Source organism: Nannocystis pusilla (assembly GCF_026626665.1).
In the GTDB taxonomy this organism is placed as follows: Bacteria; Myxococcota_A; Polyangia; order Nannocystales; family Nannocystaceae; genus Nannocystis; species Nannocystis pusilla.
Genome location: NZ_JAPNKE010000002.1, coordinates 4173270 through 4403955, shown reverse-complemented (window position 1 = coordinate 4403955; position 230686 = coordinate 4173270). Strand labels below are relative to the sequence as shown.

196 protein-coding genes, 1 tRNA gene, 16 pseudogenes and 1 riboswitch (2 of these 214 only partly in view) are annotated in these 230686 nt (G+C 72.6%); of the genes and pseudogenes, 118 read left to right on the top strand and 95 right to left on the bottom strand.

Annotated features, from left to right (window positions below):
- The 4 genes from OV079_RS19390 to OV079_RS19375 form a co-directional block, all read left to right on the top strand.
- Window positions 1–127, top strand: partial view of an FG-GAP repeat domain-containing protein gene (locus tag OV079_RS19390; protein WP_267770316.1) — the final stretch only. 1322 nt of this gene lie to the left of the window's left edge; 127 of the gene's 1449 nt are visible here — the last part of the coding sequence; its start codon lies beyond the left edge, outside the window; it ends in the stop codon at window positions 125–127.
- 173 nt (window positions 128–300) lie between these two features.
- Window positions 301–903, top strand: a complete 603-nt coding sequence (locus OV079_RS19385) for a hypothetical protein (RefSeq protein WP_267708807.1) — start codon at window positions 301–303, stop codon at window positions 901–903.
- 22 nt (window positions 904–925) lie between these two features.
- Window positions 926–1630, top strand: a complete 705-nt coding sequence (locus tag OV079_RS19380; protein ID WP_267770315.1) for a hypothetical protein — start codon at window positions 926–928, stop codon at window positions 1628–1630.
- A 24-nt stretch (window positions 1631–1654) separates the two neighbouring features.
- Window positions 1655–3118, top strand: a complete 1464-nt coding sequence (locus tag OV079_RS19375; RefSeq protein ID WP_267770314.1) for an ATP dependent DNA ligase — start codon at window positions 1655–1657, stop codon at window positions 3116–3118.
- 133 nt (window positions 3119–3251) lie between these two features.
- On the opposite strand, the gene OV079_RS19370 is transcribed toward OV079_RS19375, so the two are convergent.
- Entirely contained in the window at window positions 3252–4028 is a 777-nt protein-coding gene (locus tag OV079_RS19370) for an SDR family NAD(P)-dependent oxidoreductase (protein ID WP_267770313.1), read from the bottom strand.
- 281 nt (window positions 4029–4309) lie between these two features.
- On the opposite strand from OV079_RS19370, the gene OV079_RS19365 reads away from it, so the two are divergent.
- On the top strand, window positions 4310–6022 hold the full coding sequence (locus OV079_RS19365) for an RCC1 domain-containing protein (RefSeq protein WP_267770312.1): 1713 nt from the start codon (window positions 4310–4312) through the stop codon (window positions 6020–6022).
- Between the two features lie 243 nt (window positions 6023–6265).
- Here OV079_RS19365 and OV079_RS19360 read toward each other — a convergent pair whose 3' ends face one another.
- Together OV079_RS19360 and OV079_RS19355 are read right to left on the bottom strand one after the other, a co-directional pair.
- Window positions 6266–6646, bottom strand: a complete 381-nt coding sequence (locus tag OV079_RS19360; protein ID WP_267770311.1) for a hypothetical protein — start codon at window positions 6644–6646, stop codon at window positions 6266–6268.
- A gap of 11 nt (window positions 6647–6657) precedes the next feature.
- A complete protein-coding gene (locus tag OV079_RS19355; protein ID WP_267770310.1) occupies window positions 6658–7962 on the bottom strand; it encodes a serine/threonine-protein kinase in 1305 nt (434 codons plus the stop codon).
- Between the two features lie 141 nt (window positions 7963–8103).
- Here OV079_RS19355 and OV079_RS19350 point away from each other — a divergent pair, with 141 nt between their 5' ends.
- The 4 genes from OV079_RS19350 to OV079_RS19335 all read left to right on the top strand — a co-directional run bounded on the left by OV079_RS19350 (window position 8104) and on the right by OV079_RS19335 (window position 13334).
- Complete coding sequence (locus OV079_RS19350) at window positions 8104–8958, top strand: hypothetical protein (RefSeq protein WP_267770309.1); 855 nt, start codon at window positions 8104–8106, stop codon at window positions 8956–8958.
- Between the two features lie 76 nt (window positions 8959–9034).
- Window positions 9035–10294 carry an FG-GAP repeat domain-containing protein gene (locus tag OV079_RS19345; protein WP_267770308.1) on the top strand — a complete coding sequence of 420 codons (1260 nt, stop codon included), beginning with the start codon at window positions 9035–9037 and terminating at the stop codon, window positions 10292–10294.
- 683 nt (window positions 10295–10977) lie between these two features.
- On the top strand, window positions 10978–12327 hold the full coding sequence (gene ltrA / locus OV079_RS19340) for a group II intron reverse transcriptase/maturase (RefSeq protein WP_267778429.1): 1350 nt from the start codon (window positions 10978–10980) through the stop codon (window positions 12325–12327).
- 116 nt (window positions 12328–12443) lie between these two features.
- Window positions 12444–13334, top strand: a complete 891-nt coding sequence (locus tag OV079_RS19335) for a S1 family peptidase (RefSeq protein ID WP_267770307.1) — start codon at window positions 12444–12446, stop codon at window positions 13332–13334.
- Window positions 13335–13733: 399 nt separating this feature from the next.
- Here the strand turns inward: OV079_RS19335 and OV079_RS19330 are convergent, their stop codons facing one another.
- The 4 genes from OV079_RS19330 to OV079_RS19315 all read right to left on the bottom strand — a co-directional run bounded on the left by OV079_RS19330 (window position 13734) and on the right by OV079_RS19315 (window position 19505).
- Window positions 13734–13976: a hypothetical protein gene (locus OV079_RS19330; RefSeq protein ID WP_267770306.1), complete on the bottom strand. Its 243-nt coding sequence runs from the start codon at window positions 13974–13976 to the stop codon at window positions 13734–13736.
- Window positions 13977–14115: 139 nt separating this feature from the next.
- A complete protein-coding gene (locus OV079_RS19325) occupies window positions 14116–17430 on the bottom strand; it encodes a hypothetical protein (RefSeq protein ID WP_267770305.1) in 3315 nt (1104 codons plus the stop codon).
- A 121-nt stretch (window positions 17431–17551) separates the two neighbouring features.
- A complete protein-coding gene (locus OV079_RS19320) occupies window positions 17552–19321 on the bottom strand; it encodes a YsnF/AvaK domain-containing protein (RefSeq protein ID WP_267770304.1) in 1770 nt (589 codons plus the stop codon).
- A 7-nt stretch (window positions 19322–19328) separates the two neighbouring features.
- The gene (locus tag OV079_RS19315; protein ID WP_267770303.1) at window positions 19329–19505 is read right to left on the bottom strand and encodes a hypothetical protein; all 177 of its coding nucleotides are present in this window, start codon (window positions 19503–19505) and stop codon (window positions 19329–19331) included.
- A 188-nt stretch (window positions 19506–19693) separates the two neighbouring features.
- On the opposite strand from OV079_RS19315, the gene OV079_RS19310 reads away from it, so the two are divergent.
- The 3 genes from OV079_RS19310 to OV079_RS19300 all read left to right on the top strand — a co-directional run bounded on the left by OV079_RS19310 (window position 19694) and on the right by OV079_RS19300 (window position 22312).
- The gene (locus OV079_RS19310; protein WP_267770302.1) at window positions 19694–20506 is read left to right on the top strand and encodes a hypothetical protein; all 813 of its coding nucleotides are present in this window, start codon (window positions 19694–19696) and stop codon (window positions 20504–20506) included.
- Between the two features lie 48 nt (window positions 20507–20554).
- Window positions 20555–21466 carry a LysR family transcriptional regulator gene (locus tag OV079_RS19305; protein WP_267770301.1) on the top strand — a complete coding sequence of 304 codons (912 nt, stop codon included), beginning with the start codon at window positions 20555–20557 and terminating at the stop codon, window positions 21464–21466.
- Window positions 21467–21583: 117 nt separating this feature from the next.
- Window positions 21584–22312, top strand: a complete 729-nt coding sequence (locus OV079_RS19300) for an SDR family NAD(P)-dependent oxidoreductase (RefSeq protein ID WP_267770300.1) — start codon at window positions 21584–21586, stop codon at window positions 22310–22312.
- Between the two features lie 58 nt (window positions 22313–22370).
- Here the strand turns inward: OV079_RS19300 and pssA are convergent, their stop codons facing one another.
- On the bottom strand, window positions 22371–23264 hold the full coding sequence (gene pssA, locus OV079_RS19295; RefSeq protein ID WP_267770299.1) for a CDP-diacylglycerol--serine O-phosphatidyltransferase: 894 nt from the start codon (window positions 23262–23264) through the stop codon (window positions 22371–22373).
- 123 nt (window positions 23265–23387) lie between these two features.
- Between pssA and truA the strand changes: the two genes are divergently transcribed.
- Complete coding sequence (gene truA, locus OV079_RS19290) at window positions 23388–25094, top strand: tRNA pseudouridine(38-40) synthase TruA (protein WP_267770298.1); 1707 nt, start codon at window positions 23388–23390, stop codon at window positions 25092–25094.
- 69 nt (window positions 25095–25163) lie between these two features.
- On the opposite strand, the gene OV079_RS19285 is transcribed toward truA, so the two are convergent.
- The 3 genes and pseudogenes from OV079_RS19285 to OV079_RS58175 all read right to left on the bottom strand — a co-directional run.
- Window positions 25164–25574: a hypothetical protein gene (locus tag OV079_RS19285; protein WP_267770297.1), complete on the bottom strand. Its 411-nt coding sequence runs from the start codon at window positions 25572–25574 to the stop codon at window positions 25164–25166.
- A 284-nt stretch (window positions 25575–25858) separates the two neighbouring features.
- Complete coding sequence (locus OV079_RS58180) at window positions 25859–26260, bottom strand: FG-GAP repeat domain-containing protein (RefSeq protein ID WP_276603560.1); 402 nt, start codon at window positions 26258–26260, stop codon at window positions 25859–25861.
- A 301-nt stretch (window positions 26261–26561) separates the two neighbouring features.
- A pseudogene (locus OV079_RS58175) lies at window positions 26562–26627 on the bottom strand (hypothetical protein); the annotation flags it as partial.
- A gap of 442 nt (window positions 26628–27069) precedes the next feature.
- Here OV079_RS58175 and OV079_RS19275 point away from each other — a divergent pair.
- From OV079_RS19275 to OV079_RS19260, 4 genes are all read left to right on the top strand, one after another.
- On the top strand, window positions 27070–27657 hold the full coding sequence (locus OV079_RS19275; RefSeq protein WP_267770295.1) for a Uma2 family endonuclease: 588 nt from the start codon (window positions 27070–27072) through the stop codon (window positions 27655–27657).
- A 71-nt stretch (window positions 27658–27728) separates the two neighbouring features.
- Window positions 27729–28100: a class I SAM-dependent methyltransferase gene (locus OV079_RS19270; protein WP_267770294.1), complete on the top strand. Its 372-nt coding sequence runs from the start codon at window positions 27729–27731 to the stop codon at window positions 28098–28100.
- Window positions 28101–28218: 118 nt separating this feature from the next.
- Window positions 28219–28404: a hypothetical protein gene (locus tag OV079_RS19265; protein ID WP_267770293.1), complete on the top strand. Its 186-nt coding sequence runs from the start codon at window positions 28219–28221 to the stop codon at window positions 28402–28404.
- The gene (locus OV079_RS19260) at window positions 28401–28808 is read left to right on the top strand and encodes a hypothetical protein (protein WP_267770292.1); all 408 of its coding nucleotides are present in this window, start codon (window positions 28401–28403) and stop codon (window positions 28806–28808) included. Before OV079_RS19265 ends, OV079_RS19260 begins: the two co-directional genes overlap by 4 nt.
- Before the next feature lie 175 nt (window positions 28809–28983).
- On the opposite strand, the gene OV079_RS19255 is transcribed toward OV079_RS19260, so the two are convergent.
- The 3 genes and pseudogenes from OV079_RS19255 to OV079_RS19245 form a co-directional block, all read right to left on the bottom strand.
- Window positions 28984–30285 carry a citrate synthase gene (locus OV079_RS19255; RefSeq protein ID WP_267770291.1) on the bottom strand — a complete coding sequence of 434 codons (1302 nt, stop codon included), beginning with the start codon at window positions 30283–30285 and terminating at the stop codon, window positions 28984–28986.
- 1393 nt (window positions 30286–31678) lie between these two features.
- Window positions 31679–31975: pseudogene (locus OV079_RS58170) on the bottom strand (DUF167 domain-containing protein); the annotation flags it as partial.
- Window positions 31972–33180 carry an alanine racemase gene (locus tag OV079_RS19245; protein WP_267770290.1) on the bottom strand — a complete coding sequence of 403 codons (1209 nt, stop codon included), beginning with the start codon at window positions 33178–33180 and terminating at the stop codon, window positions 31972–31974. The pseudogene OV079_RS58170 and the gene OV079_RS19245, both read right to left, overlap by 4 nt.
- Window positions 33181–33283: 103 nt before the next feature.
- Between OV079_RS19245 and OV079_RS19240 the strand changes: the two genes are divergently transcribed.
- The 9 genes from OV079_RS19240 to OV079_RS19200 all read left to right on the top strand — a co-directional run bounded on the left by OV079_RS19240 (window position 33284) and on the right by OV079_RS19200 (window position 40759).
- A complete protein-coding gene (locus tag OV079_RS19240; RefSeq protein ID WP_267770289.1) occupies window positions 33284–35098 on the top strand; it encodes a hypothetical protein in 1815 nt (604 codons plus the stop codon).
- A 442-nt stretch (window positions 35099–35540) separates the two neighbouring features.
- Window positions 35541–36140 carry a hypothetical protein gene (locus OV079_RS19235; RefSeq protein WP_267770288.1) on the top strand — a complete coding sequence of 200 codons (600 nt, stop codon included), beginning with the start codon at window positions 35541–35543 and terminating at the stop codon, window positions 36138–36140.
- A complete protein-coding gene (locus OV079_RS19230; protein ID WP_267770287.1) occupies window positions 36137–37294 on the top strand; it encodes a M12 family metallopeptidase in 1158 nt (385 codons plus the stop codon). The genes OV079_RS19235 and OV079_RS19230 overlap by 4 nt, the downstream gene beginning before the upstream one ends.
- Entirely contained in the window at window positions 37207–37515 is a 309-nt protein-coding gene (locus OV079_RS19225; RefSeq protein ID WP_267770286.1) for an FG-GAP-like repeat-containing protein, read from the top strand. Before OV079_RS19230 ends, OV079_RS19225 begins: the two co-directional genes overlap by 88 nt.
- Window positions 37516–37731: 216 nt before the next feature.
- Window positions 37732–38178, top strand: a complete 447-nt coding sequence (locus tag OV079_RS19220) for a response regulator (RefSeq protein WP_267770285.1) — start codon at window positions 37732–37734, stop codon at window positions 38176–38178.
- Window positions 38124–38399 (top strand): winged helix-turn-helix domain-containing protein, encoded by a 276-nt coding sequence (locus OV079_RS19215; RefSeq protein ID WP_267770284.1) that lies wholly within the window; start codon window positions 38124–38126, stop codon window positions 38397–38399. Before OV079_RS19220 ends, OV079_RS19215 begins: the two co-directional genes overlap by 55 nt.
- Complete coding sequence (locus OV079_RS19210) at window positions 38396–39553, top strand: HAMP domain-containing sensor histidine kinase (protein ID WP_267770283.1); 1158 nt, start codon at window positions 38396–38398, stop codon at window positions 39551–39553. The genes OV079_RS19215 and OV079_RS19210 overlap by 4 nt, the downstream gene beginning before the upstream one ends.
- A gap of 103 nt (window positions 39554–39656) precedes the next feature.
- The gene (locus OV079_RS19205; RefSeq protein WP_267770282.1) at window positions 39657–40376 is read left to right on the top strand and encodes an efflux RND transporter periplasmic adaptor subunit; all 720 of its coding nucleotides are present in this window, start codon (window positions 39657–39659) and stop codon (window positions 40374–40376) included.
- A complete protein-coding gene (locus OV079_RS19200) occupies window positions 40325–40759 on the top strand; it encodes an efflux RND transporter periplasmic adaptor subunit (RefSeq protein ID WP_267770281.1) in 435 nt (144 codons plus the stop codon). The genes OV079_RS19205 and OV079_RS19200 overlap by 52 nt, the downstream gene beginning before the upstream one ends.
- A 67-nt stretch (window positions 40760–40826) precedes the next feature.
- Here the strand turns inward: OV079_RS19200 and OV079_RS19195 are convergent, their stop codons facing one another.
- The 7 genes from OV079_RS19195 to OV079_RS19165 form a co-directional block, all read right to left on the bottom strand.
- Window positions 40827–41621, bottom strand: coding sequence for a hypothetical protein (locus OV079_RS19195; protein WP_267770280.1), 795 nt, complete (start codon window positions 41619–41621; stop codon window positions 40827–40829).
- A gap of 380 nt (window positions 41622–42001) precedes the next feature.
- A complete protein-coding gene (locus tag OV079_RS19190) occupies window positions 42002–42946 on the bottom strand; it encodes a hypothetical protein (protein ID WP_267770279.1) in 945 nt (314 codons plus the stop codon).
- A gap of 119 nt (window positions 42947–43065) precedes the next feature.
- The gene (locus OV079_RS19185) at window positions 43066–44202 is read right to left on the bottom strand and encodes a tetratricopeptide repeat protein (RefSeq protein WP_338088920.1); all 1137 of its coding nucleotides are present in this window, start codon (window positions 44200–44202) and stop codon (window positions 43066–43068) included.
- Between the two features lie 347 nt (window positions 44203–44549).
- The gene (locus OV079_RS56060) at window positions 44550–46646 is read right to left on the bottom strand and encodes a sensor histidine kinase (protein WP_267770277.1); all 2097 of its coding nucleotides are present in this window, start codon (window positions 46644–46646) and stop codon (window positions 44550–44552) included.
- 378 nt (window positions 46647–47024) lie between these two features.
- Complete coding sequence (locus tag OV079_RS19175) at window positions 47025–48566, bottom strand: sensor histidine kinase (protein ID WP_267770276.1); 1542 nt, start codon at window positions 48564–48566, stop codon at window positions 47025–47027.
- Window positions 48567–48720: 154 nt separating this feature from the next.
- Window positions 48721–49692 (bottom strand): electron transfer flavoprotein subunit alpha/FixB family protein, encoded by a 972-nt coding sequence (locus OV079_RS19170; protein WP_267770275.1) that lies wholly within the window; start codon window positions 49690–49692, stop codon window positions 48721–48723.
- A 1-nt stretch (window position 49693) separates the two neighbouring features.
- A complete protein-coding gene (locus OV079_RS19165) occupies window positions 49694–50512 on the bottom strand; it encodes an electron transfer flavoprotein subunit beta/FixA family protein (protein ID WP_267770274.1) in 819 nt (272 codons plus the stop codon).
- 256 nt (window positions 50513–50768) lie between these two features.
- Here OV079_RS19165 and OV079_RS19160 point away from each other — a divergent pair, with 256 nt between their 5' ends.
- The 3 genes from OV079_RS19160 to OV079_RS19150 all read left to right on the top strand — a co-directional run bounded on the left by OV079_RS19160 (window position 50769) and on the right by OV079_RS19150 (window position 54009).
- On the top strand, window positions 50769–51704 hold the full coding sequence (locus OV079_RS19160) for a DsbA family protein (protein ID WP_267770273.1): 936 nt from the start codon (window positions 50769–50771) through the stop codon (window positions 51702–51704).
- A gap of 47 nt (window positions 51705–51751) precedes the next feature.
- Window positions 51752–52747, top strand: a complete 996-nt coding sequence (locus OV079_RS19155; protein ID WP_338089090.1) for a homoserine kinase — start codon at window positions 51752–51754, stop codon at window positions 52745–52747.
- Window positions 52748–53502: 755 nt separating this feature from the next.
- Window positions 53503–54009, top strand: a complete 507-nt coding sequence (locus OV079_RS19150) for a hypothetical protein (RefSeq protein ID WP_267770272.1) — start codon at window positions 53503–53505, stop codon at window positions 54007–54009.
- Window positions 54010–54078: 69 nt separating this feature from the next.
- Here the strand turns inward: OV079_RS19150 and OV079_RS19145 are convergent, their stop codons facing one another.
- Complete coding sequence (locus tag OV079_RS19145; protein ID WP_267770271.1) at window positions 54079–54207, bottom strand: hypothetical protein; 129 nt, start codon at window positions 54205–54207, stop codon at window positions 54079–54081.
- Window positions 54204–54614 carry a hypothetical protein gene (locus OV079_RS19140; RefSeq protein WP_267770270.1) on the bottom strand — a complete coding sequence of 137 codons (411 nt, stop codon included), beginning with the start codon at window positions 54612–54614 and terminating at the stop codon, window positions 54204–54206. The genes OV079_RS19145 and OV079_RS19140 overlap by 4 nt, the downstream gene beginning before the upstream one ends.
- 181 nt (window positions 54615–54795) lie before the next feature.
- Here OV079_RS19140 and OV079_RS19135 point away from each other — a divergent pair, with 181 nt between their 5' ends.
- Together OV079_RS19135 and OV079_RS19130 are read left to right on the top strand one after the other, a co-directional pair.
- Window positions 54796–55785, top strand: a complete 990-nt coding sequence (locus OV079_RS19135; RefSeq protein WP_267770269.1) for a hypothetical protein — start codon at window positions 54796–54798, stop codon at window positions 55783–55785.
- Window positions 55773–56006: a hypothetical protein gene (locus tag OV079_RS19130; RefSeq protein WP_267770268.1), complete on the top strand. Its 234-nt coding sequence runs from the start codon at window positions 55773–55775 to the stop codon at window positions 56004–56006. The genes OV079_RS19135 and OV079_RS19130 overlap by 13 nt, the downstream gene beginning before the upstream one ends.
- A gap of 63 nt (window positions 56007–56069) precedes the next feature.
- Here the strand turns inward: OV079_RS19130 and OV079_RS19125 are convergent, their stop codons facing one another.
- Window positions 56070–57242, bottom strand: a complete 1173-nt coding sequence (locus tag OV079_RS19125) for a DNA polymerase III subunit (RefSeq protein ID WP_267770267.1) — start codon at window positions 57240–57242, stop codon at window positions 56070–56072.
- A 118-nt stretch (window positions 57243–57360) separates the two neighbouring features.
- Here OV079_RS19125 and OV079_RS19120 point away from each other — a divergent pair, with 118 nt between their 5' ends.
- The 3 genes from OV079_RS19120 (at window position 57361) to OV079_RS19110 (ending at window position 59777) form a co-directional block, all read left to right on the top strand.
- Entirely contained in the window at window positions 57361–58062 is a 702-nt protein-coding gene (locus OV079_RS19120) for a PspA/IM30 family protein (protein ID WP_267770266.1), read from the top strand.
- Between the two features lie 303 nt (window positions 58063–58365).
- A complete protein-coding gene (locus OV079_RS19115) occupies window positions 58366–59373 on the top strand; it encodes a glycosyltransferase family 39 protein (RefSeq protein ID WP_267770265.1) in 1008 nt (335 codons plus the stop codon).
- Window positions 59370–59777 (top strand): hypothetical protein, encoded by a 408-nt coding sequence (locus tag OV079_RS19110; protein ID WP_267770264.1) that lies wholly within the window; start codon window positions 59370–59372, stop codon window positions 59775–59777. Before OV079_RS19115 ends, OV079_RS19110 begins: the two co-directional genes overlap by 4 nt.
- Before the next feature lie 663 nt (window positions 59778–60440).
- Here OV079_RS19110 and OV079_RS19105 read toward each other — a convergent pair.
- The gene (locus OV079_RS19105; protein WP_267770263.1) at window positions 60441–60752 is read right to left on the bottom strand and encodes a hypothetical protein; all 312 of its coding nucleotides are present in this window, start codon (window positions 60750–60752) and stop codon (window positions 60441–60443) included.
- On the opposite strand from OV079_RS19105, the gene OV079_RS19100 reads away from it, so the two are divergent.
- Together OV079_RS19100 and OV079_RS19095 are read left to right on the top strand one after the other, a co-directional pair.
- The gene (locus OV079_RS19100; protein WP_267770262.1) at window positions 60727–61881 is read left to right on the top strand and encodes a DUF7305 domain-containing protein; all 1155 of its coding nucleotides are present in this window, start codon (window positions 60727–60729) and stop codon (window positions 61879–61881) included. The two genes, OV079_RS19105 and OV079_RS19100, sit on opposite strands and share 26 nt — an antisense overlap.
- Window positions 61823–62038, top strand: a complete 216-nt coding sequence (locus OV079_RS19095; protein WP_267770261.1) for a hypothetical protein — start codon at window positions 61823–61825, stop codon at window positions 62036–62038. Before OV079_RS19100 ends, OV079_RS19095 begins: the two co-directional genes overlap by 59 nt.
- A gap of 294 nt (window positions 62039–62332) precedes the next feature.
- Here the strand turns inward: OV079_RS19095 and OV079_RS19090 are convergent, their stop codons facing one another.
- Together OV079_RS19090 and OV079_RS19085 are read right to left on the bottom strand one after the other, a co-directional pair.
- On the bottom strand, window positions 62333–63295 hold the full coding sequence (locus tag OV079_RS19090) for a YndJ family transporter (RefSeq protein ID WP_267770260.1): 963 nt from the start codon (window positions 63293–63295) through the stop codon (window positions 62333–62335).
- On the bottom strand, window positions 63277–65514 hold the full coding sequence (locus tag OV079_RS19085; protein ID WP_267770259.1) for a DUF2330 domain-containing protein: 2238 nt from the start codon (window positions 65512–65514) through the stop codon (window positions 63277–63279). The genes OV079_RS19090 and OV079_RS19085 overlap by 19 nt, the downstream gene beginning before the upstream one ends.
- Window positions 65515–65815: 301 nt before the next feature.
- Between OV079_RS19085 and OV079_RS19080 the strand changes: the two genes are divergently transcribed.
- The 6 genes from OV079_RS19080 (at window position 65816) to OV079_RS19055 (ending at window position 70548) form a co-directional block, all read left to right on the top strand.
- On the top strand, window positions 65816–66094 hold the full coding sequence (locus tag OV079_RS19080) for an integration host factor subunit alpha (RefSeq protein ID WP_096333509.1): 279 nt from the start codon (window positions 65816–65818) through the stop codon (window positions 66092–66094).
- A gap of 10 nt (window positions 66095–66104) precedes the next feature.
- Complete coding sequence (locus OV079_RS19075; RefSeq protein ID WP_267770258.1) at window positions 66105–66719, top strand: MerR family transcriptional regulator; 615 nt, start codon at window positions 66105–66107, stop codon at window positions 66717–66719.
- Between the two features lie 385 nt (window positions 66720–67104).
- Window positions 67105–67178 (top strand) — tRNA-Pro (locus OV079_RS19070).
- Between the two features lie 97 nt (window positions 67179–67275).
- A complete protein-coding gene (gene surE, locus OV079_RS19065) occupies window positions 67276–68085 on the top strand; it encodes a 5'/3'-nucleotidase SurE (protein ID WP_267770257.1) in 810 nt (269 codons plus the stop codon).
- A 17-nt stretch (window positions 68086–68102) separates the two neighbouring features.
- Window positions 68103–68675, top strand: coding sequence for an adenine phosphoribosyltransferase (locus tag OV079_RS19060; protein ID WP_276602743.1), 573 nt, complete (start codon window positions 68103–68105; stop codon window positions 68673–68675).
- A 655-nt stretch (window positions 68676–69330) separates the two neighbouring features.
- Window positions 69331–70548: a patatin-like phospholipase family protein gene (locus OV079_RS19055; protein WP_267770256.1), complete on the top strand. Its 1218-nt coding sequence runs from the start codon at window positions 69331–69333 to the stop codon at window positions 70546–70548.
- A 207-nt stretch (window positions 70549–70755) separates the two neighbouring features.
- Here the strand turns inward: OV079_RS19055 and OV079_RS19050 are convergent, their stop codons facing one another.
- The 6 genes and pseudogenes from OV079_RS19050 to OV079_RS58165 all read right to left on the bottom strand — a co-directional run.
- Window positions 70756–72750, bottom strand: a complete 1995-nt coding sequence (locus tag OV079_RS19050; protein WP_267770255.1) for a prenyltransferase/squalene oxidase repeat-containing protein — start codon at window positions 72748–72750, stop codon at window positions 70756–70758.
- Window positions 72751–73470: 720 nt separating this feature from the next.
- A complete protein-coding gene (locus OV079_RS19045) occupies window positions 73471–73632 on the bottom strand; it encodes a hypothetical protein (protein ID WP_267770254.1) in 162 nt (53 codons plus the stop codon).
- A gap of 32 nt (window positions 73633–73664) precedes the next feature.
- On the bottom strand, window positions 73665–74564 hold the full coding sequence (locus tag OV079_RS19040; protein WP_267770253.1) for a HEAT repeat domain-containing protein: 900 nt from the start codon (window positions 74562–74564) through the stop codon (window positions 73665–73667).
- A gap of 414 nt (window positions 74565–74978) precedes the next feature.
- Entirely contained in the window at window positions 74979–75344 is a 366-nt protein-coding gene (locus OV079_RS19035) for an Mpo1-like protein (protein WP_267770252.1), read from the bottom strand.
- An 866-nt stretch (window positions 75345–76210) separates the two neighbouring features.
- Window positions 76211–76354 carry a hypothetical protein gene (locus tag OV079_RS19030; protein ID WP_267770251.1) on the bottom strand — a complete coding sequence of 48 codons (144 nt, stop codon included), beginning with the start codon at window positions 76352–76354 and terminating at the stop codon, window positions 76211–76213.
- Between the two features lie 170 nt (window positions 76355–76524).
- Window positions 76525–76674 (bottom strand): annotated as a pseudogene (locus tag OV079_RS58165) (NUDIX domain-containing protein); the annotation flags it as partial.
- Between the two features lie 62 nt (window positions 76675–76736).
- On the opposite strand from OV079_RS58165, the gene OV079_RS19025 reads away from it, so the two are divergent.
- Genes OV079_RS19025 through OV079_RS19015 form a run of 3 tightly spaced genes read left to right on the top strand, consistent with a single transcriptional unit; the run spans window position 76737 to window position 79751 of the window.
- Window positions 76737–77249: a DUF507 family protein gene (locus tag OV079_RS19025; protein WP_267770250.1), complete on the top strand. Its 513-nt coding sequence runs from the start codon at window positions 76737–76739 to the stop codon at window positions 77247–77249.
- Entirely contained in the window at window positions 77249–78055 is an 807-nt protein-coding gene (locus OV079_RS19020; protein ID WP_267770248.1) for a hypothetical protein, read from the top strand. The genes OV079_RS19025 and OV079_RS19020 overlap by 1 nt, the downstream gene beginning before the upstream one ends.
- A gap of 13 nt (window positions 78056–78068) precedes the next feature.
- Window positions 78069–79751 carry an acetate--CoA ligase family protein gene (locus tag OV079_RS19015; RefSeq protein WP_267778597.1) on the top strand — a complete coding sequence of 561 codons (1683 nt, stop codon included), beginning with the start codon at window positions 78069–78071 and terminating at the stop codon, window positions 79749–79751.
- Between the two features lie 148 nt (window positions 79752–79899).
- Here OV079_RS19015 and OV079_RS19010 read toward each other — a convergent pair whose 3' ends face one another.
- The 4 genes from OV079_RS19010 to OV079_RS18995 all read right to left on the bottom strand — a co-directional run bounded on the left by OV079_RS19010 (window position 79900) and on the right by OV079_RS18995 (window position 84393).
- A complete protein-coding gene (locus OV079_RS19010; RefSeq protein ID WP_267770246.1) occupies window positions 79900–81696 on the bottom strand; it encodes a HEAT repeat domain-containing protein in 1797 nt (598 codons plus the stop codon).
- 337 nt (window positions 81697–82033) lie between these two features.
- Entirely contained in the window at window positions 82034–83002 is a 969-nt protein-coding gene (locus tag OV079_RS19005; protein WP_267770244.1) for a TerC family protein, read from the bottom strand.
- Window positions 83003–83013: 11 nt separating this feature from the next.
- Entirely contained in the window at window positions 83014–83535 is a 522-nt protein-coding gene (locus OV079_RS19000; protein ID WP_267770242.1) for a hypothetical protein, read from the bottom strand.
- A gap of 39 nt (window positions 83536–83574) precedes the next feature.
- Complete coding sequence (locus OV079_RS18995; protein ID WP_267770240.1) at window positions 83575–84393, bottom strand: competence/damage-inducible protein A; 819 nt, start codon at window positions 84391–84393, stop codon at window positions 83575–83577.
- A 132-nt stretch (window positions 84394–84525) separates the two neighbouring features.
- Between OV079_RS18995 and OV079_RS18990 the strand changes: the two genes are divergently transcribed.
- From OV079_RS18990 to OV079_RS18965, 7 genes and pseudogenes are all read left to right on the top strand, one after another.
- Window positions 84526–85530: an aspartate carbamoyltransferase catalytic subunit gene (locus tag OV079_RS18990; RefSeq protein WP_267770239.1), complete on the top strand. Its 1005-nt coding sequence runs from the start codon at window positions 84526–84528 to the stop codon at window positions 85528–85530.
- A gap of 19 nt (window positions 85531–85549) precedes the next feature.
- The gene (carA, locus tag OV079_RS18985; protein ID WP_267770236.1) at window positions 85550–86737 is read left to right on the top strand and encodes a glutamine-hydrolyzing carbamoyl-phosphate synthase small subunit; all 1188 of its coding nucleotides are present in this window, start codon (window positions 85550–85552) and stop codon (window positions 86735–86737) included.
- Between the two features lie 314 nt (window positions 86738–87051).
- On the top strand, window positions 87052–87711 hold the full coding sequence (locus OV079_RS18980; protein ID WP_267770235.1) for a hypothetical protein: 660 nt from the start codon (window positions 87052–87054) through the stop codon (window positions 87709–87711).
- Window positions 87712–87960: 249 nt separating this feature from the next.
- A complete protein-coding gene (locus tag OV079_RS18975; protein ID WP_267770234.1) occupies window positions 87961–89403 on the top strand; it encodes an OPT family oligopeptide transporter in 1443 nt (480 codons plus the stop codon).
- Window positions 89301–89819, top strand: a complete 519-nt coding sequence (locus OV079_RS18970; protein ID WP_267778596.1) for an OPT/YSL family transporter — start codon at window positions 89301–89303, stop codon at window positions 89817–89819. Before OV079_RS18975 ends, OV079_RS18970 begins: the two co-directional genes overlap by 103 nt.
- 303 nt (window positions 89820–90122) lie before the next feature.
- Window positions 90123–90257 (top strand): annotated as a pseudogene (locus tag OV079_RS58160) (FAD-dependent oxidoreductase); the annotation flags it as partial.
- Window positions 90258–90270: 13 nt separating this feature from the next.
- Complete coding sequence (locus tag OV079_RS18965) at window positions 90271–90603, top strand: NAD(P)/FAD-dependent oxidoreductase (protein WP_267770233.1); 333 nt, start codon at window positions 90271–90273, stop codon at window positions 90601–90603.
- A gap of 349 nt (window positions 90604–90952) precedes the next feature.
- Here the strand turns inward: OV079_RS18965 and OV079_RS18960 are convergent, their stop codons facing one another.
- The gene (locus OV079_RS18960; RefSeq protein WP_267770232.1) at window positions 90953–91078 is read right to left on the bottom strand and encodes a hypothetical protein; all 126 of its coding nucleotides are present in this window, start codon (window positions 91076–91078) and stop codon (window positions 90953–90955) included.
- A gap of 71 nt (window positions 91079–91149) precedes the next feature.
- Between OV079_RS18960 and OV079_RS18955 the strand changes: the two genes are divergently transcribed.
- A complete protein-coding gene (locus OV079_RS18955; protein ID WP_267770231.1) occupies window positions 91150–91743 on the top strand; it encodes a hypothetical protein in 594 nt (197 codons plus the stop codon).
- Window positions 91744–91935: 192 nt separating this feature from the next.
- Here the strand turns inward: OV079_RS18955 and OV079_RS58155 are convergent.
- Window positions 91936–92130: pseudogene (locus OV079_RS58155) on the bottom strand (M23 family metallopeptidase); the annotation flags it as partial.
- Between the two features lie 254 nt (window positions 92131–92384).
- Window positions 92385–93575 carry a hypothetical protein gene (locus OV079_RS18945; RefSeq protein WP_267770229.1) on the bottom strand — a complete coding sequence of 397 codons (1191 nt, stop codon included), beginning with the start codon at window positions 93573–93575 and terminating at the stop codon, window positions 92385–92387.
- A 442-nt stretch (window positions 93576–94017) separates the two neighbouring features.
- On the opposite strand from OV079_RS18945, the gene OV079_RS18940 reads away from it, so the two are divergent.
- The 6 genes from OV079_RS18940 (at window position 94018) to OV079_RS18915 (ending at window position 99637) form a co-directional block, all read left to right on the top strand.
- Entirely contained in the window at window positions 94018–94452 is a 435-nt protein-coding gene (locus OV079_RS18940; protein WP_267770228.1) for an acyl-CoA thioesterase, read from the top strand.
- Between the two features lie 27 nt (window positions 94453–94479).
- Window positions 94480–95523 (top strand): NAD(P)H-dependent glycerol-3-phosphate dehydrogenase, encoded by a 1044-nt coding sequence (locus OV079_RS18935; RefSeq protein ID WP_267770226.1) that lies wholly within the window; start codon window positions 94480–94482, stop codon window positions 95521–95523.
- 246 nt (window positions 95524–95769) lie between these two features.
- Entirely contained in the window at window positions 95770–97344 is a 1575-nt protein-coding gene (locus tag OV079_RS18930; protein ID WP_267770224.1) for a serine/threonine-protein kinase, read from the top strand.
- A 73-nt stretch (window positions 97345–97417) separates the two neighbouring features.
- On the top strand, window positions 97418–98131 hold the full coding sequence (locus OV079_RS18925; protein ID WP_267770223.1) for a hypothetical protein: 714 nt from the start codon (window positions 97418–97420) through the stop codon (window positions 98129–98131).
- A gap of 328 nt (window positions 98132–98459) precedes the next feature.
- The gene (locus OV079_RS18920; protein WP_267770222.1) at window positions 98460–99029 is read left to right on the top strand and encodes a radical SAM protein; all 570 of its coding nucleotides are present in this window, start codon (window positions 98460–98462) and stop codon (window positions 99027–99029) included.
- Window positions 99017–99637 (top strand): hypothetical protein, encoded by a 621-nt coding sequence (locus tag OV079_RS18915; protein WP_267770219.1) that lies wholly within the window; start codon window positions 99017–99019, stop codon window positions 99635–99637. Before OV079_RS18920 ends, OV079_RS18915 begins: the two co-directional genes overlap by 13 nt.
- Before the next feature lie 351 nt (window positions 99638–99988).
- Here OV079_RS18915 and OV079_RS18910 read toward each other — a convergent pair whose 3' ends face one another.
- A complete protein-coding gene (locus OV079_RS18910) occupies window positions 99989–100672 on the bottom strand; it encodes a hypothetical protein (RefSeq protein ID WP_267770218.1) in 684 nt (227 codons plus the stop codon).
- Window positions 100673–101307: 635 nt separating this feature from the next.
- Between OV079_RS18910 and OV079_RS18905 the strand changes: the two genes are divergently transcribed.
- The 5 genes from OV079_RS18905 (at window position 101308) to OV079_RS18885 (ending at window position 105833) form a co-directional block, all read left to right on the top strand.
- Window positions 101308–102318, top strand: a complete 1011-nt coding sequence (locus OV079_RS18905) for an amidohydrolase family protein (RefSeq protein ID WP_267770217.1) — start codon at window positions 101308–101310, stop codon at window positions 102316–102318.
- 934 nt (window positions 102319–103252) lie between these two features.
- Window positions 103253–103645 (top strand): reverse transcriptase family protein, encoded by a 393-nt coding sequence (locus OV079_RS18900; RefSeq protein WP_267770216.1) that lies wholly within the window; start codon window positions 103253–103255, stop codon window positions 103643–103645.
- Window positions 103645–104520, top strand: a complete 876-nt coding sequence (locus tag OV079_RS18895; RefSeq protein ID WP_267770215.1) for a reverse transcriptase domain-containing protein — start codon at window positions 103645–103647, stop codon at window positions 104518–104520. The genes OV079_RS18900 and OV079_RS18895 overlap by 1 nt, the downstream gene beginning before the upstream one ends.
- A gap of 198 nt (window positions 104521–104718) precedes the next feature.
- Window positions 104719–105405, top strand: coding sequence for a hypothetical protein (locus OV079_RS18890; RefSeq protein ID WP_267770213.1), 687 nt, complete (start codon window positions 104719–104721; stop codon window positions 105403–105405).
- A complete protein-coding gene (locus OV079_RS18885) occupies window positions 105402–105833 on the top strand; it encodes a hypothetical protein (protein ID WP_267770212.1) in 432 nt (143 codons plus the stop codon). The genes OV079_RS18890 and OV079_RS18885 overlap by 4 nt, the downstream gene beginning before the upstream one ends.
- 588 nt (window positions 105834–106421) lie before the next feature.
- On the opposite strand, the gene OV079_RS18880 is transcribed toward OV079_RS18885, so the two are convergent.
- Window positions 106422–107120 (bottom strand): pirin family protein, encoded by a 699-nt coding sequence (locus tag OV079_RS18880; RefSeq protein ID WP_267778595.1) that lies wholly within the window; start codon window positions 107118–107120, stop codon window positions 106422–106424.
- Between the two features lie 85 nt (window positions 107121–107205).
- On the opposite strand from OV079_RS18880, the gene OV079_RS18875 reads away from it, so the two are divergent.
- The 9 genes and pseudogenes from OV079_RS18875 to OV079_RS18840 all read left to right on the top strand — a co-directional run bounded on the left by OV079_RS18875 (window position 107206) and on the right by OV079_RS18840 (window position 115108).
- On the top strand, window positions 107206–108318 hold the full coding sequence (locus OV079_RS18875) for a LysR family transcriptional regulator (RefSeq protein WP_267770211.1): 1113 nt from the start codon (window positions 107206–107208) through the stop codon (window positions 108316–108318).
- Between the two features lie 81 nt (window positions 108319–108399).
- On the top strand, window positions 108400–109320 hold the full coding sequence (locus tag OV079_RS18870) for a hypothetical protein (RefSeq protein ID WP_267770209.1): 921 nt from the start codon (window positions 108400–108402) through the stop codon (window positions 109318–109320).
- Window positions 109317–109466 carry a hypothetical protein gene (locus OV079_RS18865; protein WP_267770208.1) on the top strand — a complete coding sequence of 50 codons (150 nt, stop codon included), beginning with the start codon at window positions 109317–109319 and terminating at the stop codon, window positions 109464–109466. The genes OV079_RS18870 and OV079_RS18865 overlap by 4 nt, the downstream gene beginning before the upstream one ends.
- An 86-nt stretch (window positions 109467–109552) precedes the next feature.
- Window positions 109553–110119, top strand: coding sequence for a nucleotide exchange factor GrpE (locus OV079_RS18860; protein WP_267770207.1), 567 nt, complete (start codon window positions 109553–109555; stop codon window positions 110117–110119).
- A 6-nt stretch (window positions 110120–110125) separates the two neighbouring features.
- A pseudogene (gene dnaK / locus OV079_RS18855) lies at window positions 110126–111715 on the top strand (molecular chaperone DnaK); the annotation flags it as partial.
- Between the two features lie 262 nt (window positions 111716–111977).
- A pseudogene (locus tag OV079_RS58150) lies at window positions 111978–112121 on the top strand (J domain-containing protein); the annotation flags it as partial.
- 105 nt (window positions 112122–112226) lie between these two features.
- Window positions 112227–112928, top strand: coding sequence for a DnaJ C-terminal domain-containing protein (locus tag OV079_RS18850; RefSeq protein WP_267770204.1), 702 nt, complete (start codon window positions 112227–112229; stop codon window positions 112926–112928).
- Between the two features lie 2 nt (window positions 112929–112930).
- The gene (locus OV079_RS18845) at window positions 112931–113062 is read left to right on the top strand and encodes a hypothetical protein (protein WP_267770202.1); all 132 of its coding nucleotides are present in this window, start codon (window positions 112931–112933) and stop codon (window positions 113060–113062) included.
- A 99-nt stretch (window positions 113063–113161) separates the two neighbouring features.
- On the top strand, window positions 113162–115108 hold the full coding sequence (locus OV079_RS18840) for a WD40 repeat domain-containing protein (protein WP_267770201.1): 1947 nt from the start codon (window positions 113162–113164) through the stop codon (window positions 115106–115108).
- Window positions 115109–115444: 336 nt separating this feature from the next.
- Here OV079_RS18840 and OV079_RS18835 read toward each other — a convergent pair whose 3' ends face one another.
- From OV079_RS18835 to OV079_RS18810, 6 genes are all read right to left on the bottom strand, one after another.
- Window positions 115445–116050 carry a hypothetical protein gene (locus OV079_RS18835; RefSeq protein ID WP_267770200.1) on the bottom strand — a complete coding sequence of 202 codons (606 nt, stop codon included), beginning with the start codon at window positions 116048–116050 and terminating at the stop codon, window positions 115445–115447.
- Window positions 116051–116277: 227 nt separating this feature from the next.
- Window positions 116278–116865: an MYXO-CTERM sorting domain-containing protein gene (locus OV079_RS18830; RefSeq protein WP_267770199.1), complete on the bottom strand. Its 588-nt coding sequence runs from the start codon at window positions 116863–116865 to the stop codon at window positions 116278–116280.
- Between the two features lie 243 nt (window positions 116866–117108).
- Window positions 117109–118824 carry a TonB-dependent receptor plug domain-containing protein gene (locus OV079_RS18825; RefSeq protein WP_267770198.1) on the bottom strand — a complete coding sequence of 572 codons (1716 nt, stop codon included), beginning with the start codon at window positions 118822–118824 and terminating at the stop codon, window positions 117109–117111.
- 769 nt (window positions 118825–119593) lie between these two features.
- Window positions 119594–120637 (bottom strand): hypothetical protein, encoded by a 1044-nt coding sequence (locus OV079_RS18820; RefSeq protein ID WP_267770196.1) that lies wholly within the window; start codon window positions 120635–120637, stop codon window positions 119594–119596.
- 330 nt (window positions 120638–120967) lie between these two features.
- Window positions 120968–121957 carry a PDZ domain-containing protein gene (locus OV079_RS18815; RefSeq protein ID WP_267770195.1) on the bottom strand — a complete coding sequence of 330 codons (990 nt, stop codon included), beginning with the start codon at window positions 121955–121957 and terminating at the stop codon, window positions 120968–120970.
- Window positions 121843–123573 carry a trypsin-like peptidase domain-containing protein gene (locus OV079_RS18810; RefSeq protein WP_267770194.1) on the bottom strand — a complete coding sequence of 577 codons (1731 nt, stop codon included), beginning with the start codon at window positions 123571–123573 and terminating at the stop codon, window positions 121843–121845. Before OV079_RS18810 ends, OV079_RS18815 begins: the two co-directional genes overlap by 115 nt.
- Before the next feature lie 716 nt (window positions 123574–124289).
- On the opposite strand from OV079_RS18810, the gene OV079_RS18805 reads away from it, so the two are divergent.
- The 3 genes from OV079_RS18805 to OV079_RS18795 all read left to right on the top strand — a co-directional run bounded on the left by OV079_RS18805 (window position 124290) and on the right by OV079_RS18795 (window position 126447).
- Window positions 124290–124814, top strand: a complete 525-nt coding sequence (locus OV079_RS18805) for a hypothetical protein (RefSeq protein WP_267770193.1) — start codon at window positions 124290–124292, stop codon at window positions 124812–124814.
- A gap of 101 nt (window positions 124815–124915) precedes the next feature.
- Complete coding sequence (locus OV079_RS18800; protein WP_267770192.1) at window positions 124916–125953, top strand: hypothetical protein; 1038 nt, start codon at window positions 124916–124918, stop codon at window positions 125951–125953.
- Window positions 125887–126447 carry a hypothetical protein gene (locus tag OV079_RS18795; protein ID WP_267770191.1) on the top strand — a complete coding sequence of 187 codons (561 nt, stop codon included), beginning with the start codon at window positions 125887–125889 and terminating at the stop codon, window positions 126445–126447. The genes OV079_RS18800 and OV079_RS18795 overlap by 67 nt, the downstream gene beginning before the upstream one ends.
- 216 nt (window positions 126448–126663) lie before the next feature.
- Here the strand turns inward: OV079_RS18795 and OV079_RS18790 are convergent, their stop codons facing one another.
- Window positions 126664–128184 carry a serine/threonine-protein kinase gene (locus OV079_RS18790; RefSeq protein WP_267778594.1) on the bottom strand — a complete coding sequence of 507 codons (1521 nt, stop codon included), beginning with the start codon at window positions 128182–128184 and terminating at the stop codon, window positions 126664–126666.
- Between the two features lie 239 nt (window positions 128185–128423).
- On the opposite strand from OV079_RS18790, the gene OV079_RS18785 reads away from it, so the two are divergent.
- Together OV079_RS18785 and OV079_RS18780 are read left to right on the top strand one after the other, a co-directional pair.
- Entirely contained in the window at window positions 128424–129320 is an 897-nt protein-coding gene (locus tag OV079_RS18785; RefSeq protein WP_267770190.1) for a hypothetical protein, read from the top strand.
- A gap of 111 nt (window positions 129321–129431) precedes the next feature.
- Window positions 129432–129848 (top strand): inorganic diphosphatase, encoded by a 417-nt coding sequence (locus OV079_RS18780; protein WP_267770189.1) that lies wholly within the window; start codon window positions 129432–129434, stop codon window positions 129846–129848.
- 293 nt (window positions 129849–130141) lie between these two features.
- Here OV079_RS18780 and OV079_RS18775 read toward each other — a convergent pair whose 3' ends face one another.
- From OV079_RS18775 to OV079_RS18755, 5 genes are all read right to left on the bottom strand, one after another.
- Window positions 130142–130882, bottom strand: coding sequence for a hypothetical protein (locus OV079_RS18775; protein ID WP_267770187.1), 741 nt, complete (start codon window positions 130880–130882; stop codon window positions 130142–130144).
- Between the two features lie 9 nt (window positions 130883–130891).
- A complete protein-coding gene (locus tag OV079_RS18770) occupies window positions 130892–132364 on the bottom strand; it encodes a hypothetical protein (RefSeq protein ID WP_267770186.1) in 1473 nt (490 codons plus the stop codon).
- Between the two features lie 38 nt (window positions 132365–132402).
- The gene (locus tag OV079_RS18765) at window positions 132403–133263 is read right to left on the bottom strand and encodes a hypothetical protein (protein ID WP_267770185.1); all 861 of its coding nucleotides are present in this window, start codon (window positions 133261–133263) and stop codon (window positions 132403–132405) included.
- Between the two features lie 622 nt (window positions 133264–133885).
- On the bottom strand, window positions 133886–134716 hold the full coding sequence (gene speE, locus OV079_RS18760) for a polyamine aminopropyltransferase (protein WP_267770184.1): 831 nt from the start codon (window positions 134714–134716) through the stop codon (window positions 133886–133888).
- Window positions 134717–134822: 106 nt separating this feature from the next.
- Window positions 134823–136991 carry a hypothetical protein gene (locus tag OV079_RS18755; RefSeq protein WP_267770183.1) on the bottom strand — a complete coding sequence of 723 codons (2169 nt, stop codon included), beginning with the start codon at window positions 136989–136991 and terminating at the stop codon, window positions 134823–134825.
- Window positions 136992–137281: 290 nt separating this feature from the next.
- Between OV079_RS18755 and OV079_RS18750 the strand changes: the two genes are divergently transcribed.
- The 4 genes from OV079_RS18750 to OV079_RS18735 all read left to right on the top strand — a co-directional run bounded on the left by OV079_RS18750 (window position 137282) and on the right by OV079_RS18735 (window position 142448).
- On the top strand, window positions 137282–137524 hold the full coding sequence (locus OV079_RS18750) for a hypothetical protein (RefSeq protein ID WP_267770182.1): 243 nt from the start codon (window positions 137282–137284) through the stop codon (window positions 137522–137524).
- The gene (locus OV079_RS18745; RefSeq protein WP_267770181.1) at window positions 137524–139083 is read left to right on the top strand and encodes a phospho-sugar mutase; all 1560 of its coding nucleotides are present in this window, start codon (window positions 137524–137526) and stop codon (window positions 139081–139083) included. The genes OV079_RS18750 and OV079_RS18745 overlap by 1 nt, the downstream gene beginning before the upstream one ends.
- Window positions 139080–140345, top strand: a complete 1266-nt coding sequence (locus OV079_RS18740; RefSeq protein WP_267770180.1) for a carboxypeptidase-like regulatory domain-containing protein — start codon at window positions 139080–139082, stop codon at window positions 140343–140345. The genes OV079_RS18745 and OV079_RS18740 overlap by 4 nt, the downstream gene beginning before the upstream one ends.
- 234 nt (window positions 140346–140579) lie before the next feature.
- Complete coding sequence (locus OV079_RS18735) at window positions 140580–142448, top strand: serine/threonine protein kinase (RefSeq protein ID WP_267770179.1); 1869 nt, start codon at window positions 140580–140582, stop codon at window positions 142446–142448.
- Between the two features lie 438 nt (window positions 142449–142886).
- Here OV079_RS18735 and OV079_RS18730 read toward each other — a convergent pair whose 3' ends face one another.
- The 12 genes from OV079_RS18730 to OV079_RS18675 all read right to left on the bottom strand — a co-directional run bounded on the left by OV079_RS18730 (window position 142887) and on the right by OV079_RS18675 (window position 155501).
- Entirely contained in the window at window positions 142887–145136 is a 2250-nt protein-coding gene (locus OV079_RS18730; RefSeq protein WP_267770178.1) for a VIT and vWA domain-containing protein, read from the bottom strand.
- 273 nt (window positions 145137–145409) lie between these two features.
- Window positions 145410–146795, bottom strand: coding sequence for a hybrid sensor histidine kinase/response regulator (locus tag OV079_RS18725; RefSeq protein ID WP_267770177.1), 1386 nt, complete (start codon window positions 146793–146795; stop codon window positions 145410–145412).
- Between the two features lie 848 nt (window positions 146796–147643).
- The gene (locus OV079_RS18720) at window positions 147644–149443 is read right to left on the bottom strand and encodes a Na(+)/H(+) antiporter subunit D (protein ID WP_267770176.1); all 1800 of its coding nucleotides are present in this window, start codon (window positions 149441–149443) and stop codon (window positions 147644–147646) included.
- Window positions 149436–149633, bottom strand: coding sequence for a hypothetical protein (locus OV079_RS18715; protein WP_267770175.1), 198 nt, complete (start codon window positions 149631–149633; stop codon window positions 149436–149438). The genes OV079_RS18720 and OV079_RS18715 overlap by 8 nt, the downstream gene beginning before the upstream one ends.
- Window positions 149634–149677: 44 nt before the next feature.
- Window positions 149678–151255: a monovalent cation/H+ antiporter subunit D family protein gene (locus OV079_RS18710; RefSeq protein WP_267770174.1), complete on the bottom strand. Its 1578-nt coding sequence runs from the start codon at window positions 151253–151255 to the stop codon at window positions 149678–149680.
- Complete coding sequence (locus OV079_RS18705) at window positions 151252–152772, bottom strand: monovalent cation/H+ antiporter subunit D family protein (RefSeq protein WP_267770173.1); 1521 nt, start codon at window positions 152770–152772, stop codon at window positions 151252–151254. The genes OV079_RS18710 and OV079_RS18705 overlap by 4 nt, the downstream gene beginning before the upstream one ends.
- On the bottom strand, window positions 152765–153223 hold the full coding sequence (locus OV079_RS18700) for a cation:proton antiporter subunit C (protein WP_267770172.1): 459 nt from the start codon (window positions 153221–153223) through the stop codon (window positions 152765–152767). Before OV079_RS18700 ends, OV079_RS18705 begins: the two co-directional genes overlap by 8 nt.
- Window positions 153220–153738, bottom strand: coding sequence for a Na(+)/H(+) antiporter subunit B (locus OV079_RS18695; RefSeq protein WP_267770171.1), 519 nt, complete (start codon window positions 153736–153738; stop codon window positions 153220–153222). The genes OV079_RS18700 and OV079_RS18695 overlap by 4 nt, the downstream gene beginning before the upstream one ends.
- Complete coding sequence (locus OV079_RS18690; protein ID WP_267770170.1) at window positions 153696–154451, bottom strand: hydrogenase subunit MbhD domain-containing protein; 756 nt, start codon at window positions 154449–154451, stop codon at window positions 153696–153698. Before OV079_RS18690 ends, OV079_RS18695 begins: the two co-directional genes overlap by 43 nt.
- Window positions 154448–154759 carry a monovalent cation/H(+) antiporter subunit G gene (gene mnhG / locus OV079_RS18685; protein ID WP_267770169.1) on the bottom strand — a complete coding sequence of 104 codons (312 nt, stop codon included), beginning with the start codon at window positions 154757–154759 and terminating at the stop codon, window positions 154448–154450. The genes OV079_RS18690 and mnhG overlap by 4 nt, the downstream gene beginning before the upstream one ends.
- Before the next feature lie 2 nt (window positions 154760–154761).
- Window positions 154762–155025, bottom strand: a complete 264-nt coding sequence (locus tag OV079_RS18680; protein ID WP_267770168.1) for an MrpF/PhaF family protein — start codon at window positions 155023–155025, stop codon at window positions 154762–154764.
- On the bottom strand, window positions 155025–155501 hold the full coding sequence (locus tag OV079_RS18675; protein WP_267770167.1) for a Na+/H+ antiporter subunit E: 477 nt from the start codon (window positions 155499–155501) through the stop codon (window positions 155025–155027). Before OV079_RS18675 ends, OV079_RS18680 begins: the two co-directional genes overlap by 1 nt.
- A gap of 250 nt (window positions 155502–155751) precedes the next feature.
- Here OV079_RS18675 and OV079_RS56055 point away from each other — a divergent pair, with 250 nt between their 5' ends.
- The 4 genes from OV079_RS56055 to OV079_RS18655 are packed head-to-tail and all read left to right on the top strand — an operon-like array spanning window position 155752 to window position 161844.
- Window positions 155752–158340, top strand: coding sequence for an endonuclease MutS2 (locus OV079_RS56055; RefSeq protein ID WP_267770166.1), 2589 nt, complete (start codon window positions 155752–155754; stop codon window positions 158338–158340).
- Window positions 158337–159752 (top strand): hypothetical protein, encoded by a 1416-nt coding sequence (locus OV079_RS18665; RefSeq protein ID WP_267770165.1) that lies wholly within the window; start codon window positions 158337–158339, stop codon window positions 159750–159752. The genes OV079_RS56055 and OV079_RS18665 overlap by 4 nt, the downstream gene beginning before the upstream one ends.
- Window positions 159692–161686 (top strand): signal peptide peptidase SppA, encoded by a 1995-nt coding sequence (gene sppA, locus OV079_RS18660; protein ID WP_267770164.1) that lies wholly within the window; start codon window positions 159692–159694, stop codon window positions 161684–161686. The genes OV079_RS18665 and sppA overlap by 61 nt, the downstream gene beginning before the upstream one ends.
- Before the next feature lie 20 nt (window positions 161687–161706).
- Entirely contained in the window at window positions 161707–161844 is a 138-nt protein-coding gene (locus tag OV079_RS18655; RefSeq protein WP_267770163.1) for a hypothetical protein, read from the top strand.
- Between the two features lie 114 nt (window positions 161845–161958).
- Here the strand turns inward: OV079_RS18655 and OV079_RS18650 are convergent, their stop codons facing one another.
- The 11 genes and pseudogenes from OV079_RS18650 to OV079_RS18605 all read right to left on the bottom strand — a co-directional run bounded on the left by OV079_RS18650 (window position 161959) and on the right by OV079_RS18605 (window position 173593).
- Window positions 161959–162648, bottom strand: coding sequence for an insulinase family protein (locus OV079_RS18650; protein WP_267770162.1), 690 nt, complete (start codon window positions 162646–162648; stop codon window positions 161959–161961).
- Window positions 162649–163601: 953 nt separating this feature from the next.
- Window positions 163602–164891, bottom strand: a pseudogene (locus tag OV079_RS18645) (M16 family metallopeptidase); the annotation flags it as partial.
- A gap of 226 nt (window positions 164892–165117) precedes the next feature.
- A complete protein-coding gene (locus tag OV079_RS18640) occupies window positions 165118–165702 on the bottom strand; it encodes a hypothetical protein (RefSeq protein WP_267770161.1) in 585 nt (194 codons plus the stop codon).
- The gene (locus OV079_RS18635; RefSeq protein WP_267770160.1) at window positions 165656–166621 is read right to left on the bottom strand and encodes a S49 family peptidase; all 966 of its coding nucleotides are present in this window, start codon (window positions 166619–166621) and stop codon (window positions 165656–165658) included. Before OV079_RS18635 ends, OV079_RS18640 begins: the two co-directional genes overlap by 47 nt.
- Before the next feature lie 241 nt (window positions 166622–166862).
- A pseudogene (locus OV079_RS58145) lies at window positions 166863–167543 on the bottom strand (S49 family peptidase); the annotation flags it as partial.
- Window positions 167540–168571, bottom strand: a complete 1032-nt coding sequence (locus tag OV079_RS18630; protein WP_267770159.1) for a hypothetical protein — start codon at window positions 168569–168571, stop codon at window positions 167540–167542. The pseudogene OV079_RS58145 and the gene OV079_RS18630, both read right to left, overlap by 4 nt.
- Window positions 168568–168816 (bottom strand): hypothetical protein, encoded by a 249-nt coding sequence (locus OV079_RS18625; protein ID WP_267770158.1) that lies wholly within the window; start codon window positions 168814–168816, stop codon window positions 168568–168570. The genes OV079_RS18630 and OV079_RS18625 overlap by 4 nt, the downstream gene beginning before the upstream one ends.
- A 290-nt stretch (window positions 168817–169106) precedes the next feature.
- Entirely contained in the window at window positions 169107–171407 is a 2301-nt protein-coding gene (locus tag OV079_RS18620; protein ID WP_267770157.1) for a hypothetical protein, read from the bottom strand.
- A 6-nt stretch (window positions 171408–171413) separates the two neighbouring features.
- Entirely contained in the window at window positions 171414–172220 is an 807-nt protein-coding gene (locus OV079_RS18615; protein WP_267770156.1) for a DUF4159 domain-containing protein, read from the bottom strand.
- 43 nt (window positions 172221–172263) lie between these two features.
- Complete coding sequence (locus OV079_RS18610; RefSeq protein WP_267770155.1) at window positions 172264–172950, bottom strand: CAP domain-containing protein; 687 nt, start codon at window positions 172948–172950, stop codon at window positions 172264–172266.
- Window positions 172951–172981: 31 nt separating this feature from the next.
- The gene (locus OV079_RS18605) at window positions 172982–173593 is read right to left on the bottom strand and encodes a CAP domain-containing protein (protein ID WP_267770154.1); all 612 of its coding nucleotides are present in this window, start codon (window positions 173591–173593) and stop codon (window positions 172982–172984) included.
- Between the two features lie 382 nt (window positions 173594–173975).
- Between OV079_RS18605 and OV079_RS18600 the strand changes: the two genes are divergently transcribed.
- Window positions 173976–174530 (top strand): RNA 2'-phosphotransferase, encoded by a 555-nt coding sequence (locus tag OV079_RS18600; RefSeq protein WP_267770152.1) that lies wholly within the window; start codon window positions 173976–173978, stop codon window positions 174528–174530.
- Between the two features lie 313 nt (window positions 174531–174843).
- Here OV079_RS18600 and OV079_RS18595 read toward each other — a convergent pair whose 3' ends face one another.
- From OV079_RS18595 to OV079_RS56050, 10 genes and pseudogenes are all read right to left on the bottom strand, one after another.
- Window positions 174844–175245 (bottom strand): hypothetical protein, encoded by a 402-nt coding sequence (locus OV079_RS18595; RefSeq protein WP_267770150.1) that lies wholly within the window; start codon window positions 175243–175245, stop codon window positions 174844–174846.
- Between the two features lie 45 nt (window positions 175246–175290).
- On the bottom strand, window positions 175291–176322 hold the full coding sequence (locus OV079_RS18590) for a 3-oxoacyl-ACP synthase III family protein (protein WP_267770148.1): 1032 nt from the start codon (window positions 176320–176322) through the stop codon (window positions 175291–175293).
- A gap of 317 nt (window positions 176323–176639) precedes the next feature.
- Window positions 176640–177626, bottom strand: a complete 987-nt coding sequence (locus OV079_RS18585) for a hypothetical protein (RefSeq protein WP_267770147.1) — start codon at window positions 177624–177626, stop codon at window positions 176640–176642.
- A 712-nt stretch (window positions 177627–178338) separates the two neighbouring features.
- The gene (locus tag OV079_RS18580) at window positions 178339–179388 is read right to left on the bottom strand and encodes a hypothetical protein (RefSeq protein ID WP_267770146.1); all 1050 of its coding nucleotides are present in this window, start codon (window positions 179386–179388) and stop codon (window positions 178339–178341) included.
- 503 nt (window positions 179389–179891) lie between these two features.
- Window positions 179892–180841: pseudogene (locus OV079_RS18575) on the bottom strand (FecCD family ABC transporter permease).
- A 47-nt stretch (window positions 180842–180888) separates the two neighbouring features.
- On the bottom strand, window positions 180889–181764 hold the full coding sequence (locus OV079_RS18570) for an ABC transporter substrate-binding protein (RefSeq protein WP_267770144.1): 876 nt from the start codon (window positions 181762–181764) through the stop codon (window positions 180889–180891).
- 147 nt (window positions 181765–181911) lie between these two features.
- Window positions 181912–183126, bottom strand: a complete 1215-nt coding sequence (locus tag OV079_RS18565; protein ID WP_267770142.1) for an LVIVD repeat-containing protein — start codon at window positions 183124–183126, stop codon at window positions 181912–181914.
- A gap of 19 nt (window positions 183127–183145) precedes the next feature.
- The gene (locus tag OV079_RS18560) at window positions 183146–184387 is read right to left on the bottom strand and encodes a hypothetical protein (protein ID WP_267770141.1); all 1242 of its coding nucleotides are present in this window, start codon (window positions 184385–184387) and stop codon (window positions 183146–183148) included.
- Complete coding sequence (locus OV079_RS18555; protein WP_267778593.1) at window positions 184384–185718, bottom strand: TonB-dependent receptor; 1335 nt, start codon at window positions 185716–185718, stop codon at window positions 184384–184386. The genes OV079_RS18560 and OV079_RS18555 overlap by 4 nt, the downstream gene beginning before the upstream one ends.
- An 86-nt stretch (window positions 185719–185804) precedes the next feature.
- A complete protein-coding gene (locus OV079_RS56050) occupies window positions 185805–186677 on the bottom strand; it encodes a TonB-dependent receptor (protein ID WP_267770139.1) in 873 nt (290 codons plus the stop codon).
- 207 nt (window positions 186678–186884) lie between these two features.
- Window positions 186885–187115, bottom strand: a riboswitch (cobalamin riboswitch).
- Between the two features lie 176 nt (window positions 187116–187291).
- On the opposite strand from OV079_RS56050, the gene OV079_RS18545 reads away from it, so the two are divergent.
- The 15 genes and pseudogenes from OV079_RS18545 to OV079_RS18470 all read left to right on the top strand — a co-directional run bounded on the left by OV079_RS18545 (window position 187292) and on the right by OV079_RS18470 (window position 204711).
- Window positions 187292–188944: a hypothetical protein gene (locus OV079_RS18545; protein WP_267770137.1), complete on the top strand. Its 1653-nt coding sequence runs from the start codon at window positions 187292–187294 to the stop codon at window positions 188942–188944.
- Window positions 188945–189106: 162 nt separating this feature from the next.
- Window positions 189107–189661 carry a tellurite resistance TerB family protein gene (locus OV079_RS18540; protein WP_267770136.1) on the top strand — a complete coding sequence of 185 codons (555 nt, stop codon included), beginning with the start codon at window positions 189107–189109 and terminating at the stop codon, window positions 189659–189661.
- On the top strand, window positions 189625–190185 hold the full coding sequence (rpoZ, locus tag OV079_RS54165) for a DNA-directed RNA polymerase subunit omega (RefSeq protein ID WP_276602738.1): 561 nt from the start codon (window positions 189625–189627) through the stop codon (window positions 190183–190185). The genes OV079_RS18540 and rpoZ overlap by 37 nt, the downstream gene beginning before the upstream one ends.
- 14 nt (window positions 190186–190199) lie before the next feature.
- Window positions 190200–190535, top strand: a complete 336-nt coding sequence (locus tag OV079_RS18530) for a hypothetical protein (RefSeq protein WP_267770135.1) — start codon at window positions 190200–190202, stop codon at window positions 190533–190535.
- A 45-nt stretch (window positions 190536–190580) separates the two neighbouring features.
- Window positions 190581–192092: an acetyl-CoA carboxylase biotin carboxylase subunit gene (locus OV079_RS18525; RefSeq protein WP_267770134.1), complete on the top strand. Its 1512-nt coding sequence runs from the start codon at window positions 190581–190583 to the stop codon at window positions 192090–192092.
- A gap of 95 nt (window positions 192093–192187) precedes the next feature.
- Window positions 192188–193818, top strand: a pseudogene (locus tag OV079_RS18520) (CTP synthase).
- Between the two features lie 196 nt (window positions 193819–194014).
- Window positions 194015–195478: pseudogene (gene rpoN, locus OV079_RS18515) on the top strand (RNA polymerase factor sigma-54); the annotation flags it as partial.
- A gap of 115 nt (window positions 195479–195593) precedes the next feature.
- Window positions 195594–196250, top strand: coding sequence for a ribosome hibernation-promoting factor, HPF/YfiA family (gene hpf / locus OV079_RS18510; protein ID WP_338088917.1), 657 nt, complete (start codon window positions 195594–195596; stop codon window positions 196248–196250).
- 67 nt (window positions 196251–196317) lie between these two features.
- Window positions 196318–197349 (top strand): HPr(Ser) kinase/phosphatase, encoded by a 1032-nt coding sequence (gene hprK / locus OV079_RS18505; RefSeq protein WP_267708658.1) that lies wholly within the window; start codon window positions 196318–196320, stop codon window positions 197347–197349.
- A gap of 2 nt (window positions 197350–197351) precedes the next feature.
- Entirely contained in the window at window positions 197352–198230 is an 879-nt protein-coding gene (rapZ, locus tag OV079_RS18500; protein ID WP_267770132.1) for an RNase adapter RapZ, read from the top strand.
- Entirely contained in the window at window positions 198223–198651 is a 429-nt protein-coding gene (locus OV079_RS18495) for a PTS sugar transporter subunit IIA (protein ID WP_267770131.1), read from the top strand. The genes rapZ and OV079_RS18495 overlap by 8 nt, the downstream gene beginning before the upstream one ends.
- Window positions 198648–198890: pseudogene (locus OV079_RS18490) on the top strand (HPr family phosphocarrier protein); the annotation flags it as partial. The gene OV079_RS18495 and the pseudogene OV079_RS18490, both read left to right, overlap by 4 nt.
- 28 nt (window positions 198891–198918) lie before the next feature.
- Complete coding sequence (gene ptsP, locus OV079_RS18485) at window positions 198919–200742, top strand: phosphoenolpyruvate--protein phosphotransferase (RefSeq protein ID WP_267770130.1); 1824 nt, start codon at window positions 198919–198921, stop codon at window positions 200740–200742.
- Window positions 200739–201593: pseudogene (locus tag OV079_RS18480) on the top strand (alpha/beta fold hydrolase); the annotation flags it as partial. The gene ptsP and the pseudogene OV079_RS18480, both read left to right, overlap by 4 nt.
- A gap of 88 nt (window positions 201594–201681) precedes the next feature.
- Window positions 201682–204711: a hypothetical protein gene (locus OV079_RS18470; RefSeq protein ID WP_267770129.1), complete on the top strand. Its 3030-nt coding sequence runs from the start codon at window positions 201682–201684 to the stop codon at window positions 204709–204711.
- Between the two features lie 86 nt (window positions 204712–204797).
- Here OV079_RS18470 and OV079_RS18465 read toward each other — a convergent pair whose 3' ends face one another.
- Together OV079_RS18465 and OV079_RS18460 are read right to left on the bottom strand one after the other, a co-directional pair.
- The gene (locus tag OV079_RS18465; RefSeq protein WP_267770128.1) at window positions 204798–205040 is read right to left on the bottom strand and encodes a hypothetical protein; all 243 of its coding nucleotides are present in this window, start codon (window positions 205038–205040) and stop codon (window positions 204798–204800) included.
- The gene (locus tag OV079_RS18460; RefSeq protein WP_267770127.1) at window positions 204992–206530 is read right to left on the bottom strand and encodes a hypothetical protein; all 1539 of its coding nucleotides are present in this window, start codon (window positions 206528–206530) and stop codon (window positions 204992–204994) included. The genes OV079_RS18465 and OV079_RS18460 overlap by 49 nt, the downstream gene beginning before the upstream one ends.
- 477 nt (window positions 206531–207007) lie before the next feature.
- Between OV079_RS18460 and OV079_RS18455 the strand changes: the two genes are divergently transcribed.
- From OV079_RS18455 to OV079_RS18445, 3 genes and pseudogenes are all read left to right on the top strand, one after another.
- Window positions 207008–209152 (top strand): bifunctional serine/threonine-protein kinase/formylglycine-generating enzyme family protein, encoded by a 2145-nt coding sequence (locus tag OV079_RS18455; protein WP_267770126.1) that lies wholly within the window; start codon window positions 207008–207010, stop codon window positions 209150–209152.
- Between the two features lie 352 nt (window positions 209153–209504).
- Window positions 209505–210680, top strand: coding sequence for a 5'-3' exonuclease (locus OV079_RS18450; protein ID WP_267770124.1), 1176 nt, complete (start codon window positions 209505–209507; stop codon window positions 210678–210680).
- Window positions 210677–212283: pseudogene (locus OV079_RS18445) on the top strand (DNA polymerase). Before OV079_RS18450 ends, OV079_RS18445 begins: the two are co-directional and overlap by 4 nt.
- A gap of 6 nt (window positions 212284–212289) precedes the next feature.
- Here OV079_RS18445 and OV079_RS18435 read toward each other — a convergent pair.
- Window positions 212290–212679, bottom strand: a complete 390-nt coding sequence (locus OV079_RS18435; protein WP_267770123.1) for a hypothetical protein — start codon at window positions 212677–212679, stop codon at window positions 212290–212292.
- A 63-nt stretch (window positions 212680–212742) separates the two neighbouring features.
- Here OV079_RS18435 and OV079_RS18430 point away from each other — a divergent pair, with 63 nt between their 5' ends.
- Both OV079_RS18430 and OV079_RS18425 read left to right on the top strand, forming a co-directional pair.
- Entirely contained in the window at window positions 212743–213978 is a 1236-nt protein-coding gene (locus OV079_RS18430; protein ID WP_267770121.1) for a CCA tRNA nucleotidyltransferase, read from the top strand.
- Between the two features lie 572 nt (window positions 213979–214550).
- A complete protein-coding gene (locus OV079_RS18425; protein ID WP_267770120.1) occupies window positions 214551–215396 on the top strand; it encodes a hypothetical protein in 846 nt (281 codons plus the stop codon).
- A 304-nt stretch (window positions 215397–215700) separates the two neighbouring features.
- Here OV079_RS18425 and tsaB read toward each other — a convergent pair whose 3' ends face one another.
- A complete protein-coding gene (gene tsaB / locus OV079_RS18420; protein WP_267770119.1) occupies window positions 215701–216441 on the bottom strand; it encodes a tRNA (adenosine(37)-N6)-threonylcarbamoyltransferase complex dimerization subunit type 1 TsaB in 741 nt (246 codons plus the stop codon).
- Window positions 216441–218072 carry an RIP metalloprotease RseP gene (rseP, locus tag OV079_RS18415; protein WP_267770118.1) on the bottom strand — a complete coding sequence of 544 codons (1632 nt, stop codon included), beginning with the start codon at window positions 218070–218072 and terminating at the stop codon, window positions 216441–216443. The genes tsaB and rseP overlap by 1 nt, the downstream gene beginning before the upstream one ends.
- 307 nt (window positions 218073–218379) lie before the next feature.
- On the opposite strand from rseP, the gene OV079_RS18410 reads away from it, so the two are divergent.
- Window positions 218380–219204 carry a PA14 domain-containing protein gene (locus tag OV079_RS18410; RefSeq protein WP_267770117.1) on the top strand — a complete coding sequence of 275 codons (825 nt, stop codon included), beginning with the start codon at window positions 218380–218382 and terminating at the stop codon, window positions 219202–219204.
- Between the two features lie 110 nt (window positions 219205–219314).
- Here the strand turns inward: OV079_RS18410 and OV079_RS18405 are convergent, their stop codons facing one another.
- The 3 genes from OV079_RS18405 to bioA are packed head-to-tail and all read right to left on the bottom strand — an operon-like array spanning window position 219315 to window position 221961.
- Window positions 219315–219686 (bottom strand): hypothetical protein, encoded by a 372-nt coding sequence (locus OV079_RS18405; protein WP_267770116.1) that lies wholly within the window; start codon window positions 219684–219686, stop codon window positions 219315–219317.
- Window positions 219602–220585, bottom strand: coding sequence for a hypothetical protein (locus tag OV079_RS18400; protein ID WP_267770115.1), 984 nt, complete (start codon window positions 220583–220585; stop codon window positions 219602–219604). The genes OV079_RS18405 and OV079_RS18400 overlap by 85 nt, the downstream gene beginning before the upstream one ends.
- Before the next feature lie 41 nt (window positions 220586–220626).
- Window positions 220627–221961, bottom strand: a complete 1335-nt coding sequence (bioA, locus tag OV079_RS18395) for an adenosylmethionine--8-amino-7-oxononanoate transaminase (protein WP_267770113.1) — start codon at window positions 221959–221961, stop codon at window positions 220627–220629.
- A gap of 193 nt (window positions 221962–222154) precedes the next feature.
- On the opposite strand from bioA, the gene OV079_RS18390 reads away from it, so the two are divergent.
- From OV079_RS18390 to OV079_RS18345, 10 genes and pseudogenes are all read left to right on the top strand, one after another.
- On the top strand, window positions 222155–222931 hold the full coding sequence (locus OV079_RS18390) for a hypothetical protein (protein ID WP_267770112.1): 777 nt from the start codon (window positions 222155–222157) through the stop codon (window positions 222929–222931).
- A 65-nt stretch (window positions 222932–222996) separates the two neighbouring features.
- Window positions 222997–223470 (top strand): hypothetical protein, encoded by a 474-nt coding sequence (locus tag OV079_RS18385; protein ID WP_267770111.1) that lies wholly within the window; start codon window positions 222997–222999, stop codon window positions 223468–223470.
- Window positions 223471–223490: 20 nt separating this feature from the next.
- Window positions 223491–223913 (top strand): hypothetical protein, encoded by a 423-nt coding sequence (locus tag OV079_RS18380; RefSeq protein WP_267770110.1) that lies wholly within the window; start codon window positions 223491–223493, stop codon window positions 223911–223913.
- Between the two features lie 3 nt (window positions 223914–223916).
- A complete protein-coding gene (locus tag OV079_RS18375; RefSeq protein WP_267770109.1) occupies window positions 223917–225623 on the top strand; it encodes a sigma-54-dependent transcriptional regulator in 1707 nt (568 codons plus the stop codon).
- A 131-nt stretch (window positions 225624–225754) separates the two neighbouring features.
- Window positions 225755–226840 (top strand): annotated as a pseudogene (locus OV079_RS58140) (tetratricopeptide repeat protein); the annotation flags it as partial.
- Window positions 226841–227339: 499 nt separating this feature from the next.
- The gene (locus tag OV079_RS18365; protein ID WP_267770106.1) at window positions 227340–228722 is read left to right on the top strand and encodes a tetratricopeptide repeat protein; all 1383 of its coding nucleotides are present in this window, start codon (window positions 227340–227342) and stop codon (window positions 228720–228722) included.
- Window positions 228723–228959: 237 nt separating this feature from the next.
- Complete coding sequence (locus OV079_RS18360; RefSeq protein ID WP_267770105.1) at window positions 228960–229184, top strand: hypothetical protein; 225 nt, start codon at window positions 228960–228962, stop codon at window positions 229182–229184.
- 32 nt (window positions 229185–229216) lie between these two features.
- Window positions 229217–229603, top strand: a complete 387-nt coding sequence (locus OV079_RS18355; RefSeq protein ID WP_267770104.1) for an acyl-CoA thioesterase — start codon at window positions 229217–229219, stop codon at window positions 229601–229603.
- Between the two features lie 9 nt (window positions 229604–229612).
- Window positions 229613–229822 carry a hypothetical protein gene (locus OV079_RS18350; protein ID WP_267770103.1) on the top strand — a complete coding sequence of 70 codons (210 nt, stop codon included), beginning with the start codon at window positions 229613–229615 and terminating at the stop codon, window positions 229820–229822.
- 7 nt (window positions 229823–229829) lie between these two features.
- Window positions 229830–230686, top strand: partial view of a hypothetical protein gene (locus OV079_RS18345; RefSeq protein ID WP_267770102.1) — the 5' portion only. 64 nt of this gene lie beyond the right edge of the window; the window shows 857 of its 921 coding nt (coding positions 1–857); the start codon lies at window positions 229830–229832; its stop codon lies off the right edge, out of view.

Sequence of the window (230686 nt, the reverse complement as noted above, 5' to 3'; positions counted from 1 at the left end):
CTTCGCGCTCGAAGCACCGGCGCCGCGCGAGCTGCTGGCGGCGGGTGACGTCGACGGCGACGGTCGGATGGAGATCGTCGCGGGCGCGCCTGATCTGCTCGAGATCCAGATCCTCACCACGCTATAGGGCATGGCTCGATTGCGCGTACAAGGACGGCGATTCGCGGCGCAGCGGGCCTGCATCGCGATGTCGATGGGCAGTAGTGCGCAGCGCGAATGCGCGCTGCGAAGCGGCTCGGCTTGACACGGCTGCGCGGCCGGTCGGATAAGGCTTGGCGGCCTTTGGCGGCCCTCGCACTTATGGCGAAACCGATCATCGTCACCTGGGGCGGCGTGCAGTCGACCTTCGATCACGAGAAGCTCGACCGCGCCAAGCTGTACGGCAAGCGGCAGCGGCAGATCCTCGACCCCCACGAGCAGCGCTGCGAGCGGGCCGAGCTGTCGCGGGACGGCACCCTGCTGATCCGCTCCGGCATGACCGCGCAGGGCTACTTCGACGAGGGCAACGCGTGGATCCCGAACGGCAAGCTGGTCGGGCTCGACGCCGACGGCAAGCCGCTGCCGCACATCCCCAGCACGCTGGGCGAGGCGCAGAAGCTCGAGGGGCCGGTCGATCCGGGCGAGCTGCTCGACCTGGCGGTGCGCTCGGTCTACACGCTCGACCCCAACGGGCTCGACCCCAAGCTCGAGGGCGAGCTGCGCGGCGGCAAGGTGTTCCGCTTCGTGTTCTGCTACCGCGGCGGCTACGACACCGAGCTGGCCTACCTGGTGTGCAACGGCGGCGCCTACTTCGCGCTGGTCGGCTCGCCGGCGGTCAGCGACTGGTGCGAGCTGCAGACCACCGTGGCCGACGATCCGGGCGGCGACGACGACGGCGACGAGCTCGACTTCGAGATGTTCTGAGGGACAGGTCAGGGAGACAGCCATGCGCAAGATCCAGCTGATGAACGAGGAGAAGCGCGACGCCACGCTCGCGCTCGAGTCGGTCAAGGAGAAGCAGGGGCCGGTGTCCGGCGTGCCCGGCAAGAAGCTCGAGTTCCGCCGCTACCTGGCCACGACCGAGGCGGGGACGTACGCCAAGCTCAGCGCGCAGCCGGGCGACCTGGCGCAGGCGCTGATCGACGGCGACCCCGAGATCGACATCGAGCAGGTCGGCAAGCAGGTCGGCGACACGCAGACGGTGTTCCTGTCGAGCAAGGGCGAGGTGCTGCACGCCTCGCCGAAGCTGGTCGACGTGCTGTTCGGGCCCGACGGGGCCGAGCGCGAGCGCAAGCCGGCGGCCGACATCCCGGCCAACACCAACGAGAAGGAGTCGCCGGTGCGGTTCACCCCGCGGCGGCTGCCCAAGGCCGAGGTGGTGACCAAGTTCGCGTTCCGCCGCACCATCCAGATCAAGCACGTCGACGGCCTGTCGTTCGACTTCCTGTTCAAGATGGCGAAGGAGCTGCACGACAAGGGCGAGCTGGCGCTGCTCGGCGCCGGCAGCAAGGGCCGCGACCCGCTGATCTTCCAGGAGAACGGCTCGCCGTACCGCGGCTTCCTCGAGGGCCGGGTCGACGGCCAGAAGTACAAGCTGCTGCTCCACCTCTCGAACCTCGAGCTGCGCGCCCCGGGCGCGGCGGCGACCTGACCTTCGGACAGACTGGAGATTGTCATGAGCCTGTTCTCCACCGACAGCGCCCGTCCGCTCGGCAAGGGCAAGCAGAGCCCGGCCGGCAGCCTGCTCGATACCGAGCTGGCGGCCATGTTCCGCAACTACAAGCGCGCCGTGGCCGGCAGCTACCGCGCGCTGCCCTTCGAGGACCTGGCCCGCGGGGCGGTCCCGTCGGGCGTGCTGCAGGTGTCACCGAAGGTCGACGGCGAGCTGTGGTTCCTGGTGCTCGACGAGCAGCAGGCGATCCTGTGCTCGCCGACCGGCCGCGTGGTCTCCGGCGACGTGCCGGTGCTGCTCGAGGCCAAGGCGGCGCTCGGGCGCAAGCAGGGCCGCACGGTGCTGGCGGGCGAGCTGTTCGCCGCCAAGGCGCCGGGCCAGGGCCGGCCGCGCGTCGGCGACCTCGGGTCGGCGATGGGCGGCGAGGCCCAGGCGCAGGTCGAGCGCATCGCGTACTTCGCGTTCGACGTGCTCCACGGCGGCGACGCCGAGACGCCGCAGCGGCCGCCGCTGTACGTCGACCGCCTGGCGCTGTGCCAGCGGCTGCTCGCCGGCGGCAAGCGCCTGCAGGCGATCAAGACCGAGGCGGCCAGCAGCGCCGAGCAGGTGATGCAGCGCTGGAACGAGTGGGTCGAGGGCGGCAAGGGCGAGGGCCTGGTCGTCCGCACCGCCGACAACCTGGTCTTCAAGCTCAAGCCGACCATCGACATCGACGCGGCGATCATCGGCTACACCGACAGCTCCGACGAGCCCGAGGCGGTCGGCTCGCTGCTGCTGGCGATGATGCGCGACGACGGCCAGTTCCAGGTCATCGGCGCCTGCGGCAACATGCCGACCGAGCAGCGCAAGGCGTTCTACCAGCAGCTGTCGGGCAAGAGCGTGGCCTCGAACTACCGCTACGCCAACAGCAAGGGCGCGCTGTACCGCTTCGTCCCGCCGGAGACGGTCATCGAGGTCAAGGTCACCGACATCCAGGGCGAGGACTCGAGCGGCGACCCGATCCTGCGCATGGTGCTCGAGCACTCGCAGACCGGCTGGCGCACGATCCGGGAGATGCCCGGCGTGTCGATCCTCCACCCCGTGTTCTCGCGGATCCGCAGCGACAAGACGGTCAACCCGGTCGACATCCGCGTGGCCCAGGTGCTCGAGCGGGTCCAGATCGACAGCCTCAACAAGAAGGCCGAGCGCCTGGTCCTGCCGGCCTCCGAGGTGATCCGCCGCGAGGTCTACGCCAAGAGCGCCAAGGGCCAGCAGGCGGTGCGCAAGCTCGTCATCTGGCGCACCAACAAGGAGAAGACCGACCCCAACTACCCGGCCTTCGTGGTCCACTGGACCGACTTCTCCGCCGGCCGCAAGACGCCGCTCGAGCGCGAGGTCCGGCTGGCGCCGACGCTCGGCGAGGCGCTGAAGATCGGCGACGAGATGATCGCCGAGAACATCAAGAAGGGCTGGGACAAGGTCGGCTGAGCGGCTGACCGCCAGGGCATGTCCATCGGGACATGACGAAAGGGGCAGGTTCTTCGGGACCTGCCCCTTCGCGCATGTGCGGGCGGCCATGTCGCCGGAGCGCCCCGCGGCTCGGGCCGCCTCGCCGCGGCGGTCAGGCCGTCTCGCCGCCGTCGATCGCCAGGGCCTGGCCGGTGACGCCGCCGGCGCCGCGCCGCGCCAGCCAGGCGACCAGGTCGGCGACCTCGGCCGGGCTGCGCAGCCGGCCCTGCGGCGAGAAGCGGGCCAGCGCCTTGCGGGCGTCGTCCTCGCTGCGGCCGGTGGTCGCCTGGATGTTGCGCGCGGCGTCGGCGACGATGTCGGTGTCGGTGAAGCCGGGGCAGACCGCGTTGACGGTGACGTCCTTGCTGGCCAGCTCGACGGCGAGGGCCCGCGTCCAGCCGAGCAGGCCGGCCTTGCTGGCCGAGTAGGCGGCGGTGTACGCGTAGCCCTTGATGGCCGCGGTGGAGGCGACGTTGACGACGCGGCCCCAGCCGGCCGCGAGCATGCCCGGGACGAGCGCGCGGGTGAGCACGAACGGGGCGGTGCAGTTGAGCTCGAGCAGGCGCGCCCAGGCGTCGTCGCCGGTGCGCGCGAGCGGGGCCGAGAGGGCGGCGCCGGCGTTGTTGACCAGGACCTGGACGCGCGCGCCGAGCTGACTCTCGAGACCTGTCACTTCGGACAGGAAGGATGCGCGGGAGGCCGCGTCGCCGAGGTCGACGGTGAGGACGTGGGCGCCGTGCGGGGCGGTGAGCTCGGCCCGCGTGCGGTCGAGGACGTCGCGGTCGCGGCCGGCGAGGACGAGGGCGTGGCCCGGGGCGAGCGCCTCGGCGACGGCGCGCCCGATCCCGCGGCCGGCCCCGGTGATGAGCGCGAGCGGTGCGTTCGACATGGGCGGCAGTGTACTCGGGGCGCGCCGCGGCGCGGGGCCTGGCCGGCGACGACGGCTCACGCGCGCGGGTCGAAGGACGTCGGCCGCGGCGCCGCGGCGGTTTCGCCGATCGCCGGCAGCGGCGTGTCCAACCCCGGCAATTGATCGGAGACCGGCCGTCACTGTCCCGGCAGACGCAGTCGGCCGGCCCGTGTCCCCGCGTGGGGTGGAAGAGGGTCGGCCGGGGCGTCGCCCATTCGAAGGAAGAGACGATGAAGTCGAGGACCGTTCAATTGCCACCCGTGCGCCGCGCTCAACAGAAGGTGTTCGCCTGGATCGGCGGATCGCTGCTCTTGAGCGGGTGCCCGGGCCTGCCGGCCGCCGGCGATCCGTCGACCGAGAGCGACCCCTCGTCCTCGACGAGCGAGACGACGATGGCGTCGAGCGAGGCGACCTCGACGACCAGCAGCGAGCCGACGACCGGCTCGACGAGCTCGACGGGCGAGGAGGCGACGAGCTCGACGAGCGACGGCTCGACGAGCGACGACTCGACCACCGCCGAGATGACGACGAGCTCGACGAGCGACGGCTCGACCACCGAGGGGGTGATGACGGGCGAATCGACGAGCGAGGGGACGACGACCTCGACGACGGGCGACACGGAGACGACCTCGACGACGGACGACTCGACGACGGACGACTCGACGACGAGCGACTCGACGAGCGAGGGCTCGACGACCGACGACGTCCCGGCGATCTGCGGCGACGGCTCCGTCGATCGCGGCGAGGCGTGCGACGACGGCAACAACCTCGGCGGCGACGCCTGCACGCCCGCGTGCGAGGACAACCCGAAGATCGTGCAGCTCGCGTGCGGGACGTTCCACTCGTGCGCGGTGCTGGAGGACGGGACGATGCGGTGCTGGGGCGCCGGGTCGGCCGGCCAGATCGGCTACGGCGACACCGCCGCGCGCGGGGACCAGCCCGGCGAGCTGCCGACGCCGTCGGTCCCGCTCGGCGGCTCGGTGCTCCGCGCCAGCTCGAGCGGCATGCACACCTGCGCGGTGCTCGACACCGGCAAGGTCCGCTGCTGGGGCATCGGCTCCGGCGGGGCGCTCGGTAACGGCGCCGGGAGCGGCACTGTGGGCAACGACCCGGGCGAGATGCCGCCGGTCGACGTCGACGTCGGCGCGCCCGTGCGCGACGTGGAGGCCGGCGGCGGCTTCACCTGCGCGATCACGGAGACCGACGCGGTGCGCTGCTGGGGCAGCAACCTCGGCGGGAAGCTCGGCTACGGGCACACCAACAACCTCGGCGACCAGCCGGGCGAGCTGCCGGTGCCCGACCTCGAGCTCGGGGGTCCGGTGGCGCAGATCGCCGCCGGGACCAACCACGCGTGCGCGGTGCTGAAGGACGGCACGCTGCGCTGCTGGGGCAGCAACGCGTGGGGCGAGCTCGGCTACGGCGACACCGAGGCGCGCGGCGACGAGCCGGGCGAGATGCCGCCGCCGCCGGTGGACGTGGGCGGGCCGATCGCGCAGGTCGCGATCTCGACCGACTTCGCGTTCACGTGTGCCCTGCGGACCGACGGCGAGGTGCGGTGCTGGGGTCAGAACGACGACGGTTCGCTCGGCACCGGCATCGGAGACGACGTCGGCGACGAGCCGGGCGAGATGCCGCCGCCCCCGGTCCCGCTCGCGGGGCCGGCCACCTCCGTCTCGATCGGCTCCCTGTCCGGCTGCGCCTTGCTGGCGACCGGCGAGCTGCAGTGCTGGGGCAGCAACACCCACGGGGCCGCCGGCGTCCCGGGGCAGAGCACCGTCTGGACCCCGACGATCATCGACGTCGGCGGGCCGGTCCTCCACCTCGACAGCGGCAACAGCCACCGCTGCGCCGCGCTGGCCGACGGGACGCTGCGGTGCTGGGGCGGCAACATCTTCGGCCGGCTCGGCCTGGGCCACGAGATGACGGTCGGCAAGACCGAGTCGCCGGCCTCGGTCGGCACGGTGCCGTACTGACGGGCTGAGTCACGGGGCGAGCCGGGCCGGCGCGGCTCGCCGTCGAGCGCCCAGGAGCGCCTGGCCGATCGATGATGACCCATCACACCTGTTTCGAGCGACAGTGATGCGGCGATCGGTCCCGGAGCGGTCGGCCGCACGCGAGCGCACGCACCCGGCAGCGGCTCGCTCATGAGATGTTTTTGCGGACATGTCTGAATGGACATGCTCTTCGTTCACGTGTCTCGACGGACGCTCTCGCGCCTACTTCTTGAACGGCGAGATCAGGTCGGGCGAGGTCACGGGCGCGGGGTCGGGCTTCGGCTTGGCCGGCGGGGGCGGGGCCGGGGGCGGCGGCGGAGGCGGGGCCTCGTGCTTGGCCTCGGGCTTCTTGCTGCCCGCGGTCTTCTTGGCCGGCTGTTTGCTTGGGGCCAGCGGCTCGAGGGCGACTGCGACGGCACGGTCCTCGCTGGGCACGAGCTTCACCTGGGCCTCGGCGCGGCCTTCGGCGCGCAGGCGGAGCTGCCGCTCGACGTCGCCGCGTGGCACTCGCAGGCCGTGCGGATCGGCGGTGCTGCCGAGGATCGCGCCGCCCTCGTCGAGCACCTCGGCGGCGACGCCGGCGGTGTCGATCCGCACGGTCACGGTCGGTGGCGTCAGCGGCAGCAGGTCGGGCGCGGGCGGCGGCCCCGGCGGAGGGGCGCGGGCGGCAGCGGCAGCAGCTCGGACGCGTCGGCGACCGAGACATGTTCTTTGGGACCTGTTGCTTCGGGCCTGTCCGAAGGGTCCTGTTGGGTGAACAGCACGAGCGCGCCGGCGGCCAGGACGGCGCCGGCGAGGCCGGCGACGAGGGCGAGGTTCAGGCGGCGCGGCGGCGGGGCGAACGGGGCGGGGAAGGCCGGCGCGGTGGTCTCGGGCAGGGTCGGGCGCGGCGGGGCGTCGGCGCCGCGGAACTGCATCGGCGCGCCGCGGACCGGCTTGGCCCGCAGGGTCTCGGGGACGATCTCGGGGGCGACGCCGGCGTCGACGGCCACGAGCGCGGCGGCCAGCTCGTCCATGGTCTGAAACCGCAGGTCGGGGTCCTTCTGCAGCGCCTTGAGGACCACGGCCTCGGCGGCGGCGGGGATGTCGGCGTGCGGCGCGATGTCCCGCGGCCGCGGCGGGGCGTCGAACATGTGCTTGTTGAGCAAGCCCATGAAGGTGTCGGCGATAAACGGCGGCTTGCCGGTCAGCAGCTCGAACAGGATCACGCCGACGGCGTAGATGTCGACGCGGTGGTCGTGGCGCAGGCCCTGGGCCTGCTCGGGCGACATGTACTCGGGGGTGCCGAAGATCATGCCGGTGCGCGTGAGCGCCTGGCCGACGCCCTCGTCGGGGTTTTGCAGCTTGGCGATCCCGAAGTCGAGGACCTTGACGACGTCGCGGCCGTCGCGGACGAGCCGGAAGCAATTGCCCGGCTTCATGTCGCGGTGGACGATCCCGCGGTCGTGCGCGGCCTGCAGGGCGCGGCAGAGCTGCACCGCGATGTCCCGCACGCGCGGCCACGGCAGCGGCGCCTCGCGCTGGATGACCGCCGCGAGGTCCTCGCCCTCGAGGTACTCCATGACGAAGAAGGCCGCGCCGTCGGCGGTCTCGCCGAAGTCGTGGATCTCGATCACCCCGTCGTGGTCGACGGCGGCGGCGGCCCGCGCCTCTCGCAAGAAGCGCTCCTTGAGCTCGGGCCTTGTCGCGTACTCGGGGGCGAGGATCTTGATCGCCACCTTCTTGCGGATGAGCGCGTGCTGGGCCAGGTACACCGAGCCCATGCCGCCGGCGCCGAGCAGCCGCTCCAGCGTGTAGGTGCCCTTCAGGAGCTCGCCGAGCCGTCGGTCGACGCGCGGCGTGCCGGCGTCGGGCTCGGCGGGGCGGACGGTCTGCGCGCCGGCGTCGATCGGCTGGGTCTTCGCAATCGGCTCGGACATCGCGGCTCCGTGCGCGCGGGCGCGGGAGGCTCAGTGTGGCACCGACCGCCGGCGCCCGTGAAGGTCGGGCATCGCCGGTGCGCGCGTGCGGTCGATAACGCGCGGCGCGAACGCAGGTCGCTTGTCGCTGCTTCGCCGGTGGTGGTAGCGTCGGTCGTGCTCTCGCGCGGACGGAGGCGTCGAAACGGCCGAATTCCCGCGCTGGCGCGGTCCTGTCGGCTCGCCGCCGCGATCGGCCTGAGCCTCGCGCTGGGCCTCGGCGGGCCCGCGGCGGCGCACCAGGCCGAGCCCGCGGCCGGCGCCGACGAGGCCGAGGCGCAGCGGCTGTTCGAGGAGGGCTCGAAGGCCTACAACCTCGGCAATTTCGACGTGGCGATCGAGCAATTCGAGGCGGCGTACGAGCTGAGCCACGCCGACGCGCTGCTCTACAACCTCGGTCAGGCGTACAGCAAGCGCTACGAGGTCGAGGCCGATCCGGCGCACCTGCGCAAGGCGCGGGTGCTGTTCCTCAACTTCGCCAAGATCCGCGAGGCGGCCGGCAGCGACGCTCGCGACGCGCGGGAGCGGATCGCGGCGATCGACGCGCAGCTGGCCGAGCTGGGCAAGGGCGAGGCGCAGCCCGAAGGTCCGGCGCCGGCGCCCGAGTCGCCGGCGAAGCCGCCGTACCGCCCGCGCGCGGCCGGGATCGCCGGCTACGCGCTGATCGGCGCGGGCCTGGTCCTCGGGACAGGTCTCGGCGCGCTCGGCCTCGTCAGCGCCGGGCGCATCGACGACCAGCGGCGCGACGAGTGGCAGTACGTGCCGCTGTCGGGCGCGCGCGAGCAGCAGTACGCGGACAATTACCAGTCGGCGCGGGCGCTGGCGTTCGCCGGCATCGGCGTCGGCGGGGCGCTGCTGGTCACGGGCGTGGTGCTGGTCGCGGTCGACGCGGCGCGCGGCAAGACCGCTCCGCGCCGCGCCCAGCTGCGGCCCGGCGGCCTGGCGGTGGCGTTCTAGCGGAGGTTCATGCGCGCGTCTCTCCTCGCTCTCGGTCGCAGCGATCGCTGCGGTCAGCTGCTTCCAGGTCGAACCATTGCCCGACTGCGGCCAGAACGCCGGCGAGGGCGGGCTCTACACGCCGCACTACGTGTGCATGCCGCGGGCCGGCGCGCCGCTCGAGATATCGATCGCGCCGCGTCGCCTGCTGCGCGGCGACTTCGACGACGAGGGGGTCGACAACGACTTCGCGGTGCTGCTCGACCTCGGGCGCATCCAGATCCACACGACGCGCGATCAGAAGACGGTGCTCGGCGCCAAGCTCGAGGCGGAAGGCCGGGTCGAGGCGATCGCGGCGGCCCGCTTCTTCGGCGAGGGCCACGGCGACGATCTGCTCGGCGTGACCGCGGGCGACAAGGGCAGCGGCACGGCCGGCAAGGTGTTCGGGTTCCACAACGGCGGCGACATGTTCGCGCGCACGTCGCCCGAGCAGTTCGACGCGGCGACGCTGGTGCCGTGGGGCAATTGCCCGGCGCCCAACAGCATCGAGACGCTCGACGTGGTCGACGTGGAGAACGCGACGGGGCTGGCGATCGGCTGCGACAGCGGACCGCCGACCGCGGAGAAGCCCGAAGACGAGCCGCTCGACGGGATCGTGGTGGAGGCCGACGACGCGGTGCCGTTCGCGTTGCAGCGCCGGGTGGGGCTGAAGATCCCCGAGCTCACCGGGATCCACGCCGTCAACGTCGCCCAGCTCGACGGGCTCGGCTTCGAGGACATCGTGGCCGCGCACACGCCGATGGACAGCGAGCACGAGTCGCTCGCGATCTACCTGGTGAGCAAGGACGCGTTCACCATGAACGCGGATCAGGCCGAGCGCCTCGATATCCCGCTGACGCACTTCGAGATCCGGCGGGTGCTGCTCGACGATCTCGACGGCGACGGCGACGTCGACCTGGTCGCGGTGCACCCGTCGGACCGCGGGATCACGGTGGTCCGCCAGCGCCGCAGCGAGCCGCTGCTGTTCGAGGAGCCGCAGTTCTTCGCCGTCGGCCAGGAGATCCGCGACGCCGAGCTCGGTGACTTCACCGGCGACGGCGAGGTCGACATCGCGGTCGCTCACGACGTCGACGGCACCGGCCTCAACGCGGTCAGCGTCCTGATCCGCACCCATGACCTGTCCCCGGGCCAGGTCGACTACGCGCTCGCGCCCGCGGGCGAGGTCAGCGGCGAGATCGTCGACCTCGAGCCGCTCGACTACGACGGCGACGGCCGCATCGACATCGGCGCGGTGGTGAAGGTCGGCAGCGAGGGGCGGGTGCTGTTCTGGCTCAACCGCTCGCCCGCGGGCGAGTAGCGCCTCCGACAGCGGGGCGGGTGTTGTTCTGGCTCCATCGCTCGCACGCGGGCCAGTCGCGCTCGTTCGCGCGTCCTCGGGCGTGAGCGGCGGCGCGAGTCGGATTTAGGCCGGCGGGATATGCTGGCCGCAATGGTGCGTCCTGAAGACGAGGGCGAGCAGGACCCCGAAGGGGCGGCTCGGCCGCGTCATGCTGCACCGTTCCAGCGGGTGAGAGTCCCGCCCGGGTAGGCGCCGGAGCGCCCGGTAGCAGGCCCCAGGCGCGAGGAGAGATTCTCGCGGCCCGAGCGGGGCGTCAAAAGCCTCTACGGAGGGAGCAAGAACGCGGGCCGCAACATGAAGTGAAGCCTGCAGCCTCGACAGAGAAACAATGGAGGAGCCGAGCCGCTCATGTCACGGCGAAGGCCACGTCCACCGCGCAGTCATCCGGATCAGAAAGCGCGGTGGGTCCTCCCGGGGTACGGGGCGCAGCACGCGTTCAAGGAGCGATGCGGAACAGGAGAGGCCCGTCTGCACGGCCCGTGTCGGGGCGAGGCGACTCGTATAAGCCGAAGGCGAAGTCGAGCGCTGTGCAGCGGGAGTCCGAGGGGGCCGTAGTACCGGCGATGGCGGCGCAGAACAACGCCGCCGGAGGGAAGGGCCCCTGGGGTGGTCGTGTCGGAGAAGAAGGTAAGCGCGAGGGCATGGCCTGCAGGACAGGTCCCAACAACCCCACGCGGCGCAGGCCGCGTGACAAAGTGCGAGAACTTCGACGCCGACTGTGGGCCGCGGCCAAGCGGCATCCGGGTCGCCGCTTCCATGCGCTGTACGACCGCATCTTCAGGCGTGACGTCCTGAGGGAAGCATGGAGGCGGGTGAAGAGGAACAGGGGCTCGGCGGGCGTCGACAGACAGACGCTGGCCGAGGTGGAGGAGTACGGCGTCGATCGCTTCCTCGAAGAGATCGCCGACGAACTCAAGGGCGGGACGTACCGGCCGAGCGCGGTCATGCGGCGGTACATCCCGAAGGCGGACGGGAAGAAGCGGCCGCTGGGGATCCCGACCGTCCGGGACCGAGTGGTGCAGATGGCGGCGAAGCTGGTGCTGGAGCCGATATTCGAGGCGGACTTCCTTCCGTGCTCGTACGGCTTCCGGCCGAAGCGCAGTGCGACGCAGGCGCTCGAGCGCTTGCGCGTGCTGGGAGCGCGCGGTGGGAACCACGTGCTCGACGCCGACATCCGCGACTACTTCGGCAGCATCGATCACGAGCGACTGATGAAGCTCGTGGCGATGCGAATCTCGGATCGCAGGGTCCTCAAGCTGGTGCGGCAGTGGCTCGAAGCCGGTGTGATGGAGGACAGCGAAGTGACGGCGATGCTCTCGGGGACACCCCAGGGCGGCGTCATCTCACCGCTGCTGTCGAACATCTACCTCGGCGTCCTCGACAAGCTGTGGCAGCGACGACACGCCCACCTGGGCGAGCTCGTGCGCTACTGCGACGACTTCGTGATCCTGTGCAGGACCGCGAAGGCGTGCGAGGAGGCCGAGGTCAGGGTCCGCGAGATCCTGCGACGGCTCAAGCTGGAGCTGCATCCCGAAAAGACGAGGCGCGTCGAGCTGAGCCGGGGACGGCAAGGCTTCGACTTCCTCGGCTGTCACCTGCGCAAGCGCATGTCCGGGCCGATCTGGGAGAAGGAGCATCGCAGGGTGTACTTCCTCCAGCGCTGGCCTTCGCAGCGCAGCATGACGCGGGTTCGGCACCGCGTGAAGGAGCTAACTGGCTCGAACCGCAACGGGGTCAAAGATGTCCGGGTGCTCATCCGCGACATCAACCCCGTGCTGCACGGCTGGGGTAACTACTTCCGCACCGGGAACGCCGCCGCGAAATTCAATCAGATCGACACGTACGTATGGCGCCGGCTCACGCACTTCATGGTGCGGCGCCATGGCCGACACCTGCGAGCCAACGACGTCGAAGGTTGGACAAGCGACTTCTTCCATGACCACGGGCTCCACCGACTACGTGGGACCGTGCAGTACCCGGAGGCCGCGTAATGCGACGGCCCGAGAGACCACCGGTAAGCCGTGTGCGGGAAATTCGCATGCACGGTTTGAACGGGGGTCTTGCCCAACTTCTCCGCCTCATGCGGAAAGGAAAGTAGGATCTACCAATGGTGTCCGTCGGCCTGCTCCTCGTCCTCGCCGCGCCGCTGCCCGTGGCCGCGCCCGAGCGCCCGCCGGCGCCGATCCTCGGCGGCACGGTCGTCGAGTCGGACGCGTGGCCCGAGGTCGTGGCGATGATCTACGGGCCTTCGATCTGCACCGGCACGCTCGTCTCCGATCGCGTGGTCCTCACCGCGGCGCATTGCATCGTCTCTGCCACGGGGTGGCCGAAGTCGGTGCGCTTCGGCGGCGACGTCGGCGAGCCGGGCACGCGCGTCATCGCCGTCGAGCGCGTCGGGTCTCACCCCGACTACTGCAGCGACCTGATGACGTGCAAGTGGGACATCTGGGACTACGGCTATCTCGTGCTCGCCGAGCCCGCCACCGACATCGCGCCGGCCCGGCCGCTGCGCGTGCAGGACGAGTGGGACGAGACGATGGCGATCGGCGAGGTCGTCACCCTGGTCGGCTACGGGCTGAACGAGGCCGGGGTGACGGGGATCAAGCGGCAGGTCGACGCGTCGATCGTGCGGTTCAGCCCCACGGGCTTCGAGTTCCGGGCCGGCGGTGACGGCATCGACAGCTGCTCCGGCGACTCCGGCGGGCCCGCGTTCGTCACTCTGGCCTCGGGCGAGGTCCGTCTGGCCGGCGTGACCTCGCGAGGCTCCGAACCGTGCGGCAAGGGCGGTTATTATGGGATCCCCGCCGCAGTGTTGTGCTGGCTGCACGACGAGACCGGCGTCGACCTGCGCGAGCCGTCGTGCGGCACCTGCGATTGCCTCGACACCACGCCCGCCGAGCCGTCGCGCTGCGGGTGCCGGGAGGCCGGGCCTGCCGGCTCGTGGCTCGCGCTGCTGCTGCTGTGCGGGACGCGGCGCCGCGGCGGCCGGGCGCGGTAGCGCGGGCCGCGGAGCGGGGCAGGCTGGCGTAAGGGACATGTTTGATCGGGCAGGCATCGCGCGCCCGGTGGCGGCGCGCGGCCGCCGTGCAATGGACGTGTCTGAAAGGACAGAGGAACCTGCGAGGCCGGCCACGGGTGGTCGCGGGTGGCTCGGGTGCTGGTAAAAGAGACATGTCTGAACGGACATGCCCCCCGAAGCCGAGTGGCAGTGCTCGGCGGACCGCTTCCGGAGGGCCGGGGCGAGCGCGAGGACTCGGCTTGGCCCGCCGACCTCCCTCGGAGATCATGGGTCCGAACGGACAATGTCGAGGCCGTCGCGGATCGTGAACGGTTGGTCGTCCTCGTGCGCGCGTTGGAGGAACACCGCGATGTCCTGAAGGACAGGCGCGGCGCCCGCTCACTTCTTCTTGCCGAAGCGCGAGCCGATGGCGAAACCGACCAGCAGGGGCAGCAGGCCGATGACGGCCACCGCGGTGGCCCAGCCGGCCTCGGTCAGCTTGGCGCTCTCCGGCGGCTGGAAGTAGTCGCCGTGGGTCTGCAGGATGCTGCAGGTGGTCTCGCGGGTGTCGAGGCGGCCGGTGGAGAAGTCCTGGGTCGTCTTCTTGCAGGGGAAGATGTCCATGTGCGAGTTGGCGGCCACGAACCAGGTGGCGCCGACCAGCAGGAGGCCGAGGATCAGCTTGAGGGGGTGGGGCGGAACATCGCCCAGCCGTACCGCGGCGGTCTCGGAGGGTCAAGCGCCGGCGAGACACCCGGATGTCCCGAGACATGTAACGCTGTTACTCGGGCGTGGGCAGCAGCACCAGATCGCGGAGCGCGACGTGGGCGTCGGGGCGCTCCGGATCGACGACCTCCACCCGGAGCCGCGGGGCAGGGCCCGGCAAGGCGACGACCGTCGGCGGCGAGTGCCAGGCGCCGCCCAGGCTGTCGGGCGGGTCGAGCTCGAGCAGCAGGGCCTCGTCGGCCAGCACGCGGACGCGGCCGACCGGGCTCAGGCGGGCGCCTCGCAGGGTCATCGCCATGGTCGTCGACCTGGCGTTCGGGACATGTTCGATGGGGAAGGTCAGCGGGTCGCCGGCGCGGACCACCAGGGAGGGGCCGTCGAGCTCGCGGGCGCGGTCGAGGCCGGGGCGCAGGCGGGTGAGGGCGCGGCCGGCGGTGAAGCGGGCCGGGGTGACGCGGTGGCCGAGGTCGTGCGGCGGGCTGTAGGTGCGGGTCCAGCCCGGGGTGCGGTCGTCGGGGCCGCGGTCGGGGCCGAGCAGGCGGACCTCGGCGAGGCCGCCGTGGGGGCAGGCGAGGTCGTCGCGCGGGCGGGCGCTGCCCCACAGCTCGACGCGGCGCGGCGGGGTGGCGAAGGGGATCGGGCCGAGCGTGTCGCGGGCCCGCGCGGGGCCGGGGCCGGGCGGGTCGAGGGCGACCGGCTGGCCGTCGACGACGACGCGCCAGCCGGGGGTGTCGCCGCCGGGCTGGGCGACCAGGACGAGCGAGCCGGGGCCGGCGCCGGGCGGGAGGTCGAGGACCAGCGGGTGCTCGGTGTCGAGGCACGTCTGTCCGTCGGGCAAGTAATAAGAGGACAGGTGCAAAGGGCCAGGTCCTTCGGCGCGGCCCTCGTCGATCCGCCAGCTGCGGACGGCGGCCCGCCGCGCCGGGTCGACGCGCACCTCGAGCAGGCCGACGCGCAGGTCGGTGCGGGTGACGCGGTCGGGGATCCGCTCGTCCACGGGGGTGAGGCGGTCGAGGTAGAGCTCGGCGAAGGCGACCGGGCGAGCGACGAAGGGCGGCGGCAGCAGGTCGTCGACGAGCGCCAGCGGGGCGGCGCTGCCGGGGAGGCGCAGCGGGTGGGTCGACTCGCCGAGCAGCAGGTACACCGGCGGAGCCTCGGCGCCGGCGGTCGGGCCGGCGATCAGCAGCTCGTGCAGCGCGGCGTAGGCGGCCTCGCGGCTGCGGTAGGGCAGGACGGTGCGGCCGTGGCCGAACGCGAGGGCGCCGCCCAGCTGGCTGAACACGTGGACGTGGTGCCAGCCCTCGCCGCCGGCGAGGACGACCGCGCGCTCGGGGAGCTCGGCGGCCAGGTCGTCGATCAGGCGCTCGGCGCCGGCGAACTCCTGCAGGCGCGTGGCCGGGCTCCGCAGGTACGGCAGCGCCTGGGCGGCCAGCAGGCCGAGGCCGAGGACGAGGCTGACCCATCGGGCATGTCGCCCGAGACCTGTGTGTTCGGACAGGAACCGATGGACATGTACAAGAGCGCAGGCGGCCAGCAAGCAGGCGGCCGGCAGCAGCTCGGGGACGAGGTAGCGGCCGTAGTAGTAGAGGCCGACCTGGGGCAGGTTGCGCTGGGCGTAGAGGGCCAGGGCGGTGACCGGGAGGGTGGCGAGCGCGAGCAGCCAGACGTGGGCGGCGGTCGCGGGCGGGCGCAGGCGGGCGAAGGCGACCAAACCGAGGCCGGCGGCGAGCAGGAGCGGGGCGCCGAGCAGCGGCAGGGCGGGGTCGAGGCGGCTCCACGGCGGACCGGGCGCCCAGCGCAGCCACCAGGCCAGGACGGCGAGGGCGGCGAGGGCGGCGAGCACCCGCGGGAGCCGGCGGACGCGGCCGCGGACGAGGTCGAGGGCGGCGTCGAGGGCGAGGTAGACGGCGATCGCGCCGAGACCGAGGACGACCGCGCCGAGCGGCGACAGGGCGGCGACGGGGCCGAGCTGGCGCTTGAACTCGTCGTGAAGGTAGGGGTAGCCGGTGGCGAGGTGGAGCGCGAGGCTGGTCAGCAGCAGACCCAAGAGCAAGGTCGGAGCGGACATGCGCCGAAGGCCAGGTTCGGTGCGCAGCCACAGCACCACCAGCAGGCCCGGGGCGGACAGCCACAGGTTGCCGCGGACGAAGCCGGCGAGGCCGAGGAGCAGGGCGGCGGTGAGCTCGTGGCCGTGGGCGGAGTCGGCGGGGAACGAGGCCGAGGCGGAGGCCGAGCGCGGGTCGACGGCGCCGCGCGCGGTCGAGTCGGCCTGGCGCGCGGAGTCTCGGGCGGTCGAGCCGGCGGCCTCGGTGCGCGAGAGGTCGGCGGAAGCGAGCAGCGCGGGGCCGCGGGCGCTCGCGTCTGCGGCGCGCAGGTGGCCTTGCGAGCGATCGCGGTCGCGCGAATCGGCGTCGATGCGGGCGATGGCGGGGGAGCGCCCGTCGGCCGGCCGCGCGGGCTTGCCGGCGGTGGCGTCGGAGTCGTGGCCTCGCGGGGCGCCGGCGGCGGAGGCCGGCGCGAGGCCGCGGGCGACCGCGAGGGCGGCGGCGAGCAGCAGCAGGCCGGTGAGCGACTCGGTCAGCGGGGTGCGGGCGGTCCACACGGCGATCGGCGACAGCGCGAACAGGCCGGCGGCCAGCCACGAGGCGCCGGCGCGCGGCCACAGGCGCTCGCCGAGGGCCCACAGCGCGAGCGCCGAGAGCACGCCAGCGAGCGGGGCGACCAGTCCCATCGACCATGGCCCGAAGACCAGGCCGAACAGCGCGAGCAGAGACGGGTGGAGGTGCAGGAACTGCGGCACGACCTCGCCGTCGTCGCGCCGGTTCAGGTAGAAGCCGGGGCGGTAGGCGCCCTCGTAGCGGCCGACGCGGGCCGGGCTGCGGTCGGCGTGGTAGAGGCCGAGGATGTCCCCGGGGCCAGGTCGCAGCTCGGCCTCGGCGCCGGCGCGAGCCAGCACCGGATCGGTGTGGCCGGTCCGGCCGGTGCGCAGGGTGTGGCGGGCGCGGAGGACGTAGGTGCCCTGGTCGCGGCCGCCGAGGTCGGCGGGGATCGGCGGCCAGCGCAGGGCGGCGGCGGCCAGCAGCAGCGCGACGAGGCCGGCGGCCCGCGGCAGGCTGCGCGCGGGTCGGCGCCGCGGCGCTCGCTGTCCCCAGGGCCAGGCGAGCACCGCCAGGGCGATCGCGGTGAACGAGAACGACGGCGCGGAGAAGATGCCGCCCACCGCCAGCAGCGCGGCCAGCAGGCCGAGGCCGCCGAGCGTCAGCGCGGCCACCAGCGCGATCGCCTCGGGGCAGGCGAGCGGGCCGCAGCGCACCTGCCAGCGCCGCGCGAACGCGACGAGCACTGCGGCGAAGGCGATCACGGGCGGCACTCGGCGCGAGGATAGCGAAAAAATCCGCGCCCCTGGCGGGACGCGGATTGGAGCGGACATGTCTGTACGATCATGTCCGGCGGGGGCCCGGCCTATCGCCGAAACCCTCGCAGGTAAGCGTTCAGCTGCCCGAGGCGCGCCGCTTCTGCCCCGGCGGCGGCGGCGGCGTCGGCCGGTTGGTGGCCGCGGGCTGGCCGGTGCCGGGGCTCGGGACCTTGTGCATCGGCGAGGTCGACACCGTCTTGGCCGGCGTCTGCTCCTCGACCACCTCGACGTCGGTGCGGCGCACCTTGTCGCGCACGGTCTCGGTGTGCGTCTCGACCTCGCGGCCGACCACGACCTCCTCGACCACGCGCGCCTCCTTGGCGACCACGGCCTCCTCGGCGTACTCGGTCATCTCCAGCGACGACTCGCGGAAGGCGTTCATGTCCTCGCCGGTGGCCGGGCGGTCGACGGGGCGGCGCTTCACGGTCACGTGCTCCTCGCGCAGGCTGACCTGCTCCTCGACCGGGCGTTCGGTGACGCGCGCGTAGACGCGGACGCGGCCGTGCTCGATGACCCGCTTGCCGACCAGCAGGTCCTCCTCGACGACCTTCATCTCCATCGAGGTGTCCTTGAAGTGCGGCTGGTCCATCGTCTGCTGCTGCGCGCCGGCCTGACGGGCGGTGCCGATCGTGCCCGAGGCCTCGGTCGGCCGCTGGGTGCCCGGCGTCTGCTGCTGCTGCTGCTGCCGCATCGTCGCCCCGGTGGCGGCCGGCTGGGCGCGGTAGGTCTGGCGCTCGCGCGTGAGCTGCTCCATCGTGTACGGCTTGGCGCCGGGCTCGAAGCCCTTGTAGCCGGTGGCGTGGAAGTGCTCGCGGCGGCGATCGACGTCGACCGCGCCCGAGCCGCTCATCATCGAGGCGACGTCGGCGGCGCGCTCGTCGTTGGCCTGCACGAGCACGAGGGTGCCGCCGCGGCGCACGGCCTCGGCGTAGAAGTGGGCGTCGTGCTCGGGCACGCCGGCCTGGGTCAGCGCGCCGACCAGGCCGCCGAGCGCGGCGCCGGCGGCCGCGCCCACGCCGGCGCCGGTGAGGGCGGCCAGGAGCGGGCCGGCGGCGACGATCGGGCCGATGCCGGGGATGAAGATCGAGCCGATGCCGGCGAGGAAGCCGAGCACGCCGCCGACGCCGGTACCGACGATCGCGCCGGTCCCTGCGCCCGTCTTGGCGCTCTCGGCCATGGCCTCGTGGCGGCCCTCGGCGGGCTCCTTGTTGAGGTCGATCGGGATGTTCTCGAGGTTGTTGGCGACGACGCTGACGTCGGCGCGGTCGATGTTGCGCTTCAGCAGAGCAGTGACGACGGCCTGCGCGTCGTTGAAGTCATCGAACAGACCGATAACGGTTTTCATGGCGGCTTCTCCTGTAGTGGTGCGGTTGTGGGTGATAGTGATCGCCTCGGCGCGGAGGTGCAGGGTCTGCTGCTCGTGCATGTGCACGCGGTGGACGCGGACGTGCAGCTCCTCGCGGAGGACGAGTTGCTTCTGCACGACCACGACCTCCTCGTGGATCGGCAGGATCATGGTGTCGCCGTCGTAGCGGACCGGCACCGGCGCTTCGACCGGGCGGTTGACCGGGACCCGCCAGCTGACGACGTGATCCTCGACGCTGTCGAGCTCGAGCGGCTGGTCGCGCGCCTCGACGGTCTTGTCGATGCGCACGCGGCCGTGCTCGCGCACGCGGGTGTCGACGCGGAGCCGCTCCTCGAGCCGGGGGATGACCGTCTCCTCGCGCCGGCCGAGGAGCTCCTGGCTGTCCTCGGGGACAGGCGGCTGCTCCTCCGCGCGCGGCCCGGCGGCGGCGGCCTTCGGGTCGCTGTCCTCGGGGACATGTCTGGGCGGCGGGGTCGACATCGTCAGGTCATTGCGCGGCGAACACGTAGATCAGGACGGTGGCGACCAGCAGGACCAGCATCGCGGGGAAGACGACGGGGGTGAGCCACGGCGCGCGGGCCGACGGCTCGTCGGAGCGGGCGTGCGGGGTCCGCCGCTCGAGCAGCTGGGCGCTGGACGGAGGATGGATGCCGAGCTTGCGCATCGTGCTTGCCTCGCTTCGGACGGGTCGCCGCGGCGGGCTGGCCGCGACCCGGCTCCGAGGTCGCCTTGCTTGTGGGCCCGGTCCCGACCCGGCGCCAGCGAGCGGGTGCGCGAACTCCCCGAGCGACGTCGGCCGCGACGACGCCCAGGACCAGGCCCAGCCGACGCGAGATCCTCTATGCTGCGGCCGTGCTCCCGCGGACGTTCACGATCCTGACGATCGCGGCGGTGGCCGTCGCCGCAGGGTGGACGAGCCCGGCGAGCACCGCCGAGCTGCTGGCCAAGGAGGGCCCGGCGGAGCACGCGTCGCACGCGGTGCTGGCGGCAGCGGTGGTGGCGTGGCTCCTCGCAAGCCGGCCCGGCGGGCGAGCGGTGCCGCTGGCGATGGCCGGCTTCCTGGCGCTGGTGCTGGTCGAGGAGATCGACTGGGGCAGCGTGTACGGCTGGCCGGCCGTCGGCGAGCGCGTCGCCGCGGTGTTCGGCCACCGCAACATGCACAACGCCGCCCGCGGCTCGTCGTACCTGTTGTTCGCGCTGCCGCTGGCCGCTTATTATCTGGCCCGGGGACAGGTCGCTGGCTCGGCCGGGCGCGACCGATCCGCGACGAACGCTGGGCCTTCGCAGCCCTCGGCGCGCTGTTCGTCGCCGGCAACATGTCGGCCGCGTGGGAGCGGGCCGCGCAGGAGCTGCTCGAGCTGCTGCTGTACGCCCTGCTGCTGGCGACCGGGCTGCGGGTCGCGCGGGAGCCTGGCGGTAAGGACAGATGAGCGGTGCGCCCGTCAGGGGCGGTACTTCTGCGACGTGGCTCCGTCGCGGGCTGCTGCCTGGCGGCCGGCCGCCGGCCTGGAAGACCAGGCCGAGCTGGTACCTGGTGGCGACCGGGGACCGGATGATCCCCCGCCGGCTCAGCAAAGCATGTTGAAGTGCGCCGGCTCGACGGTCGTCGAGGGTCGCCGGCAGCCACGCGGTCTACGTCTCGCAGCCGTGGACCGTCGACGGTAGGCGCGCGAATCCTGGCAGAGTTGCTACGCTCGGAGACATCGGGAAGCGATGGACCTGCTCGACAAGATGGCCACGTATGTCCGCGTGATCGAGAGCGGCTCGTTCTCCGCGGCAGCCAAACATCTGAAGCTCACGTCGGGCGCGGTCAGCCGTCAGATCGCGGCGCTCGAAGCCGAGCTCGACGTCACGCTGCTGGCACGCTCCACGCGGTCGATGGCCGTGACGGCCGACGGTCACCGCTACTACGAGCACTGTCTGCGCGTGCTCCGGGAGGTCGCCGAGGCGCAGGCGATCGGTCGGTCCCGAGGCGTCGAGGGCACGGTGCGCGTGAGCGCTCCAGTGAGCTTCGGACTGGCCGCGCTGATGCCCCATGTGATCACGTTGCGCCAGAAGCATCCGTTCCTGAGCGTGGAGCTTCACCTCGAAGATCGCTTGCTCGATGCGGTGCTCGAGGGACTCGACGTCCTCGTCCGAGCCGGCGCGACCATCCCGATCTCCGGCGGCGTCGTCGCGCGAAGGCTGACCGCGTTTCCGTTCGTCCTGGTGGCAGCGCCGACGTACCTCGAGAGGCGAGGGGAGCCGCGGTCGCCCGAGGCGTTGGTCGGACACGACGCGTTGAGCTGCCACGTCGGGCCCGGTCCCGACGTATGGGCACTCGGCGACGGAGAGCGTGAGGCGCGCGTGGGCATGACCGAGACGGTCGTGTTTCGCTGCAGCGCCCTGCAAGGCGTCCGCGAGCTCGCGCTGGCGGGCCACGGGCTCGCGTTGCTCCCGGACTGGTTCGTGGCCGACGACCTGAGGCGCGGAGCGCTTTACGCCGTCCTTCCAGGATGGAGCACGGACCCCATACCGGTCAGCGCGATCTACCGAACCGCGCAGCGCGAGACACCTCGGGTGCGCGCTCTGGTCGACCATTTGGTGGAGGCGTTCGCCCGACCGGCAGCGCGCCGAGCGCCATAGACGGGTGCGCCCACGCGCGATTCGTGAAACTTCTGCACGACTGTCCTCCCCGCGAGTCGCCTACTGCGCCACGGGAGGCGAGCGCACACTGCTTCCAGTTTCGTCATGGAGGCACGCATGAGATTGAACGGAAAGATCGCCGTGGTCACGGGTGGGAGCAGTGGGATCGGCCTTGCCATCGCAAAGCGCTTCGTCGAGGCGGGGGCTCACGTCTTCATCGTGGGTCGGCGCCAGGCGGAGCTCGACGAGGCCGCGCAGCACATCGGAACCAATGTCACGGCGGTTCAGGGGGACGTCACGAAGGCTTCCGATCTGGAGCGCCTCCTCGCGCGCGTCAAGGAGGAGAAGGGGAAGATCGACGTGCTCGTGTGCAACGCCGGCGGCGGAGGCTTCGGGCCGCTCGGCTCGCTCACGCGGGAGGCGTTTCACGAAACGTTCACGGTCAATACCGCGGCCGTTCTCTTCTCCGTGCAAGGTGCGCTGCCCCTGCTGCGCGACGGAGCGTCGATCGTCATCGTCGGCTCGGTCGCGGGCTCGAAGGGGTTGCCCGGCGGGACGCTCTACGCGGGCGCCAAGGCGGCTGTACGCGCGTTCGCTCGTGTGTGGACCCAGGAGCTTAGCGAGCGGCGGATCCGGACCAACGTCCTCAGCCCTGGTCCCGTGAACACGCCCGCGATGCAACACGCTCCGGACGCGTTCCGTCACATGGTCCTCAAAGATGTCCCGATGGCACGCATGGCGTCGCCCGAGGAGATCGCCGAGGTGGCGTTGTTCCTCGCGAGCGACGCCTCGAGCTACGTCGCCGGCGTCGAGCTGTTCGCCGACGGTGGTTGGGCCCAGGTCTGACCGCAGAGCATCACTGCCGCGTGGCGCGCCCGCTCTCGAGGAACGTCGAGCAAGTAGGTCAGGTGGTGACGGCGCCCTCGGGTGCAGCAGCGCGAGCGCTGGCGTCGTCGTCGATGCCGAGCTCGGCGAGGACCTCGGACTCGCTCGCCAGCTCCTCGGTCGGCGCCGGCGCCAGAGCCTGGGCGCGGGCCGCCCGGATCCGCTCCACTCGGCCCTTGCGCAGCAGATACATCTCCTCGATCAGGCCGAGCGTGATGTAGCAGCCGACCAGCAGGATCAGCACCGCGGGCCGGGAGATCCGCACCGCCACCAGCACCCCGCTGGCGAGCAGCAGGCCGACCACTGCCGTCGTCCGCTTGGTCAGCTTCAGGTCCTTCATCGAGCGGAAGCGGACCCGGCTGATCATCAAGTACGACAGCACCGTCACCAGCGTGGCGACCAGGATGTGATTGGTCGTTTGGTTGATGCCGATCGCGTGGAACGCCATCACCGTCGAGATCAGCACCGTCGCCGCCACCGGGATCGGCAGGCCCAGCATGTACTTGCCCGGCTTCTCGTCGATCGCGCGCAGCGACAGGACGTTGAAGCGGGCCAGGCGGAACGCGCCGCCGGCGACGAACAGGAAGGCGATGAACAGGCCGGCGCGGCCGAAGCCCTCGAGGCCCCAGCGGTAGATCACGAGCCCTGGCGCCACGCCGAACGTGACGAGGTCGCTGAGGCTGTCGAGGTGCAGGCCGAGCTCCGACTGCGTGCGCGTGAGGCGGGCGATCCGGCCGTCGGCGGCGTCGAAGAACAGGCCGAGCATGATCGCCAGCGAGGCCTTGTAGAGCGCGTCGCTGCCCCCGCCCTCGTCGCTCAGCCGCGCGCACACCGAGATCGCGTAGAAGCCGCAGAACAGGCCCGAGAGGGTGAAGAGGTTCGGCAGCAGGAAGTAAGTCTTGCGGAAGTCCATCGCCCGGGGGGCTTTGAGGGTAGCAAGAAATCGCGCGTGGGGCGCTGCTTTGTCGCGTCCAGCGGCGAATTGCCGAGTTCGGTTGACAGCTCGCCGGGGGCGGTCGATGGTGCGTCCGCGCTCATGACGCTGCTCCTGCGGGTCGCCTACGACGGCACCGATTTCCACGGATTTGCCCGCCAGGAGGGCACCCGGACGGTGCAAGGGGCGCTCGAGGCGGCGCTGGCGGAGCTCTACCGGCAGCCGGTGCGGACCCGGGCCGCCAGTCGCACCGACGCCGGCGTCCACGCTTTGGGTCAGCTGGTGGGCTTCGAGCCGACGCTCTCGATCCCCGACCGGGGGGTGGTGCTGGGACTCACGAGCAAGCTGCCGCGCGACGTCGGGGTGCTGGGCGCGTGGCCCTGCGAGCTGCCCGACGGCCGCGCGGTCGACCCGCGGTTCTTCAACGACGGCAAGACCTACCGCTACCGGATCCGCTGCACCCCGCACCGCGTGCCGACCACGGCCCGCGGCGAGTGGCACCTGGCGCGGCCGCTCGATGTCGCGGCGATGCAGGCGGCGGCGCCGGCGTTCGTGGGCGAACACGACTTCGCCGGCTTCCGCGCCAGCTCGTGCCAGGCGCAGACCACGGTGCGGACGATGCTCGCGGTCGAGGTGGCGGCGACCCCGGCGGAGGAGCCGGCCGGGCTCAGCACGGTGGCCGCGAGCGACACGCCGGCGGTCGTGACCGTGACGGTCCGCGGCGAGGCTTTTTTGCAGAACATGGTGCGCATCATGGTCGGCACGCTGGTCGAGGTCGGGCTCGGGCGCCGGCCGCCGACGCAGATCGCCGAGCTGCTGGCGCGCCCCGATCGCCGCCGGACCGGGCGCACGGCGCCACCGCAAGGGTTGACGCTGGTCGAGGTCCACTGGCCCGATCCGTGGCCGCCCGCCGACTGGCAGACGCGCGCGCCCGGCCGGACGACGAGCCGCAGCCGCTCGCGGAACTGGTGTAGCTTCCCGCGCATGACGCTCTCCTTCGACAAGCCGGTGCGCGCGGTGGTCACCGGCGCGGGTGGTGGCCTCGGCCGCGCGTTGAGCCTCGAGCTCGCGCGGCGGGGCGCCCGGATCGTGGCCGCCGACATCGACCTCGCCGGCGCCGAGGAGACGGCGGCCATGGTCGAGAAGCTCGGCTGCAAGGCCTACGCGCGCGCGTGCGACGTGGCCAGTCGCCCGGCGGTGGCCGAGCTGGCGCAGGCGGCGACGTCGCTGCTCGGCGGGGTCGACCTGCTGATCAACAACGCCGGCGTGGCCACCAGCGGGCCGGTCGACGCGATCCCGCAGCAGGACTGGGAGTGGATCATGGGCGTCAACCTGTGGGGCGTGATCTACGGCTGCGAGCTGTTCGTGCCGCAGATGCGCGCGCAGGGCCGCGGCCACGTGATCAACGTCGCCTCGGCGGCGGGCCTGCTGTGCACGCCGACGATGGCGCCCTACAACGTGACGAAGGCCGGGGTGGTCGCGCTGTCGGAGACGATGGCCGCCGAGCTGGCGCCGGCCGGCATCGGCGTGACGGTGCTGTGCCCGACGTTCTTCCGCACCCGCATCATCGACGCCGGCCGCCACCACGGCAGCGACAAGCGGGCGTCGGCGGTGGGCAAGCTGATGGACCGCGCCACGCTGCAGGCCCCCGAGGTCGCCCGCTTCGCCCTCGACGCGGCCGCCGCCGGGACGCTCTACGCGCTGCCCCACGCCGACGGGGCGTGGCTGTGGCGGCTCGAGCGGCTGGCGCCGGAGCGGTTCTACCAGCAGCTGTTGCCGCGCTGGCTGGGCAAGTTCACGAAGCGCTAGACGGGTCGAAAGGACATGTCCTCGGGGGCATGTCCTTTCGGGCATGGTCTTGAAGACATGCCCGAGCGCTCAGCCGAGCGAGAGCACGCCGTGGATGCCGATCGCCATGACGATGACGATGGCGGCCAGCACCAGGACGGTGCGCTGCAGCGAGAACACGCGGGTCAGCTCGCGCAGGGCGTCGAGCAGGTGGGTGATGTCGTCGCCGCTGGTCTCGACGACCCGGTTGAAGGCGTCGACGGCCCGCTGCAGCCACAGGCCGATGAGCACGAACACGACGGCCTCGGCGAAGTCGCCGAGCGCGGGGCCGACGGCGGACCGCCCCTGAGTGACGAGGCCGGCGATCCCGAGGATCAGGACGAAGGCGCCCACCGCCAGCGAGGCCGCGGCGACGAACCGCATGGCGTCGACGAGCTGGCGGATGATGACGTTCTCCGCGGCCGAGAACTCGTAGTTGCGGGGGGTGCTCGTGGAGGGCATGGCGCCGCCAAGGGTATCAGCGCCGGCGAGACGCGCGAATTGGCGAGCCGCCGACGAGCGAGCCCAGGCGGGGCGGACAGGCCGAACGGGGGCACGAGGCCAGGGGCGTGGAGGACGGCGGCGAGGAGGTCGGAACCGGCGCGCCGGACAGGCGCGGCGAGCGGTGGACCTGCGCGGCGCGAGGTCGGTGATGCGAGGGGCGCGTGGCGCCGCGAGCGGGACACTGTTCGCTGCGCGGTGCTTCGCGTCGCAACGGGACGCCGTGAATTTCCGGGGCTCGGAGGTCAGGGGCCGCTGAGGCGGATGGCGAGGCCGCCCTCGGGGAACAGGCCGGCGACGACGTCGGCCCGGCCGTCGGCGTTGAGGTCGGGCAGGACGGCCTCGGCGACGTCGGCGGAGAACCCGAGCTGGACGGCGGCGGTGAAGCGACCGTCGCCGACGCCGCGCCACAGGCCGAGGCGGTCGCCGTGGAACAGGACGGCGTCGAGGCTGCCGTCGCCGTCGAGGTGGGCGAGGGCGATCGGGCCGGGGCGCGAGCCGAGGTCGGTACGTGGTCCTTCGGACAGGTCGGGGCCGAGCAGCGGGGCGAGGGCGACGGGCGCGGTGTCGAGGACGAGGACGTCGAGGATGTCGTCGTCGTCGAGGTCGCGCAGATAGAGGCCGCCGGGGCGCAGGCCGGTGGTCATGGCCACGAACGGGCCGAGGACGCCGGCCTCTACGGTGGCCCGCGCGAGGCCGTCGCTGCGCTCCCACTCGGCCAGGATCAGCTCGACCGGGCCGTCGCGGCGCAACCGGCCGGCGACGAAGCCCCCGGGCTGCAGGCGGTCGAGGCCGGGGACGACGACGGGGTGGACGATAGGGGAGGAAGCCGCCGGAGGCGTCGGCGCGGACGAGGCTGACGGCTGGCTGTTCGGACAGGCTGCCGAGGACGAGGAGGTCGCGGCGGCCGTCGCCGTCGACGTCGGTGACGGCGGTGGTGCGGATCTTGAGGCCCACGTCGACCTCGACGGCAGGCATGAAGCCGCCGGCGCGGTCGGCCCGGTAGACGAACACGCCGGCGTCACAGGAGGGGAACAGGAGGTCGGCGGCGCCGTCGAGGTCGAGGTCGCCGACCACCGGATAGGCGCTGCACCCGGCGACGCCGACGTCGCGCGGCTCGCCGAGGCCGCCGTCGCCGTCGCCGAGCCGCAGGTCGGTGGTGATGGTGCCCGCGGCGGCGCCGACGACCAGGACGTCGTCGACGCCGTCGCCGTCGAAGTCCCGGAGCGCAAGGCGAGCGGACTCGCGGCCTCCGACCTGACCTCGAGGACATGTTTATCAAAACAGATCTCGGCGTCGTGGTACTCGCCGTCGCCGCAGTCGTCGCTGCAGCCGGTCGATGCGAGCGCGGCGCAGACGGCGAAGACGAGGATGCGAACGGCCACCTCCGCAGGCTATCAGGCGCGGCGGCGGCCGCAAGCCGCGAGGTCCTGGAGGATGGTGTATGCTGGCGAACATGACCGCCGCGCCGAAGCTCGCCACCTACGCGGATCTGCTCGCCACGCCCGAAGACGTGAAGGCGGAGATCCTCGCCGGCGAGCTGATCACGCAGCCGAGCGCGCTGTTCGAGCACAGCTACGTGCAAAGCGGGGTCGTGGACGGGTTGCGCGGACCGTTCGACCGCGGGCGCGGAGGCCCGGGCGGGTGGTGGATCGTGGTCGAGCTCGATGTCCAGTTCACGGACCACGACGTGGTCCGACCCGACGTGGTCGGCTGGCGGCGCGAACGGTTGCCGTCGCCCTGGGGCAAGCGGCCGATCGACGTGGTGCCCGACTGGATCTGCGAGGTGCTGTCGCCCAAGAAGGGGGTGCGGCGCGACCGGGTGATCAAGCGCGACCTGTACGCCAGGCACGGCGTGCCCTTCTACTGGCTGATCGACCCGGTCGCGGCCGTGCTCGAGGCGTTCACGCTCGAGCGCGGGCGCTGGGTGCTGGCGGGGACGTACGACCGCAGCGCTGTCGCCCGCGTGCCTCCGTTCGAGGCGATCGAGCTGGTCGTCGCCGACCTGTTCATGCCCGAGCCGCCCGAGTCCGCGGAGGAGTGAGGCGCATGACGGGGAGCCGTCGACGTGGCCAGACGATGCGCGCCGGAACGTGGTAACGAGAGAGGATGTCGATGACGGGTCCCGACGATCGTGGCCACGCAGAGATCGAGGCGACCTACGACATGGTCGCGCGCCACTACGCGGCCGAGTACGCGGACGACCTGGCGGAGAAGATCCTCGATCGCGCGCTGCTCTCGGCGTTCGCGGAGATGGTCGGGCGTGGGGCCCTGGTCGGCGACCTCGGCTGCGGCCCCGGCTTCGAGGCGCGCTTCCTGGCGGAGCTCGGCCTCGGGGTCACGGGGGTCGACGTCTCGGGCGGCATGATCGCGGAGGCGCAGCGCCTGCACGCCGGCGTCCAGGGCCTGGAGTTCGTGCGGGGCTCGCTGCTGGCGCTGCCGTTCGGTGACGCCTCGCTCTCCGGAGCGGTGGCATGTATTCGGTGATCCACCTCGACGCGGCGAGGCGGGCGCAGGCGTACGCGGAGATGGCCCGCATCGTGCGGCCCGGGGGGCGCTGCTGCTGGCGGTCCACACGTCGGCGGCGGGGTTCCCGGCCGGATCGGTGCGCCGCCTGGAAGAATGGTGGGGCCATCGCGTCGGCCTCGACGGGCACTTCATTGCCGCGGAGGAGGTCCTGGCGAGGCTCGACGAGGTCGGCTTCGAGCTCACCGCGCGGCTCGACCGCGGGCCGAGCACGCCGCGCGAGTTCCTCAGTCAGCGCGCCTATGTGCTGGCGCGGCGGCGATGATGCGCGACGGGGTGCTCGCGTTCGCCGACGGGGCGATCGATGGTGCGACGACGAGGACGCGATTTCTCGCGCTGCATCCGAGCGCGGCGCTGGTGACCGACAACCCGCCGCACCGGACCTACCGCTTCGGGCCGAGCGCGCTGTTCGGGCGCAGCTTCTACGTGAATGTGGCGTTCTCGGGCGAGTCGCCGCGAGCGATCCGCATGACCGCGGCGGACGGGCCTGCGTCGTGGGACGAGGTGAACGACGCGACGCTCGCCGCGGACAAGCAGGCCAACGATCGCTGGCTGCGCGAGGCGTTCGACCTGGGTCCGGCGGCGAAGTTCGCGTGGGGGACGGTCTCGTCGGCGATCGATCGCCGCACCGGCGGTGCGCTGATCACGATCGAGTTCTTGGCGCGCTGACCCTGCGAGCGAAGGTGCGAGGCAGGCGACGCGCCGCGTGGCTGGAAGTATGATGATATGTCCGAAGGGACATTCGCGGTATCCGCGACGCTTCGACGGGCCGCGGATTCGCAGACGCAGAAAGGGCCCCGGCGCGGTGCGGCGGGCCCTCGGCGATCTTCGTCGATGACGGCGATCAGGTCGCGGGCTTGGTGGCGCGCTCGCTCATCGGCACGTAGGGGCGGAGGTCGGCCCCGGTGTAGATCTGGCGCGGGCGGGCGATCTTCTGCTCGGGGTCCTGCAGCATCTCTTGCCACTGGGCCAGCCAGCCGGAGGCGCGCGGGATGGCGAACAGGACCGGGAACATGTCGACCGGGAAGCCCATCGCCTGGTAGATCATGCCGGAGTAGAAGTCGACGTTCGGGTAGAGCTTGCGCTTGACGAAGTAGTCGTCGTTCAGCGCGATCTTCTCGAGCTCGAGCGCGATCTCGAGGAGCGGGTTCTTGCCGGTGACCTCGAAGACCTCGTGCGCGAGCTTCTTGATGACCTTGGCGCGCGGGTCGTAGTTCTTGTAGACGCGGTGGCCGAAGCCCATGAGGCGGCCGCTGCCGTTCTTCACGCCGGTGATGAACTCCGGCACTGCGCCGACGCTGCCGATCTGCTTGAGCATGTGCAGCACGGCCTCGTTGGCGCCGCCGTGGAGCGGGCCGTAGAGGGCGGCCGAGGCGGCGGCCAGGCTGCAGTAGGGGTCGGTCTCCGCCGAGCCGACGGCGCGGGCGGCGTTGGCCGAGCAGTTCTGCTCGTGGTCGGCGTGGAGGATGAAGAGGATGTCGAGCGCCCGCTCGAGCACCGGGTGCGGCTCGAACCGCGGCTCGGCCATCCGGAAGATCATGTTGAGGAAGTTGCCGCAGTACGACAGCTCGTTGTCCGGGTAGACGTACGGCCGGCCGACGGCGTGGCGGTACGCCCACGCCGAGAGGGTCGGCATCTTGGCGATGATGCGGACGATCTCCTGACGCCGGGTCTTGTCGTCGCGGACCTTCTTCGCCTCGGGGTAGAAGGTGGACAGCGCGCCCAGCATGCTGACCAGCTTGCCCATCGGGTGCGCGTCGAAGCGGAAGCCCTCCATCGACTTGCGGAGGAACTCGTGGACGAAGGTGTGGTGCGTGATCTCGTGGCTCCACTTGCGCAGCTGAGCCTCGTTGGGCAGCTCGCCGTGCAGCAGGAGGTACGCGACCTCGATGTACGACGACTGCTCGGCCAGGTCTTCGATGGCGTAGCCGCGGTAGCGCAGGATGCCCTTGTCGCCGTCGATCAGGGTGATCGCGGACCGGCACGACGCGGTGTTCATGAAGGCCGGGTCGTAGGTCATCAGGCCGAAGTCGTCGTCGGACGTCTTGATCTTGCGCAGCGCGTCGGCGCGGATCGTTCCGTCCTTGATGTCGATCTCGTAGGTCTTGCCGGTTCGGTTGTCGGTGATCGTCAGAGTGTCGGCCATGGAGAGCCTCCGGGGACGCCGCCTTCAAGGACGGCTACATGGGAGCCAAGCTGGGAGCGAAGATCCACCAGCGATCGACAGCGCGATCGTCCAGGTCTCGGCCGCCAACCAGGAAGGTAACACCGGTCCCCAGGGTGATGGAATGGCCGCCGTTCACGCGGGTCGCCACCGTCTCGGTGAGCTCGACGGCGAGGTCCTTCCGATCGACCCGCCACCACTGGGCGGCGCCCTGAGCGTACACGGCCAGATCATCTGCGAAGAGCCGGGGATCTGCGAGCGGCGCGCTGAGGAAGGCCGGCCGCTCCTCGACCTCGGTGGCCGCGACGGCGGACGGCACGTGCAGCACGAGCGCGTCGCCGGTAGGCTGTCCGCCGCGTAACCCGCCCAGGCACAGCAGGTCGATGGTCGCGGCTTCATCCGCTTCGTCGTCGTCGAGGCGGATGCACTGGATGTTCGTCCAGTCGCCGGCCGGGCCCAGGGCGTGGCCGCCGTCGGGGAAATACACCGCCGGTGCGTCGGCCTCGGCGCCGCCGACCAGCAGCAGGACCTCGTCGTCGCCGCGGGCGAGGCTGAGGAGCCGGGCCCCGGTGCGCGGGCCGTCGAGCGCGGCGACGGGGGCGAGGGCGACGACGCCTTTTTCGTCGGGGTCGAGCGAGAGGGCGACCAGGTCGGTGTGGGCCCCGCCGCCGGCGAGGTAGAGGCGATCGTGCGCGGCGCCGACGACCGCGGCGGCGCCCGGCCGCGCGCTGGTGTCGTCGCCGGTGACGGTGGCGACCGCCCACACGTCGGTGCCGGGATCGTACATGGCGGCGCCGACCCCGTCGTCGACGCCGACCCGCCACACCCGGCCGCGAGCATCGGCGACGAAGGCGCCGTCACCGGGCTCGGGCGGGGACGACAGGCGTGCCCCGAGCTCGATGTCGAAGTTGGTCTCGTTGAGCAGGGCGATGTCGCCGGCGCCGCTCATCAACATCAGGCCGCGCCCCGGCGCGTGCACGGCGAGCAGGTCAGGGTCGGGCTCGGCGACCTCGCCCGGATAGACCGACAGGACCCCGGGACGCGCCATCAGCACCGCCAGGTCGCCCGGCGGCGCCAACATCACGAACGGGACGCTGCGGCCCCAGGCGAGCAATTCTGTCCCATCGGCCAGGTAGAGCGCGAGCGTGCGCTCGACCGCGTCGGGCTCGAACTCGAGCTCGACCTCGAAGTCGGTGCCGCGCACCGGATAGCTGACGAAGTAGGCGTCGGGGCCGACCTCGAGCGCGAGGTTGTCGGCGCGATTGAGGTCGGTCGAGTCGTCAGGCAAGACGACGCGGATCGGGAACGGGACCTCGACGGTGCAGGCCGACAACCCGAGCCCGAGAGCCAGCGCGCCCAGGCCGAGGCGGCCGCGCGCAACGGCTGCGCTCACGCCCGCGACCCGGACCGTCTTGCGCCGACCGGTGGCCCCGCGGGCGATTTCGAGCGCGCTCGCGGAGATCTCGAGGCGATCGGCCAGCAGCTCGCGCAGGGCCTCGTTGGCGGCGCCGTCGACCGGCGGCGCCGCCAGCTGGACCTTGAGCCGACCGTCGTGAAGACCGACGACCTGGCTGCGTGCGGCCCGCGGGGCGACGACGACGTCGAGTTCGCAGCCGCGGGCGTGGTCCCGGACCGGACCGGACGAGGGGACGGGACCTTGCGGTGCGCTCATGCGGGAGGGTCCTGGGCGAAGAAGAAGAGACGGTGGCCGGAGGCGCCGATGGCCGCGCGAGTCGGACCCTCACCTGGCCGAAGGAGCAGGCACTCGCGGTAGAGGTTGACGGTGGTGCAGACGTGATCGGGGACCAGGAGGACCGCCGCGCCGTGGTCGGGGAGCGCGCCGTGCTCGCGCCGCAGCGGCAGGTGCTCCTCGGAGGGCGAGAGCGGGACGAGGCCGGGCCAGGCCGGCAAGTGACAGTTGGGCGCCGGGCGGTCGGGGGCGATCGCCTTGCTGCCGGCGTCGAGGGTGACGCGATCGCGGCCGCGGCTGACGACGCGGGCGAGCACGAAGGCGGCCTGCCGCAGGCCGAGCCGTTCGGCGGCGGGTTCGCTGCGGAGGTCGCTGAGGACGACGGTGCCGGGGGAGATCCGGTGGCGCCACGGGCCGCCGTTCAGCCGCGGGTGATCGAGGGCGGCCGAGAAGCTGTGGGTGCCCGAGGTGACGAGCTCGAGCGGACCCTTGCCGATGCAAAGAACCGCCTCGGCCAGATCGCACAGGGCGTCGTGAGCCGCGGCGGCCTCGCGGGTCTGGCTCCAGGCGAGGTGACCCTCGTAGCCGTGGAGGCCGGTGACGCGGAGATGTGACAGCGTCGCAAGGTCGGCGACGGCGTCGCGCCAGACGGACGGAGGACTGCCGGTGCGGGCCATGCCGAGATCGACGTCGAGCTGGAGGTCGATCGGGCCGGCGCCGCCGCGGGCCCAGCGATCCATGGCGAGGGCGTGCTCCGGGCCGTCGGCGAGCAGCTGCACGCGGGCGGCCGGGTGGGCGGCGTGCAGGCGCCGGGCGGCGTGGAAGGCGGCCTCGTGCAGCGGGTAGGCGAGGAGGACGTCGAGGCTGTCCTCACGGGCGTCTTCGGCGGCGGCCTCGAGGAGCAGCTGGAGCTCGTCGAGGGTGGCGCACTTGCAACGGGTGACCCCCGCGGCCCACAGGCGGCGGACCAGCGCGGCCGACTTGAGGGTCTTGACGTGCGGACGCCAGCGGTCGGCGCCGCGGCCGAGGTCGTCCGGCTGGTCGCCGCGACAGCGACGCAGCACCGCGGCGATGTTGTGGTCGACGGCGGCGAGGTCGATCACCAGCGCCGGCGAGGCGAGACCCGGCAGCAGCGGGCCGAGGTCCGCCAGGATGGCGGCTGCGCGGGCGGCGTCGGGACCGGGCACGGCGGGAGTGTGCAGCACCGGTCTGGCCGAGACAAGGCCGAGGGGGCGTACGGCCCGGTGGCCGCGTTGTACTGCGAGCCGAGGTGGGTTTACCCTGCCGGTCATGCGCATGACGCCTCGCTTGCTCCCGGCCACGCTCCTGCTCCTCTTCGCCTGCGGTGACGACGGCACCATCACCTCGACCTCGGCCACCGAGGGCAACAACACCTCGACGGCGACCGTCGGCGCCACGATGAATCCGACCGAGACGACGACCGAGGGCGTGCCGACGACCACGGTGCCGACGGAGGGCAGCGGCACGGCGGACGACTCGACGACGCAGGTGTCGACGACCGAGCCGGTGACGTCGACCGACGCGACGACGACGACGACGACGACGACCGACGCGACGACGACCACCACCACGAGCGAGAGCGACAGCGAGACGACGACGACGACGACGACGACCGGCGACGGCTGTTCCGAGGAGGTGCCGGACCCGAACTGTACCGGGAGCGACGAGGGGCTCATCTTCGTGTCGACCCCGCCCGACGGCGGCAGCGATCTGAACGACGGGGTCACCCACGAGACGCCGGTGGCGACGATCGCCAAGGCGATCGAGCTGGCGCTCGCGTGCCCGGACAAGTGCGACATCGTCGTCAGCAAGGGGACGTACCCCAAGTCGGTGACGCTGGCCTCGGGGGTGAGCATCTTCGGCGGCTACACGCCGAAGTCGTTCATCTACGACCTGCAGGCCAACACGACGACGATCGTCGGCAGCGAGGCGCGCGCGGTGCAGGCGACGGGGCTGACCGAGTCGGTGCGGTTCCACGGGTTCACGGTCGAGGGCAAGGACTTCAGCGATCAGGGGCAGACGAGCTACGCGCTGTGGGTGAAGGACTCGGCGGACGACCTGCTGTCGGTCGAGCGCTGCACGCTGAACGGCGGCGACGGCGGGGCCGGCACGAGCGGTCAGGCGGGCACGAAGGGCGACGACGGCGGGCTCGGCGGCAACGCGAGCGACGCGAGCGGCGGCTCCGGCGGGACGTCGAGCTGCGGGGCCAATGGCGGCGGCGGCGGGTCGGCGACCGACTGTGCCAGCGGCAAGGGCGGCGACGGCCTGGCCGGCGGCGACTCGACGCAGGGCGGCGCGGGCGGGATGAACGGCGCCAGCCAGTGCAGCCTCAACGTGATCAACGGCTGCGACGACAAGGGCGGCACGGGCGTGGCGGGCAACCTCGGCGACAACGGGTCGGCCGGTAACGCGGGCTCGGCCGGGGTGGCGCCGACCGGGGCGTTCGACGCCAACGGCATGTGGGCGGGCACCAGCGGCGGCAGCGGCACGCGCGGGTCTCACGGGCGCGGCGGCGGCGGCGGCGGGGCCGGCGGCACCGACAAGGAGCCGTTCACCTGCGGGAACACGACGCACCTCGGCGGCGGCGGCGGCGGCGGCGGCGGTGCGGGCTGCGGCGGCGCGTCGGGCGGTCCGGGCGGCGCGGGCGGCGGGTCGTTCGGGATCGTGGTGGTCAACTCGTCGATCCAGGTGTCGAACTCGCTGGTCAACGCGGGCAAGGGCGGCAAGGGCGGCAAGGGCGGCAACGGCGGCAACGGCGGCGTGGGCAAGTCCGGCGGCAACTTCGGCCTCGGCAAGAACAGCGGCGATCCGAGCGACGGCGGCGGCAACGGGGCCCTCGGCGCCAAGGGCGGCGACGGCGGCGGCGGCGGCGGTGCGGCCGGCGGCTGCGGCGGGGCGTCGATCGCGGTGGCCCGCGTGGGCGGCGGCTTCGTCGGCCTGGCCAACACGCAGCAGGCCGGCGCGGCCGGCGACGGCGGCCTCGGCGGCGATGGTGGCTTCGAAGGCAACGCCGGCGGCAAGCCGCAGGCGCCCGACGGCGGCGACGGCTGCCAGGGCGCGGCGGCGGAGGAGCAGGTGTACTAGCTCGTTCGGGCAGGTCCCCGGGGACAGGTCCTCGGGGGCATGTTCGAAGAGGCAGGTCCTCGAGGGCAGGTCCGGAAGGACAGGTGACGACAGGCGGCAGCGCGGAGGCGCGGGCCGCCTGTCGCGCGTCGGGGCGAGCGGGAGCGCGAGCGCCCGACGAGGGCGGGCGAACAGGAGGCGCCCGGCGGCGCTGCGTCGACGAGCGATGTCGGAGGCGGGAAGCGCAGTGCGCCGGGAGACCGCGGGCGGGCGGCTGCGACGACTCGTGCGGCGTCGGGTGCGTGCGCTGACGCGGCGCGGAGGTCGCGTCGCATGTCCTCGGGGACAGGTCCAGGCAGGCCGGCGACGGGGCGGGTCGAGATCTCGGCGCTCGCGGGCGCGCTCGCGGGCGCGGGACCTGGAGGGTGGGCGCGGACACCGGCCGCGGCGGCGGGTTGCGCGGGTGGCTCCGGTCGGGCATCCCGAGGCGGGTGAAGAGTGGGTCCGGAGCGCGCCGCTGGCAGGGGTCGCGGCGCTGGCGGTCGGCGCGCTCGCGAGCTGCGAGCGGGCGGTGCTGATCGCGGACGACGGGGTCTGCGGCGGCGAGGCGCCCGAGGCGCTGGTCGGCGGCGGGCTGCGGATCGAGGGCGACATCCTGCTGTCTTCGGGACATGTCGAAGAGGACATGTCGGAAGAGGCATCCTATCGCAGCGCCGTCAAGTGCCGCGGGACGCTCGACCGCGCGTGGGACGTCGGTCGCAAGCTCGACCTGTCGTACTGCCTGGGCGAGTTCACCGACGCGGCGCTCCAGTCGCGTACGCGCGCGGCGCTGGTGCTGGCGACGGCGCAGTGGGAGCGGGCGTCGGGGGTGAACTTCATCCACCGCGAGGCGCTCGACGGGACGCCGGACTGCGCGGCGCCGGAGCAGGTGGCGTTCACGGTCCGCCAGGGCGCGGCGGCGGAGTGCGGGGCGGGCGGGTGCCCGCTGGCGTCGGCGTCGTTCCCGGCGACGGCGCCGGAGGACGAGGGGCGCGGCTGCTCGTGTGGCCGGAGGCGCTGGTGAGCGAGATGTACTCGCCCGAGATGGTGGTGCTGCACGAGCTGGGGCACCTGCTGGGGTTCGTGCACGAGCACTCGCGGTTCGAGCAGTCGCGGGAGATCTGCGTCGACGCGGCCTCGACCGAGTTTCGCGGGTTGACGTACCCCGACCCGGCGTCGGTGATGGGCGACGCGCGCTGCCCGGGGATCTCCGCGGCCAGCAAGCAGGGCCGGCTGTCGCGCGGCGATCGCCTGGGCGCGTCGATCCTCTACGCGCTGCCGCGCTCGCGCGTCGATGTCGACGGCGACGGCCGCGAAGACGTGGTGTGGTTTCAGCCCGGCGGCGAGGCCTACGAGGTGTGGTACGGCGCGCCGGCGGGGCGGTTCGCGCGGCGCTCGTTCAGCCTGTGTCAGGCCGACGGTCCGTGCCCGAGCCGGGCGCCGCGCTCGTGGCGGCCGGTGGCGCTGGCCGGGGCGGACGGGCGCACGGAGGTGCTGATGTTCGGGCCGGAGGAGATCACGGACGAGCTGTGGCAGCCGCCGGCGCAGGGCCGCGGCGGGTTCGTGCGCAGCCGGGTCGAGGCGCCCGGCAGCGCGGCGCCGATCGTGGGGGCGTTCGCGGCCGACGGGCGCGACGCGGTGTGGTGGTGGCGGCCCGGCGCGGAGGTCGACGCGCGCTGGGTGTGGCGCGCCGGCGGGGTCGAGGACGAGCCGCTCGACGACCGCTTCGCGGCCGGCTACGGCTGGCCGCTGGTCGGGCTGTGGACGCCGGGGCGCGGCTCGAGGCGCGCCGCAGCCAGGTGCTGTGGCTCGACGCGCAGCGGTTCACGGTCGAGCTGTGGGCGTTCGGAGATGACTCGAAGGACATGTTGCAACGGACAGGCATGCCGGCCTGCGGGCTGCGCCGGAGCGACGAGCAGGTCGGCCGCGTCGGCGACTTCGACGGCGACGGCCTGGACGAGGCGCTGTGGTGGGACCCGCGCGCGCAGGCGGCTGTGCGCTGGCACCCGCACCGGCTGTGGCGCGAGGACGGGAGCTGCGATCCGTCCGGCTGGTCGCGCAGCGAGGGCGCAGGCGACCTGCAGGCGCGCGTGGAGGTCGGTGACTTCGACGGCGACGGGGCCGACGACGCGCTGTGGTGGTCGGCGGCGCCGGACCGCGCTTGGCTGTGGCGGATGACCGGCGAGGTGCCGGAGCGCGTGCCGGCGCCGACGCCCCCGCACGAGGCGACGACGTGTGTCGGCGACTTCGACGGCGACGGCTGCGACGACGTGCTGTGGCACGCGCCGCAGGCGACGCCGCAGCTGTGGCGGGCGCGCTGCACGGGCGAGCCGGGCTTCGAGGCGGCCGAGGTCGCGGAGGCGCCGCCCGGCGGGTACCCGATCGGCTGCGGGGGGTGAAACGGGCGGATGTCCTCGGGGACAGGAGGCTGGTCTTTCGAGTGTCCTCGAGGACATGTCCACAAGTTGGAATCAAATGTTTCTCGGGACATGTCGCGAGCTGCGCGGGCGAACGGGCGGGGATGGCTGGCTCGCGCTGGTGCGGGCCTGGCTTAACGCGCTCTTAATCCGGCCGCCGCGGCTCGCGCCGGATCCGCGGGTACACTGCCAGGGCTCATGCGGATCTTGCTCATCGAAGACAACGAGCGGCTGGTGCGCGCGCTCGAGCAGGGTTTCTCGGAGGAGGGGATCACGGTGGTCCCCGCGCCCACCGCGGCGAAGGCCCTCGAGCAGTCGCGGGCGAGCAGCCTCGACGCGATCGTGCTCGACCTCGGGCTGCCGGACATGGACGGGATGACGCTGCTCGAGCTGCTCCGCACGGAGCGGTCGCACATCCCGTTGCTGGTGCTCACCGCTCGCGACGCGGTCGAGTCGCGGGTGGCCGCGCTCGACGCGGGCGCCGATGATTATTCGATCAAACCGTTCGAGTTTGCCGAGCTGCTGGCGCGGCTGCGGGCGCTGACGCGGCGCGCCGGGGGCCGCGCTGGGCGGCGGTACAGGAGGGCGAGGTGGCGCTCGACGACGAGTTCGGGGTCCGCCACGGCGACGTGCGCGTGGTGCTGACGCCGCGAGAGCACGCGCTGCTGGCCTATCTGCTGCGCCGCCGCTTCGAGGTGGTGCCGCGGATCGACATCCTCCGCGAGGTCTTCGGTTACTCGCGCGACCCCGGGACCAATGCGATCGATGTCCACCTGGCGCACCTGCGGCGCAAGCTGGCCGACCTGCCGATCGCGCTCGAGACGGTGCGCGGGGCCGGGTTCCGCGCGCGGGTGACGGGCCCATGACGGCGCCGCGCCGGCGCTCGCTCGGCCGCTGGCTGGGCTTCTGGATCGGCGCGTCCACGGCGCTCAGCTTGCTGGTGTTCACCGCCACGGCGGCGCTGGTGCTGTACGTCGACGAGCTGCGCGACGCGGCCGACGACGCGGCGGAGGTCGACGACGACGACGGGGGCGAGGTCGACGACGGGCCGGAGGCGATCGAGTTCCCGACCGAGACGCTGCTGGCGCAGGTGCTGGTGGCGTTCGCGATCGCGGCGCCGGTCGGCCTGGCGCTGTCGATCGCGGGGGCGCGGTGGTTGACGCACCGGGCGACGGCGCGGATCGACGCGGTGATCGCCGCGGCGGCCCGCATGAGCGCGGAGGACCTGAAGGAGCGCCTGCCGGTGACCGGCGCCGGCGACGAGCTCGACGCGCTGGCCTCGGCCCTGAACGCCCTGTTCGCGCGCATCGACGGCGGGATCGCGGCCCAGCGGCAATCCGCGGCCGACGCCTCGCACGAGCTGCGCTCGCCGCTGGCGGTGCTGTCGAGCACGCTCGAGGTGGCCCGGCGGCGGCCGCGTGCGCCGGCGGAGTGGGAGGACCTCGCCGACCGCACGCTCGACGAGGTCCGCAGGATGTCGGCGCTGGTCGAGGCGCTGCTGCAGCTGGCGCGCGCGAGCGGCGGGGTGAAGCGGGCCCGCGTCGAATTGATGGCGCGCCTCGACGGGCCGGCGCAGCGCTGGGCCGAGGCGGCGGCGCGGGCCGAGGTGACGCTGGCGTTCGCCGGCCCGGACGAGCTGGTGGCGCAGGTCGACGCGGACGCGCTCGAGATCGCCATCGGCAACCTGGTGAGCAACGCGGTCGCGTACTCGCCGCCGGGCGGGACGGTGGCGCTGGAGGTCCGCGCGGAGGGTCCGTGGCTCGCGGTCGTGGTCGACGATCAGGGACCGGGGATCCCCGCGGGCGAACGTGAGCGGATCTTCGCGCCCTTCGTGCGCGCGACGGCACCCACGGCCGACCGCACGCAGGGGCGCCCGGGCCTCGGCCTCGGGCTGGCGATCGCCCGCCGGATCGTCGAGGGACACGCCGGGACGCTGGAAGTCGGCGAGGCGCCGGGCGGCGGGGCGAGGTTCACGATCCGGTTGACTCGCATGATCGATCCGGGCTTTACCGTTTCTTAAACGGCGGAACAGGCGGCGGGCGATCCACAGTAATGCGAGCACCGTGATGCGACGGCCTGGCCCCCGAATTGCGCGAGTGACCGCCGGCTGGCTGCTGGGATCGATGGCGCTGCTGGGCGTGGCGAGCTGCGGCGGCGGCGAGGCCGCCAGCGCGGCCAAGAGCGCGGCGCCCGAGCTGCCGGTGATCCGCGACGGGGTGGTCGAGGTGCCGGCGGGCTACGCGGAGCGGGTGGGGATCACCGTCGCGCCCGCGCATTACGAGGACGTAACCCCGATCGTCCACGTGACCGGCGTGCTCGAGTTCGACGCCCAGCGCCTGGCCGCGGTGGGCTCGCGGATCGCCGGGCGCGTGGCCGACGTCGAGGTCATCGAGGGCAGCAAGGTCGAGGCCGGCCAGGTGCTGGGGACATTGGTCAGCGCGGAGCTCGGCACGGCGCAGGCCGACATCGCGGCGATGGAGGCCCGGCTGCTGGCGGCCAACCGCGACGTCGAGCGCAAGCGCAGCCTGCTGGCCGAGGGCATCACGTCGCAGCGCGAGCTGGACCTGGCGATCTCGTCGGCCGCGATCGCGGCGGCGCAGCTGCGGGCCGCGAAGCAGCGGGTGGCCGCCCTCGCCGGCGCGCCGTCGAAGGGCAAGCTCGGGTTCAACGCGTTGACCAGCCCGATCGCCGGCGACGTCGTCGGCGTGCACGTGTCGCGCGGGCAGGCGGTGGTGCCGAGCCACACCGCGTTCATGATCGCCGACCGCCGCAGCCTAGGGTCCGCCTGTCGGTGTTCGAGGGCGAGGTGCTGCACGTGCAGCCCGGCGACCCGGTCGAGCTGACGCCCACCAACCGCCCGGAGGAGGCGTTCGCCGGGGTGGTCGAGTTCGTCAGCGTCGCCCTCGACCCGATGACCCGCAGCGCGGAGGTGCGGGTGGTGGTCGACAACACCTCGGGCAAGCTGCGCGCGGGTCAGGCGGTGCACGCCAACATCCGTCCGACCTCGGTCCAGCGCCGCGCGGTGGTGGTGCCCCGTCAGGCGGTGATCCAGATCGACGGGGCGCCGCGGCTGTTCGTGGCGGCGGACGAGCGCACCTTCGAGATGCGCAAGGTGACGCTCGGGGTCGGCGACTTCGAGCGCGTCGAGGTCAAGGAGGGCCTCCGGGTCGACGAGCGGGTGGTCGTGGCCGGGGTGTTCGCGCTCAAGAGCGAGCTGTACCGCTGAACGGACATGTCCTCGGGGACATGCTCTCGGGGACATGCCCGCCGGGGCATGTCTTCAAGGACAGGCGCTAGCCGACCGGGATGTGGATGCAGGCGTCGCCGAGGGTGGCGGCGAGGGCCTCGCCGACGATCTCGACGTAGCCGGCCTTGTCCTCGATGTCGCCCCAGATCGGCTCCTCGCCGAAGGCCTTCATGAACTGCCACAGCTTCTGGTTCTCGGCCGGGACGCACTTCTTGATGAGGCCCGCGGTGAGGATGCAGGCGTCGCCGCCGCAGTCGGCCTTGGCGTCGCGGACCATGGCGGTGTAGCTCGACAGCACCTCGACCGAGGCGTCGGGGTCGTTGGTGAGGAAGAAGACCAGCAGGACGGCGTCCTTGTCGCGCAGAAAGCCCTCGTTGGCGGCGGCGTTGGTCGCGCTGGTGGCGTAGGCGGCGGCGGCCACCGGCATCTCGAGCGAGGAGCCCTGCTCGCCGGCGGCCGTGGCGGCGCCGGTGAACCACGCCTTGAGCGGGGCCGGGTCGACGGCGGTGTTGGTGGCGAAGTAGGCCATGCCGTCGTGGACGAACAGGCGGCCCTGCGAGCCGTTGGCCCCGTTGTCGCCGCTGGTCGGCGGGACGTAGTAGGCGTCGATCTGCTCGACCTCTTCGGGGGTGGTGCCGATCTGGCACTGCGTGTTGCCGACCGGGCAATTGTCGGGGCAGCAGGCCTGGCCCGCGCCGGTGCAGTAGAAGTCGGTGGTGGTGATGCCGACGTGGAGGTCGACGCCCTTCGGCAGGTTGTCGATCATGGCGTCGACGAACTGCGGGAAGGCGTCGGCCAGCGCGCTCTGGTACTGCGCCATCGACTTCGAGTTGTCGACCACGAACAGGACGTCGACGGCGCCGCAGCCGGGCTCCTCCTCGTCGTCGGGGGAGGTCGTACTTCTCGGGGCCCTCGGTGGTGGTGACGGACGCGCCGGTGCTGCCGGTGCTGGTGGTGGTGCTGGTCGGCGGGACGACGACGCCGGTGGTCAGGCCGCCGGTGGTCGCAGGGCCGCTCGGATCGCCGGCCTCGCTGGTCGACTGGGTGGCGTCGCCGCAGGCGACGAGCAGGCCGAGGCCGCAGGCGGAAGCGAGGAGGCGGACGTTCACGCGGCGAGTATGGCGCGAAGGTGCGCCCTCGTCGACGCCCGCGCGCTCGCTGGCGCGGAGGAGAGGTCGCGAGCGGGCGCCGGCGCGAGGCGAGGGCGCGAGGTGCGGGGGTTCACGGCGCGGGGGCTGGAGCCGGAGCCGGGGCCGCGGCGGGGCGCAGGGCCTCGGCGAGGCCGTGCAGCGCGGCGATCTCGGCCATGCCGAGGCGGACCTCGATGGTGACCTCGCGGCCGGTCTGGCCGAGGGTGACGCGGTCCAAGATCGCGGGCGGGATGCCGGCGCCGCGCAGGGCCTCGAACTGTCTCTTCAGCTCGGCCAGGGTGGCGCCGGCGACGTCCTCGGCGCGCATGCCGAGGGCCAGCTCGACGCCGAGGCCGTCGCCCAGGTCGAGGGCGCCGCGGACCTGCTCGAGGCCGGACAGGGCCGGGGCCAGCGAGACCGCGGCCTTGGTGGGGACCTGGCCGGCGAACCAGATCGGGCGGCCTTCGGCGATCCGGGCGATGAGCGGCTGCAGCGGACCGGCGGCCGCGCTGGCGCCGGTGCCGGCGCGCAGGGCGTCGAGCTGCTGCGACCAGCCGGCCGTGCCGAGCAGGAGGACGTCGGGGCCGACGATCCGCCCGCGCGCGCCGCCGAGGGCGACGACCGGCTCGGGGCCGCTGGTGTCGAGCTGCAGGCCGCGATCGGGGAGCTGTCCCTCGAGACAGGCGAGGCGGTCGCGCTCGCCGACGCCGTCGCCGACGAGGACGGCGGCGACGTCGACGCCGTTGGCCGCGACGGCGAGGTCGAGGGTGCGCAGGTTCTCGAAGGGGACGCGGCAGGCGGCCAGGGCGTCGAGGGTGCGCCTGGCGTCGGGGTCGGCGTCGAGGAGGGCGTGGTTCTGCTGCCACAGCGGGGCGGCCCGCAGCGCCTGGAGGTCGACGTGGGCGACCAGGCTGGCGTCCGCGGGGAGCAGCGTCAGCGGGTCGACCCTGGCCGGCGCGGCGGTGCGCCAGCAGGCCAGGACGAACGCGAGCGCGAACAGGACCGACGGGCGGAGCGAGCGCAGGACGCGGCGCATGCTCCGGTGATACTTCGCGCGCGGGAGGCGGTCAACCGCGGGCAAGTCCAGCCGCCGTCTCAGATGTCTCGAGGGACATGTCGACGGCGGGCGGCGGCACGCCCTCGCGGCCGCGCGGGTCAGCGCAGCCAGGAGCGGGTCGAGAGGACGTGCGGGTGATCGTGGCCGAGGAGGCGCTCCAGGGCCTCGGCGGCGGCGGCCATCTCGTTGGCGCCGGCGGCGTCGCCGAGCTCGCGCAGGGCGGTGCCGCAGTTGAAGCGCGAGCTGACGGTCTGCCAGTGCTCGGAGCCGAGGACGCGCACGCGGATGTCGAGGGCCTGGCGGTAGTGGTCGAGGGCGGCGCGGTGATCGCCGCGGCCGTAGTGGATCTGGCCGATCGCGTTGAGGGTGGCGGCGACGCGGGCGTGGTTCTCGCCGTAGAGGGCGCGCAGGCCGGCGAGGTTGCGCTGGAAGGCGTCGAGGGCCCCGTCGTTGTCGCCGGCGCGGCCGCGGGCGCGCCCGAGGTCGTGGAGGATCGCCAGGGTGTCCTCGTGGTGCGGGCCGCGGTGGGTCTCGGCGAGGCCGAGAGCGCGACCGTAGTGGACCAGGGCCTCGGCGTACTGGTTCTGCTGAAAGAGCACCTGGCCGATGCCGACGATCACGGGGATGAGGCGGCGATCGATGTCGGCGGGGTCGCCGGCGGGGCGCAGCTGCTCGAGCTCGGCCTGGGCGGCGTGGAGGTAGCTGAGGGCGTCGGCGAAGTGACCCTCGGCGAGCAGGAGCTCGCCGATCGCCTGCTGGGTGCTGATCGTGCGCGCGTGGCCGGGGCCGAGGGCGCGCAGCTGGACGGTCAGGGCGCGGGTGTAGGCGGCGAGGGCCTCCTCGCGCTGACCGGCGGCGAACAGGGCGAGGCCGAGGTCGAACAGGGTGTTGGCGGTGAAGATGTGGCCGGCGCCGAGCAGCTCGCGCTTGATCGAGAAGGCCTGCCGGTGATGATCGAGGGCGGCGACGTGGTGACCCTGGGTGAACAGGATCTGGCCGATCGCCGACAGGGTGCTGGCGGTGTACGGGTGCTTGGCCCCGAGGACCGTCCGCTGCAGCACGAGCGCCCGATTGTAGTGATCGAGGGCCTCTTCGAACTTGCCCTGGCGCCGCAGCTCCTGGCCGACGGCGTGCAAAGCGATGGCAGTGTGCGGGTGTTCCTGGGACACGGTCCTCGCCGAGACGGTCAGCGCCGGCCAGTATAGTGGCTGGCCGCCGCGCGGCTCAACGCGCAAGCCTGCGCCGATCCGGCGCGTGATCGCGCGAGCGTGCGCGCGGGCGCGCGAAGATCATCGGCGACCGACGCCCGTGCGGGCGGCGCGCGGCGCGGGAGCGGTGATCCTGGCCGATCGGGCATGTCTTTTAAAGAATGTCCTTTATAACATGATGTTTTGGACATGTCCTTCGATGAAGGTCATGGCCGATCATGGCGAGCCGAGCCCAGAGCGGGCGCGCGAGGGCTCGGCGGCTGCGACGACGGGCCGGGCCGATCCTCGGGTTCACGGAGCTCGTCGCGAGAGGTCGGGTGCCGGGTCACGGATCGCCGGCAGCGATGGGGTCCGCCGCGCGAGGGGGCGAGTCTTCAGGTCGGCGGGGCGGTGCTGTCGGCGGCCGGGTGGGCGCGCTCGATCAGGGGGACGCGGCTGCGGGCCTCGGCGGCGGGCAGGTGTATCTTGAACACCATGGCCTGGCCGACCTCGCGCACGTCGAGGCGGCAGCCCTCGATCTTGAGGAGGGCGTCGGCGATCGGCAGCTCGAGGCCGAGGCCGCGGTGGCCAGGCAGGCGGTGGAAGCCCTTGCGCGCGAGGCCCATCTGCTGCTCGCTGGCGGGCTTGAGCGGGGTGGTGACGTGGAGCTGGAGGCCGAGCGGGGCGTCGGGGTCGCCGCGGCGCAGCTTGATGTTGAGCGAGCCGGCGGTGAGGCGCTTGCCGGCGAACAGCAGCAGGTTCTCGAGCGCCTGCACGAGGTGGCGCGGGTCGATGTAGGCGGTGGGCAGGCCGGGCACGGCCTCGACGGTGTAGTTGATGTGGTCGCCGCCGCGGTTGCGGGCCCGCTGCACGGCCTTGGAGATCAGCGGGGCCAGCGGCACGGGCTCGGCCTGCTTCTCGATCCGGCGCGCCTCGATGCGGGCCATGTCGAGGATGGCGTCGATCTGCTGCAGGAGGTCGCGGCCGGCGGCGGCGATGGTCTCGACCATCTCGCGCGTCTCGCCGTCGAGGGTGCCGTCGACGCCGCGCAGCAGCAGCGAGGAGAAGCCGAGGATCGAGTTGAGCGGCGAGCGCAGGTCGTGGCTCATGTTGGCGAGGAACTGGCTGCGCAGGCGGTCGGTCTCCTCGGCCTTCTCGAGCGCGACGAAGCGGGCGATGGTGGCCTCGTTCATGCGCGCGACGAGGGCCTCGATCGACTGCGCGAGCGCCTGCCACTCGAAGCCCTGCGGCGCGGGGGCCGGCTCCTCGGCGACCTGGGCGCGCACGCGGGCGAGGTCGCGTTCGCTGCGGCGCGCGTGCAGGCCGATCGCCACCAGGCCGGCGAGCACGGCGAGGGCGCCGGCGAGGGCGAACGGGACGGCGTTGTCGACGGTGGCCCGCCGCATCGGCACGACCGCCCGGGCGCCGCCGCGCTGGACGGCGAAGCGGTCGAACTCGCCGTCGCCGTCGCCGTCGAGGAGGCCGTCGTCACCTGGCTTGATGGACAGGTCGGGGCCGTAGACGGCGCCGCGCGCGGTGAGGACGGTGGCGCCGGGGGCCTGCGCGAGGCGGCGCCCGAGGTCCTCCTCGTCGGCCGGGCCGGCGACGTCGATGAGGCCCTCGGCGGTGCGCTGGGCGACCGTGATGGCGTCGGCGCGGGCGTGGGCGTGCAGCCAGAGGTGGGCGCCCAGCAGCGGCGCGGTGACGCCGGCGAGCAGCAGGAGGCCGGCCCAGCCGAACACCCGGCCGGTCATGGGGGGCGGGCGATCGGCGAGCGAGAGCTGGGCGATCGGGCAGGAGAGGATGTCGCCGCGGACCGAGCGGCGGGCCCAGTTGGCGGCGAGGGCGGCCAGCGGGGCGGCGATCGCGGCCCACAGGCAGGCGTGCGCGAGGGTGGTCGACCAGGTCCACTGCAGCGGGTTGCGGGCGATCAGCGCGTCGCTGAGGGCGATGACGAGGAGGCCGCTGAAGACGGCGCGCGCGACCACCCGCGGGACCCGCTGCAAGGCCAGCGCGGCCTGCTCGACCTCGGCCCGCGGGGCGACGCGCAGCAGCTCGTTGCGCTCGCGGGCGTCGAGCAAGGGGTAGAGCGGGACGGCGAGGAAGCCGACGGCGCGCACGAGCCAGGCGCCGCTGATCGAAGCGGGCCGCCCGAGCTCGTCGGGCCGCAGCCACCGCGCGGCCGGCAAGGCGCTGTAGACGGTGAGCAGGGCGGCCGTGAGGATGAAGAGGTGGGGGACGAGCAGGGCGAACAGCGGCCACGGAGCGGCGGCGCCGCGGCTGTCCCAGACGATCAGCGACCAGGCGACGTCGAGGCCGACGGCGAGGGTGTAGGCCGCGGCGACGCCGGCGAGGACGTCGCGCTCGGCTCGCAGCCGCGTATGCTGGCCGGCCCGCGGGAAGCCGGGCGCGAGGTCGTCGACCTCGCGCGCGAGGCCGACGAGGTCCTCGGTGCTGCCCTCCCACTCGGACGAGCCGTCGCGGTCGCTCACGGGGCCTCCTGGCCGGTGAGGGCGGGAGATGTCTCTTCGGGCAGGTGATCGGCGCGTCCGTGCGGGGATCGCAGCGATCGCGTGGCTGTCTCTTGGGACCGGTGAATGGAGCGGCGGGACGGGTACGAGAGGGCCGTGGCTGACGCTTGGGACAGATGGATCGGCAGGAGCGCGGAGAGCGTGGCTGTCTCTCGGGGCAGGTCCGTGACGCGGCGGCGCGGGGTCATGTCTCCGGCGAGCGCGGGGAAGCCTGCCCCATGAGAGATATGAGATGTCCCATCGGACATGTTTCGGCGCTGGCTCACGCGTCGGCCTCTCCGCCCGAGGACGAGCTGCGCGGGCTCCAGAAGCGCTGGCTGGCGCGCACGGCCTCCTCGGTCATGTCGATCGAGGCGGGCTTGCGCGGGGGGTCAGCGGGAGCGAGAGGGTGAAGGTCGAGCCGCGGCCGAGGGTGGAGCTGACCTCGAGCGAGCCGGAGTGGTGGTTGGCGATGCTGCGGGCGATCGCCAGGCCGAGGCCGGTGCCCTTCTTGCGCTGGGCGAGGTTGCCGACCTGGCGGTACTCCTGGAAGATCTTGTCGATGTCCTCGGGGTCGATGCCGATGCCGGTGTCGGTGACGCGGATAAGGACGCGCCCGGGCAGCGGCTCGAACATGGCGGAGATGATGATCGAGCCCTTCTCGGTGAACTTGGTGGCGTTCGACAGCAGGTTGTTGAGGATCTGGCAGATCCGCCGGCGGTCGCACACGACCCGCGGGAGGTCGCCGGGGACCTCGGTGCGCAGCTCGAGGCCGGCCTCCTGCACGAGCGGCCGGTGCTGCCGCCAGACCTCGTCGATCATGTCGGCCGGCGACTCGGAGGCGAAGTACAGCCGCAGCTCGCCCGACTCGATCATCGAGATGTCGAGGATGTCGTTGATGAGGCCGAGCAGCTGCATGCCGCTGGTGCGGATCAGGCGGATGTCCTCGCGCTGCTCGTCGGACAGCGGGGTCGAGAGGCCCTCGAGCAGCAGCTGCGAGAAGCCGCAGATCGAGTTGAGCGGGGTCCGCAGCTCGTGGCTGACGGCGGCCAGAAATTCGGCCTTGGCCTCGGCGGCCTCGCGCGTCTGCAGCAGGGTCTCCTTGTAGAGGCGGTGCTCGCCGACGAGGTCGCGGCGCAGGCGCTCGAGCTCGGCCTGCAGGGCGCCGAGGCGGTCGCCGCGGGTGACGACGAGCGGGCGGCTGCCGGCGGCGGTGTCGATGTTGACGCGGTCGAGCCGGCGCGCGAGCGAGAGGACCTCGCCGCCGGTGTCGCGGGCGAACAGGCTGCCGGCGCGGGCGAACAGACCGGTGAGCACGGCGAGGCCGAAGGCGGGCCACAGCTCGCGCGAGGTCGCCTCGGGAGCAGCGGCGGCGAGGATCCGCCCGGTCGCCAGGAGGCCCGCCGAGCTGACTGCGCTGGCGAACAGCGAGCACCACAGCGCTTGCGCAGTCTGGTGCTCGTCGCGCCCGACCGGCCGCGGGTTGCCGCCGAGGTGGAGATAGCCGGCCAGACACGCCGGCGCGAGCGCGAGGGCGACGCCCCACACGGCCGCCAGCACCGGTCCGAGCGAGGGGAGCAGCGCGGGCACGCTGGTGGTCTGGAGGACGCTGCCCCACAGCAGCGGGACGGCGACCACCAGCGCGGCCGGCGGGGCGATGACGAAGGCCCGCACGGCGTCGCGGCCGGCGAGCTCGATGAGACCTGTCCTCGCGGCCAGGTAGACGACGAGCACCTGGACCAGCGCGACCAGGCCGGCCACCACGGCAGCGGTCCGTCGCAGCGGCTCGTCGGTCATCCACGCCAGGGCGACCTGTGAGACCACGAGCAGGACGATGCCGGCGACCAGGGCGATCGCGAGGGCGTACACGGTCTGCCGCCGCGATGCGGTCTGGCTGCCCATTGCGGGCCGCGAGCGTAACACCCTTCGCGCCGCGGCCGGGCGCAGGCCGGTCCAGCGAGCCTCGTGAGGCCGAAACGCCGGCGGCCTCGGCCCTCACCCGCAGGGGGAGGGGCGAGGCCGCGCCGGTCGCTGCAGCGGTGCGGACGCGCTGCGCTCAGGCGCCCTTGCGGGCCTTGATCAGCTCGACGAGCCGCGGGACCGCCTCTTCCCACTTGGCGACCAGGCCGTAGTCGGCGACCTGGAAGATGGGGGCCTCGGCGTCCTTGTTGATGGCGACGATCGTCTTCGAGCCCTTCATGCCGGCGAGGTGCTGGATCGCGCCCGAGATCGCCACGGCGAAGTAGAGCTCCGGAGCGACGATCTTGCCGGTCTGACCGACCTGCAGGTCGGCGGGGACCATGCCGGCGTCGGTCGCGGCCCGGCTGGCGCCCAGAGCGCCGCCGAGCAGGTCGGTGAGCTGCTCGAGGAGCTTGAAGTTGGCGCCTTCACGCATGCCGCGGCCGCCGGACACGATGACCTTGGCCTCGGTCAGCTGCGGGCGCGACGACTCGGTCTTCTGCACGCCCTGGACGACGGCGCCGCGGGTGTTGGCGGCGGCCGCGGCGACGGCCTGGACGGGCACGGCGCCGGTGGGCTGCGCGTGCTCGAACTCGGTGCCGCGCGCGGTGAAGAAGAACGTGCCGGCGTTGACCTTCTGGTCCTGCAGCGCGCGGCCGGCCGAGATCGGGCGGACGAAGGTGTCGCCCGACTTGACCTTGACGACCTCGGAGACGAGCGGGGCGTCGAGGACCGCGGCGGCGCGGGGCAGGGCGTCGCGCAGCGTCGAGGAGGCGGTGCCGCCGATGACGCTGGCGCCGAGCGTGCGCGCGGCGTGGATGATGGCGTCGGCCCACGCCTCGGCCGTGAACGGCTCGAGGGTCGGCCCGGCCAGGGTGTGGACGGCGGCCGCGCCGTAGCCGGCGGCGGCGATCGCCTGGGCGGCGGCGTCGGGCTGGGCGCCGAGCACCAGGAGGTGCAGCGGCTTGCCGGTGGCGCGGGCGATCTCGGCCGCGCAGGTGATGCCGGGCAGGCAGTGCGGGCGGATCTGGCCGCCGGCGGTTTCGAGGATGACGAGGACCTTGCTCATGTTAGATGACCTTCGCTTCCTTCGTGAGCTTCTCGAACAGCTCCTCGACCGTCTTGACCTTCTGACCGGCCTTGCGCGCCGGCGGGGCGGCGACGCCGACGACCTGCTCGTTGGTGCCGACGGCGACGCCGAGGTCGGACGGCTTCAGCACGGCGACCGGCTTGCGCTTGGCCATGGTGATGCCCTTGAGCGAGGCGAGCCGCGGGCCCTCCTGGTAGGCGTGGGTGGCCGGGGTCGAGCCGTTCTTGACGCTCTTCGGCAGGACGATGCGGAGGTCGACCGAGACGACCGCCGGCAGCGGCACGCGCTTGACCTCGACGCCGTCGTCGACCTCGCGCCCGACGGTCAGCGCCTTGGCGCCCTGGTCCCACTCGACGGTCGCGGCGAAGCTGGCCTGCGGGACGTCGAGGAGCCCGGCGACGCGCTGCGGCACCTGGCCGCCCTCGTTGTCCTGCGACAGCTTGCCGGCGATGAGGAGGTCAGCCGCCTCCTTCTTGAACACCGCGGCGATCAGCTTGGACACGGTGGCGGTGTCGAGCTTGTCCGGGTCGGCGTCGACGATGATGCCGCGGTCGGCGCCCATGGCCAGGAACTGCGTGAGCTGCTGGCGCTGGCTCTCGGGGCCGATCCCGAGGACGATCACCTCGGCCAGCCGCTGCGTGCCGCCGACGACTTCGGCGAGGCGGAGGGCGGTCTCGATGGCGTACTCGTCGAAGGCGTTCGGGACCCACTTCGAGGCAGAGTAGTCGAGCCCGCCGCCCGCGAATTTCAGGCTCTCGTCGGGATCCGGGATCCGCTTGACACAGACCAAAATCTTCAAAGGGACTCCTCCTGCGCGAGGCTGTATCGCCCGGGCAGTGAACCGTGTCAATGCATCCGTAGGGGTGAGTTTTTCCCCGAACGTGGAGCTTTCTCCGCGGTCATCCGCGGGCGCCCCGACTGTCCGGACAAAAGGCCGCGGCGGTCGGGGACGCTTGCGAGACGGTGATGCGTGCGTTAGCGTTGCGCGGCCAATTCTGCCGGACGCTGCGACCTTGCGGCGAACTCGCCGGCTGCGCCCGTCAGGATCGTCCGCGATGACCCGCTCCAAGTGCTCGCTCGCACCGCTGCTCCTCATCCTCTCGGCCTGTAGCCCGGCCTGCACCTCGGTGCCCGAGGCCGGCGCCCCGGAGAACAAGGGCGGGCCGGTCGCCGCGACCACCAAGGCCGAGCCGGCGCCGAGCGACGTCACGCCGCCGCCCGGGGGCGAGATCACCGAGGCCAAGGGCGTCGACCTGTCGCGCCTGTCGGAGCCGCAGAAGACCAGCTTCTTCCAGCTCGTCAACAGCGAGCCGTCGGCCTGCGGCAAGCCGCACAGCCTGGCCGTGTCGCTGCGCGACGACGCCGCCTGCCGCGACTCGCTCAGCGTGTCGCAGTTCATCGCCGACGCGCTGGCCTCGGGCGCCTCGCCGAGCGACATCAAGGCCAACATGGAGTACGTCGTCGGCGCGCTCCAGCCGCGCAAGATCGACATCGAGGGCCGCCCGGTCTACGGCAACGAGCGGGCGCCGGTGACGGTGGTGGTGTTCGCCGACTTCGAGTGCCCGCACTGCCGCGCCGAGGCGCCGATGCTGCGCCAGGCGATCGACCAGTTCCGCGGCCGCGCCAAGCTGGTGTTCAAGCACTTCCCGCTGTCGGCCCACCCGCGGGCCAAGGTCGCCGCGATCGCCACCGTGGCCGCGCAGTCCCAGGGCAAGTTCTGGGAGATGCACGACATCGTGTTCGAGAACCAGACGGCCCTGTCCGACGCCGACATCCGCAAGTACGCGCAGAAGATCGGCCTCGACATGAAGCAGTTCGACGCCGACTTCGCGGCGCTCAAGGGCAAGGACGTCGTCGAGGCCGACCGCGCCGAGGGCGAGAAGCTCGAGATCACCGGCACCCCGGCGGTGTTCGTCAACGGCCGCTACTTCAACGAGTACATGTTCGGCGGCACGGTCGTCGGCTGGATCGACGACGCCCTGCGCCGCTGAGGCGCGCGCCCGCTCGGCCGGCCTCCGCTCGACCGGCCTCCCCTTGACTGGCCTCTCTTGACTCGGCGCCGATCCTGAGCCTGACTCTTTGGACATGTCACGACCCCGACCCTGGATCGAGGCGTTCGCGCCCGCGACTGTGTCGAACCTCGGGCCCGGCTTCGACTGCCTGGGCCTGGCCCTGCGCGGGCCCGGCGACCGCGTGCGCGCGCCGGGGCGAGCAGCCGGGCGTGGTGATCGCCAAGGTCGAGGGCGACGGCGGCAAGCTGCCCCGCACCGCCGACAAGAACACCGCCGGCGTCGCCGTCGCCGAGCTGCTGCGCCGCTACGCGCCGGACGCCGGGGTCGAGCTCGAGGTCTACAAGGGCCTGCCGCTCGGCAGCGGGCTCGGTTCGTCGGGCGCGAGCGCCTGCGCGGCGCTGGTGGCGGCCGACGCGGCGCTCGGCCTCGGGCTGCAGCCGGCGCAGCTGGTCGACCTGGCCCGCGAGGGCGAGCGGGTGGCCTGCGGCGCGGCCCACCCCGACAACGTGGCGCCGGCGATCCTCGGCGGCGTGGTCCTCATCCCGCAGCTCGACCCGCTGCGCCTGATCGCCCTGCCGAGCCCCGCCGACCTGTGGCTGGCGGTGTACACCCCCGGCTGCTCGGTCAGCACCGCGGAGGCCCGCGCGGTGCTGCCGGCCCAGGTGCCGCTGGCCGCGACGGTGCAGCAGGCGAGCCGCCTCGGGCTCCTGGTCCACGCGCTCCACTGCGGCGACCTGTCGCTGCTCGGCGAGGCGATCGTCGACGAGCTGGTCGAGCCGTGCCGCGCGCGCCTCATCCCCGGCTACCTCGACGCCAAGGCAGCCTGCTGCGAGGCCGGGGCGCTGGCCTGCAGCATCAGCGGCTCGGGGCCGACGACGTTCGCCCTGGCCGGCTCGCGCGGCCGCGCAGAGGCGATGCTCGCCATCCTAGAGGAGTGCTTCACCCTCGCCGGCGTGCCGGGCAACGGGCTGGTCGACCAGGTCGGGCCCGGGGCGCGCGTGGTGTCGACGCTGCTGCACTGAAGCTGGCCCGCGGGGCATGTCCGGGCGGGCATGTCCCTCGGAGCATGTTCGAGAGGGCATGCCCTTAGGTGCGTCGCGGTGGGCATGTCGTATGTGGCATACCCGACCGCGACGTCGGGATGATTTGTTTACGGCGTTCGCGTTTGACGCCGATGTCACGCGCCGGTAGCTTGCCGCGTGTATGGCGTCGGCGGGCCTCCGCCGGCGATGTCGACCCGTGATGCCGGTACGGCTCGAACGATTGCGCCTGCCGCGGTCCGTGTGGCTGTGGCTCAGCTTCCAGCGCTATGCGCTGCTCCTGGCGGTCGTCGCCGCGGCGCCGCTGGCCCTGGCCTGGGGCCTGGCCCCCGGCGCCTGGTGGGCCTGGTCGCTGGCGGCTGTGGTGGCGCTGCGCGTCGGCGCGGTCGCGGTCACCGTGGCCGGCCGCTGGCCGCGGAAGCTCCGGGCGCTGCGCGTCGCGGCCCGGCGCATCGAGCTCGGTCGCTTCACGCCGACCGACGTCCGCCGCCACTGCGGCGACCCGTGCTTCCGCGTGGTCGCCCGCGAGGCCCTGCGCCTCGCCGGGGTGCCCGCGACGGAGGCGCGCCGGCTCGTCCGCGCCTACGCCCGCGAGCTGCGGAGCGAGGCCTCCGAGCTCGTCGTCATCGATCACCTCGGCGGGCAGCTCCGCCGGGTCTCGGGCGGCACGTCGACGATCCTCCCGCTTCCCCCAGCCCCCCATGTCCCTCGACAACCCATAGAAGGAACGCACCCCCATGAACATGCCGATGACGCAGCCGCAACCACCCCAGGGCCGACCGCTGTCGCCCGCCGCCCAGAAGATGCTCGCAGAGGTCGAGCTGCTGCCCGGGGAGGTCCTCCACTATTCGATCCAGGGCGACGGCTTTTTCCTCGGCTCGAACCCCCTCGTCAAGGCCGCCGCGGTCATCAATTCCTTCTTCACGACGATCACGGGCGGCCATATCCGGGTGTTCCTGTTCGTGACGAACATGCGGATCTTGCTGCTCGAGTCGCGGCAGGCGCTGTGCGGGTTCGCGCGGATCCGCCGGTACAACGCCATCGCCCTCGCGTCGCTGGCGGAGGCCGGCAGCGGCAAAGAGACCCAGTGGTGCTGCATCCATACCCGCATGATCCACATCGAGTCGAAGACGCAGCGCTACTCGATCGTGATCAAGCACCTCGACGACCGGGCGCTGCGGGAGTTCGTGCAGACCATGAGTTCGGTCATGCTCGGCAACGCCTACGCGCGCACGACCACGTGAGCGATCGGCGAGGCTGAGCCGGAAGCCATGTCCGCGAGCATGTCCTGGAGGACATGCTCGAACGGGCGGTCAGAACGCGAGGCCGAGGCCGAGGCCGAGGCCGCGCGGGAGGGCCAGCGGGCCGGCGGCGCGCAGCTGGACGCGCCCGAGCGCGGCGGTGCGGGCCCGCTTGAGCTTGTGCAGGCGGACCTGGTTCACGGGCCAAGGATCGCGCCGGGCACGGCGAGGCCGAAGCCGGCGGTCAGGACGAGGGCGCCGCCGACGACGTCGACGTCGTTGTCGCGCTCGGCGGCGATCAGGACGATGGCCATGCCGGCGGCGGCGAGGCCGAGGCCGGCGATGGAGAGGCCGATGCCGGCGCCGAGGCGCCGGCGGTAGCGGGCCCGCGTGAACTCGTAGAAGCCCTGGCTGTCGCGGCGCTCGCTCTGGTAGTCGGTCCAGACGCGCTCGAGATCGAGGCCGGTGCGGGCCTGCAGGTCGCGGTAGACGATCGCCTCGTCGGCGGGCGCCGGGGCGACCGGGGCGACGAGCAGGAGGCCCGTGAAGACCGACGCGAGGCTCGGCGGCACGCGGCGATCGTAGACGAGGTCGAGGGCGCGGCTCAACTCGCGGCGCCGCCCGTCATGGGTGCAGCACGGCGCTCGCTCGCCCGCGGCCAGCGCGTGTCATGGCGACCGCGAACGCGATGGGCGGCGCATGCATCGCCTGGTCGGCGACGCTGTCCATGCCCCTGGCCCGGCGCCCCGGCGAGTGGCCGGGCGACAGGGCCTCTGGTACGGTGAAAGGATGCGTCGGCTGGGTCTGGGGATCGCGCTGGTGTTTGCCTGCTCCGAGCGGCCGGTGCCGGGTGAGAGCGACGGGGGCTCGTCGAGCGGCGGAGAGCCGGGCACGACCGGCGCGGGGCCGGGCACGACCGGGGACCCCAGCCCCACGACCTCGGGCCCGCCGACCACGACCGAGACGACCGAGACCACCGCGGTGCCGGGGTTGTGCGGGGCGGCGTGTCCGGCCGCCCTGGTGATCGAGGACGACGTGGTCATCGACGCGGCCGGCGGCGACTTCACCTGCGTCACGGAGGTGATGGGCAACCTGCGCGTCGACGGTGACGCCGACCCGAGCGTGGTGGCGACTCTGGCCAACCTGCAGCGCATCGCTGGCACGCTGACGGTGCGCGATCAGGCGGATTTCACCGGCTTGCCGATGTTCGCGTGCCTGCAGTCGGTGGGCGATCTGATCCTGCGCGACATGCCGCAGCTGACCGACCTGTCGGCGCTCGGCTCGCTCGCGCAGACCGGTGCGCTGACGCTGGAAAACCTCGGCATCACGGCGCTGCCGAGCTTCGCGCCGGCTTACGAGGGGACGCTGAGGTTGTTCCTGTCCGACAACTCGCAGCTGGCCGACGTGAGCGCGCTGGAGGGCTGGATCCACCCGCTCTTCGCCGTGACGATCCGGAGCAGCCCGGAGCTCGCCGACCTGTCGCCGCTGGGCCCGCGGTTGTCTGCCTCGACGACGGGGCAAAACATCGCGCTGCAGGACCTGCCGGCGGTGACCTCGCTGGCGGCGCTCTCGGAGTTGACCGATGTCGACGGCCTGTCGCTGGTGAACCTGCCCGGGGTCACCGACCTGTCGCCGCTGGCCGGGATCACGGAGGCGGGTTGGCTCGTCCTCGACGGGATGCCCGGGGTAACGACGCTGGCCGGGCTCGGCGGGCTGACGAAGCTGGACAACGTCCTCAGCATCGGCGCCTGCGGCGGCGCCCCGGGATGGACGGGCTGACGAGCCTGGAGGGCCTGGGCGGGCTTCTGCAGGTGGAGAGCATGCTCGTCGCCGGTTGTGACGGCCTGACCTCGCTCGCCGGCGCGCCGGCGCTGACGCACGTCAACTCGTTGACGGTGACCGGCAACCCGCAGCTCCTGCAGGGGGCGTTCGAGACGTTCGTGGCCGCGGTGCCGAGCCTGCCGAACGCCTGCTTCAACGCCGCTTGCGACTGCGGGTGAAGCCGCACGAGTGACCAAAGGGCATGTCCTCGCGGGCATGCTCCTTCGCACCTGTCCCGAGGGCTATGTCCCGGAGAGCAGGGCGCTCTGCTCGAGCAGGCCCTGCTCGAGCATCAGGCGGACGTTGCCCATGCGCTCGACGCGGGCGCCGAGGCGCTGCAGGGCGGTGATGGCGGCGACCAGGGTGCCGGGGGCGACGTCCGCCGGCGGCGGCAGGCCGGGCAGGCCGGGGCGGCCGCGCAGTTGCTCGCGGACGTGGAGGATCCACAGCTCGACCAGGCGGCGCACCGCGGCCCGCTGCAGCGCGGGGGCGTCCTTCTTGCTGGCGGGCTTGTCGCCGTCGTCGCCGGCCTTGGCGGCCTTCTTGGACGTCTTCTTCTTCTTGGCGCCGGGGGCCTCGGGCTCGGCCTCGGCGGGGCTGTCCTCGGGGACAGCTTCGCTCGGGGCGGTGGCTACGGCCCAGGCCTGCCACAGCGGGTGGTTGTCGCCGCCGAAGATCGCCGGCGGGCCGGCGCGCACGGCGGTGATCGCCTGCTTGACCAGCTCGAGGCTGCGGGCCAGCGACGGGTCGGAGGCCAGCTCGAGGGCCACGCCGGCGCTGCCCTCGGCCAGCAGCACGGCCATGTCGTGGCGCTCGCGCGGGGCGTCGGCGGCGCGGGCGTCGACGATGCTGCGGACGATGTCGTCGTCGAGGCGGCCGAGGCGGACCGGCAGCGAGCGGCTGAGGATCGTCGGCAGCACGCCCTGGAGGTTGGTGGTGAGCAGGGCGAAGTGGACCCCGGGGCGCGGCTCCTCGATGGTCTTGAGCAGGGCGTTGCCGGCGGCCTCGCCGAGGGCGTCGGCCGGGTCGACGACGACGAGGTAGGCGCGGCCCTCGTAGGGGGCGTGGGTCTGGCGGACGTGGCAGGCGCGGGCGGCGTCGACGGAGATCAGGCCGGCCTTGCTGTCGGGCACCAGCCAGTCGACGTCGGGGTGGTTGCCGGCGAGCACGCGCTGGCAGGTGGGGCAGGCGCCGCAGCCGAGGCCGGGGCGCTGCGGGCACAGGAGCGCGCAGCCGAGGCCGCGGGCGAAGGTCGCCTTGCCGACGCCCCGCGGGCCGACGAGCACGAGCGCGTGGTGCAGCTGGCCGCGGCCGAGCGCGCGCACCACGGCCGCCTGGGCCTGCGCGTGGCCGAGGACTCCGACGAGGCCAGAACCGGCCTCGGCTCCGGGCGAGGGTGGAGGGTCGCCTGCCATCCGCGCGGCCTTGATAGGCCGTTACGCGGGCGCTTGCAAGGTCGGACGCGACAGGCGACGGGCCGCGCGCTAGACTGGGGCGACCGAGAGCGGGCGAGGCGCCCGCGAGGACGCGCGCATGTCGGAGAAACCGGGGCTGTTCCGCCGCCTGAAGAAGGCCATCCAGAGCACGCTGAACGACGCGGTCGAGGCCGTGTCCGACCCGGGCCAAGAGGTGGCCCTGATGCTCGACGACCTGGCCGAGAACATCCGCAAGTCGGAGCTCGACCTCAAGCAGTCGATCGTCGACCAGAAGATGATGGAGAAGAAGCTCGAGCAGCTGACCCGCGACGAGGCGGCGTGGCAGCGGCGGGCCGAGCAGGCGATCACGATCGGCGACGAGACGCTGGCCCGCGCGGCGCTGCAGCGCAAGGGCGAGATCACGCAGGAGAAAGAGGCGACCGACGAGGCGCTGGTGCAGCAGCGCAAGCTGGTCGAGGACCTGCGCCAGGGCATCTCCGACGCCAAGGGCAAGCTCAAGGCGCTGAACCTGCGCCGCGGCACGCTGATGGCCCAGGCCCGCGCGAGCAAGCAGAGCGGCGGGACCAGCACGATCCCCGGCGACGCCGGCGCGGGCGCCCGCATGGACGCGATCGAGACCAAGATCGCCCGCCTGGAGGCCCTCAACGAGGTCAGCGCCGAGGACATGGACGGCCGGATCCAGGAGGCCCAGATCGACGCCAAGCTGAACGGCCTCAGCGCCAAGAACGACCTCGACGACGCGCTCTCGGCCCTGAAGGCCAAGATGCAGGCCAAGCAGCTCGAAGAGGGCAAGAAGTAGGGCGGTCCTCTCGGGCATGCCCGAACGGCCAGGTGTGATGGGACAGGTCCCGGAGGACATGTCTCCGAGGCATGTCCCCGCGGCGGGGCGGCGCTGCTGGCCGCCCTGGCCCTGCTGCTGCTGGCCGCGTTCCCCTACGCCGAGGCGACCCGCAACGCCAACGAGCGCCCGCGCCTGCTACAGGCGGCGTCGCTGGTCGAGCGCGGCTCGTGGCGCATCGACGGCCTCGGCCTCGACCCGGGCCCCGACGCCGCCCGCGCGCCGTCCGGGGCGCTCTACCCCAACAAGCCGCCGGGGACCAGCGTGGTCGCGGCGCTCGGCTACTCGATCGCGCGGGTGACGGCGCAGGGCCCGGTCCCGAGGCGCGGGGCGGGCGATCCGAAGGACATGTCCCAAGGGTCGGGTTCCGGCGGGCCGACGCTGCGCGCGGTGACCTGGTGGGCGCGGCTGTTCGGCGGGGTGCTGCCGACCCTGGCGCTGTGCGGGCTGCTGTGGCGCTCGCTGGCCCCGGCGTACGGGGCGCGGGCGGCGGCGCTGGCGATCGGGCTGTACGCGCTGGCGACCCCGGCGGCCGCGTACGCGCACCTGCTGTACGGACACCAGCTGGCGGCCTGCCTGCTGTGGGCGGGGCTGCTGCTGCTGGTGCGGGCGCGCGAGCAGGGGCGGCCGGGGCCGGCGGCGCTCGGCGGGGCGCTGGCGGGGTCGGCGGTGCTGGTCGAGTACACCGCGGCGTTCGCCGGGCTGGCAGCGGCGGGGCTGGTGCTCGGGCTGCTGCGCGCGCGCGTGGGCGACCGCGGGGGCGGCGATCGCCGGGGCGGCGGTGCCGGCGGGGCTGCTGCTGGCGTACCACGCGGCGGTGTTCGGCGGGCCGCTCAAGACGGGCTACCACCACAGCGCGACGGCCGAGTTCGCCGAGAAGCACGGCCAGGGCCTGCTCGGCCTGGTCGGGCCGAGCTGGCGCGCGATCGAGTCCCACGTGCTGTCGCCGGCGTCGGGCCTGTGCGGCTGGGCGCCGCTGTGGCCGCTGGCGATCTGGGCGCTGTGGCGGCTGGCGCGAGGGACATGGGACAAGGAACATGTCCTCCAGGCCAGGGTCGAGCTGGCCGCGTTCGCGGCGGTGCTGCTGGCGTGCGTGAGCCTCAACTTCGAGGGCGGCTGGCGGGTCGGTCCGCGCTACCTGGTGGTGGTGCTGCCGGCGCTGGCGCTGGGCTGGGCGGCCGGGGCCGCGCGCGCCTGGCCGGACCGCCGCGCAATGGGCGGCGACGCTGGGCCTGGGCGCCGCGGCGGCGCTGGCGAGCGGGTCGCTGGTGACGAACGGGCTGGCGGCGAACCTGTGGCCGCACTTCGACCTGACGAACGTGTATCAACCGGTGCCGGAGATCTTGCTGCCGCTGTGGCGCGAGGGCTTCGCGCCCTACACGCTGACGGGGGCGCTCGGGCTGGTGGGACTCGGGGTCGGGTGGATCGTGCTGGCGGGGCTGGTCGGACTGACCGTGCTGGCGACGCCGCGCTCGCTCGGCCTGCGCGGCCGGGTCGCGGTGCTGGTCGGGGCGATCGTGGGGCTCGGCCTGGTGGCGGCGACGACGGCGCTGCCGCGACACCCGCGCTCGGCGGCCAACCTGCGCTACATCCAAAAGTATGGGAGCCGCCGCGCTCGGGCGAGGCCGCGCCGAGCCAGCGGATCCGCCTGCCCTGAAGGACATGCGGCTCTTTAAAAAGGTGTGGGTGCGGCCGCGTTCGGGCGAGGCCACGCCGAGCCGACCGAGCCGCCTGCACCGAGGGACATGCGGCTGGTTCAGAAGATGTGGGAAGCGCCGCGCTCGGCAAGGCCACGCCGAGCCAGCGGAGCCGCCTGACCTGAAGGACATGCGGTTGTCCCAGGAGGGGTGGGAGGCGCCGCGTTCGGCGAGGTCGCGTCGAGCCGGCGGCTCCGGTGGACCTGAAGGACATGGCGATTTCGACATGTCCGAATGCGCAGTGAGCCGGGGCGCACGTCCGAGGTCGAGCTCGGTCGACGCGACTTCGGGCCAGCGTCGCGTGAGGCCGATGTTGTGGCGTCCGCTCGGCGAAACGGATGAAATTTTCTTCGCGGCCGGATCGATGATTCTCGGGCCCGGCGGAATCGATCGAGCGCGGGATGCACTCTGCACAATCTGCGGGGGCGGCCGCCGTGGCGAGAGCGCGCTCGTGTTCGGCCCGATTGTCCACAGTCGGCGTCCTGACGCGATTCGCCGCGGTTCGTACGAGCCGTCGGGGAACCCCTCGTTCGGACGGTTGGCGGTCGCCGCGCCCGATCCTCCGCGGCAGGCTGGTCCGCAGCGAGGCGCTGCGATGGCGGCATTCACGAGACCCGGATATCGCACGCCGGGCGCCGAGACTTACATTGCGGCGAGCGGGCAGGGCTCGATAGTCTGCGAGGATATGGCGAGACGTGGCGTGAGGTTGTTGGTGGCGATGGCGATGGCGGCCTGCGGTGGTTCCGGCGACGACAGCGGCGGGACGGGGACGGGGCTCAGCGCGGGGACGACGATGACCGGCTCGACCGTCACGGCGACGGGGACGGGCAGCACGAGCACGGACGTGCCGACGACGGGGACGACGGCGAGCGGGGGGGTCAGCGAGTCGACGGGGACGGCGACGACCGGGCCCACGTCGGGCGAGCCGATGACGTCGACGACGAACCCGGGCACGAGCACGAGCACGGGCACGGCGACCGCGACGACGAGCGGGGAGACGACGAGCGGCGAGACGACGAGCGGGGAGACGACGGGCGGGACGACGGGCGCGGTCGATTTCTGCGAGGGCGAGGGCGGCATCCTGCTGCCCGGCGACGAGGTGACGTGCACCGGCGACCTCGGCAAGAAGACGTTCTTGTTCGCGATCTGCTCGTGCAGCGGGCTGACGGCGAACAACAGCCTGAGGACCGATTCGTTCGACAGCAACGACCCGAACATGGTGCCGATGGACGGCGGCTCGGTCGGGGTCAACGGGCCGTACAAGGCGGCGTCGATGGTCGACATCGGCGGGTCGCTGTGGGTGGACGGGAAGATCGAGACGTTCAACGCGCACGAGGTGGCGCAGCAGCTCAAGTGCAGCGACGACCTGACCGCCGGCTCGGCGTCGCACGTGGCCGACGACCTGTTCACCGAGGGCAACCTGTTCGCGCAGAACATGACGCTGACGATCGACGGCGACCTGCACATCCTGCCCAACAAGATGAACCAGGGGGCGAAGGTGCTGGGGGCGACGATCAAGGAGCAGGTCGACGTCAAGACGCCGTGCGACTGCGACGACCTGATCGACGTGCCGAAGATCGTCAGCGGCTTCATGCAGGACAACGACAACGAGGCCCTGCCGATCGCGCCCGACGAGCTGGTCGGGCTGCCGCAGCCGAAGTCGGTCGAGCTGCCGTGCGGCCGCTACTTCTTCACGGGGATCGACAGCAACAGCAGCCTCGACATCACGCTGACCGGGCGCACGGTGATCGCGGTGGCCGGCGACGTACAGAACGCGGGGGCGTTCCACATCACGCTCGGGCCCGAGGCGGAGCTCGACCTGTTCATCGCCGGCAACGCCAATTTCAATAATGTGGCGACGATCGGCGACCCGAAGCGGCCGGCGGCGACGCGGATCTACGTGGGCGGGGCGTTCAAGTTCGCCAGCAACTTCACGCTCGGGGCCAACCTGTACCAGCCGAACGCGGTGTTCACGGCCAACAACATGTCGGAGATCTGGGGTTCGCTGTTCGTCGGCGGGCTGCATGGCGAGCCCGCTGGTGGTCCACTACGACCAGGCGATCCTCGAGCTCGACGGCTGTGACCCACCCGACCAGGGCTGCGGCGACTGCCACGATTGCGCCAACCCGACGCCCGCGTGCACCCCAGGGGGGACCTGCGGGCCGTGCGTGGTCGACGACGACTGCTGCCCGCCGCTGGTGTGCGACGCGGGCATTTGCAAGGCGATCATCCCGCAGTAGCGCAGGACGTCGCGCCGACCGGCGCGCGGGTGCGGAGCGCCGGTCGACGGTTGGCCTGTTCTTTCGGGCAGGTACCGGACGGCGGCGAGGCCCGTCGGTCGTCGCGCGGACATCGGGCCGGGGCCGGCGCGGCAGGGGCGGGGCCGCGACGAACGCGGGTGTCCTTCGGGGTATGTCCTGGAGAACATGTCCATTCACGCCGGGCGGGATGGACACCGATCGCGGCATGCCGACCGGCGCGAAGGTGGCGGGCGCCGATGGGCCTGTCCTTTCGAGCAGGTGGGCGAAGCCGCGTCAGTCGTCGCGCGCGGTCGCCTGCAGGCCGCTCCAGGCGAGCAGGCCGAGGCCGAGGAAGCCGAGCGCGTTGACGAGGCCGTGGGCGCGCAGCATCGTGAGGATCGGGACGGCGGCGCCGTAGAAGCCCTGGGCGGCGTACATGCCGGCGAGGCTGGTGCTGATGAGGAGTGACGCGGAGGACAGGGCCAAGAGGACACGCGCCCAGGCTGGCCGATCGCGCAGGCGGGCGGCGGCGAGCAGCTGCAGGCCGGCGAGGAGCGGGAGGCCGAGGACGTAGAGGCCGGCTCCGGCGAGCTCGATCGGCCGCGCGCCGGCGCCGATGCCCACCGCGAGCATCGGGAAGGCGAGGATGAGGACGACCGCGACGAGGCGGTAGACGGGGCGAGTCCAGTCGGGCGCGTCGCCGAGGCCGCGGCCGAGCAGGCCGACCATGACGAGGGCGCCGAAGCCGGCGGCGTGGAAGTGACCGGCGGTGAGGATGGCCGCGAGGCCGCCGAAGCCGCCGAGGACGAGGTCGCCGCGGTAGACGAGCAGCCACACTGCGGCGCCGGGCAGCCACACGAGGCCGAGGTCGAGGGCGAGCTCGGCGGGAGCGAGGCTGCGCCGGGCGAGGACGCGGAGGAGGCCGTGCAGGGCCGAGAGGCCGCACAGGAGCAGCCAGGGGCCGGTGAGGCCGGCGGCGAGGCCCGGGCCGAGGCCGGGAGCGAAGGCCGGGACCGCGGCGACGAGGCCGGCGAGGCCGGCGAGGCCGGCGGGGCGGGCGGCGTTGGCGTATGTCCTCGGGGACATGTCCGCGGTGAAGAGCAGGGCCCGCGGGACGGCGACGAGGACGACGAACAGGACGATGACCTCGGCGAGGGTGGCCTCGTCGCCGAGATCGCCGAGGCGCACGCCGACGAGGGCGAACCAGACGAGGAGGCCGATCGCAGGGGCGCTCGTGCTCAGCGAGGCGGGGACCACGGCCGGAGTGTATCGCGGCGGTGCGGGGGCGCGGGTGACTGGCCCTCTCGCCCGGCGACGGCGTCGAGGTGCGAAGGGCGGATGCGCCCGGGGGACGGCCGGGGAGCGCCGTCATCGGCGGGACGAGGGGCGAGCGCGGGCGCTCGAGGACATGTCGCCTGGGACATGCGCCCGAGGGCCGACAAACGCCGCCACTCCGCGACGGGAGAGGAGCGCGGGGGCTCGAGGGCTTGTCGGCGGGGACATGCGATCGAGGGTCGACAAACGCGCGCCTCTCGGCGGCCGGAGAGGAGCGCGGGTGCTCGAGGGCTCATGGCCCCTGAAATGCGAGGGATGGCCGACAACGCCCGCCTCTCCGCGACGGGAGGCGAGCGCGGGATACTCGAGGACATGTCACCTGGGACATGCCTTCGAGAGCATGTCCCGATCGACATGTCCTTCGGTTCAGCGGCGTCGGCGGGGGCGGACGGCGAGGAGGCCGAGCAGGGCCAGCAGGGAGGGGACGGTCGGGGCGGTGCCGCGGCCGTCGCAGGCGCAACTGCTGCCTTCGGCGCCGCCGACGACGTTGGGGCTGCTGTCGCTCTCGGTCGAGTAGAAGGTGGTGCCGGTGCTGCTGTTGCCGCCCGAGGTGTCGGGGCCGGTGGTGGGGCCGTCGGTGTCGCTGGTGGTCGGGCCGCCGGTGGTGCCCGAGGGGGCGGCGGATGCTGCTGGTTCCACTCGGCCAGCAGCTGGTCGATGAGCGGGGTGTTGTCGACGAGCGGCTGAGGCATGCCGTCCATGACCATCTGGTCGACGTCCTCCTCCCACGGCATCTCGTCCTGGAACTGCGGCCACGGGTCGCCGAAGTTCATGTTGACCTGGCGGCCGTCGGGCAGGGTGACGACCGAGAAGTCCTCGCACGAGATGTCGCGCTGGGCGATCCGCAGGTTCGGGACGTCGGGGAGCTCGGGGTTCAGGAGGAACAGCGGGTCCTCCGTCATCTCGTTGGGCGAGATGGTGGTGTAGAGCCGCGTGAGGTACGGCCAGGTCTCGACCAGCGTCTTGGCGTGCTCGGCCGGCTCGATCACACGGGCCAGCAGGTCCTTGGCGAAGCCGCTGCCGTCGCCCCAGGCGCCGAGGTCGATGTCGGCCTCGAAGCAGCTGAGACAGCTGTAGAACTGCTCGGCGGTGATGCCGTTCGGCACCGGGAGGTAGGTGGAGAGCAGGCCCTGGACCAGCGGGTGGTTGAACTGACAGAAGAACTCGTCGGTGCAGTCGGTCAGGCCCTGCTGGTTGAGCTGGCTCATGACGTCGACCGCGGCGAGGCCGGTGAAGGGATCGGCGCTCCACACCTGCGAGTAGAAGTTGCCGATGTTGAGGACGTTGCTGTCGCCGGCGAACTCGGTGACGAAGGCGTGACCCTCGGCCATGAAAGCGTCGACGGCGAGGCTGACGACCTCCTTGTAGTTGGCGCCGAGGTTGAGCCAGTCGATCTTGAGCGGGTTGACGAGGACGTGGCGGTAGTTGGTGGGGATCGCCCGCCCGTCGCCGAGGCTGAAGGCGCGGATGTCCATGTCCTCGACGGCGGCGATCCGCGTCAGGCGGATCGGGACGCAGCCCTCGGGCTCGGCGAAGCTGAGGACGATCGGGTGGATGCTGCTGAGGCCCTCGTCGTTGCTCAGCTTGAAGGCGACGACGCTGTTGCCCTCGTCGAGGTACTCCTGAAGGATCGGCTCGGCGTTGGGGTCCTGCTGGTAGCCGTTGTCGCCCAGCCACTGCATGATGTCGCCGGCGTTCATACCGGCGAGCACGACGACCTCGAAGGCGCCGACGGTCTCGATCTTCTTGACGATGACGCCCGTGTCGGTGCCGTCGCCGGTGGTGCCGTCGCCGGTGAAGCTGGCGCCGGAGGTGGCCGGGAAGCTGTCGGTGTCGCCGCCGCAGAACTCGAAGTTGTCCTGCAGGCCGTAGGTCGGGACGGTGGCGTTCAGCAGCTCCTGAAACAACAGCTCGCTGCCGACGGAGAAGGTGGGGACCTCGGGCAGCGGGATCAGCCACGCGAACTGCTGCGCGTTGGTGTCCGGGTCGTACTGGATCTGGATGTGGACCTCGACCTGGCCCTGGTCGATGATGAAGAGGATGTTCTCGCCGGTCTGGTCGACCGGCATGGCGTTGGGCCCGGGCTCACACACGGTGCCGCCGCAGGCGTCCGCCCGGTTCGGCGGGAGCGCGGCGAGCAATACGGCTGTCAATGGTAGGACATAAGCGCAAGTAGATCGCAGCATCGCCGCGATCATCGCTCGCGGTCGCCGCTGGCGCAAGCCATCGGAGCGGCGTTCTACAGGCTCCTGCGAGGCCGTGCAGTCGTGAACAGGAAGGCCGGGACGGGGGTGGGCGCGGCGCCCGGACGGACTGCTGCTCGTGCCCGAAGTGTGATGCTGCAAACAAGCGCGGCAGTTGAGTTTTTCCTGCGCAGAGCTAGGGCCAACGCACGGCCGCCGGGCTTGCGCGGCGCCGAGATTTTGCCAAAGATCCGCGGCGATGACGAAGGCGGACATCATCGAGCGCGTATGCGAGGAAGTCGGCGGCTTCTCCAAGAAGGAGGCCGCCGACGTGGTCGAGGTGGTGTTCGAGCTGATGAAGAACACGCTCGCGGAGGGCGAGAAGATCAAGATCTCGGGGTTCGGCAACTTCGTCGTCCGCGCCAAGAACCCGCGCCCGGGCAGAAACCCGCAGACGGGCGTGCAGATCACGATCGACGCCCGCAGGGTGCTGACGTTCAAGCCGAGCAACGTGCTGAAGGCCGCGCTCAACGCGTAGCGAGACGGCGATGAGCGGCGCAGACGAGGACGCGGGACAGACGAGCCGGCGCAAGGCGGGCGACGGCGCGGCGAGCGAGGGCCAGGCGAAGCCGACCCGCACGCGCGCGCGGGCGAAGAAGGTCAGCGCGACTGCAGGGCCCGACCTGGGGTCCGACAAGCTGTACTTCAAGATCGGCGAGGTGGCGCAGATCGTCGGCGTGCCGGCCTACGTGCTCCGCTACTGGGAGACCGAGTTCAAGGTCATCCGCCCGCAGAAGTCGCGCACGCAGCAGCGCGTGTACCGGCGCCGCGACGTCGAGACGCTGCTGAAGATCAAGCACCTGCTGTACGCGAAGAAGTTCACGATCGCAGGGGCGCGCCAGCAGCTGCGCCTCGGCGGCGACGCGGTCGAGATGGCGCCGCCGTCGAGCCGCTACCTGGCGTCGCAGTCGCTGGCGGCGCTGCGCGAGTCGCTCGACGATCTGATCGCGTGGGTCGAGAACACGGAGTCGACGGCCAACACTGCCGCGGACCCGGTCGAGTTCATCCGCACTCGCGGCGGCGCCCGGGCGCTCATCGACGAGGCAGCGGCGGCCGGCGAGGCGCAACCACTGCTGCAGCGCACCGGCCGCGAGCCGCTGTGACGGCGCGCGAGCGGCGGGTCGCCGCGAACGGGCGCGGCGCGTAGGCACCGGGTGCGTGGTGGCGAGCGGGGCCAAGACGCGAGCGAAGCCAGAAGTCGGCGGACGCAGGCCGAGTCGCCCGAACTCGGCTCGAAGCGCTCGCTCCCTTTCGGAGGGTGGAAGGCCGGACGAGCACCGCCGATTTTCGGCCGGCGCGGCGGGCGAGTGGCCCGGAAAGGCCGGGGCGTTCGCTCGGAGGCCAAGCTCGGCGGGCGCAGCGAGGCCGCGGCGGCCGGCGATCGGCCGGGAAAAAGCCCGGGCGAGGGCTGCGTGAGTTTGCCGGGCGGAGCGGCGGCGCAGGGGGCTTGCCCAGGCGGTTCAAAGCGCGTATACCGGCGCTCCGTTTCGGGGCGTAGCGCAGCCTGGTAGCGCACTAGACTGGGGGTCTAGGGGTCGGAGGTTCGAATCCTCTCGCCCCGACAAACGCGAAGAGCCGACAGGTTTCCCCTGCCGGCTCTTACTTTGGTCGGCCGTTTCGCGTCCGGGCCGCCGGGTCGTCTGTGCTACAAGGCGCGGCGTGTCGGAACGGCCGCTGATCCTGGTCACCAACGACGACGGCATCCTCGCGCCGGGGATCCTGGCCCTGGCCGAGGCGGTGGCGCCGCTGGGCGACGTGGTGGTGTGCGCGCCCGAGACCGAGCGCAGCGGCTCGTCGCACGCGATCACGCTGCACTCGCACCTGCGCGTCGACGAGGTCCGCCCGGGCTGGCACCGCGTCAACGGCACGCCGGTCGACTGCGTGTACCTGGCGTCGCTGCACCTGTGCGAGCGCCGGCCGGCGCTGGTCGTGTCGGGGGTGAACCCGGGCTATAACCTCGGCTCCGACGTGTTTTACTCGGGGACGGTCGGGGGCGCCGCCGAGGGGTTCATCCGTGGGGCGTCGGCGATGGCGGTGTCGGTCCACGCGCGCGAGTCGCCGCGGGTGGCGATCCCGGTGGTGCGGACGCTGGCCCGCATGCTGCTGGCGCAGCCGTCGCTGAGCCTGCTGAACGTCAACATCCCGTGGATCTCTCACAGCGCGCCGCCGCCGGAGGGGCCGCCGGAGGTGCTGGCCGAGGGCCTGCCGATCGTCATCACGCGGCTGGGCGCGCGGCCCTACGTCGAGCAGGTCGAGCGCCGCCAGGACCCGCGCGGGATGGCCTACTTCTGGATCGGCGGGCCGCCGCGCGACGCCGGCGAGCACGAGGGCGAGGACACGTGGGCGGTCAAACGCGGCTTCGTGTCGGTGACCCCGCTGATCCTCGACATCACTGCGCCCGATCTGTCACCGTGGCAGACGATGTTCGCCGGGACGACCGTGCAGGTCGATCCGCGAAGCGACGACTAGACTAGAGGACCGAGACGATGCGCGAGAGCCCCGATTTTCGCATGTCCGAGGCCGAGCGCGCGGCGGCGCTGCGCGACGTGGCCAGCCTGATCCGCGCGGTGCCGGACTTCCCGTCGCCGGGGATCCTGTTCCGCGACATCACCCCGGTGCTGCGCGAGCCGGCGGCCATGGCCGCGGCGCTGCGCCTCCACCTCGACGCGGTCGCCGACCTCGCCGGCTCGATCGACCGCATCGTCGGGGTCGAGTCGCGCGGGTTCTTGTTCGGCATGCCGATCGCCCACGCGCTCGGGGTCGGCTTCGTCCCGGCGCGCAAGCCCGGCAAGCTGCCCGCGGCCACGGTGACGCAGGCGTACGCGCTCGAGTACGGCGAGGGCACGCTGCACATGCACGCCGACGCGCTCGAGGCCGGCGACCGCGTGCTGCTGGTCGACGACCTGCTGGCCACCGGCGGGACCGCAGGCGCGGCGGCGCGGCTGGTCCAGCGGCTCGGCGGCGAGGTGGTCGCCAGCCTGTTCCTCATCGAGCTGCCGTTCCTGAAGGGGCGCGAGCGGCTGGCGCCGCTGCGGGTCGAGGCGCTGCTGTCGTTCTGAGGTCTTTCGGGCATGTCCGGAGGGGCATGCGCGAAGGGGCAGGCTCGGAGGGGCATGTCCGGAGGGGTATGTTCTCTCGGACATGCCGCGATCGCGCCGCGGTCCGCGGTCGATCAGACCGAGGCCGGCGAGGGCGCGCTCCACGACCGCGCCGCTGACGGGGTGATGGTCGCGCCAGGAGTCGCGGGCGCGAGCGCCGAAGCGGGCGGCGAGGGTGGCGGCGGCGAGGGCGAGGGCCATGCGCGCCGCGCCTGTCGTGGACGCCGCGACGGAGCAGGCCGACGACGCTCGGTGGTGTCGGTCGCGAGGGCGATGAAGCCGCGAGGCGGGAGCGGAGGACGAGCGCGGCGACGGGCGCGTCGTCCCCGACAGACGTGGCGCCTGGCGTCAGGCGGCGGCGCGACGTGCAGCGCACGGGCGTCAGGCGGCGGCGCGACGTGCAGCGACCGTCGTCGCCCGGAGGGACGTCATGACGCCGATCGCAGCGCGGCGAGGCGAAGGCGGCGCGGTGTCATACCGGTGACGCCGATCGCAGCGCGGCGGGGCGAAGGCGGCGCGGTGTCATGCTGGTGACGCCGATCGCAGCGCGGCGAGGCGAAGGCGGCGCGGTGTCATACTGGGCGGTCGGGCGCGTCGCGGCGCCACGGAGCACCCCATGCCCAAGCCCAAGCCGATCCACACCGCGCTCGTCCTGTCGGCCGGTGGTGTGCGGGGCGCGTACCAGGTCGGGGTGCTCGACGGGCTCGTCGACGTGCTGGGACTGCGCGGGGCGGAGGGGCCGCCGATCTTCAGCGTGTTCGCCGGGACGTCGGTGGGGGCGCTCAACGCCGCGTACCTGACCGCCAACGCGGACCACGCCGATCACGGGATCGCCGGGCTGGTGGAGGTGTGGCAGCGGCTCGAGCTGCGCCGCACCCTGCGCTTCACGCCGCTGTCGCTGTGGGGCTGGCCGTTTTGGCACCTGCCGGGCCGCTACGCGAAGTACGACAGCCGGACGTCGCCGTACGTGGGGCGCTCGCTGTTCGACCCGCGCCCGACCGAGCGCCTGCTGCGGCGGGTGATCGCGTGGGACCGGCTGCACGCGAACATCGACGCGGGGGTGGTACGCGCGCTGGCGATCGCGGCGCTCGACGCGTGCGACGGCAGGACGACGCTGTTCGCCGAGCTGGCGCCGGGGGTCGCGCTGCGCCCGTGCCACGCGCAGCGGCGCACGATCCTGCGGCCGATCGACGCCTCGCGCGTGCTGGCCTCGTCGGCGCTGCCGCTGATCTACCCCGCGCGCAACATCGAGGGGCGCTACTACATGGACGGGGCGATCCGCTTCGGCACGCCGATCGGGCCGGCGCTGCGGGCCGGGGCCGACCGGGTGGTGGTCATCTCGCTGCTCGAGCGCTCGTCCGCGCCGCCGCCGATGGACGCCCCCGATTACCCGGGCTTCGTGTTCATGCTGGGCAAGATCTTCAGCGCGCTGCTGCTCGACCCGGTGTCCCACGACGTCGACAACTTGCTGCGGATCAACCGCATGTTCGAGGCGATCGACGAGGCGCTGGGGGCCGCCGAACTCGCGGCGGTGAGCGAGCGGCTCGAAGAGGCGGGCGACCTGCCGTACCGCCGGGTGCCGACGCTGGTGTTCCGCCCCAGCGAGGACCTGGCGGCGGTGACGGCGTCGTTCATCCGCCATGACCTCGCGGGCTCGGGGATCGACCCGATCCGGCAGGCGCTCATCCGCGGGCTCAGCCGCTCGCACATCGCCCGCACGACCGAGCTGGCGTCGATCCTGCTGCTCGACGGCAGCCTGGCGTCGCGCTTCATCGAGCTCGGCCGCCGCGACGCGCTGGCGGCGAAGGACCGGATCCTCGAGTTCTTCGCGTGAGGGCGACAGGACCGCCGAGCTGGCGCCGAGGTTGCTGCTCGACGCCAGCCCATCGCGATCGGCCGCCGGGGCGCCGCGGGTCCCGATGCATTGCGGAGGCGCGCCGATCGCGGCGTTCACCGGGGATGTGCTTCAGGACATGCTCAAAGAGCATGCGCGAAAGGGCATGACCGTTCGGCCATGCTCGAAGAGGCATACGCCGCGGCGTCACTCCGCGGCGCGACCGAGGCGGCGGGCCAGGGCCCAGGCGGGGAAGATCTGGCGGTAGAGGTCGTAGTCGAGCACCGCGGTGTTGAAGAACACGCCGCTGGCGCGCTCGCGCGGCCAGCTGCCGTCGGGCTGCTGGCGGGCCTGGATGTAGGCGACGGCGCGCTCGATCGCGGGGGCCTCTTCGGCCGTCTCGGCGGCCATGAGCGTGAGGACGGCCCAGGCGGTCTGGGCGACCAGGCTCGGCTCGTGCGCGGGCAGCTGGACGTCGCGGCCGTCGAGCAGGCCCTCGAAGCTCTCGCCCCAGCCGCCGTCGGGTCGCTGGCGGCGCACCAGCCAGGCGACGGCGCGGCGGACGGCGGGGTGCTGGCGCGGCAGGCCGGCGCTGAGGAGGGCGTGCACGGCGAAGAAGGTGCCGTAGGTGAAGTTGATGCCCCAGAAGCCGAGCCAGCCGCCGTCGGGGTGCTGGGCGCCGAGGAGGAAGGCGACGCCGCGCTCGACGGCGGCGTCGACGTCGGCGAGCAGGCCGGGCGGGATGGCGTCGCCGAGGCGGGCGCGAGCGAGGGCGAGGCCGCGGACACAGCTCGCGGTGCACTCGGTGTACGAGTACTCGAGCATGCAGTTGCCGTAGATCTCGGCTGGGTTGAAGTGCTTGAGCACGAGGCTGCCGCGGCGCGGCTCGTAGGAGCCGAACCCGCCGTCCTCGTTCTGTCGGCGCAGGACGAAGCGCAGGGCGGCGAGCTGGCGCTCGCGCGGGAGGGGCTGGGCGAGGTCGTGGTCGGCGCAGTGGATCAGGGCCTCGAGCGCCTCGGCGGTGCAGTCGCTGACGGGCCACGGGTGGCGCTCGTCGGCGAAGCCCCAGCCGCCGTCGGCGGGCTCGCGGTAGTGCTCGGCGCCGCCGGGGATGTCGCCGCGGATCTGCGCGGTCGCCAGCCAGGCGGCGGCGCTGCGCCCGAGCGCCTCGCCGGTGGCGCTCTGCGGGCCCTCGCACAGCGCCTGGAGGAGGAACGAGGTGTCCCAGATGTCGCTGCGGGCGCCGCAGATCCGCGCGCCCTCGACGTCGTCCTCCCAGAACCAGTACTCGAGGCCGCGGAAGGCGGCGTCGCGCTCGGGGTGGAGCGGGTCGTGGTGGTGGAGGGCGAGGTTGAACAGCAGGCCGTTGACCGGGCTGAGGCAGACGTTGCCGGTGCTGCGCAGCTCGAACAGGACGTGGTCGATGGCGCGGGCGAGGGCCCGCTTGCGCACGAGGCCGGGGGCGACGCGGTCGAGCGCCCGCATGGCGGCGAAGGCGGCGCGCAGGCCGGCGCCTGGCGCTTCGTACAGGTCGGTGGCGGCGATGTCGTCGCGGTGGGCGCGGAACGGGGCGCGGTCGTAGCCGCCGTCGTAGAGCTCGTCGCGGATGTCCCGAAGGACAGGTGAGTCGGGGGCCTGGACGCGGGCGCCGTAGAGGTAGCTGAGCCCGAGGTAGATCAGGCGCATATGGCAGTAGAGGCGGCGCGGGTGGACCGGCGCGGCCTCGGGGAGCAGCCACATCTCGGGCAGGATCGGCTGGACGCACTGCCACGGGTAGAGGCCGAGGAGGGCCAGCCAGATCCGCCCCCACGTCGGGTTCTTGGTGACGCCGCCGTGGGCCCGGATCCACCGCAGCGCGCCGGCGGCCAGCGGGTCGTCGGGCGGTGTGCCGAGCAGGCGCAGGGCGACGTAGCCGAGGGTGGTGTGGAACAGCCAGCTGTCGCTGTCGGGGTGCATGCCCCAGCCGCCGTCGTCCCGCACCTGGCGCTCGAGGGCGAGGCGGATCCGCTGCCGCCGCACCGGGGCGATCGGCCGCCCGAGGACGTGACACGCGAGCACGTACTGGCACACGAGCATGGGGTTCCAGATCACCTCGCCGCCCACGGCTCCCTTGGCCGCCTGCACGCCGCGGAGGTGCTGCAAGGCGCGCTCGTAGGCGGTGGCGAGGTCGCTGCGGGGAGCTTCGGCGGTCGCGGGCGTCACGAGCCGAGGGTGGCAAAGCGGGCGGCCGAGCGGTGTGCGCTGGATCGCAGGGCGCGAGGGCGCGGGCGCGGGCTGCAGCACGCGGCGAGGGACAGGCCGCGGCCACGCGAGCCGCAAGAGGTCACGCCGAGTCGAGCCGGGCGAGGACGACCGCGGTCGTCGGGCCCGTCGCGGTCGCGCACGGGCGAACGCGTCGGGTGTGCCCTGATTCGAACCTGGCTTTGGAGTCCTTCGCCCAGGGCGGGCGCCGGGGGGCGGGCGGTGTCGCGGGCGCTTCTTGCATTTCAGCCTGGCGTTGGGGTCATCCGCGAGGCTGGGCGAGAGGGTCGCGGTGTTTTCTGCATTGCAACCTGGCTCCGGGGCCATCCGCGAGGCTGGGCGCCGGTGTCGCGGATGTTTCCGGCATTTCAACCTGGCTTTGGAGCCATCCGCGAGGCCGGGCGCCGGTGTCGCGGGCGCTTCCTGCATTTCAACCTGGCTTTGGGGCCATCCGCGAGGCTGGGCGGCAGCGTCGCGGATGGTTCCTGCATTTCAACCTGGCTTTGGGGTCATTCGCCCAGGGCTGGGCGCCGGCGTCGCGGACGTTCCTGCATTTCAACCTGGCGTTGGGGTCATCCGCGAGGCCGGGCGAGAGGCCATGGGTGTTTCGGCGCTCGCGCAGGCAACCTCCGGGCATGTCCTCGGGAGCATGCTCGGGAGGACATGACCGATCAATCATGTCTATTTGGACATGTCCTTGAGAGTCAGGACGGCGAGGGCGGCGCGGGCGTCGGCGACGGCCTCCTGGACGGCGGGGCGGCGGCTGCCGGCGAGCTCGTCGAACAGCGGCTGGCCGAGCTGCAGGGCCACGCGGACGAGGGCGTAGGCGGCGCGGACGCGCATGACCGCGGGGGTGAGCCAGCCGCGGGCGATCTTCAGGATCGGCGGGACGGCGGCCGGCGGGGCGGCGGGGCCGAGCGCGGCGAGGGCCTCGAGGGCGCGAGCGCGGTCGCCGGAGCGCTGCAGGGCGAGGAGCAGGGCGGGCCGCCGCGAGGGTCGCGGGCGGCGGCGAGGCCGAGGGCGGCGGCGAAGGCGAGGTCGATGGCGGCGCCGGGATCGGCGACCACGACGGCGAGGCGCGTGCAGGCCTCGGGGCCGGGCGGATCCAGCTCGGCGAGGGCGCTGACGAGGGCGAGGCGGACGTGCGGGTGCGTCTCGCCGTCGAGGGCGGCGCACAGGGCCGGCTCGGCGGCGCGGCCGGCCAGCTCGACGAGGCCGCCGGCGGCCTGGAACCGCAGGTCGGGCGCGGGGGCGCGGAGGGCCGCGGTGATCCGCGCGAGCGCGGCCTCGTAGGTGACTCGGGACAGGTCGCTCGGGACATGTCCCGGAGGACGCAAGGGGTGCGGCGCGGCGGGGGACTCGACGGGGCCCTCGGCGTCGTCGGGCTTGACGAGGTGCTCGGGGGCGGCGGCGAGGCCGAGGAGGACGCAGGTGATGGCGGCACACTCGCGCAGGTAGCCGGCGTCGGGCCCGGGGTCGGCGTCGTGCAGCCAGGGGTCGATGTGCGGGATGACGTCGGGCTCGCCGAGCTGCTCGAGGCCGGTCGCGGCCATGGCCCGCACCGGGACGACCGGATCGGCGAGGGCGGCGGTCAACGCGGCGATCACGGCCTCGCCGCGCGGGTGCCCTGCCGCCAGGTGCAGGGCGGGAGAGGGATCGCCGAGCTCGGCCAGGAGGGCAGCGGCCAGGTGACGCACTGCCACGCTGCGCGCGGTCGGATCGGGCGAACGCGCGTCGCGCAGGGCGGCCTCGAGGGTGATCGGGAGCGAGGGCATGCGGGGCGCGGTGGAGGTCGTGTCACGCGGGGTCAGGCGCGCGAGGCGTGTCGCAAGGGACAGGGCGCGCGGCGCTCGCGTGGGGTGTCTTGAAGGACAGGGCGCAAGGGACAGGAGAAAAGCGAGCCCTCGGGCGTCGGGGAGGACGGGCGCGAGGGCCAAGCGTGGATGCAGCGCGCGGGGTGTCGTGAGGGACAGGGCGCAGGGACAGGAGAGGCTGCCGCGAGCGGATGGGGAGCGCCGCGCCGGGTGTCGTGGAGGACGGGGCGGACCGGCGAGCGCGCCCGGAGTCCCGGGGGACAGGAAGGAGACGACCGCGCCGGGGGTCGTGAAGGTCCGGGTGTCGCGGAGGACAGGGCGCGAGGGACAGGTGGGCTGTCTCTCGGGACAGGCGCCGCGGTGGGGCGGCCCGGGTCAGGTGCGGGCGCGCTGCGGGGCGTCGGGCGCGGGGGCGGTGCTGCCGAACAGGCGGATCATCTCGCCGCGCATGCGCCCGGTGAGCCGGAGGCGCAGCATCTTCATGTCGCCGACGAGGGACCACAGCGGATACTTGAAGCTGGCCGGCTTGTTGCGCTCGATGAAGAAGTGACCGATCCACGCGGGGCCGTAGCCGATCACCAGGGCCAGCGGGAACAGGCTCCAGCGGCCGGTCCAGGCCATCCAGGCGACGAAGAGGTAGGCGCTGCTGGTGCCGACGTAGTGGAGCGCGCGATTGACGGGGTGGCGGTGCTCGCCGAGATAGAAGGGCCAGAACTCGGAGAAATCGCGGGGCGCGGGCATCGCCCCGACCATACGCCGCGGCCGAGCGGCCGTCACGCGCAGACGCGGCGGATGGCTGAAAAGACAGGTTGTGCGCGAGATCGCCGGACCGGCGCGGCCTGGAGGTTCCGCGCGAGCGAGGCGCGCAGCGGGCCACGCGCGGCGGGTTGGGGGCGCCCGCCGCCAGGTCGACGCGGATGGGGCAGTCCTCACGCCCGGCGCCGGCGGGTGACGCAGTGCACGTCGGCGGTGAGGATGGCCGCAAGGACAGGTGGCGAGCGGGGCTCGCGCGGGGAAGCTGTCTTTGCGGACAGGTGAGCGCCGGATGCGAGCGCGGAGCGGGCCGGTGCGGCGGGAAGCGCCGGAGGCGAGAGGTGGAGGGCGCTGCGCCGGGCCGGGATCGGCGCGAGGATGCAAAGAGGCGAGCCGCGGAGCGGTGATGGGATCGGCTCGAGGACCCGAGAGACGCGGCGCGAAGAGACCGACGCTGCGCCGGGATCGGCGTGAGGACGCGGGGAGACGAGCCGCGAGGAGTCGGGAGGGCGTTGCGGCGGGGTTGGCGTGAGGACGCGGGGAGACGAGCCGCGAGGCGACGGGAGGGCGTTGCGGCGGGGTTGGCGTGAGGACGCGGGGAGACGAGCCGCGAGGAGACGTGAGGGCGCTGCGGCGGGGTTGGCGTGAGGACGCGGGGGAGACGCGACGAGGGGGGCGCTGCGCCGGGATCGGCGCGCGCGGGGAGGCGAACCGGGGGCACGCGGAGGCATTGCGCCGGGCCGGGATCGCTCGATGAACGGCGTCCGCGGGCGGCTGGGTGGGAGCCGTCGTGTCGCGGCGGCGCCGGCTCGTCGCCCTGACGGCGGGGGACGGGCGGGGACGGGCGGAGAGGCTCAGGGACGGATGGGGAGCGGAGGGGGCGGGATCCGGCCGGCGCGCACGTCGGCGATGAATTCGCGGTCGGCGGCCAGGAATTCGGCCACGGGCAGGGATTCGAGGTCGTGCGCGACGACGGCGGCGTCGGCCTCGAGGCGCAAGGCGGCGTGCCAGTCGGTGCCCAGCCAGGCGCACGCGTCGACGTGGTAGACGAGCAGCAGGACCTCCGGGCCGGGCCCGGGGTAGACGTGGTGCAGGACCTCGGCGACGGCGCCGACAGGCAGCGCGGCGGCGGCGGGGCCCCACTCCTCGACGAGCTCCGGCGCAGCGCGGCGCGCGGGGACTCACCGGGCTCGACCTTCCCGCCGGGGAGCTCGAGGGCGCCGGCGCCGTGGCGGGCGCCGGCCGGTCGGCGCTGGACGAGGAGGCGGTGGGGGCCGAGCCAGACCAGGCCGGCGGCGACGATGAGGCGGGGCTGCACGCCCGTGGTTGGTACCGCACCCTGGACGCTCGGAAAAGCTGCGCCTATCCTCGGCCCACCCCATGCGTCTTTATTCAAGTAAGATCTCGACGATCGTCGAAGCCGTGAACAAGACCCTGGTCGACGCCGGTGACCTCGAGGTCAGCGACCGCGAAGAGTTCAAACGGGATGTCGAGTCGATCCTCAAGGAGTACCGACGCAAGGACCGCGAGCTCACCGACCGCGCGAAGGACGAGCTCGAGCGGAAGAAGCTGGCCTACTCCGACCTGTTCAAGGTCAAGCGCTCGATGGCGGATGACCAGGACTTCGGGATCGGGGAAGAGGCCTTGAACTGGATCGCCAATCAGCTGCTCGAGCTGTTCATGCAGAGCAAGTTCGTATCGGAGATCTACGCCGACGACTCCGTGATCCGGAAGAAGCTCAAAGAGATCCTCCGCCGCCACATGCAGGCCGACGAGGACCTCGACCGCGAGGTGCGGCGCCACCTCAAGCACCTCACCGAGAACACCTCCACGTTCGAGATCGAGTACCAGAAGCAGCTCGAGCTCATCAAACGGAAGCACGGTCTCGACTAATGGCTCATATCCTGGTCTACGCCCAGCGCACCCCGCAGGGGATCCATCCGGCCAGCGCCGCGGCCCTGTGCCTCGCCCGTGACATCGGCAGCGAGCGCGGCGCCACGGTCAGCGCGGTCTGCCCCGGCGACGCCGGACGCGCCGACCAGTTCGTCATCGGCGCGGTCAGCCGGTTCGGCGCCGACGGCCTGACGTTCCTCGGCCCGGCCGGCCTGCGGCCGCTGCAGGATCGACTGCACCCGCTGCTGGTGTTCGTGCCGCACACCGAGGAGGGGCTGGCCGCCGCCGAGACGCTCGGCGGCGCCGAGGCGCTGTGGCTGCAAGAGCCCGAGGTCGAGTGGGAGCGGCTGGCGTCGGTCACCGCGATCGTGGCCGGCACCCTGCCGTGGTACGAGCTGCCGGCGATCATCGACGCCGAGTACGACAACGAGGCGAGCCTGGTCGACCTGCCCGAATGGGTCGCCCGCCTCGAGCAACACAGCGGCCGCGGTCCGCTGCGGTACTTCGCCCGCGAGGACCTCGACCAGGCCGCGCGCGCGGCCCTGGCGTCGATCGGCGCCAAGCCGGTCGGGCCGGAGTACCTCGACCAGCACACGGGCGGGACGCTGCTGTGGCTCGGCGGGGCCGACCAGCCGGTGCCCGAGGCGCTGATCGCCCGCGGCCCGGGGGCCCGCGTGATCCTGTTCCCGGGCGAGGGCGCGGAGATCGACGCCGCCTGGACGCGCGCCGACTGGGTGCTGCCGGGCGCGTGGCCCGAGGCGGTCAAGCAGCTCCACAGCGAGCTGTGGAAGCCGGTGATCGTGTGACGGGCGCGCCTTGGTGACCGCCGCCGATCGATCTGTCTCATCGACCAGGTCCGCCCTGCGGGCGCTGCTCGCCGGGGAGGCGCTGGTCGGCGAGGACGTCGGGGCGGCGTTCGCCGGCGCCGGCGAGGTGCTCGGCGAGGCGGCGCTGGCCCGCCGCGTGCGCGAGCAGGGGGCCGCGGTGGTGGTCGCGCGCGAGCCGTCGCCGACGCTGCTGCGAGCGCTGCGCGAGCGGCCGCCGGGGCTGCTCGTGATCACGGGGCCGGAGCTGCCGGTGGGGCTGACGACGCGGACGCTCGGGCCGGCGGCGCAGCTGGTGATCGAGGGCGGGGAGCTGGTGATCGTCGGGCCCGACGGGGCGGCGCTCGCGGGGCTGCGGGCGGCGTTCCTGGCCGCGGGCGCGAAGCCGCGGCTGTCGCTGTGCCCGGCGCCGGCGTGGCTGCCGGAGTGGCTGGCGGCGCCCGAGCTGGCCGGCTGTCGGACCGCGGGGATGGTGCCGGCGGCGAGCTTGCACGCCGGCTGGGCCCGCTGGGCGAGCGCCGCCGGGGCGCGCCAGGTGGTGGTGCCGCTCGGGGTCGAGGCGCCGCGCGTGGACCAGCCGCGCCACCCGTCGCTTGGCCAGGCGGCGGCCGCCCACGCGCTCGAGCGCCTGACCGGGCCGGTGTTCCCGAGCCCGGGGGTGCTGGCGCTGCTGGTGGACGCGGAGAGCATGTCGTCAGGGACAGGTCCGAAGGGGCATGTCTCGGAGGGCATGTCCGAAGAGGCAAGCCCGGCGGCGGCGCCGTGGCGCCAGGCCCGGCGGGCGCTGCCGCTGCAGGGCGACGAGCACGGGATGGAGGCGCCGCACCCGGGCCTGCGCCTGCGCGGGCCGGCGAACGCGACCACCGACGCGTTCCTGGCCCAGCGGGCGCTGCTCCGCCGCGAGCGCGCGGAGGCGCTGGTGCGCGCGGCCGAGGGCGAGGCGGCGCCGAGCATCGACCCGGCGGCGCTGGCCCGCGCGGAGGAGGTGCTGCGCTCGGCCGGCCAGGCGCTGTCGGAGCACGAGAGCAAGGTGGTGCTGCGCGGCTTCGGCATCGAGGTGACGCGCCAGGCGGTCGCCAGCTCGGCCAGCGGCGCGGCCCAGTTCGCCGAGCAGATCGGCTTCCCGGTGGTGCTCAAGGCGGTCAGCCCCGACCTCCGCCGCAAGCAGGAGCTCGGGGCGGTGGTGCTCGACCTGACGACGTCGGCGGCGGTCCGCCGGGCCTACGCGACGATCGTCGGCAACGTGGAGGAGCGCGCGCCGACGGCCCACCTCGACGGGGTGCTGGTGGCCGAGCAGATCGGCGAGGGGCTCGAGATCCACTGCGGGGCGGTGGCGCTGCAGAGCGGGGAGACGGCCCTGTTCGGGCGTGCGCTGGCGGGGCACCAGGAGGTGGTGCTGCGCCTGTCGCCGCTCGACCCGGCCGAGGCGATGCTGTTCGCCCAGGCGATCGTCGCCGGAGTGCCGCTGCGCCGCAAGGACGACCCCGGCCTGCGCGAGCTGGCCGGGCTGCTGCTCCGCCTCGACGCGCTGGTCCGCCACTTCGGGGCCGCCAGCGCGGACAGCGAGGGCCGCCTCGAGCTGGTCGACCTCAGCCCGGTGCGCCTGTGCGCGGGGCCCCGCGGCTATGTGACGCTCGACGCGCGGATCGTGCAGCGGGCCCACCTCGAGGGGCTCTGAAAATTTCTTGAAATGCAGAGCTCGTGCAGCGAGGCCTGCGCCTCGTCGGCGCACGAAGCCGGGGGCTCTGGAGCTCGCTGACGGTCGATTGGACATGTCCTGAAGGACATGATGCAGAGGGCATGGCCTCGTGGGCATGTCCGAAAGTTCATGGTGCCGGCCGCTTGCGGTCGTTGCGGCGCCAGCGGGCGTCCTGGGCGCTGCGCTCGGTGACGGCGGCGATCGCCTCGCGCACGGCCTCGCGGACCGGGAAGTACGGGCGGCAGCCGGCGTCGTCGCAGAGCCGGCCCCCGGGGGCGTAGCGGTCGCTCCGGCGGGCGCGCAGGGCCGGGAGGGCGTCGCGGTGACCGATTCGCCCGAGCGCGGCGGCGGCGGCCTCGCGGGTCTCGGGGTTCTCGTCGGCGAGCCAGGCGGTGAGCGAGCGGGCGAGCGGGGCGGCCTCGTGGAGGCGCAGGACGGTGTCGCAGCTGCCGCCGAGGCTGGTGACGTGGCGCGACCACTGGCTGCTCATGCTGCCGAAGTAGAGGCCGGCCTCGTCGGGATCGCAGGGGTCCCACGAGGGTCGATCGGCGAGGGCGCCGATCGCCGCGAGGGCGCGCTGGCGGGGGCCGTCGGCGAGGTCGGGCAGGCGGCGCTCGAGCTCGGCGAGGGCGGTGCGGCCGGTGACGTCGGCGAAACCTTCGATGGCGTGGACGCGGGCCTCCCACGCCTCGGGGCCGCGGCGCCCGAGGCGAGCGAGGGCCGCCGCGCGCAGCGGCTCGGGGGCGCGCTCGAGGGCGGCGCGCAGGACCGCGGGCTCCGCGTCGCGGCCGGCGGTGAGGAGGGCGCCGCGGTACAGCCGGGCCACGTCGAAGCCGGCAGAGGCGAGGCGGGCGGGGCCGTAGTCCATGCTGTCGGGGGCTGGCTTCGGGTACATGTCCCGAGGGCCATCCACGTCGAGGAGCCGCTCGGCGACGGCGACGCGGCAGTCGCCCGTCCGCTCGGCGCTGCGGATGGCGCCGCGGACCTGCTCGCTCCAGCGGTACGAGACGCTGGTGCCGCACATGCCGCCGCCAGGGTCGGCGCGGCGGTAGAGCTGGCCGGCGAGGGTCGGATCGCCGAGGAGTTCGGCGCCCAGCGCGAGGTCGCGGAAGACGTAGGAGTAGCGGGCGCCGCCCCACGCCCAGTGGCTCTCGGCGCTGCCGTTCAGGGGGCCGGGGAAGCCGAGCCGGGCCAGGTAGGCGCGGCCGTGCTGGACGAGGCCGACGACGTCGCCGCGGGCCCTGGCGTCGCTGGCGGCGGCGGCGAGGCGATCGTTCTCGGGGTCGGGCGCGGCGGGGGTCAGCGGGCTGCCGGGGCTGGCCTCGACGGCGCCGCCGACGACGGGGCCGGCGTCGGCGATCGCGGCGAAGAAGTAGGCGAGGTCGTCGAGCTCGGCGGCGGTCGGCGCGTCGCCGCGGAGGACGCCGCCGTGGCGACGCAGCACCGCGAAGTCGGCGAGGGCGAGGCGGGCCGCGGCGACCTCGCCCGGCGTCGGCGCGGCGCAGCGGGCCTTGGGGATCGCGTCGGCCATGGCGCGGGTGAGGATCGCCTCGAGCGCGCGCTCGGCCTTGTAGAGGTTGATCGCGTCGAGGCGCAGGAGGATCGGGGCGTCGGCGGGCAGGCCGATCTCGCCGAGGAGGTCGAGGAGCTGGCCGGCGGCGTCGTCGTGGGCCAGGGCGGGGCAGGGGGCGGCGTTGCAGGCGGTGTACATGTCCTCGAGGACACGTACGACCTCGGCCCGCCCGAGGCCGGCGGCGGCCGCCCGCTCGGCGAGGGTCTGGCTGCCGGAGTCGGCCAGGCCGGCGCGCTCGACCGCGGCCCGGGCGGCCTTCGCTGCGCTGTCCCAAGAGACCTGTCCCGAAGTGCTGGTCGATCCGGCGGCGGGAGCGAGAGCGAGGACGAGCGCGAGCGCGGCGGGCGTCATGTCCGGTCAGACAGCGACGGCGGGCCGGCGTTCCCGACCGTCGAGCGGGCGCGGCTGCAGACGGCCTGTCGGGCGATATCGGCGAAGGCGGTGAATGGGTGACTTCGGCGAAGGCGGCGGAGTGGACGGGCGCGAGCGCCCCGGGCGAAGGGCGGGTGAGTTTCGCGGCCAGGCCGAGGTCGCGGGTGCTTGGCGTCGGCGAGGGCCGAGGTCGCGCGGGCGGACCTCGGCGGCCGAGGCCCGTCGCGCCGGCGAGGCGTGGGCGAGCGAGGCGTCGGGAGGCCGCGTTCTCGTCCTGGCGCTTGGGACATGTCCTCGCGGACATGTCCCGCGAAGCCTACTTGTTCGGCTCGGGCGGGTGGCTCGGCGGGAACACCAGGCTCAGCGTGATCGCGCCGCCGATGAGGGCCGAGACGGTGGCGAGCGAGATGCCGACGGGGATGTGGATCGGCTCGAGGTGCGGCGGGTAGCCGACGCCGAGCAGCATCTTGACGCCGACGAACGAGAGCACCAGGCCGAGGCCGTACTTGAGCAGCCAGAAGCGGTCGATCACGTTCTCCAGCAGGAAGAACATCGCCCGCAGGCCCATCACCGCGCACACGTTGCTGGTGAAGACGATGAACGGGTCGGTGCTGATGCCGAAGATCGCGGGGATCGAGTCGAGCGCGAACACGACGTCGGCGGTCTCGACCATCAGCAGGGTGACGAACAGGGTCGTCACGTAGCGCTTGCCGTCGCGGCTGACGAAGAACTTCGGGCCCTGGAAGTCCTTGGTGACGCGGAAGTAGCGCTCGGCCCAGCGCTTGACCCAATTGTCCTGGCCCTGCTCCTCCTCGCCGCCCTCGCGCACGAACAAGAGGCGCAGGCCGGTGAACAAGAGGAAGCCGCCGAACAGGTACAGCGAGAACGTGAACATCTGGATCAGCGCCAGGCCGGCGACGATGAAGATGCCGCGCAGGATCAAGGCGCCGAGGATCCCGGCGAACAGGATCCGGTGCATGTACTCCTGCTGCACCCGCATGTAGCGGAACAGCACGATGAACACGAAGATGTTGTCGACCGAGAGCGCCTTCTCGATGAGGTAGGCGCTGAGGAACTCGAGCCCCTTCTCCGCGCCGTAGGCGTGCCAGACCCAGGCGTTGAAGACCAGGCTCAGCGCGACCCAGATGCACGACCACATCAGCGCCTCGCGCATCGACACGCGGTGCGGCTTGCGGTTGAAGAGCCCGAGGTCGACCGCCAGCAGGACGAGGATGCCGACGAGGAATGCGCCCCAGGTCAGGGGTGAGCCGACTGATTCAAACAAGTGAGGCTCGCTCAGCTCGCGGGGGTCGTCTTGTCGGTGATGAGCTCCATCGCGTCAGCCTTGACCTGGATGGTCAGCTTGCGCGGCTTCGCCTCCGCGTCGTAGCGCAGGTCGACGAGCGTGCCAGTGAAGGAGATCGGGAGGTTGCGACCGAGCGGCCGGCCGAGCTCTTCGGTGGAGAAGATCCGGTAGTCGATCGTGATCTCGAACAGCACCGGCTCGGTGACGTGGGCGTAGGTCTCCCACGCGCCGTGCTCGGAGCCCTCGACGCCGGCGGCGATGCCGTTGCCCGCCTCGGTGACCGCCTGCCCGCGGAAGCTGCCCGGCTTGTCCTGCAGCGCCTTGACGAAGTCGTCGCGCTCCTGGGGCTTCATCATGTTGAAGCTCTCCAGGTTCTTCTTGTTAAAGGTGAGGTCGGCGCCCTGCGGGTCGTACGCCGCGGGGAGCGCCAACAGGTCCTTCTTGGGCTGGCTGCATCCAGAGACGGCCAGCAATGCGCTGGTGAAGAAGAGCGCGGTCAGGCTGCGGCGCATGGCCCGGAAGCTAGCACGGAACTTTCGGCGGAGGGATGGTCACAAGAGCGCGCCGTCCGCCGGCACCGCCAGGACGGCCGCGTCGCCGAGCGCCCGCGCGAGGGCGTCCCGTGCGTCGCCCGCTCGCCCGGCGTGCTCGCCGATGGCCTCAAAGGTCACGCGCACGACGCAGCGCAGCCGCCCGTCGTCGCCGCTCAGCCAGCGCGGATAGGACCCGATCTCGACGTCCGGATAGTCGGCCACGACCACGTTCAAGCTGGCCGCCAGGTCGGACTCGTCCATCTCCGTGTGCAGGGTCTCCAGCGCCCAACCACCGGCGTCGGGCAGCTCGCCGGGGATCTTCTCGAGCGCCTCGATCTTGGCCCGGCACAGCTCCGGGATGCCCGGCAGCACGTAGATCCGCCGCGCACTCGCCTGCGCACCGGCGGGCAGGTCGATCCGCATCACCGGCCAGCCGCGGGCGGCCGTCAGCGCGGTGCCCTCCGGCAGGTCGGCCATCTTCAGCGCGGCCTCGGTGATCCGCTCGCCGAAGTGCGCGCGCAGGGTCCGCTCCATCTCGGGGTCGCGTCGCAGCGGGCGGCCGATGGCCCGCGCGATCGCCTCCATCGTCACGTCGTCGTGGGTGGGCCCGACGCCGCCGCTGGTGAACACCAGCGGGACACGGGCGAGCAGGCGCAGCAGCGCCTCGCCGATGGCGCCGAAGTCGTCCTCGACGGTGCACATCTCGACCAGGCGGATCCCTCGCCGGCGCATCATCTTCGCCAGCTCGTGGCCGTTCTGGTCGCGGATCTTGCCGCTGAGGAGCTCGTTGCCGATGAGGAGGACGGCGGCGCTGGTGACGGAGGGTTCGCGGTCCATGGGGCCCTGGTCGCAGGGTACCAGGAGTGACAGGCAGGTGAGCCAGGGCACCGCCGCGGTCCGGCCGCGAGGGGGTGCGCGGGTTGACGCGACGCGCGGGCCGGCGCTATCCCTCCGCGCCAGGTAGAGGCGATGCACCGCGCAGGCGACAGCGGCGACGGGGGCGCGGCAACGCGGCGGGGTCGTCGTCCCGGCCGCGACCTGTGCGAGATCGCCGACCTGTCGCCCGCCGAGGCCGTCGCCGTGCTCGCCGCGGCCACCCGCGTCCTGCCGCTCGCCGAGGGCGGCGGGGCCCGCGAGCTGCCGATCCTCCGCGGCGCCCAGATCTTGAGCGTGTTCTCCGAGCCGAGCACGCGCACCCGCCTCAGCTTCGAGGTCGCGGCGCGCCGCCTCGGCGCCGAGGTCGTCCACTTCGTGCAGGACGCCGCCAGCTCGGCCAGCAAGGGGGAGACCGAGCGCGACGCGCTGCAGAACCTCGACGCGATGGGCTTCGACGCGGTGGTCGTCCGCGACCGCCGCGACGGGGTCCCGCGCGCCTGGACCGAGGTCATGCGCGCCCGCGTCGTCAACGCCGGCGACGGCGTCAACGAGCACCCGACGCAGGCGCTGCTCGACGCGCTGACGATCCTCGAGGCGTTCGGCCGCGCGCCGACGCAGGGGGCGATGACCGGGCTGCGCGTGGCGGTCTGCGGCGATGTCCGCCACGGCCGGGTGGCGCACTCGGACCTGCAGCTGTTCCGCACGCTCGGGGCCGACTGCGTGGTCGCGGGGCCGGGCGACCTGGCGCCGCCCGAGCTCGCTGCGCGCCTGGGGGCGACGGTCGCGCCGACCCTCGACGACGCGCTCGCGGGGGCCGACGTGGCGGTGATGCTGCGGATCCAGCGAGAGCGCCTCGGCGCCGACGTGGCGATCCCGGACGCGCCGAGCTATCACGCCGCCTGGGGGCTGACGCCCGCGCGCCTGGCCCTGCTCGCACCCGGGGGGATCGTGATGCACCCGGGCCCGATCAACCGCGGCGTCGAGATCGCCGACGTCGTCGCCGACGGCCCGCACAGCCGGATCCTCCGCCAGGTCACCCTCGGCGTGGCGGTCCGCATGGCCGTGCTCGCGCGCGCCTGCGGCGTCGAGCTGCTCTGAAGAACATGTCTGGAGGACCATGACCCAAGCAACAGCCCGCCCCGACCTCGCCGCCCGTCCGCTCACCGTCGCCGGTCCCGCAGCGCGCCCGGGCGCGCTGGTCTTGGCCGACGGCCGGGTGTTCCGCGGGCTCGGCTTCGGCGCCGCGACGACCGTGGTCGGCGAGGTGGTGTTCAACACGTCGCTGACGGGCTACCAGGAGATCGTCACCGACCCGTCGTACACCGGCCAGCTGGTGTGCCTCACGGTGTCGGAGGTCGGCAACGTCGGCGTCAACCCCGACGACGAGGAGTCGCGCGAGCACGGCTGCGCGGGCCTGGTGGTCCGGGCGCTGTCGCCGGTGGTCTCGAACTGGCGCGCGCAGGAGGACCTGGGCAGCTACCTGGCGCGCAAGGGCCTGCCGGGGCTGGCCGAGGTCGACACGCGGGCGCTGACCCGCCACCTGCGCGACCGCGGGTCGGTGATGGCGGCGCTGTCGAGCGAGCACGACGACGTGGAGAAGCTGCTGGCGCTGGCCCGCTCGGCGCCGTCGATGGAGGGCCAGGATCTGACGGGCCGGGTGACGACGCGGACGCCGTACGCGTGGGACCAGCCGAGCTGGGAGCACGCGGCGCCGCCGGCCGATGTCCACGTGGTGGCGTGGGACTACGGGATCAAGCTCAGCATCCTCCGCCGCCTGCGCGACGCCGGCGCCCGCGTGACGGTGGTGCCGGCGAGCACGCCGGCGAGCGCGGTGCTGGCGCTGCGGCCCGACGGGATCCTGCTCAGCAACGGGCCCGGCGACCCGGCCGCGGCGACGGCGGTGATCGCCGAGCTGCGCGACCTGCTGGCCGCGCAGGGGCTGCCTCCCGTGTTCGGGGTGTGCCTCGGCCACCAGCTGCTGGCGCTGGCGCTCGGCGGCCGCACCTTCAAGATGAAGTTCGGCCACCACGGCGGCAACCACCCGGTCCGCAACGAGGACGACAAGAAGGTGGCGATCACGTCGCAGAACCACGGCTTCGCGGTCGACCCGGCGTCGCTCGGCGCCAGCGCGACGCTCACCCACCTCAACCTGTTCGACAAGACCTGCGCCGGCCTGCGCGTCCGCGGGCGCCCGATCGGCTCGGTCCAGTACCACCCCGAGGCCGGCCCCGGCCCCAACGACGCCACCGACCTGCTGGCCGGCTTCGTCGCCCAGGTCCGCCGCCTCCGCCGCGAGCGCGCCTGAAGCGAGCAGGTCCGCGAGGACATGTTCGCCAGGGCAGGACGCGAGGGACAGGGCTGAAGGGACATGTCCTGCGGGGCAGGTAGGGGCGGCGGGTTCGACGGGGGCGCGCGGGCAGGCCGCCGGCTCGCAGATGAGCGGCCGGGCCGGCGGCCCTCCGGCGAGCGGAGGCCGCGCGAAGGCGCGAGCTGCTGCCGCAGCCCCGTGGTCCCGCGGGCCATCCCTTGTTCTGCGCCCCGTTACACTCGTCGCTGGGGCGAGAGCGACGGTCGGGTGGCTGTCTCGAAGGCCAGGCGAACGTCCGCCCGGAGGCGCGGGTGAGCGCGCCTGTCCCCGAGGACATGGACCGGGCGCGCCTGTCGGCGGCGCTCGACGAGCTCGGCGAGCGGGTGTTCGGCGGGCGCGACGGGGCCCGCCGGGCGGCGCCGCTGCTCGAGCGGTGGGACCGCGAGGTGGGGGTGCACACGTCGGTCGACAGCGGGCACGAGGCGCTGGCCGCGGCGCGGGTCGACTGGGCGCTGTGCGACGCGGAGCCGCCGGGCGCGGCGCCGGGCGACACGTGGGCCTGGCGAGCAGCGACGGGCCGGGTGCCGGGGATCGAGCCGACGCCGCTGTACCGGCTGCTGGCGACGACGCAGGCGGGGATCTTCGAGGTCTGGCCAGGCGCGCCGCTGCTGCTGCGCGACCGCCTGCGCGGGCTGAGCGTCCGCGTCGACGAGCCGGCGCCGTGGCTCGGGGAGTCGCGGCGGGCGGCGGCGCTGTGGGAGCTGCGCCTGGCCTTCGGGACAGGCGTGGCGTGGATCTGCCGGACGCCGATCGAGTACCCGCTGGCGATCGCGCCGCTGCTGCAGCGGGCCCACGAGGGCCACTGGCGAGCGCCGCAGCGGATCGAGCTGATGCCGTGGCGCCGCCAGCGGCTCCGCTGGGCCCGCGACCGCCGCGGCGAGGACCCGCGCAGCTTTTTTTCAGGGCTGTGAGCGGAGCTCGCGGCTCGGTCGTGGCAACTGCGACGTTCGCCGTCGGCGGCTCTCCGACCGCGGTCGAACGGGTGATGCCCGGCGCTCGCGGTCGCCGAGTCAGCGGGGCAGCCTGCCGTCCGGCGAAGCGTTCGAAGGCGTCGAGCGCTCGGGAGCCCCCGCTCCATCGCTTGGTGAAGCCCCGGTCCGGGACGCAGCGCGGGCCGGCTTTCGCGGCCCGCGTGACGTCTGGTATTGCTGAGGCTCGCCGTGACTGCCCCGCCCAGCACCCCGCCCTCCATGCGCGAGTTCACGGTCCGCGCGGTCGTCACCGGCGTCGCGCTCGGGGTCGTGTTCGGGGCCGCCAACGCCTACCTCGGGCTCAAGGTCGGCATGACGGTGTCGGCGTCGATCCCGGCGTCGGTGATGACCGTGGCGCTGCTGCGCGGGCGCGCCAGCCTGCTCGAGGCCAACCTGTCGCAGACGATCGGCTCGGCCTCGACGTCGCTGGCGACCGGCACGATCTTCACCATCCCGGCGCTGTTCCTGTGGGGCATCGCGCCGCCGTTCTGGCAGATCGCGCTGCTGGCCCTGCTCGGCGGGGTGCTCGGGCTGGCGGCGATGATCCCGCTGCGGCGCATGCTGATCGTCGACGGCCACGGCGAGCTGCCGTACCCCGAGGGCCGCGCGTGCGCGGAGGTGCTGCGGGCGACGACCACCAGCGCGAGCGGCAGCGCGTGGATCTTCCGCGGCATGGCGGTCGGCGCGGGCATGAAGCTGCTGGTGGCGCTGCTGTTCGCGGTGCCGAGCGAGGCGGGCGCCGCGGTGCCGCTCTTGCCCAAGGCCGAGGTGGCGCTGGAGTTCGCGCCGGCGTTGCTGGCCGTGGGGTTCATCCTCGGCTACCGCCAGGCGGCGGTGGTGGTGGCGGGGGCGGTGGTGTCTTCGCTGGCCCTGATCCCGCTGATCGCGTGGATCGGCGCGGGGCTGCCGGGTCCGCTCTACCCCGAGCGCGAGCTGACGATCGCGCAGATGGACGCGTCGCAGATCTGGCGCCAGTACATCCGCTACATCGGCGCCGGGGCGGTGGCGACGGCGGGGATCCTGACCGTCCTGCGCAACATGCCCATGATGGCCGGTGCGTTCGTATCTGTCGCAAGGGGCATGCGCAAAGAGACAGGTGAGAAGGCGACCGCCGGCGCGACCGATCGCGACCTGCCGGGCAGCTTCATCGCCGCGGCCATCGCGGTGGTGATCGCCGCGGTCGCGCTGGTGCCCGGGCTCGTCGCCGGCGACCTCGGGTTCGTGGCCCGCCTGGTGTGCGCGCTCGGGGTGGCGGTGTTCGGGCTGCTGTCGGTGGCGGTGGCGGCCCGGATCGTCGGCATCGTCGGGGTGTCGTCGCAGCCGACGTCGGGCATCACTCTGGTGACGCTGCTCGGCACTGCGGCGGTGTTCGCGGCGCTCGGCTGGGACGACCTCGGGGCGCGCGGCGGTGCTGACGGTCGGGACGGTGGTGGCGGTGGCGACGTCGAAGGCCGGCGACATCTCGCAGGACCTGGAAGACGGGCTACCTGGTCGGCGCGACGCCGGCGTGGCAGCAGCTCGGGCAGCTCATCGGGGCAGCCTGCGCCTGCTGGGTGGTGGCCGGGACGGTGCTGCTGCTGTCGAGCTACGGCTTCGGCGGCAAGGAGCTGGCGGCCCCGCAGGCGACCCTGATGAAGACGATCATCGAGGGCGTGCTGAGCGGCGAGCTGCCGTGGGGCCTGGTCGCCACGGGCGCGGGGATCTCCGGCGCGGCGATGCTGTGCGGGGTGTCGGGCCTGGCGTTCGCGATCGGGGTGTACCTGCCGATCGCGTCGATGCTGCCGATCTTCCTCGGCGGCTGCGTGCGCGCGCTGTCCGAGCGCGGCCGCCCGGCCGAGGGCGAGGCCCGCTCGGGGATCCTGGCGGCCGCGGGGGTGGTCGCCGGCGAGGGCCTGGCGGGGGTGCTGGTGGCCGGGCTGGTGGTCTCGGGCCTGGTGCCGAAGAAGGCGCCGCCGCTGCTCGGCGGCGAGCTCGGCGAGCTGGCGACGCTGGCGCTGGTGCTGGCGATCTGCTTCTTCCTGTACCGCGGGGCGCGGGCGAGCGCGTGACCGGGCGAGGAGCATCTTCGGACATGTCTGAAAGGGCAGGCGGCGAAGCCGGCCGAACGGGCGCGGCGGGGACCATGTCTGACGGCGCATGCGGGGCGAGGCCGGCCGGACGGGTACGCGCGGGGCCAGGGGCGCGAGCGGCGGCTCGCCCGGACGCGGCGCGACGCGTCCGGGCCCGGACTGCCATGTCTCTTCAGGCATGTTCTATCGAACAGGGTGGAAAGCGCATGTCTGAGCGTACATGTCCGATGGTACAGCCCATGACGCGCGGCGAGTGGTGCGGCGGTGGCCGGGGGCGGGTCGATGGACGCCGGTGAGCTCGACGTCGTCGATGTGCTGGTGATCGGCGGCGGGCCGGCGGGCAGCACCGCGGCGGCGGTGATGGCGAAGGCGGGGCTGCGCGTGCTGCTGCTCGAGGCCGGCACGCACCCGCGCGCGCACGTGGGCGAGCTTGCTGCCGGGGATCATCCCGATCCTGGCCGAGATCGACGCGCTCGCCGCGGTCGAGGCGGCCGGGTTCGGGCGCAAGACGGGCAGCACGCTGTGGGGGTGGGGCAAGACGCCGCGCTGGGACCTATGGTTCTACGACAGCGACGCCTACGACCACGCGTGGCTGGTCGAGCGCGCGCGCTTCGACGCGATCCTGTTCGCGGCGGCGACGCGCGCGGGGGCGGTGGTGCTCGATCGGGCGGTCGCGCGGACGCTGCTGTGGGACGGCGAGCGGCTGGTCGGCGCGGCGTGGAGCGCGCCGGACAGCTGCAGGAGACGCGGGCACGGCTGGTGATCGACGCGACCGGGCAGTCGATGCTGCTCGGCCGCGCGAAGGACCGCCGCGAGGAGATCGCGGGGCTCAAGCACCAGGCGATGTGGGCCCACTTCTCCGGCTGCGTCGGAGCGCCGCCGCCGCGCCACGAGCAGGCGCTGTTCTTGGCGGAGGCCGAGCAGTGGTGGTGGTTCTTCCCGATCGGCGGCGGCAGGGCGAGCGTGGGGGTGGTGCAGCTCGACGCGGGCGAGGCCCGCGGGGCGCCGCGTCGCGACTACGACGCGCTGCTGGCGGCGGCGAGCGAGCTGGCCCCGGTGCTCGGGCCGGCGGCGACGCGGGTGACGCCGGTCCGCCACGAGCGCGACTGGAGCTACCGCATGTCCGAAGTGACAGGTCCGGGGTGGATCCAGATCGGCGACGCGGCGGGCTTCATCGACCCGGTGCTGTCCACCGGGGTGCTGCTGGCGATGCACTCGGCGTGGCACGCGGGTCGCACCGCGATCGCGGTGCTGCAGGGCGGGGCCGACGAGGCGAGCGCGCGCGAAGTATCAGGCGCACCACCGCGAGATGTTCGGCGACCTGCTGCGGATGGTCCGCTTCTACTACCAGCAGAACCTGTACCGCGAGGATTACTTCTGGGAGTCGAAGCGGATCCTGCTGACCCGCGACACCGAGCTGAAGCCGCAGAAGGCGTTCGTGGTGCTGACGAGCGGGCTGGTGCAGAACTTGGCGCTCGACGAGGTGCGCGACGAGGCGACCGCGCGCCAGACGGCCCGCGCGGCGGGCCAGGGCCGCGAGCTCGGCGAGGCCGGGCCCGAGCGGCTCGGGTTCGTGTGCGTACACCTGCGCGAGCGCGCGGCGGCGCCGGGGCAGGGCGACCTGTACCTGCTGATCGAGCCGCGCGACCCGGTGGCGCCGGCGCTGGCGCGCACGCGCAACTTCGACATCGGGGCGATCGCGCCGCGCCACGGCTCGGACCCGCTGCGCGCGCCGGCTCTGGCGCCGGCGATCCGCGGCTTCGTGAGCCTGGTGCAGGGGCTCGACGCGGCGCCGGGGGCGACGCTGGCGGAGTTCTGGCGGGCGTCGCGGGTGCGCTTCGGGACATGGCTCAAGGAGCATGTCCCATCGAACATGGAGCTCGTGCGCGTGTTCGGCGAGTGAGTCAGTACTCGACGTCGGTGTCGGCCTCGGCCAGCGCCGGCAGGCCGGGGTAGCCGTGCAGGGGGGCGCCGATGAGCCACAGCGGGTCGACGGCGAGGGCGCCGATCTTGACGGTGAGGTGGAGGTGCGGGCCTCGCTGCGGCCGGTGTTGCCGACCAGGCCGAGGGCGGTGCCGCGGTCGACGGGCAGGCCGACGTGGACCAGGATGTCGTGCATGTGCCCGTAGTAGGAGGTGACGCCGAGGCCGTGGTCGACGATCACGAGGTTGCCGAGCAGCATGTCCTGGCCGGCGAACTGGACCACGCCGGGGCCGATGCTGAGGATGAGGTCGCCGATCCCGCCGCGCAGGTCGAGGCCGCGGTGCAGCTTGGTGCCGACGCCCGTCATCGGGTTGGTGCGCCAGCCGAAGTAAGAGGTGATGTGCGGACTCTCGACCGGCCAGCCGAAGCGCAGGCCCGGACGCGCGGCCTCGATGCCCTCGGCGGCGAACGGGTCGCGCGGCGGCGCCGGCTCCTCGGCGGGCGCCTCGGCCGGGGCAGCCGTCTCCGTCGCGGCCTCGACCGGCGCTGCGGGCTCGTCGGTCTTTCCGCACGCGAGGACCGCGGCGAGGAGGACGGGTGAGGATGTCCGGAGGGACAGCGTCACGGCGCGCGCACCCTAGCAGATCCGCGCGTCGCCGTCGAGCGCCGCCGAAAGCCGGCGGCGGGGCCCTGGGGCCGGGCCGGCGAGGCCGACGCGAGGAGATGTTCTAGGGGACATGCTCGACAGGACATGGCGCCCTGCACATGTCCGAACGGGCAGTCGCTCGCGGCGGTCCGCTCGCGGTGGCGGGCGGCGGGCCGAGGGTTTGGAAGATCAGGCGGTGGCGGTGAGCAGCTCGAAGTCGACGAGCATGCGCAGGAGGGCGGGGAGACCTCGACGCCGAGGCCGCGCAGCTTGGCGAGGACAGCGCCAGTGGGGCGGCCGTCGAAGCGCGGCAGGAGGTCGAGGAGGGCGGTCGGCAGCTCGAGGGCGTCGGTGTCGAGGTAGGTGACGACGCGGCTGCGCTCGTCGCCGCGGTGCGAGACGCGGATCGTGCCGAGCTGCAAGGAGTCGGGCAGCGGCCCGGCGAGCGCGGCGTGGGCGGCCAGGAGGTCGCCGACCTGGGTCTCGATCGCGGGCCCGACGAGGGCCTGTACTTCGGACCAGCCGAGCGCCTCGACGAGCTCGGCGCAGCGGCGAAAGAAGTCGCCCTCGCGGCCCGCCCACCAGCTCCACGCGGCCTCGCCGCCCTCGACCGGCGGGGTCTCTTCGAAGAGGATCGTGCAGGCGCACCAGTGGCTGAGCTCGCGCTCGACGGCGGTGAGCAGCACCTCGAGCGCCTGCCAGAACCGCTGGCCGCGCGCGCCGCGGTCGTGCTTGCAGTACCAGGTGGCGCAGATGCCGTTGCGGTTGCGCCACACGCCGCACAGGCCGCCGGCCTCGGCGAGGTAGTAAGGGCAGAAGAGGGAGGCATCGCGGCCGAACTGCTCGGCGGCGAGGATGTCGCGGTAACGGTCGCGCTCGTCGTCGGTGGCGTCGAGCCCGTGCGGGGTGATGCTGTCAGGCTGCGCGACCATGCGCCGCAGCAGCCGCTCGCGCCCGGCGAGCGAGCCGGCCTTGAGCGCGCCGCCGACCAGGAAGTTGGGCAGCGCGGGCACGTAGGTGCAGCACTTGGTGGCGTCGGCGAAGCGATAGCCCTCGGGCACGTGGCTCTGACACTGCACGCAGTCGCTGCAGGTCGCGGCCTGTTCTTCGGGTAATGGCCCTCCGAGCAGGTCGGAGATCCAGCGGCCGTACAGCGGCGGGAGCATCGGCGGCGAGGTCGGGGCCGACGCTAGCACGCGCGCGCGGGCGAGGGCGCTCTGCCACCACCCGCCGACCCTTGCGCCCGGGCCCGCCGTGCAGCTAGCTTCGCGCCATGGGTGGGGTGCAGGCGGGGCCGCGACCGGCGGTGAAGAAGGTGTTCGACGTCGACGCGATCCGGCGGGTGCCCGGAGGATCGCCTCGCACCGGGCGACGCTGCTGGTGCTGGGCCCGCAGACGCCGAGCCCGGCCGCCGACGCGCCGCGCTGAGGCTCGCGCCCGCGCCCGGCGTAGCGAGCGGGGCATCGAGCAGTCCTCGCGCGGAGGCCGGCGGCCGGGAAGGGCGCGAGGAGAGGCGCATGCCGGGCCGCCTGCGACCGACGAGCGACGCGGCTCCGCGTGGCCGATGCTCCGGTCGCGGCGCGAGGCGCCGTGCTCTACTCGCGCCGCATGACGGCCGACCTCGCGGCGATCCCGGGCGTGTTCGATCACCACCACACGGTCGCGGCCGACGAGATCGACGAGCTCGACCACGTCAACAACCTCCACTACCTGGCGTGGACGCAGACGGCCGCGAAGGCGCACTCGATCGCGGTCGGCTGGCCGTTCGCGCGCTACCGCGAGCTCGGGGCGACGTGGGTGGTGCGCTCGCACGCGATCGAGTACCTCCGCCCGGCTCGCCTCGGCGACGCCGTGGTCGTCCGCACGTGGGTGGCGGAGATGGGGAAGATCCACTCGCTGCGCCGCTACGAGATCGTGCGCCCCGCCGACGCCGTGGTGCTGGCGACCGCCGAGACCCGCTGGGTGTTCGTCAAGCTCGCCGGCCACTCACTGACGCGCGTGCCCGAGGAGCTGCGGGCGGCGTTCCCGGTGGTCGCGCGCTGACGCGGGCGCGGTGTAAAACCAGTGGCGATGACGAACGCTCCCGCGTCCCCGCCGCCACCGACGGTCGCCGTGCTCGGCGCCGGCAGTTGGGGCACCGCGCTGGCCCTCCACTGCGCCCGCCGCGGGCTGCCCGTCCGGCTGTGGACCCGCAGCGTCGAACACTTCGAGGCGATGGCGGCCGCCCGCGTCAACGCGCGCTACCTGGCCGAGTTCCCGTTCCCCGACAACCTCGCGGTCGAGCACGACCTCGGCCGCGCGCTTGCGGGCGCCGGCTTCGTCATCCTCGCCATCCCCAGCCACGGGCTCAGGGCCACGCTCCAGCAGGTCCGCGCGGCGCTGGCCGAGCTGGGCGACGCGGCGCCGTTCTACCTGGTGGCCGCCAAGGGGGTCGAGATCGACAGCCTGCGGACCATGGCCGACGTGGTCCAAGAGACATTGCCCAAAGAACATGCGGAGCGGATGGCGGTGCTCGGCGGGCCGAGCTTCGCCGCCGAGGTCGCCCGCGGCTTGCCGACGGCGGTGGTGATCGCCAGCGCCGACGCGGCGGCGGCGGCGGCGATCCAGCAGTGGATGCACGGCGACGGGCTGCGGGTCTACGTCACCGACGACGTCGTCGGCGTCGAGCTCGGCGGGGCGTTCAAGAACGTGATCGCCCTGGCCGCCGGCGTGTGCGACGGCGCCGGCCTGGGCCAGAACGCGCGCGCGGCCCTGATCACGCGCGGGCTGGCGGAGATCGGTCGCCTGTGCATCGCCCTCGGCGCCGACCCCGTCACGCTGTCGGGGCTGGCCGGGCTCGGCGACCTCGTGCTCACCTGCACCGGCGGTCTGTCGCGCAATCGCAGGGTCGGGCTGGCGCTCGGGCAGGGTCGGGCGCTGCAGGAGATCCTCGACGAGATGGGGATGGTCGCCGAGGGCGTCAACAATACGCTCAGCGCTCATCGCCTGGCCCAGCGCGAGCAAGTCGAGATGCCGATCACCCAGATCATGCACGCCATCCTCTACGAGGGCATGAGCGTGCGCCGGGCCGTGGCGGCGCTGATGCAGCGCGACCTGAAGCCCGAACGGGACTGACGCGCCTCCCGGGGCCGAAGTGTCGCCGCCGACAGGTGGGCACTCGCCTACCAATGGGCGTGCGCGATCCCGGTTGCGGCCGAGGCGCAGGTGCAGGTCCCCGTCGCGCGAGCCGCCGCCCTCGGGCGCGGGCGCCGGGGATTTCGCCCGCAAGGCCGCGACTTTATCGCCGAGGCCGCGGCCGCCGGGCGCTGCGGGCCGCCGGGGCTTGGCGACAGATCGCAGATCCGTTAATCTGGGGCCGCCTTGAGCAACATTGAGCCAACGCCCTTCGGCGACAAATATGTGCTGGTCGAGCACATCGCTACCGGCGGCATGGCCGAGATCTATCGCGCCACGTACTCCGGCATCGAGGGCTTCGCCAAGGAGCTGGTGATCAAGCGGTTGCGCGAGGAGTTCGCCGAGCGGCCGAACGTCGTGCGCATGTTCCTCGACGAGGCCCGCGTCGCCGCCACGCTCACGCACCAGAACGTGGTGCACACCTACGATCTCGGCGAGATCGGCGGCGAGTACTTCATCGCCATGGAGCTCCTGAAGGGACAGGAGCTGGTGGCGGTGCTGCGCAAGTCGGCCAAGACGGGGCTGCACCTGCCGCTGCAGATCTCGCTCGGCATCATCATGCAGGCGCTCGAGGGGCTCTACTACGTCCATTCGAGGGCCGACGATCGCGGGCGCCTGCTCGGGCTGTGCCACCGCGACATCAACCCGACCAACATCCACGTCGGCTACGACGGCACCTGCAAGATCGTCGACTTCGGCATCGCGGCCACGCGCGCGAGCGTGCAGGGCGGCGGCGAGGGCCAGTTCGCCGGCAAGCTGGCCTACATGGCCCCGGAGCAGGTGCTCGGCCACCCGATCGACGCGCGGGCCGACATCTTCGCGCTCGGCGTGGTGCTCTACGAGATGTGCCTCAGCCGGCGACTGTTCCGCGGCGCCGCGGAGGAGGTCGCGGAGCGCATCGTCGAGGGCGACATCCCGGCGCCGACGTTCGTCGACCCCGAGTTCCCGCCGGCGCTCGAGGCGATCATCATGAAGGCGCTCGAGGTCGACCCGGCCGAGCGCTACCAGAACTGCGACCACATGTTCCGTGACCTCGAGCGGTTCACGGAAGAGGCCGGCATCCGCAGCACGCCGCGCATCCTCTCGAACTACATGTCCGAGATGTTCGGCGAGGGCGCGCCGGCCGAGGTCAACTACGACGACCTCTACGACGACCTCGCCGACGAGGCCCTCGACTTCGACCAGTTCGACCGCCTCGACTCGCAGCCCGACAAGGACGACGCGCCCGACTGGGCCAAGCCGGCGCAGTCCGACACGCGCAGCAAGAAGTCGATGACGATCGGCAACCTCGACGCGGTGCTCGCCGAGGCCCAGCGGCTGCAACAGGTGCAGCAGCAACAGGCGCAGGCGCAGGCGCAGGCGCAGCAGAAGCCGTCGACCGGCTCGGCGCCGACGACCCGCAGCCAGCGCGCGGCGTCCGAGGCGGCGGCGGTGGCCGGCGCTCGCCGGGCCCGCAAGAACCAGTCGGCGCGCCACAAGACGGTGCCGCCGAGCGCCGCGCAGAGCATGGGCTCCGGCCCGCGCCGGCCGCCGACCGGCGCCAACCGCTCGCTGGCCTCGGGCCGCGCGCCGAACCCGACGACGTCGACGGCGTCGGTGCCGGTGGTGGTGGTCGACCCGGGCGCGACGAGCACCAGCTTCGGTCACGGCATCATGGCCGAGCAGACCAAGCAGGGCAGCGCGGCCATCACGTGGATCCTCGTGCTGTTCGGCCTCGGTGGGCTCGGCTACGTCGCGTACACGATGTTCTCGATGAAGTAGCGCGCAGCGGCCGAAGGCCGGAGACAGCAGCGACACCAGCAAGAAGCGGGCGACGGGCGAGACGAGAAAGCCGATGCACAGCGTCGAGGTCCAAGGCAATCACACCTGGGGTAAGTTCTCCGCCTTCCGCGTGCTCGGCGATCACGAGCCGATGCCCGGGTTCCGTCTGGTGATGCAGTTCGCGCCGCGCCCCGAGGGCGTGGCCCGCCTGCTGGAGATGCGCGCCCGCGCCAACGACCCGCTCGACTCGGAGCTCGCGCGCCTCACGGTGCGCGCCGGCATCGGCCTGCTGCAGTCGCACAACGTGTCGTTCGCCTACGCCAGCGCCGAAGAGGTGGTGGCGCTGGTCCGCACCGACGCGGTGTCGCGCATGGGCAGCTCGCTGGCGGTCTACGAGCAGCTGCTGTCGATGTACTCGGCCCGCCTGGCGGTGCTGCTCGGCGAGGAGCTGGTGGTCCACGGCCACATCTTCGAGTTCCCCGACATCGGCATCGCCCGCCGCGCCTTCGTGTCGGCGCAAGAGTGGCTCGAGGAGGCGACGCCGCTCCGCTCGTCCCGCCGCCTCGGCCTGCAGATGCGCGGCCTCGGCCAGCCGTTCCACCCCTCCAGCCTCGAGAACGTCGAGGCCCAGGCCGGCCTGCTCCGCTCGGCCGGCATCGACCTCGAGACGCTGCCCCACTGGTGGTGGCGCGGCGTCGCGGCCCGCTTCCGCGCCGACGGCGGGGTCGAGCTCTACGACGATGTCCCCCACGGCGCCGACTTCGCCGCGCTCGTCTCCGACGTGTGATCGGCGGAGGCCGGGCATGTCCGAGAGGGCATGTTCGAGAGGGCATGTTCATGGGGGCATGTCGGTTCGGGCATGTCGATCGGGGCAGGGGCGCTGCCCAGGCCGTTGCGCGGGCGCAGAGCCCGCCCGGCGCGTGGCGCGGGGCACGAGGTCGGCGGGTGCGGCGTCGGCTCGGGGCCTGAGGCAGCGGGTCGTTGGGGCCGCGGCCCGGGGCGCGTCGCGGTGCTGCTCGCTGGCGAGCTCGTTCGGCCGGGGCATGGTCGGGCTCCGGGCGGCAGGCGCTGGCGCGATGGAGGCGCCTGGGCCGCTCGCGCGGAGGGGGCCGTAGATGCGGGGGATCTACATTCACGTGCCGTTCTGCGCGCGGGCCTGCCCGTACTGCGACTTCGACTTCCAGGTCGGGCGCGCGCCGGATGCCGGGGCGTTCCTGGCGGGGCTCGAGCGCGAGGTGAGCGGGCGAGAGGCGGAGCTGGCGGAGTGGACAGGTTCAGAAGGACATGTCGATAAGGACCTGTCCGATGCGACATGGTCCACGGTGTACCTCGGCGGCGGGACGCCGAGCCTGCTCGGACCGTCCGGCCTGGCGAGCCTCGGCGAGTGGCTGGCGCGGCGGTTCCCGGGGGCGGGGGCGGCGGAGTTCACGGTGGAGGTGAACCCCGAGCACGGCGACGAGGCCCTGTACGCGGCGGTGCGGGCGATCGGCGGCACGCGGGTGTCGCTCGGGACGCAGAGCACCGAGGCGGAGGGGCTGCAGACGCTCGGGCGGGTCCACTCGCCGGCCCAGGCGCTGGCGTCGATCGCGGCGGCGGCGTCGGCGGGTCTGCGCGTCAGCGCCGACCTGATCGTGGGCTGGCCGGGGCAGACCGCGGCGGAGTGCGCGCCGACGTGGCGCGCCTGACGGCCGCCGGCGCGGAGCATGTGTCGGTGTACGCGCTGACGATCGAGGCCGATACGCCGTGGCCGACGCTGGTGCGCCGCGGCAAGCGACGCCTGCCCGACAGCGACCACCAGGCCGACATGCTGGCGGCGGCCGAGGAGGCGCTGACAGGGGCGGGGCTCCAGCACTACGAGGTGGCCAGCTACGCGCGCGCCGGGGCGGAGGCGCGGCACAACCTGCTGTACTGGACGTGGCAGGACTACCTGGGGCTCGGCCCCTCGGCCCACTCCGCCCGTTACTTCGCCGACGGTTCGGTGCTGCGCCGGGGCAACGTGCGCGGGCTGCCGACGTGGGCGAAGGACCCGAGCACGCCGGCGGAGGCGGAGCGCCTGACGCCCGAGGCGGCCGCGATCGAGGGGCTGTGGACGGGCCTGCGCGACCTCCGGGGGCTCGAGGTGGCGGCGTACCTGCGCCGCTTCCCGGCGGTGACGCGCGCGTGGATCGAGCACCGCACCCGCCGGCAAGTGGCGCGCGGCAACCTCGAGTGGCGCGAGGCGGGGCAGATCCTGGGGATCGCGCCCGGCCGCTGGTACTGGCACGACGCGGTCGCGGCCGACCTGCTGGCGTGAGCTCGGGAGAGCTCGGGCGCACGATGGCTGCTCGAAAGGACATGTCTGAAGTGCCATGTCGTGGCATGGTCACTCTGACGCGAGGAGGGGCCGATCTTGCGGATCGCGCCCGGCCGCTGGTACCCGCACGACGCGGTCGCGGCCGACCTGCGGGCGTGAGATCGGGAGAGCTCGGGCGCACGATGGCTGCTCGAAAGGACATGTCCTCAGCGCCAGGCGGTGACGCGGCGATCGCTGTCACTCGGGCGCGAGGAGGGGCAGAGCTTGCAGAGCGCGCCCGGCCGCTGGTACCGGCACGAAGATGCTTGAAAGGATAGGTCCGAAGTGCCAGCGGTGACGCGGCGGTCGCGGTCACTCGGGCGCGGGCGGGTCGAAGCGCATCGACAGCGAGATGGCGTCGCGGCCGCCCTGTTCGGGCGGGGGCAGGGTGGTGGCGAGCAGCGACTCGCGCACGCACTCGAGCAGGGCCGGCTCGGCGAGCTCGTTGCCCTGGCCGGGCCCCAGGGTGTTGACGACGCCGCCGATGTCCTCGTCGCCGAGGATCTCGAGGTCGAGCACGAGCATGCCGGCGAGCTCGGGGTGCTCCTCGCGGACGAGCGCGTGACACTCGTCGACCAGCGGCATGAGGTCGCGGCTCAGCACTCGGGTGAGGTAGCCGTGGTTGCCGGTGCGATCGACGATGGTGTCGGCGGGGGCTTCGTCGGTCGGCTGCGCGCCCGACTTGCTCGCGCGCTTGGGGTCGTGATCGCCGGGGTCGGCGCTGGGCTGCGAGGTGCCGGCAACTTCGCGCGCTGCCATGGTGTCGACGATCTGTCGCTGCATGACCTCGCGCCGGGCCGCACCGTCGCGCAGACGACGGGCTCGTTCGGGCTCGGCGTCGTCGAGCCGGGTCCGCCGCTGCGCCGCCGCTGCGACCGGTCGATCGGGTGACTTGGCCGTGACCGCTGCTTCGACCGCGGGCGGGGCCGACCGCGTCGACCACCACGCACCGAGGGCGACGATCACGACGAGGACGAGGGCGAGCCAGTTCCGCATGCGGTGTTGCCTCGGAATGCACTGTAGGGCGTGGCGGGGCCGATCTGACGGGGCGACGCAAGTCGATGCGGTGGGCCAGGGAGCATCGGTTCGACGGGCTCGCGGCGGTCCGGCGATCGGGTCCGCTCGGGGCGAGGCGAGTCGATGCGGTGGGCCAGGAGCATCGGTTCGATGCGCTCGCGGCGGGCCGGCGATCGGGTCCGCTCGGGCCGACGCGAGCCGACGCGGTGGGCCAGGGAGCATCGGTTCGACGGGCTCGCGGCGGCCTGGCGATCGGGTCCGCTCGGAACGAGGCGAGCCGACGCGGTGGTCCAGGTGTGCCGGTTCGATGCGCTCGCGGCGGCCCGGCGATCGGGTCCGATCGGAACGAGGCAAGCCGAGGCGGTAGAGCCAGGGAGCGCCGGTCGTGCTCGCGGCTGGCGATCTCCGGGTGGCTCGTCGCGCTCACGGCGTGGCCCCGGTTCGTCGATCGAAGGGCGAGCGAGGACGGCGGCGCGAGCGTCGTTTCTTGGGCCCGCTCGTGATTCGCCGCGAGGGCTCATCACCCCCTTTATTAGAATTTCGCGTCGGGGGCGGGCGTGTGGGCGCACGCCGGCGCGGGGAGCGCGCGGCGGCGCCTGATATAGGTGGCCGCGATGCGATGGTCTTCGCTGGTCGTGGTCGCGCTGGTCAGCTGTGCCGACGAGGAGCTCGGGGTGGTGTACGCCGGAGAGCGCCTGCCGGTGATCGACATGCATCTGCACCCGGGCGACTGGGACAGCATCCCGCCGGAGACTCAGGAGTTCTTGAGCTCGCGGTTTCCGTTCCCGATCGATCTGCGGCCCGACAAGGCGGCGGGGGGCGTGCTCTCGCCGGCCGGGATCCTCGACGAGATGGACCGGGCAGGGGTGAGCGTGGGGACGCTGCTTGCCATCTACGCGCCGCGGACCGTCGGGATCGCGGCCAACGAGGACGTGATCGCCGATGTCGCGCATGACCCCCGGCGCTTCTACGGGCTGGCGAGCCTGCGCGTCGATCGCTGGAACGAGGACGGGGCCGAGCAGCTGCAGGCGCTGCGCGCGGCGTTGACGGCTCCGGGCATGGTCGGGATCAAGCTGGCGCACGCGCACCAGCAGTTCCGCATGGACGACCCGCGCTTCTTCGGGATCTACGCGCTGGCGGCGGAGCTGAAGAAGCCGGTGTACCTGCACACCGGGACGAGCCCGTTCCCCGGCACGGCGCAGGAGCCGGCGTACACCGACCCGGCGTACCTCGAGCCGGCGATCGCGGCCCACCCCGGGGCGATCTTCATCCTCGGCCACCTCGGCTACGACTTCGAGAACCGGCGGCCCGGGGCGCTGGCGACCTGCATCGACCTGGCGAAGCGCTTCGACAACGTGTACCTCGAGCCGTCGGCGCTCGGCAGCAAGGGGTCCGACCCGACCGGCGAGAACCTCCGGCAGGCGATGGCCAGCATGCGCGCGGCCGGGCTGACGGACCGCATCATCTACGGCAGCGACGGGCCCCAGAGCCCGGGCTTCGTCGCCGAGTACCTCGAACGCACGGTCGCGGCGATGGCCGCCGCCGACTACTCGGCCGCGGAGGCGCGCGCGGTGCTGGCCGGCAACTTCGCCCGCGTGTTCGCGGTCCCGGAGCCCGAGCTGTGAACGGCATGGGCTGTCTTCTGGGTCATGTCCGAGAGGACATGAGGTGGCGGCGCCGGCCTGGCGCCGGCGGTGCGCGGCGGGTGGCCCCGGGCGGTGCGAGGCGGGCTCCGTCGGAGCATGTCCGAGAGGACATGAGGTGGCGGCGCCGGCCTGGCGCCGGCGAAGCGACGCGGGTGGCCCCGGGCGGTGCGGGGCGAGCTCCGTCGGAGCATGTCCGAGAGGACATGAGGTGGCGGCGCCGGCCTGGCGCCGGCGGAGCGACGCGGGCGGTGCGGGGCGGTGCGGGGCGGGCTTCGTCGCGCCCCTTACGCCGGGACGTGCGGGGGGCCGGATCTTCGACGACATGTCGAGGAGAGCATGTGTGCGCCAAGGAAGCCTGGCGAAGGAGGAAGCAAGGAAGCAGAAACCTTTGAGAGTGACCCTGTGCGAGGGGACCTGCCCTCGTCCGGCAAGGCCGAGTCCCGGCCGGAACCGAGTGTTGCGCGGGATCCGGAGACGGAAACGCGAAGCGTACACAGGGAGCACGTGGGCCGTGGAATCAGCCTCGAAAGGTTCGGAAGTCGAGGAGGCCGACGCTCTACATGCGGCGGAAGGCAACATCCTCGGGCTGAAGGCTCGGTCGTTCCCGAGGACTCCTCCGGGGTCGTGGAACACGGCACGTGTGCAAGGGGGTCACCCAGGAACTTGGGAGGCCCTGCTGTCTCCACGGACAGGTGGTACATGCGACGCGAGGGCGAACCGAAGCGCGCGTGGAAGGGCAGCAGGGAGTCGGAGCGCCTCGTAGTACCGAGGAGGCCGGGAACTCGACCCGCGAGGACCCGGCGGAGGGAAGGGGGCGCCTTGTCAGAGAACCGAGGAGGGAAAGATGTCGGGAACACCGAAACCCACCAACATCTCAACGAAACAAGATCGGATAGCGAAGCTTGCGCAGCAGATGCCCGGGACGGCGCTGAGGACGCTGGCGCACCACATCGACATCGAGTGGCTGACGGAGGCCCATCGGATGACGCGCAAGGATGCGGCACCCGGGGTCGACGGCGTGACCGCGGAGGCGTACGAGCGCGACCTCGAGGGAAACCTCGAGCGCCTGCTCGGGTCCGCGAAGACGGGGCTGTACAGGGCCCCGCCGGTGCGGCGCGTGGAGATCCCGAAGGGCGACGGCAAGACGCGGCCGCTCGGGATCCCGACGCACGAGGACAAGGTCCTGCAGCGCGCGGTGGCGATGGTGCTGGAGCCGCTCTACGAGACGGAGTTCTACGACTTCTCGTACGGCTTCCGTCCGGGCGCTCCGCGCATCAAGCGTTGGAGGCGTTGTGGCGGGGCCTGATGAACAAGCGGATCGGTTGGGTGCTGGACGTCGACGTCCAGAGCTTCTTCGACACGCTCGATCATCAGGTCTGCCGGGACTTGCTGAGCAAGAGGGTGAGCGACGGGGTGATCGTACGCCTCGTCGGCAAGTGGCTGAACGCGGGTGTGCTCGAGGGCGGCGTCGTGAGACGGTCCGAGGCGGGCACGCCGCAAGGGGGCGTGATCTCGCCGCTGCTGGCGAACATCTACCTGCATGAAGTGCTCGACCGATGGTGGGTCGAAGACGTGCTGCCGCGCATGCGTGGCGAGGCGTTCCTCATCCGCTACGCCGATGACTTCGTCATCTGCTTCGAGCACGAGGACGACGCGAGGAGAGTGCAGGCCGTGCTGCCGAAGCGATTCGAGCAGTACAACCTGCGCCTGCATCCGGAGAAGACTCGCTTGCTGCGATTCGAGCGCCCTCGCGGCGACGAAGCGCCGAGAAGCGGACCGGGTCAGTCGCGCTCGTTCGACTTCTTGGGCTTCACCCACACGTGGGCGAAGACGCTAAGAGGCGGGTGGGCCGTGCTGCGCAGTACGATGCGGTCGCGCTTCACGCGGGCGGTGCGAGCGATCACCGACTGGTGTCGCCAGCATCTCCACGCACCCGTGGCCTATCAGGCGAAGATACTCGCGGCGAAGCTCCGCGGACACGACCAGTACTACGGGATCACGGGCAACTTCCGTGCTCTTCGCAGGCTGCGATACTGGGTCGAGCTCGCCTGGTGGAAGAGTCTGAGGCGACGCTCGCAACGGAGACTCTCCGCGGCGCGCTTCTCCAAGACCATCCTGGCCAGGTTCCCACTCCCACTGCCACGCGTCGTGCACTCCGTGTACCGCTCAGCGAACCTCTGACAAGAAGAGCCGGATGCGGGAAATCTGCACGTCCGGATCCGTGGGGGGAGGACCGCGAGGAGACCTATCCGAGCGACCAGAGCGCTCGGCAAGACTCGGTGAACCTCGCGGCCCTCTCTACCCGACCGTTTGTGACATGTTCTCTGAGGCATGCACTTACGGGCATGTCCTTGAGAACGTGTCGATGGAGGTGGCGACATGATCGGGCTGGGGCTGTGCGCGCTGCTGACGGCGACGAGCGGGCTGCCGGGGGCGGAGACGACGCCCGCGGCCGAGCGGGCGGTGCGGCGGGTCCGCTTCGCCGAGGCGGCGGTGTTCGACGTGGTGGGAGGCGGCTCGCACGCGCGGGCGTGGGCCGCGGCGGTGTCCGGCGGCTACCCGTGGCTGGGGGCGCGCGGGCAAGTGGGCGTGGGGCCGCGGGCGCTGACGGTCGGGGCGGACCTCGAGATGGCGCGCTTCCGCCGGTTCCGCCCGGCGGCCGTGCTGGCGCTGCGGTGGGTCGATCGCCAGCGGCTGCGCGTGACCGGCGAGCTGCTGCTCGGCTGGCTGATCCAGACCGGCGAGCTGGCGCGCCGCGGTCCGAACGCGGAGCTGCGGATCCGCATGGCATTTCCGACCGGTCGAGTGGCGCCGTACGTGATGCTGGGGACGTCGCACACGCTGCTGACCGACCGCACGACGGTGATCACGGCGGCGGGGACGTCGCGCGACCTGTCGTTCCGCCACGAGTGGCTGCCGCGGGCGACGATCGGGCTGGCCGTGGCGATCACGCGCGAGGTCGGGCTCGAGCTCGGGGTCGACCTCGCGTGGTACGACGCGCCAAGCCAGACGCCGTCGATCCCGGGCTTTCACCTGGGGCTGGCCTTCGGAGGAGGAGCGCGATGAGCGGGCGAGGATGGTTGGCGCTGGCGGTGCTGGCCGGCTGCATCAACGAGGACGTGCGCCTCTACGAGGTGGCGCTGACCGGCGAGGTGGTAGCGCCGGGTGCGAGCGAGGGGCGGGTGATGCTCGAGCTGCACCACGCGTCGCGCGGGGCGGGCGAGCTGGCGACGCCGCTCGGGCGCTTCGACGCGCTGGAGCTCGAGCGGCCGGGGGCCGTGGCGTGGGAGACGCTGGTGCCGATCGACGACGGCGAGGGGCTGGTGCTTTACGCGTGGCTCGACGTCGACGGCGACGGGCTCCTGTGCGGGCTCGATGCGGCGCCCGAGCCTGCCGGGCTCGTCGAGCTGACGGAGTTCCCTGCGCACGCGCTGACGTTCTCGCTGACGCTGGCGGCGCCGTGCGCGAGCCCGTCGGCGCTGTATCCGCCGTGAGCGCGCGGACGGAGGCGAGCGACGCGAGCGGAGCGGAGAGGAGATGTCCGGAGGGACATGCGGGGCGTGGATGTCTCCTGCGGACGGGGGCGAGCGACGTGGGGGGAAGGAGATGTCCGGAGGGACATGCGATGCGCGGACGGCTCTTGCGGACGCGGTCCGGCGATGCGGGGGCGACGGATCGGAGATGTCCGGAGGGACATGCGATGCGCGGACGGCTCTTGCGAACGGGGGCGAGCGACGCGGGGGGAAGGAGATGTCCGGAGGGACATGCGATGCGCGGATGTCTCCTGCGAACGGGGGAGCCACTCAGGGGCGACGGACCGGAGATGTCCGGAGGGACATGCGGGGCGCGGATGTCTCCTGCGGACGGGGGCGAGCGACTCAGGGGCGACGGTTCGGAGATGTCCGGAGGGACATGCGGGGGCGGCGCGGGGTTATGAAGAAAAAGATGTCCGGATGGACATGCTCGAGAGAGCATGTCCCTCCGGACATGAAGAGACAGGGGCCGCGAGCTCCGCGGGTCGGACGGCGAGTCTGGCCGGGCATGCGCTGTTCTTGGAAAGAACATGCCCGGCCAGGTGGGCCTTAGCCGAGGTCGAACACCAAGACCTCGCCGCCGCTGGTGCCCTCGACGGTGACGGCGGGCTCGTCCGAGAGGGCCAGGGCGTCGCCGGCCTCGAGGTCGCGGCCGTTGACGCGGGCGGTGCCCCGGGCGACGTGGACCCAGGCGTGGCGGCCGGACGCGAGCGGGTGCTCGGCGCGCTGACCGGCGGCGAATACCCCGGCGTAGACGTGGGCGTCGGTGTGGATCGTGACGCTGTCGTCGCGGCCGTCCGGGCTGGCGACCAGGCGCAGGCGGCCGTCCTTTTCTTCAGTCCCGAAGCTGCGCTGCTGATAACCGGGCTTGAGGCCGCGGCGCTCGGGGAGCAGCCAGATCTGCAGGAAGTGGACGGGGTCGGTGCTCGAGGCGTTGAACTCGCTGTGGGTGACGCCGCTGCCCGCGCTCATCACCTGCACGTCGCCGGGCCGGATGACCGAGCCGGTGCCCATCGAGTCGCGGTGCTCGAGGCCGCCGTCGAGCACGTAGGAGAGGATCTCCATGTCGCGGTGCGGGTGCGTGCCGAAGCCACGGCCGGGCTGGACGCGGTCCTCGTTGATGACCCGGAGGTTGCGGAAGCCCATGTGCGCCGGGTCGTAATAGTCGGCGAACGAGAAGGTGTGGTGTGAGTCGAGCCAGCCGTGGTCGGCGTGGCCGCGGGAGTCGGCGGGGCGCTGGGTGATCATGACGGGGCCCATCATGACGCGGGTTTTTATGCTGTAAATCGCTGAAGATGTGATGCGATCCATCAGTTCATGCGATACTTCGCGGATGATCGGCGAGGTGACGCTCGACCAGTTGCGGGTGCTGACGGCGGTCGCGGAGGCCGGGAGCTTCTCGGCGGCGGCCAAACGGCTGCGCCGGGTGCAGTCGGCCGTGAGCCAGGCGATCGCCAACCTCGAGCGCCAGCTCGACGTGGCGGTGTTCGACCGCTCGACGCGGGTGCCGACGCTGACCGAGCCGGGCAAGGCGATCCTGGCGGCCGCGCGCCGGGTCGCGGGTGAGGTCGACGCGCTGCGCGGGCTGGCGGCCGGGATCGGTCGCGGGCTCGAGCCGTCGGTGTCGCTGTGCGTCGACGCGTTGTTCCCCCTGGCGGTGCTGGTGGCGCTGTGCCGCGAGTTCGCGGCGGCGTTCCCGACGGTGGCGCTGCGCGTCGACACCGAGACGATGTCGGCAGTGTCGGCGCGGGTGCTGGCCGGGGCGGCCACGCTCGGGGTGGCGGCGCCGATCGCCGTGGCGCCGGGGCTCGAGCGTCGGCCGCTGGCGCCGATCCGGATGATCGCGGTGGTGGCCGCCGAGCACCCGCTGGCGCAGGTCGAAGGGCCGATCGACAGCGCGCGCCTCGGTGAGCACGTGCAGGTGGTGCTGTCGGAGCGCGGCGCGACAGGAGTGCCCGACCAGGCGGTGCTGTCGCCGCGGACGTGGCGAGTGGCCGACCTGCACACGAAGCAGGCGCTGCTGCGCGCAGGCCTCGGGTGGGGCAACTTGCCGGCGGCGATGGCGGAGGACGATCTGGCGGCCGGCCGGCTGGTGGCGATCCGGCCGGCCGCGTGGGCGGAGGATGAACACACGCTGCACCTGTCGGCGATCCACCGCGCAGACACGATCCTGGGGCCGGCGCACCGGTGGATCGTGGAGCGGTTGACGACGCTGTGCGCGGGGCCGAGTGAGCCGCGGGCGGAGGCGGCGGGGAAGCGGTCGGGCGAGGTGCGGGCGGAGGCGGCAGGGAAGAGGTCGAACAAGGCGCGGGCGGAGGCGGCGGGGAAGAGGTCGAACAAGGCGCGGGCGGAGGCGGCGGGGAAGAGTTCGCGCGTGAGCACGGACGCGCGGCGCAGGGGGCCGTCGCGCGGGGGCAGGGCGAGGTCGGGGAAATCGGAGGCGTGATGGAGGCCCTGGTGCGCTCCTGCGGGGCGCGCGCGTGAGCCTGCTGGCGTCCGGCGACGAGACGAGGTAAATGCGGATCGAGTGGAGCTGAGCCCCAGACGCCAGCGGATCCTGTTCGCCGTGTGCCGCGAGTACATCGTCACCGGGCGCGCGGTGGCGTCGGGGGCGCTGGTCCAGACCCACGGGCTCGAGTGGTCGCCGGCGACGATCCGCAACGAGCTGGTGGCGCTCGAAGAGGCCGGCTACGTGGCGCAGCCGCACCAGTCGGCCGGGCGCCTGCCGACGCCGCTGGGGATGCGCCTGTACGTGCGCTCGCTGGTGCGGCCGCCGCCGCTGCGCGCGGAGCTGCGGCGGGCGGTCGACGTGTCGCTGTCGGAGCCGGTGCACGGGCCCGAGAGCATGCGCGTGGCGGCGCAGGTGCTGAGCGAGGTGGCGAGCTGCGTGGCGGTCACGTTCGTCAGCGAGGACCGCGGCGGCAAGGTGTCGCAGGTCGACCTGGTGCCGGTGCAGGGCTGCCGGGCGATGGTGGCGCTCACTCTGGCGGGGATGCACACGCGGCTGCACCCGGTGACGATCGACGCCCGCTTCGCCGAGGGCGGAGGCCTGTTGCGCCTGCAGGAGCGGCTGCGCGGGCTGTGCGTGGGCAAGACGCTGGCCGAGGCGCGGGCCGAGCTGTCGCGCCTGTGGGCCGAACACGAGGCGCGGCTCGACCGCCTGCTGGCCGAGAGCCTGCGGATCGGCCTGTGGCTGTGCACGGCGGCGGCGCTCGATCCGTTGTGGGTGCAGATCGCCGGGCAACGCCTGCTGGCGGGCCAGAGCGACCAGACCCTGGCGCAGGTGCTGGCGCTGTTCGACGACTACCACGGGCTCGCCGAACTGCTGTGTCAGCTGCTGCCGGAGCACTCGCTCGAGCAGGCCCGCGCCGAGGTCCACGTGGCGGCGAGCTGCGCCCGGCGCTGGCGGGCGTCGGGCCCACGGGGCCGTGCGTGCTGTCAGGGATGAGCCTCATCGGCTGCCGCGTGCAGCCGGCCGAGGACGGCCGCACCGCCGCGGTGGCGCTGCTGGGCTCGGACCGCATGGACTACGAGGCGGCGATCCCTCTGGTAGAATACGCCGCGCAAGCGCTGGCGGCGCGCACCAGCGAGTGATCCTCACTGGCGGTTCGCTCTCCGCGAATACGGGGTCGCGATTCGGGCTTGTCTCGCGCGCCCGCCGGCCTTAAAGCGGGAGCCGCATGAGCCAGGATCCACAGGAAGAGAAGGCGGACGGCGCGGGCGAGAACGGCAACGGCGCGGTGGAGGCCGAGCTGGTCATCACCCCGGAGGAGCGGGCCGAGCTGGCCGAGGCCGAGAAGGCCGAGCTCAAGGACAAGTGGCTGCGCGCGCTCGCCGAGCTCGAGAACTACAAGAAGCGGACGCGCCGCGAGATCGACGACAACGTGTTCCGGGCCCAGCAGAACCTGCTGAACGCGTTCCTGCCGACGGTCGACAACCTCGGGCGAGCGCTCGAGCTGGCGCGCGGCAACGAGCAGCTCCACAAGGGCATCCAGATGGTCGTCAACGACTTCATGAGCGCCCTGGGCCGCTTCGGCGTGGAGCCGGTGCCGAGCGTGGGCCACCCGTTCGACCCGGCCATCCACGAGGCGCTGCAGCAGATCGACACGCCCGAATTCCCGCCCGGCGTGGTCGCGCGCGAGTGGGAGAAGGGCTTCCGCCAGGGCGACCGCCTGCTCCGCCCGGCTCGCGTGGTCATCGCCGGCCCCGGCTCGACCGGCGGCAAGGGCGAGGGCCAGGCGTCGTAACAGCCGATGGCCGGTCCGCGACCGAGCCCGATCCTCGGCATCGACCTCGGCACCACCAACTCGTGCGCCGCGGTGATGGACGGCGGCGAGGTCCGGGTGCTGGTCAACGCCGAGGGTAGCCGCACCACGCCGAGTGTGGTGGCGTTCGCCGGCCAGGAGGTCCTGGTCGGCACGCTGGCTCAGCGCCAGGCGGCGGTCAGCCCGGCCACCACGATCTACGCGGCGAAGCGCCTGATCGGCCGCAGCTACGCGGCGGTCGCCGGGCTGCGCGCGCGGCTGACGTACGACCTGGTGCCCGGCGAGCACGGCGACGCGTGGATCGAGGTCGCAGGCCGCACGATCGCGCCGGCCGAGGTCGGCGCGCACGTGCTCGGGTCTTTGCGCGACGCGGCCGAGGCGGCGATCGGGCAGCCGGTGACGCGCGCGGTCATCACGGTGCCGGCCTACTTCGACGACGCGCAGCGCCAGGCGACCCGCGACGCGGGCACGATCGCGGGGCTGCGGGTCGAGCGGATCGTCAACGAGCCGACGGCGGCGGCCCTGGCCTACGGGCTGGCTGACCGAAAGGACAGGCCGCCGAAGATCGTGGCGGTCTACGACCTCGGCGGCGGGACGTTCGACCTGTCGCTGCTCGAGCTGCGCAGCGGCGTGTTCGAGGTGCTGGCGACCGCCGGCGACACGCTGCTCGGCGGCGAAGACTTCGACGCGGCGCTGGTCGACCACCTGGCGGAGGGCTTTCAGCGCGAGCACGGGATCGACCTCCGCCGCGATCGCGCGGCGCTGGTGAAGCTGCAAGAGGCGGCGCAGCGGGCCAAGCACGAGCTGTCGTGGTCGCTGGCGACGGACGTGCAGGTGCCGTTCGTGGCCGCGGCCGAGGGGCGGCCGTTGCACCTGCAAGCGAGCCTGTCGCGGCTCGAGCTCGAGCGCCTGGTCCGGCCGCTGATCCAGCGCACGCTGGGGCCCTGCCGCCGCGCGCTGGCCGACGCGAAGCTGCGCGCGCGCGACGTCGACGAGGTGATCCTGGTCGGCGGGCAGACGCGCATGCCGCGGGTGGTCGAGGCGGTGGCGGAGTTCTTCGGCCGCGCGCCCAACACGTCGCCGAACCCCGACGAGGTGGTGGCCGTGGGCGCGGCGATCCAGGGCGCGGTGCTGGCGGGCGAGGTCGAGGAGGTGCTGCTGCTCGACGTGGTGCCGCTCGACATCGGCGTCGAGACGCAGGGCGGGGTGTTCACGCCGCTGATCCCGCGCAACACGACGGTGCCGACCCGCCGCTCGGAGGTGTTCGGGACGACGATCGACGGTCAGACCGCGGTCGACGTGCACGTACAACAGGGGTTGCGCGAGATGGCGGCCGACAACCAAACGCTGGCCCGCCTGCGGCTGTCGGGGATCGCGGAGGCGCCGCGCGGGACGCCGCAGATCAAGGTGCAGTTCGAGGTCGACGCCGACGGGATCTTGCACGTCTCGGCGCGTGAGCTCGGGGCCGGGGCGGAGGTGGCGACGACGGTGCAGCCAGCGGCCGGGCTGACCCGGGCGCAGGTCGAGCTGCTGGCCCGCGAGGCGGCCGCGGCCCGCCAGGCCGACGCGGTCCGCAAGGACGCGGCGCTGCTGCGAAATCGCGCGGAGGCGCTGGCCTACGCGTGCGAGCGCGCCGCGGAGGGGCTGCCCGGGCTGCAGGGGCCGCAGCGCGGCCCTGCGGGCCGAGGTGGCGACGCTGCGCGAATTGCTCGCCGCGGCGGCGCCGGCCACGGCGATCGAGGCGGCCCTCTTGACCCTCGAGCGCTCCTCGCAGCAGATCTACGCGGCGCTGCTCGGCAGCGAATCCACCGAGCTTCTGACCTCGGGACCGAAGACCTCCATGGCGCAGCACCAAGACCACTACGCCGTGCTCGGCGTGGCCGCCGACGCCACGCTCGACGAGATCAAGCGCAACTATCGCCGCCTGGCGCTGGCCAGCCACCCGGACCGCCACCCCGGCGACGTCGAGGCGGAGGAGCGCTTCCGGGCCATCAGCACGGCGTACGCGGTGCTGAGCGACCCTGCCCAAAGGGCCAGGTACGACGCGCAGCGCCACCTGCCGGTCGGGTTGTTCGATCAGCCGGTGACGATGCAGACGGCGCGTGACCTGCTGGCGGCGGTGGTCGGCGACGTGTTCGGCCGCCAGCGCCGCGAGCGTCGCCGCGGCCGCGACGTGCGCTACACGCTGACGGTCGACCTGGCCGAGGCGGCGCTCGGGTCGGAGCACGAGATCCAGTTCGAGGCGCTGGGGCCGTGCGCGACGTGCTCCGGCACCGGGTCGAAGCCGGGCGGGCGGGCGCCGACGAGCTGCCCGCTGTGCGGCGGCCGCGGCGAGGTCAAGGGCGAGGGCTTCCTGGCCCGCCACACGACCTGCGGCCGCTGCTCGGGCACGGGGATGGTCCAGCTCGATCCGTGCGAGACGTGTCGCGGTCGCGGGGCGCGGCGTGAGGCGCGGACGTTCAAGGTGCGCCTGCCGGCCGGGACCGAGGGCGGGGCGGAGAAGGTGATCGCCAACCACGGGGAGCCGGGGCAGTTCGGCGGCGGGCCGGGCAACCTGCGCGTGACCGTCAGCGTGCGCCCGCACGCGTGGCTGCGCCGCGAGGGCCAGGACATCCACTGCGAGCTGTTCGTCAGCCCGCTCGAGGCGGCCCGCGGCGGCAAGGTGCCGGTGCCGACGCTGACCGGGTCGGCGCTGCTCGAGCTGCCGCCCGGGGTGGCGACGGGGGCAAGCTGCGCCTGCGCGGCAAGGGCGTGCCGTCGGAGGGCGGTCGCCCGGGCGACCAACTGGTGACGGTGGTGGTCGAGACGGCCAACCTGTCCGCGGGGACAGGCGCGGTCGGGACCGCGCTCGAGGGGCTCGAGCGCGCGCTGCAGGCCGAGCCGCAGGCGCTGCCGAAGCGCGCGGCGCAGCGCGGGCTGAAGTGAGCGCGGGCTGCCGGAGCGCGGGCTGAAGGGTGGCGCGGGCTGCAGGGAGCGCGCGAGCGGCGGTCCGCGGTACGCTCCACGGAGACCATGGCCGACGCGTTGCCTGACTTGTTGGACCCGGCCGTGCTCGAGCGCGCGGCCGCCGACGGCGAGCTCGCGGCGCTCGTCGCCCGCTGGACCGCGCGAGCTGCCGCCGACGAACTGCGGCGGGCGGTGCTGGCGGCGCTGCGCCTCGACCTGGCGCTCGTCGTGCGCGAGCCGGAGCTGCTGTTCCAGTGCGTGTACAACCGCGTGTACTGGCACGCGAGCGCCGAGGCTGCGGCGTTCTACGGCGAGGGGAGCGACGAGGGTGCGCCGCTGCGGGCGTGGGCGGAGCGCTGGCGGGCGCTGCGAGGCGGGCGCGGAGCGTGGGCGCGCTCGCTGCGGCCGCCCGAGTTTCCGCTGCTGGGGCCGCTGCGCGAGGAGTACCGCGGGACGCTGCCTGGCGCCCGGTCGCCGGCGTTCTCGCGCGACGGCCGGATCGTGGGGTGCAAGGAGCCGACCGCGATCGCGTGGGAGCGGGCGACCGGCCGCGCGCTGCCGCCGGACCTGGCCCCACAGCAGCTCGACGACGGCAGGCCCGAGCTCGAGGCGCGGGGCGACGCGTGGGGCCGGGCGCAGGTCCACGACCGCCGGAGCGGCGCGTCATTGGTGGACGTCGATGTCGACGGCGACTCGAAGTTCGACTGCGCGATCGGCCTGGCCGATGGGACAGCCGTGATCGTGGCCGGGTGGTGCCAGGATTACGACGGGGTGATCGCCCGCGTCGACCTGGTCGGCGCGAAGGTCCGCTGGCGGGTGCAGATCGGCGGACAGATCCACGCGCTGGCGTGCGACCGCGCCGGGACGCTGGTGGCGGCCAGCGACGGCGATGCGGTCTATCTGCTCGATGCGACGTCCGGGGCGACGCTGGCGAGCGCGCCGCTGTCGGTGCATTCGCTGGCGCTGTCGGCCGACGGGTCGACGCTGGTGACCCGCCACGAGGACGTGCTGCGGGTGTGGGACGTGGCGGCGCTGCGGCGCGGGCGACCGACGCGGCTCCGCGGGACGCACGAGGGGTGGATCGACGCGGCGTTCTCACCGAACGGACGGCGGCTGATCACCGGGACGCTGCTGTGCGACGGTCGCGACGAGCGGCTCGTCGCCCGGCTCGACCTCGACGGGCCGGGTTACCTCGAGGGCGGACCGCCGGTGCACGGGCGCAGGCTCGCCGACGACCGCTTCGTCGAGATGGCGCCGCGCGGGCTGGCGGTGTGGGACGCGATCGAGGGGAAGCGCGAGCGCGTCGACCACGGCCGGCGTTTCGTGCACACCCAGGAGATCGTCCTGTCGCCCGACGCTCGCTGGTACGTCTGCGGCCGCCGCTCGGGCTGGAAGCCGGTGGAGATGACGCTCTTCGCGGTCGACGACGGCAGCGTGCGCGCGAAGCTGGGGATGGTCGGGCGGGACTGCGTCGCGTTCGCGCCGGACAGCTCGCGCTTGCTGGTCGCGGCGGGCGGGGCGGTGACGGTGTGGCGTGTGTCGACCGGGACGCGCGAGACGACGCTGCTGCAGCACCCGGCGGCGGTGACCGGGGTCGCCGTGGCGCGCGACGGCGGCTGCGCGGTGACGGGGGCGCGGGACGGCGTGCTGCGAGTGTGGTCCCTGGCGAGCGGGGAGCTCCGCGGGGCTCGCCCGCTGACGGCCGACGATCCGGTGGAGCGCTCGTGGTCGGTGGACGGCGAGGATACGGGGGGATGGCGCGCGACGCCGGAGGCGCTGACGCGGCTCGAGGGCTGGCTCGGGTGCTCGTACGCCGGGCACGGTTCGACGCAGCGCCGGCGCGACGGACTGACGGACATCGTCGAGGCGGGCCGCGTGCGGGTGCGCGTGCCGGCGCAGGAGGGGCTGGTGCCCGCGCCGGACGGGACGCGCTGGGCGTCGCGCGTCGATCACTTTGCGATCGAGGACGAGCTCGAGACGATGAGCGAGGAGCGCCCGGAACGGGATGTCTCGAGAGACAGGTGAACCACCGGGCCCGACAGGGGCGCTCGGGGCACCATGTTCCGAGAGACAGGTGAATGGCTCGGCATGAGGATGCCTCTCGGGGCACGATGTCCCGAGAGACAGATAAATGGCCCGGCACGAGCTCGGGGAAACATGTCAGAGACAGGCAAATGGTCGGGCGTGAAGATGTCTCGCGGGTAACATGTCCCGAGAGGCAGGTAGCTGGCCCGGCCCGCAGATGTCGGGTCGCCATGTCCTGAGAGACGTGTGGATGATCCGGTTCGAGGATGTCTCTCGGGCCACGATGTCCCGAGAGACAGGTGAATGGTCGGACCGGCGTGTGGCCCCGGGGACAGGTCAATGCTGCGCGGGCGGGGTGAGCGGGAAGCCGAGGTCGTCGCGGAAGAACCGCTCCCACTCGGGGAACACGCGCTTGTAGGCCTTCATCTGCTGGCGGAGGCGGCGCTCGGCGGTGGGGCCGGAGGCGGGCGGTTCGAATTCGGGCCACACCAGGATGTCGCCGCACTCGAAGCAGACGTTGACGCTGCCGACGGGCGTGTCCCCGGCGTACAGGACGACCGCGTGACGCGGGAAGGCGCACTTCGAGACCTCGAGGGTGCCGCGAGTGGCGACGACTCGCTCGACGGCGCTGCCGGCCTGAGCCGCCGAGATCGTGGTGCGCTCGACGATGTCGGGGCTCCAGCCGGAGGTGGCGTCGTAGACCCGCAGCGGGATGCCCGGGCCGTAGGCGACGTGATTGAAGGTGAAGGCCTCGGCGCGATCCCAGGCGACGAACGGCCAGGTCTTGCTCGGCGTCAGCGGGGTGGACGGTTTGTCCGCGGTGGGGGGCGGTTCAGCAGCGGGCCCGGGCTGCGCGGAGGCGGTTGCGATCGTGGGCTCGGGCTCGGGCTCCGGCGCGGGCGAGGCGGCAGGGTCGGGCGGCGCGGGGGCGGGCTCGGCCACGGGCGCTTGCGGAGCTGCGCGCGGGGTGCAGGCGAACAGGAGGACCGCGGCGGCGATGAGCGGAGCGCGGGGTCGCGAGCTCGATCGCGGGTGAGCGATGAGCGGAGCGCGGGGTCGCGAGCTCGACCGCGGGTGAGCGATGAGCGGAGCGCGGGGTCGCGAGCTCGACCGCGGGTGAGCGATGAGCGGAGCGCGGGGTCGCGAGCTCGACCGCGGGTGAGCGAGCGTCATGCCCGTCCCCGGGCGCGGCGACGTCGACCTGCGAGCCCGGCGATCGTCAGGAGCGCGAGGGCCGAGGGGCGGCCGTCGGCGTCGGCGCTGCAGCTGCCGCAGCCGCCCTTGCCGCCGCCGGTGTCGTCGCCGGTGCCGCTCGCGGTGCCCGCGTCGGTGGTGGCGGTGCCGCTCGAGGTCGGTCCAGTGCCCGCGCTGCCGCCGGTGGTCGGCTCGACCATCGCCATGCACAGCTTGATCGCCTGGCAGGTCTCGTCCGCGCCGCAGGCCTCGCCGCCCTCGCACAGGGCAGAGAGCGTGGGCGTCGGATTGGGCCCGCCCTCGCCGCCGCCGCACTCGACGGTGCCGATGCAACCCTTGGTGTCCTGGCAGGTCGCGCCGCCCGTGCACTCGGCGTCGCTGGTGCACTTGACGGGCTTGCAGAACGGGCCGCCGTGACAGGTGTTGCCCTCGGCGCCGGCCGGACAGACGGCAGGCGGATCCTCGACGACGTCCGCCCGCGCCGGTGTCCCCTGCGACCACAGCCACAACGAGACGAGTGCCCACCACGCGCGCGAGCGGCCCTGCGTGTGCTTGCGTTCCATCGCCCGACGGTATCATCCTGCGATCGGCGGCGACAACCGTTCGCGCCGGCGGGCCTCGTCGGCGCGATCGCGCTCGGTTCGACGGGTGTCCTTCGGGACATGTGGGGGCGCGCGACCGAAGCGGGTGCGAACAGTGATATGGCCCGAGAGACAGGTCCAACTGAGGCCGCTGCCGGCGCTTTGACGCGACGCCCGGGTTTCTTCGACCCTGGCGCGCCTGTACTGCTTCGAGCGCGGTGAGGGTCAGTACTCGACGCGCACGCCGAGCACCGGCAAGATCGGGACGCCGACGACGGTCTGGGTGCCGGAGTAATCGGTGAGGTACCACAGGCCCTCGGCGTTCTGGCGGTTGTAGATGTTCTGCACGTCGAGGTAGGTCGAGACGATGGTGCGCGAGCGGACCCACGTCTTGTCGACGCGGATGTCGAGCTGGTGGAACACGGGCATGCGGGCGCTGTTGTAGGCGCCGTAGATCGGGTAGGTGGCCGAGAACGGGCCGTCGCCCTTGAGGCCGCCGACGACCGGGGTGAACGGCAGGCCGGTGACGAGGCGGAAGCGGCCGGCGATCTGCCAGCGCCGCGGCAGCTTGACGCCGAGCACGGCGACGAGGTTGTGGCGCTGATCGAAGTCGTTGGGAGCCTGCAGGGCGAGGCGGTCCTGCGCGTCGAAGCGGCCGGTGCGGGCGCGCATCAGCGTGTAGGCGACCCAGCCGAACAGGCGGCGCGTGAGGTCCTGGCGCAGCATGACCTCGAGGCCGTGGACGGCCGCGCCGGGGTCCTCGAACGGCCGGCCGTAGTAGTCGAGGACGAGCGGGCCGCGGTCGCGGTCGCGGCGCCAGAAGGCGGTGACGTCGAGGCCGAGGCCGGCGGTGAGGCGGAGGTGGAGGTTGGCGCTGAGCTGCACGGCCTGCAGGAGGCCGAGCCGGCTGCGCGGGTCGACGTTGATGCGCGGGTCGAGGTAGCGGAGCGCGGCGGGCAGGACGATCCGGGGGTCGAGGCCGAGGCTGTCGATGGCGCTGAAGCTGCCGAGGGCGGGGACCGTGCTGAGCGAGCGGAACGAGGGCTGCGAGTAGCGGCCGACGCCGAGCTGCACGGCGACGCGCGGGTGCGGGGCCCAGCGCGCGTGCAGCCGCGGGTCGACGGAGAAGCGCGGCTCACCGAGGCCGGTAGACAGGCTGGCCCGAAGGCCAGGTGAGAGGGTGAACCGACCGGCGGCGAGGAGCGGGGTGAGGTAGACGCCGCTGGTGGTCGTGGTGCCGCGGGCGACCTCGTCGAATGGGCCGGGGATGCCCTCCGAGGAGTCGAGGAGGCCCGGCCAGGACGTGACCTGGCTGCGCGTGCGATGGCGATCGATCTGGGCGTCGGCGCCGACCGTCAGCTGAAACCGCCGAGACGGGCGCGCGGTGAGCTCGGCGCGCAGGAGGCCGACGACGTCGGTGCGGCGGCGGAGCTGGGTGTCGGTCTCGAGGCCGCCGGTGTCGAGGCGCAGCGCCGGCGAGAGCAGGAAGTCCCACGGGCCCTGGCGCTTCTTGTAGACGAGGTCGATGCGGTGAAAGCCGGAGCTGAGGGTCACGCCGCCGTCGCCGGAGTAGCGCGAGGGGAAGCGGAGGACGTCGCTGGCCCCGAGGACGCGGGCGGTGAGCGTCGCGCCGGGGCCGACGGGGTGATCGAAGACGACCTGGTAGTCGCCGTACTTGGGGCGGAGGTAGTCGCGGTTGAAGGCGAGCCGGCCGACGACCTTGAGCGCGAGGTCGAGGTAGCCGCGCTGGGCGGCGATGAGGAACGAGCCGCGACCGACAGGTCCCTCGACCTGGGCGCCGGCGGAGATGAGGTCGAGCTTGGCGTGACCGTGGACGCCGTCGCGCCGGCCCACGCGCGGGGTGAGGACGACGATGCCGCCGGTGGCGTTGCCGTAGTTGGGGGCGAAGTTGCTGGGCACGTACTGCAGGCCCGAGAGCACGCCGGCGGGGACGATGCTGGCGAGGCCGGGGACGTGGAAGGCGCGCGGGAGGGGTGCTCGCCGAAGAACACCTGCGACTGGTTGGGCGCGGCGCCGCGGAGGATGAGGAGGCCGAGGCCGCCGGGGACCCGCGCGGCGCCGGGCAGATTTTGCAAAGCCCGCAGCGGATCGCCCTGGCTGCCGGGTAGGGCGGCGATCTCGTCGGGCGCGAGCTCGACGCTGAAGGGGCTGGGCTTGGGGGTTCGCTCCTGGGCGACGATGGTGCGGTAGCGGCCTGCGCCGGCCGGTTGCACGTAGATGACGGGGGGACGGCGCCGGCGCCAGAAGCCTGCGGTGGTCGGTTGCTCGAGGCGCTCGTGACCGGCGGCGACGACGATGAGCTCGAAGTCGAGGCTGGGCAGGTCGGTGAGGACGAAGCTGCCGTCGGCGCCGGCGATGGCGGCGCGCGTCCAGTCGGCGCCGCGGCGGGCTCGCGCGAACAGGCGGGCGCCCGCGAGGGGCTGGCGCTCGCCGGCGCTGCGCAGGGTGCCGCGGGCCTCGAGACGGCTGGTCGAAGGGACAGGCCGCGCGGCTTCGCGGTAGCGCGGGAGGCTGGTCGAAGGGACAGGCGAGGCCGGCGACCGCGGCCGCTCGGGGACGGCGCCGATGGGGAGCGGAGAGGTCGGGTGGGTGTCCGAAGGGACAGGCCGTTCGTCTGCCGGCGGGATGGTCGAAGGGACAGGTGGCTCGGCCGGCGCGGCGGCGAGGAGGAGGAGCAGCGGCGCGGCGATCATGGCGCGGGGCTGGCGTCCTCGACGACGAAGCGCAGGGTGGCGAAGGCGCGGCCCTGGCGGGAGTCGGCGATATAGAGGTAGAGGAGGATCGGCTCGGGCTCGTCCGGGACGGTCCAGCCGTGCAGGAGGTCGTCGTCTGGATCGCTCCTGTCCTCGACCAGGGTCGAGATGCCGTAGCGCTCGCGGATCGTCTCTTCGTCGGGAGTGGCGACCAGGCGTTCCGGCTGGCCCGGCGTCGACTGCAAGGCGTAGTGGGGCTGCTTCGTATCGTCGGTGTACTGCGGCCAGACGGAGACGTAGGCGCCCACGCGCACCGGGATGGTGTCCCCGGGCTGGGCGATGAGCTCGCGGAAGCCGCCGCGCCCGAAGTGCCGCACTTGCAGGCCGCTGAGGGTCGGGTGGACGTCGGGCGCCTCGTCGTCGAAATCGTCGGGCAGGTCGCCCTCGACGGTGTAGTTGTCGGCGAGCCCGGGCACCGTGGTGAGGAGCAGGTTCTCCGGTCCGAGCCGCAGCATGCGCTCCTGAAACAGGCAGCGCTCGAGGCCGGCGCGGGGGACGGTGCGGTAGCGCTGCAGGCAGGTCTCGGGCTCGACGGTGCCGTCGCTGGTGATGCCCATGACGCCGATGAAGCCGCGGAAGAACTCGCTCGCAGTGTAGGCGCCGCCGAGGCTGAGACGAACGCGCTCGCCCTCGCCGAGGCGGCAGTGTTCGGTGCGCGACAGCGGCAACGGGAAGGCGCAGGCGAGGAGGGGCTCTGCCGGGAGCGAGGTGCAGCGGTCGGGGCAGACGAACCAGATCGGCGCCGGGACGGTGACGCCGGGTGGGGTTGCGGTGAGCCACTGCAGCTCGAGGGTGTCGAGCGGGAGCGCCGAGGCCCGGACGCGGCCTTCGGGGACGACGAGCTCGGAGGAGTAGCCGCCCGGCTCGACGACGCTGGCGACGATCCCCCAGGGCAGCGGGTGATCGACGAGCCACGAAGGATGATCGTTGGGGACGCAGCCGCCGAGGAGGCCGAGGCCGACGACCAGCGCGATTCGCATGCGAGGTCAACTTAGCGGGAATGCAGCGGCGATGGAAGCGGTTGACCGTGCGAGGGGTAGGGATGCGCGTGTCCTGAAAGACAGGCGGCGTGTCGCGGGTCCGCCGTGGCGAGGTGCGCTGCGACGTGGGCGAGCGTCCCTCGGGACAGGGCAGCGCTCCGGCGGCGCGCGGCGAAGGATGTCCTTTGGGACATGTCATTCGCCGGGTGTCCGGGCTCGCGGAGGTGCATTTTGGGACAGGTTCGCAGCGCCCGTGCGCGGCGGCGCCTCGAGTTCGAAGAGCCCGAGGCGCGGGGCCTTCGGGCTCTCGGAGCGAGGAGGTGGCGTCGCTCAGCCGTGCTCGATGCGGACCCAGCCGTCGCGAGTGCGGCGCAGCTCGTAGGTCGGGAAGTACTCGAGGTCGAGGCGGAGGGTGAGGAGGTCGACCTTGCCGTCGAGGTCGACGGTCTTGAGGCGGACCGAGGCGCGGTCGGGCTTGCCGGCGACGGCGGCGAGGAAGCTGTCGATGTCGGGGGTGGGGCGGTCCTCGGCGGCGACGATCCGGCGGGCGGCCCGGAGGCGCGAACGGCTGGCGGGCGAGCCGTACCAGTAGAGCGAGATGTACACGCCCTCGTCGGGCACGGCGCGCTGGATCAGCGCGGCGTGGTGGGGCGCCTGCAGCAGCGCGCCGGCCCAGTGGAGCACGCGGTCGGTGCCGCGGCCGTCGTCGGGGCGCGTCTCGACCTCGAGGTCCAGCTCCTGGCCGTCGCGCAGCAGGTGGACGGTGACCCGACCGCCGCGCAGCGATCGCTCGATCTCGCGGACCGAGGTGACGGCGGCGCCACCTGCCCGCAAGACCAGGTCGCCGGCCTGCCAGCCGCGGGCGAACGCGGCCAGGCGCTGGACGACCAGCACCTGGCGGCGCAGCGGGTCGTGGCCCTCGAGCTCGGCGGCTGTCTCCGGGGACAGGCCGCGGTGGCGCGCCTCGGCGAGCGTGACGGTGCCGAACTCGACGCCGAGGTCGCAGACGATCGGCGACTCGCCGCGGCGGAAGATCTCGACGGCCTCGGCGAACAGGTCGGCCGCGATGCCGTACTCGGCGACGCGGTGGTCCTTGCCGTCCTGGTAGGAGAAGCCGGCCCACAGGGCGACGACGCGGGCCTCGCTGTCGACGATGGCGCCGCCGAGCGAGGCGGTGGCGCTGGTGAGGGAGATCCGCTCGAGGTTCATGGCGCGGAACCGCGGCGGGCGCGGCAGCGGCAGGTCGACGGCCTCGACCGCGGCGACCGCCGTGCTCTGGGCGAACACGCGGTGGCCGGACTTGAGCCCGACGAGCCACACGGGATCGCCGGGGTGCAGCGGACGCGGCGCGAGGTCGACGGCGCGGATCGGCGTGTCGCCGAGCAGGGCCGGGTCGTACGAGAGGATCGCGTAGTTGTGGTGCGGGTGGAGGAAGGCGATCTCGCCCGGGATCTCGACCGCGCCGGCGACGGTGAGGGTGATGTCGGCGAGGGCGATCGGGACGGTGTTGCGGTCGACGAGCACGAGGCCGCGCCGGGCGTCGACGACCAGGCCGGCGCCGACGAAGCGGGTCGCGTGGATGCCGTCGATCTTGTAGGGGATGTTGCAGGTGACGGTGACCAGCGAGGGCTGGACCTGCTGCACGCGGACGTCGTCGGACGGGGGCAGGTTGGTGGTGACGGGCGTGCGCGGCGGAGGAGCCGGCGGCGGGGGGCGTCGGCCGAGGGCCAGCGGCCGGAGGCGTCGTCGCGGCTCGAGCGGGTCATGGCGAACCACCGCCGGTCCATGGTGGCGACGGTGACGTGCTCGCGGGTCGGCTGGTCGAGGTCGATCCAGCGGACCATGAAGGGGGCCGCGTGCGGCAAGCTGCCGAGGACGGCCTCGGCCGCCGCCAGATCCGGCGTCGGCACGCCGGCGATGGCGCGGATGACGGCGCCGCGGTCGAGGTCGAGGGGCGAGAACAGGTAGCCGCTGTTGGCGAGGTACACGCCGGTCAGCGGGACCTGGGGGTTGCGGGCCCGCTGGTAGGAGAGGTCGTGGAGGATCGCGCCGCCGATCTCGAGATAGGTGCTGGGCGAGATGGCGTGGAGGTCGTGGACGCGGGCGCGGACGGTGAGCGGCCGGCCGCCGCGCTCGAGCTCGAGGGTGATGGTCTGGCCGACCGAGGCGTCGAGGTGGGCCTCGAGCGGGACGAAGCGGGGGATGAACTCGCCGTCGACGCGCAGGAGGATGTCCCCCGGCTCGAGCAGGCCGTCGGTGACGCCGCCGGGGATCAGCTTGTCGACGATGAGGAGGCCGATCCCGCCCGGGTCGGCGGCGCGGCAGGCCTGCTCGGTCTCGGGGCGGAGGCCGAGGCGCGCCAGCTCGTCGAAGGGCGTGTACGAGAAGGTTGTCATCAAGGTGCCGCGCGGGATCGGCTGACCCGCGCGCAGCAGCTCGAAGGCGCGCAGCACCCGCTCGAGCGGGAGGAAGAAGCTCGAGGCGGCCTGGGTCCGGCTGCCGGCGTTGAGGGCGATGACGTCGCCCTCGATGTCGACCACCGGCGAGCCGGAAGATCCACCTGTCGCGCCACTTGCAGCTTGCAGGTAGAAGGTGTTGAAATCGTTGTATTTGCTCGACCCGTAGAGCGGCGCCGGGCGATCGACGCGGGCGAGCGTGCCGGCGAGGATGGAGAGCTTCTCGCCGGCGTCGTTGCCGACCACGCGCAGCTCGGTGCCGACGAGCGCCTTGTCGGGCCGCAGGCGCAGCGCGGGCGGTCGGATGGGCTGGACGACATGGCGATTGCTGAGCAGGAGGCCCTGCTCGGCGTCGACGACGAACGCGGTGGCCTGCGAGCTGCCGTTCCACTCGGTGTCGAAGGGGCGGGGAGCGTCGATCCGGACCGAGACGACGGCCGCACAGACGCGCTCCAGGCTCTCGCGCCAGGTCAAGGTCATGGCTGGAGCTTCGGATAGGGTCACGTGGAGCATCGTGGTAGCACTCGCGCGGTGGGGGGCGCAAAGGCGGAGATCAAGCGGCTCGAAACGGCTTGATGTTCAGGTGTCCAAGTGTTTGAAAATAGACGTATTGTGATGCCCATGTTTTTCGGGCGAAGAGGCCGTGATTCCTGCCCGCTCCGCGGGTCGCACCGGGGTCGCGGCGGGGTATGCGTCATTCACGACCTCGGGCGAGCGAGCCGAGCCGTCGCTCGCCCGGCGGTCGCGGTCGGGTGTCCGCGCGGGCAACCAGTCGGCGTCGTCGGTTGCTCGGCTGTCCCGAAGGCCAGGTGGCGTGGGCGGACGACCGAGGCGGTGGGGCCGACGGTCGTCGCTCCGGCGCAGGAGATGCCGGCGTGGAGATGGAGAGCCGCGGAGAAGGAGGTCGCGGGGGAGCTCGCAGCGGCCCCGAAGCTCCGCAGAGCGGGCCGCGTGGGCGCGGGGCCGTCTCGCTTCGCGGACGGTTTGCTCAGTGCTCACTCACCAACCGGCGGGCCGCGAGTCCATGCTGCAGGCGCTGCGCGTGTGCCAGTGACGACGCGTGGGTGCTCGCGGCTCCACTGCCCCGAGGGCCATGAAAACCCGTGATAGAGGTCTCTGAAGCGGCAAAGCAGGCGTCTATGGCCGTGCTCGCTTTTCTCTTGACCCCCGGTCTGCGCCGTTGGGATAAAGGCGCCATGATCGCCTGGCGTACGCTCGCTTGCTCCGTTTCCTTGCTGTGCCTCGTCCCCGGCTGTGGCGACGACGGCGAAACTGGGAGTGGTTTCAGCACCAACAACCAGAACAGCAACACGAACAACACCACGGACACGTCGAGCGGCACGGACACCTCGACCGGCGCGCCGGGCACGAGCACCACGACCGGCGACCCGACGACCGGCCCGGACACGACCACCGGCACGACCATCGCGCCGACCACCAACGGGCCGACCTCGACGACGTTCCCGGACACGACCACCACCGGCGACACCGACACGTCGACGACGGGCACGCAGACGAGCCAGACCACCCAGACGACCGACCCGGCCGGCTGTGGCAACGGCCAGATCGATCCGAACGAGCAGTGCGACGGCGCCAACCTCAACGGGTTCACCTGCGAGTCGCTCGGCAACGCCGGCGGTTCGCTCGGCTGTGACCCGGTGACCTGCACCTTCGACACCTCGCTGTGCATGGGCAACAGCTCCAGCGGCACCTCCGGCTAGCCGCTGCGCTCGCCGAAGCTGGTTCGGCCCCTGGACCCGAGAACTCAAACACCGCGTACGCCCGGCGCAGCCGCTCTCTTGCGGCCTGCGCCGCGCTGTTTTTGTGGACCGCGCCGGGCCGGATCCAGTTCCCCGACGACGAGATCGTGTTCCAGACCACCGCGAGCCTGGTCGAGCGCGGCTCGTTCGCCATCGAAGGCATCGCCCACCGCACCGGTGAGCCGCCCGGGCGACCGCCGGGGACGTTCGGCTGGGCCGAGGGCCGGGACGGTCGTCGCTACGGGTTCTTCGGCCACGGGCTGTCGCTGGTGGCGACGCCGATGTACGCGCTGGCCCGGGCGACCGCGCCGCGGGTGCCGTTCGCCTGGACGCGCGCGGTTCGCTCCGACCACTTCACGTTCCACGCGCGCGAGGCGCGGGCCGACTGGCTCCACCTGATGGTCAGCCTGACGCACTGCTTCGTGACGGCGGCGACTGCCTGGCTGCTGGTCCGGTGGCTGGCATGGGTCGGCTTCTCGGGGCGGGCCGCCCTGTGGACGGGGGTCGCGTACGCGACGGGGACGGCGGCGTGGCCGTATGCGCGCACGTTCCTCAGCGAGCCGCTGTCGGCAATGGTGCTGCTGGCGGCGGCCGTGGCCATCGCCCAGGCGCATGCCCTCCGCGGCAGCCGGCCGGGTGCGGCCGATCGCCGACTGTGGCTGGCCGGTGCCGCGGCCGGCTTCGCCGTCCACGTCCACGTGCTCAACCTGGTGGCCTGGCCGTGCCTGGCGGCGTACGCGCTGTGGCCTCTCGGGGCAGGTCCGAAGGGGCAGGAATCAAAGGGCAGGTTCTTCGAGACATGTCTGAAAAGACTGGCGCCGATGCGACGCGGGCTCGTCGGCGCGGCGCTGCTGGCGGGGCTCGGCCTCGGGCTGGTGTTGCTCGGGCAGTGGTGGCGCTTCGGCGATCCGCTCGAGACGGGACGCTTCGGTCACTACAGCGCGTGGACCTGGCCGTGGACGGGGCTGTGGGCGCAGATGCTGGCGCCGGGGCGGAGCTGTGGCTGTACGCGCCGGCGGCGACGCTGGGGCTGGTGGGTCTGCGGGCGGCCCTGCGACGCGCGCCGGCTGCGACGTGGCTGGCGCTGTCGCTGCTGGTGACGCGCTGGCTGGTGGTGTCGGCGCGCACCGACTGGTACGGCGGCTGGGGCCTGGGGCCGCGTCATCTGGTGCCGGCGATCCCGTTCGTCATGATCGGCTTCGCGGCGGCGATCGAGGCGCTGCCGCGGCAGGCTGCTTCGGTGCGCCGGCTGTTCTGGGTCGCGGTGGCGGCGAGCGCGGCGCTGACCGGGTGGCTGGCGACGCGATCGATCTTCGAGTGGATGATCGCGCTGACGAACGACCCCCGCTCGGCCGGCCACGTGCTCGAGACGTCCCACTTCGCGTGGTGGGCGAGCCCGATCGCGGGCTTCTCGTCGCTGCAGCCGGACGTGCTGGCGCTCGGGGCGGTGCGGCTGACGCGAGCGGGACACCCGGGGCTGTTGATCGCGTTCGCGATCGTGGGGCTCGTCGGGCTCGCGGCGGCGGGGCTGGTGGCGCGGGCGCTGTGGCGGGCGCGAGAGACGGGCGGTGAGGCTGGCTCCGGGGACAGGTGAGTGGAGCTGGTCGGAGAGACAGGTGAATGGTGCCGCGAGCTTAAGGTGGGAGGTCGGTTCCGGCGATCGGAGAGAGGATGGAGGCGGTCGGATCGGATGGCCAAAGAGACAGGTGATTCGGGCGGAGCGAGCGTCCGGGTCGGCTGGTCGAAGAGACAGGCGACGAGATGGCACGGACGCCGCGGGGAGAACGGATGAGCTGGCTGATGAGACAGGTCATCGGCCGGGCGCTCGCCAGCGACGTGAGCGGGCAAGCCCGTGGCGGGGCCAGGTTCCACGTGTCCCGGGGGACAGGTCAGCCGCTCTTGAAGGCGTGGGTGTAGGTCTCGCCGGGGGTCCAGGCGAACTCGCTGCGGACGAGCTGGCGCAGGGCGCAGCTCTCGGCGTCGTTGTGCAGCGGGGTGCCGACGACCCTGGCCGAGCCGGGTAGCAGGCGGCCCTCGGCGTCGGCCTTCCACTCCAGCTTGACGGTGTAGTCGAAGGTGCCGGCGCAGCGGCGGCGGATGGCCTTTTGGACAGCCGCGCGGCTGCCCTTGGGCAGCGCGCTGACGGGCGTCGGCTCGGGCTCGTCGGTGGTGGTGGCGGTGGGCTCGACGGGCGGCGGGGAGGCTCGACGTCGGCGGCGTCCGGCGGCGTCGTGGTGCGCGGCTCGGCGGCGATCGGCTCCGCGGGCGCGGTAGGAGCGGGCGGCGGGGCAGAAGGCTCGACGGCGACGACCGCCGATCCGGGCTCGGCGCCGGTGCGGGCTGGCTCGACCGGGACGCCGGCGGGCTCGGCGGGCGGCGAGCTGCCGGCGCGCAGGCTGAAGAACGCGAACAGGCCGAGGCCGAGCACGAGGGCGCCGAGCAAGGGGGCGCCGATGGTGAAGGAGAGCCCGCGGGCGTCGTGGGTGACGGCCAGCAGCGGGCCGCTGGTGGCCGGCGGGTCGGAGCCGGGGTCGAGGCTGACACCTGTCCCGGCGGCCAGGTGGCGCAGGTCGGTGGCGACGGCCTGGGCGGTCGGGTACCGCGCGGACGGATCGTCGGCGAGGGCGCGGCGCAAGATGGCCTGAAGGCCAGGTGGTACCGCGGACAAAGCGAGCTCGGTCGGGTCGTCGCTGCCGAGGCGCATCGGCGGGAGCTCGCCGGTGAGGAGCTTGTGCATGAGCGCGCCGAGGGCGTAGATGTCGACGCGGTGATCGGCCGCGAGGCCGCGGTAGAGCTCGGGGGCGATGTAACCGGGGGTGCCGAGCAGGGCGCCGGTCTGGGTCAGCGAGGCGTCTTCGCCCCGCGAGGCGCCGCCGACGACCTTGGCGAGGCCGAAGTCGAGGACCTTGATGTAGTCGGGGTCGTCGTCGCGGGTGAGGCGGAAGCAATTGGCCGGCTTGATGTCGCGGTGGACGACGCCGTGCTTGTGCGCGGCGGCGAGGGCCCGGGCGATCTGCTCGCCGATGTGGACGACCCGCTGCCAGGCCAGCGGCCCCTCGCGCGTGACGGTGGCGGCGAGGTCTTCGCCCTCGAGCCGCTCCATGACGAAGAAGGCGGTGCCGCCGTCGGTCTCGCCGAAGTCGGTGATCTCGACGACGTGCGCGTGGCCGATGACGGAGGCGGCGCGCGCCTCTTGAATGAAGCGCTGGGCGATGCCGGGGTCGTCGCCGAAGCGCGGCTTGATGATCTTCACTGCGACCGGTCGATCGAGCAGGAGGTGCGTGCCGGCGTAGACGGCCCCCATGCCGCCGGAGCCGAGGCGCCGATCGATGCGGTAGCGTCCGGCGAGGACGCCCCCGAGCAGCGAGTCGGGAGCGTCGGCGCGAGGCGTGACGCCGGAGGCGACGTCGGTCGGGGCGTCCCCGCAGGGCTGGCCTGCGTGGGGCCGGTGCCGTCGACGTCGTCGCCCGTCATGCGGCGAGTATAAAGGTGTGCGCGGCGGCGCCGGCGCGGCCCGAAGGCGCGGAAGCGACCGCTGCCGATGACGCCGAAGTGGTCGATACTGAGGGGATGGCGAGGCGCAGGACGACGGCGCTGGCGTGCGCGCTGACGCTGACGAGCGGTCAGGTCGAGGCCGCGAACCCGGCCGCAGAGGCGCTGCGACGCGATCACGAGGGCTGCCAGGCGCTGCGCAAGGCCGGGCGCAGCGCCGAGGCGGGGGCCTGCTTCGAACGGGTCTACGTCAGCCTGACGGAGCTCGAGCCGCGAGCGAGCCGCGATCTCTTCAATGTGCTGAGCGACACAGTGGCGGCGTACGAGCAGGCTCATGCGCAGGGCGGCGAGGTGAGCCCGATGTGCCGCGCGGCAGGAGTGATGCGCGACTACCTCGAGCGGCCGCAGAAGGCGGAGGCGATCCGGCTGCGCCGCCGCGCGCTGGGGCTGGCCGACCAGATCGATCAGACGCTGCGCGCAGCCAGTCAGACGGCCGGTCGCGACGCGTGCGCCGAACCGCCGACACCGACCGAACCGCCTGCGGCGAGCGAGGCGGGCGCGGCCGCGCCGGCGAGCCCGACGACGCCGACCCCGGCGCTGAAGCGGCTTCCGCCGCCGCGCCCGAGTCAGTGGCGCGGACAGACGAGCTGGGCGGCGCCGTCCGAGCCGTCGCTGGAGCTGCTGGCCGCCGGCTTCGGCGTGACGGTCGGCGGGGCGCTGACGTCGGCGGTCGGCGTGGGGCTGCTGCTGTACCGCGCGGAGTGCACGACGACGACGCCCGACTGCTCCGACGCGGCGCTGGCGAGCTATCACGACGCGGGCTACCTGACGCTGGCCGCGGGGGCGGGGATCTTGCTGGCAGGGGCGAGCCTGCTGTTCGCCGACCGCGTACAGGAGCGCAAGCGCCGGGCGGCCCGGGCGGCGCCGACGTTCGGTGCGGGCGGCGCCGGGATCGCGGCGTTCGGGCAGTTCTGAGGCGCGGGGCGAGAGCGCGGGGGCGGGCCCGAGCGATGAGCCTGTCCATCGGGACAGGAATGATGAGACATGCGGGTTGCGGGCGCGGCAGGCCTGGCGTAGACCACCGCCGTGGACCTGCCGGAGATCGGGGCGCGCTGCCGGGTGAAGATCGAGTACCCGCGCTGGAGCGTGGTCAAGCGCCGCAGCGACGGCAGCGTCGACTTCGTGTCGCCGCTGCCGTGCCCCTATAACTACGGACATGTCCCGGGGGTCATGTCGGGCGACGGCGATCCGCTCGACGCGGTGGTGCTCGGGCCCCGCCTGGCCGCCGGGGCCGAGGTCGAGCTGGCGGTGGTGGCGATCGTCGGCTTCGTCGACGTCGGCCAGGACGACCCGAAGGTGATCTTCAGCGCCGCGCCGCTGACGCGCGCGCAGCGAGGCGGGCTCGAGCTGTTCTTCCGGGTCTACGCGCTCGGCAAGCGGGCGCTGGCGGCCGCGCGCGGGCTGTCGGGGGCGACGCGCTTCGACGGCTGGCGCGCGGGCTGACGCGCGCGAGGCAGCAGGGGCGAGAGCGCGGTATGTCCTTCGGGACATGCGGCTGCCGATGGACCGTCAAGGGCGAAGTGGTCTGTTCTCCAGGACAGGAGGGGCGGAGACGAGCTCGCGGTGTTCAACGGCACACGCGGAGGACGGCTCCTCGCTGCGGCGGCCGGTGACTCGATTCGCGTCGCGCCACGGGACAGAATGACGCGATCGGCGACGAACTCGCCCTGTCCCTCGGGCGCGGCGAGGAGCGGCCCGACGGAGGCCGGTCGCGTCGATGTCCTTTAGGACATGTCTCAGGGAGCAGGCGCGGGTGGCGGGGCGGCGACGGGGACGAGGCCGTCGCGGCGCGGGGCGCTGACCTCTTCGGGGGCGGCGATGATGTGGCGGAGCAGGCCGCCGATCTTGTCGTCGCTGCAGCTCGAGATCTTCCACGCGAACATGCGGACGACCTTCCAGCCGGGCAGGAAAGCCCAGCGGTACTCGTTCTGCTTGGTCCAGAAGGCGCCGGGGACGTCGGGCACGGGTTCGACGCTGACGTTCGGGTCCGTGCGCCGCATGGTGTAGAGGTTGTCCTCGGCGGCCTTCTTCGGGGTGTCGCCGATGATGGTGGCGATCCGGAACCACTGGGCCGGGGTGTTGGGCTGGGGCACGAAGTAGAAGCCGCAGCTGTTGTGGAAGGACTCGCCGAGGTAGACCTGCAAGCCGCAGGTCTCGGCGGCGACCTTGCTGTCGAAGCCGAGGGTGTGCTCGCAGCAACCCGGGTCGGGCAGCTCGGGGGCGTAGAGGCGGCAGACGCCGTTGGTCTCGTCGGGGCGGCCGGTGCCCGGTGACTTCACCGGCTCGGCGTCGGGCTGCTTGGGCGCGCTCGGGGCGTTCTGGGCGGCGTAGAGGTCGCCGGAGACCTCGACGACGCGCGGGTCGGACGGGGCCGGGTGCGCGCCGCCGACGGTCGGCGTGGGCGCGGGCGCCTGTGCTTGCGGACAGGCGACGAGGAGCACAAGGGCGAACGGGGCGAGGCGCAGGCGGTGCGTCACGGGTCTCCTTTAGCGCGGCGCGGGCGGGGTTGCCAGCGCGGTGTGGCGGGCCGCGAGCGATCGCCGGCGCCGGCGCCCGAGCGCGAGCACGACGAGCCAGGCCGGGCCGCCCGCGGCGACGCCGAGGTCGCAGCCTTGCTGCTCGGACAGGCCGCCGGTGTCGCCGGTGTCACCGGTGTCACCGGTGTCGCCGGTGTCGTCGCCGGTGGTGCTGTCCGGATCTTCGCTGCCCTCGGGGAGGATCGTGAAGCGCACGCGGTCGCTGCCGGCGTTGCCGCCCTCGTCGCGGACGGTGACGAGGAGGTCGTAGGTGCCCGGCGGCGGGTTCTTGAGCCGCAGGTCGACGCGGATCGCCTCGTCGCTGAAGATCGTCTGGCCGTCCTGCTGGATGTCGACGGCATAGAACTGCGGCTCGAGGTCGTCGACGACGTCGCCGTAGAGCGAGAGCTCGACCGGCAGCACGTGGTAGGAGTCGTTGACGGGGCTGGTGAGCTTCAGGGTCGGCGCGACGATGTCGGGCTGGGCCGGGCCGAACAGGTAGAGCAGCTCCTGGAAGCTGTTCTGATAGCCGGTCTCACAGAACATCTCGTGGACCGTGTTGCACACGCCGGCGGTCTCGACGAGGTCGGTGTTGGCGACGATCTTGTTGCACTGATCCTGGAAGTACGGGGTCGGCGCCTCGACGAACGGGTGCAGGTTGTCGAACGGGCTGTTGACGTGTTCGAGCCCCCAGGTGTGCGCGGCCTCCTGCAAGATGATGGTGGCGCCGGTGTTCGAGCCCTGGAAGGCGCCGGCGAAGCAGGTGTCGTTGGCCCACAGGTTGCCGCAGTCGATGTACGGGGCGATGCCCGCGAAGTCCTGGGCGCCGATGTCGCCGTAGAGGACCATGGTGTAGCCGGGATCGTCGGGCGGGCGCCGCCAGGTGGTGCGCACGCCGATCTCCCGCAGGTCCTTGCGCACCGACTCGATGATGGCCACCCGCCGCGCCTCGGTGCCGACGAACGGGCCGATGTAGCCGTCGAACATGTCGGCGAGGGTGCTGCAGTCGTGGCGCGAGTCGTTGCCGCAGCCGCGCCGCAGGACGGCCCCGTCGAAGTTGACGTAGAGGGTGTGCGGGGTGCCGGGCTCGGCCGGCAAGGCGTCCGGACCGCGGGCGGCGAGCGGCGGGGTGAGGGCAGGGCGCAACGGCTCGGCCGCGGGGCGGGCGGCGCTCGAGCGCAGGGCGATGGCTGTACTTCGGGGCAGGTCCGTTGTGGCGGCCGCTGTGCTTTGGGACATGTCCGTGGAGACAGTCGGAGCGGGCCGTGCGGCGGCAGAGGCTGCACTTCGGGACAGGGCCTCGGGGACAGGCCTGTCGGGTAGCGAGGCGCCGGGATCGGCTGTACTTCGGGACATGGCCTCGGGGACAGGCGTCGCGCCCGCGCCCGGGTCGCCGGCGCGGGTCAGCGCGGCGAGCAGGGCGGGGGCGAGGGCGAGGTTCACGGGGCCAGGGTACGCGGTTTGACGCGGCCGCGCAGGGGCTAGGCGCGGGCGCGCCGACGCCCGCGCGCGAGGCCGAGGAGCAGGAGCAGGGCCGGGGCGCCGGAGGTCGGAGCGAGGTCCGATCGGCAGGCACAGCCGTCGTCGCCGCCGCTCTGGTCGCCCGTGGTGGCCGAGTCCGTGACGCCGCCGGTCGCGCTGGTGACGCCGGTGGTCGGGTTGCCGCTGCCGTCGCTCGTGGTGGGCGCCTCACCGGTAGTGCTGTCGTCGCCGGTGGTGCTGTCGTCGCCCGTGGTGGTGCCGGGCTGGCCGGTGGTGCTGTCGTCGCCGGTGGTGCCGGGGACGGGCTCACCCTTGACCGTGAAGTGGACGGTGTCGATCGCCTCGTTGTTGTCTTCGTCGTGGATGGTGGCCGTGACCGTGTACTCGCCGGGGGCGAGGCCGGAGATCGGGAAGGTCAGATCGGAGGGGCTGGGCCACGCGGTCGGGTCGGTCTCGGCGGCGCTCGGGCCGTCGATCTTGAGCGAGAGCGTGAGCAGCTGCGGGCTCAGGTTGTCGGCGGCGGTGAGCTTGAGGTCGAACTTGGGGTCGACCTCGGCGCCCTCGGCCGGGGCGGTGATCTCGAGCGTCGGCGCGGTCAGGTCGGGCACACCGGGGCCGAAGATCTGGAGGAGCTCCTGGTAGCTGTTCTGGAAGTTGCTGCCGTCGCAGAACTGCGAGTGCTGGTTGGGGCACTGGATGTTGTTCTCGGGCACCGGCTCGTTGCTGTCGTCGAGCCGGACGATCTGGAAGCACTCGTCGACGAAGGTCGGGTCGGGGACGCTCTGGGTGGTCGGGTAGAGCAGGTCGGCCTTCGACTCGACGTGCTCGAGGCCCCAGGTGTGGGCGATCTCCTGCAGCACGGCCTTGGCGATGCCGGTCGGCGAGCTGGTGTAGTCGAGGGTGAAGCTGACTTCGCCGCCGTCGCTGTTGAAGCAGTCGATGCTCGGGGCGACCCCGGCGAAGCCGCCGCCCGGGCGGGGTTCCAGTCGCCGATCATCTCCATGTCGTAGTCGCCGCTGGCCGGGCGGACGTCGGTGACGTGGATGTTGAACTTGCCGAGGTCGTTGCGCATGACCTGGACGACGGCGGCCCGTCGGCCGAGGTCGCCCGTGAACGGCAAGACCTGACCCTGGAAGATGGTGGAGCAGTTGTCCTGCGGGCTGTTGTTGCCCCAGCCGCAGCCGTTCATGTCGGCGCCGTCGAAGTTGGCGAAGACGATCCACTCACCGGCCGGCAGCGGCGGCTGCTCGAGATCGGCGCCGAACACCAGCGGCTCGTGGAACGGCGAGGTGACCGGGATCGCCGCGGCGACGTCGTCGGGCTGGCCCGCCAGGGCCGACCCGGGCACGAACAACAGCGTCAATACGAGGCAGGAAAACCGGGTGCGGGCGTTTTGAGGGGCCATCGTGGCGACGGTACCAGACGGCCTTTCCCACGACGCAGCGCGCGCTGCGTGTGTGTGATCACCCGTATTCGCTGGTGTCAGTCGCCCTCAACGAGCCGCCGCACGAACTCGGGCAAGGCGAAGGCGCCGAGGCCGAGGCTCGGGCCGACGTAGCGCCCGGCGACCGCGGCGAGGCGGGCCGGATCGAGATCGGTCAGGCGGAAGTCGTCGCCCGCGAGGGCGAAGGTCCAACACCCGCTCGGATAGGTGGGGATGCTGCCGTAATAGGCGTGGACACCCTTGAAGACGCCGCGCAGCTCCTTGAAGACGCCGCGCACGGTGTCGGCGGCGTAGAACGGCGACTCGGTCTGGGCGCTGACGATGCCGCCGGGCCGCAAGGCGCGGTGAAGATCGGCGAAGAAGGCCCCGCCGAAGAGGCCGGCGGCGGGACCGATCGGCTCGGAGCTGTCGACGAGGATGGCGTCGAAGCTGCCGGGGTTGTTGCGCACGTACTCGACGGCGTCGGCGAACACGAGCTCGACGCGCGGGTCGTCGAGGCGCCCGGCGACGGCGGGGATCCACTGCTGGCAGACGCGCGTGACTCGCTCGTCGATCTCGCACAGGACGACCTTCTCGACGCCCGGGTGCCGCAGGACCTCGCGCACGGTGCCGCCGTCGCCACCGCCGACGACGAGCACGCGCTTCGGGTCGCGATGGATGCACAGCGGGATGTGGCTGATGAGCTCGTGGTACACGAACTCGTCGAGCTCGGTCAGCATGACCATGCCGTCGAGCATGAGCAGGCGACCGTGACCCTTGGTGTCGTAGACCTCGATGCGCTGGAAGGGGCTCTGCTCCTCGTGGACCTTGTCGGTGACGTGGAGGCCGATCGCGGAGAGGTCGTGGTAGTGCTCGTACAACCAGGGCATGGCGAAGGTCCCTTTAAATGAGCTCCGGGCGGAGGCTGGGCCTTATAGCCCTGCCGCCGCCCGGGACTCAGCCGCAGTCGACGACCGCGGCCCGTGACGCCGAGGATCAGTGCAGCCAGCGACCGCGGCGCTCCTCGTCGGCGTCCTCGTCCGCCTGCTCGTCGGCGTCGGCCGCGGCAGCCCGGGCCTGGTCGCGCTCACGCAGGAGGGCGGTGAGGATGAGGCCGAAGCCGGCGCCCCAGGTGAGGATCATGAGGGCGATCCAGTAGGGCGAGGCGTTCATGCCGTAGAGGAACGGCATGCCGGCGCTGTGCGTGAGGGCGACGTGGTCGACCTCGAGGCGGTAGACCAGCACGGCGAAGACGATCTGCAGGAGGAGCAGGGCGCCGCCCATCATGCCGATGCCGAGCTTGCCGTCGCGCTTGCGCGAGGCGAGCAGCAGGGTGGCGACCGCGGTCTCGGCGATCAGCAGGACCTGGGTGAGCGTGGCGTACATGATCTCGCTCTGCTCGCCGGCGAGGCCGTTGCGCTGCATCACCGCGCTGTAGGCGAAGCCGACCACGAGCATGGCGACGGCGAGGACGCCCTGGAACCGCAGGAAGGCGCCGCGGGCCTCGACGTGGCTCGGCACGGCGTGCGCGCGGGCCGGACGGCGCAGGCTGGCGACCAGCAACCAGCCGAGCACCGGCAGCAAGAAGGCGCTGGCGAGGAAGGTGACGAGGTTGAGGCCGTCGAAGGTCTGGGTGTTGGTGCGCGACGAGAGGTCGAGCAGCGTGAGACCCGAGCAGCCGACGCACGCGAGCGCGAGCGCGACGCCCTCGGCGGGGCGGAACAGCGGCGCCCAGGCCTGCTCGACGCGCCGGCGCCAGCTGAACAGGCAGATCGTGGCGAGCATGACCTGCGTGCCGACCGCGTAGGCGAGGAAGGAGGAGCCGAGCTCGGGGTCGCCGGCGGTGACGAGGTCGGCGGAGCCGGGCAGGCCGGTGAAGCCGAGGATCCCGCCGAGCACGGCGGGCAGCGGGCCGAGGAGGAGGCCGGCGCTGGCGATGTTGGCGCCGACGAGCGCGGTGCCGAAGAGGCCGGCGCCGGCGATGCCGACGGCCATCAAGGCGCCGACGAGCAGGGCGTTGACCCGCTGGCCGAGCGCGTCGCCGAGGCCGATGGCGGTGAGGTGCGTGGCGCCGGTGAAGAGCACCAGGAGGCCGAGCGGCAGCAGCAGCGGGCCGACGCCGACTGTGAGGCCGAGCAGGGCGAGCGCGGGCAGCAGCAGCAGGGCGCCGGCGACCATGGCGAACACGTTGGGCCCGACCGACATGGCGAGGGCGAGGTCACCCGCGGACAGGCCGGTCATGCGCAGGACGGGCAAGGTGCCGGCCTCGCGCTCGCGGGCGGTGTGCGTGGCGGTGACGACCGGGCCGACGAGCAGGAGCATGAAGGCGGCGAAGCCGAACAGCACCGAGCCGATGAGCTGGCCGCGCTGGCTCTCGGAGACCGGCGAACGGTAGCGGACCGAGGGCTTCTGCAGGGCGGTGAACTCGGCGATCGGGTCGACGAGGCCGCCCTGCCACAGCGCGGCGCCGGGGTTGAACACGGCCTCGGCGAGGGTCCGCATGTCGCCGTTGGCGAGGTTGGCGAGGGTGTTCGAGATGTGCGGCAGGCCGCCCGAGCTCAGCACCCAGCTGGCGAGCTGGCCGCCGTCGCCGTACGGATCGTTGTTGAAGAGGTCGGCCCACAGGGCCTGGCGATCGGTGCCGTTGGTGTCGATGGCGACGGCGCCGTCGCGCCGCTCGAGGCGATCGACGCGGGCGGTGAGGGCGATCAGCTGACGGCGCTGGGCCCCGATCTCGCGCAGCAGCGGACCGGCGGGCTCGCCGAGCTTGCCGTTGTCGACGTCGACCGCGAAGGCGGCGGCCTGCAGCGCGGCGGTGCGGGCCAGATCCTCGTCGCGGGTGGTCAGCGGGCGAAGATCGACGGTGGTGAGCAGGAGCTCCTGCAGGTCCTGGCGCCCGCCGAGGAGGTCGCCGCGCAGGTCGACGGCCTCGCGGCGCAGGATCGACTCGGCGCGATCGAGGTTGCGGCCCACCTGGTCGACGCGGGCTCGCAGCTCGGTCAAGACGGCGATTCGCACGCGCTGCTGGGCGGCGAACTCGCGGTCGACGACGGCCTGCTCGCGGTCGTCGAAGCTGCAGCGCGGCATCTGCGGGCCGTCGCACACGGCCCAGGCGTCCTCGAGGCCGACGGCGACCCGCACGTCCTGCGCGGCGGGGCTGTCCATGCGCGTCAGCGCGGAGGTCCCGAGCCATGTGAGGCCGCTGATCAGGGTCGCGGCGACCAGGGCCGAGGCGGTGCGCGACCGGAGGTCGCGGCGGAGGAAGGGACGAAGTCGTTGGAGAGGGACCGGGTCGGAGTCCCGGTCGGTCGTGAAGGAGTACGAGGATCCTGGTTCGCCATAAACCCGCCTTGCGTGCTGGCCCGGACAACCGGCAGCCTTTGAGTGTTCCACAAAACGTAGGCGCGGCGCAGATGATTTCACTGGCGTGCATGTCGCTGAGGTAAGATCCGCCCGTGACCCCGAGTCCCAGCGCCCTCCGCCTCCCCGCCGATGTCGAGCGCACCCTGTCCCACTGGCTCTCCGAACCCAGATTCGCGGCCGAACACGAGGCGCTGCAGGCGCTGGTCGCCGCCGCCGAAGCGGGGTCGGCCGCGGCGCTGGCGGAGATCCTCGACGCGTACTCCCAGGTGCTCCCGATCGGCACCGGCGGGCGCCGCGGCAAGGTCGGGCCCGGTCCCAACCGCTTGACAAGGTAGTGGTGCGCGAAACAGCCCAGGGGCTGGTGCAGGCGATGCGCGCGGCGGGCGACACCCCCCAGGTCGCGGTCGTCTACGACACGCGCACCCACTCGCGGGACTTCGCGTACGCGGTGGCCGAGCAGTGCGCCGCCGGCGGGATGACGGTGGTCCTGCTCGACTCGCCGCGGCCGACGCCCGAGCTGTCGTTCCTGGTCCGCCGCCTCGGCTGCGGGGCCGGCGTGGTCATCAGCGCCAGCCACAACCCGCCCGAAGACAACGGCATCAAGATCTACGGACCCGACGGCGCGCAGGTGCTGGGCGAGCGCGACGCGGCGCTGATGCGCGCGATCCTGTCGGTGAGCGAGCTGCCTGAGCTGCAAGAGGAGCAGCGCAAGCAGATCCACGTGCTGCCGCCCGAGCGCGTGGTCACCGAGGCGGACCCGGCGTACCACGCGTACGTGCTGGCGCAAGGCGTGGCGCCGGCCGACCTGTCGGCGGCGGGGCTGCGCGTGGCGTTCACGCCGCTGCACGGGGTCGGGCACACGAGCGTGCTGCCGGCCCTGCGCGCCCGCAAGATCGAGGTGCTGCCGGTCGAGCGCCAGTGCGATCCCGACGGCGGCCGGTTCTCGACGGTCCGCTCGGCCAACCCGGAGGCGCCGGAGTCGATGACGATGGCGATCCAGCTGGCCGAAGAGACAGGTGCCGATCTGGTCCTGGCCACCGACCCCGACGCCGATCGCCTGGGCGCGTGCGTGCGCGGGCGCGACGGCAAGTTCGTGCCGCTCGACGGCAACCGCCTCGGCGTGCTGATGCTCGACCACGTGCTCGCCAACGCGGCCATCCCCGCCAACGGCTGGGTGCTGACGACGCTGGTGACGACGCCGCTGATCGCGACGATGGCCCAGGCCCGCGGGCTGACGGCGATCGACGACCTGCTGGTCGGCTTCAAGCACCACGCCGGCATGGCCGCCGAGCACCCGGAGCGCACGGTGGTGTTCGCGTGCGAGGAGAGCCACGGCTACCTGCGCGGCGACGAGATCCGCGACAAGGACGGGTCGATCGCGGCGCTGCTGCTGGCCGAGGCGGCGGCGCTGGCCAAGCAGCGCGGCGAGTCGCTGCTCGACGTGCTCGATGCGGTGTGGTGCCGCTTCGGCTACCACCGCGAGAAGACGCTGAACTACATGGCGCCCGGGCTGGCCGGTCGGCAGGCGATCGCGGCGTTGATGCAGGCGTGGCGGACGTCGCCGCCCGCAGGCTTCGCCGGGCTGACGACCCGCCGCTTCGAAGACCGCTCGCAGCCGCGCCACACCGGCTCGCCCACGCGCGACCTGCCGGGCGACGTGCTGAGCCTCGAGCTCGAGGGCGAGGGCGGCAAGAAGTGCCGGCTGGTGCTGCGCCCGAGCGGGACGGAGCCGAAGCTGAAGATCTACGGGCTGGCCCGCAGCGCGCCGGAGATCGATCGCGCGGCGTTGCCGGCGCTGGCGGCCCAGATCGACGCGGTGGTCGAGGCGGTGCTGGCCGACGCGCACGCGCAGATCGAGGTGATGATGCGGCCCTGGCTGGGTTCGGCTTCATGAGGCGGGCGGCGGTGGTGGCCGCGCTGCTGGCGTTGCTGGCGGCGCTGGCAGTCTGGCTCGGGCGCTCCGAGCGACCGGGTCCCCGCCCGCCGGCGCGCAAGAACAAGGCCGCGGCGACCCAGGTGACGGCGGCCGTCGAGGGTGAGGCGCCGGTGCTCGGCGTGGCGCGACGCGCCGATGTCGATCGCAGCGGCGAGGGCGTCGTGCGCGGCCGGATCGTCGACCGCGACGGCAGCCCGGTGAGCGACGGGCGGATCATCCTGCACTGCCTCCCGAGCGGGTCGGACCGCAGCGCGCCGATCGACGGGGGCGTGGTCGAACCGAGCCCGGAGGGCGAATTCAGCGGGCCGGGATGCCGCGGGATCGTCTGCGCCGAGCTGCGCCATCCGACGCTGGTGCCGCGCGATTCGTGGGTGCTCGAGCCGAACCGGACGCCGGTGACGCTGGTGGCGCAAGCGCTGAGTCGGGTGGTCGGCTCGGTCAGCGACGGTGAGGGTCGGGCGGTCGCCGGGGCGCAGATCTGGGTCCGCCGCGGAGCCGACGACGATCCCGCGGCGCTGCCGCCGTTCACCTCGCGCAACACGGTCAGCGACGGTGAGGGGTTCTTCAGCTTCGCGCGGGTCGAGAAGCCGCCGTGCGACCCGTGCGGCGAGGCCAGCGGTCGCTGTGAACCAGGCGACGCACGTGACGTGCCGACCTACGCGTCGTTGATGCTCATCGCGCGCGCGCCAGGGTTTCGCCCGACGGAGAAGGAAGTGTCGGTGGACGAGGAGGAGGGCTGGCAGATCGTGCTGGCGCCGCCGCTGTCGCCGCTGCAGGGCACGGTGACCGACGCGGAGGGGCGAGGCTACGCGCGGGCGCGTGTGCTGGCGCGAGCGCACACGCGAGGTTACGAGGTGCATCAGGCGCGCGTGGAGGCCGGGCAGTTCAGCCTCGCGGAGCTCGGCGAGGGCAGCTACGACCTGCGCGTGGTCCAGGACGGGGTCGAAGCTGGCGAACTCGGGCGGACACGTGGCCGGAGAGACGGTGGCGCTGGTCGGGGCCGTGCCGGCGCTCGGTCGCGCGGTCACGGTCGAGGTGGTGCGACGCGGCAGCGACGAGCCGGTGGCCGGGGCGGTGGTCGACGGCGGGCCCTTCGCCGGCGCGCGCACGGGTGCGGAGGGCACGGTGGCCGCGACCGAGGTGTTGCCGGGGACGTACACGCTCGGCGTGCGGGTGCGCGGGCTGCGTTCCCAACGCGCACAAGTGACAATTCCGGGTGATGACGCCGCTTCGTGGACAGGACGCGTCGAAGTCGACGACTCGCCGTAAACTCGTGGTCCGGCGCGCGGCGCGGAATATGCTGCGCAGACATGTGTGTGCCGGCAGCTCGCGGGCGCCGGTCTTCGCAGGTCAGGGCGCGCCATGCCTGAATTTGCGCGAGGGCACAATTTGAGGGCGTGACCGGCTCGCGTTAGCCTTGGGGCCCGGCGCTGCAGCGCCGGACAAGTCGAATCATGGCGGATATCGAGAACGACGGCCTGCTCAGCAACCCCAACAGGGCGATGATTTCGCCGCGCGAGGCCGCGGAGCAGCGCTGGGGCACGATGATCGCGCACCGCTATCGCGTGGAGGAGCTGCTCTCCTTCGACGAGATGGGGGCGCTGTACCGGGCCCGCGACACCGAGCGCGGGGTGCCGTGCGCCCTGCGGATCTTGCCCGAGATCTACGCGCGCGACCCCGAGATCCGCGACCGCTTCCTGCGCGACGCCGAGGCGGCGCAGGTGCTGCAACACCCCAACATCATCGAGGTGTTCGGCACCGGCAAGCTCGACGACGGCGGCGTGTTCTCGGTGATGCAGCTGCTCGACGGGCAGAACCTGCGCGCCGTGCTCGACGAGGAGAAGCGCATCTCCGCCGGCCGGGCGGTCCACATCGCCAGCCAGGTGTGCCGCGCGCTGGGGACCGCCCACGACATGGGCATCATCCACCGCGACCTCAAGCCGAGCAACATCGTGCTGGTCACGCAGGACGGCGAGCTCGACGTCGTCAAGGTGCTCGACTTCGGCGTGTGCTCGCATATGGACAGCGAGCGCTCGGGCGTGTCGACGATCGACAAGCTGGTCGGCTCGACGGCCTACATGGCGCCCGAGCAGGCGGCCGGCGAGGAGGCCGACCCGGTCTCCGACATCTACGCGCTCGGCACGGTGCTGTTCGAGATGCTGACCGGGCGGCTGCCGTACACCGGCCGCAACGACTACGACATCATGATGAAGAAGGGCCGGCAGGAGGCCCCGCGCGTCGACGAGCTGGTGCGCGACGTGCCGGCGGCGCTGGCCGACTTGGTGTCCCGCTGCCTGGCGCCCCGGCCCGAGAACCGGATCCGCTCGATGCGCGTGCTCGAGGTCGACCTCCTGCGCTCGCTCGACGCCCCGGCCGCGCCGCGGGCCGCTCGCTCGGGCGGCGACCTGTCCGAACGGTCAGCCGCGACGTCGCTCAGCTCGGGCTCGCTGCTGCCGCCGGCCGAGCCGGTGGCCGCGGTGTCGAACCCGAACATGATCCTGGCCAGCGCGTCGATGAGCGCGCCGCGGCCGGCCCCGGAGCCGCGCACGATCGTGGCGCCGGCCAAGGAGCACCCGCACGCGTGGTTGTGGCTGGTCGGCGCGGGCTCGATCGCGGTGGTGCTGGTGCTGTTCGGGCCGCGCCTGTTCGGCGGGGCCGAGCCGCCGCCCGACGAGCCGCAGGCGCCCGTCGTCGTGACGCAGGACGTCGACGACTCGACGCCGCCCGAGCCGCCGAAGCCGATCGACCTGGCCATCCCGCAGGCGGTCGAGAACGTCGGCGACCCGCTGGTGCTGGCCGGGCGCGCCGACCTGGCGCTGGCCGAGGGCCGCTTCTGCCAGCCGGCCGGCGAGTGCGTGCGCGACTACCTGGCGGCGCTCAAGGAGATCGACCCGAAGCACGAGGCGATCGAGCGGCTGACGCAGAAGATCCCGGCGGCGGCGACCGAGACCGGCCGGAAGGCGCTGACCGACAAGCGCTTCCACGACGCGGGCCAGATCTTCCGCTGCGTGATGGCGCTGGCCCCGGAGACCCCGGGCATGAAGGAGCTGCTGGCCGAGGCGCTGATCGGCGAGGGCAAGATCCTGCGGCTGATGAAGGCCTGGGACGACCTGGCGCCGCTGCTCGAGGAGTACGAGAAGCTGGGCGTGAAGCCCGGCTTCGACGCGCTGGTGCTCAAGGGCCAGGGGATGGCCGGCAAGGGCCGCTGGCAGGAGTCCGTCGACGCCTACTCCGCCGCCGCGAAGCTGCGGCCCAGCGACAAGGACGTGAAGAAGGCGCTCGACGAGGCCAAGCAGCAGCTCAAGAGCGCCGGGAAGAAGTGAGATGGCCTTCGGGACATGCTTTGAAAGGCATGTCCCGAAGGACAAGTAGGGGGCGACCGCCGCGTCGAGCTCGCGCAGGTTCAGAAGCGCATCCACACGCCGAGGTCGATCTCGACGGTGGCGCCCGGGCTGACGGCGCCGCGGACCCGCGGCCACACGCGCTGGCGCAGGCAGGCGGTGAGGGCCGGGCCGAGCGACTCGCGGCCCTTCACCTCCATGCGGGCGAGGCCGCCGGTGGCGGTGAGGTGGACGACCAGCACGAGCTTGCGGTGGACGCGGTAGGTGGTGCTGCCGGCGTCGAGGAAGCACTTGGCCAGCGGCTCGGCGTCGGCGCGCAGAAGGTCGCGCAGGCGGTCGCTCTCGGCGTCGCTCGGCCCGCTGACGGCGGCGATCCGGGCGCGGGCGTACGGCTCGACGGCGACGAAGCCGCGGCCGGGGTCACCGAGCGCGTCGGAGTGCGCCGGCGGGGTGGGGCTGCCGAAGGCCGAGCTGCCGTCGACGACGTAGCGCGACTCGGCGCCGGTGCTGCCGGAGAGGCGGATGCCGGCGGCGTCGCGGCCGGCGGTGGGGGCCATGTCGACGACCGCGGTGAAGTCGCGCGAGGTGCCGCCGAGCGGGATGTAGCGGGCCTGGGCGCCGACGCGACTTTCCATGCCGTGGACCGCTTCGACCGGCTGGGCGATCTCCAGGGCGAGGCCCTCGACGCGGCGCGAGCGGTCGACCGCGACGAGGCTGGTGTAGGCGGTGACGAGGTGGTGCTGCAGGCCGAGCTGCAGGATGTCGCGGCGCGCCCGCTGCTCGACGTCGGTCGAGGTCGTGGTCGCGCGGGTGAGGTCGAGCGCGCCGATCTGCTCGCGGGCCCACAGGCGCGCGAGGGTGCGGCTCGACTCGCCGCTGGCGACGACCTCGATCGGGAAGGTGACGGAGCGCTCGCCGGCGCGGGCGCGCAGGCCGCTCGGCCGGCGCGGCGCCGGTGTAGCGGCCGTGGACGACGAGCGGGTGGCTGGCCAAAAGGTCAGGTGGAAGCGAGGTCGAGAGGTCGCGCGGCGCGAGGGTGCCCCAGTCGACCGTGATGTCGGTGAGCACGGGGGCGTCGATGGTGCGCTCGATGACCTGAGCGGCGCGCGCGAGGTCGGCGGGGCCGCGGACGTGCAGGGAGGCGCCGTCGCCGGCCTTGGCCACGGCGGCGATCAGGTGGCTGTTGGGCGCCTCGCCGACGCCGACGCCGAACACGCGGGCCCGCCGACCCTCGGCGCGCTGGCGCTCGAGCAAGCCGCGGGCGCTGCGGGCGAGCTGGTCCTCCTCGCCGATGTAGCCGTCGGTCATGAGGAAGACGTAGCGGTGCCGGCCGGCCTCGACCGGGCCGTCGAGCGCGGTGCTGACGGCCGCGAGCATCTCGGTGCCGCCGCCGGCGCCGAGGCCGTCGACGAACTCGGCCGCCTGGCGCAGGTTCTCGGCGTTGGCCGGGCGCGGGGCGCCGAACAGGCGCGCGGTGCCGCTGGCGAAGGTGATGACGTCGAAGGTGTCGACCGGGCGGGCGCGGGCGAGGGCCTCGCGCATGGCGGCCTTGGCGAGGGCGAGCGGGGCGCCGTGCATGGAGCCCGAGACGTCGACGACGAACAGGAGCTCGCGCCGGCCGACCGCGTCCTCGACGTCGAGGCGCGGCGGATCGACGACGAGGAGGAAGTGGCCGCCCTTCTGTTCACCTGGCCCGAGGAACAGCTTGGCCGAGGGCCGGGCGGCGGCGCTGCGGTAGCGGAGGACGAAGTCGCGGTTGGGGATCTCGTCGCGGCGGGCGAGGGCGACGCGCAGACGGCCGTCACCGGCGTCGGCGTCGATGCTGTGCGCCGGGGCGATCCAGGAGGTGATGGGAGTGGCGGCCTCGGCGACGACCGAGATCGAGAGGTCGTGACCGGTGCGCACGCCGTGGCCGAGGAGGGGCGGGGAGATCCGCGAGGCGTCGGGGACGCGGTCGGTGTCGACGCTGGTGCCCGCGCCGAGGTCGCCGCGCGCGAGCCGCTCGCCGGGGAGGTAGCGCGGACCGACGACGGTGGGGAACACGAACTCGTACTCGCCGGCGTCGTAGCTCAGGGTCTGCAGGTAACGCAGCTCGACCTCGACGACCTCGCCGGGCGGGATGTTGGCGAGCGACTGGGTGAAGATGTTGGGCCGCTCCTGCTCGAGCAAGGCCGCGGTGTGGCCGGCGTCGCGGGCCGCGTCGTACTCGGCCCGGGCCCGCGCGCGCTCGCGGATCTCGGCCTCGATCGTGCGCGCGCCGACGATCATCCGCATGTCGGTGACGGCGCTGTTCTCGGGCAAGGGGAAGGTGTAGACGGCGTCGAGGACGGCGGCGTTGTCGTTGACGAAGCGCTGGCGGACCACGACCTCGGCGACGGGGCCCCGCAGGTGCGCCCGCACGTCGGTGTGGCGCAGCGGCAAGGCGACGCCGGCGTGCAGCAGCTGCGGGAGGGCGCCAGGGTCGGTGTAGACGACGTCGCGCACGCCGTCGGGGTCGACGGCGACGAGCGGCGGCGCGGGGCTCGGCGGCGAGGGGTCATCGCGGACGATGAGGTCGAGCTGCGGCCAGTCAGGCTCCGGCAACAGCTCGGGGTGCGCGACGGAGGTCGCGGTGCGACTACACGCGAGGAGGATGCCGAGACCGAACAGCGCGGACAGCCGGATCGTCATGCGATCGGGTGTAGCGCGCGCCGAGCCTGCGCGGCACCGACTGCGATCGGACAGCGCCGGTGCCTTGAAGCATGTTCACAAGGGAATGTCCATGAAGACATGGATGTGAGGGCATGTTCTGGGAACATGTCGTCCGGGATGAGCTCGCTACTCGTCGTTCGCGGGCGACGCGTGCGCGCGAGGGCGAGCCGACGCCGGGCCGCGAGCGATCCTTGCGATCGGTGTAGCGCGGCGCAGCAGGCGGGCTCTCCGACGCCGATCGGACCGCGCCGGTCAGGCCGACGTCCTGGCGCGCACGAGCTCGTCGAGGATCTGCAGCAGCGCGTCGAGGTCGGGCGGCTTGCCGAGGTGGCGATCGAAGCCGGCGTCCCGGGCTCGCTGACGATCTTCGGGCGAGGCGTAGCCGGTGAGCGCGACCAGCTTGGTCGCGCGCTGGGACGGATCGGCCCGGATCGCGCGCGCCACCTCGTAGCCGTCCATGCCCGGCAGGCCGATGTCGCAGAGCACCACGTCGGGTCGGAACACCCGCGCCGTGGCCAGGCCCTCGGGACCCGAGTGGGCCAGGCAGACCTCGTGGTCGCCGAGCTCCAGCGCGTCCTTCAAGGTCTCGGCGGCGTCGAGGTTGTCCTCGATGACGAGGATCCGCCCGAGAGAGGCGCGGCCGGGCGCGGGGGACGATGGGGCTTCGATCGCGGGCGCCGCGATCGCGGGCAGCCGCACCACGAACTCCGCGCCCTGGTTCGGCCCCTCGCTCGTGGCGTGGACGTCGCCGCCGTGCAGCTCGACCAGACCCTTGACCAGCGCGAGGCCGAGACCGAGGCCGCCGCGGCTGCGATCGAGGGTGGTGTCGGCCTGCATGAACGGGTTGAAGAGGCGGGGCAGCATGTCCGGCTCGATGCCCATCCCGCTGTCGCGGATGTGGACGAGCACCTCGGTCTCGGCCGCCGAGACCGAGGCCCTCGCCCACCCGCCGGGGCCGGTGAACTTGGCCGCGTTCTGCAGCAGGTTGCCGACGATCTGCGACAGCCGCGTGGGGTCGCCGTCGACCCATGCGGGCCGGTCGGCGAGCGCGAGCTCCAGCGCGACGTTGCTCCGCTCGAACACCGAGCGGTGGTCCTCGACCGTGCGGCGCACCAGCTCGTTCATCTCCACCGCCGTGCGCCGCAGCTGGATCTTTCTCCGCGAGATCCGGGTGACGTCGAGCAGGTCGTCGATGAGCCGCGTCATGTGCTCGATCTGCCGCTCGATCACTCGCTCCGCGCGGCGGGCTCGCTCGCTCCCCGGGGCGGCGCGCGAGAGGACGTAGAGGCTGTTCTTGATCGGCGCCAGCGGGTTGCGCAGCTCGTGCGAGAGCACCGCGAGGAACTCGTCCTTGCGGCGATCGGCCTCCCGCAGGGCCTCGGCCAGGGCGCGGTGGCGCTCCTCGCTGGCGCGCAGGGCCGCCTCGGTGCGCTTGGCGTCGTGGATGTCGGTCGAGGTGCCGTACCAGCGGGTGATCCGGCCGGACTCGTCGCGCACTGCCAGCGCGCGGCCGAGGAACCACCGGTACTCGTCGACGTGGGGGAACTTGAAGCGGTACTCGATCTGGAACGGCTCGCCGGTTCGGACCGACTCGTACCAGAGGTCGAGGCACCGCTGCTGATCGTCCGGGTGGAGCACGCGCACCAGTTGGCTTCGGTGAGCGTGCCCTCCGGGATGCCGCTGAGCTCGTACCACTGGCGGTTGTAGTAATAGGGGCTGCCGTCGGGGTGGCAGGCCCAGACGATCTGGGGCATCGAGTCGGCGAGCTGCTGGAACTTCACCTCGCTCGCGCGCACGGCCGCGAGCGTCATGCGGGTCTCCGCGGTCAGACGCTCGGCCTCCTCGGCGGCGCGAGCGGCGGCGATCCGCGCCTCGACGTCGCGGGCCCGCCCTGCGCGCAGCGAGCCGGACACGACGCTGATGATCGACCCCGCGATCAGGAACGCGGCGAGCTGCAGCGCCTCTTTGTGGCTCGGTTCGTGGGTGTTCGCCAAGAACCACGCGCCGATGCCCATCGTCGCCAGCGCGGTCGAGACCAGGGCGGGTGCGGCGCCCGTGAGCTGCGCGGACAGCGAGAGGACCGCGAGCGGCACGGCGAAGTAGATGCCGCCGAGCGGGCCGGCGAGCGCGAGCGCGAGGAGCACGGCCGCCGTGGCGCTGGCGAGGGAGAGCGGCCACCTCGCGGCGGGCTCGACGTTCGCGCGCGCCGAAGAACTCTCGCTGGGGGAACGGTCGCCGGTCGTCATCCCGACCCTCGGGTCGACATCACAGGGTAACGCCGGCGGCGGCGTCATGCCGTTTTATGCTGCGCGCGTGCGACCGGGCTCGGCGACGCGGGGCCCGCTGCGCCGTGGTTCGACCGACGAATTGCCGCGGGTCGCGAAAGACCGCAGATGTCCCGAAAGACATGTCGCCGCCGGCCGCGGGCGCGGTGCGACCTGCGAGGAGGTCGACGGCACCGGCGCGGCGAGCGGCGCGCCCGCGGCTCAGGCGGCGATGTAGCCGAGCACGAGGTAGACGAACAGGAAGCCGGTGATCACGACCATCGCGCCGCCGAGGCCCCACTCCTTGAACATGCGGCCCTCCTGCGGCGGCGAGTAGACGACGTCCTTCGTCATCTGCGGCAGGTGGCCGAACAGGTAGTCGAAGAACTCGCGGAAGGCGAGGACGACGGGGCGCAGGAGGTGCTTCCAGACGCCGGGGAACAGGCGGCGGTAGAACCAGTCGGCGTCGAGGGTGATCGTCAGCGTGCGCTTCAGGACCGGGAGCAGGGCGAAGAACGCCAGGCCCGAGAACAGCAGCAGTTGCAGCTGGTTGATGACGTGCGGGACGGTGTAGGGCGCGTAGAGCGTCTCGCCCGCGGCGGCCGGGAACGGCAGGATGGCGTAGAGCGGGCCGTAGAGGCCGGGGACGCCGAGCAGGATGCAGACCGCGGCGAAGAAGATCATCGCCGCGCGCATGTTCCACGGCGGGTCCGGCGGGCGCAGGCCCGAGTCCTTCTGGAAGAACACGAACCACGGGAACTTGATGCCGGCGTGCAGGAACACGCCGGCCGAGGCCGCGGTCAGCGTGAACCAGGCCAGCGCGATGTGCTCGTCGGCGGCGGCCTGGTTGATCATCGACTTGGTGACGAAGCCCGAGGTCAGCGGGAACGACGAGATCGCCAGCGCGCCGATGATGCCGCACGTCATCGTGATCGGCATCGAGTGGTAGAGGCCGCCGAGGTCGGTGCACTTGCGCTTGCCGGTCATGTAGAGGACCGAGCCGGCCGACATCAGCAGCAGCGCCTTGTAGACGATGTGGGCGAACGCGTGGGCGGCGGCGCCGTTGAGCGCCATGGCGGTGCCGATGCCGATCCCGCAGACCATGAACCCGACCTGGTTGACGATCGAGTAGGCGAGGATCCGCCGCATGTCGTTCTCGAGGATGGCGTAGACGATGCCGTACACCGCCATCAACAGGCCGACGTAGATCAGCAGCTGGGTGCCCGCGAACAGCAGCATCAGCACGTAGACGGCCGTCTTGGTGGTGAACGCCGAGAGGAACACGGTGCCGCTCTCGGACGCCTCCGGGTAGGCGTCGGCCAGCCACGAGCCGAGCGGCGGGGCGGCGGCGTTGACGAGGATGCCGAGCAGGATCAGCCAGGCCGCCGCGTCACCTGACCCGAAGGACAGGCCCTCGAAGCCGGCCGCGCCGAAGAAGAAGTGGTGCAGCGCCAGCGGGTCGGCCACGCCCGCGCCCTGCAGCGCGAACACCTTGGCGAGGATGCCGGCCATCAGCAGCACGCCGCCGACGAAGTGGACCAGGGCGTAGCGGTAGCCGGCGCGCCCGGCCGCCTTGGTGCCGGCGCTCCAGATGACCGTGGTCGAGCCGATCGCCATCAGCTCCCAGAAGATGAAGAGGCTGAGGATGTCGCCGGCGAAGGTGACGCAGATGGCCGAGCCGGCGTAGACGAAGGCGGCCGGCAGCTCGACGCGCCAGCGGCGGCCGCGTTCGCTGTCGAGGCCGGTGATCGGGTGGGCGAACAGGGCCCCGGCGAAGGCCATCACCGCGAAGATGGTGGCGAACACCTTGGTGGGCGGGCTTACGGCCAGGACCGTGAGGTCGTACTGGCCCATGAACGGCATGGTGACGGTGAGGTCGTCGGGGATGCCCCAGATGAACCCCAGCGTCAGCAGCGGCAGCAGCAGCGCGACGGCCGGGCCGAGCCCGCGCAGCAGCGGGAGCAAGAGGCCGCCGAGGACCAGGATGATGCCCGGAGGAGGCAGGCCGACGGACTCAGTCATCGTAGAAGGTGTCCTTCCGCTTCAAGATCAGGCCGACGACGAACTTCGACACCAGGACCATGACGGCGCACACGCCGAAGCCGTACCAGGAGTAGAAGCCGAACGTGCCGTCGACGCCGAAGTGGGCGTGGTGGTGCGGGTCTCGCATGACCCAAAAGTCAGCCAGCACCAGCAGCGCCAGCACGACCAAGGAACCGGTCCACAGTTTGCGAATCGTCCGAGGATCTTCGAGGCTCATGGCAGGCCGCTCCGGAGCTGGTTCGCCAGGCCGATGGCGAGGTCGCTGTAGAAGAAGAAGACGATGGTGGCGAGGGCCGTGCAGGACAGCGCGACGACGATCGGCCACGGGGCCTCGCCGTGGTCGTGGGCGTCGTGGCCGTGGTGGTCGCCGGAGTCGCCGAAGTCGCCGTCGGCCGAGGACTGGTGCGGCTCGTGGTGGTGCCTGGGCTCAGCTACGAAGAAGGCGCGGTAGACGATCGGCAGGAAGTAGGCGGCGTTGAGCAGGGTCGAGAGGATGACGACGACCAGCACGAACGGCGCGTCGGTCTCCCAGGTGGCCTGCAGCAGGTACCACTTGCTGACGAAGCCGGCCGTGGGCGGCAGGCCGATCATCGACAGCGAGCCGATGGTGAACGCGGCCATGGTGATCGGCATGCGCCGGCCGATGCCGTCGAGCTGGCTGATCTCGGTCTTGTGCGCGGCCGTGTAGATCGAGCCGGCCGCGAAGAACAGGGTGATCTTGCCGAACGCGTGGGCGGCGATGTGCAGGGCCGCGGCGGTGATCGACAGCGGCGACAGCAGGGCCGCGGCGATGATGACGTAGCTGAGCTGGCTGACGGTCGAATACGCCAGCCGCCGCTTGAGGTTGTCCTGGAACAGGGCGATGCAGCTGGCGATCAGGATGGTCGCGCCGGCGACGTAGATCAGCCAGTCGCCGACGCCGTAGCGCACCAGGACGGCCGGACCGAACACGTAGACTATTACTTTGAGGACGGTGAAGACGCCGGCCTTCACGACCGCCACCGCGTGCAGCAGCGCCGACACCGGGGTCGGGGCGACCATGGCGGCGGGCAGCCAGCGGTGCACCGGCATCAAAGCAGCCTTGCCGATGCCGTACATGTAAAGGACGAACAGGATGCCCAGCGTGGGCGCCGTCAAACTGCCATCCGCCAAGGCGCGCCTGAACACGCCACCTGGCCGGAAGGTCATGTCGCCGCCGGTGAACACGTAGGTGCCGATGATGCCGGCCAGCAGGAAGCACACCGAGGTGACGACGAGGATCCCGAGGTAGGTGCGGGCCGAGCGGATGGCCTCGGCGCTGCCCTTGTGGGCCACCAGCGGGTAGGTGGTGAGCGTCAGCGCCTCGTAGAAGACGAACAGGGTGAACAGGTTGCCGGCGAAGGCGAGGCCCATGACGCTGGCGATCGCCAGGGCGAAGCACACGTAGAACCGGGTCTGGTTCTTCTCGTGGTTGCCGCGCATGTAGCCGATCGAATAGATCGAGTTGAGGATCCACAGGCTGCTGGCGATCAGCGCGAACAGCATGCCGAGCGGCTCGACCTTGAGCTCGAGCCACACGCCCGGGAGCACCTCGGCGAGCTTGAGCGCGGGGGCCTTGGCGAAGCTGGCCCAGAAGCCGTCGGCGAGCACCGCCGGGGCCATGCCCGCCACCACGTACAGGAGCACGCCGGCGGTCAGCAGGGTGACGAGCTCGCGCAGGTCGGGCCAGCGGCCCGCGAGCGAGATGAGCAGGGCGCCGAGCAGCGGGATGTAGAGCGCCAGCAGCTGCGGGCTCACGTCGAAGTGGATCATGGGGCCCCTCCGAGCAGGCTCTTGGCGGCGCGCATGCTGATCTCGCCGGTGAAGGTGGCGGACACGCCGAAGTAGACGCTGGCGCCGATGAGGATCCACATCGGCGCGACCATCGACAGCGGGGCCTCGGTGACCAGAGCGCTCTCGCCCTCGGGCTCCTGGAAGTACGCGGCCTCGACGACGCGCCAGGTGTAGGCGACGGCGAGCAGCGAGCCGACCAGGACGACCGCGGCGACGGGCCACATGTGCGGGGCCTCGAGGGCGCCCTGCACGAGGTACCACTTCGAGATGAAGCCGGCGGTCAGCGGGAAGCCGACCAGGCCGAGGCCGCCGGCGACGAAGGCGGCCATGGTCAGCGGCATGCGCTTGCCGAGGCCGCGGATCGAGCGCAGGTCGCAGCGACCGAGGCGGTACATGATGGCGCCGGCGGCCATGAACATGCCGCCCTTCATCATCGCGTGGTTGAAGATGTGGACGACCGAGCCGGCGACGCCGTGGACGTTGGCGAGCGAGAAGCCGGCGACGATGTAGCCGAGCTGGCCGACCGAGGAGTAGGCCAGCATGCGCTTCAGGTTGGTCTGGCGCACCGCGGTGACGCCGGTGACGAGGATGCCGGCGCAGGCGGCGACGCTGAGCACGAGGTTGGCCGGCATCGCCACGAACGAGAAGCCGACGCCGAAGATCGTAAACAGGAAGCGGAAGGCCATGTAGATGCCGACCTTCGTCGCCGTGGCCGACAGCAGGGCGCTGACGGCCGAGGGCGCGTAGGTGTAGGCCTTCGGCAGCCACATGTGCAGCGGGAACAGGGCCATCTTGAGGCCGAGGCCGCACAGCAGGAACGCGAACGCGACCAGGACCGTGCGGTGGTGGACGATGTCCGGCAGGGCCGCGAGGCGGTCGTGCATGTCCTCCATGTTGAGCGTGCCGGTGACCATCATCAGGTAACCGATGCCGAGGAGGATGAAGCTGGCGCCGACCGAGCCGAGGATCAGGTAGCGCAGGCTGGCGGTGAGCGCCTGGCGGTTCATGTCCTTGCCCATGGCGATCAGCGCGTACACGGTGAGCGAGCTGATCTCGAGCAGGACGTAGACGTTGAAGGCGTCGCCGGTGACCGTGATGCCCAGGAGGCCGCAGATCGCCAGGACCCACACCGCGTAGAAGAAGTTGTGGCGGTCCTGCGGGATCTCCTTCTCCACGCTCTTCTGGGCGTACAGCGTGGTCACGAAGCCGACGCCGGCGACCGTGAGCAGGATGAAGGCGTTGAGCGCGTCGACGCGGTACTCGATGCCCCACTGGCGCGGCCAGTTGCCGAGCTCGTAGGAGATATAACCTGTCTTTGCGGCCAGGACCTGCTGCATCAGCAGGACGGTGAAGTAGAACACCACGCCGGTGATGAGCGTGGCCCACGCCCACGGGCCCTTGCCGCGGCCCATGGCGATCGTCAGGACGCCGCCGATCAGCGGGGTGGTGACGACGAGGACGGGGAGGTTGGGGACGAGCTCGAACGCATCAAGCATGGTGATGCCCCTCCTGCTTGTGCTCGACGTCGTCGGCGGCGTCGGTGACCTGACCGCGCAGGTAGTCGGCGCGCTTGTCGGCCTGGTCCATCGCCTCGATCTCGTCGTACTCGATGGTGCCGTAGGCGCGCTTGATGTTGATGATGAGCGCCAGCGCGACCGCGAGGACGCTGACGCTGACGACGATGGCCGTCAGGATCAGGACGTGCGGCAGCGGGTTGTCGTAGGGGCCCTCGTACTTCTGGGCCCCGTCGAGGATGGTGGTCCACACCGGCGCGGTGCCGCCGTCGACCACCGCCATCGAGATGTAGTAGAGGAAGATCCCCGTCTGGAACAGGCCCAGCGCGATCGCCTGCTTGATCAGGTTGGGCTTGGCGATGACGCCGTAGAGCCCGATCATCATCAAGACGACGTAGATCCAGTAGTTGTAGATCCCGAGAGCACCGGTCACGTGGAGCGCTCCTCCGCGAGCTGATTGAAGATCGTGAGCATGACCATGCTGACGGTGATGCCGACGCCGTACTCGACGAGGGTCATCCCCAGCGACTCGCCGTCGCCCGGCAGCTCCTTGTTGAGCATCGAGTAGTCGAGGAACTTGCCGCCCAGCAGCATGCAGACCGCGCCGGTGCCGCTGTAGATCAGCACGCCCACGCCGGTGAGGATGTCGCTGACCGGCGGCGGGACCACGCGGTACAGCGCGGCCCGGCCGAAGATCAGCGCGTAGAGGATGAACGCGACCGCCAGCACCACGCCGCCCTGGAAGCCGCCGCCGGGGCCGAGCTTGCCGTGGGTGATGACGTAGAAGCCGAAGATCAGGATGAAGGGGATCGACAGCTTGGTGACGACGCGGAGGATGACCTGGTCGGCCATCACGGCGCCGGGCTGCAGGTAGCCCTCGCGCCGCGGCCGCCGCAGCAGGAGGATCAGGCTGACGCCGGCGGTGAAGATGACGGTGGTCTCGAACATGGTGTCGTAGCCGCGGTAGGCCGCGAGCAGCGAGGTGACCGAGTTCGGACGTGGCCGTTGAAGTCGTCGGGCGGGTGGAGGTGGTGGCCCGGCTCGGCGTGCGGCTCGTGGGCATTCAGACCCGGAGGGTCGTGCCGCAAGTGGACCTGCGGGACCATCAGGCCGTAGGTCTGCAGGATCGACTTCTCGCGCCAGGCGGTGTCCTTGGGGTCGGCGGGGATGGGCCCGGCGACGCGGTCGTCGAACCGACGATAGCGCTCGAGGTCGAAGCCCTCGGGCGGCTTCTGCTTGCCCGGCGTGCCGTTCACGAAGCCGACGGTCTGGGCCATCATCTCCGGCACGCGGTAGTGGTGGATCGGCGCAGCCGGGTCGCCGAAGCGGGGCATGTCGAGGGTGCCGTAGATCAGCGCGGCGCCGGTCAACGCCGTGAAGATCAGCGCGGGGACGTGGAGCCGCTTCTTGATCGGCTTCTCCTCGCGGCCGACGTGGACGATGGTGCCGATCAGGAGGATCGTGCTGATGCCGCCGCCGACGGCCGCCTCGGTGAACGAGACGTCCATCGAGTGCATGTTGACCCACACCAGCGCCATCAGGAGGCTGTAGATGCCGGTGAGGATCGAGGAGGCGTAGAGGCTGCGGACCTCGACGATCGCCACCGCGGTGGCGGTGACGAGCAGGAGGAGGAGGGCGTCGATGAGGACGACTGCGGTCACTGGCCGCCTCCTCGCGTCCACGGGCGCAGGCCGTCGATGTGCGCGGCCTTGGTGATGGCGAAGGTGGCGGTGGGGGCGACGATCAGGAGGATGAAGGCGACCAGCATCAGCTTGACCTGGGTCAGCACGTCGGGCGTGACGAACACGAGGCCCAGCAGGATGAGCACCTGCGCCAGCGAGTCGCTCTTGCCCGCCGCGTGCAGGCGCGCGTAGAAGTCGGGGAACTTGAGGACGCCGTAGGTGCCGGAGAAGCTGATGAAGCAGCCGAGCGCGAGCAGGACGGTACAGACGACTTCGTTCCAGTGCATGGCTAGTCGAGCCGACCTTTCTCGATGTACTTGAGGATCGCGATCGTGGTGACGAAGGTGATCAGGGCGTAGATGATCGCCATGTCGATGAACTCGGTCCGGCCGCTGATGTAACCGAGCAGAGTGACGAACACGATCGTCTTGGTGCCGATCGCGTTGGTGGCGAGGATCGTGTCGTAGACCGTCGGGCCGGCCAGCGCGCGGTAGAGCAGCATGAAGGCGCCGACGATCAAAACGACGGCGGTGATCAGGTAGATCGTGGACATCAACCGCCCTCCAGGCGCTTGCAGTGGCGCTCCATGTCACCCTCGAACAGGCTGTCCTCGCCCTCCTTGGTGAGCGAGTGGATCAACATCTCGGTCTGGGTCACCTGCATGGTCACGGTGCCCGGCGTGAGGGTGATCGAGTTGGCGTAGGTGACCGTGACGAAGCCGGCGCGGGTGCTGTAGGGGATCCGCGTGAGGCGGGGATCGATGGGCATGTCGGCGGCCCAGATCCGCTTCAGCACGTCCCAGTTGGCGAGGATGACCTGCCAGACGATGTAGGGGACGTACAGCAGCAGGCCGACGTAGTAGCGCGCGGGGACGCCCTCGTCGTCCACGAGCCCCATCCGGCTCGCCATCCACACCACGAAGGCGATGCAGACGACACCGCAGGCGATGAGAAAGTTGTTGTGGAACTGTCCGGACAGCAGCGCCCAGTAACCGGCCAGGAGGATGACAAGCGATAAGGCGCGCATCATCGGGTAACGTACCCTATCCCGTTTGCGCCATGCGTGCCTAGTCGAAAATTCGCGGCAGGCAAGACGTGTCGCGGGCGATAGGTCGCCGATGCCGCGCGGCGAGCGGCGGGCGATTTCAGGCGCGAGCAGGTCGCAAGCGACGCACGCATGGAAGTCCCCGCCGGCGAACGGGGCTAAAATCCGCGGCCGTGAACGGCCAGGACAATCGCGATCCACTAAGACCGCCACGCGGTCGCCCAGCAGCCGCTCGGTGCTCGTGCACCTTGGCTGGCCGCTCCTGTGCGAGCGCCTCGCCGAACACCTGCGCACCCCGATGGCCCGCTCGCTGCTGCAGGCCGAGGTGGCGGCGGAGCTGGCCCAAAAGCAGTACGAGCCCGACGCGGCGCCGGTGCTGCGGCGGACGTCCGAGCCGGCGCAGGTGCGAACGCTGCTCGCCGAGCAGGACGGGCTGCAGGCGCTCCTGGCGGTGCAGGCCTCGCTGACCCGCGAGTCCGGGGTCCCCGCCAATCTGGCGGACGCGCTGGGGGCTTTGACCGACATCTCTGATGCCGTGGTGCGCGCCAGCCGCGGGGTGATGCTGCTGCCCGCAGAACTGCTCGCAGCCCTGCGCCAATTGCAGGCGGTGAAGCTGTGCGTGGATCTGCACGCGGCGGTCGCGGCCGAGCGCGGGTACGCGAGCGATCCCGGGGTGCTGACGCTGGCGACGCGCGTCGGGGAGCTCCACCCCCAGCGCGATCTTGCGGCGGCGCTCGGCCGATCGATCGCCCCCGACGGCCCCGAAGGCGAGCCTTGGGTGGTCGACGGCGCGAGCCCGGGCCTGCAGAAGGCCCGGCAACGCGTGCGCGAGCTGAAGGCGTCGCTGATGAAGGCGGCCAGTCGCCTGGTCAAACAGACAGGTGTGTCCGAGGTGCTGCAGGACTCGTACTACACCGAGCGCGAGGGACGGATCGTGCTGCCGGTCCGCGCCGACGCGTTCTCCCGCCGCGGCTCGCTCACCGGCATCATCCACGACAGCAGCGCGACCGGGCAGACGCTGTTCGTCGAGCCGTCGGAGCTGATCGAGGAGAACAACTCGCTGCGCGCGGCGCAGATGCAAGCGGCGGCCGAGGAGAGGCGGGTGCTCGAGCAGCTGAGCCGCAGCGTCGGGCAGGCGCACGCGCAGCTGCGCGGCAATCAACTGCAGCTGATCGCGATCGATGCGATCCACGCGCGGCTGCGCTTCGCCGACGCGTACCACGGCCTCGCGCCCGAGGTCGGCGCGGCGACCGCGAGCGAGGACGAGGAGGCGATGGGGCGCTTCGAGCTGATCGCCGCGCGCCACCCGTTGATGGTGCTGTCGGGCGTCGAGGTGGTGCCCAACGACATCCTGCTCGAGGTCGGCTCGGCGCTGGTGATCAGCGGGCCCAACGCGGGCGGCAAGACGGTGGCCCTGAAGACTCTGGGGCTGTGCGCCCTGATGGCGCAGGCCGGGTTGCGCTTGCCGACGCGGCGGCCGGCGAGGCTGCCGCTGGTGCGGGCGATCGTGACGGACGTCGGCGACGACCAGTCGATCGCGGCCAACCTCAGCACGTTCTCGGCGCACATGCAGCACGTGTGCGCGGCGCTGGCGGCGGCGCAGGACCTGCACGGCGGGACGCTGGTGATGCTCGACGAGATCGCGGTCGGCACCGATCCGGAGCAGGGCGCGGCGCTGGCCGAGGCGATCCTGCTGGCGCTGACGGAGGCCGGCGGGACGGTGGTGACGACGACCCACTACGAGCGGCTCAAGCTGCTGGCGCAGCGGTTCCCCGGGCGCTTCGTCAACGCGTCGGTGGGCTTCGACCTCGAGAAGTTGCTGCCGACGTTCCGCCTGCTGATCGGGGTGCCGGGGCCGTCGAGCGCGTTGACGGTGGCGCGTCGTCTGGGCCTGCCGGAGCCGGTGCTGCAGGTGGCCCAGGGGCTGATGGACGAGGGCCGGCTGCGCGTCGACCAACTGCTGCAGGAAGTGGTGGCGGAGCGCGACCGGTTGATCTCGACGCGGCAGGCGGTCGACCGCGAGCGGGCCGAGCTGCGCCGGCGCAATCAAGAGGTGGCCAGGCGCGAGGCCGCCGCGCTCGAGCAGGCGAAGAGCCGCAAGCAGAAGGCGTACGACGCGGCGTCGGCGGAGCTGCGGGCGCTGCACGCGGAGGTGGCGGAGCTGCGCAAGTCGGTGCGAAAGGCGGAGAAGGAGGGCAAGATGGACGTCGCTCTGGGGACCGCCAAGGAGGGGCTGCAGTCCGGGCGCGAGCAGCTGGCGGAGCGGCGCGAGCCGGCCGCGAAGGCGCCGGGGGAGCCGCCGGTGCAGCTGAGCCCGGGCGACCGGGTGAAGGTGGTGTCGCTCGGCAAGGAGGGCGAGGTGCTGGCGGTGAAGGGCGAGCGCGCGGTGGTGCAGGTCGAGGCGCTGAAGACGACGGTGCCGCTGTCGGAGCTGCGCTCGCTGCGGGCGCCGACGCGCACGCGGGCGAAGGTGAAGCCGGGGGTGGCGTCGGCGATCCACCGCTGGGAGGTGCCGGAGGCGCTGCCGTCGACCGCGGGCAAGCACTTCGGCGAGTCGGCGGCGGCGATCGAGGTCGGCATCGACAACAGCGTGGATGTCCGCGGGGCGCGGGCCGACGACGCGCTGCGGGCGATCGACCGCTTCCTCGACGAGGCGATGCAGCGGGACCTCGAGGTGGTGGTGGTGATCCACGGGCACGGCACGGGGGCCTTGCGCAAGGCGGTGCGCGAGCACCTGGCCGAGCAGCCGTTCATCCACCGCACCCGCCCGGGCATGCAGCCGGAGGGCGGCGAGGGCGTGACCGTGGTATGGGTGCAGCCGTGACGGTGGCTCGCTCTCGATCGACCCGTTTGCAGGTGCAGCGACCGGCCGGCAGGTCGCAGGTGCTTCGCCCCGCGGCCGCGCTGGTGGTCGTCGCGCTGGCGGCGACGGCCGAGGCGGCGCCGCCCGAGCCGGCGCCGTTCGGCGAGGGCGAGGGGCGCTCGCTGCTGCGCGACATCGACATGCCGCAGAGCCACGTGGCCGGCGAGTCCGACGCGGCGGCGGTGGCGGTCAACCCGGCGGCGATGGGGTTCCTGCGCGGCTTCAGCGGGGTGCTGGCCGGCAATTACACGCGGGCGACGTCGCAGCGGCGCGGCGGCGGCTTCGGGGTGTTCGTGGCGGTGCCGCTGCAGCTCAAGCTGTTCGGGCAGAAGCTGGCGGACACCTTCCTGTCCCTCGGGGCAGGTTATCAGCGGCTGTGCCCGTTCGGCTGCGGGCGCCTGCCGAGCCAGGACTTCGTCGAGTGGTACCGCGACGACTGGTACCCGGCCGACCTCGACTACAACAAGTTGACGCTGGCGGCCGCGGTGCCGCTGATGCGCTGGGCCCCGGGGCTGTCGCTCGGCATCAGCTACGCGCGCACGTGGTCGGAGCACAACCTCTACGCGCAGCGGCTGCACCAGGCCGAGCTGTCGCTGGCGTACCGCCCGAGCCGCTACGTGGCGATGGGCCTGGTGGCGCGGGCGATCAACACGCCGCGCGCGGGGCAGGATCTGCGGATCCCCGAACCGCCGCGCCCGGGCATCCTCGACCGCCGCCAGCCCTTCGAGCTCGACGCCGAGGTCGCGGTGCGGCCGATCAAGGGCTCGCGCTCGCTCGAGCTCGGGGTCGGCGCGCGTGGTGCCGATGCCCAACGCCGACCCGCGGTTCCACACCCCGGTGCTCGCGCCGCGCGGGCGGATCGCGGCAGGCGGGGCGAGCTGGCGGCTGTTCGGCGAGGTCGAGCGCTACTACGTCAACACGGTGGGGCAGCGCGAGGCCACCGACGCGCTGCGGGCGATGGTCGGGCTCGAGCTCGACTTCACCCACATCGGCGTGGCGGCGGCGCCGGTGCTCGGGCCGAACGGGGCCGAGGGCTTCGGGGCGCAGGGCGGGGCGTTCAAGCTGCGCGCGTCGGCGGAGCGCTACGCGACGCTGGCCCAGCCGCCGCTCGAGGCGCTGCGCTTCGACGTCGACAAGTACGGGGGCGACCGCGGGGCGACCCGGCTGATCGACGCGCTCGACAAGGTCGCGGACCTGCGAGGCGCTCGCGCCGTGGTGGCGCTCGAGGTCGACGGCTCGAACAACGGCTGGGGCGAGATCGAGGAGATCCGCGAGGCCATGCTGCGGGTGCGCGCGCGGCGGAAAAGTCGCGGTGTACCTGCGCGGCGCGGGGCTCAAGGACTACTTCCTGGCGACCGCGGCCGACCGGGTGATCCTTCATCCCGGGGCGCGGCTGTCGATCGTCGGCATGCGCTCGGAGGTGTTTTATTACGCGGAGCTGCTCGGCCGCCTGGGCGCCAAGGCCGAGTTCGTGCGCGCGTACGAGTACAAGTCGCGGCCCGAGCAGTGGGAGCGCACGGGGCCGACGCCGGAGTCGGACGCGCAGCGGCGCCTCTTGCTGACCGACATCTGGAACCACGTGGTGCGGATGGTGGCGAAGGGCCGCAAGACGACGCCGGAGCAGGTGGTGCAGTGGATCGATACGGCGCCGCACACGGCCGAGCAGGCGTTGCGCGCGGGGATGATCGACGCCGTCGGCTACGCCGACGAGCTCGAGGGCGAGCTCGAGAAGTGGCTGTCGCGCAAGGTGTCGCTGCACGCCCCGAGCGCGCTGCCGGTGCATGACATGTCCTTCGGGCCAGGTCCGGCGATCGCGGTGGTCCACGTCGAGGGCACGATCAGCGACGGCGCGAGCCTGACGGTGCCGATCGTCGGCAGCGTGCTGGCCGGCGGGGACACGCTGGTGCGGGCGATCGACCGCCTGCGCGAGGACCGACGGGTCAAGGCGGTGGTGGTGCGCATCGACAGCCCGGGCGGGTCGGTGGCGGCGTCGGACGACATGGCCCGCGCGCTCGAGCGGGTCGCCAAGAAGAAGCCGGTCATCATCTCGATGGGCGACGTGGCGGCCTCGGGCGGCTACTACGTGGCGACCGCGGGCAGCTACATCTTCGCCGACGCGACCACCAAGACGGGCAGCATCGGCGTGTTCCGGCCCAAGGTCGACGTGTCGGGGGTGCTGGAGAAGTTCGGCGTGAAGGTCGAGTCGATCGACTACGGGGCGCGGGCCGGGCTCTACACGTGGTTCAAGCCGTACTCGGAGGACGAGCGGGCGGCCGCGCAGGCCGGGGTCGACGCCAGCTATCAGGAGTTCACGGCGCGGGTGGCGAAGGCGCGCGAGCTGACGCCGGAGCAGGTCGACGCGCTGGCCCGCGGTCGGGTGTGGAGCGGGGTCCGGGCCCTCGAGGTCGGCCTGGTCGACGCCTACGGCGGGCTGCACGAGGCGGTCGCCTACGCGCGCGTGCAGGCCAGGCTGAAGCCCGGCGAGGGCGAGGTGCGCCACGTGCCCGCGCCGCCGACCCTCGGCGACCAGATCAGCGCGATCTTCGGGCTCAGCTGCCGTCGCCCCTCGGTCTGGGTGAGTCGGCGTTGGTGTGGGTGTTGCGCGGCTGCCGCCGAGTCTCTGGCTGTCCGAGCGGCCGACGGAGCTGGCCCTGGCGGAGGAGACGATCGTGGTCGAGTAGGGCCCCGGCCGCCGCCCCGGTCGATCTGTTGTACCCTTCCGGGCAGGCGAAAGAGAGGCAAGGTGTCGCTCACTTCCGAGCAAGAGTGGATTTTGGTGGGCTGCGGGCTCATCGCCCACGCCGACGAGATCCTCGACATCGGCGAGTGGGACGAAGTGTTGCGGTACGTCGGCTCGACCCTCAGCGAGCAAGACCAGCTGATCTGGATGGAGATCCTCTCGCGCCAGGAGCAGCTCGAGCGCCGCTTCAACGACCTGCCGCCGCTCACCGACGAGGCCAAGCAGGAGGACATCCTCCGCCGCTGCTGGCAGATGGCCCTGGCCGACGGCACCGGCTCGGACGTCGAGTCGACCGTCCACGACCGCATCGCCCGCCGCCTCGGCGTCGACCTCGACCGCGTGGCCCAGCTGCGCGACGCCTGGACGCAGCAGGCCCACCTCCGCGCGGAGCTGACCGTCGGCCTGGCGGCGATGTTCGTCAACCTCGACGGCCACCTCGACTTCCACGAGGCGATTCATTTCGACAACCTGCTCGAGCGCCTGCCCATCCCGGTCGGCCGCCGCGTCGAGCTGTCCGAGCTGCTGCACAAGCCGCCGACCCTCGACACCCTGGTCGAGCGCCTCTGACCCTCGACATCGCCGAGCGCGTGAAGGCGCTGCACTCGCTGGTGCCGATCCTCCGCGCCAGCCGCCGCGGCGGCCGCGAGCGCGAGCTGTACTTCGAGCTGTCCCGCCGCGTGCTCGGCTCGCAGGCCGAGGTCGAGCAGCTGCTCGGCAACGGCTGAGCCTCCGGGGCGAGAGGTAAGGGGCATGTCCGCCAGGGCATGCCCCTTCGCGCAGGTGCGGGTGGACATGTCCGAAAGGACGTGTCCCGACGGGCATGTCCTGGCAGACAGGCGCTAGCGCGCGTACGGGAACAGGGCCGCCGGGGTGACGATCTGGACCTCGCCGAGGGCGCGTAGGCGGTCGAGGTCGACGCGGCGGCGGTCGCCCAGGACGCTGACGATCGGGGCGGCGGCGAACTCGGCCAGGTAGGCCTGCAGGGCCGCCAGCTCGACGGTGCGGATCGTCTGCGCGGCGCCGAGGCGCGGGTCGCCGGGGTGGCCGAGGTCGAGCCACGACTGGACCCACCCGGGGCGCGAGCGCGGGGTGATGCGCTCGCCGGCGTACTCGCGCAAGAGGCCCAGGCGGGCCGCGGCGACGCGGTCGGGGGCGAGCTCGGTGCGGCGCAGCAGGTCGAGCATCAGCTCCAGCGCGCCGCCGGCCTTGTCGCATTGGGTGCCGAGGCTGCCGAGCAGGGCCGCGTCGTCGCCGACGCGGTCGCCGAGGTCGAGGTGCGCGCCGGCGTGGTAGGCCAGGCCGCGGGCCTCGCGGATCTCCTGGAACGCCATGCCGCTCATGTCGCCGCCGAGCACGTGCCCCAGCAGCTCGGCGCGCGGGCGTTCGCCGGTCGGCTGCGGCGGGCGCGGGAGGACGATGTCGATGCGGGCCTGGGCGACGTCCTTGTGGAGGAAGAAGATCGTCGGCGCGGCGACGCTGCGGTAGCGCAGCGGCGGAGGCGGCTCGACCGGGTCGCCGGCGCCGAGCACGAGCGCGGCGGCGGCGGCCTCGTCGGTGCGCGGCCCGAAGTAAAGCGTGGCGTGGGCGGCGTCGCGGAGGGCCCGCAGCTCGGCGAGCAGCTCGGGGCCCTTGGCGCGCCGCAGCTGCTTGTCGCTCGGGCGCGTGAGCACCGGCGAGGCGTCGCCGAAGGCGGCGTAGTCGCGCAGCGCGCCGCGAGGTCGTCGGGGTCGTCCTCCTCGTCGCGCCGGCCGCTGAGGGTGTTGGCGACCAGGCCCGAGAGCACGGCGTCGGTGAACACGGGGCCGGCGAGCCAGGCGTCGAGCAGCGCGAGGCTGGCGTCCATGTTGCGGTCGATGCCGCTGACGGTGATCTCGGTGCGGTCGGCGTCGACGTCGACGTCGATCTCGGTGCCGAGGGCGTACAGGCGGCGCTGCAGGGCGGCGGCGCTGAGCACCGTGTCGCCGTCCTTGACGCCGCTGCGGGTCAGGAGGTCGGCGGCGTGGCCGAGCAGCGGGCGGCGGCGGGTGCCGACGTCGTAGCGCAGGACCAGGTTGAACAGCTCGCTGCGGTGGTTGCGGGCGGCGATGAGTGGCCCACAGGACATGTCCGAACGGACATAGTCGTGGCCGGGCCGCAGGTGCTCGGCCGGCGGCTCGTCGACGGGGCGGGCCAGGACGTCGCGGGCGTAGTCGCTCTGGCGCGTCGGATCGATGGCGACCGGGGTGATCCGCGGCTTCTCGATCTCCGGCGGGGCGAAGCGGCCGCGGCGGCGCAGGACGACCACCACGTCGTCGCCGAAGTAGGTGCGGGCGACCCGGGCGAGGTCGTCCGGGGTCAGCGCGCGCAGGGCGGCGAGGCGGCGGGCGTGCTCGGGCCACGGGCGGCCGCTGGTGTAGGCCTCGAGCATCTGCTCGACGCGGCGCTCGCCGTTCTCGAGGTCGTTCTGCTCGTCGATGGTGGCGTGGAGGACGGCGGCGTCGAGGTCGTCCTGGCCGATGGCGCCGTCCTTGGCGGCGCCGAGGACCTCGCGCAGCAGGCGCTCGACCTCGGCCAGCGACTGGCCGTCGCGGGCGACGCCGGTGAGCGCGAGGTAGCCGCCCTCGTTCATCAGCGCGCCGAACACCTCGGCGTCGGGCAGGCGCTGCGGCAGCAGCAGGCGCGCGGCCACGAGGCCGCCGACCTCGTCGCCGAGCACGCGCTCGAGCGCGCGCAGGGCCGGCTCGTCGGGATGTCCGATGGGTACTGTGCGAAAGGCCAGGGTGACGGACTGCTCGCCGTCGGCCACGAGCTCGCGGACGACGCGGCCGCGCGGGCCGGCCAGGTCGCCGGGCGCGGGCGCGGCGAGCGGGGCGGGCTGCCAGTCGGCGAAGGCCCGCTCGAGCGCCGGCAGGACGGTGGCGTCGACGTCGCCGGCGAGCAAGATCGCGGCGTTGTTGGGCAGGTAGTTGCGCCGGTGGTAGGCGACCATCTCGCCGTAGGCCGGGGTCTTGAGGTGCTCGGCGCTGCCGATGGTCGGCTGAGTGCCGTACGGGTGGCCGGGGAACAGGGCCAGGCGCATGGCCTCGTCGACGCGATCGTCGGGGGCGTCGAGGCTCATGTTCTTCTCCTCGTAGACGGCCTCGAGCTCGGGATAGAACAGGCGAAACACCGGCTGGCGCAGCCGCTCGGCCTCGATCTCGGCCCAGGTGGCGAGCCGCGAAGACGGCACGTCGGCGCTGTAGACGGTCATGTCGTCGCTGGTGAAGGCGTTGAGGTCGGTGACGCCGAGCTGGGCGTAGAGCCGGTCGACCTCGTTGGGGATCGCCAGGGCCGCGCAGGCCTGGGTGGCGCGGTCGATGTCGGCGAAGATGGCGGCGCGGCCGGCCGGATCGGCGGTGGCGGCCAGGCGATCGTAGAGCTCGGCGACCGCGGCGACGTGCGGCGCCTCGGCCTGTCCATCGAGGGTGCCGAGCCGCGCGGTGCCCTTGAACATCATGTGCTCGAGGTAGTGCGCGAGGCCGGTCGAGTGCGGCGGGTCGTGGCGGCTGCCGGCGCGGAAGGCGATCCAGGCGGTGACCCGCGGGGCGGACCTGTCGGTGCTGATGTAGACGGTGAGACCGTTGCTCAGGCGGTGGACGGTGACGCCCAGCGGGTCGTCGGGCAGCGCGACCGGGAGCAGCTCGGGCAGCGCAGAGGCGGCGAGGACGGCGGCGCGCTCGGGGTCGACCGCGGGGGCAGGCGCGGGCTCGGGCGCGGGGACAGGCGCAGGCGCAGGAGGTGTCTGTTCGAGCATGTTCGAAGGGGCAGGTGCGGCACGAGGCGGCGGAGCGGTGGCGGCGTTGCAGGCGAGGAGGCAGAGGGCCAGGCTTGCGAGGCGCGTGCTCATGCGGCCGTTGGAGTTTGCGCGAGCGGCCGCGGGCGCGCCAGACGAAGGCAGCCGCGCGTGGGGGCGCGCCGGAGGCGAGCCGCCGAGGTCCGCGCGCGTGATTCACGGGCAAGGAGACGGTCGCTGGGCGCGCTCACGGCGATCCTCGCACGGGTGAAAGGTCGCGCGGGGCGGCGCGGCCGTGGATGCCGCGAGGCGCGTGCCGCCAGGGCAGGTGGGTGCGGCGTGCAGTCGATGCTGCGCGCGGGCGCGAGGGCTGCCGGAGCGGCGCAGGATCGCGGAAGGCGAGGAAGAACCGGCGTCGCCGAGCGCGGCGAGCTGCCGCCCGGACTGGCCGCTGGGCAGCTCTCGGCGAAGACGACGGCGAGGTTGCAGGCGAGACAGTAAAGAAGCCCGACGAGGCGCTGCTCGAAGGCGAGTAGTCGTGCGCGACGACACGGCCGTCCCTGCGCGTGATCGTGAAGGTGAAGCCACGCACGTGGTGGCGGAGATTGCCGCCGAACTCGAAGTCGTGGAAGTCGGCAGCGGTGGTGAGGTCGCGGGCGTCGAGAGCGCCGGCGAGGCCGCGTCTGCGGTCGAGCCCGCTGGCCACCGAGAGCAGCGTCAACAGAGTGGTGGTGTCGGAATGGCGATCACCGACAGCGAAGCACCGCTCGGTGCCGGGCTCGACGTCACGGAACTGCGCGATCTCGATCCGCCGCAGCTTGCTCGTGGGCATCACCCGAGAGGTTGCCCGAGAGCGCGAGGGGATGCGAGCCGTCGCAGACGCGCGTGGACGGGTGGATGCGCGCGCGACTTGCATCGAGGCGCGCGTCACTCGATCGCGTGGATGACCGGCATGAGGGCGCTCGGTTGGTCCTGCGGGAGGAACAGGAGCGCGAGGGGAGGCGGGCGAAGGCGGTGGTGAGGACGAGGGGGAGCGGGGGCTCGGCGTCGCGGCGGGCCTGGATCCGGCCGCGCAGGCCCTTGTCGCCGCGCTCGGGGCCGAGCAGGTCGAGGACGAGGTCGAGGATGGTCTTGCGGACAGGCAGGATGCGCAGCTGGAGCTCGCGCCGGTCGCCGACGCCGCTGCGCTGGCGTACGAGTGCGACGGCCTCGCGCAAGCCGCCGAAGGCGTCGACGAGGCCGAGCTCCTTGGCGTCGATGCCGGAGTAGACGTGGCCGCGGCCGAGCTCGTCGACCTGCTCGAGGGTCTTGCCGCGGGCGTCGCCGACCCGCTTGCGGAAGAGGTCGTAGACGCGGCGGATCGAGGCGTCCATGCGGGCGCGCTCGTCGGCGGTGAAGGGGCGGTAGAAGCCGGCGATGTCGGCGTTCTTGCCGCGCTTGAAGGTGTGGGTGGCGACGCCGAGCTTTTGTAAGAGGCCGCTGATGTCGAAGTGCAGGCTGACGACGCCGATCGAGCCGGTGAGGGTGGTGGGCTGGGCGAAGATGTGGTCGGTGCCGGCGGCGACGTAGTAACCACCGCTGGCGGCGACGTCGCCCATCGAGACGACGATCGGCGGGCTCTTGCGCGGGTTCTTCTTCCACGCTTCGTGCGTGCGCGAGACCTCGCGCCAGATCAGGTCGGAGGCGAGGGCGCTGCCGCCGGGGCTGTTGACGCGCAGGACGACGCCCTGACATGCAGGGTCGTTCCGCACGGCCCGCGCTGGGCGACGATGGTGTCGCCGCCGGTGAACTGGGTGCCGAGCAAGGGGATCGTGCGACTCTCGCCGTCGACGATGGTGCCCTCGACGAGGACGACCGCGACGTAGGGGCGCTCGACCAGGTCTTCGGGTCAGGTTCGGTGTCGTCGAACTGGGCGAACTTGACGCGCGCGCCGACGGCGTCGCCGATCTTCTCGACGACCTGGTCGCGGTAGACGACCGCGTCGACGAGGCCGAGCGCCTCGGCCTTGTCGGGGCCGTAGGGGGCGTCGTCGACGAGGTCGCGGACCTGGGCGACGCTGAGGCCGCGGGCCTGGGCGATGTCGTGAGTGACCTGGGCGAAGGTGTCGTCGAGGAGGGCCTCGCGCTGCTCGCGATCCTTGTCGGACGGACCTGTGCGCGAGAACATCTCGTGGGCAGACTTGTACTCGTCGATGTGCAAGGCCTCGACCTGGACGCCGAGCTTGTCGAGGAGGCCGCGCAGGTAGAAGGTGGTGGAGGACAGGCCGAAGGTGGCGAGCTCGCCGGCGGGGTGGAGGTAGACCTGCTCGGCGGCGCTGGCGAGGTAGTAGTCCTTGAGCCTGGTGTCCTCGAGGTAGGCGAAGACGTGGCCGCCGGCGTTGCGGATCCGCACCAGCGCGCTGCGGACCTCCTGCAGGCTGGCCCAGCCGAGGCCGGTGCTGCGCGCGTCGACGAGGAGGATGGTGCGCTTGCCGGCCTTCTCGGCCCGCTCGAGCCGCTGCAGCAGGCCGAGGAGGTGGCGCTCGCCTTTGATGGCGGAGATGTCGACGCGCTCGACGTCGACGAGGCGCGGCCAGAACACGCGGCCCTGGCGGGCGGTGGAGAAGCGGGCGGCGAGGCCGAAGCCGTCGAGGCCCTCGCCGAGGCCGGCATGGACGCCGCCGCTGACCTTCATGAAGTCCCAGGCGACCGCGAGCTGGACCGAGCCGCGCACGGCTTTGTCGGCGCGCACGAAGTTGTAGGTCGACGGATCGAGGGCGTGGACGCGGACCTGCTCGACCTCGGCGGCGAGCTCGAGGCCTTGTGACGCACGGCGATCCGGCCGCGCGGGAGGGCGCCGAGGTTGTCCCACTGGCTGACCTGAAGGCCAGGTTGGTCGGCGCGGAAGCGGCCGCGCACGCCGCCGGCGAGCTCGAGGGTGCGGGTGCCGAGCGGCCGCACGGCCAGCTCGCCGACGATCGAGAGCTCGCTGGCGAGGTCGCCGTAGGGCCGGAGGTCGGCGGCGCCGAAGCGGGCGACCGCGCCGACCGAGGCGTAGTTGCGGATCCGGAAGAGGAGGCCGACGTCGAGGTCGGGGGCGCGCAAGAGGCCGTCGTTGCGCAGCCAGTGGACGCCGAGGCCGAAGGCGGCGACCTTGCCGTCGCCGCCCGAGAGGGCCCACGAGATCTTGGTGGCGTCGGGGTTGCGCGCCGCGAACGGGTCGGGGTAGCCGCCGCCGAAGCCGGGTCGCAGCGCCTGCACGCCGATGCCGGTGGCGAGGCCGAAGCCGAGGTTGAAGCTCATGAAGCCGCCGAGGCCGCCGCCGCGCGTGAACGGGCTGACGGAGCGGTAGCCCATGATCACGAGGTCGAGGCCCTGCACGCCCGAGAGCAAGGCAGGGTTGAGCTCGATGCTGCTGGCGTCGCCCTCGCCGGAGTAGTCCTTGATCGGCCGGTCGACGCCGTCGGAGGCGGCGCGATCGAGGGCGCGCGGCTCCTGGGCGCGGGCTGTCCCGAAGGACAGGAGGAGTCCGAGGCCGCCGACGAGCGCGGCGAGCGAGCGCCGCTTCTTCGAGCGGGCTGTCCCGGAGGACAGGTTGATATAGGGGGCGCCGCCGGGCGAGGCGTCGCGCTGCTCCTGCGCGCGGGAGGCCGTCAGCGCGTCGCGCGGGCGAGCGGGCGCGGGGAGGGCGGGGTGCTCCGGACGCGGCGCGCGGCGCTTCACTGCAGGTGATCCTCGGAGATGATGTCGACGATGGCGAGCACGTGGCGCACGCTCAAGATCCGCAGGCTCTCGTCCCACGGGACGGCGATGCCCTGATCCTTGGCGAACAGGACCTGGGCGCCGACCGGGATGCCGCTGACGTTCTCGCCGAGGTCGGCCTTGGGCTCGTCGTCGTCGTCGTCGTCGTCGACCACGAAGCCGGGCTTGGGCATGGTGCGCGCGACCTCGACGACCTCGGCGAGCAAGGCCTCGCTGTGGCTGTCCTTCGCGCCAGCCGGAGGAACAGCCCGGATTCGCTGCGGTCGGGGCTCTTGATGACGCGGACGAGGACGCGCGGGCCGAGCGGTTGGATGTGCCGCGAGACCCGCCCCGGCGGGGTGCGGTCGTCGTCGGCGGGCGGCTTGCTGCGAGAGGGCATCGGCCGGGGACTTTAGCCGAGACGGCCGCGACAATGCAGGGGCCGCAGCCAGGGGGGCGCGTGCGCTTCAGGCGAGGCCGATCCGGCGGCGCACGAGGACTTCGCCGCCGAGGCAGATCACGAGCAAGACCATGGCGATGCCGCCGCTCCACACCGGAATGTCGCGCCGGCTGTCGACGCGCTCGCGGTCCTGGCGATCGGGGGCGAGCGGCGGGGCGGCAGGCAGGTCGTCGCCCGCGGCGCGCAAGAAGCGGCCGCCGGTGGCCTCGGCGAGCCGGCCCAGCCGCTCGTCGCCGGGGCCGCTGGCGAGGCGGGTGAGCTCGCGGCCGGCCGCCTGGACGAGGAAGACGCGGCGCGCCTGCTGCGGGGCGGCGGCCGCTTCGTCGCCGCCGGCGCGCTGGGCCACGGCCTCGTAGGCGCCGACCGAGAGGCCGCCGCCGAGGGTCTCGCTGGCCCGCCCGAGAGCGTCGGTGGTCCATGTCCCCTGGGACAGGATCGTGACGGGGGCGTTGGGATCGGCGCCGGGGTCGTCGGCGGCGCGCCCGAGTGGTTGCACGCGCCAGCCGACCTCGACGCCGGCCTCGGGGGCGTAGGAGGGCGAGAGCGCGGCGGCTCGCAGCGTGATCGGGGCGCCCAGGAGGTAGGTCGGGCGGTCGGTCTCGAGGGTGAGGCGATCGGCGGCGCTGTCGCGGAGGAGCCAGCGGATCGCGCCGAGCCACAGGAGATCGTAGGGGCGTGCGCCGTCGACGATCGGGAGGTCGGCGTGGAAGCCGAGGCGCCGCTGGCGCCGGTGCTGAGGACGAGGACGCGGCCGCGGCCGGGCTCGGCGATGGTGAGCAGCGGGCCGCCCTCGGGGTGACGGAGCAGCACTGCGCTGCCGATCTGGGCCTCGTGACGCGCGAGCTTGGCCGGGTTGTAGCTGTCGAGCGGCGGCAAGGCTGACCAATCGGACAGGCCGCTGTGATCGATCCACGCGGTGATCGGGTGACGGCGCCCGGCGTCGGTGACCGCGGGCTTGAAGGCCTCGGTGTCGAGGCCGGTGGGCACGCGCAGGTCGACCGGGACCACCGCCGAGAGCGCCGGGGCCGGGTAGTCGCCGGTGGCGAGGCCCATGTCGCCGCCGATCATCACCAGGGCGCCGCCCTCCTCGACGTAGCGGCCGATGTCGGGCAAGTAGCGGCCGACCTGGTGGTTGAGGGCGTCGAAGTTGTGGAGGATGACGAGGTCGAAGCTGCCGAGCTGCTCCTTGAACAGCTCGTCGGTGGGGAAGGCGATGAGCGACAGCGGGGCGAACGGATCCTCGCGGTCGGCGTCGTCGGCCCCGCGCAAGATGTAGTAGCTGAGCAGCTCGACGTTGGGGTCGCGGCCGAGCAGAGTGCGCAGCGCCCGGACGTCCCAGTCGGGCCGGCCGGCGACGTGCAGGGCGCGGACCTTGTCGCGCAACACCTTGACGACGAAGGCGCGGCGGTTGTTGTGCGGGCTGGCCTCGCCCTCGACCGGGCGGACCTCGATCTCGTAGACGAACTGGCCGACGCGGTCGGGGGCGACCTCGAAGCGGACGGTGGTGATGCCGCTCGCGGGGGCGACGAATGGTTCGGTGGCGACGACCTGGCCGTCGCGGCGCAGGACGACCTCGGTCCGGGTGCCCTCGAGGCCGTGGGCCTCGATGTCGGCGGAGAACTCGACGACGTTCTCGACGAAGGCGAACTCGCCGGCGCGCAGCTCGGTGAGGGCGAGGTCGACGAGGTGCGGGGCGCCGGCGGCGACGGCGGTGACCGGGACGCCGAGCTCGCGGGCGGCGAGGACCAGCGGGTCGTCGGCGCCGCGGTCGGCGCGATCGAACAGGCCGTCGCTGATGACGATGACGCCGGCGAGCGGGCGCGGGTCGACGGCGGGGTCGATCGCGGCGAGCTCGGCGAAGGCGCGGGTGAGGTCGGAGGCGGGCTGGCGCGCGGCGAGGTCGAGGGTGGCCTCGGCGTCGCCGGTGAGCGGCTCGCTGCCCTCGCCGAAGCGGCGCACCTGGACCGCCAGGCCCTGCTCCTTCCAGGCGGCGCGCGCGGGCTCGGAGCGGCGCCACAGCTCGCGCACGCGATCGATCCGCCGCATGGCCTTTGAGCCAGGCGACTCGGCGTCGGCGACGCCCATGCTGGCGCTGTCGTCGACCAGCACGACCAGGCGCGGGCCGGCGGCGCTGGTGGTCTCGAAGCTCAGCGAGAGCTCGAGCGCGACCGCCAGCAGGCACAGGGCGCCGGCGCAGCGCAGGGCGAACAGGGCGGCGCGCAGGCGCGGGCTGACCCCGGGGACAGGTTTACGGTACGCCCGCGCGGCCTCGGCGATCGCCAACACCACGGCGACGAGCACCAGCACGAGGCCGAAGGGGCCGGGGACGTGGCCCGCGGTGATGCGCCAGCGCTCCATGGGAACTCAGCGCCACCGCCGGTTGCGGAGGAGGGTCTCGACGTGGGCGCGGTCGGCCTTGTAGTCGGTGCAGGTGGCGTAGAGGAGGATGTTGACGGCGAAGCGGAAGGCCCACTCGCGCTGGTCGGCGCCGCCGGGGACGCACGGCCAGGTGAACAGGCCCGACTCGCCGCGGGCCAGCGCGCCGCCGAGGTCGTTGCGCACGAGCAGGGCCTTGAGCCGGCCCTCCTCGTGGATCCCGAGGACATGGTCGAAAGTGCTGGTGCGACCGAGCGGGGTCTCGACGAGGTAGAACGAGCGGTAGAGGACGTGGTCGGCGGCGACGCGGGTGAGCGCGGCGCCGGGCAAGATCCGTCCGAGCAGGGCGGTGACGTCCTTCTCGAAGCCGAGGTCGGCGCCGCCGTCGGCGGCGTCGAACACGATCATGCCGCCGAGGTCGAGGAAGCGGCCGAGGGCGGTCTCGGCGGCGGCGCCGAGCGGCGGCAGGTTGCCCTCGCCGGCGACGTAGAGGAACGGGGTGTCGAACAGGCGCCGCGAGTCGGCGGTGACGATGCTGGGCTCGCGCACGGGCTCGAGGCGGGTGCGCAGGCGCAGCTCGACGGCGAGCTCGCGCATGGCCCCGGGGCGCGGGTTCCACTTGCCGGGGTACTGCAGCTGCGGCAGGTCGACGGTGAGGACGGCGGTCGGCTCGCGGAACTCGTCGCCGCCGAGCGGGCCGAACAGGCCGGGCTCCTGGGCCCGCAGCGGTCGGGTCGCGGCTGCGGCGCAGAGGCCGGCGGCGCCGGCGAGCAGGCTGCGACGGGTGCGGGCCATGGGTGGCGAGGATAGCACCGCGGCGGGGCGGGGTCAGGCCGCTTCACGGCAGGAGGGCGCCGAAGGTCTGGGTCCAGTAGTAGGTGAGGTCGCCGGTGCCCTCGTAGAAGCCGACGCCGGTGTGCGTGTACTGCGGGTTCATGAGGTTGGCGCAGTGGCCGTCGCTGCCCAGCCAGCCCTGGACGGTCATGCCGGGGTCGTCGGAGCCGGCGGCGATGTTCTCGCCCAACGCGGCCCAGCCGGTGTAACCGGCCTCTTCGATGCGGTCGAAGGGATCCTGGCCGTCGGGGTTGACGTGGTCGAAGAAGCCGCGCTCGGCCATGTCCTGCGAGTGCTTGCGCGCGGCGCAGTGGAGCCGCACCTCCATGCTCAGCGCGGGCGCGGGGCCGAAGCTGCCCATGCTCCCGCAGTCGGCGCCGTCGGCCCGCGCGGCGTTGATCCGCTCGAGCACCTGCTGCTCGTGCTCGATCCACGCGGCCAGCCACTTCTTGTCGGCCACCGTGTAGCAGTACGGGGTCATCCACGCCGGGTCTTCGGCGCTGCCGCCGGTGGTGTCGTCGGTGGTGTCGCCGGTGGGATCGGTGGTGGGATCGGAGGTGGGGCTGGCGGTGACCGCCGCGGTGGCGTCGTCGGTCGCCGCGCCGCCGTCGTCGCTGCAAGCTGTCCCCAGGAACATGGCCGTACAGACCGGTGCGAAGAGACAGGTAATCCGACGGCCGCGCGAGGTCATGGCGGCAGGGTAGCAGAGGCGGCGCGGGGCGTCAGCGCGGGGCCGCCAGGGTGAGGGTCCAGTAGGCGGCGCGCTGCGGCTCCTCGGCCTCCTTGGCCATGTAGGTGGCCTCGCGGCCGCCGACGCCGACCTCGGTGAGCTCGCGGGCGTAGAGCTGCCAGCAGCTGGTCGGGTTGTCGCGCCAGGCGGTGACGACGTCGGCGGCGTCGTCGAGCTCGTCGACGGCGTCCTCGGTGACGACCGCGACGACTTCGGCGAAGGTCGCGGCGTTGTACTCGAGGCCGGCCAGGCGGCTGCCGACGCCGAGGCCGTCAGGGTCGACCGAGCTGACGTACTCGCGCTCGATCATGTCGGCGGTGTGCAGGCGGGCGGCGCAGCGCAGGGCCGGCTGCATGCGCAGGGGCGGCGCGGGCGAGAACTGCAGGGTCCCGCAGCTGCCGCCCTCGGCCCGCAGCTCGTTGATCCGCGCCAGGACCTCGTGTTCGGCCTCGGCCCACGCGTCGGGCCACTCGCCCTCGGCCACCGGCTCGCAGGCGGCCAGATCGGGGACCGCGGGCGGGGCCGTCTGCTCGGGCGGCAGCGGGGGATCGCAGGCGAGGACGAGGAGCGCGCCGACGCACGTCCCGCGGAGCGCGGTGGCCATGGCCCATGACGATAGCCGAAAATCCCGGCGCGGACGCCGTCAGGCGACCAAAGAGCATCGGGCCGAGCGTGGCTCGACCCGATGGGGTGGTGCGGATGGCGGAGGGCTAAGTTAAGAGAGGGCTAAGTTCTTCGATAAGCCAGTGGTCAAGCCAAGTAAGCCAAAGGTCGGGCGACTCGCCAGGAAGCGGAGGAAGCGGCGTGCCGCCCGTGCCAACCCAGGTTTGCAACGACGGGGCCCGCGCTGGATGTCCTTGAAATGACAGGGGATTGGTGCGGTCGCCCGGTTCGGGCGGGAGATCGCGCGACGCCTGTGCCCGGGCGCCCGCCGGATCGCGCGACAGGCCTGTCAGGGGTTTGCCGCCGGCGCCGGATCGACGATCGTGGCGGGCCATGGACGCGAGCTTCGGGTCCGCCTCAGCAAGTTCCTCTCGCTGCACCTGCGCCACGATCCGGCGGGCCTCGGCCTCGAGCTCGAGCCCGGCGGATGGGTCACGGTCGAGGCGCTGCTCGCCGCCTGCGCCCGCAAGCAGCGGCCGATCTCGCGGGCGCAGCTCGAGGAGGTGGTGCGCACCAGCGACAAGCAGCGCTTCGCGTTCGACGAGACGAAGACGAAGATCCGCGCCAACCAGGGCCACACGGTCGCGGTCGATCTGCAGTTGGTCCCGGCGGCGCCTCCGCCGATCCTCTACCACGGGACAGGCGAGCGCTCGGTGGCGGCGATCCTGCGCGAGGGCCTGCTGAAGATGCGACGCCACCACGTGCACCTGTCGGCCGACGCGGTCACGGCCCACCGCGTCGGCGCTCGCCACGGCCGCCCTGCGGTGCTGAAGATCGACGCGGCGGCGATGGTGGACGCGGGCTTCGTGTTCTACCGGGCCGAGAACGGGGTCTGGCTGGTCGAGCACGTGCCGCCGGACTACCTGAGCGGGCCGTGAGGCGGAGGCGTGAGGCCGCGGGCGAGCGCGTCATCGGGAGCGCCCGGCGAGGACGACCGCGGACGCCGCGGGCGCGTCATCGGGTTCACACGGCGAGACGACCGCGGAGGCGCGGAACGCCGGGGAGCGGTGTCATCGGGGGCGCACGGCGAGGAGGACCGGGGGCACGGCGCCGGATGGTGGACGAGGCGCCGAGGCTGTCGGCGCCGGCCTCGCAGGCGGCGGGGCGAGCTGGAGATGTCCCCGCGGACATGCTCACAAGGAAATGTCCGCCGGGCCATGACCTTTCGGGCATGTCCAGACGGACACGTGTTCACTGCGGCATGTACGCGTGAATCGTGTGCAGCCCGACGTCGCCGCCAGGCGCGGTGGTGGGCGCGACGAAGAACTGGAACTCGACGTTGCGGACGACCGGCTCGGTGGAGGCGGTCTCGGCGACGATCCGGGCCTCGTCGATGCGGCCGCGGGCGGCTCGCAACATGGCTTTTCGGACAGGCTCCGCACGGGGACCGACGAGGCGGAGGCAGAGGTTGGGGTTACGCTCGAGCTCGGCGAGGGCCTGGACGAACGCGGGCGGCGGCGGTCGGCGCGGCTGGGTCCGCGCGGGCTCGGGCTCGACGCGGGCCGTGGGCTGCTCCGGCGGCGCCTGCGTCGTCGTCGTCGGGGCACACCCGAGAACGGCGAGGACGAGGAGCAATGCGGCGCGGCGTACCACGCCCTCACCCTGATCGGTTTTTAGCGAGAGGCGCTGTGCAGGCGCTCACCAGTCGGCGATAGCGGCGCCCCAGGTGAATCCGCTGCCGAACGCGACCATCGCGACCTTCTTACCGCGCACAAGGCGCCCGTCTCGCGCGCTCTCCGCCAGCAGCAGCGGGATGGTGGCCGCGGTGGTGTTGCCGTAGCGCTCGATGTTGTGGGGGACTTTCTCTTCGGGGATCTGCAGCTGCTGGGCGATGAACTGGTTGATGCGCAGGTTCGCCTGGTGGAAGAAGAACAGGTCGATGTCCTGCAGGTCGACCGACAGGGTCGAGCAGGCGCGCATCAGCGAGCCGACCATGGCGGCGACGGCGTGCTTGAACACGACCTTGCCGTCCATGCTCGCCCACAACATGTCCGCCGGGACAGTGCCGCTGCGGTCGGGGTTCTTGGCGATGAAGGGTCGCTGGCGGATGTCCCAGATCTTCTGGCACAGGACCTCGGCGAAGCGGCCGTCGGCGCCGAGGTAGACGCCCCGCACGCCGCGGTCCTCGTCGGTGGCGGAGACGATGACGGCGCCGGCGCCGTCGCCGAACAGGGAGGACACGCCGCGGCCCTCGGGCGAGAGGTCGAGCGCGGCGGAGTGGGTCTCGGCGCCGACCAGGAGGACGTGGCGCGCCATGCCGGCGCGCACGTGGGCGACCGCGGTCGACAGGCCGTAGAGGAAGCCCGAGCACTGGTTGCGGACGTCGAGCGCGGGCACGAACTTGGCGTCGTCGCCCTCGCACAGGCCGAGCTTGCGCTGCAGGTAGACGCCGCTGCCGGGGAAGGCGTGCTCGGGCGAGAGGGTGGCGACGATGATGAGGTCGAGGTCGTGAGGGGCGAGGCCGGCTTCCGTGAGCGCGGCGCGGGCGGCCTCGACGGCCATGTCGGCGGTGCCCACCCCGGCCTCGGCGAACCGGCGGGCCTCGATGCCGGTGCGCTGGACGATCCACTCGTGCGTGGTGTCGACGCCGAACTCGTGGATGAGCGCGTCGTTGCTGACGACCCGCGGCGGCACGTAGGAACCTGTCCCTGAGATGTAGGCGTTGACCACTGCGGGTCCTCCGGCGGCGCAGTCTAACACGCAGGTCCCACCCGGCCAGGTCGCGTCACGCGGTCGCGCGAGGCCGGCTCCGCTTCGCTCCCGCGGGCCGCAGGCGGCTGACGCCGGCGTGTGTGCGCGACGAGCGTGACGGCGCGTGACCGAAATATGACGGTCACGCGCGGCGGCGCCGGAGCGCACGCGAACGCGTGACGGCGCCGCACGACGCCGCCGGAGCGCGAGCGATCGCGCGACAAAGACGCGCGGCGCCGGAGCGCACGCGACCGTGGCGTGGCCACGCGCGCGGGGCGGCGCCAGGGCGAGCGCGCTCAGTGGCAGCTGCGCGGGCCGCCGATCGTCATGCCCTCGACGCTGTCGAAGCCGTCGGGCAAGAACTTGCTCGGGTCGGGCGGGCCGAACTGCTTGACGCCCTTGTCGGTGCAGGGCTCGCACGCGGTCTCGCTGAGGAAGTTCTGCATGACCTCGCCGCGGTGCGGGAGGAACACGAAGCGGACCGCGTCGGACAGCGGGAAGCGCGTGCCGAACGGACCCTCGGCGGTGAACTCCTCGCTGATGTGCACGAACCCGAGGCTCGGCTCCCACGGCAGGCCGTCGCCGAAGTCGAGGTTCTCGCCGAAGTTGTTGTGCTCGTGACAGCCGGCGCACGACAGCGCGAGGGCGCGGTTGATGATGTTGTCGGCGGTGAGGCCGGGCAGCGTGATCGCGTCCTGGACCTTCTGGCGGAACGAGCCGCTGAAGCCGGACTGGATGCGGTAGTTGTCGAACTCGCCCTCGGAGTTGCTGGCCCCGGAGGCGAAGGTGCCGACGTCGGTGGTGAAGAACAGGTTGCTGCCGGCCTTCTCGAGGTTCGGAACCTGGCGCACGAACCACTCCTGGAACGCCTCGGCGCCCGGCCACGGCGAGTCGTCCTGGAAGAGCTCGGGGAACGGGTTGTCCTTGAGCAGCGTCGGCTTGATGCAGGCCGAGCCGCCGCAGTCGTGGACGAACTCGAACTGGCGCAGTTGCCAGGCGTTGGGCCCGTTCATGAACATGTTGGTGCGGATCTGTCCGCCCCTGGGGCCGTAGTTGTCGGCGTGCACGACCGGGCCCGCGCCGGCGGCGTCGACGAAGTAGAAGTCCTCGACGCGGTCGCGGATCTCGGTGATGTCGTCGATCTGGCTGAGGTCGGCCCAGAACTGCGCGATCGGCCGGCAACCCTCGATGCCGCAGCTCGGGTTCGGGTTCGGCACCGCGGCCTCGAAGATGATGAGGTTGCGATCGTTGGGGTCGAACAGGCCGGACTGCTTGGCGAACACGATGCGGTACTCGCCGCAGTGCTGCCGTCGAGCGGGGCGAGGTCGAAGCGGTTGAACACGCCGAGCGCGATGTACGAGTCGAAGTTGTTCTGCGGGTCGCTGAACGGGTCGGTGTCGGCAAGCCGGCCCTCGGGGCGCGGACAGGCGTGCGGGAAGGCGCCCATGGCCGGCGCGCCGTCGACGAGCTCGTCGTCGCAGTGGAAGGCGTCGGGGTGGACGCCGGGCTTCTCGTTGAAGAAGTCCCACCAGCGCTGGTAGAGGACCGTCGGCGTGACCGCGGGCGCCGGGCTGGTGTCCAGGATCTGCTGCATCACCCGGGTGAAGGTGAAGGGCTCCATCACCGTGAACTCGCTGAGGACGAACGAGCGCCGCAGGTCGAGCTCGATGTCGTCGCCGCACAGCTGGCCGCCGCCTTCGGGGGCCGCGAGCGCAGGTCCTGGCTTCGCCGACGGGCCGGGCTCCGGACCGAAGCTGTCCGAAGGGTCACATCCCGCCGCGGCGACGGCCGCAGTCAACATCCATAAGTTAAGGTGCAACGTACGAGCGAGCACAGGCACAAGATAGCGGGCGCGCCGCCCGTCCGCCAGCGGGGAGGGCGCGCGCCCGCGACCGGGGCCGCCGGGGCGGCGGACGGGGGCCGTACGGGCGTTCGGGGGCCAGGCCGCGCGGCCGGGTCCGACGCCGGTCCGGGTGCGCGGGCGCCGTCCGGCGGTCAGGAACCGGTGCGCGCGATCTTCACCGGCTCCGGGGCGTCCGGCGGGTTCTCGGCCCATTCGGCCTCCAGCTCGGCCCACAGCCCCATGACGATGGCCTCCTGGTCGGCCCAGGCGGCGCCGTCGAGGCCCTTCGCCGGCTCGACGCCCAGCATCTTGAGGGTGACCGGCTTGTCGGGGTCGAGCCCGAACTTGGCCGCGCGCCCGCGGAAGTACTTGCCCATGATCGCGGCGACGTTCTCGTTCTTGCTCGGGCACAGCTTGCCGCCGCTGACGGCTCGATGCACCGACTCCCAGGTCGCACGCGTCGTGTGCCGATAGGTGCGGCCGGCGGCGTCGGTGCATTCGATGGCAGATCCCGCCTTCTTGATCACGCGGGCGACGGCGCGCCGGTAGACCAGGATGTCGACGATCGCGTCGCACAGGACGCGGGGGTCGGCCTGGTTGTCCCAGACCTGCGTGAAGTAGTTGGAGTTCATGCCGAATAGGCCGTAAGTCTGCCAGTGCTCGGGTTCGGCGTGGTGCGGGTTGCCCTCGTAGAGCTTGGCGGTCTTGCGCCACGCTTGTAGGCTGGCCTCCAGGTCAGGTGACAGGCGATGCACGAGCCCCTGCTGCAGGCTCGACTCGCGCGCGGCGACCAGCTGGAGCAGCTTGAGAAAATCGTCGCTGGCCTTGAGCCGCTTGACGACGTGGGCGAGCACGGCATAGGTCCGTTTCTGCTCGTTCCGCGTCAGCCGCGGGCGCTGCTCGTCGACGCTGTGAACGCACTGCCGAGGTAGGAACTGCTGGATCTGTGCGCGGTCGGCGGCCTGCGCGGTCTCGTCCGCGTCGGTCGCCGCCGGCACAGGAGCCAGCGGCGCAGCGACGCGAGTGGGTGCCTTGAGAACTTCGTCCAGGCTGCTCGGGCCGGTCCGGCCGGCTGTGCTCAGGTCGCCGTCGAAGTCGCCGTGGTCGTCGTACCGGACCTCGTGGGCCGCTTCCGCGCTGGCTCCGTCGTCGAAGACGTCGGTGACGACGGCGACGATGTACGCCAGAGCTGTCAGTTGCACCAATCTCATTCCGCAACACTCCTTCGTCTCCGCTGAGCTCGCTGAGGTGGTTCGGCGCCTTGGCTCATCAGGCCGACAAGAAGAAACCGAAAGCGGTGGTCCGTCCAGTGCGGGCGTGCAGGAATTGCCGCGCGCGCGAGCGTGCGGCCGCGTCAGTCGCGTGCATGTGCACGAGCGACCGGCGTGAGAATGTGACAGTCGCTCGTCTGTGTCCGCGCGTCCGCTTTGCTGCAGGCACAAGTTGTGGACAGCGCAGCGCGCGTAAACCCAAGATGTTGTATGTGGAGCGACTTCGACGTCGCGCACATCATCGCCGTGGTCTTAAAGCCGCATGCGTCGCTACGCGCCTCGAACACGCCACCCTCGCGCAGCTCAGGAACGCATGCTCTGGCTCAGACAAAGTCACGCGGATCGGCGTGCGCGTGCTGCGGTGCGGTCAGTTGACCGCGTTCGTCCGATCGACGCGCGGACACGCGACGACGATGCATGTGCAACCGTCGCGCTCAGCCGCCCAGTCCGCGCAGGCCACGACGCCGCAGCAACCACAAGAAGAACGGCGCGCCCACCAGGCTGGTGATCACTCCTGGAGGGATCACGACGCCGCTGGCCGAGCGTGCGATCGCGTCGACGAGGATGGTCGCGCTCGCGCCGACGAGCGCGGCGAGCGGGACGAGCCGGCGATGACCTGGCCCCGAGGACATGCGAGCGACGTGCGGCGCGACCAGGCCCACGAACGCCAGTACGCCGGTCAGCGCGGTCGCGGCCCCCACGAGCAGGCCCACGGCGACGACGACGAGCAGGCGCAGGCGCGCCAGGTCGACGCCGAGCGAGGCGGCCGCGTCGGTGCCGAGGTGCAGCGCGTCGAGATCGCGCCGCAGCCACAGCGCCAGCGCGAGCCCGAGCCCGCAGGGGGGCACGGCCCACGACAGGTGCGGCCACTGCGGCCTTCGAAGCTGCCCATCAGCCAGTAGACGACCTTCAGCCCGAAGTCCCACTGGTGCGAGGCGAGGGCCTGACACACGGTGATCAGCGCCGAGCACAGGGCCCCGAGCGCGACGCCGGCGAGCAGGAGGACGGCGAGGCTGGCCTGTCGTCCGGCGGCCGCGAGCAGGAGGACCATGGCCGCGGCGGCACCGACGGCGGCGACGACGGGGATCGCCCACATCCCGGCGCGGTCGAGGCCGAACAGCAGGCCGACGACGGCGAACAGCGCGGCCCCGGAGCTGACGCCGAGGACCCCGGGATCGGCCATCGGGTTGCGGAACAGGCCCTGGCACAGCGCGCCCGCGGCCGCGAGGGCGGCGCCGACGAGGCCGGCGAGCAGCGCCCGCGGCAGCCGCAGATCCCACACGATCGCGCCGCGCAGCCCGAGATCGTCGCCGACCACGCGGCGGCCGATCACGCCCAGGGCCTCGCCGAGGCCGATGTCCCCCGGACCTGTCCCGAGAGACACGAGCAGCGCGAGCGGGATCGCGGCGGCGGCCAGCCAGGTGGTGCGCGTCACGGCCGCTCCGCGAGCAGGCGATCTTGCAAGATCTCCGCGGCCCGCGCCATCCCCTCGCCGGTGCTGGCGAGCGCGCGCCCGGGCACCGCGACGATCCGCCCGCTGCGCGCGGCCGCGGTCGCGCGCACCCCGGGCAGCGCGGCGACGGCCGCCTCGGCGGCGGGGCAGGCCGGATCGTCGGGCTCGGGCGCCGGGCAGCCGATGACGATCACCGGCGGGTCCCACGAGACCATCAGCTCGAGGGCCAATGGGACATGTCCTTCGAGACCTTTCTCTTTGGCCAGGTTCGAAAGGCCAGCCGCCTCGGCGATGTCGTCGAAGCTGGTGCCGCCGGCCGCGGCGTGGCCGTCGCCCCAGCTGATCGCGGCCAGCGGGGCGGCGGGGCGGCGGGCGGCCAGGCGGGCGAGGCGGGCGTCGAGGTCGGCGAGCAGGCGCTCGCCCGCGGGCGCGTCCTCGACCACCGCGGCGAGCCGGCGCACGTGGGCGCGGTAGTCGGCGAAGCCGGTGAAGCTCGTGAACTCGAGCAGGCGGACGCCGTGGCTCGTCAGCAGCTCGCGCACCTCGGGCGAGGTGAAGCTGGCGATGATCGCGAGGTCGGGTTCGAGCGCCAGCAGGCCCTCGGAGGTGAGCGCGCGCCGCGGGGTCGCGGGCGGCCACACGCCGGCGACGCCGGAGTAGCGCGGGTCGTCGGCGAGCGCGCTGACGCCGACGACGCGGGCCTGCGCGGCCGGGCCGAGCGCCCACAGGACCTCGTCGGCGAGGATGGTCTGCGAGACGATCCGGCGCGCGGGGACGTCGCCGGCCTCGGGCGCGGGCGCGGGCGCACCTGTACAAGCAGACAGGGCGAAAAGGACAGCGAGGCCGCGCGGCACCGCGGGCAGTCTAGTGCCGCGCGCGCGGCATTTCGACCCTTTCGCCCGCCGCGAGCGGAGCGCCGGGCAGGTCGCGCGGTCGGCGTGAGCGCGCGCCGACGAGGAGGCGCCAGGCCGGGTCTCGCTCGTGGACCGCGGGCATGGCCCTCACGGGATCGCCACGGCCGCGTACGGGGCGAGGCCGAGCGCGAGCGGGGCGCCGGGCAGCGGGGCGGGCGGATCCTGGCGCAGGTCCCACGCGCGCAGGCCCGACGTCCCGTGGGCGCGGTCACCGAAGTAGAGGATGTCGCCGACGACCTCGAGGCTCTGCTCGACCGATTGCAAACCGGCCGCGAGCTCGACCAGCGGCTCGTCGCGGTCGAGCGCGGCGCGGAACAGCGCCAGCTCGCCGAAGTCGGCCCGGTAAGCGGCGAGGTAGACGTCGGCGCCGCCGGGGCCGAGGTCGAAGGCCTGCGGCTGGCGGTAGTCGGTCAGGCCGGCGGCCTGCAGGCGCGCGTCGCTGACCGCCCACGCGGATGTCCCCGAGGACAGGTCGACGCGCTCCAGCCCGGTGGTCAGGACCAGCGCGGTGCGGCCGGTGGGGTCGGCGGGATCGAGGCGGAACTGCCGGGCCCACGCGCCGAGCAGCGCCAGGCCCTGGGCCCCGGGCGTTTGTGGATCGACGTCGTGGACGGCGCCGCTCTCGAGGTCGACGGCGGCGAGGCGAGCCCGCGGCTCGTTCGGCACCAGGCCCGCGTCCTGGTCGACGCGGTCGACGGCGACGAACAGCACGCCGCCGCACAGCAGCAGGTCCGAGGCCTCGGGGTTGCCGTCGGCGTCCGCGAGCCGGCCGAGGTCGATGCGCCCGGTCAACCTGGGATCTGTCTCATCGGCCAGGTCCCACACCTGCACCTCGGGGGCGCCGAACAGCGAGACGTAGCCGCGGCCGTCCTCGCCGACCACCAGCGCGTGCGGGTTGGCGCTGACGACCGCGGGGTCTTCGGCGACGATGGCCCGCTGGGCCAGCAGGCGGAAGCCGTCGTCGGGGTCGAGCACGTCCAGGGCGTCGAGGCCGTAGCGGTGCAGCACGTAGGCCAGGCCGCCGAACCAGAACGGCTTGGCGTCGGTGCTGCCGAGCGCGACGTCGGCGTCCGCCCGGAAGTCGGCCAGAGTCACCGCGCTGACGCCCCCGGTGGCGAAGTCGGTGGTGGTCACCAGCAAGCGGGTCGGGGCGGGCGGTTCGCCGACGCACGCGCCGACCTCGCGCGGCCAGCCGGCGATCGGCGTCGGCGCGTCGGAGGGCGGCGGGCCCTCCTCGACCGGCGCGCCGCCGACGTCGCAGGCGGCGGCGACCAGCGCGAAAGTACAGGTGCGAACGGACATGTGCATGAGGACCTGGCTCTCAGGGCAGAGGGATGAAGGTCCACGGCGCGACCGCGGTCTTGAGCCCGTCGCCCAGCAGCTCGTTCTGCGTGGCGGGGTCGTAGACGCGGACGCGCGGGCCTTCCGCGTCGGCGTCGCCGATCCACAGGTCGCCGCCGAGCCGCTCGAGCATCTTCTCGCCGGAGCTCAGCCCCTCCATCACCTTGACCGGCGCGGCCGGCTCGCCGCCGTCGAGGCCGACCTGGAACACCGCGGCGCTCGGGAACTCGCCGTCGGTGGCGGTGAGGAACAGCGAGGCGCCGTCCTGCGCGAGCACGAAGGCCTGCGGGTCGAAGCCGTCGATCCCGGCCGCGGCCAGGACCTCGGGCGCGACCGCCCACTCGGATGTCCCGCGGGACAGGTCGACGCGCTCGACGCCGGAGGTCAGGACCAGCGCGGTGTGGCCGCTGGCGTCGGCGGGGTCGCGGCGAAGCTGCTTGGGGTAGGGGCCGAGCAGGGCGATGCCCTGGACGCCCTCGGTCGCGTCGTCGAGGTCGAGGACGTTGCGCCCGGCCAGGTCGACGGCGACGAGGTAGCTGCTGTCGACCGGCGCGAAGTCGACGAGGCGCTGGACGCCGACGAACAGCACGCCGCCGCACGCGAGCGCGACCCCGGCCTCGGGGCTGCCGTCGGCGTCGGCGACCGGGGACAGATCGATCTCGCCCTGCAGCCAGGCCGACGACTCGGCGGCGGTGAAGTCGTAGATCTGCACCGCCGGCGCGGCGAACAGCGGCACGTAGGCGAGGCCGTCGGCGGCGAAGGTGACGCCCTGCGGGTTGGGATCGTCGGAGGCCGGGTGGGTGACGTCGACCGAGCCGCGCAGCAACCACTCGCCGGCGCGGTCGACCACGTCGATGCGGTTCTGGCCGAAGCGGTGCACCATGACCAGCCAGTCGGCGGTCGCGCCGAGGACGGTGTCGGTGGTCGCCGGCAGGATGTCGGCGGTGACGCTGAGGTCGCCGACCGCGACCCGCCCGAGCCCGGCGGGGGCGACGAAGTCGTTGGTCACCAGCGCGAGCTCGGTCGCGTCGTCGGGCCCGAAGTCGCACGGGGCGTCGAGCTCGACCACGACCGGCGCCTCGCCTGTCGTCGGGGACATGTCCGTCGTGCCAGATCCATCGGTGTCGGCGCCGGTGTCGGTGTCGCTGTCGGTGTCGCCCGTGGCGGGGTTGCAGGCGGCGAGGGCGAGGGCGGTGGTGAGGAGGGCGGGGCGGCTGATCATGACGGTCTCTCGGTGGTTCGCGGGCGGCGCGGCGGCTGGAGGTCGACGCGCAGGGTGGTCCAGAGGCTGGTGCCGGGGAGCGGGAAGAAGAAGAAGTCGCTGATCGGGACGGTCACCGTCGGGCTGCCGGCGACCGGCGGCCGCCAGGCGGCGACGCGCGCCCCGAGCAAGTTGCGGACCTCGAGGGCGAGGTGGATCCGCGCGAGCAGGTGCAGCTCGAGGAAGGCGCCGACGAGGGTGCGCGCCGGGACCTCGAAGCGACCGCTCGGGTCGAGGAAGGTCCGCGCCGCGTGCTCGACGGTGGCGCCGAGGCGCGGCATGAATTCGCGGCCGCGCAGGTCGTAGGCGTGGCCGGCGGCGACCTGCACGAACAGCTCGTGGCGCGGGCGACCGGGCAGCGGCTGGCCGAACATCGACGGCTCGGCGCTGCCGTTGCGGGTGGCCAGCAGGGTGTAGTTGCCGCGCAGCTCGAGGTCGCCGCCCAGGAGGCGCAGCGCGGCCGCGGCCTCGAGGCCGGCGACGCGGGCGCGATCGAGGTTGGTCGGCCGCAGGTACGGGCCGGTCTGCGTCCAGGCGATCAGGTCCTCCGACCAGGTGACGAACCCGGCCGCGTGGGCGTACAGGCTGGTGCGCGCGGGCGGGGTGCTGACGACGAGGCCGCCGTCGAGGCCGGTGCCGCGCTCGGGTCGGAGCCCCTCGTTGCCGACGGCGTAGCCGCGATCGCCGAACAGCTCGACCAGGGTCGGCGGGCGGAAGTAGCGGCCGGCGCTGGCGCGCAGGCTGAGACCTGGCCGAAGGGACAGGCGCATGCCGAGCCGCGGCGACACGCCGACGCTGGTGTGGTCGCGGCCCTCGTCGCTCTGCTCGCCCTGGCCGGCCGGGACCGCGAAAGCGCTGCGCAGGACGTCGAGCCGCACCGCGGGGGCGAGCTGCAGGCGGCCGGCGAGCAGGCGCTGGTCGAGCTCGAGGCCGAGGCCACCGGCGACGCGCCGCCGATCCGCATCGCCCGTTGCCCCGAGCGGACCGGCGGAGGCGGCCCGCTCGTCGACGCGGACGAGCTCGCCGCGCACGTCGGCGACCAGGCCGAGCTCGGCGCCCCGCCACACGCGGACGCGGCCGCGCGGCGAGGCGTAGAGGTCGAGGGCGCGCGTGCGCTGGTCGTCGCGGGCGAGGCCGATCTCGCCGACCGGATCGCGGAAGCGGACCTGCTCGGCGAGGACGCCGAACACGCCCTCGACATGACCTTGCGACCAGGTCCGGCGGACCCGCGCGACCGTCCGCGCCGACACGGTGCCGAGCCGGGTGTGGCGGGCCTGGGCCCCGGTCGCCATGCTCGGCACGCCCTGCTCCTTGACGAACACCAGCTCCTGCACGCTGTAGCGCAGGTCGCCGACGCGGCCGTGGACGGCCACCTGGGTCAGGGCGCGGTCGTAGCCGTTGTTGACGCGGCGGTCGAGGCGGTCGTCGCTCGCGTCGAGGGGGGTCTCGCCGATGTTGTGGAAGCGGAAGTCGCCGGCCGCGCCGGTGTAGCCGGCGCGCACGTCGAGGCAGTGCGCCGCGGATGGCGTATGGGACATGTTTTTACGGACATGTCTCGAAGGCCTGGCGCGCAGCGGACGGTGGCGCCGACGCGGGCCTCGCGGGCGGCGAACGAGCCGGCGCCGACGACCGCGCGCAGGCGCGGCTCGGGGGCGCAGCGCAGGTCGGAGCCGAGGTCGACGGCGCCGCCGAGCGCGGCCCCGCCGTAGGCGATCGGCACCAGCCCGCGGTAGATGGTGACCGCGCCGAGAGCGTCGAGCGGCAGGTCGGCGAGGTTGACCACGCCGCCGCTGCCGGCCGACAGCGGCACGCCGTCGAGGAACAGCGCGACCTGCTGCGCCGACGAGCCGCGCAGCGACAGCGCCGAGTACTGCCCGAGGCCGCCGAGGCTGCGCACGGTGGCGCCGGCGCTGCGCGCGAGGATCTCGGGCAGACCGTCGGCCGACCGCGCGCCGCGCTCGGCGGCCAGCTCGATCGCGGTGTGAAACCCGGGCCGCTGGGCGTCGAGGCGGCGCTGCGCGTCGAGGCCGTCGCCCTCGCCGGCGCGCACCACGGTGCGGTACGGCCCGGCGACGCCGCGCTTGCGAGATCGCGGGGAAGAGGACGTCGCGGGCTCGCGCGCCGGCGAGTGATTCTCTGCGCGGGGCTCGGCGCCTCGCGTCTCGTCGCTCGATCGTGCCGCGTCGCCGGCAGCTCGGCCGTCGCGGCTCGCGGGCGCCTGGCCGCGCGCGGCGGCGCTCGGGATCACCACGAACGCCGCGACGACGGCACGGACGAGGCCGCGGAGGCCCGGTATGAGGGGGGCGAGGGCGATGGCGAGTGAACTCCCGTCTCACCAGGCTCTCGGAGGACGAGAGCCGTCACGGCACGGAGCCGTGCATGCGGATCGCAGGAGTGGGGCCACGCGAACGCGCCCGAGGTCGAACTCCCGCGACCTCCCGCCGCGGCCGAACGGCGCGGGCGGACGTGGCACACGGCAGGTCTCCTGGCTTACGGGTCATCCTCGACCGGCGCCTTCCCACGGCCCATGGCCGCAGTGGTCCCCTCACGGGGTCGCCGGTCTCGTCGCCGTTCACAGTGGCGGGAGCCGCATCGGACTGGGCGCCGCGACGTGAGTCGAGGCACCGCACCGATTTCCCTCTTCGAACCGGGCTGGAGATCCAGCCCGACCGCGTGCGCGGATGGCTTGTCAAGCAGCGCGCCTCGGACCTGTTTCGGGCGAGGCGAGGGCCTTACTGCGCTTTCGGGCGCGCGATTGTCAACGGCGCGATCGCGCGCTGACTCACATATTTCGCGCTCGTTTTTCCAGGTTCGCTGGGGTTTTGCGAGTTGAGAGGCCCATAAAAAAAACGTAAGTTCCGAAACATGCTGCGCTCCTCCATCGCTCTCGCGCCTCTCTTCTGTCTGTCGGTCGCGTCCGCGTGTTCGGACGACGTCAGTGCCTCGGGTACGGAAGGGCCCGACACGGGCGACACGAGCGCCGCCGGGTCCGACTCGGACTCGACCGGCGACACCACCGCCGAGCCGACCACGGGCGAGCCGTTCGAGCCGTTCCCGGCGCGCGGCGGCATCGTCATCGACCGCGTCGAGGCCAACTCGGGCGTGGCGGTGGCGATCGGCAGGGACGGGGGCGAGGTCGCCGGGGCCGATCGCGTGGCGTACCTGCCGGCGCGGCGCGACACGCTGGTGCGCGCCTACGTCAAGCTGCCCGAGGGCTGGGTGCCGCGCGAGCTCGAGGCGCAGCTGCACCTCACGGGCGGCGGCGTCGACAAGGTCTACAAGGCCAAGCTGCTGGTCGAGAACGACTCGCGCGACTCCGACCTCAACAGCACCTTCTCGTTCGGCGTCAAGGCGGAGCACGTCCAACCTGGCCTCAAGTACAGCATCTCGCTGTGGGAGACGGCACCTGGCCAAGAGGACAGCCCCGAGGGTGACATGCCGCCGCAGGCGCCGTACAGCGGCACCGCCTTCGTCGGCGTCGAGAACGCGGTCGCCAACATGCGCGTCGTCCTCGTCCCGGTCGACTACAACTCCGGCGCCTGCCAGGCCAAGGTCGACGGCGCCGCGATCGCGGAGGAGTTCAAGCGGGCGCTGTTCCAGCAGAACGCGCTCGAGTCGCTCGAGTTCACCGTCCACGAGCCGTACCCGGTGACCTTCGACATGACCGAGTACCAGGGGCTGTCGCGGCTCGTCAGCGAGATGAGCCAGCTGCGCACCGCCGAGGGCGCCGACCCGAACGTCTACTACTACGGCCTGTTCGACAACTGCGGCGAGTGCATCGGCGGCGGCAGCGGCATCTCGTCCGGCTGCACCGTCGGCCTCGCCGCCGACATCACCGGGCCCGACAAGTCCGACGCCTCGCGCCGGGCCGCCGCGGGTCAGCTGAACGGCGGCGCCGCGGACACCTTCGTCCACGAGATCGGCCACACCCAGGGCCGGCGCCACATCGAGTGCCCCGGCGGCAACTCGCAGGGCAACGACGGCACCTACCCGCACGCCAACGGCGTCATCGGCGTGTGGGGCTTCGGCATCCAGGACATCCGCCTGCGTCACCCGAGCACGCACTCCGACTACATGAGCTACTGCGGCTCGACGTGGGTGTCCGACTGGCAGTGGAACGCGACCTACCAGCGGATCCGCACCCTCAGCGGCTGGGACCTCGAGGGCGCGCCGGCGCCGGGCGACGATCACCGGGCCGAGGGCGGCCTCCTCCTCGGCGCCATCGACGACGGCCAGGAGATGTGGTGGACCGCGCCGGGCACGATCGCCGACGACGCGCCGCGCAGCGCCACGCACACCGTCGACTTCGAGTTCGCCGACGGCACCATTCCGGTCGCCGCCCAGGTCAGCGTCCGGCCGCACGGCACCACCCTCAACATCGTCGCGCCGCTGCCGGCCGACTTCGATCGCCGTCAGCTTCAGGGCTTCACCTTGCGCGCGCCCGAGGGCGACAGCCCCGTCGCGCCGACGGCCGTCCGCTGGCTTCACCGTCCGGACTCCTTCAAGGCTGCCGAGTGAGGGTCGGCCGCGCGGGAGATCTACTCCGCGCGCGGCTGCGGCGCGCGGTCCGCTCGCCTGTCACGGCGCCGGGACCAGTGATTTCTAGCCCGCGGACGCGCGCCCGCGCCGGCTATCCAGGACCTTGGACTTGGGTTAGCCTGAGCCCACTGGAGTAAGCGGATGCTCGACTTCCCGATCGCAGAGCTCATCACCCCCGAGGAGCAGGTGGCTGTCGCCCGCGCCGTGGCGATCATGGCATCCCGCGACAACCAGGTCTCCGACAGCGAGCGCCACTTCGTCGAGGAGCTGATGGGACAGATGATGCTCCTCCCCGAGGAGCGCGATCTGGTCCGGCGCGAGTTCTCCCACCCGTCCGACCTGTCCAACGTGGCGCGGTCGGTCCAGCACCGCGAGGCGCGGATCTTCCTGTTCTACCAGGCGGTCTGCGCCGCCCTCGCCGACAACAAGATCGTCGACGGCGAGATGGAGGCGCTGCTGTTCCTGGCCGAGGCGTTCAACTTCCGCCGCGAGCACGCCACCGCTTTCATCGCTTGGGTCCGCGACACCCTCGACCTGCGCGAGCGCGGCCAGCAGCCCTCATCGAGATGTGAGTCGCCGCCGTTTCCGGCGTGGGCGGCCGTTCTGAGCCGCCCGGCCGGGACTTGCGCCTTCGCCCTCACCCCCATACTCCGCCCCCCATGGCCCGCGTCACCGTCGAAGACTGCCTCGAGCTGATCCCCAACCGCTTCGCCCTCACGATCCTCGCCGCCCGTCGGGCTCGGGCGCTGCTGGAGGGGAAGGGCACCGCCCAGGTCGTCTGCGACAACAAGCAGGCCGTGACCGCCCTCCGCGAGATCGAGGGCGGCCAGGTCCGCTATCAGGAGCAGATCACCGGCGTCATGCTCGAGTACATCGAGGAGCAGCGCCAGAAGCTCAAGCTCACCAGCAACGACAACACCTTCCTCGAGGCCGCGGCCTTCAGCGTGATCGAGGGCGAGGAGGAGTCGGAAGAGGGTGACACCATCCCCGAGCTCACCGCGGACTTCGAGAAGGTCGGCATGGCCCCCGAGACCACCGAGGGCGACGAGAACGTCGACGTCGAGGAGACCGAGACCGAGACCGAGGCCGAGGCCGAGGAGGAAGAGGAGCTGGGGCCGGCCCCCGACCTCGACGACGCCGCCGGCCTCGAGGACCTCGACGACACGGGCCTCGACGACGAGGAGCTCTCCGGCGACGCGGCCGAAGAGGACGACGAGTAGCCGAGAAGGTGCGCGTGCGTCCGTCCGGCCCGAACTCGCGCCGCAGCCCCGCAGGGGTGCTCGCTGCGCTGTTCGGGCCGTTCGTGCTCCTTGCGCCGGCCGGCTGCGTCGACAAGACCCCGCCGCCGTTGTGGCCGACCCCGCCGCCGCCGCCGATGGCGAGCCCGATCGGCGTGACCGAGCGGCCCGTGAGCGCCGCGGGCGGGCAGGGCAGTGAGGATGAAGAAGCATCCATGAAGCCGGCCGTCGCCCCGCCGGCCGCCGACGCCGACGCGGCCCATCGGCCCCAAACGCCGCCGCAGCAGCCCGGAGCGCTCGGTCCGTGGCAGCCGGCGGGCGCGCATCGCTGAGGCCGCGCCGTCCGGCGTTTTGTGCTACCGATCCGGCGTTCTGCCATGACGCCGCCTTTTCGCAAGATCCTGGTCGCCAACCGCGGTGAGATCGCCCTGCGTGTGTTCCGGACCTGCGCCGAGCGTGGGATCGCCACCGTGGCCGTGTACAGCGACGCCGACCGAGACGCCCTGCACACCACCATGGCCGACGAGTCGGTCCACATCGGCGCGGCGCCGGCCGCCGAGAGTTACCTGCGCGTCGAACGGATCCTCGCCGCCGCCAAGGCGACCGGCGCGGAGGCCATCCACCCCGGCTACGGCTTCCTCAGCGAGCGCGCCTACTTCGTCGAGGCCTGCAAGGAAGCGGGCGTGGTGTTCATCGGCCCGAGCGCGCACGCGATGAACGTGATGGGCGACAAGGCCGGCGCGCGCAAGGCGATGCGCGAGGCCGGCGTACCGGTGGTGCCGGGCTTCGACGACATCGCCGACGCCGAGCAGGCCGAGTCCGCGGCCCGTGAGATCGGCTTCCCGGTGATGCTCAAGGCCTCGGCGGGCGGCGGCGGCAAGGGCATGCGGATCGTGCACGACGCCTCCGAGCTGCGGCGGGCCTACGAGGGCGCCGCGCGCGAGGCCAAGGCCTCGTTCGGCGACGACCGCATGTTGATGGAGCGGGCGGTGCTGAGCGCGCGCCACGTCGAGATCCAGCTGATGGCCGACCAGTTCGGCGAGACCGTCTACCTCAACGAGCGCGACTGCTCGGTCCAGCGGCGCCACCAGAAGGTGATCGAGGAGAGCCCCAGCCCGAGCCCGCAGATGACCCCCGCGGTGCGCCAGGCCATGGGCGAGGTGGCGGTGCGCGCCGCCAAGGCCGTCAACTACACCGGCGCCGGCACCGTCGAGTTCCTGTTCGAAGAGACAGCCAAGGGCCCGCGCTTCTACTTCCTCGAGATGAACACGCGGCTGCAGGTCGAGCACCCCGTGACCGAGGCGACCTGCGGGCGCGACCTCGTGTGGGACCAGATCCGCGTCGCCGCCGGCCAGCCGCTCGGCTACACCCAGGCCGACGTCGAGCTGCGCGGCCACGCCGTCGAGTGCCGCGTCTACGCCGAGGACCCGCGCAAGTTCCTGCCCTCGCCGGGCCTCGTGCGCCTCGTCCGCTGGCCGGTCGGCGCCAACATCCGCATCGACACCGCCGTCGCCTCGGGCAGCGTCGTCTCGCGCTTCTACGACCCGATGATCGCCAAGATCACCACCTGGGGCCCCGACCGCGCCGCCGCCCTGGCCCGCATGCGCGAGGCGCTGCGCGAGACGGTGCTCCTCGGCATCGAGACCAACCTCGCGTTCCACCTGCGCTGCCTCGACGAGCCCGACTTCCTCGCCGGCGACTTCTCGACCCGCTACATCGACAAGCACCCCGACCTCGTCGCCGAGCACGTCCCGAGCGAGGCCGACGCGCGGGCGATCGCTGCGGCCGCCGCGGTGCGGGCCGCCGAGTCGCTGTCGCGTGGTGCGTCGACTCAAGGCGGCGAGGCCGACGTCTCGGCCTGGCGCCGCTCGGCCCGCTGGCGCGGCTGAAGTCTTGCGAGCCCGATATTTCTGCGTCGTCGCGTGAGCTAGGCACGCGGCGACGGCGATGGATCCGGCCGCGCTTTTTGCCATACCACTCGCCCGTGGCATCAAGTCGCGGGAAGCACACCAAGTTCATCTTCGTCACGGGCGGCGTCGTTTCCTCGCTGGGCAAGGGTCTGTGCGCAGCTTCGATGGGCGCGCTGCTCGAGGCGCGCGGGCTCAACATCGGCCTGCAGAAGCTCGATCCGTACCTCAACGTCGATCCGGGCACGATGAACCCGACCCAGCACGGCGAGGTGTTCGTCACCGACGACGGCGCCGAGACCGACCTCGATCTGGGTCACTACGAGCGCTTCGTCTCGCACCGGATGTCGCGCCACAGCAATTATACTTCGGGACAGATCTACGAGGCGGTGATCCGCAAGGAGCGGCGCGGCGAGTACCTCGGCCAGACGGTCCAGGTCATCCCGCACGTGACCAACGAGATCCGCAGCTGCATCCTCGCCGCGGCCGAGGGGCTCGACCTCCTGATCGTCGAGATCGGCGGGACCGTCGGCGACATCGAGAGCCTCCCGTTCCTCGAGGCGATCCGTCAGCTGCGCCTGACGCTCGACCCGCGCGACACCGTGTTCGTGCACCTCACGCTGCTGCCGTTCATCCGCACCGCCGGCGAGCTGAAGACCAAGCCGACCCAGCACTCGGTGATGAAGATGCGGGAGATCGGCATCCAGCCCGACCTGCTGGTGTGTCGCTCCGAGCAGCCGATCAGCAAGGGCACGCGCGACAAGCTGGCGCTGTTCACCAACGTGCGCGCCGACAGCGTCATCTCGCTGCCCGACCAGGACATCATCTACAAGGTCCCGATGGTTTTGCGGGCCGAGGGCCTCGACGACAAGATCTGCGAGATGCTCAACATCTGGAGCCGCGAGCCGCCGCTCGAGGAGTGGCGGCGGATCGTCGACACCCTCGAGCACCCGCAGCACCGCGTCTCGATCGGCATCGTCGGCAAGTACGTCGACCTCGCCGAGAGCTACAAGAGCCTGCACGAGGCGCTGGTCCACGGCGGCCTCGCCTGCAACGCCGCGGTCGACATCGTCTACGTCGACGCCGAGCAGATCCAGGCGCAGGGCGCCGAGGCGCTGCTCGGCGGGCTCGGGGGCGTGCTGGTCCCGGGCGGCTTCGGCTCGCGCGGCAGCGAGGGCAAGATCGCCGCGATCCGCTACGCCCGCGAGCGCAAGATCCGTACCTCGGCATCTGCCTCGGCATGCAGATGGCCGTCTGCGAGTTCGCGCGCCACGTCGGCGGTATTGCCCGGGCTCACAGCACCGAGTTCGACCCCTCGCTCGACGGGGCCGTGATCGCGCTGATGGCCGAGCAGGAGGAGGTGGCCGACAAGGGCGGGACCATGCGGCTCGGCGCCTACGACTGCGACCTCCTCCCGGACAGCCTGGCGGCGCGGATCTACGGCTGCGGCAGGATCTCCGAGCGCCACCGTCACCGCTACGAGGTCAACAACCGCTACCGCGAGAAGCTCGAGGCCAGCGGCCTCGTGCTGTCCGGTCGGTCGCCGGACGGCACCCTCGTCGAGATGATCGAGCTGCCGCAGGACCGGCACCCGTTCTTCGTGGGCTGTCAATTTCACCCCGAGTTCAAGAGCCGGCCGACCGCGCCGCACCCGTTGTTTACGGCGTACATCGCCGCGTCTTTGCAGTACCAGCGCGAGCGCGCCTGAGGACCTCGCGGGGCCGGTTTGGGGCGCGCGGCCCCGGAAGATCCGGCCGGGGATTGCGCTGCAATCCGCGGCCCCGCGACAAATCAACGGCGCGTCACCGCGTGCGAGCGGCAAGGTGGGTGCGGGGGCACCCGCCCGGTCGCCGTTGGTTCCAGGTGTACGCTCTGCCAATACCGGTTTAGCGAGGCGAGGGACCATGGCACTTCAGATGCGCCAAGACCTGCGGATGAGCACGCAGCTCGTGATGACGCCGCAGCTCCAGCAGGCGATCAAGCTGCTGCAGTTGTCCCGGCCCGAGCTCGTGGACCTGGTCCGCAGCGAGCTGATGGAGAACCCGCTGCTCGAGGAGGCGCACGAGATCGGGACCAGCGCCGAGGAGCCGGTGAGCTCGGTGGAGATGCAGGACGCGGTCGACGCGCCGCAGCAGGAGCAGCCGGCGGCGGAGCCGGAGCGCAGCGCCCCCGAGGTCAAGGTCGACGAGGTCCCGAAGGAGGGCGCCGACTGGGAGGCCTACGCCGACTCGATGGAGTACTTGCCGTCCTCGGGGGCGAGCACGACCCGCACGAGCAACGACGACGAAGAGGGCCCCTCGCTCGAGGCGACCCTGACCCGCGCCGAGACGCTGGCCGAGCACTTGATGTGGCAGGTCCGCCTGTCGAACTTCGACGAGACCGGCGAGGAGGTCGCCGAGTACATCGTGCGCTGCCTGTCGCCCGCGGGTTACCTGCAAGAGAGCGCCCCGCAGATCGCGCGCAAGCTCGGCGTGTCGACGCTGAAGGTCGAGACGCTGGTGCGGAAGATCCAGCAGCTCGACCCGGTGGCGATCGGCTCGCGCAACCTCGCCGAGTGCCTGTGGGTGCAGGCCAACCACCCCGAGCACCCGGTCGAGGATCCGCTGGTGCGGGCGATCATCGCCAAGCACCTGCACAACCTCGAGATCCGCAACTATCAAGCCGTCGCGCGGGACACCGGCGAGGCGCTCGAGGAGGTCTACGAGGCCACCAAGGTCATCATGGGCATGGACCCGCGGCCGGCCCGGGCCTACGGCGTCGAGACGCCGCAGTACATCACGCCCGACGTCTACATCATCAAGGTGGGCGACGAGTTCGTGGTCACGCTGAACGACGACGGCCTGCCGCGGCTGCGGATCAGCGGCCTCTACAAGGAGGCCGTGGGGGAGCACCCCAAGGCGAAGGAGTACATCCACGAGCGCATGCGCTCGGCGCAGTGGCTCATCCGCTCGATCCAGCAGCGCCAGCGCACCATCGTCAAGGTCACGAAGAGCATCCTCAAGTTCCAGCGCGACTTCTTCGAGCGCGGCCCCCAGCACCTGCGGCCGCTGATCCTCAAGGATGTCGCCGAGGACATCGAGATGCACGAGTCGACGGTCTCGCGGGTCACGACCAACAAATACGTCCACACCCCGCAGGGAATCTTCGAGCTCAAGTATTTCTTCAACGCCGGCATCAGCCGTACTACCGGCGACGACCTCGCCAGCGAGGCCGTCAAGGAGCGCATCAAGAAGCTCATCGACCTCGAGGACGAGGCTCATCCGTACAGTGATCAGCGGCTCGTCGAGCTCTTGCAGGAGGAAGGCATCGACATCGCCCGCAGGACGGTCGCCAAGTACCGCGAGCAACTCGGCGTGCTCTCCAGCGCGAAACGCCGTAAGCTCTTTAAGCCCGATTTGCCTGGCCTTTCCTGGCCTTGCGGTCAGACAATCAGAAGAAGCCGGCCACGGCCGGAGCCAAACCCACCAAGAAGGTGCCCGATCGATGCAGACTCACTTCGTTTTCCGCCAGATGGAGTCTTCAACCGCCCTGCGCGGCTACGCCGAGGAGCGCCTCGAGAAGATCAAGCGCTACTTCGCCGAGCCGTTGCGGGTGAGCTGCACGTTCACCGTCGACAAGGTGATGCACATCGCCGCTTTCGACGTCACCCTGCGCAACGGCCTGCAGCTGCACGCGCAGGAGTCGACCGAGAACATGTACTCCTCGGTCGACATGGCGCTGGCCAAGATGGAGCGGCAGGTCCGGCGCTACAAGGCGCGGATCAAGCACCACAAGGGCAGTGAGGGCCGCTCGGCCAAGGTCCGCCTGGGGGTCATCGCCGCCGAGAGCATGGTCGACCAGATCGTCGAGGAGGAGGACGCCGCCGCCGAGGCCGCCGCGACCGTCGCCGCCCTCGCCACCAACGGCAACGGCCACGCCAAGTCCGAGTCGCGCCCCGTGATCATCCGCCAGACCGAGGTCACGACCGAGCGCATGACCGTCGACGGCGCCATCATGCAGATGAACCTGCTGCACAAGCAGTTCTACGTGTTCACCAACGCCGGGTCCGGCGAGATCAACGTCGTCTACGTGCGCGAAGACGGCAACTACGGCCTCATCGAGCCCAACGGGTCCGAGGCCGAGGCCGCCGCCGCCACGTGACCGGCCGCGCGGCGCGCCCCGGCGGGCTCTCGCGCCCGCCGGGCGGCCCTGCTAGACTGCGCCCATCATGCGCAGAGACGCCTCGATCGAGGTCGGCAAGTTCCTCGACGCCGCCGCCGAACCGCTCCAGCTGACCTTGCTGTCCGACTGGGGCGAGCTCGACCGCAAGATCACGAGCATGCGGATCCAGAAGCCCGGGCTCGCGCTGTCGGGCTTCGTCAAGCACGTCTTCCCCGACCGGATCCAGGTGCTCGGCCTCACCGAGATCGACTACCTGCTCAGCTGCTCGCCGGAGCAGGCGAGGGCGGGCCTCGAGGCGTTCTGCAGCAAGCCGCTGTGCTGCCTGGCGATCTCCCGCGGCCTCGACCCGCCGGACTTCCTGATGGACGTCGCGCGCCGCCACGGCGTGCCGGTGCTGCGCAGCCCGCTCATGAGCTCGGTCTTCATCTCGCGCCTGACGCGGAAGCTCGAGGACCTGCTGTCGCCGCGCGCCACCATCCACGGCGTGCTGATCGACGTGCTCGGCGTCGGCCTGCTGCTGATCGGCCGCAGCGGCGTCGGCAAGAGCGAGGCGGCGCTCGACCTGATCCTCAAGGGCCACCGCCTGGTCGCCGACGACATCGTCGAGGTCTCGGTGCGCCCGCCCGACACGGTGTGGGGCGCGGCCCTCGAGATGCACCAGCACCACATGGAGATCCGCGGCCTCGGGATCCTCAACATCACGCACCTGTTCGGCGTCGCCGCGGTGCGCGACAACAAGAAGATCGAGGTCGTCGTCGAGCTCAGCGAGGCGCAGGAGGAGGACTACGACCGCCTCGGCACCGAGCCGCAGGTGTGGCCGATCCTCGGCGTGGATGTCCCGTTGGCCAGGATCCCGCTCAGGCCCGGGCGCAACATCGCCTCGCTGATCGAGGTCGTCGCCCGCAACCAGGTGCTGAAGTTCCGCGGCCACGACTCGGCGCGCGAGTTCCAGGAGAAGATCAACGCCCGGATCGCCGCCAGCGCTCGCGGGGCCAACATCCGCTCGCCCGGCCCCGACGTCCCGGTGCCGACCCCGCGCGCCAGCTCGGGCGCCGTGCCTTCCCCCGAGGTCGAGTAGTCGTGGAGCTGCTCGTCGTCACGGGGATGAGCGGGGCGGGCAAGTCGACCGCCCTCGCGGCGCTGGCCGACATCGGCTTCTACTGCGTCGACAACATCCCCGTGCTGCTCTTGCCGCAGCTCGTCGACGTCCTGGCGGCCGAGGAGGCCCCGCGGCGGATCGCCGTCGGCATCGACGCGCGCGAGGTCGGCCACCTCGGCGCCTTCGCCAGCGTCCACCTGCAGCTCGTGCAGGCCGGCCACCGCGTCGAGATCTTGTTCCTCGACGCCCCCGACGACGTGCTCGTGCGTCGCTTCGCCGAGACCCGCCGGCGCCACCCGCTCGGCGAGCTGCCCGACGCGATCACCGACGAGCGCGCGGGCCTGCGCTCGCTGCGGACGCGCACCACCGCCACCATCGACACCGGCGGCCTGCGGGCGCGCGAGCTCCGGCAGATGATCCGCGACCGCTACAGCGCGGCCTCGGTGCTCCACCTCGTGCTCACCTCGTTCGGCTTCAAGACCGGCCTGCCGAGCTTCGCCGACCTCGTGTTCGACGTCCGCTTCCTCGCCAACCCGTACGACGTGGCCGAGCTGCGCCCGCGCACCGGACTCGACGCCGAGGTCGCCGCCTTCGTGCTCGGCCAGACCGACGCCGCGGTGCTGCTCGACCACCTCGAGGGCCTGCTCCGCTTCGTCGTCCCGCGCAGCGTGCGCGAAGGGCGCTCGTACCTCACCGTTGCGCTCGGCTGTACGGGCGGGCAGCATCGTTCCGTGGCCTTGACGGAAGCCCTCGCGCAACGGCTGTCCGCAGGCGAACCGCTGTCGCGGCCGCCGCCGCAGCTCATCATCCGCCACCGCGACCTCCCGGAAGCGGCGGCCAAGGAGACGGCTCATGCCTGAGCAGGTGGGAATCGTCCTCGTGGGACATGGTCGCAGCGCCAGCGCCCTGCTGGAGGCCGCGCGCGGGGTGTGCGGCGAGACGGGTCTGACCGACGTGGTCGCCGTCGACGCCGGACGCGGCGAGACCGACGACCTCAAGACGCGCCTCAAGGCCGCGCTCAAGGCCGCCGACCGCGGCCGTGGCGTCCTGATGATCGCCGACGCCTACGGCGCCAGCCCGTGCTCGTGCGGGATCCGCGAGGCATCCGCGCCGCCGGTGGTGCTCAGCGGGCTCAGCTTCAACGTCCTGCTCAAGCTCGCCAGCCTCGATCGCGCCACCCTGTCCCCCGAGGAGCTCGCGCGCACCTGCGCCGACTCCGCCAGGCGGGCCCTGGCCGTCCACGTCCCGTCGCCCGCGCCCGCCAAGGAGAGCACCGCATGAGCAAGCAGATGCAGGGTGAGTTCGAGATCGTCAACAAGCTCGGGCTCCACGCCAGGGCCGCGAGCAAGCTGGTGAACCTCGCCAACAAGTTCAAGTCCGACGTCTGGATCGCGCGCGAGGGCACCGAGGTCAACGCCAAGAGCATCCTCGGCGTGCTCATGCTGGCCTGCGGTCAGGGCAGCCGTGTCATGCTTCGCGTCGAGGGTGCCGACGCCACGCCGGCCTTCGACGCGCTGAGCAAGCTGATCAAGAGCGGATTCGAGAGCTGTGAACGACGGAGCGGAGAGCGCCGCCTTCTCGGGCCTGTTTCGCCAGACCGACCTCGGCCTGCGCCGCGAGATGGACGGCGCTGCCGCCAGCCCCGGGGTCGGCATCGGCCCGGCGTACGTCGTCGACCGCCGCCGCGTCCACGTCCTCCACACCCACATCGAACGCGAGCGGGTCGAGCCCGAGATCGAGCGCCTGCACGAGGCCCTGCGCGCGTGTCGGCAGCAGATCGAGGTCGTCAAGAGCAAGCTGCCGCACGGCGAGCACCGCCAGATCTTGAAGGCGCAGCAGATGATCCTGCGCGACCCGGATCTGATCCAGCGCACCGAAACGCTGATCCGCGAGGAGCTCGCCAACGCCGAGTGGGCGCTCACCACCGTCACCGACCAGATCCTCGAGGTCCTCGGCCACGCCGACGACAACTACATCCGCGAGCGCGGCAGCGACCTCACCTACCTGATCGAGAACGTGCTGCAGGCGCTGCTCGGCGAGCACGGCGACGAGATCGATCCGCCGGCCGGGTCGGTGGTGGTGGCTCAGGACCTCAGCCCCGCCGACACTGCGCGGATGCACCGCTGCCAGGTCGCGGGGCTCGTGACTGGCGTCGGCGGCAAGACCTCCCACAGTGCCATCATGGCGAGGTCGCTGCAGATCCCCGCGGTCGTCGGCGTCGACGACGTGCTGGCGGCGGTCGACGCCGGCGACCTCATCGTCGTCGACGCGGTGCGCGGGCGCATCATCGTCCGGCCGACGCCGGAGGAGGTCGCCCACTTCCACGCCGAGCGCGAGCGCCACCTCGCCTTCGAGCAGAAGATCCGCAAGGAGCACGCCTTCCCGGCGGTCTCGCTCGACGGCCTGCACGTGCGCGTGCGCGCCAACATCGCCATCTCGGAGGAGCTCGACCTCGCCTTGCGCCACGGCGCCGAGGGCGTCGGCCTCTACCGCAGCGAGTACATGTTCATGAACCGCGACACCCTCCCGAGCGAGGAGGAGCACTACCGCATGGCGAAGCACGTCCTGCGGCGCTGCGCCCCGTACACGGTGGTGTTCCGCACCTTCGACCTCGGCGCCGACAAGCCGACCAAGCTGCTCGAGCTGGAGGACGAGCGCAACCCGGCGATGGGCATGCGATCGCTGCGGCTCGCCTTGCGCGAGCGCGACATGTTCCTCGCCCAGCTGCGCGGCTTCCTGCGCGCCGGCGTGCACGGCCCGCTGGCGATCATGCTGCCGCTGGTCGGCGGCGTCGACGAGCTCGGCGCCGGCCTCGACGCGATCGAAGAGGCGCGCGATCAGCTGGCCACCGCCGGGGTCGCGCACGCCGACGACATCGACATCGGCGTCATGATCGAGACGCCGGCCGCGGCCCTCACCGCCGAGCACTTCGCGCGGCGCGTCGACTTCCTCAGCATCGGCACCAACGACCTCATTCAGTACACCCTGGCGATCGACCGCGAGAACGAGGCCGTCTCGTACCTCTACCAGCCGATGCACCCCGCGATCCTCCGCCTCATCAAGGAGGTCGCCGAGGCCGGCGCGCGCAACCACGTGCCGGTCAGCCTGTGCGGCGAGATGGCCGCCGACCCGCGCTACACCTGGGTCTTGCTCGGCCTCGGCGTCGCCGAGCTGTCGATGCACCCGAGCGCGATCCCCGTCATCAAGCACATCATCCGCTCGTCGAAGACCGACGACATGAAGGAGCTGGCCGAGCGCGTGCTCAAGGTCGACTCCGCCAGCGAGGCCGACGAGCTGGTGCTGGCGACCATGCGCGCGCGCTTCCCCGAGCACCTCCGCCACGGCTGCAGCGAAGGGGAGGGCGGGCCGTGAAGGCCCCGGGCTATCGGCCCGTCGTGCCCGATCGCTCGCGGCTGGTGTCGCTCGACTTCGGCCGCCTCTACCTCCGCGACCTCGGCCCCGCCGCTGCGGACGGCGAGCCGCCGCTGCTGCTGATCCACGGCCTCATGGTCTACGGCTACGCCTTCCGGGCGCTGGTCCCCGAGCTCGCGCCGACGCGTCGCCTGCTGATCCCCGACCTCCCCGGCGCCGGCGACAGCGATCGCCCGCCGCCGGTGCATTGCGCCGGCTACAGCCCGAGCTGGCTCGCGCGCGTGTTGCTGGCGCTGCTCGACGACCTCGGCCTGCAGCAGGTCGACGTGCTCGGCCACAGCTGGGGCGGCGCGATCGCCGTCTGTCTCGCCGACGCCGCCCCCGAGCGGGTGCGCCGCCTGATCCTCGTCGACGCCACCTGCTTCGCCATGCCGCTGCCGCTCGAGGGCAAGCTCGCCCTGGTCCCCGGCCTCGGCCCGTATGTCTTCAAGAACCTGTACCGAAGGCCAGCTCTGGCCCACTACCTCGCGCGCGCTGGCCGACCCGACCCGCCTCGGCGAGGACGACCTCGACCTCTACTGGGACCGCCTCGCGCGCACCGGCGGGCGCGAGGCGGCCTACGCGATGTTGACCCAGCTCGCCAACGACGAGCGCATGGCCGGCATGTTGCCGCGGCTCAAGGCCCTGACGTGTGACACGCTCGTCATCTGGGGCGAGCGCGACGCCATCGTCCCGCGCGAGCACGCCGAGCGCCTGCGCGAGGCCATCCGCGGCGCCGACCTGCAGTGGGTCGACGGCTGCGGCCACGCCGTCGCCGAGGAGCGACCGGCGGCGCTGACGACGCTGGTCCGTGAGCACCTCGGCGCGACGGCCTGATACCATTCGAGGGTGTCTGCGTCACGCCCCGGCCGCGCGCGGTGGTTCGCGTTGGGGTGCCTGTTGCTGCTCTCGCTCGTCGCGTCGGTCGCGGAGGCGGGCACCCGCGATCAACGGTGGCGCACCCTGCAGACCGAGCACTTCGTCATTCACTACTACCAGGGCAACGAGGTCGCCGCGGAGCGGGCCGCGGCGACGATGGAGCGGGCCCACTCGCGCCTCGCCCCCGACCTCGGCCACAGCCCGTACCTGCGCACGCAGGTGATCCTCACCGACGACACCGACTCTGCCAACGGCAGCGCCTCGGTCGTCCCGTACGCGCACATCAACGGCAACGTCACCGCGCCCGAGTCGATGTCGGTGCTCGAGAGCTACGACGACTGGCTCGACGTCCTGCTCACCCACGAATACACGCACATCGTCCACATCGACACCATCCACGGCGTCCCGCGCCTCGTCAACGCGCTGCTCGGCTTCGGCGTGCTCGGCAAGGTGTGGCCGCCCAACGGCGCCCAGCCGCGGTGGTTCATCGAGGGCCTGGCGACCTACGAGGAGTCGCGCCTGTCGTCGCAGGGCCGCCACCGCTCGGCCCAGTTCGACACCATGATGCGCATGCACGTGCTCGAGCACGGCTTCCAGCCGATCGACCGCGTGTCCTCGCCCGGCACCATCTTCCCCAACGTCACCACCGTCTATCTCTACGGCCTCCACCTCGTCGACTACATCGGCACGCACTACGGCCACGACAAGCTGCGCGAGCTCAGCCACACCTACGGCGGCCAGGCCGTGCCGTACGGGATCCACCGCGCCGTCTCGCGGGTCCTCGGCGTCAGCTTCGAGCAGCTGTGGAAGGAGTTCGAGCTCGACATCACCCGCCGCTTCGAGGCCCAGGCGCGGGCGATCCGCGGCCGGGGCGTCCGCGAGGGCCGGCGCCTCACCTTCACCGTCGCCTCCGAGGCCAGCAACGCGTTCTCGCGCCGGCCCTTCTGGTCGGCCGACGACCGCATGATCTACTTCTACGACGACGACGGCCACTCGAACCCGGGCATCCGCCGGATCTCGAGCCGCGGCGGACCGATCCGCGAGGGCGTCGGCGTCGGTCGCCAGGGCCAGAGCACCGCCATCGAGCGCGTCGTCGAGGTCCAGGGCGCGACCACCGGCTCGTTCCTACCTGGCGGAAAGGACATGGTCTTCGAGCAATGGTCGCTCCACGACCTGCGCTACGCCTGGAACGACCTCTACCTGTGGCACGGCGAGCACGGGGCGCCGAACGCCCGCCAGGGCCCGGCGGACACCGAGCAGCTGACCTTCGGCCTGCGCGCCCGCGACGCCCAGGTCGCGCCCGACGGCCGCACCGTCGTGTTCGTGCGCAACGACGCCGCCCAGTCGCGCCTGGCCTTCCTCGACCTGCACACCCGCGAGGTCACCGAGGTCGCGCCGATCGAGCGCATGCAGCAGGTCTACACCCCGCGCTGGTCGCCCGACGGGCGCAAGGTCGCCTACTCGATGCACCGCGCCGGCGGCTACCGCGACCTCTACGTCTACGACCGCGAGGCCGGCACGCACACACGGCTCACCGCCGACCGCTGGCTCGACATCACCCCCGCGTACTCGCCCGACGGCCGGTGGTTGCTGTTCTCGTCCGACCGCGACCACGTGATCAACGTCTACGCGATCGACCTCGCCACCGGTCGCACGCACCAGGTCACCAACGTCCTCGGCGCCGCCTTCGACGCCGTCGTCAGCCACGACGGCACGCGGATCGCATACATCGGCGCCAGCTCGACCGGATATGACCTTTGGGTCATGAAGTTCGACCCGAGCTCGTTCCTCGAGCCGCTGCCCGTGGTCGACGACCTGCCGGCGGCCGACGAGCCGAACCCGCCGCTGCCCGAGGATCGCGGGCGGCCGGCCAGCGCCCGCAGCACCCGCTACAAGCCGATCCGCACCATGTACCCGCGGGCCATCGCCCCGGCCTCGCTCGACTTCGGCGGCGCGGGTCAGGGCCTCGAGCTCGGGGCCAAGCTCGAGATCGCCGACGTGGTCGGCTACCACCGCCTCACCGGCGTGTTCCGCCAGTTCGTCGATCAACGGCAGCCGACCGGCTCGGTCGAGTACACCTTCGCCCGCCTGGTGCCGACCTTCCGCCTGGCCTTCCGCCGCGACTTCCGGATCCACGACAGCAGCCAGCGCTACAGCTACGACAACATCTCGGCCGACGGCAGCTTCCAGCCGTACGCGCAGAAGGGCTACCGCGAGCGCCAGACGTCGGTGCGCGCCGGCATCGACGTGCCGATCGTGCGCCACGCGATCCACAACGCCAGCGCCAGCCTCGACTACGTGTTCACCCGCTTCCGCGACCTCGACCGCGACCGCGAGCGGCTCGACCCCAACGCCCCCGCGAGCACGCCGCCGGCCGCCGGCGACCTCGGCCGCGTCGACCTCGAGCTGCGCTACAGCAACCTCCGCAGCGTCCGCTACGGCTACGCCGACGAGACCGGGCGGGCCGCGAGCGTGCGCCTGTCAGTGGTCGACCCGCACCTCGGCGGGCAGTACGGCGACATCCAGGTCGGCGCCGCCTACACCGAGCGGATCCGCATGCCCTGGCGCGGCCATCAGGTGCTGGCGCTGCGGATCGGCGGCGGCGCCTCGGCGGGCGGCCTCGGCCGGCTCGGCGGCTTCCGCCTCGGCGGCCTGCGCGACCAGCCCGACGTCATCCAGTCGTTCCTCCGCCGCGAGGCCTTCGGCGAGGCCGGCTACCTGCGCGGCTTCGCCTGGCGCTCGCTGCCCGGCGACTACTACGCGGTGCTCAACAGCGAGTACCGGATCCCGCTCGTCGACATCGAGCGCGGCATGAGCTCGCTGCCGCTGTACCTGCGCCGCCTGACGACGATCCCGTTCGCCGACGTCGGCGCGGCCTGGACCGAGCGCCTGACCCGCGAGGCGCTGCGCTGGAGCCTCGGCATGTCGCTCGTGTTCAGCTTCCGCATCGGCTACCGCGACACCATCGACCTGTTCTTCACCTACGCCCACGGCTTCGCCGAGCGCGGCGACGTCAACTACTTCCGGGCGCTGATCGCCCGCAGCTTCTGAGCGAGAGTCCTGGAGGACATGTCGCCGAGAGCATGCGCGAAAGGCCATGCTCCGAAGAGCATGGCCTCGAGAGCATGTCCGAAAGCTCAGGGCCGGAGCGAGGTCCCGGTCGGGTCGTCGAGCACGCTCGGCAGCTGCGGCCCGCTCGCGGCCTCGGGCTCGCGGCGGGCCGGCGTGTGCGCCAGCGGGCGCGGCGCCTCGATCGGCTCCTCGACGGTCTTGACCGGCGCGGGCGCGGGCGTCTCGACCGGCGTCGCGGGCTCGACCGGCGTCGCCGCGATCATCGGCGCGGGCGCGGGCGCGGGCGCGGCCTCCATCTTCTTCTGCACGGGGAAGCGCAGCGGCTGGCTGGGGACGGGCAGGGGGCCATCGGATCGCCGCGGCCCTTCCAGCGGGCCAGCGCCGCCATCACCCGCTCGTCGCGGCGCTGCGCCAGCTCGCCCTGCGGCGTCCCATCGGGTCCGCCGAGCAGCTCGCCGACGATCAGCTCCGTCACCAGATCGGCCGGGTCGTCGGCCGCGTGGTCGAGCACGCGGCCCTCGTAGCGCGGGCGGTCGCGGTCGATCGCCGCGGCAGCAGTGGCTCCGCGGATGGCGGCCACCGGGTCGCGCAGTCCGGCCTCGATCGAGTCGGCGTGGCCTCGGCGCACGCGCAGGCCGGCGATCACCGCCCGCACCCGCGGGTCGAGACCCGTGTCCGCCGCCAGCGAGCGCAGCAGGTTGTCGTAGGCCTGCGGATCGGCGGCCGCCAGGCGCGAGCGAGCCTGCAGCGCGTAGTCGCCGAGCGGGCGGAACACCAGGTCTTCGCCGTGCTCGACCGCCACGCTGCGGTCGCGGATCGCCGCCTCGACCTCGCGGCCGTCGAGCTTGACCAGAGTGCAGGCGCCCGCGGGCGTGGTCGCCAACCAGGTCCACACGTGCGCTCGCAGGGTCGGCGAGTCGGCCCGCAGCAGGGTGGCGATCGCGGCCGGGCTGGCGCCCGCGAGCGCCTTGTCGATGCGCACCAGCTCGCGCTCGGTCAGCAGATCGACCGCCTGGGCCTGGGCCGCCGCCGCGAGCGGTCGCCGCGGCAGCCCGGCCAGGCGGATCGCCTCGTCGGCCGGCAGCACGCCCTCGCGGCCCACCTGCCGCGGCTCGGGCTCGGCCTCGTCGGCGGCGGTCTCGAAGAAGTAGGCCATGTCGGCCCACGAGAACTCGCGCAGGCTCGCGCGCGTGCGGTCGAACTGCAGCGCCGGCGCGGCGCCCAGGCCCGCCGCGCAGCTGCTGGCCGCCGTCGGCCGCGGACCGGTCGCCGCGGCCACCACCTCGTCGTCGTCCTGGCTGGCCTTTCGGCGCTGTTTCTTCGGACCGGTCTTTTTCACCATGTCGGAAGAGTCAGCTACCTGCGCCGCCGCCGGGGTCTCTTCGACCTCCGGCTTGCGCCTCGTGGGCGCGGGGATCGGCTCGCGTGTGACCACGGCCGGGGTCTGGCGACCGGACTGCGCCGCGTCGATCTTCTTGCTGCCGCGGTCCGCCTCGCTCGGCGTGCCGCGGGCCTCCGCCCGGGACTCCGGCCGGCTCATCCCGCGGGCCGTGGTCGTCTCGGGGGGGTTCGTCGCGGCGGCGCGGGTCGCCCCGCGAGTCGCGGTCGCGGCGGGCCGGCTCGGCTCCACGGCGGTCGGGCGGGCGGTGTTCGTCGCTGTCCGGTCGGCCCCGCGGGCTGGCTTGCGCCGGTAAAGCTCGCGGACCGCCGCCGCGTCGCGGCCGTCGATCACGTCGGCGCGCTTGCTCGCCGGTCCGCCTCCGTCGACCGCGTCGGGCCGGCGTGACTGCGGCGTCACATTCGGCCTAGCCGGGGTCGTCGTGCCCGATCGCACATGCGTCGCGGCCGGCGAGTTACCTGGCTTTTTCGCCATGTCCTGACGGCCAGCTACGGCCGGGGCGGTCGGCTTCGCCGCCGTCGCGCTCGGCCGGCCCGGCCCCGGGCTCGTCGCCGCCGACCGGGCCGGGTTCGCCTGCTGGCGCCCGGCGGCGGCCGTCGCCGGCCTCTGTGTGGATCCGCGCGTCGCCGTCGTGGCAGCGCTGGCGGAGGCCGGTGGCGCGATCAGGGCCGCGAGCAGGGCGGCGCAGACGAACAGCGACGGACGGGCGGACATTGGCGGACCCTACGAGTCCGGGCGGCGGAGGGCAAAAAGGGCTGGCTGCCGCGACAACCGTCGCGGTGCGCGCCGCGCGACGCTGGCGTACAATCGCGCCGCTGATCATGCCCATGCCTGCGCTCGATCCAGACCGCACCCGTGTCCGTAAGGAGAGCCGCCATGGCTGAGGCGGTCGACCGATTCGGGCTCGTCGGCACCCTCGTCGCCGACAAGTACTTCATCGAGCGCGTGGTCGGGGAGGGCGGCTTCGGCATCGTCTACCGGGCCAACCACCGGATCTGGGACGAGCCGGTGGCGGTCAAGTGCTTCACGGCGCTGTCGAACGCCCCGGTCGAGATGCGCGAGGAGCTGCTCGAGGCGTTCGTCCGCGAGGGCAAGCTGCTGACCGCGCTGTCGAGCCGGACCACCGGCATCGTCCAGGCGCGGGACATCGGCACGCTCACCACCCCCGGCGGCGTGTGGCTGCCGTACATGGTGCTCGAGTGGCTCGACGGCCGTCCGCTCGAGTCGTGGATCGGCCACGACGACGGCAAGCCGCGCTCGCAGGAGCGCAGCGCCCTCGAGACCTTCAACCTCATGGACGGCTGCGCCCGCGCCCTCGCGCTGGCCCACGGCCGCGGCGTCGCCCACCGCGACATCAAGCCGGCCAACTTCTTCGTCCTCGGCGACACGCTCGCGCCCGGCGTCGTCATCAAGGTCCTCGACTTCGGCATCGCCAAGGTCATGCAGAGCCAGGCCCGCACGGCGATGCAGGCCACCGGCACGCAGATCTCGAGCTTCACCCCGACCTACGGCGCGCCCGAGCAGTTCGACCGCAGCTACGGCGCCACCGGGCCGTGGACCGACGTCCATCAGATGGCGCTCGTGCTGGTCGAGATCATGCGCGGCGGCCTGCCGGCCCTCGAGGGCGAGCAGTTCATCCAGTTCGCGTTCGCGACCCAGAACACCCAGCGGCGCCCGACCCCGCGGACCTTCGGCATCACCATCAGCGACGCCGTCGAGGCCGTGTTCCAGAAGGCGCTGGCGGTCAAGGTCGTCGACCGCTACGCCAACATGGGCGAGTTCTGGACCGGCCTCGCCGCCGCGCTCGAGCTCAAGGAGTACCCGGCGATCCAGGCCGGCGAGACCGCCCTCGGTCAGACCGTCGTGCCCGACGGCCAGGGCGGCGGGCTCAAGACGCGCCGCTCCGGCGAGCTGCTGGCGCAGCAGCCGGTCCAGACGATGTCGGCGCCGCCGACCCCGGCCTCGCCGCCGGTCCCGGCCACCGTCGTCACCCCGCCCGCGCCCACGGTCAAGCCGATGGCCGCCGGCGCGATCGCGGCGATCGTCGGCGCCCTCGTGGCCGTCGGCGCCGGCGTGTTCGTGGCCACCCGCGGCGGCGGCGAGGCCGAGAAGCCGCCCGAGCAGCCGCCGGTCGAGGCCAAGAAGGTCGTCGAGGAGCCCAAGCCCGAGGCGAAGGTCGAGCCGCCCAAGCCGCCGACCTCGTGCCCCGACGGCATGGCCTTCGTCACCGGCAAGAACTTCTTCATGGGCACCGAGTCGGAGAAGCCGGTGCTGGCGCTGGCGCGGCCGCTGCACAAGGTCGAGATCCGGCCGTTCTGCATCGACATCTACGAGGTCACGACCGAGAAGTACGAGGCCTGCTCGGACAAGGGCGAGTGCAAGCGGGCCTACCGCGACGCCTTCTGGCCGCAGGGCGCGAGCAAGCGGGCCGACTGGGACAAGGCCAAGGCCGCCTACTCGACCCTTTGCAACGCCGGCAACGAGGAGCGCAAGCAGCACCCGATCAACTGCGTCACCTGGGCCCAGGCCGACGAGTACTGCCGCGTCCACGGCGGGCGCCTGCCGAGCGAGGCCGAGTTCGAGTTCGCCGCTCGCGGCTCCGACGGCCGCGTGTTCCCGTGGGGCGACGGCGCCCCGAGCCCCGAGCACCTCAACGCCTGCGGCACCGAGTGCGTGGCGTGGCGCAAGCAGAAGGGCCTGCCGCCGGTCGAGCCGATGTACCCCGCCGACGACAAGTTCGTCGGCACCGCCCCGGTCGGCAGCTTCCCCGGCGGCAAGACCGAGAACGGCCTGTTCGATCTCGTCGGCAACGTGTTCGAGTGGACGGCGGACCGCTTCGAGCGCTACCCGACCGCCGAGGGCGAGCCGGCCCCGCCGATGCCCGGCAACAACCGGGTGATCCGCGGCGGCGCCTTCAACAGCTCCGAGCCCGAGCACACCGACCCGGCGCTGCGCTTCCCCAACGACGCCGACGCGCACACCCACGGCATCGGCTTCCGCTGCGCCGCCGACCCGCGCTGACGGCCGTCATCACATGTCCCGCGGGACAGGTCATGTCAACCTGTCCTTCGGGCCATGTCGTACGCCCGATTCCACGCGCTTTACATGTCCGGAGGGACATGTGGACCGCGGCGCCTCGCTCGACGAGCGCGGGCCGTCGCGACGCGGCCGGCACCTCCGCAGCGAGCCCGGATCCTTTCATGTTGCGCGCGGCCGAGGTCGCCGCTCATCTGTCCCGAAAGACAGCCTAGCCGGCGCGCCTCGGCGGGCAGGACCACGACGTGCGCAGGCGCAGATCGGCCCGGGCGCCGCGGGCCGCTGCGAGCGCCGGGACCGGGTCGACCCGCCGCTCGCTTGTGGTAGAACCCGCAGCGTGAGCACAAACGCGCGTCCTCAAGGCGGCCCTGGCAGCGTCTTCCTCATCGACGGCAACAACTTCATCTTCCGCGCCTTCCATGCCATGCCGAGCCTGAGCGCGCCCGGGGGCGTGCCGATCAACGCCGTGCACGGGTTCGTCCGCATGATCCAGGCCATGCGGAAGGAGTTCCAGCCCGAGGTCTTCATCGCCGTGTTCGACCACAGCGAGAAGAGCTTCCGCACCGAGCTGTACCCGGCCTACAAGGCGCACCGCCCGCCGATGCCCGAGGATCTGGTGCCGCAGATCCCGCTGGTCCGCCAGGCGACTGCTGCGCTGGGCCTGCCGGTGATCGAGGTCCCCGGGGTCGAGGCCGACGACATCATCGGCTGCTACGCCCAGGCCGCGCAGAAGGCCGGGCGTTCGGTCGTCATCCTCTCGACCGACAAGGACCTCATGCAGCTCATCGACGCCGGCGACGGCGAGCGCAAGCCGATCCTCATGTGGGACTCGATGAAGTCGAAGCTGATCGGCCCGGCCGAGGTCGTCGAGAAGTGGGGCGTGCCGCCGACCAAGCTCGTCGACCTGCTCGCGCTCACCGGCGACAGCTCCGACAACGTCCCCGGCGTGCCCGGCATCGGCCCCAAGACCGCCGCGCAGCTGCTCGAGGAGTTCGGCGATCTCGAGGGCCTGCTCAGCGGCGCCGCCAGCATCAAGCAGGCCAAGCGGCGCGAGGCCCTGCAGGAGCACGCCGCCAACGCGCGCCTCAGCCGGCAGCTCGTGCAGCTGCGCTGCGACGTCCCGCTGCCGCGCCCGCTCGACGAGCTCGCCGACCACGGCAGCGACCAGGCCACGATGGAGGCGTTCTTCGCCCCGCTGGGGTTCAAGAGCCTGCTCGGCCTCAAGAGCAAGGCCATCGAGCACAAGCCGCCCGAGGGCCCGCTCGAGCTGCGCCCCGGCGCCCCGCTCACCCTCGACAAGTCGCGCTACCGCACTCTCGGCAGCGAGGCCGAGCTGGTCGCCTACGTCGACGAGACGCTGGCGAAGAGCAGCAGCCTCGCGCTGCAGATCGTCGTCGACATCGCCGACTCGATGCGCGCCGCGCTGGTCGGCGTGGCCCTCGCGCCCGGCGGCGAGGGGCCCCGGCGCCGGCTTACGTCCCGGTCGCGCACGAGGGCGACGCCTTGCTGGTGAAACATGTCCCGAAGGACATCATCAGCGCCCAGCTGCGCCGGCTGACCACCGGCGCCCTGCCGCTGGTCGCCCAGGGGTCGAAGTTCCAGGCGATCGTGCTGCGCCGCCACGGCGTCGAGCTCGGGCCGCTGGGGATGGACCCCAAGCTCGCCTCGTACACCCTCGACCCCGCGCGCGCGTCCCACAACCTCGCCGAGCTGGCCAAGGACCTGTTCGCCTACACCGCGGGCGTCCAGGAGGACGTGCTCGGCAAGGGCAAGAAGGCGGTCACCTTCACCCGCGCCCCGGTCGACCGCACCACGCTCTACGCCTGCGAGCGCGCCGAGCTGGCCTTGAAGACAGGTGCCCACCTGCGCCCGCAGCTCGAGGAGTCGAGCGCGCTGCGCTCGCTGTTCGACGAGATGGAGATGCCGCTGGCGCGCGTGCTGCAGCGCATCGAGGAGACGGGCGTGCGCGTCGACGCCGGCGTCCTGGCCAAGCAGGGCGAGGTCATGGGCGCCGACATCGCGAAACTGCGGGCGCAGATCGCCGAGCACGCCGGCTACGACCTCAACCCCGACTCGCCCACGCAGCTGCAGAAGCTGCTGTTCGAGGACCTCGGCCTCGAGGCCGGGCGCAAGACCAAGACCGGCTTCTCGACCGACGCCGCGGTGCTCGAGGAGCTCGCCGCCTATCACCCGGTGGTCGGCCTCATCCTCGAGTACCGCGGCCTCACCAAGCTGAAGGGCACCTACCTCGACTCGCTGCCGCAGGAGATCAATCCGGTCACCGGGCGCCTGCACACCAACTTCCGCCAGGCGGTGGCGCAGACCGGGCGTCTGTCGAGCAAGGACCCCAACCTGCAGAACATCCCGATCCGCAGCGAGGTCGGCCGGCAGATCCGCGAGGCCTTCGTCGCTCCGCCGGGCAAGGAGCTGGTCGCGCTCGACTACTCGCAGATCGAGCTGCGGATCCTGGCCCACCTCTCGGGCGACAAGAACCTGGTGTCGTCCTTCCACGACGGCGTCGACGTCCACCGGCGCACCGCGGCCGAGGTGTTCGGCGTCGCCGAGCAGGACGTCACCGCCGATCAGCGGCGGATCGCCAAGGCCGTCAACTTCGGCGTCATCTACGGCCAGTCGGCGTTCGGTCTCGCGCGCCAGCTCGGCATCCCGCGCGGCAAGGCCGGCAGCTACATCAAGGTCTACTTCGAGAAGATCCCCGGCGTGTCGCGCTACATGGAGGAGCTCATCGACCTCGCCAGCGCGCGCGGCTACGCCGAGACCATCTTCGGCCGCAGGCGGCGGATCCCGAGCTCGCGCGCAAGGGGGCCGCGCGCTCCTACGGCGAGCGGATCGCCCGCAACACGCCGATCCAGGGCAGCGCCGCCGACATCATGAAGCGGGCCATGATCGCCGTCGACGCCGCGCTGGCCGACAAGCCGTGGGCGCAGATGCTGCTGACCGTCCACGACGAGCTCATCTTCGAGTGCGAGGCCGGCCGCGTCGACGAGCTCATCGCCCTCGCGCGTCCGCTGATGGAGGGCGCCGCGGGCGACAAGCTTCAGGTGCCTCTGCAAGTCGAGTCGGGGCACGGCCCGAGCTGGGCTGCGTGCAAAGGCTGAGGCGCGTCAGGCCGCAGCCATGTGGGCTGCGGCCTCCACCGTGGCGATGAAGCCGTCGGGGTCGTGGAGCGAGAGGTACAGCTCGCGACATCGCCAGGGGAACGGCGCGCGAACGCGCTGGGGCCGATTGAAGTGGATGCAGACCACCCCTTCGAGCGAGCCGATGAGACCGACGCGACCGCGGGCGCCGATCCGCAGACCGAGGCCGCTCCACCACGGCCAGGTCGAGCGGCTCACGTGCTCGATCTGCTCGAGCGCGAAGCTGCCGCGGAACAGCACTCCGAACTCCACCTCGACGTGTCCGCCCCCCACATGCACCGCCGCTCGTTCCCCCGAGGCCCGGAGCGGAAACAGCAGGGGTCGGAGCAGGGGCGTGATCCGGATGGGGAAGTCCATGGCCAGGGTCAACCATAGCACTCGGCGTGCGAACCCGGCCGCGCGAGTGATACCGTCGATCGCATGAACCCCACGCCCTCGCAGGCGGCGGCCCTGCTGCGCGCCGCGCCGATCCCGGCCGCGCTCCGCGAGATCGCCCAGATCCTCCACGACGCCGGACACGAGGCCGTGCTGGTCGGCGGCGCCGTCCGCGACGTGCTCCTCGGCCGGCTTCACGGCGACTGGGACCTCGCCAGCAGCGCCACCCCTGAAGAAGTCCAGGCGCTGTTCAAGAAGACGATCCCGACCGGCGTCGCCCACGGCACGGTGACCGTCGTCCATGGCCGCGGCGACAACCGGGTCCACGCCGAGGTCACGACTTTTCGCGGCGAGGGCCGCTACGAGGACGGGCGTCGGCCGGCCGAGGTCCGGTTCCTCCGCGACCTCCGCGAAGACCTCGCGCGCCGCGACTTCACCATCAACGCGTTCGCCTGGAACCCCATCCGCGAGATCTTCACCGACTGCTTCGACGGCCTCGGCGACCTCGGCCGTGGGCTCATCCGCGCCGTCGGCGACCCGGCCCAGCGCTTCCAGGAGGACGGCCTCCGGGCCATGCGCGCGGTCCGTCTGTGTGCTGTCCTCGAGTACAGGCTCGACCTCGACACCGCGGCGGCCATCGGCGGCGCGCTCGACGTCCTCGACAAGGTCAGCCGCGAGCGCGTCCACGTCGAGCTGTTCAAGCTGCTGGCGGCCGCGCGGCCGATCCTCGGCCTCCTGCCGATGGCCGAGACCGGCATCTGGTCGCGCGTCCTCGCCCCGCTCGAGCGTGAGGCGCAGTACGCCGCGATCGAGCACGTCGACCGCCTGCCGCGCGACCCGGTGATCCGCCTGGCGCGGCTGCTGTGGCCGCTGCGCGGCGACAAGGCCGTGATCGAGAGGGTGATCGACAACCTGCGCCCGAGCCGGGACGAGCGCGCGCGGGTCCTCGCGCTGACGAATCCCGCGCTGGGGCCGCTGGGGCACTCGCGCGACCCGCTGGAGATCCGCCGCGTCCTCGCCAAGGTGGGGCGCAAGTACGCCGCCGACGCGGCTGCCCTGCACGCGGGCGAGTGGGCCCAGAAGGTCACGATCGAGGAAGCCATCCGTGGCGCACCGCTGGCCGTCGGCGAGCTGGCGATCGGCGGCGACGACCTGGTCCGCGAAGGCCTGGCCACCCCGGGCCCGAAGCTCGGCAAGACGCTGGCCGACCTGCTCGACTGGGTGCTCGAGGATCCGCGCCGCAACACCGCCGAGCAGCTGCTGGCGCACCTGCGCGGCTGAGCGAGCGCGAAGCATCTGTCCCTCGGGACAGGCGCAGCGTGTTCATGCCTGATCGCCCAGGCGTGTATGCGCTTCATGTGTCTCGAGGGGCATGTTCTGCGCGAACCGGCGCTGATGAGCTCGCCAGCAGCGGCAGGCCAGGGCTAAAACGCGTCGGTCTTGAGAGCGAGCGCGCGCGGGGTCTCGGAGAGGACAAGGCGCTCGAGCGACATGTCGAGCTGGTGGCGGCGCCCGCCAGGTGGCCACGCGTGCGCGAGCGCGACGCGGATTCGAGAGCTCGGGCCACGTGTTCGGCCGGCGGCGCCGCCGCGAGGTCGGGCACGCGAGCGCGAGCGCTGCGGAACTCGAGGGCTCGAGCGACATTCCGGGCTGGCGGTGCCCGCGAGGTCGGATACGCGAGCGCGAGTGCGACGCACCTCCGCGGTCTTTGTCGTCGTGATGCGGAGGCAACTCGTTCTTCGCGGCGCTTCGGCGTCCTGACTCCTCGCCTCGACGGCCGGAGTCGCATGCGAGGCCTCGTCGCCGGGTGCGCGGGCTGGCGCGTCCCGCTCGCCGGGGTTACGCTGGGAACCATGCGCGGTGTCCGGGCGGTCGCCTGTGGGCTCGTGGTGGCGCTGAGCGCCGGTTCCGTCGCCGCCAAGCCGGCCGAGGGCCCGGTCAGCGAAAGCGTCCTGTGGAGCGACAACCTGACCGGCTACGCCGACCAGCGCGCGGCCGAGGGGGACCACGCCGGCGCGGCAGACTTCTACTTCCGCGCCCACGACCGCCTCACCGGCAGCGCCGCGCCGCAGCGGTTCCTCGGCAGCGCCCACGTGCCGCTCGAGAAGGGCGTCAACGCGGCGGCCGTCGCCCAGGCCCTCGATCCGCCGCGCACCGACCTGCTGTGCGCTGCCGACCTCCGCGTGGTCCGGCACGCGCGCCTGCTCGAGTCGGCCGACGTGCTCACGCCCGCGGCCGTCGCCGTGCTGCGCGGGGCCCGGTCCCGCATCGACGCCCGCCTGCGCGAGGCCGGGGCGATCTGCACCAACCCGACCGCCGCGATCCCAGCCTCCGTCGCGCTCAGCACGGTCGTGACCTATCCCGAAGGACATGTCCTCGGCGACCGGTTCCTCGAGCCCGGCGCGCTGGCCCGCGCCGCCCCGCTGGACAGCCCGTACGTGCCGGCCATCCCGCCGCGCTCGGGCAAGCGCGGCAAGCTGTGGACCAACCTCGGCGTCGCGTTGATGGCCGGCGGCCTGCTGGTGGTCGGGCTCGGCGTCGGGATGGCCGGACGCGAGCGCGACGCCTCGGCCGCGCTCAGCATCGTCACCGGCGCCGCTGCGTTCACCGTCGGCATGCCGATGCTCATCATCGGCGACAAGCGTCGCCGCGCCGCCGCCCTCGCGCTCGGCGGCCGCGGCCTCTCGGTCGCGTTCTAGCGGCGGAAGGCGCCGCCGCGCTCGCGGCCTCTCGGTGGCGTTCCAGTCGGTGGAAGACACCGCCGCGCTCGGCGGTCGCGGCCTCGGTGCGTCCTGCGGCGAAAGCCTGCGCTGCCGCAATGCGCCGCCAAGCCGCGGTGAGCGCCTGGCACGGCGAGGGATGCTGCCGCCGAGCTCGCACCGCAGGCTCGCACTCCGAGATGGTCGGCTCGACGCGTCACGCCCGCCCACCTGCCTTCTCGAACATGTCCTTCGAGGCATGCCTGATAGAACATGCCCTCGAGAACATGTCCCGAGGACCGAATCACACGAACGGCGAGCGGTACGGCGGCCGCTTGGGCGTGTTGAGCCCGAGCTCGGCGTAGCTGGCGCGCAGGTAGACCGCGTCGACCGTGGCGACGTCGGCAGGCGCCTCATGCAGGGCCGCGCGGGCGGCGGCGGCCCACAGTCCGGGTCCATCGGCGCCGGGGACCGCCAGCGAGCGCGCGCGCAGCTCGGCCGGCAGGGCGGAGGCGACCGCGGCCACTCCGGGACCGACCGCGCGGGCCTCGGCGACGAACTCGGCCGGCAACTCGGCGAGCACCTGCTCCAAGGGACAGCAGCGATCTTCGGCCAGGCGCTCGGGCCCGTCGTCGCCGAGGCGGAACGCCGCGGCGTAGACGTCGCCGCGACGGGCGTCGAGCAGGGCCAGCACCGGCCCGCGGACGCGCTCGGCCCCGGCGACGATCGCCAGGGTGCTGAGGCCGAACAGCGGGCAGTCGAGGCCGAGCGCCAGCCCCTTGGCGGTGGCGAGGGCGACGCGGCTGCCGGTGAACATCCCGGGCCCGAGGCCGCAGGCGATCGACCCGAGCTCGCGCGGCGCGACGCCGGCCGCGGCCAGCAGCGCCGAGATCCGCGCGGTCAGCTCGGCCGAGGCCGGTCGCCCGCGATCGTCGTGCGTCGCCTCGGCCACCGGCTGCGCCGAACCGGTCGCGCGATCGATGCGGCCGAGCGCCAGGGCGGTCCGCGGCGTCGAGGTGTCGAGCGCGAGGAGCCAGGTCGCCATCAGTCCATCCAGAAGCGGGTGATGTCGTTGCGCAGGGCGATCAGCAGCAGCACCAGGATGATCACGAGGCCGATCGCGCTGGCGACCTCGCGCGCGCGCTGGCCCAGCGGCCGGCGGCGCAGCGCCTCGAGCGTGAAGAACATCAGGTGCCCGCCGTCGAGGATCGGGATCGGCAGCAGGTTGACGAAGCCGAGGTTGATGCTGAGCAGCGCCATCAGCAGCAGGAACTGCCCGGGGCCTTGCTCGGCCGCGGTGCCGGCGACGTTGAAGATCCCGACCACCGAGCTGAGCTCGTCGACGCCGCGCTCGAGCGTCACCATCTGCCGCAGGCTCGTCCACATCATGCCGAGCATCGACAGCGTCTCGTCGACGGCCGAGCGCACGGCGTAGGTCACTCGCCCGCGGATCGGCTCGGGCGGCGGCACCTCGCGCTTGGCGTACGGCTCGGCCCCGAAGAACAGGTAGCTGCGCTCTTGCTTGTAGATCCCGCGGTGGGTGCGGATCTCCTGCTCCACGCGGACCGTGCGCGGCGCCTCGCCGGGCGACTGCACGCGCAGGTCGATCGGCTTGGTGCCCTGACGGTCGAGCATCACCGCGACCGTCTCCCAGCGCGTGACCGGCCGCTCGTCGACCGCGAGCACCCGATCGCCCGGGGCGAGCCCCGCCCGGGCCGCCGGCGAACCGGACGCGACCGTGCGGACGAACGTGTTGGCCGGCAACAGGCCCGTGCTCGCGCCGCCCTCGTGGCGCGGCAGCAGGCGGGCGTGGTGCGACGCGTACCACCAGTACGTGCCGAGCTCGCCGCGCACCGGCACCGCGCGCAGGTACGTCAGGCGCAGCAGCGCCGTGCCCTGGCGCGTCAGCTCGCGCTCGAGGTCCTCGACCGTCTCGATCGGCTCGCCGTTGATCGAGGTGATGATGTCGCCGGTCTGCAGGCCTTGCTCGTGCGCCGGCGAGTGGGTGTCGACGATGCCGATCTGCGGCGCGTAGACCCACGGGAACACGCCCAGCATGCCGCGCGCCTCGGGCTCGTCGACGGCGTTCTTGACCACGCTGCGGCGCGGCGTGACGAAGCGGTCGAAGCGGACCCCGTCGCGCTCGATCTGCAGCTTGACCTCGCGGTCGGGCGCCGCCCGCACGTGGTCCTGCATCTCGCCCCACGAGTGGATGTCGGTGCCGTCGATGGCGACGATGCGGTCGCCGGAGTGCAGCTCGCTGGTGGCGGCGGCCGAGTCGTCGAGCACGGTGCCGATCACCGGCGGCGCGATCACCGTGTGCCCGAGGTAGAACGTGAAGTAGAGCAGCAGCGGCAGGATCAGGTTGAACAGCGGTCCGGCGCCGAGGACCAGGTAGCGGGCCCACAACGGCCTGTTCCGCAGAGCTCGGTGCGCCTCGTGCGGCGCCAGTGGTTCGTCGGGGGACTGGCCGAGCAGCGTCACGTAGCCGCCGAGCGGGATCGGAGCGATCCGGTACTCGGTCTCACCGAGCTGGATCCGCGCCAACGCCGGACCGAAGCCGAGCGAGAAGCGGACCACCTTGACGTCGACCAGCTTGGCGGCCAGCAGGTGGCCGAGCTCATGCACGAAGATCAGCGGGCCGATCAGGAGGATGAACGCCAGAAATTGCGTCATCGACCGCCTCCGCGGCGTCGCTCGCGGGTACTGGCGCGGTCGCGCCCGGCTGCCTCCGTCCCGGACATGGCTGACTGTGGATACTCGACCCGGGGCCTCTGGCCGAGCGCAAGAGGAGTGATGCGCCTCACAGGTCGTGCGGGGGCGCTGGGGTCGCACGGACCCGGCCGTTTTCGCCACCTCGAATCAATTCAGCGCCGTACACTCGCGGAGCGCAGACTCCCCGTTCCTGCGGGCCCGAGCCCGCCTGAATCCCTGCGCCGAGGGCGTCGTCACAGGCGCCAGTTCTGACCTCCAGAGGATTTTCATGCTTCGCACGTCCGTCATCCTGGTCGCGAGCTTCGGGCTGCTCGCTGGTTGTGCCTCTTCTTCGGCGAACGCGCCGCAATCGAACTCTCCTGACGCCGGCAAGGTGGACTACGACGTCGGCACGCCCAGCAGCGGCGGTGGCAGCAGCACCCCGGCCGACGGCGACGGCGACGGCGGCAGCGAGCCCGCGATCAAGGGCCGCGACTCCACCACGACGCGCGGCGCTGCGGTCGGTCCCAAGGTCGTCAAGCGGATCGCGGCGAGCAAGCCGCCGAAGGCCGAGGAGCCCGAGACCCCCACGCCGGCCAAGCCCAAGCCGGGCCGCGCGGTCAGCCCGAACGGCCTCCTCGCCGAGGCCTTCACCATCCCGGCGGCCACCGAGAAGCTGCCCGACTTCGCCGGCCTGACGGCCACCAAGGCGTTCATCGCCAACGGCCTCGACGCCGCCGCCACCGCGCCGATCGCCGGCCTGCCCAAGAGCGTCGCCGCCCCGGTCGCGCTGCGCTTCACCGGCACGGTCAACGTCCTCACCGCGGGTGAGTACAAGCTGTGCGCCAAGACCGACGACGGCAGCCAGCTCTACATCGAGGACACGCTGATCGTCGACAACGACGGCGTGAAGACCGAGGCCACCGAGGTCTGCGAGCTCGTCAGCCTCGACCCCGGCGAGTACAAGCTCGAGCTGCGCACGTTCCACACCAGCGCCCCGATCGTCGTCGGCCTGGCGTGGGCCGAGGGCAAGGACGGCACCCCGGCCGCCATCCCGCTCAAGAACCTGTACAAGCCCGAGGGCGCCGACGCCCGCGCCAAGGCCGGCAAGTAGGCTGGCTCTTCGAGCAGGTCCTCGGCGACATGTCCCCGAGGGCCTGCTGATGGAGACATGACCCGAAGAGCATGTCCGCGAGGACATGCTCTTCGTGCGTCCGGCCCCGGCTACTCCTGCGCCGGGTCGGCGCAGGCGATCTGGACCCGCCGGGTCGGCGCCGACTCGGCGCGCACGACCACCTGGCCGCGGCCGGCGCGCAGGAGCGTCGCCTGCGAGCCGACCTCGAGCGTGCCGACGATGTCCTCGTCGACGGTCACGCCGTCGAGCGGCGCCACGTACCAGTGCTTCGTCGGCAGCTGGCCGAGCGCCACCCGGCTGCCGAGCTGCAGCAGGTGCGAGTGCAGGTCCTTGTCGAGCAGCGCGATCACGTCGCCCTCGTCGGACCCGTCCGCCTTCAGCAGGTCGGCGTGGTACAGGTAGTCGGCGGGGGTCGCGTCGGCGCTGGAGCCCTCGGGGCCGGGGACGAGCCCCGCGAGCACGTAGATCCCGAGCGGGTCGGCCGCGATCTGGGCGGGGAGGGCAGCACGGGTCCCGCGGTCGTCCACGCCACGTGATCGCGTCGCGTCAGCACCGGCGACTCCGCGGTCGGGTCGCGCTGGAGCGCGAGGCTGAGGATGAGGGTCTGGAACGCCGCCGCGGGCATCTCGGGAGCGGGCACCGCGTCGGGCCGCGTGGCGATCGAGAGCAGCAGCGCGGCCCCGGCGACGCTGCCCGGCTCGGCGACGTCCAGCACGTCGAGCGCGCGCAGGTCCTCCCACAGCAGCGGGCAGTTCATCTCGCTGAGCGGCGGGCAGGTCACGGTCGCGGTCAACGCCCAGCGCTCGCCGAGCCCCAGCTCCGGCGTCACCGCCGCCACGTGGACCGGCACCTCGCCGGCCCGCGTCAGCCGCGGCAGCGCGAGCAGGTGCGGGCTCTGGCCGAGGAACACCAGGCGGTAGAACCACTCGGTGCTCGTGTCGTCGGGGAAGTCCGCGAGCGTCGGCCCGGCGGACAACTCGGCCACGTCCTCGTCGATCCGCCACAGCCGCGCCTCGTCGCCGCGGTCGAGGGTCAGCCAGGTCTGGCCCTCGATGGGGCCGCGCGTCAGCGTGAACTCGTGCGCCATGCCGACGGTCGTCAGGTCCACACCGGGGATGTCCTCGGGGACACGTCGGAGCTCCAGCTCGCCGGGGTGTTCGCTCGCCAGGTACCACGTCGCGTCCTCGCCGCTGCGGGCGATCGCGGCCGCGTGGATCCGCCAGCCCGGGAGCACGTCGGGGTCGGCGACCGCGAGCTCGATGTCCCGGCACGTGCGGCCGACGTCGAGGACCAGCCCGGGCGGCGTCACCGGGCTGCAGGCGCCGAGCAGCGCCGCGCCGACGAGTCCGCGAGCCCGCATCGCCGCCATGATACTCGCGACGCCGCGACGTGGCCCGCGAATCACTCGAGCACGGCGCGGATGGCCGCGATCGTCGCCTCGGCCAGGCGGTCGAGCTCCGCGTCGTCGATCACCAGCGGCGGGAACCAGTAGATCGTGTCGTGCAGCGGCCGCAGCAGCACGTCGTGGGCCAGCGCGGCCTCGCGCAGCAGCAGCCCGAGCCGGCCGTCGCGCGCCCCGGGGCTGCCGGCCGCGGGGACGACCTCGAGCGCCGCGATCATCCCCGCCTGGCGGTGGGCCACCACCGCGGGGCAGGCCGCCGCGACCGCCCGCCTCCGCGCCGCCATCGCCTCCACGCGGGCCGGCAAGCGGGCCAGCAGGTCGGTCGAGCGGAACAGCTCCAGCCCCGCGATCGCGGCCGCGCAGGCGATCGGGTTGGCCGTGAACGTGTGGCTGTGGAGGAAGCTGCGGGCGGGCGAGCCGCGGAAGTCGACGTCGAAGCCCTCGCGCACCAGCACCGCCGCCAGCGGGAGGATGCCCGCCAGCCCCTTGCTGAGGCACAGCAGGTCGGGCTGCACTTCCGGCCATGTACTTGCGAACATGTGCCCGGTGCGGCCGAAGCCGACCGCGATCTCGTCGGCGATGACGTGGATCCCGAGGCGTCTGGCCGCGCTCGCCAGCTCGCGGTAGAAGCCGGCGCCGGTCATCGTCATCCGCCCCGCGCACTGCACCAGCGGCTCGATCACCACCGCCGTCAGCTCGTGCGCGTGCTCCTCGAGCGCAGCGATCGCGGCCTGCGTCTCGGGCGCGTCGCGGCCGAGGTCGGACGCGAGGTCGGCGTGCTCGTGCTCGCGGAAGCTCGGGGCCGGCAGCTCGAGCGGCGAGAAGAGCAGGGGGGCGAACATGTCGCGGTACGCGCTGGCGCCGCAGAGGGCCAGCGCGCCCAGGGTCTCGCCGTGGTAGCCGTTGCGCAGCGTGGCGAAGCGGCGGCGGCCGGGTTCGCCGCGCTGCTGGCGGGCCTGGTAGCTGAGCTTGAGCGCGACCTCGACGGCCGCCGAGCCGCAGTCGGCGTAGAACACCCGCTCGTAAGCGGGCGGCGCCGCGGCCAGCAGCGCCTCGGCGAGCGCGACCGCGGGCTCGTGGGTGAAACCTGCGAACATCACGTGGTCGAGGCGCTCGACCTGCTCGCGGACCGCCGCGACGATGGCCGGGTGGCCGTGGCCGTGGACGCACGTCCACCACGACGCGATCGCGTCGAGGATCGCCCGTCCGCCGGCCTCGTAGAGCCAGCATCCGCGGGCGCGTTCGACGGCGATCGGCGGCAGGCGGTCGAGATCGGCGAAGTGCGTCGCCGGGTGCCAGACGTGCGCGCGATCGCGGTCGATGAGCCTCGCCACGCCGGCGAGGCTGACCTCAGGCGCGCGCGGCCGTCAAGCCCCGGCGGACGCGCAGGCCGGCCCATCGCCGCCCGCGCCGGCTTTGGCCCGACCTGCCCGCGTCCGTGCGGTCCCCATTGCGTGGGCCGGGCCGCTCGCGCAACCTTGCGGTGGGCGCGGCTCGCGACCGGTCGCGCCGCCTCGGGTTTTTGCCATGCAGCGCACGCTCTCGACCCTTCGTACCGCCCTCCGTTCGCTCCCACTGTTCGCCGGGCTGTTCACGGCCGCCGTCGCCGGTGGCTGCGTGCTCTACGGCGAGCCCGACGACTACAAGACCTGCCAGGAGGTCGCGTGCGGCAACCATGCCAGCTGCGGCGACGGCCAGTGCTTCTGCGACGCGGGCTACGAGGGCAACCCGTACACCGGCTGTCAGGACGCGACGCCCGCCGTCGACGACAAGTGCGCCAAGGACTGCGGGCAGAACGCCTACTGCTCCGAGGGCGAGTGTTACTGCGAGCTCGACCACGTCTACGTCTGCGGTGAGAACGCCGGGTGCATGCCGACCGAGCGGCTCTGCGACAAGACCGCCGACTGTCCCAACGGCGCCGACGAGGCCACCGCGGTCTGCTCCGCGCCGGTCTTCCAGGAGTGGTTGCTGACGGACGACTGCGACGACGGCCTCGACATCGAGTGGAAGCTGTTCGCGCAGGACCGCGACTGGGCCTGGCCCAGCGTCGATTCGTCCTTCCGCACCGCGGGCCGCGGCGTCGACGTCTACCAGACGATTCAGTGCTTCGAGGGCGAACAAATCTGCTTCGCCGGCGCTTCCGGGACGTCACCTGGGGCTTCAACCTCGACGGCTCCGGTCAGTGCGACGCGTGTTGTGCCGCCTGCGGCTCCCAAGATCTGCTGGATCTCGGGTTCCTCACCTGCGAGGGCTGAAGCCCCGGCGAGGCGCGGGGGTGCGCGGGCCCCTTGCTTTTGCGCCTGATTGCCGCTACGTCTCCCCCGTCGCGTGTATCTCCGTCAGGGCCACATGCGGCGTGGTGGACTTCCATGACAGAGATCGCCCAGCTCTTCGAATCTGCGCTCCGACAGAATCGGGCCACGCTGCTGCGCAAGGCCGCGATCAACACGGTGGCGCGGATGCCGGCCACCACCAAGCTCAGTGAGCTGCTCAGCAGCGAGGCCGGCGCCTCGATCCGCCAGCTCAGCATCAGCGAGCTGCGCGAGGCCCTCGCCGCGCTGGTGCCCGCACGGGCCGCCCGCCCGGCGGCGGCAGCGGCGACGACGACGAGCGAGGGCGAGGGCGCGGCCAACGGCGCCGGCGAGGCGCGCGAGGTCCAGGTCTACAAGCAGATCCTCACCGCCATCGAGGACGAGCCGCTCACCATCGGCCAGCTCGCCAAGCGCATCGACTGCGACATCGCCGAGCTGCGCGGCTACCTCGCGTGGATGAAGAAGATGGGCAAGATCGACAGCTCGGGGCGGGCCCGCGCGACCCGCTATCACAAGCCGGCCGGGGCCTGAGCCGCCGGCGCTCGCACCTCATGGCATTCGCGGTCGCCGACTTCCCCGAGCAGGTCGCCGCGCTCAAGCACGACCTCGGCAAGTACGTCGCCTGGATGTCGGCCAACCTGGGCGACGACCACTGGCACGGTCCGCTGCGCGACGAGCTCGTCGAGGCCCTGCGGCGCGACCTGCTCCGCACGCGCAGCGGCGGCGACGGCACCGTCGAGGCTGCGTGGGAGCTGTGGACGCGCTTCGCCGCCGACTGGCCGCGTCCGTTGCCGGCGCCCGAGCTCGTCGAGGTCGAGGCCGCCGTCGACGTTTTGCGCACCCACGGCCCGGCCCTCGCGCGCGGCGACCGCGACGCCATCGCCGCCGCGCGCCCGCAGATCCGCGCCGCCCAGCAGACGATCCGCAGCGAGCTGCAGAAGCTGCATCGGCGCCTCCAGTCCGCCCGCGGGTGATTCGTGCCGTCGATCCTCATCATCGACGACGAGGACAACTACCTCGAGCTGTGCCGGCGCTACATGCCGGAGCACAGCTTCTTGCCGCCGGCCCGCAACTACCGTGAGACCGCCGCGGCGCTGCGGCGCTACGCCGGCCAGGTCGACCTCGTCCTGCTCGACGTCCACTTCAACATCCCCGACGCCGAGCTGCTGCCGCACGACAAGCAGCCGCTGCTCGCCCGCGGCGGCGACCCGGGCAAGGTGTTCGAGCGGCTGCGCCGCAGCCAGGGCCTCTACATCCTCGACCAGATCCGGCAGAGCCACCCCGACCTGCCGGTGATCGTGATGACCTCGCGCGACGACCTGCCGCTCGAGGCCGACGCCGAGCGCCTGCGGGCCGAGGACTACACGTATCTCCTCGCCGACGACTACCTCGACGCGCGCGCGCTCAAGCTGCAGATCGACGGCATCCTCGCCCAGCGCGAGCGCCACGTCGCCGCCGCCAGCGAGCCGTTCTATTGGGGCAACTCCGCCGCCATGATCGGCCTGCGCCGCCGCCTCGGCATCCTCGCGCGCGGGCGCCTGCCGGTCATCATTCAAGGCGCCACCGGCACCGGCAAGAGCCTCGTCGCCCGCGAGTTCATCCACCCTCGCTCCGAGCGCGCCGGTCCGTTCGTCGCGGTCGACCTCTCGACCCTGCCGAACGACCTCATGGCCGCGCACCTGTTCGGCGTCGTCAAGGGCGCCTACACCGGCGCCACCAGCTCGCGCGAGGGCGTGCTCGCGCGAGCCCACGGCGGCACCCTGTTCCTCGACGAGATCGGCAACCTCGGCCTCGAGCTGCAGAAGTCGCTGCTGCTCGTGCTGCAGGAGGGCGCGTACCGCCCGATCGGCGCCACCAAGGAGCTGCAGACCGACATCAAGTTGGTCGTCGCCACCAACGAGAACCTCGCCGCCATGGTCCGCGCCGGCCGCTTCCGCGAGGATCTCTACATGCGCCTCAACCCGGCCACGGCGGTCACCTTGCCGGGCCTCCGCGATCGTCGCGACGACTTCCAGGAGCTGCTCGAGTGGTTCATGCGCCGCGTCACCGCCGAGGCGTATAACCGCGATCTGCTGGCCCAGTACGCGGAGCAGCGCGGCCTCCCGGCGCCGGGCCCGAACGACAACCTCGCGGTCACCGTCGGGCGATCGATCCCCCCGCGCGGCGACGCCCGGCGCATGCACGTCCTCCTGCACCCCAGCAGCTTCAAGCTGTTGCAGGAGTTCGACTGGCCCGGCAACTTCCGCCAGTTCGAGATGACCCTCTCGAACCTCCTCACCTTCACCCTCGTCGACCTCGTCGACCGGCCCGAGCGCATCGAGCCGGAAGATCTGGGCGAGGCCGGGCGTCCTGACATCATCCCGATCTTGCCGCGCACCGTCAGCGACCTCTTGCGGCCGATGACCGCCCCGACCGCGTCCGAGGCGCCGGTCGAGGAGGTCGCGGCCGACGGCGCCGAGCTCGCGCGCCTGGCGATCGTCGTGCGCCCGGGCGACTCGCTCAACGCGGTCTCGTGCGCGGTCGAGCGCCAGTACCTGGAGCACCTCTACGAGCGCTGCCTCGGCGACCTCGGCAAGATGGGCGAGATCCTCCTCAACGACGCCGGGGCGGGGCGCAAGATCCAGCTCCGCATGAACCAGCTCGGGATCAAGCTGCGCCGGCTCAAGCGCCGCGCCGACGGCTAGGCGAAGGCCATGCGTCGCTCGCCGCCTGCTACTCTGTCGCCTCGGGCCGGGCGGCGCGGGTCGCCGGGCCCGGGTCTCACCACTCGGGCGGGGGGCTAGCGACCGTGCGCAAGGGACATGTCCGATCGGCAATGCGCCTTGGGGCATGCCTGTTCGCACATGTCCTGTGGGCCAGCCCATCCGTGGCCGCGGCGGCGCCGGTCCCGACGGTCAGCAAGGCGAGCAAGAAGCCCGGCAAGGCCGACGAGCCCACCATCAAGCCGGTCTACGACCCGCTGGCCGAGCTGCCGCTGCCGCCCGAGGAGGACAGCGCGTTCGAGGAGCCGGGCGGGCTCACGCCCGAGCAGCGGATGGAGCAGTTCGACGTCAGCATGAGCCGGGCCGCGCGGTTCGAGCGCGAGGGCCGGCCGGACGACGCCCTGCGCGAGTACAACAACGCCCTCAAGCTGCAGCCCGGCGACCCCGGGGCGCTGCGCGGTCGGGCCTATCTGCGGGCCCGTCGCACGCGCGAGAACACCTGCCCGCGGCGCGCCATCGACGACCTCAAGCTGCTGCGCACCTACGATCCGCGCGGGCTGTGGTTGGCCGAGCGGCGCACCCTGGTCGAGTGGATGGGCCGCTGCGACGAGCGCTACGACGACGAGCGGCTGAACCTCGCGCTCGAGATCGCCGAGCAGGACCCGCGCACCGAGGGCCGGCCGCCGGAGATCCGCTACACCGTCGCCTCCTTGCTCAGCAAGCAGGCCGAGAAGGCCGTGTCGACGCGAGAGCGCGACAGCCAGCGCGAGGCGGCGCTCAAGCAGCTCGACCTCTACCGCCGCGACTGCACCGCCGGCGGGCGCAAGCCGGGCGCCGAGGCGCTGCGGCTGCAGGCCGACCTGCTGCTCGAGCAGAACGACCTCGAGGGCGCGATCGCCATCAACGAGGAGCTCAGCGCCGCCTATCCCGGCACGCCGCTGGCCAAGCAGGCCAAGGAGCAGCTCGACGAGCTGCGCCTGCAGGTCGAGCTCAACAAGCTGGAGAAGGAGCAGGGCGGGCGGCCGAGCGAGTTCGCCGAGCAGAGCTACCGGCGGGCGCTCGCCACGATGCGGGCCGGCGACCTCGACGCCGCCGAGCGCGAGCTCCTGGCCGCGATCGAGAACTCGCCGTGGTACCCCAAGGCCCACTACACCCTCGGCGTCATCTACGCCCGCAAGGGCCGGATCCCCAAGGCCGTCGACCAGCTCAAGCTCGCCGTGCGCATGGATCGCTTCGACTACGAGGCTCACATGGCGCTCGGCCTCGTCTACAAGAAGCAGTTCGCCGGCGCCGAGGACGTGCGGGCCATCGAGCACCTCGAGAAGGCGCTGCTGCTGCGGCCCGACCTGCATCACCTCCACATCCTGCTCGGCGAGCTCAACGCCCGCGAGAACCGCGAGGCCGCGCGCCGACACTACGAGCGGTTCCTCCGCACCGCGCCCGACGACGACCCCGATCGCCCGCAGGCCGAGCGCGCGCTCAAGGACCTCACGCAGGAGGTCAGCCCCGAGGAGCCGCTCTACCTCAACGAGCCGCCCGACAACCTGCAGCGCCTCGATCCGTCGCTGCAGCGCATGATCAACGAGGCCTACCTGCGCGTCTCCGAAGAAGGCGACCTCAACCAGGCCGAGAAGATCCTGCAGCGCGCGCGAGCGGTTCCGCAGCGAGCCGGTCGTCTACAACGAGCTCGCCAAGGTCGTGTACGCCCAGGGCCGCACCGGCGACGCGCGGCAGTTCTGGGAGCAGAGCCTGGCGCTCGCCGAGGAGCAGATGGAGGTCCACGAGCGCCTCGGCATCTTGCTCGAGCGCGACCTGCCGGCGCAGTCGACGGTGCACCTGCGCCGCGCCGCCGAGCTCGGCTCCGCGACCGCGCGCTTCCGCCTGGCCAAGCGGCTGTGGGACGACTACCACCTGATCGAGGCCTCGGAGCAGCTCGACCAGTTCTTGCGCGAGGCCGACGAGTACAACCTGCACTGGGACGCCGCGCACCGCCTGCGCGACCGCATGGACGCCATTTTCCTGCGGATCTACCTCGGCGCCGGGGCGCTCGCGTTCTTGCTGGTGGCGATCCCGGCGTGGCAGGTCTACCGCCGCCTGCGCGGGGCCTCGCTGGCGCAGATGCTCGAGCGGGCGCCGAAGAGCTTCCCCGAGGTCGCGCGGATCTTGAGCCTCATCCGCCACGAGATCCTCAAGCACAACACCGCCTTCTTGTCCGACGTCGGCCGCGCGCTCGAGATGGACGAGCCCGACGCCGAGGCGCGCACCGCAGTCGTGGCCGCCCGCCTGTTCGGCGCCTCGCGCGACCGCAACGAGTCGAGCCCGGCGCCCGGGCGCGGCTCGCTGCGCGAGCGCGGGATCCACGGCCGCTTCCTCGGCTACGTCGACGAGCTGCAGAAGGTCGGCCGCAGCCACAACATCAACCTCAACCTCTATCGCAAGGACCCGATCTTCAGCGCCATGATCGCCGCCTTCGAGGACCTGCGCGGGCTCGAGGGCCTGCAGCGGGCGCCGAACCGCGAGCGGCACGGGCTCAAGCTCGAGTGGGCGCGCCGGCTCAGCCGCAGCGGCCACGTCCTCGGCCGCAAGGCGTTCGAGGAGCTGTCGGGCGTGATCCGCTCGCTCTGCATCGTCGCCGTCGATCCGGCCACGATCCGCGAGATCTTCGCGCAGGTGGTCGCCGAGCCGCAGTTCGCCAAGGTGCAGATCGCCGAGCCGCAGATCGCCGGCGAGGGCGCCAAGATCCGCGTGTTCCACACCGACCTCGAGGACATCGTCACCAACGTGCTGCGCAACTCGTTGCAGTCGAGCGTGCTCTACAGTCCGAAGCCGATCGCCCTGGGCATCGACCTCGTCACCGAGATGGACGAGATCACCGGCCTGTCGACGCTGGCGATCCGGATCAAGGACCGCTCGAGCGAGCAGCTGAGCAACGAGATGCTGCGCGGTCGTTACGTCGAGCGCGGCATGGGTATCACCGCCGACCTCCTGTCGCGCTACGACGGCTCGATCGCCGTCGAGCCCGAGCGCGGCTGGCAGAAGGCGGTGGTGCTGCGCTTCTTCACCGTGGAGGAGGGGCCATGAGCGAGATCAAGGTCCTCGTCGTCGAAGACGGGGACGAGTACCTGACCAACCTCTCGACCTTCGTGTCGCGGGGGATCCGCTACACGCAGGCGAAGAGCGGCGAGCAGGCGTGCGCGCTGCTGTCGTCGCTGCAGCCGGACCTCGTGTACCTCGACATGCGCTTCGACCGCACGCCGATCGAGGCGCTGCTCGGCGACCTCGTGGCGCTGACTGCCCGCTTCAACGGCGACGTCGCCCGTGCGCGCCTTCCAGCAGGACAACCAGGGCCTGTTCGTGCTGCGGGCGCTGCGGGACGCCGGCTTCCGCGGGCCGGTGATCCTGTCGTACGACTTCGGCGCGGAGGAGCGTCGGTTCCGCGCCCTGTCCGAGCGAGATCCGGCGCTCAGCTACTGCCCCGACTACGCCGACGCCGACACCATCTACGCCGCGATCCAGCGCGCCGTCGGGCGCACGCCCGCGTGACAATCGGCGCCGTTTGGCGCATCGTCCGCCTCATGCAGCCCGCGATTCGGGTCATGATGATGCCGCGCGACACCAACGCGCACGGCACGATCTTCGGCGGTCACATCCTCAGCCTGCTCGACCAGGCCGGAGCGGTCGCGGCGCACGCCGTCGGCGCGCGCAAGGTCGTGACCGTGGCGATCCGCGAGGTCGTGTTCAAGGAGCCGGTGCACGTCGGCGACATCGTCAGCCTCTACGCCGAGGTCACGAACGTGGGGTCGACCTCGCTGACGATCCGCGTGCGGGTCGAGGCGCACGAGCCGATCGGCGGGCGCAGCGTCGAGGTCACCACCGCCGAGCTGGTCTACGTGCAGGTCGACGACCGCGGCCGCCCGGTGCCGATCCAGCGCACACTTCCGCCCCGCGACGCGGAGTGCTAGCTTGCCGGCATGAAGCTCCTCACCGGTTCCGTGTTCGCCCTGTCCCTCGGTCTCACGGTCGGCTGCGCCGAGCAGCCGGGCAAGAAGAAGGAAGAGGAGACCAAGACCGAGGCGAAGACGGTGGGCGGCAAGACGGTCGAGACGAAGACCGAGACGAAGACCGAGACCAAGCCGGCCGACGCCGCGCCCGCGCCGGCTCCGGCCCCCGAGGCGAAGTAGTCCGGCGATGCGGCTGCCGCTCCGCCACCCGCCGCACGGACGCGACGCGGTGTTGCGGCGCTGCGCCTATCTCGAGGCGCTCGCCGAGCACGCGCGCGGCCTGGCCTTGGGGCCAGCTGCCGAGCTGGTCGCGCCTCGCGGCTCGCGCGGGCGGTTCGGCAGCGCCCTGCAGTGGCACTTCGGGCTCGAGCCGCACGACGGCCTCGATCGCCTCGACTGGGAGGACCGCATCGAGCTCAAGCTGGTGTCGGTGTGGCGCGCCCGCGACGGCCTCGCCTGCGACAAGCTCAAGGTCTGCGACCTCACGATCGACCCGTGGCACAAGCTCAGCAACGTGCTGTGGGTGTTCGCCGATCGTTTGACGCGCGTGGTCGTCGGCCACCGCTTTACGCGCCTGAGCGGGCCGATGCGCGAGCGGCTCGAGGCCTCGTGGACGATCGATCCGCACTTCGAGAAGCCGTCGCTGTTCGTCGAGGCGCGCGAGCAGGAGCAGCGACAGGCCCCGGCGTACTACCTCAGCGCCGCGTGGTTCCGCGCCGAGGGGCTGCTCCCGCGCGAGCTGCCGGGCGTGCTGCCGTTCGACTCGCGCTGGTGGTCGGGCGCGCGGACGGGCGGGCGGGATCCGCTGATCACGCTGTGGCGCGGCGAGGCCCAGGGCGAGCTCCTGTGTCCGCGCTGCGGCGGACCGATCCGCGCCGACCACGAGCGCCTCGGGCGCGACGGCTGGGCGCCCGCGGTCCACGCGATGCCGTTCGGCGAGCGCTGCGGACTGCGCGCTCACTTCGCGGTGGCGGCCTCGCACCTGGCTCTCGGGCCAGGTGAGCCGGGCCGCGCGGAGCTCGAGTCGGCGCTGCAGGGGCTGCT

Coding starts and splice junctions, on each gene's coding strand:
- OV079_RS19385 (WP_267708807.1), top strand. CDS start 301: ATGGCGAAACCGATCATCGTCACCTGGGGCGGCGTGCAGTCGACCTTC.
- OV079_RS19380 (WP_267770315.1), top strand. CDS start 926: ATGCGCAAGATCCAGCTGATGAACGAGGAGAAGCGCGACGCCACGCTC.
- OV079_RS19375 (WP_267770314.1), top strand. CDS start 1,655: ATGAGCCTGTTCTCCACCGACAGCGCCCGTCCGCTCGGCAAGGGCAAG.
- OV079_RS19370 (WP_267770313.1), bottom strand. CDS start 4,028: ATGTCGAACGCACCGCTCGCGCTCATCACCGGGGCCGGCCGCGGGATC.
- OV079_RS19355 (WP_267770310.1), bottom strand. CDS start 7,962: ATGTCCGAGCCGATTGCGAAGACCCAGCCGATCGACGCCGGCGCGCAG.
- ltrA (WP_267778429.1), top strand. CDS start 10,978: ATGGCCTGCAGGACAGGTCCCAACAACCCCACGCGGCGCAGGCCGCGT.
- OV079_RS19335 (WP_267770307.1), top strand. CDS start 12,444: ATGGTGTCCGTCGGCCTGCTCCTCGTCCTCGCCGCGCCGCTGCCCGTG.
- OV079_RS19320 (WP_267770304.1), bottom strand. CDS start 19,321: ATGTCGACCCCGCCGCCCAGACATGTCCCCGAGGACAGCGACCCGAAG.
- OV079_RS19315 (WP_267770303.1), bottom strand. CDS start 19,505: ATGCGCAAGCTCGGCATCCATCCTCCGTCCAGCGCCCAGCTGCTCGAG.
- OV079_RS19305 (WP_267770301.1), top strand. CDS start 20,555: ATGGACCTGCTCGACAAGATGGCCACGTATGTCCGCGTGATCGAGAGC.
- OV079_RS19300 (WP_267770300.1), top strand. CDS start 21,584: ATGAGATTGAACGGAAAGATCGCCGTGGTCACGGGTGGGAGCAGTGGG.
- pssA (WP_267770299.1), bottom strand. CDS start 23,264: ATGGACTTCCGCAAGACTTACTTCCTGCTGCCGAACCTCTTCACCCTC.
- truA (WP_267770298.1), top strand. CDS start 23,388: ATGACGCTGCTCCTGCGGGTCGCCTACGACGGCACCGATTTCCACGGA.
- OV079_RS19285 (WP_267770297.1), bottom strand. CDS start 25,574: ATGCCCTCCACGAGCACCCCCCGCAACTACGAGTTCTCGGCCGCGGAG.
- OV079_RS58180 (WP_276603560.1), bottom strand. CDS start 26,260: ATGACCACCGGCCTGCGCCCCGGCGGCCTCTATCTGCGCGACCTCGAC.
- OV079_RS19275 (WP_267770295.1), top strand. CDS start 27,070: ATGACCGCCGCGCCGAAGCTCGCCACCTACGCGGATCTGCTCGCCACG.
- OV079_RS19270 (WP_267770294.1), top strand. CDS start 27,729: ATGACGGGTCCCGACGATCGTGGCCACGCAGAGATCGAGGCGACCTAC.
- OV079_RS19260 (WP_267770292.1), top strand. CDS start 28,401: ATGATGCGCGACGGGGTGCTCGCGTTCGCCGACGGGGCGATCGATGGT.
- OV079_RS19255 (WP_267770291.1), bottom strand. CDS start 30,285: ATGGCCGACACTCTGACGATCACCGACAACCGAACCGGCAAGACCTAC.
- OV079_RS19240 (WP_267770289.1), top strand. CDS start 33,284: ATGCGCATGACGCCTCGCTTGCTCCCGGCCACGCTCCTGCTCCTCTTC.
- OV079_RS19220 (WP_267770285.1), top strand. CDS start 37,732: ATGCGGATCTTGCTCATCGAAGACAACGAGCGGCTGGTGCGCGCGCTC.
- OV079_RS19210 (WP_267770283.1), top strand. CDS start 38,396: ATGACGGCGCCGCGCCGGCGCTCGCTCGGCCGCTGGCTGGGCTTCTGG.
- OV079_RS19205 (WP_267770282.1), top strand. CDS start 39,657: ATGGCGCTGCTGGGCGTGGCGAGCTGCGGCGGCGGCGAGGCCGCCAGC.
- OV079_RS19190 (WP_267770279.1), bottom strand. CDS start 42,946: ATGCGCCGCGTCCTGCGCTCGCTCCGCCCGTCGGTCCTGTTCGCGCTC.
- OV079_RS19175 (WP_267770276.1), bottom strand. CDS start 48,566: ATGGGCAGCCAGACCGCATCGCGGCGGCAGACCGTGTACGCCCTCGCG.
- OV079_RS19170 (WP_267770275.1), bottom strand. CDS start 49,692: ATGAGCAAGGTCCTCGTCATCCTCGAAACCGCCGGCGGCCAGATCCGC.
- OV079_RS19160 (WP_267770273.1), top strand. CDS start 50,769: ATGACCCGCTCCAAGTGCTCGCTCGCACCGCTGCTCCTCATCCTCTCG.
- OV079_RS19150 (WP_267770272.1), top strand. CDS start 53,503: ATGAACATGCCGATGACGCAGCCGCAACCACCCCAGGGCCGACCGCTG.
- OV079_RS19135 (WP_267770269.1), top strand. CDS start 54,796: ATGCGTCGGCTGGGTCTGGGGATCGCGCTGGTGTTTGCCTGCTCCGAG.
- OV079_RS19130 (WP_267770268.1), top strand. CDS start 55,773: ATGGACGGGCTGACGAGCCTGGAGGGCCTGGGCGGGCTTCTGCAGGTG.
- OV079_RS19125 (WP_267770267.1), bottom strand. CDS start 57,242: ATGGCAGGCGACCCTCCACCCTCGCCCGGAGCCGAGGCCGGTTCTGGC.
- OV079_RS19120 (WP_267770266.1), top strand. CDS start 57,361: ATGTCGGAGAAACCGGGGCTGTTCCGCCGCCTGAAGAAGGCCATCCAG.
- OV079_RS19100 (WP_267770262.1), top strand. CDS start 60,727: ATGACGTCGACGACGAACCCGGGCACGAGCACGAGCACGGGCACGGCG.
- OV079_RS19095 (WP_267770261.1), top strand. CDS start 61,823: ATGGCGAGCCCGCTGGTGGTCCACTACGACCAGGCGATCCTCGAGCTC.
- OV079_RS19080 (WP_096333509.1), top strand. CDS start 65,816: ATGACGAAGGCGGACATCATCGAGCGCGTATGCGAGGAAGTCGGCGGC.
- OV079_RS19075 (WP_267770258.1), top strand. CDS start 66,105: ATGAGCGGCGCAGACGAGGACGCGGGACAGACGAGCCGGCGCAAGGCG.
- OV079_RS19060 (WP_276602743.1), top strand. CDS start 68,103: ATGCGCGAGAGCCCCGATTTTCGCATGTCCGAGGCCGAGCGCGCGGCG.
- OV079_RS19055 (WP_267770256.1), top strand. CDS start 69,331: ATGCCCAAGCCCAAGCCGATCCACACCGCGCTCGTCCTGTCGGCCGGT.
- OV079_RS19045 (WP_267770254.1), bottom strand. CDS start 73,632: ATGCGCGTCCGCGCCGCCTACGCCCTCGTCCGCGTGGCCCTGCAGCTC.
- OV079_RS19040 (WP_267770253.1), bottom strand. CDS start 74,564: ATGCCCTCGCTCCCGATCACCCTCGAGGCCGCCCTGCGCGACGCGCGT.
- OV079_RS19035 (WP_267770252.1), bottom strand. CDS start 75,344: ATGCCCGCGCCCCGCGATTTCTCCGAGTTCTGGCCCTTCTATCTCGGC.
- OV079_RS19025 (WP_267770250.1), top strand. CDS start 76,737: ATGCGTCTTTATTCAAGTAAGATCTCGACGATCGTCGAAGCCGTGAAC.
- OV079_RS19020 (WP_267770248.1), top strand. CDS start 77,249: ATGGCTCATATCCTGGTCTACGCCCAGCGCACCCCGCAGGGGATCCAT.
- OV079_RS19010 (WP_267770246.1), bottom strand. CDS start 81,696: ATGACGCCCGCCGCGCTCGCGCTCGTCCTCGCTCTCGCTCCCGCCGCC.
- OV079_RS19000 (WP_267770242.1), bottom strand. CDS start 83,535: ATGCGCCGCAGCCTGACCGCGCTCTTCTTCACCAGCGCATTGCTGGCC.
- OV079_RS18995 (WP_267770240.1), bottom strand. CDS start 84,393: ATGGACCGCGAACCCTCCGTCACCAGCGCCGCCGTCCTCCTCATCGGC.
- OV079_RS18990 (WP_267770239.1), top strand. CDS start 84,526: ATGCACCGCGCAGGCGACAGCGGCGACGGGGGCGCGGCAACGCGGCGG.
- carA (WP_267770236.1), top strand. CDS start 85,550: ATGACCCAAGCAACAGCCCGCCCCGACCTCGCCGCCCGTCCGCTCACC.
- OV079_RS18955 (WP_267770231.1), top strand. CDS start 91,150: ATGTTCGGCGACCTGCTGCGGATGGTCCGCTTCTACTACCAGCAGAAC.
- OV079_RS18945 (WP_267770229.1), bottom strand. CDS start 93,575: ATGCTCCCGCCGCTGTACGGCCGCTGGATCTCCGACCTGCTCGGAGGG.
- OV079_RS18940 (WP_267770228.1), top strand. CDS start 94,018: ATGACGGCCGACCTCGCGGCGATCCCGGGCGTGTTCGATCACCACCAC.
- OV079_RS18935 (WP_267770226.1), top strand. CDS start 94,480: ATGACGAACGCTCCCGCGTCCCCGCCGCCACCGACGGTCGCCGTGCTC.
- OV079_RS18925 (WP_267770223.1), top strand. CDS start 97,418: ATGCACAGCGTCGAGGTCCAAGGCAATCACACCTGGGGTAAGTTCTCC.
- OV079_RS18920 (WP_267770222.1), top strand. CDS start 98,460: ATGCGGGGGATCTACATTCACGTGCCGTTCTGCGCGCGGGCCTGCCCG.
- OV079_RS18910 (WP_267770218.1), bottom strand. CDS start 100,672: ATGCGGAACTGGCTCGCCCTCGTCCTCGTCGTGATCGTCGCCCTCGGT.
- OV079_RS18905 (WP_267770217.1), top strand. CDS start 101,308: ATGCGATGGTCTTCGCTGGTCGTGGTCGCGCTGGTCAGCTGTGCCGAC.
- OV079_RS18900 (WP_267770216.1), top strand. CDS start 103,253: ATGCCCGGGACGGCGCTGAGGACGCTGGCGCACCACATCGACATCGAG.
- OV079_RS18895 (WP_267770215.1), top strand. CDS start 103,645: ATGAACAAGCGGATCGGTTGGGTGCTGGACGTCGACGTCCAGAGCTTC.
- OV079_RS18890 (WP_267770213.1), top strand. CDS start 104,719: ATGATCGGGCTGGGGCTGTGCGCGCTGCTGACGGCGACGAGCGGGCTG.
- OV079_RS18885 (WP_267770212.1), top strand. CDS start 105,402: ATGAGCGGGCGAGGATGGTTGGCGCTGGCGGTGCTGGCCGGCTGCATC.
- OV079_RS18880 (WP_267778595.1), bottom strand. CDS start 107,120: ATGATCACCCAGCGCCCCGCCGACTCCCGCGGCCACGCCGACCACGGC.
- OV079_RS18875 (WP_267770211.1), top strand. CDS start 107,206: ATGATCGGCGAGGTGACGCTCGACCAGTTGCGGGTGCTGACGGCGGTC.
- OV079_RS18865 (WP_267770208.1), top strand. CDS start 109,317: ATGAGCCTCATCGGCTGCCGCGTGCAGCCGGCCGAGGACGGCCGCACC.
- OV079_RS18860 (WP_267770207.1), top strand. CDS start 109,553: ATGAGCCAGGATCCACAGGAAGAGAAGGCGGACGGCGCGGGCGAGAAC.
- OV079_RS18850 (WP_267770204.1), top strand. CDS start 112,227: ATGCAGACGGCGCGTGACCTGCTGGCGGCGGTGGTCGGCGACGTGTTC.
- OV079_RS18830 (WP_267770199.1), bottom strand. CDS start 116,865: ATGGAACGCAAGCACACGCAGGGCCGCTCGCGCGCGTGGTGGGCACTC.
- OV079_RS18820 (WP_267770196.1), bottom strand. CDS start 120,637: ATGCGAATCGCGCTGGTCGTCGGCCTCGGCCTCCTCGGCGGCTGCGTC.
- OV079_RS18810 (WP_267770194.1), bottom strand. CDS start 123,573: ATGACCTTGACCTGGCGCGAGAGCCTGGAGCGCGTCTGTGCGGCCGTC.
- OV079_RS18805 (WP_267770193.1), top strand. CDS start 124,290: ATGATCGCCTGGCGTACGCTCGCTTGCTCCGTTTCCTTGCTGTGCCTC.
- OV079_RS18785 (WP_267770190.1), top strand. CDS start 128,424: ATGGCGAGGCGCAGGACGACGGCGCTGGCGTGCGCGCTGACGCTGACG.
- speE (WP_267770184.1), bottom strand. CDS start 134,716: ATGCCCTGGTTGTACGAGCACTACCACGACCTCTCCGCGATCGGCCTC.
- OV079_RS18755 (WP_267770183.1), bottom strand. CDS start 136,991: ATGGACAGCCCCGCCGCGCAGGACGTGCGGGTCGCCGTCGGCCTCGAG.
- OV079_RS18740 (WP_267770180.1), top strand. CDS start 139,080: ATGAGGCGGGCGGCGGTGGTGGCCGCGCTGCTGGCGTTGCTGGCGGCG.
- OV079_RS18735 (WP_267770179.1), top strand. CDS start 140,580: ATGGCGGATATCGAGAACGACGGCCTGCTCAGCAACCCCAACAGGGCG.
- OV079_RS18730 (WP_267770178.1), bottom strand. CDS start 145,136: ATGACGATCCGGCTGTCCGCGCTGTTCGGTCTCGGCATCCTCCTCGCG.
- OV079_RS18720 (WP_267770176.1), bottom strand. CDS start 149,443: ATGACTGAGTCCGTCGGCCTGCCTCCTCCGGGCATCATCCTGGTCCTC.
- OV079_RS18710 (WP_267770174.1), bottom strand. CDS start 151,255: ATGATCCACTTCGACGTGAGCCCGCAGCTGCTGGCGCTCTACATCCCG.
- OV079_RS18705 (WP_267770173.1), bottom strand. CDS start 152,772: ATGCTTGATGCGTTCGAGCTCGTCCCCAACCTCCCCGTCCTCGTCGTC.
- OV079_RS18695 (WP_267770171.1), bottom strand. CDS start 153,738: ATGTTCGAGACCACCGTCATCTTCACCGCCGGCGTCAGCCTGATCCTC.
- mnhG (WP_267770169.1), bottom strand. CDS start 154,759: ATGCACTGGAACGAAGTCGTCTGTACCGTCCTGCTCGCGCTCGGCTGC.
- OV079_RS18680 (WP_267770168.1), bottom strand. CDS start 155,025: ATGTCCACGATCTACCTGATCACCGCCGTCGTTTTGATCGTCGGCGCC.
- OV079_RS18675 (WP_267770167.1), bottom strand. CDS start 155,501: ATGATGCGCGCCTTATCGCTTGTCATCCTCCTGGCCGGTTACTGGGCG.
- OV079_RS18640 (WP_267770161.1), bottom strand. CDS start 165,702: ATGCCCACGAGCAAGCTGCGGCGGATCGAGATCGCGCAGTTCCGTGAC.
- OV079_RS18620 (WP_267770157.1), bottom strand. CDS start 171,407: ATGGAGCGCTGGCGCATCACCGCGGGCCACGTCCCCGGCCCCTTCGGC.
- OV079_RS18615 (WP_267770156.1), bottom strand. CDS start 172,220: ATGGCCCGCACCCGTCGCAGCCTGCTCGCCGGCGCCGCCGGCCTCTGC.
- OV079_RS18610 (WP_267770155.1), bottom strand. CDS start 172,950: ATGACCTCGCGCGGCCGTCGGATTACCTGTCTCTTCGCACCGGTCTGT.
- OV079_RS18605 (WP_267770154.1), bottom strand. CDS start 173,593: ATGGCCACCGCGCTCCGCGGGACGTGCGTCGGCGCGCTCCTCGTCCTC.
- OV079_RS18565 (WP_267770142.1), bottom strand. CDS start 183,126: ATGTCCGTTCGCACCTGTACTTTCGCGCTGGTCGCCGCCGCCTGCGAC.
- OV079_RS18560 (WP_267770141.1), bottom strand. CDS start 184,387: ATGATCAGCCGCCCCGCCCTCCTCACCACCGCCCTCGCCCTCGCCGCC.
- OV079_RS18555 (WP_267778593.1), bottom strand. CDS start 185,718: ATGGCGACCGGGGCCCAGGCCCGCCACACCCGGCTCGGCACCGTGTCG.
- OV079_RS18545 (WP_267770137.1), top strand. CDS start 187,292: ATGCTGCGCTCCTCCATCGCTCTCGCGCCTCTCTTCTGTCTGTCGGTC.
- OV079_RS18540 (WP_267770136.1), top strand. CDS start 189,107: ATGCTCGACTTCCCGATCGCAGAGCTCATCACCCCCGAGGAGCAGGTG.
- rpoZ (WP_276602738.1), top strand. CDS start 189,625: ATGGCCCGCGTCACCGTCGAAGACTGCCTCGAGCTGATCCCCAACCGC.
- OV079_RS18525 (WP_267770134.1), top strand. CDS start 190,581: ATGACGCCGCCTTTTCGCAAGATCCTGGTCGCCAACCGCGGTGAGATC.
- hpf (WP_338088917.1), top strand. CDS start 195,594: ATGCAGACTCACTTCGTTTTCCGCCAGATGGAGTCTTCAACCGCCCTG.
- hprK (WP_267708658.1), top strand. CDS start 196,318: ATGCGCAGAGACGCCTCGATCGAGGTCGGCAAGTTCCTCGACGCCGCC.
- OV079_RS18495 (WP_267770131.1), top strand. CDS start 198,223: ATGCCTGAGCAGGTGGGAATCGTCCTCGTGGGACATGGTCGCAGCGCC.
- OV079_RS18455 (WP_267770126.1), top strand. CDS start 207,008: ATGGCTGAGGCGGTCGACCGATTCGGGCTCGTCGGCACCCTCGTCGCC.
- OV079_RS18435 (WP_267770123.1), bottom strand. CDS start 212,679: ATGGACTTCCCCATCCGGATCACGCCCCTGCTCCGACCCCTGCTGTTT.
- OV079_RS18430 (WP_267770121.1), top strand. CDS start 212,743: ATGAACCCCACGCCCTCGCAGGCGGCGGCCCTGCTGCGCGCCGCGCCG.
- OV079_RS18425 (WP_267770120.1), top strand. CDS start 214,551: ATGCGCGGTGTCCGGGCGGTCGCCTGTGGGCTCGTGGTGGCGCTGAGC.
- tsaB (WP_267770119.1), bottom strand. CDS start 216,441: ATGGCGACCTGGCTCCTCGCGCTCGACACCTCGACGCCGCGGACCGCC.
- rseP (WP_267770118.1), bottom strand. CDS start 218,072: ATGACGCAATTTCTGGCGTTCATCCTCCTGATCGGCCCGCTGATCTTC.
- OV079_RS18410 (WP_267770117.1), top strand. CDS start 218,380: ATGCTTCGCACGTCCGTCATCCTGGTCGCGAGCTTCGGGCTGCTCGCT.
- OV079_RS18400 (WP_267770115.1), bottom strand. CDS start 220,585: ATGCGGGCTCGCGGACTCGTCGGCGCGGCGCTGCTCGGCGCCTGCAGC.
- OV079_RS18390 (WP_267770112.1), top strand. CDS start 222,155: ATGCAGCGCACGCTCTCGACCCTTCGTACCGCCCTCCGTTCGCTCCCA.
- OV079_RS18385 (WP_267770111.1), top strand. CDS start 222,997: ATGACAGAGATCGCCCAGCTCTTCGAATCTGCGCTCCGACAGAATCGG.
- OV079_RS18380 (WP_267770110.1), top strand. CDS start 223,491: ATGGCATTCGCGGTCGCCGACTTCCCCGAGCAGGTCGCCGCGCTCAAG.
- OV079_RS18355 (WP_267770104.1), top strand. CDS start 229,217: ATGCAGCCCGCGATTCGGGTCATGATGATGCCGCGCGACACCAACGCG.
- OV079_RS18350 (WP_267770103.1), top strand. CDS start 229,613: ATGAAGCTCCTCACCGGTTCCGTGTTCGCCCTGTCCCTCGGTCTCACG.